At 48.0% G+C, this 183,389-nt stretch carries 147 protein-coding genes, 1 rRNA gene, 5 pseudogenes, 1 riboswitch and 1 other annotated feature (2 of these 155 running past the window's edge); of the genes and pseudogenes, 30 read left to right on the top strand and 123 right to left on the bottom strand.

From position 1 onward, the window contains the following. The 4 genes and pseudogenes from E6W40_RS27150 to E6W40_RS27165 all read right to left on the bottom strand — a co-directional run. Positions 1-487 carry the 5' portion of a hypothetical protein gene (locus E6W40_RS27150; protein WP_136608704.1) on the bottom strand. It extends 359 nt beyond the left edge of the window, so only the first 487 of its 846 coding nucleotides appear in the window; the start codon lies at positions 485-487; its stop codon lies beyond the left edge, outside the window. A 496-nt stretch (positions 488-983) separates the two neighbouring features. Further along, a pseudogene (locus E6W40_RS27155) lies at positions 984-1,638 on the bottom strand (M48 family metallopeptidase). A 50-nt stretch (positions 1,639-1,688) separates the two neighbouring features. After that, positions 1,689-2,204 (bottom strand): DUF4241 domain-containing protein, encoded by a 516-nt coding sequence (locus E6W40_RS27160; protein WP_136608705.1) that lies wholly within the window; start codon positions 2,202-2,204, stop codon positions 1,689-1,691. Between the two features lie 41 nt (positions 2,205-2,245). After that, a complete protein-coding gene (locus tag E6W40_RS27165) occupies positions 2,246-2,704 on the bottom strand; it encodes a hypothetical protein (protein ID WP_136608706.1) in 459 nt (152 codons plus the stop codon). A gap of 189 nt (positions 2,705-2,893) precedes the next feature. On the opposite strand from E6W40_RS27165, the gene E6W40_RS27170 reads away from it, so the two are divergent. Then, positions 2,894-3,235, top strand: coding sequence for a helix-turn-helix domain-containing protein (locus E6W40_RS27170; protein ID WP_136608707.1), 342 nt, complete (start codon positions 2,894-2,896; stop codon positions 3,233-3,235). 176 nt (positions 3,236-3,411) lie between these two features. Here the strand turns inward: E6W40_RS27170 and E6W40_RS27175 are convergent, their stop codons facing one another. The 8 genes from E6W40_RS27175 to E6W40_RS27210 all read right to left on the bottom strand — a co-directional run bounded on the left by E6W40_RS27175 (position 3,412) and on the right by E6W40_RS27210 (position 12,125). After that, positions 3,412-3,588 (bottom strand): YjfB family protein, encoded by a 177-nt coding sequence (locus E6W40_RS27175; RefSeq protein ID WP_136608708.1) that lies wholly within the window; start codon positions 3,586-3,588, stop codon positions 3,412-3,414. A gap of 80 nt (positions 3,589-3,668) precedes the next feature. Continuing rightward, entirely contained in the window at positions 3,669-5,132 is a 1,464-nt protein-coding gene (locus E6W40_RS27180; protein ID WP_136608709.1) for an ABC transporter substrate-binding protein, read from the bottom strand. 70 nt (positions 5,133-5,202) lie between these two features. Then, the gene (locus E6W40_RS27185; protein WP_136608710.1) at positions 5,203-6,099 is read right to left on the bottom strand and encodes a carbohydrate ABC transporter permease; all 897 of its coding nucleotides are present in this window, start codon (positions 6,097-6,099) and stop codon (positions 5,203-5,205) included. Next, entirely contained in the window at positions 6,099-6,902 is an 804-nt protein-coding gene (locus tag E6W40_RS27190) for an ABC transporter permease (protein WP_246073214.1), read from the bottom strand. The genes E6W40_RS27185 and E6W40_RS27190 overlap by 1 nt, the downstream gene beginning before the upstream one ends. A 155-nt stretch (positions 6,903-7,057) precedes the next feature. Further along, positions 7,058-8,323: a Gfo/Idh/MocA family protein gene (locus E6W40_RS27195; RefSeq protein ID WP_425464963.1), complete on the bottom strand. Its 1,266-nt coding sequence runs from the start codon at positions 8,321-8,323 to the stop codon at positions 7,058-7,060. Positions 8,324-8,393: 70 nt separating this feature from the next. Then, positions 8,394-9,479: a DUF4832 domain-containing protein gene (locus E6W40_RS27200; protein ID WP_136608713.1), complete on the bottom strand. Its 1,086-nt coding sequence runs from the start codon at positions 9,477-9,479 to the stop codon at positions 8,394-8,396. Next, complete coding sequence (locus tag E6W40_RS27205; RefSeq protein ID WP_136608714.1) at positions 9,476-10,783, bottom strand: acyltransferase domain-containing protein; 1,308 nt, start codon at positions 10,781-10,783, stop codon at positions 9,476-9,478. Before E6W40_RS27205 ends, E6W40_RS27200 begins: the two co-directional genes overlap by 4 nt. Beyond that, a complete protein-coding gene (locus E6W40_RS27210; RefSeq protein WP_136608715.1) occupies positions 10,776-12,125 on the bottom strand; it encodes a DUF4832 domain-containing protein in 1,350 nt (449 codons plus the stop codon). Before E6W40_RS27210 ends, E6W40_RS27205 begins: the two co-directional genes overlap by 8 nt. 474 nt (positions 12,126-12,599) lie before the next feature. Here E6W40_RS27210 and E6W40_RS27215 point away from each other — a divergent pair, with 474 nt between their 5' ends. After that, positions 12,600-13,622, top strand: a complete 1,023-nt coding sequence (locus E6W40_RS27215; protein WP_136608716.1) for a LacI family DNA-binding transcriptional regulator — start codon at positions 12,600-12,602, stop codon at positions 13,620-13,622. A 117-nt stretch (positions 13,623-13,739) separates the two neighbouring features. On the opposite strand, the gene E6W40_RS27220 is transcribed toward E6W40_RS27215, so the two are convergent. The 5 genes from E6W40_RS27220 to E6W40_RS27240 form a co-directional block, all read right to left on the bottom strand. Further along, on the bottom strand, positions 13,740-14,363 hold the full coding sequence (locus E6W40_RS27220) for a hypothetical protein (RefSeq protein ID WP_136608717.1): 624 nt from the start codon (positions 14,361-14,363) through the stop codon (positions 13,740-13,742). Positions 14,364-14,656: 293 nt separating this feature from the next. After that, a complete protein-coding gene (locus E6W40_RS27225) occupies positions 14,657-15,490 on the bottom strand; it encodes a carbohydrate ABC transporter permease (RefSeq protein WP_136608718.1) in 834 nt (277 codons plus the stop codon). 3 nt (positions 15,491-15,493) lie between these two features. Next, positions 15,494-16,444 carry a carbohydrate ABC transporter permease gene (locus tag E6W40_RS27230; RefSeq protein ID WP_136608719.1) on the bottom strand — a complete coding sequence of 317 codons (951 nt, stop codon included), beginning with the start codon at positions 16,442-16,444 and terminating at the stop codon, positions 15,494-15,496. 79 nt (positions 16,445-16,523) lie between these two features. After that, positions 16,524-17,840, bottom strand: a complete 1,317-nt coding sequence (locus E6W40_RS27235) for an ABC transporter substrate-binding protein (RefSeq protein ID WP_136608720.1) — start codon at positions 17,838-17,840, stop codon at positions 16,524-16,526. A gap of 259 nt (positions 17,841-18,099) precedes the next feature. After that, positions 18,100-19,026, bottom strand: a complete 927-nt coding sequence (locus tag E6W40_RS27240; RefSeq protein WP_136608721.1) for an AraC family transcriptional regulator — start codon at positions 19,024-19,026, stop codon at positions 18,100-18,102. Positions 19,027-19,180: 154 nt separating this feature from the next. Between E6W40_RS27240 and E6W40_RS27245 the strand changes: the two genes are divergently transcribed. Next, entirely contained in the window at positions 19,181-20,377 is a 1,197-nt protein-coding gene (locus E6W40_RS27245; protein ID WP_136608722.1) for an acyltransferase family protein, read from the top strand. Between the two features lie 602 nt (positions 20,378-20,979). Here the strand turns inward: E6W40_RS27245 and E6W40_RS27250 are convergent. Together E6W40_RS27250 and E6W40_RS27255 are read right to left on the bottom strand one after the other, a co-directional pair. Continuing rightward, positions 20,980-21,825 (bottom strand): Gfo/Idh/MocA family oxidoreductase, encoded by an 846-nt coding sequence (locus tag E6W40_RS27250; RefSeq protein WP_136608723.1) that lies wholly within the window; start codon positions 21,823-21,825, stop codon positions 20,980-20,982. Then, on the bottom strand, positions 21,822-22,901 hold the full coding sequence (locus tag E6W40_RS27255) for a Gfo/Idh/MocA family protein (protein WP_136608933.1): 1,080 nt from the start codon (positions 22,899-22,901) through the stop codon (positions 21,822-21,824). Before E6W40_RS27255 ends, E6W40_RS27250 begins: the two co-directional genes overlap by 4 nt. 602 nt (positions 22,902-23,503) lie before the next feature. Between E6W40_RS27255 and guaD the strand changes: the two genes are divergently transcribed. Together guaD and E6W40_RS27265 are read left to right on the top strand one after the other, a co-directional pair. Continuing rightward, positions 23,504-24,868: a guanine deaminase gene (gene guaD, locus E6W40_RS27260; protein ID WP_136608724.1), complete on the top strand. Its 1,365-nt coding sequence runs from the start codon at positions 23,504-23,506 to the stop codon at positions 24,866-24,868. A 57-nt stretch (positions 24,869-24,925) separates the two neighbouring features. Further along, positions 24,926-26,266 (top strand): uracil-xanthine permease family protein, encoded by a 1,341-nt coding sequence (locus E6W40_RS27265; protein WP_211147093.1) that lies wholly within the window; start codon positions 24,926-24,928, stop codon positions 26,264-26,266. A gap of 810 nt (positions 26,267-27,076) precedes the next feature. Here the strand turns inward: E6W40_RS27265 and E6W40_RS27270 are convergent. The 4 genes from E6W40_RS27270 to E6W40_RS27285 form a co-directional block, all read right to left on the bottom strand. Then, positions 27,077-27,910, bottom strand: a complete 834-nt coding sequence (locus tag E6W40_RS27270; protein ID WP_136608726.1) for a GNAT family N-acetyltransferase — start codon at positions 27,908-27,910, stop codon at positions 27,077-27,079. Positions 27,911-27,973: 63 nt separating this feature from the next. Next, entirely contained in the window at positions 27,974-28,150 is a 177-nt protein-coding gene (locus E6W40_RS29850) for a nucleoside triphosphate pyrophosphohydrolase family protein (protein ID WP_211147094.1), read from the bottom strand. A gap of 74 nt (positions 28,151-28,224) precedes the next feature. After that, a complete protein-coding gene (mutT, locus tag E6W40_RS27280) occupies positions 28,225-29,271 on the bottom strand; it encodes an 8-oxo-dGTP diphosphatase MutT (RefSeq protein ID WP_246073215.1) in 1,047 nt (348 codons plus the stop codon). 280 nt (positions 29,272-29,551) lie between these two features. Then, positions 29,552-30,736, bottom strand: a complete 1,185-nt coding sequence (locus tag E6W40_RS27285) for an alanyl-tRNA editing protein (RefSeq protein WP_136608727.1) — start codon at positions 30,734-30,736, stop codon at positions 29,552-29,554. A 352-nt stretch (positions 30,737-31,088) separates the two neighbouring features. On the opposite strand from E6W40_RS27285, the gene E6W40_RS27290 reads away from it, so the two are divergent. Next, positions 31,089-31,280, top strand: a complete 192-nt coding sequence (locus E6W40_RS27290) for a hypothetical protein (RefSeq protein WP_136608728.1) — start codon at positions 31,089-31,091, stop codon at positions 31,278-31,280. Between the two features lie 252 nt (positions 31,281-31,532). Here E6W40_RS27290 and E6W40_RS27295 read toward each other — a convergent pair whose 3' ends face one another. Further along, positions 31,533-31,886 (bottom strand): DUF3139 domain-containing protein, encoded by a 354-nt coding sequence (locus E6W40_RS27295; RefSeq protein WP_136608729.1) that lies wholly within the window; start codon positions 31,884-31,886, stop codon positions 31,533-31,535. Positions 31,887-32,698: 812 nt separating this feature from the next. Further along, positions 32,699-33,819 (bottom strand): IS3 family transposase gene (locus tag E6W40_RS27305; RefSeq protein WP_136603897.1). Its coding sequence is split into 2 segments (ribosomal slippage): positions 32,699-33,570 and positions 33,570-33,819, totalling 1,122 coding nucleotides; the frame shifts between segments, so codons are not numbered across the junction. 363 nt (positions 33,820-34,182) lie between these two features. Here E6W40_RS27305 and E6W40_RS27310 point away from each other — a divergent pair. After that, positions 34,183-35,160, top strand: coding sequence for a hypothetical protein (locus tag E6W40_RS27310; RefSeq protein ID WP_136608730.1), 978 nt, complete (start codon positions 34,183-34,185; stop codon positions 35,158-35,160). Between the two features lie 76 nt (positions 35,161-35,236). Here E6W40_RS27310 and E6W40_RS27315 read toward each other — a convergent pair whose 3' ends face one another. The 22 genes from E6W40_RS27315 to E6W40_RS27415 form a co-directional block, all read right to left on the bottom strand. After that, the gene (locus E6W40_RS27315) at positions 35,237-35,425 is read right to left on the bottom strand and encodes a hypothetical protein (RefSeq protein ID WP_136608731.1); all 189 of its coding nucleotides are present in this window, start codon (positions 35,423-35,425) and stop codon (positions 35,237-35,239) included. A 329-nt stretch (positions 35,426-35,754) separates the two neighbouring features. Then, positions 35,755-36,078 (bottom strand): nucleoside triphosphate pyrophosphohydrolase, encoded by a 324-nt coding sequence (locus E6W40_RS27320; RefSeq protein WP_136608732.1) that lies wholly within the window; start codon positions 36,076-36,078, stop codon positions 35,755-35,757. A 237-nt stretch (positions 36,079-36,315) separates the two neighbouring features. Next, the gene (mazF, locus tag E6W40_RS27325) at positions 36,316-36,657 is read right to left on the bottom strand and encodes an endoribonuclease MazF (RefSeq protein ID WP_136608733.1); all 342 of its coding nucleotides are present in this window, start codon (positions 36,655-36,657) and stop codon (positions 36,316-36,318) included. Further along, complete coding sequence (locus E6W40_RS27330) at positions 36,651-36,881, bottom strand: AbrB/MazE/SpoVT family DNA-binding domain-containing protein (RefSeq protein WP_136608734.1); 231 nt, start codon at positions 36,879-36,881, stop codon at positions 36,651-36,653. The genes mazF and E6W40_RS27330 overlap by 7 nt, the downstream gene beginning before the upstream one ends. Before the next feature lie 110 nt (positions 36,882-36,991). After that, complete coding sequence (locus E6W40_RS27335) at positions 36,992-40,210, bottom strand: AAA family ATPase (protein WP_168929074.1); 3,219 nt, start codon at positions 40,208-40,210, stop codon at positions 36,992-36,994. Between the two features lies 1 nt (position 40,211). Further along, complete coding sequence (locus tag E6W40_RS27340; protein WP_246073216.1) at positions 40,212-40,922, bottom strand: hypothetical protein; 711 nt, start codon at positions 40,920-40,922, stop codon at positions 40,212-40,214. After that, entirely contained in the window at positions 40,912-42,333 is a 1,422-nt protein-coding gene (locus E6W40_RS27345) for a hypothetical protein (RefSeq protein WP_136608736.1), read from the bottom strand. Before E6W40_RS27345 ends, E6W40_RS27340 begins: the two co-directional genes overlap by 11 nt. Then, a complete protein-coding gene (locus tag E6W40_RS27350; protein ID WP_168929075.1) occupies positions 42,309-43,691 on the bottom strand; it encodes a DUF2399 domain-containing protein in 1,383 nt (460 codons plus the stop codon). Before E6W40_RS27350 ends, E6W40_RS27345 begins: the two co-directional genes overlap by 25 nt. Positions 43,692-43,843: 152 nt before the next feature. After that, positions 43,844-49,714 (bottom strand): DUF3320 domain-containing protein, encoded by a 5,871-nt coding sequence (locus E6W40_RS27355; protein WP_136608738.1) that lies wholly within the window; start codon positions 49,712-49,714, stop codon positions 43,844-43,846. Positions 49,715-50,282: 568 nt separating this feature from the next. Beyond that, entirely contained in the window at positions 50,283-50,441 is a 159-nt protein-coding gene (locus E6W40_RS29660; protein ID WP_168929076.1) for a hypothetical protein, read from the bottom strand. A 56-nt stretch (positions 50,442-50,497) separates the two neighbouring features. Continuing rightward, positions 50,498-51,706, bottom strand: a complete 1,209-nt coding sequence (locus E6W40_RS27360; RefSeq protein ID WP_136608739.1) for an MFS transporter — start codon at positions 51,704-51,706, stop codon at positions 50,498-50,500. A gap of 14 nt (positions 51,707-51,720) precedes the next feature. Then, the gene (locus tag E6W40_RS27365; protein ID WP_136608740.1) at positions 51,721-52,848 is read right to left on the bottom strand and encodes a Gfo/Idh/MocA family protein; all 1,128 of its coding nucleotides are present in this window, start codon (positions 52,846-52,848) and stop codon (positions 51,721-51,723) included. Positions 52,849-52,896: 48 nt separating this feature from the next. Continuing rightward, entirely contained in the window at positions 52,897-53,712 is an 816-nt protein-coding gene (locus tag E6W40_RS27370; RefSeq protein WP_136608741.1) for a sugar phosphate isomerase/epimerase family protein, read from the bottom strand. 6 nt (positions 53,713-53,718) lie between these two features. Then, a complete protein-coding gene (locus tag E6W40_RS27375) occupies positions 53,719-54,954 on the bottom strand; it encodes an ABC transporter substrate-binding protein (RefSeq protein WP_136608742.1) in 1,236 nt (411 codons plus the stop codon). A gap of 18 nt (positions 54,955-54,972) precedes the next feature. Continuing rightward, positions 54,973-55,248: a hypothetical protein gene (locus tag E6W40_RS27380; protein WP_136608743.1), complete on the bottom strand. Its 276-nt coding sequence runs from the start codon at positions 55,246-55,248 to the stop codon at positions 54,973-54,975. A 238-nt stretch (positions 55,249-55,486) separates the two neighbouring features. Continuing rightward, a complete protein-coding gene (locus E6W40_RS27385) occupies positions 55,487-56,371 on the bottom strand; it encodes a carbohydrate ABC transporter permease (RefSeq protein WP_136608744.1) in 885 nt (294 codons plus the stop codon). 17 nt (positions 56,372-56,388) lie between these two features. Beyond that, positions 56,389-57,321: an ABC transporter permease gene (locus E6W40_RS27390; RefSeq protein WP_246073217.1), complete on the bottom strand. Its 933-nt coding sequence runs from the start codon at positions 57,319-57,321 to the stop codon at positions 56,389-56,391. Positions 57,322-57,422: 101 nt separating this feature from the next. Continuing rightward, complete coding sequence (locus tag E6W40_RS27395; protein WP_136608745.1) at positions 57,423-58,046, bottom strand: helix-turn-helix transcriptional regulator; 624 nt, start codon at positions 58,044-58,046, stop codon at positions 57,423-57,425. Positions 58,047-58,226: 180 nt separating this feature from the next. After that, entirely contained in the window at positions 58,227-59,036 is an 810-nt protein-coding gene (locus E6W40_RS27400) for a response regulator (RefSeq protein WP_136608746.1), read from the bottom strand. Between the two features lie 11 nt (positions 59,037-59,047). Continuing rightward, a complete protein-coding gene (locus tag E6W40_RS27405; RefSeq protein ID WP_136608747.1) occupies positions 59,048-60,742 on the bottom strand; it encodes a sensor histidine kinase in 1,695 nt (564 codons plus the stop codon). 683 nt (positions 60,743-61,425) lie between these two features. Next, entirely contained in the window at positions 61,426-61,605 is a 180-nt protein-coding gene (locus tag E6W40_RS27410; RefSeq protein WP_136608748.1) for a hypothetical protein, read from the bottom strand. A 144-nt stretch (positions 61,606-61,749) separates the two neighbouring features. Next, on the bottom strand, positions 61,750-63,816 hold the full coding sequence (locus tag E6W40_RS27415) for a serine hydrolase domain-containing protein (RefSeq protein WP_136608749.1): 2,067 nt from the start codon (positions 63,814-63,816) through the stop codon (positions 61,750-61,752). Positions 63,817-64,014: 198 nt separating this feature from the next. On the opposite strand from E6W40_RS27415, the gene E6W40_RS27420 reads away from it, so the two are divergent. Continuing rightward, a complete protein-coding gene (locus E6W40_RS27420) occupies positions 64,015-64,338 on the top strand; it encodes a hypothetical protein (protein ID WP_168929077.1) in 324 nt (107 codons plus the stop codon). A gap of 271 nt (positions 64,339-64,609) precedes the next feature. Beyond that, on the top strand, positions 64,610-65,278 hold the full coding sequence (locus E6W40_RS27425) for a hypothetical protein (protein WP_168929078.1): 669 nt from the start codon (positions 64,610-64,612) through the stop codon (positions 65,276-65,278). Between the two features lie 397 nt (positions 65,279-65,675). Here the strand turns inward: E6W40_RS27425 and E6W40_RS27430 are convergent, their stop codons facing one another. The 16 genes and pseudogenes from E6W40_RS27430 to E6W40_RS27505 all read right to left on the bottom strand — a co-directional run bounded on the left by E6W40_RS27430 (position 65,676) and on the right by E6W40_RS27505 (position 91,951). Beyond that, positions 65,676-66,185 (bottom strand): hypothetical protein, encoded by a 510-nt coding sequence (locus E6W40_RS27430; RefSeq protein WP_136608752.1) that lies wholly within the window; start codon positions 66,183-66,185, stop codon positions 65,676-65,678. Between the two features lie 287 nt (positions 66,186-66,472). Continuing rightward, a complete protein-coding gene (locus tag E6W40_RS27435) occupies positions 66,473-68,896 on the bottom strand; it encodes a restriction endonuclease-like protein (protein ID WP_136608753.1) in 2,424 nt (807 codons plus the stop codon). Next, positions 68,868-71,093, bottom strand: a complete 2,226-nt coding sequence (locus E6W40_RS27440) for an MrcB family domain-containing protein (protein ID WP_136608754.1) — start codon at positions 71,091-71,093, stop codon at positions 68,868-68,870. Before E6W40_RS27440 ends, E6W40_RS27435 begins: the two co-directional genes overlap by 29 nt. Positions 71,094-71,388: 295 nt before the next feature. Further along, complete coding sequence (locus E6W40_RS27445) at positions 71,389-71,928, bottom strand: hypothetical protein (RefSeq protein WP_136608755.1); 540 nt, start codon at positions 71,926-71,928, stop codon at positions 71,389-71,391. A gap of 321 nt (positions 71,929-72,249) precedes the next feature. Further along, positions 72,250-74,079, bottom strand: coding sequence for a DUF2357 domain-containing protein (locus E6W40_RS27450; RefSeq protein ID WP_136608756.1), 1,830 nt, complete (start codon positions 74,077-74,079; stop codon positions 72,250-72,252). Beyond that, on the bottom strand, positions 74,063-76,039 hold the full coding sequence (locus tag E6W40_RS27455) for an McrB family protein (RefSeq protein ID WP_136608757.1): 1,977 nt from the start codon (positions 76,037-76,039) through the stop codon (positions 74,063-74,065). The genes E6W40_RS27450 and E6W40_RS27455 overlap by 17 nt, the downstream gene beginning before the upstream one ends. Before the next feature lie 14 nt (positions 76,040-76,053). Then, positions 76,054-77,223 (bottom strand): hypothetical protein, encoded by a 1,170-nt coding sequence (locus E6W40_RS27460; protein WP_136608758.1) that lies wholly within the window; start codon positions 77,221-77,223, stop codon positions 76,054-76,056. Positions 77,224-78,100: 877 nt separating this feature from the next. Beyond that, positions 78,101-79,135, bottom strand: a complete 1,035-nt coding sequence (locus tag E6W40_RS27465) for an N-acetylglucosamine kinase (RefSeq protein ID WP_136608759.1) — start codon at positions 79,133-79,135, stop codon at positions 78,101-78,103. Then, the gene (gene argH / locus E6W40_RS27470) at positions 79,132-80,643 is read right to left on the bottom strand and encodes an argininosuccinate lyase (RefSeq protein ID WP_136608760.1); all 1,512 of its coding nucleotides are present in this window, start codon (positions 80,641-80,643) and stop codon (positions 79,132-79,134) included. The genes E6W40_RS27465 and argH overlap by 4 nt, the downstream gene beginning before the upstream one ends. A gap of 406 nt (positions 80,644-81,049) precedes the next feature. Next, positions 81,050-83,605 carry an NEW3 domain-containing protein gene (locus tag E6W40_RS27475; protein WP_211147101.1) on the bottom strand — a complete coding sequence of 852 codons (2,556 nt, stop codon included), beginning with the start codon at positions 83,603-83,605 and terminating at the stop codon, positions 81,050-81,052. Positions 83,606-83,780: 175 nt separating this feature from the next. Then, a complete protein-coding gene (locus tag E6W40_RS27480; protein ID WP_136608762.1) occupies positions 83,781-85,526 on the bottom strand; it encodes an ABC transporter permease in 1,746 nt (581 codons plus the stop codon). A gap of 17 nt (positions 85,527-85,543) precedes the next feature. Continuing rightward, positions 85,544-86,626 (bottom strand): ABC transporter ATP-binding protein, encoded by a 1,083-nt coding sequence (locus E6W40_RS27485; RefSeq protein WP_136608763.1) that lies wholly within the window; start codon positions 86,624-86,626, stop codon positions 85,544-85,546. Positions 86,627-86,788: 162 nt separating this feature from the next. Then, on the bottom strand, positions 86,789-87,871 hold the full coding sequence (locus E6W40_RS27490; RefSeq protein WP_136608764.1) for an extracellular solute-binding protein: 1,083 nt from the start codon (positions 87,869-87,871) through the stop codon (positions 86,789-86,791). A gap of 161 nt (positions 87,872-88,032) precedes the next feature. Further along, positions 88,033-89,214, bottom strand: coding sequence for an ROK family transcriptional regulator (locus E6W40_RS27495; protein ID WP_136608937.1), 1,182 nt, complete (start codon positions 89,212-89,214; stop codon positions 88,033-88,035). Between the two features lie 464 nt (positions 89,215-89,678). After that, positions 89,679-89,840 (bottom strand): annotated as a pseudogene (locus E6W40_RS27500) (DUF4317 family protein); the annotation flags it as partial. A 47-nt stretch (positions 89,841-89,887) separates the two neighbouring features. After that, positions 89,888-91,951, bottom strand: a complete 2,064-nt coding sequence (locus tag E6W40_RS27505) for a serine hydrolase domain-containing protein (RefSeq protein WP_136608765.1) — start codon at positions 91,949-91,951, stop codon at positions 89,888-89,890. Between the two features lie 353 nt (positions 91,952-92,304). Between E6W40_RS27505 and E6W40_RS27510 the strand changes: the two genes are divergently transcribed. Further along, a complete protein-coding gene (locus E6W40_RS27510) occupies positions 92,305-93,108 on the top strand; it encodes a helix-turn-helix domain-containing protein (RefSeq protein WP_136608766.1) in 804 nt (267 codons plus the stop codon). A gap of 16 nt (positions 93,109-93,124) precedes the next feature. On the opposite strand, the gene E6W40_RS27515 is transcribed toward E6W40_RS27510, so the two are convergent. The 7 genes and pseudogenes from E6W40_RS27515 to E6W40_RS27540 form a co-directional block, all read right to left on the bottom strand. Further along, a complete protein-coding gene (locus E6W40_RS27515) occupies positions 93,125-93,433 on the bottom strand; it encodes a VOC family protein (RefSeq protein WP_246073218.1) in 309 nt (102 codons plus the stop codon). Further along, on the bottom strand, positions 93,417-93,509 hold the full coding sequence (locus E6W40_RS30580; RefSeq protein ID WP_425464964.1) for a VOC family protein: 93 nt from the start codon (positions 93,507-93,509) through the stop codon (positions 93,417-93,419). Before E6W40_RS30580 ends, E6W40_RS27515 begins: the two co-directional genes overlap by 17 nt. A gap of 686 nt (positions 93,510-94,195) precedes the next feature. Further along, positions 94,196-94,786 (bottom strand): hypothetical protein, encoded by a 591-nt coding sequence (locus E6W40_RS27520; protein ID WP_136608767.1) that lies wholly within the window; start codon positions 94,784-94,786, stop codon positions 94,196-94,198. A 93-nt stretch (positions 94,787-94,879) separates the two neighbouring features. Beyond that, positions 94,880-95,014, bottom strand: a pseudogene (locus E6W40_RS27525) (IS3 family transposase); the annotation flags it as partial. Next, positions 94,968-97,115: a restriction endonuclease-like protein gene (locus E6W40_RS27530; RefSeq protein ID WP_246073219.1), complete on the bottom strand. Its 2,148-nt coding sequence runs from the start codon at positions 97,113-97,115 to the stop codon at positions 94,968-94,970. The gene E6W40_RS27530 and the pseudogene E6W40_RS27525, both read right to left, overlap by 47 nt. Beyond that, positions 97,087-97,728, bottom strand: coding sequence for a hypothetical protein (locus E6W40_RS27535; RefSeq protein ID WP_246073220.1), 642 nt, complete (start codon positions 97,726-97,728; stop codon positions 97,087-97,089). The genes E6W40_RS27530 and E6W40_RS27535 overlap by 29 nt, the downstream gene beginning before the upstream one ends. After that, a complete protein-coding gene (locus E6W40_RS27540) occupies positions 97,718-98,062 on the bottom strand; it encodes a hypothetical protein (RefSeq protein ID WP_136608768.1) in 345 nt (114 codons plus the stop codon). Before E6W40_RS27540 ends, E6W40_RS27535 begins: the two co-directional genes overlap by 11 nt. A 12-nt stretch (positions 98,063-98,074) precedes the next feature. Here E6W40_RS27540 and E6W40_RS27545 point away from each other — a divergent pair, with 12 nt between their 5' ends. After that, positions 98,075-98,971 carry an S-layer homology domain-containing protein gene (locus tag E6W40_RS27545; protein ID WP_168929079.1) on the top strand — a complete coding sequence of 299 codons (897 nt, stop codon included), beginning with the start codon at positions 98,075-98,077 and terminating at the stop codon, positions 98,969-98,971. Positions 98,972-99,229: 258 nt separating this feature from the next. Here the strand turns inward: E6W40_RS27545 and E6W40_RS27550 are convergent, their stop codons facing one another. The 10 genes from E6W40_RS27550 to E6W40_RS29665 form a co-directional block, all read right to left on the bottom strand. Then, positions 99,230-103,432 (bottom strand): S-layer homology domain-containing protein, encoded by a 4,203-nt coding sequence (locus E6W40_RS27550; protein WP_136608770.1) that lies wholly within the window; start codon positions 103,430-103,432, stop codon positions 99,230-99,232. A gap of 684 nt (positions 103,433-104,116) precedes the next feature. Beyond that, positions 104,117-104,356 (bottom strand): S-layer homology domain-containing protein, encoded by a 240-nt coding sequence (locus E6W40_RS27555; protein ID WP_246073221.1) that lies wholly within the window; start codon positions 104,354-104,356, stop codon positions 104,117-104,119. Then, positions 104,325-104,693 carry a hypothetical protein gene (locus E6W40_RS27560; protein ID WP_136608772.1) on the bottom strand — a complete coding sequence of 123 codons (369 nt, stop codon included), beginning with the start codon at positions 104,691-104,693 and terminating at the stop codon, positions 104,325-104,327. The genes E6W40_RS27555 and E6W40_RS27560 overlap by 32 nt, the downstream gene beginning before the upstream one ends. A 143-nt stretch (positions 104,694-104,836) precedes the next feature. Next, positions 104,837-105,346 (bottom strand): response regulator, encoded by a 510-nt coding sequence (locus E6W40_RS27565; RefSeq protein ID WP_246073222.1) that lies wholly within the window; start codon positions 105,344-105,346, stop codon positions 104,837-104,839. Between the two features lie 2 nt (positions 105,347-105,348). After that, positions 105,349-107,094, bottom strand: coding sequence for a sensor histidine kinase (locus tag E6W40_RS27570; RefSeq protein ID WP_136608773.1), 1,746 nt, complete (start codon positions 107,092-107,094; stop codon positions 105,349-105,351). A 380-nt stretch (positions 107,095-107,474) separates the two neighbouring features. Further along, entirely contained in the window at positions 107,475-109,565 is a 2,091-nt protein-coding gene (locus tag E6W40_RS27575; protein WP_246073223.1) for a right-handed parallel beta-helix repeat-containing protein, read from the bottom strand. Between the two features lie 120 nt (positions 109,566-109,685). Then, positions 109,686-110,135, bottom strand: a complete 450-nt coding sequence (locus tag E6W40_RS27580; protein WP_168929080.1) for a peptidylprolyl isomerase — start codon at positions 110,133-110,135, stop codon at positions 109,686-109,688. A gap of 60 nt (positions 110,136-110,195) precedes the next feature. Then, positions 110,196-110,789: a hypothetical protein gene (locus E6W40_RS27585; protein ID WP_136608775.1), complete on the bottom strand. Its 594-nt coding sequence runs from the start codon at positions 110,787-110,789 to the stop codon at positions 110,196-110,198. 189 nt (positions 110,790-110,978) lie between these two features. Beyond that, a complete protein-coding gene (locus tag E6W40_RS27590; RefSeq protein ID WP_168929081.1) occupies positions 110,979-111,707 on the bottom strand; it encodes an AraC family transcriptional regulator in 729 nt (242 codons plus the stop codon). Next, a complete protein-coding gene (locus E6W40_RS29665; RefSeq protein ID WP_168929082.1) occupies positions 111,679-112,224 on the bottom strand; it encodes a hypothetical protein in 546 nt (181 codons plus the stop codon). Before E6W40_RS29665 ends, E6W40_RS27590 begins: the two co-directional genes overlap by 29 nt. A gap of 156 nt (positions 112,225-112,380) precedes the next feature. Here E6W40_RS29665 and E6W40_RS27600 point away from each other — a divergent pair, with 156 nt between their 5' ends. Both E6W40_RS27600 and E6W40_RS27605 read left to right on the top strand, forming a co-directional pair. Beyond that, the gene (locus tag E6W40_RS27600; RefSeq protein WP_136608778.1) at positions 112,381-114,681 is read left to right on the top strand and encodes a glycoside hydrolase family 2 protein; all 2,301 of its coding nucleotides are present in this window, start codon (positions 112,381-112,383) and stop codon (positions 114,679-114,681) included. 22 nt (positions 114,682-114,703) lie between these two features. Beyond that, positions 114,704-116,107, top strand: a complete 1,404-nt coding sequence (locus E6W40_RS27605; RefSeq protein WP_136608779.1) for an MFS transporter — start codon at positions 114,704-114,706, stop codon at positions 116,105-116,107. Between the two features lie 289 nt (positions 116,108-116,396). Here the strand turns inward: E6W40_RS27605 and E6W40_RS27610 are convergent, their stop codons facing one another. From E6W40_RS27610 to E6W40_RS27640, 7 genes are all read right to left on the bottom strand, one after another. Continuing rightward, positions 116,397-117,587, bottom strand: coding sequence for a DUF4317 domain-containing protein (locus tag E6W40_RS27610; RefSeq protein ID WP_136608780.1), 1,191 nt, complete (start codon positions 117,585-117,587; stop codon positions 116,397-116,399). Between the two features lie 179 nt (positions 117,588-117,766). Continuing rightward, complete coding sequence (locus E6W40_RS27615) at positions 117,767-118,336, bottom strand: SF0329 family protein (protein WP_136608781.1); 570 nt, start codon at positions 118,334-118,336, stop codon at positions 117,767-117,769. A gap of 170 nt (positions 118,337-118,506) precedes the next feature. Beyond that, positions 118,507-119,265 (bottom strand): ABC transporter ATP-binding protein, encoded by a 759-nt coding sequence (locus tag E6W40_RS27620; protein ID WP_136608782.1) that lies wholly within the window; start codon positions 119,263-119,265, stop codon positions 118,507-118,509. Positions 119,266-119,269: 4 nt separating this feature from the next. Continuing rightward, positions 119,270-121,588, bottom strand: coding sequence for an ABC transporter permease (locus E6W40_RS27625; protein WP_136608783.1), 2,319 nt, complete (start codon positions 121,586-121,588; stop codon positions 119,270-119,272). Between the two features lie 117 nt (positions 121,589-121,705). Beyond that, positions 121,706-122,350: a TetR/AcrR family transcriptional regulator gene (locus E6W40_RS27630; protein WP_136608784.1), complete on the bottom strand. Its 645-nt coding sequence runs from the start codon at positions 122,348-122,350 to the stop codon at positions 121,706-121,708. Positions 122,351-122,932: 582 nt separating this feature from the next. Beyond that, positions 122,933-123,838: a GNAT family N-acetyltransferase gene (locus E6W40_RS27635; RefSeq protein WP_136608785.1), complete on the bottom strand. Its 906-nt coding sequence runs from the start codon at positions 123,836-123,838 to the stop codon at positions 122,933-122,935. Next, entirely contained in the window at positions 123,822-126,434 is a 2,613-nt protein-coding gene (locus E6W40_RS27640; protein WP_136608786.1) for an S-layer homology domain-containing protein, read from the bottom strand. The genes E6W40_RS27635 and E6W40_RS27640 overlap by 17 nt, the downstream gene beginning before the upstream one ends. A gap of 356 nt (positions 126,435-126,790) precedes the next feature. Here E6W40_RS27640 and E6W40_RS30585 point away from each other — a divergent pair, with 356 nt between their 5' ends. Both E6W40_RS30585 and E6W40_RS27650 read left to right on the top strand, forming a co-directional pair. Further along, complete coding sequence (locus E6W40_RS30585) at positions 126,791-126,916, top strand: transposase (RefSeq protein WP_425464965.1); 126 nt, start codon at positions 126,791-126,793, stop codon at positions 126,914-126,916. A gap of 10 nt (positions 126,917-126,926) precedes the next feature. Then, a pseudogene (locus E6W40_RS27650) lies at positions 126,927-127,106 on the top strand (IS3 family transposase); the annotation flags it as partial. Between the two features lie 344 nt (positions 127,107-127,450). Here E6W40_RS27650 and E6W40_RS27655 read toward each other — a convergent pair. The 5 genes from E6W40_RS27655 to E6W40_RS30205 form a co-directional block, all read right to left on the bottom strand. Continuing rightward, positions 127,451-128,680, bottom strand: a complete 1,230-nt coding sequence (locus E6W40_RS27655; protein ID WP_136608789.1) for a multidrug effflux MFS transporter — start codon at positions 128,678-128,680, stop codon at positions 127,451-127,453. A gap of 232 nt (positions 128,681-128,912) precedes the next feature. Further along, positions 128,913-129,620 carry a class I SAM-dependent methyltransferase gene (locus E6W40_RS27660; protein WP_136608790.1) on the bottom strand — a complete coding sequence of 236 codons (708 nt, stop codon included), beginning with the start codon at positions 129,618-129,620 and terminating at the stop codon, positions 128,913-128,915. A gap of 253 nt (positions 129,621-129,873) precedes the next feature. Then, positions 129,874-130,149 (bottom strand): hypothetical protein, encoded by a 276-nt coding sequence (locus tag E6W40_RS27665; RefSeq protein ID WP_136608791.1) that lies wholly within the window; start codon positions 130,147-130,149, stop codon positions 129,874-129,876. Positions 130,150-130,339: 190 nt separating this feature from the next. Next, on the bottom strand, positions 130,340-131,269 hold the full coding sequence (locus E6W40_RS27670; protein WP_136608939.1) for a tRNA dihydrouridine synthase: 930 nt from the start codon (positions 131,267-131,269) through the stop codon (positions 130,340-130,342). A gap of 319 nt (positions 131,270-131,588) precedes the next feature. Next, positions 131,589-131,846 (bottom strand): MarR family transcriptional regulator, encoded by a 258-nt coding sequence (locus E6W40_RS30205; protein WP_411832790.1) that lies wholly within the window; start codon positions 131,844-131,846, stop codon positions 131,589-131,591. A 414-nt stretch (positions 131,847-132,260) separates the two neighbouring features. On the opposite strand from E6W40_RS30205, the pseudogene E6W40_RS27680 reads away from it, so the two are divergent. Together E6W40_RS27680 and E6W40_RS27685 are read left to right on the top strand one after the other, a co-directional pair. Next, positions 132,261-133,220: pseudogene (locus tag E6W40_RS27680) on the top strand (sigma-70 family RNA polymerase sigma factor); the annotation flags it as partial. Positions 133,221-133,295: 75 nt separating this feature from the next. Then, complete coding sequence (locus tag E6W40_RS27685; RefSeq protein WP_136608793.1) at positions 133,296-133,883, top strand: dihydrofolate reductase family protein; 588 nt, start codon at positions 133,296-133,298, stop codon at positions 133,881-133,883. 265 nt (positions 133,884-134,148) lie between these two features. Here E6W40_RS27685 and rlmD read toward each other — a convergent pair whose 3' ends face one another. The 4 genes from rlmD to E6W40_RS27705 form a co-directional block, all read right to left on the bottom strand. Then, positions 134,149-135,681 carry a 23S rRNA (uracil(1939)-C(5))-methyltransferase RlmD gene (rlmD, locus tag E6W40_RS27690; protein WP_136608794.1) on the bottom strand — a complete coding sequence of 511 codons (1,533 nt, stop codon included), beginning with the start codon at positions 135,679-135,681 and terminating at the stop codon, positions 134,149-134,151. Between the two features lie 601 nt (positions 135,682-136,282). Continuing rightward, positions 136,283-137,164 (bottom strand): diacylglycerol kinase, encoded by an 882-nt coding sequence (locus tag E6W40_RS27695; protein ID WP_136608795.1) that lies wholly within the window; start codon positions 137,162-137,164, stop codon positions 136,283-136,285. Between the two features lie 196 nt (positions 137,165-137,360). Then, on the bottom strand, positions 137,361-138,125 hold the full coding sequence (locus E6W40_RS27700) for a sirohydrochlorin chelatase (protein WP_136608941.1): 765 nt from the start codon (positions 138,123-138,125) through the stop codon (positions 137,361-137,363). Between the two features lies 1 nt (position 138,126). Next, positions 138,127-138,417, bottom strand: coding sequence for a YerC/YecD family TrpR-related protein (locus E6W40_RS27705; RefSeq protein ID WP_136608796.1), 291 nt, complete (start codon positions 138,415-138,417; stop codon positions 138,127-138,129). A gap of 667 nt (positions 138,418-139,084) precedes the next feature. On the opposite strand from E6W40_RS27705, the gene E6W40_RS27710 reads away from it, so the two are divergent. After that, positions 139,085-139,648 carry a hypothetical protein gene (locus E6W40_RS27710; RefSeq protein ID WP_136608797.1) on the top strand — a complete coding sequence of 188 codons (564 nt, stop codon included), beginning with the start codon at positions 139,085-139,087 and terminating at the stop codon, positions 139,646-139,648. Between the two features lie 295 nt (positions 139,649-139,943). On the opposite strand, the gene corA is transcribed toward E6W40_RS27710, so the two are convergent. The 4 genes from corA to E6W40_RS27730 all read right to left on the bottom strand — a co-directional run bounded on the left by corA (position 139,944) and on the right by E6W40_RS27730 (position 144,051). After that, on the bottom strand, positions 139,944-140,903 hold the full coding sequence (corA, locus tag E6W40_RS27715; protein ID WP_136608798.1) for a magnesium/cobalt transporter CorA: 960 nt from the start codon (positions 140,901-140,903) through the stop codon (positions 139,944-139,946). A gap of 183 nt (positions 140,904-141,086) precedes the next feature. Further along, positions 141,087-142,079 carry an inorganic phosphate transporter gene (locus tag E6W40_RS27720; protein WP_136608799.1) on the bottom strand — a complete coding sequence of 331 codons (993 nt, stop codon included), beginning with the start codon at positions 142,077-142,079 and terminating at the stop codon, positions 141,087-141,089. A gap of 15 nt (positions 142,080-142,094) precedes the next feature. Continuing rightward, positions 142,095-142,709: a DUF47 domain-containing protein gene (locus E6W40_RS27725; protein WP_136608800.1), complete on the bottom strand. Its 615-nt coding sequence runs from the start codon at positions 142,707-142,709 to the stop codon at positions 142,095-142,097. Positions 142,710-142,944: 235 nt separating this feature from the next. After that, complete coding sequence (locus tag E6W40_RS27730) at positions 142,945-144,051, bottom strand: DUF3048 domain-containing protein (protein WP_136608801.1); 1,107 nt, start codon at positions 144,049-144,051, stop codon at positions 142,945-142,947. Between the two features lie 370 nt (positions 144,052-144,421). On the opposite strand from E6W40_RS27730, the gene E6W40_RS27735 reads away from it, so the two are divergent. Further along, positions 144,422-144,964, top strand: coding sequence for a DoxX family protein (locus E6W40_RS27735; RefSeq protein ID WP_136608802.1), 543 nt, complete (start codon positions 144,422-144,424; stop codon positions 144,962-144,964). Positions 144,965-145,062: 98 nt separating this feature from the next. Here E6W40_RS27735 and E6W40_RS27740 read toward each other — a convergent pair whose 3' ends face one another. Both E6W40_RS27740 and E6W40_RS27745 read right to left on the bottom strand, forming a co-directional pair. Continuing rightward, positions 145,063-145,842 carry a DODA-type extradiol aromatic ring-opening family dioxygenase gene (locus E6W40_RS27740; RefSeq protein ID WP_136608803.1) on the bottom strand — a complete coding sequence of 260 codons (780 nt, stop codon included), beginning with the start codon at positions 145,840-145,842 and terminating at the stop codon, positions 145,063-145,065. A 134-nt stretch (positions 145,843-145,976) separates the two neighbouring features. Next, positions 145,977-146,807, bottom strand: coding sequence for an alpha/beta hydrolase family protein (locus E6W40_RS27745; RefSeq protein ID WP_136608804.1), 831 nt, complete (start codon positions 146,805-146,807; stop codon positions 145,977-145,979). A 422-nt stretch (positions 146,808-147,229) separates the two neighbouring features. On the opposite strand from E6W40_RS27745, the gene E6W40_RS27750 reads away from it, so the two are divergent. The 8 genes from E6W40_RS27750 (at position 147,230) to E6W40_RS27785 (ending at position 156,773) form a co-directional block, all read left to right on the top strand. Beyond that, positions 147,230-147,895, top strand: coding sequence for a DUF1129 family protein (locus E6W40_RS27750; RefSeq protein WP_168929085.1), 666 nt, complete (start codon positions 147,230-147,232; stop codon positions 147,893-147,895). 205 nt (positions 147,896-148,100) lie between these two features. Next, the gene (locus E6W40_RS27755; protein ID WP_136608806.1) at positions 148,101-149,045 is read left to right on the top strand and encodes a hypothetical protein; all 945 of its coding nucleotides are present in this window, start codon (positions 148,101-148,103) and stop codon (positions 149,043-149,045) included. Positions 149,046-149,242: 197 nt separating this feature from the next. Beyond that, positions 149,243-149,920, top strand: coding sequence for a PepSY domain-containing protein (locus E6W40_RS27760; protein WP_136608807.1), 678 nt, complete (start codon positions 149,243-149,245; stop codon positions 149,918-149,920). A gap of 257 nt (positions 149,921-150,177) precedes the next feature. Beyond that, positions 150,178-151,527 carry an FAD-dependent oxidoreductase gene (locus E6W40_RS27765; protein ID WP_136608808.1) on the top strand — a complete coding sequence of 450 codons (1,350 nt, stop codon included), beginning with the start codon at positions 150,178-150,180 and terminating at the stop codon, positions 151,525-151,527. Positions 151,528-151,556: 29 nt separating this feature from the next. Then, positions 151,557-152,849, top strand: coding sequence for a citrate transporter (locus E6W40_RS27770; protein ID WP_211147095.1), 1,293 nt, complete (start codon positions 151,557-151,559; stop codon positions 152,847-152,849). A gap of 115 nt (positions 152,850-152,964) precedes the next feature. Next, the gene (locus E6W40_RS27775) at positions 152,965-155,109 is read left to right on the top strand and encodes a hydantoinase/oxoprolinase family protein (RefSeq protein ID WP_136608809.1); all 2,145 of its coding nucleotides are present in this window, start codon (positions 152,965-152,967) and stop codon (positions 155,107-155,109) included. A gap of 44 nt (positions 155,110-155,153) precedes the next feature. Further along, positions 155,154-155,816, top strand: a complete 663-nt coding sequence (locus E6W40_RS27780; protein WP_246073224.1) for a hypothetical protein — start codon at positions 155,154-155,156, stop codon at positions 155,814-155,816. A 96-nt stretch (positions 155,817-155,912) separates the two neighbouring features. After that, the gene (locus E6W40_RS27785) at positions 155,913-156,773 is read left to right on the top strand and encodes a MurR/RpiR family transcriptional regulator (RefSeq protein ID WP_136608811.1); all 861 of its coding nucleotides are present in this window, start codon (positions 155,913-155,915) and stop codon (positions 156,771-156,773) included. 110 nt (positions 156,774-156,883) lie between these two features. Here E6W40_RS27785 and ilvA read toward each other — a convergent pair whose 3' ends face one another. After that, positions 156,884-158,125 carry a threonine ammonia-lyase IlvA gene (gene ilvA / locus E6W40_RS27790; protein WP_136608943.1) on the bottom strand — a complete coding sequence of 414 codons (1,242 nt, stop codon included), beginning with the start codon at positions 158,123-158,125 and terminating at the stop codon, positions 156,884-156,886. 311 nt (positions 158,126-158,436) lie between these two features. Here ilvA and E6W40_RS27795 point away from each other — a divergent pair, with 311 nt between their 5' ends. Both E6W40_RS27795 and E6W40_RS27800 read left to right on the top strand, forming a co-directional pair. Continuing rightward, a complete protein-coding gene (locus E6W40_RS27795; protein WP_246072784.1) occupies positions 158,437-158,781 on the top strand; it encodes a helix-turn-helix domain-containing protein in 345 nt (114 codons plus the stop codon). Next, positions 158,703-159,587: an IS3 family transposase gene (locus E6W40_RS27800; protein ID WP_168928788.1), complete on the top strand. Its 885-nt coding sequence runs from the start codon at positions 158,703-158,705 to the stop codon at positions 159,585-159,587. Before E6W40_RS27795 ends, E6W40_RS27800 begins: the two co-directional genes overlap by 79 nt. A gap of 65 nt (positions 159,588-159,652) precedes the next feature. On the opposite strand, the gene E6W40_RS27805 is transcribed toward E6W40_RS27800, so the two are convergent. The 18 genes from E6W40_RS27805 to E6W40_RS30310 form a co-directional block, all read right to left on the bottom strand. Further along, positions 159,653-160,258: an alpha/beta hydrolase gene (locus tag E6W40_RS27805; RefSeq protein WP_136608944.1), complete on the bottom strand. Its 606-nt coding sequence runs from the start codon at positions 160,256-160,258 to the stop codon at positions 159,653-159,655. Between the two features lie 15 nt (positions 160,259-160,273). Further along, positions 160,274-161,215 carry a ring-cleaving dioxygenase gene (locus E6W40_RS27810; RefSeq protein WP_136608812.1) on the bottom strand — a complete coding sequence of 314 codons (942 nt, stop codon included), beginning with the start codon at positions 161,213-161,215 and terminating at the stop codon, positions 160,274-160,276. A gap of 175 nt (positions 161,216-161,390) precedes the next feature. Next, the gene (gene purD, locus E6W40_RS27815) at positions 161,391-162,665 is read right to left on the bottom strand and encodes a phosphoribosylamine--glycine ligase (protein WP_136608813.1); all 1,275 of its coding nucleotides are present in this window, start codon (positions 162,663-162,665) and stop codon (positions 161,391-161,393) included. A 138-nt stretch (positions 162,666-162,803) separates the two neighbouring features. Further along, the gene (purH, locus tag E6W40_RS27820; protein ID WP_136608814.1) at positions 162,804-164,351 is read right to left on the bottom strand and encodes a bifunctional phosphoribosylaminoimidazolecarboxamide formyltransferase/IMP cyclohydrolase; all 1,548 of its coding nucleotides are present in this window, start codon (positions 164,349-164,351) and stop codon (positions 162,804-162,806) included. A 294-nt stretch (positions 164,352-164,645) separates the two neighbouring features. Beyond that, complete coding sequence (gene purN, locus E6W40_RS27825; protein ID WP_136608815.1) at positions 164,646-165,266, bottom strand: phosphoribosylglycinamide formyltransferase; 621 nt, start codon at positions 165,264-165,266, stop codon at positions 164,646-164,648. Beyond that, positions 165,266-166,306, bottom strand: coding sequence for a phosphoribosylformylglycinamidine cyclo-ligase (gene purM / locus E6W40_RS27830; protein WP_136608945.1), 1,041 nt, complete (start codon positions 166,304-166,306; stop codon positions 165,266-165,268). Before purM ends, purN begins: the two co-directional genes overlap by 1 nt. Positions 166,307-166,393: 87 nt before the next feature. Then, positions 166,394-167,875: an amidophosphoribosyltransferase gene (purF, locus tag E6W40_RS27835; protein WP_136608816.1), complete on the bottom strand. Its 1,482-nt coding sequence runs from the start codon at positions 167,873-167,875 to the stop codon at positions 166,394-166,396. Next, positions 167,860-170,103: a phosphoribosylformylglycinamidine synthase subunit PurL gene (purL, locus tag E6W40_RS27840; protein ID WP_136608817.1), complete on the bottom strand. Its 2,244-nt coding sequence runs from the start codon at positions 170,101-170,103 to the stop codon at positions 167,860-167,862. The genes purF and purL overlap by 16 nt, the downstream gene beginning before the upstream one ends. Next, a complete protein-coding gene (gene purQ / locus E6W40_RS27845; protein WP_136608818.1) occupies positions 170,081-170,770 on the bottom strand; it encodes a phosphoribosylformylglycinamidine synthase subunit PurQ in 690 nt (229 codons plus the stop codon). The genes purL and purQ overlap by 23 nt, the downstream gene beginning before the upstream one ends. A 5-nt stretch (positions 170,771-170,775) precedes the next feature. Next, entirely contained in the window at positions 170,776-171,021 is a 246-nt protein-coding gene (gene purS, locus E6W40_RS27850) for a phosphoribosylformylglycinamidine synthase subunit PurS (RefSeq protein ID WP_136608819.1), read from the bottom strand. Positions 171,022-171,386: 365 nt separating this feature from the next. Continuing rightward, on the bottom strand, positions 171,387-172,274 hold the full coding sequence (locus tag E6W40_RS27855; RefSeq protein ID WP_136608820.1) for a phosphoribosylaminoimidazolesuccinocarboxamide synthase: 888 nt from the start codon (positions 172,272-172,274) through the stop codon (positions 171,387-171,389). A gap of 63 nt (positions 172,275-172,337) precedes the next feature. Continuing rightward, positions 172,338-173,633 carry an adenylosuccinate lyase gene (gene purB, locus E6W40_RS27860; RefSeq protein WP_136608821.1) on the bottom strand — a complete coding sequence of 432 codons (1,296 nt, stop codon included), beginning with the start codon at positions 173,631-173,633 and terminating at the stop codon, positions 172,338-172,340. Between the two features lie 3 nt (positions 173,634-173,636). Then, positions 173,637-174,824 (bottom strand): 5-(carboxyamino)imidazole ribonucleotide synthase, encoded by a 1,188-nt coding sequence (gene purK / locus E6W40_RS27865; protein WP_136608822.1) that lies wholly within the window; start codon positions 174,822-174,824, stop codon positions 173,637-173,639. Continuing rightward, complete coding sequence (purE, locus tag E6W40_RS27870) at positions 174,821-175,306, bottom strand: 5-(carboxyamino)imidazole ribonucleotide mutase (RefSeq protein WP_136608946.1); 486 nt, start codon at positions 175,304-175,306, stop codon at positions 174,821-174,823. Before purE ends, purK begins: the two co-directional genes overlap by 4 nt. Before the next feature lie 195 nt (positions 175,307-175,501). Next, a riboswitch (purine riboswitch) is annotated at positions 175,502-175,603 on the bottom strand. A 200-nt stretch (positions 175,604-175,803) separates the two neighbouring features. Continuing rightward, positions 175,804-176,238: a universal stress protein gene (locus E6W40_RS27875; RefSeq protein ID WP_136608823.1), complete on the bottom strand. Its 435-nt coding sequence runs from the start codon at positions 176,236-176,238 to the stop codon at positions 175,804-175,806. A gap of 148 nt (positions 176,239-176,386) precedes the next feature. Then, complete coding sequence (locus tag E6W40_RS27880) at positions 176,387-176,650, bottom strand: DUF1294 domain-containing protein (protein WP_136608824.1); 264 nt, start codon at positions 176,648-176,650, stop codon at positions 176,387-176,389. A gap of 126 nt (positions 176,651-176,776) precedes the next feature. Continuing rightward, positions 176,777-178,912 (bottom strand): DNA topoisomerase III, encoded by a 2,136-nt coding sequence (locus E6W40_RS27885; protein ID WP_136608825.1) that lies wholly within the window; start codon positions 178,910-178,912, stop codon positions 176,777-176,779. A gap of 318 nt (positions 178,913-179,230) precedes the next feature. Beyond that, positions 179,231-179,365: a hypothetical protein gene (locus tag E6W40_RS30310; protein ID WP_281281520.1), complete on the bottom strand. Its 135-nt coding sequence runs from the start codon at positions 179,363-179,365 to the stop codon at positions 179,231-179,233. Positions 179,366-179,680: 315 nt separating this feature from the next. Between E6W40_RS30310 and E6W40_RS27890 the strand changes: the two genes are divergently transcribed. After that, positions 179,681-181,402, top strand: coding sequence for a methyl-accepting chemotaxis protein (locus tag E6W40_RS27890; RefSeq protein WP_246073239.1), 1,722 nt, complete (start codon positions 179,681-179,683; stop codon positions 181,400-181,402). Positions 181,403-181,497: 95 nt separating this feature from the next. On the opposite strand, the gene E6W40_RS27895 is transcribed toward E6W40_RS27890, so the two are convergent. After that, positions 181,498-182,232, bottom strand: a complete 735-nt coding sequence (locus tag E6W40_RS27895; protein ID WP_136608827.1) for an acyl-[acyl-carrier-protein] thioesterase — start codon at positions 182,230-182,232, stop codon at positions 181,498-181,500. 850 nt (positions 182,233-183,082) lie between these two features. Continuing rightward, positions 183,083-183,199 (bottom strand): 5S ribosomal RNA (gene rrf, locus E6W40_RS27900). A gap of 124 nt (positions 183,200-183,323) precedes the next feature. Then, positions 183,324-183,389: a sequence feature (16S ribosomal RNA rRNA prediction is too short), on the bottom strand; it runs 184 nt beyond the window's last position.

The following is a 183,389-nucleotide window of genomic DNA, read 5'->3' on the forward strand; positions in this document are numbered from 1 at the left end:
TCCCACCAAGTTCGTTATTTGAAACATTCACCGAATCCACGGCTACACCGTTTTTTTTCAGTTCATCATACACAGTGGACTGAACTGTTTTTAAGTCAAGGCTACCTTCGATTTTATGAGAAAAATCTGGTATCTTGGTGATGTCGTTGGAAACACCATTGTAGATAGTTGCTCCATTAGCTCCTATGATCGTAAGATCAATGTTTTTGATTTGACTTGCATCGCTGGCTCTACTTCTTACCTCATTACGGATTTTTCGAATGGCTTTTATATCCTCAATTGTTGCTTCTCCGGAATTAGAAGCTGAGAGTGTTGCTAATTTCAAATTTTCTTCTTTGGCACTGATATCAGAAATAGTTACGCCTTGCTTTAAAAGTTGGACTTGGATTTTATCAGTAGGGCTTTCCGCGGAAATCGAGTTCATGTAAAATGCTCCACCTAGAACCATTACTGCTGCCATGGCAAGTAACCATTTTCTATTTCTCATTGGCCTTCACCCTCCTTTAAAATAAAAATCAAGGTCCGTAAACTCGGAAATTCGCATTATCAGTCTTGCTAACTGAATAGGGACTATCTGCGGTTGGGGACGTATCATTCACTGTCCAAACACCACTTGAATTTTTGTATGATACACTTGTAAATCTAAACGGTCCCATTTGCGTATTTGTTGCAAAACCCCAACTTTTGTGAACATGTCTGCACCCGCCGACACCCCGATCGGGCCGCAATTTCAAGTAAGCGTAAGAAAAACAAAAAACGGCCTCTTCGCAACTGGTGCGAACAGAGGCTATTTTTTGCTTTTCACGAAATTTAGAAAATCGCTGCTCACAGCAGAATTTCGCCAAAAATGGGGGTTGAAAATAACGGATTGGATGCGATCTGCAGCAGATCGTTGTACATCAGACCAGGTCAATCACTTTTGCAGTTGTGCTTGGCCAATCCTAGGTCGTACACTATGAATACTGGTGGTGATGTTTGCCGTATTACAATGTCATTGCTTGTCCATACCTTGCCAAGAACTCTTCCTTTTCTTTATAATCCGGCATCACGCTTCCTACTCGTCTCCAGAAAGAACGATCATGATTCATATGCGTGAGATGACATAGTTCATGGATGATCACATAATCAATCACTTCCATGGGGGCCATGGCTAGACGATAATTGAAGGTTAGACGCTTGTCCGAACTGCAGCTTCCCCACTTGGTGCTGGACTCCACAATATCCATAGTTTTAGGTTTTACTTTGAGCTGCTTCTGATATATTTTCATTCGTTCCTGAACAATCTTTTTACAGCTGGAGAAATAAAACTTCTTCAGCTCGCGCTTAAGCTCCTCTTCATTCAGATCCTTCGTTTCAATTAACTCATGAAGAAAAATGATATTTCCCCAGATGAAGGAACTTACCTTTATCTTGATATTCCTTTGTTTTCGGAGCTTCACGAGTTTTCGCAATGGCATCTAATTGTTCCAAAATCCTTTTCCCCTGCTGCTTCACAGCACTCATCACTCGATCATCACAAGTGCCATTAGGAGCTTTCACAGTAACAAGACCTGTAGGATCAATTTGAATCGACATCTTCTTTCGAGGTCCATACGCCACATGGAATTCGATGATTTGCTGTTCAAATTCAATTTTCATGATCAACATCGTTTCTATAAGATTATTTCTGAATACACTATTGGTTTCCGTTATCCCTTGATAAATACGATCTTCACGCCAACAACCTGATTCTGATCATTTGTGGTCATATACACCCCATAGGTACCGTCACCCATACCTGTACGCGACACGACGCCGCCGTCCATCACGCCCGCTTCTTCACCGCTCTCGGTAATATCGCAGCAGGAATCATACCATTCATTATCGGTACCCGTACTTCCTTTTGGAGCATTCGCGTCAGGAATCCGATACTTACTCATGTCAAAAATCCCTGCTTGTCCGCTATCCACTCCAACAATAAATGGACACTTCACCCATTCCAAATAGGACTCTTGTTCAGCAACTGAATAGTGGTAAGCCGTTAGTTTGGAGCAAGCTTCGCCCCATTCCCTCACTTCAACCTTCTCCGCTTGCCCTATCCATGTGCCATTCAACACGTTATCTAATACTCCCATAATGATGGAAGTGGTATTTAGTTCGTAACAAGGGTCGGATACAACCAGTTGGCCGGAATTCACTTCAAAATTGCCCAGTTGAATATTCAATGAGAATGCCTCCAATGTCTGCGTAAGATAATATTATTTTATCATGCTATGAACCTGGCTGACAGGGCTATCAATACATCATCCACCCGGTTCAGCAGTCTCTTAAGTTGCGAGGTGGGCATTTGCTGGATAAGGGAAATATCTCTGCTGCTCGACAGAAAATGAATCGTATGAACAAGCATCACAGTATCCAAATCAGGGACTGACTCTTGCACGGTTAGTTGAATGACATCATTCAGCGATAATGAATGAGGAGGGGACATGCAGTTGTTCACCTTCATATACAATGCCTTCAGCATGTATTCCATAGCACGGTCACTTAATAGAATGCACACATGAGCCGAGGAAGGGTGGATATAACGGGCTGCCGAGTTCATATAAATTTGTGATAGATTCTGCAGCTTCAATATCATCTTCGCTTGAATGGAGCTGCTTTCCTGTATCCTTAACATCTCATTTTCAAAATCTCTGCATTCATCTATGGAGGTCGAATGATTCACATGCTTCAGCTCCCATTAGGTTATTGCACGATTTATTTTATGTAGTTATGATTTTGCGAATCGTGGAAATACTTATATGTACCATTATACAACAAAATAATATCCATATATATTATTTATGATATTTCAAAGACAGTGTATAGCTAATGGTATTTTATCTACACTTTTTAGTAGAGAGGTGTGGAAGGGATGACGGATAAGGAAATACTTCTTCGGGTAGGAACTCGGATTCGTGAACTGAGGAAAGAAAACGGCCTAACGCAGGAAGCCCTCGGAGAAAAAGGCGGCTTTCACTTTTCATATATCGGACAAATCGAACGCGGCGAGAAGAACGTCGCTCTATTGAACCTCGCCAAAATTGCGGAAGCTTTAGAGGTGGATATATCGCAGCTTTTCATTCTGACAAATCGGGACAATAGCGAAGAATCCAAAGCAGATATTCAAGAGATTAACTACATACTTAACCAGCAGAATGCACAAAAGGTCGCGATGGCGAAAAATGTGGTGAAAGAGATTTTTAATTATAAATGAGGGCATGTTTACCCTCGCAGCAGAAGGCCGATTGAATGAAATCGGCTTTTTCATTTTGCTATTTCGTGTCCATGCTGCTCATTCAGGATACCTTGATATATAAGCATGCACAAAATCAAACAGGGCACGCGTTAGCTGCGCACCCTGTTGAATTGAATCCGTTCTCCATCGTAAGGTCACACCGAAATGTCAATGCGCTTTCCCAGATTGGGATCGACGCTTTTCTCGATCATCTGCACAAGATTCTGACCCTGCACTTCTGCCTGGCCCTTGGCCATGCTGAGCACAGACAAGCTTACCTTTTGAGCCAACGATGCCTGACTCATGGATGTAGATAAAGCTGCAATATCCATCACGCCACCTCCTCTTGTTTACTATCGGCATTCATCGGAATTCTCATCAATCCCAGCAAGGGTTTCATCCAGCTGCAACCTTATTTTTTAGCTAAAAATTCATCTAATTGACGCTGTACCTCTGCTACATATTCATCAATGCCTGCTGCCTTTAACTTCTTAACGGCCTTAGGATACTCTGTATCGAAATCCAAAAAACCAGAGCGTATCGCAGCTAAATCCTTGCCCGCAACTTCTTTCAGGGACGTCTCGATTTTCTTAACCTTCTCATTATTAAACCGGAAGCCGAGTGAAGCGGATCGGATCGCCTGGTCATCCCAGCTTTTATATTTATCGATGGACTCTTGTGCTACATCCGGTCCGAACATTTGGTAATTTTGGTTTCTAAACATCCATTCATAGAAGAATTCGCTAGAGGTCAGCTTATTGATTCTTCCATCCACAATTTCGTAATCCTTGCCTTCGACGCCATAGAGAGCAAACAGATAATTTTCCTTGGATTTATAAATCCAGTTAATCAGCTTCATGGCTCCTTCAGGATTCGGGGCTTTTACAGGTATGCCTAGAACTTCTCCGCCTGCGGCCGTAATATAACGTGGTTTATCCTCCGCTAACAGGTATGTTTTAACTCTAGCATCCGGTGCATTGGCTTTGATCGCATTAATGATTTCCATTTCCTTGCCCAATGATCCTTCAACCCATAAATATAAGCCCGTCTGCATGCGCGAGTCTCTTTCATTGTATTTAATGGTCAGATCCTCTGAATATAACCCTGCTTCATACATTCCGCGGTTAAACTTCGCTACTTTCTGGAAAGCCTCCGATTCATAATAGCTGTATGCTTTTTTGCTCTCCTCGCCGAATACGACCAGATCTTCTACGCCGAGCCAATTATATTGCTCATCAGCAAAATATCGGGTTAACGGTTTAAAGACGATGTCGGCAGGTCCCTTCATTTCAGGAAATTTGGCCTTCGCTCTTGTTGCAAATTCTTTTAGATCGTCGGCAGTCTTGACGTCAGTCATCCCTACGGCTTCGAGGATATCCTGACGAACGGCGACCAATTGGTACATGGCCGAGGAAGGCGCGTATGCCGATGGAATGCCATAAACCTTACCGTCAATTGTTGCACCTTGAAGCTGTTCCGTTGGCAAGACTTTCAGCATATCCTGACCGTATTTCTCGATTAAATCATCCAACACCATCGCTTGTTTCTTGTTGACGATCGTAGAAAGATCCGGAAGACCATCCCAATACAGATCGATGGGTTCATTTGCGGCCAGCATAATATCTTTTTGTTCCCAATACTGAGCCCACGGCACAAATACAACCTCTACCTTCAAGCCCAGATCGGCCGCCATTTTCTCGGCAAATTCATGACCAAGAAATTCGTCCATCCGATCGCTGCGCTCTCCCGGGTACAAAATCCTGACGGTTTCGAGCTTAGCTGTCCCCTCTTTTTCCTTGTCGCTGCTGCATCCAGCCATCACAGAAACGGACGCGATCAATAATACCAAAAAGATAAGCAATTTCCTCGCTTTCATGAAAGACCCTCCCTAATTAAATAGATAATCTATGTTAAAAGCCTGTATCGGCCCGTAACCTAAGCAGGTGCTATTCCTTGACTGCACCGGTCATAATCCCGTGCACGAAGTATTTTTGAATGTAAGGGAACAGAAAAATGATCGGTCCAATCGTGATCACCGTAATGGCCATCTTCACCGTTTCTGCAGGTAACGTGATGTTGCCTGAAGCCCCCGATGGAATACGTCCGGAGCTAATGGCATTTACATTGGATAGGATGTTGTAGAGGTAATATTGCAGCGGAAATAAATTACGTTCATTAATAAAGATCAGAGCATTCCACCAATCATTCCAATATTGCAATGCATACATTAAACCCACCGTAAGCAATGCGGTCTTGCTTAATGGAAGCGCTACCTTAATATAGATCGTAAAATAGTTGGCTCCATCCATTTCGGCAGCTTCATATAGAGAGGGGGATATGCTTGCAAAATACGTACGCAGCAGAAACATATTCCACACGCTAAATATAGAAGGAAGGATTAAGGCCAGGATACTGTTCTTCAGTCCATAATAATTGACGCTGACCATATACCATGGAATCAAACCGGCCGAGAAGATAATCGTAAAATTGCTAATAAAGGCGAGTACGTTCCGGTATCTCAGCTTTTTTATGGATAGAGAAAAGGCAATCATGCTTGTAATCAGCAAAGCACCTGCCGTACCGACAACGGTTACAAAAATGGTCACACCGTAGGATTTCAGTATTTTCATTCCGCTATTCACAAAGATATATTTATAGGTATCCAAGCTGGGACTCCTGGGAAAAATCGCATACCCGCTTTTGGCAATGGCCTGTTCTGAAGAAAAGGATACGCTTAAGGTTAAAATCAGAGGATACAGACAAATGAGTGCGAATAAGCCGATGAAACCGTAAGCTATGCCTATCACCAATTTATCGCCTAGCAATCTATTCTTTTCCATCATTAAAATAGACCCTCTCCGTCATTTATTTTCTTAGCAGATTGGTTTGCAGCCGTAATCAGTATTAATCCCATCAAAGACTGGAATAGTCCGATTGCCGTAGCATAAGAAAATCCGAGCGTACGCATAGACTGATAGACATAAGTATCAATGACGGTTACCTCATCCACCAAAACCGGGTTGTTGCCGACAATGCCGTAGATCATGCCAAAGTCGCCATAGAAAATCCGTCCGATGCTCAGCAAGCTTAAGACGATGATCGTCGGTTTCAGCATGGGTACGGTTAAGAAAAGAATGCGCTGCAATTTGTTGGCGCCATCGACTTTGGCGGCTTCATACAAGCTGTCATCAAAGTTAGCCATCGCTGCCATATAAATAATGGAGCTGTACCCGCTCCACTTCCAGACACTCGCCAGGATAATGATCCACTTCCAATACTTCGGCTCCGAGTACCAACTGATCGGATCTGCGCCAAAGAACTTCAGCATTTGATTGGCAATACCCACATCCGTGGAGAAGATGCCGTACAGGATCGCTCCAACGACGACCCACGAGATGAAATAGGGAAAAAACATCATGCTTTGAGCGATCTTTCTGTAGGTTTTATGCCGGATCTCATTGATCAGAATAGCAATACTGACTGGAACAACAATACCTAATATAAGGCTGAAAAAGTTAATGTATAGCGTATTATAGGTAACCTTCCATCCCATGCTGTTAGCTGAGAAAAAGTATTTGAAATTGTCCAGACCCACAAATTCACTGCCAAAGATTCCATCAACCACGTTAAAATCGGTAAATGCCATCCATATGCCTGCAAAAGGGATATAGGAGAACATGATCAGAACAATCAAAGCAGGCACGCACATGAGATACAAGATTCTGTTTTTCTTTATTTCATATAGAAACCCCTTACCAACTGAATGCATTCCATCACGACCTTTGCATAGTGATTAAACGATTATGCTGTAACGCTATGCTGCAGCTGCTCCTTGAGATGATCCAGATCAATGACCGTACCGGTAACTCTAGCTTCTTCTGCTGCATAGGCCATAAGATGACTTTCGACAGACATGTCAATGGAGGATCTGCTGGTAAAATCGGCATTCTCCAAATTCCCCAGAAAGTCGATCATCAGTCCTGTATCGCCGCCATTATGCCCGCCGCCCATGGCTGCCGGCCGAATGATCGTTTGCTGACTGGCTTCAGCCATATTGGAGTTAAACCTTGTGACTTCAATGATATTCAAGTTGTCATCCCCGCGAATTTCTCCATGCTCGCACATGATTTTGAGCGTGCGGTGCATTTTATTCGTAAACCCGCTTAAGTTAAACGTTGCCGTGACCCCGTTTTTAAACTCAATCAGAGTCACCTGATGATCGCAAACATCATTGTCCATCCGATAAACGCAGCGTCCATAAGGACTCGTTTCGAGCGCCTGTAGCAGTCCCTCTTCCGTCTGATCCGCCGAAATGACCGTAGCCGGCCATTGCTCTCTTACAGGGAGATAGGCTTTTCTTGCATCGAATCGGCAGTCCGCAGCCACCTTGCAGTCCAGGCATCGCTCAGCGCTGCCAACCGGCGCATTTTCCTCTTTAAAATAAGTCAGGTTGCCATAGGAGGAGATTCGTTTGGCCCCGCTGTCCACCAGCCAGGCTAGAATATCCATGTCATGGCAGGACTTCTGCATCATGATCGGACTCGCCAGATCGCTTCTTCGCCAATTGCCTCTCACAAAGGAATGGGCCATGTGGAAATTGCCGATGTTCTCGTTATGCTGAATGGTGATGATTTTGCCAAGCTCACGGCTTTCAATGATCTTTTTGATTTCCGCGAAGAAATTCGTATACCGCAGTACATGACATACAATCACTTTGCGGCCTTTTTCATTGGCTTTCTGCTGTATTCTCAGACATTCTTCGGGACTTGGCGAAATGGGTTTTTCGAGCAGAATGTCATAACCAAGATCAAGCGCTTTCATGGTTTGAGCATAATGGTCTCTATCCATAGAGGAAATAATAACGGCATCGCAAATCTTCCCTAATCGATAAAATTCATCTACGGATGCGAATTGTCTCTCCAAGGGAATCTGAAACTCATCTGCTGTCGCCCTTCTTCTGCCGTCATCCGGTTCAACGACTGCAACCATTTCCGCACTTTGGTAGGCATGCCTTGCGTAGATCATGCCTCTTTGTCCTGCACCGATTAATGCTAACTTCAAATCCATAACCTCCAGTGAGCTTGTATTTGTTCTATATAAGTTGAAATCCATGATTCTACGGATGGAGGCAGTCTATTTAATCCGGAAGCTTAGGGTCTTCCAATGGATAATATCCTTCCGGATCATACGTATCCCATATATTCATAAACGGATCTTCATCGGTAATTTCGACTTGTATCGTACCCGCCTCATAATATCCATCTTGTTGTTGATTCCGTATCTGAAGCGAGATATAGGACCGGTCTTCGAAAAAGAGTCCCAGACTGAGCGTGTATGTTCCCGGTGGCATATCCTGCAATGGTATAATTTCGTTATGGACCAGGTCCCCGGTTAACCATGAATGCGTTGCCGAGATCAGCGGAAGTTCATAGGAAAAATCACCTTGCTTTAACTGCACCCACAATTGAAATTTCTGATATATTCTCGAACTGCCCGTGTTTACGAACCAGAATCGCAGCGGCAGGCTCCCCCGGCTGGATACGGTTTCCGGATAAGTCAATCTACGTAAAACAAGATCATATCCAAGCCCTGCATTTATATTGGAGAGACTTGCATGCCAGCGGTATGCCTCGCGTCTGCAATGAGGACCGCACACGCTATCGGTCACATGGAGGACAACAGGGTAACTCTTCCATACCTTCTGAAGATTGTTTCTGGCAAAAGCCTCACAGCATTCGATCCAATTCTCCTCGCTGCACTTCACCAGCAGTCCAAATCCGCGGCTGCAGTCCCTTAAATGTTGAATCAGTCTATCATGCTGCAGATCAGCAAGCAGCGTCTGCCTTTCAAACGAATCGATGTAGGCGTTCCATTCTTCCTTACTGTCAGCTAACGTCGATATCACGACAGCTGCAAGGCGTCTGTCCGAGTCAATATAACTGCCGACTTTGCGGATCAAAGCCGCAAAACAATCCTCTGCGTCATCCTTAACCCATAGAGGCAGGTCCGGCGTCAGAACCAGGATAGGATTTCGGGCTGTATTCAATGCTTCCTTGATCACTTCCAGCCTATATTCTCCGCGGGGCGACTCAAGTTCTTTCCACGAAAAGGCAGCATATTCGAACAGGCCGTGGTTTGTAACATGCTCCTTTGGGGATAAAGGTTGCGGCCGGATTTTCTTCGTTTTATACTTCTCGTAGTTTTCAAGCGAATATTGGCTCATCCGTTTTCCTCCCTTAAATGGCTGTCAACGGTCCTGCGGAATTGCTCAATATCTGTGTCTGTTATATATGGCATGCTGCCAATCTGTTCGATTTCTTCCTTCAATACAATCATGCTTAATGTGTTAAACCGGGCTCCCGTCTGCATATACGCCGCGGCTGCTTTTTGGAGCGAGGTTGTATACGCGCCCGGACCAGCAAGCGGATCTGCCTTCCGATCTCCAAAGAGTTCATACCGCAGCATTCCGTCTCCTTCCAGGGTCGGATAATTATAAAATTGCCGTTGAACGCGCACGATATTGCTTTTTTCGTTGTCGAGCAAGAGCGATAACCGGGTATCGTAAAGCCAGCTTGCGCTCCAGAAGCCTTTGATGGGCAGCTCCGGAAAATATTTGCCATAGAATTCAATGGCCATGGACATTGAATTCTTCAGCCTGTCCGGCGTATATCCGGGCCCCGCTGGAATGTGAAGCGCTAACAGCATATCCCCATCCTGAAGTACCGGTTCCCATTCCTTCTTCAAGATCGTCGCCTTGTCTCTTTCAACGAACCCCATGGGATTCATCCGGTTGGCTATGATAGAATCACCATTCTCCAGCCATTCGGAAGTGAAACATCCTTGCGGGTCATAAACATCATTGATTCCGCTGCGTTGTCCATCGCTGCGGAATTCTTCTCCCGCGTGCCGAAGGGCAATAACCTCATGCGTGTTCACATGACGGAACATCGTGAATGGATCCCCAAACCGGTATGGAATAAAATAAAACCGGTCTAACAGAAAGATGGAGCAAGTATAAAAATTCATCACCCACGGGAAATCATCAACCTTGGAATCGCCGTTCAGCACCAATTTTTCCAGCTGATGCTTCAAGGGCTGGTGAGGGATCTGCTCATAGTACGCTTCGGGTACGGAACGTTTCTGCAGCATTTCCATGGAAGGGACAACACAGGCTAGCAGTAGAAGAAATGAATATAAATCTCCATCCTGGTTCATGCATCCCGGGGTCATATGGGTATAGTGGGTCTCATCACAGCGGTTGCGCGCAGAGCACAACACTTCCACCAAAAATTTGGTGAAGTGAAATAATACGTCATCCGTTTCTATAGCCTCTATCCCGCGAATGAGCCGTTGACGGGTATGTTCGGGAATTTCATATTGCACAAAGAGTTCGGACAGGAAATCGCGTGGAATGAGATGGGGCTTGTTATTCGGGTCATACTGGTTGTATTTGTCTTCTAATCCTTCAGGCAGGTAATCAAAATTGCAGATGGTTATACACTCGTTAAAACTTAATCGCCTATCCATTCCCTTCTTCCTCCCGTTCAACGAAAAGCTTACCCATCGGGTAGTAGCCTTGCGTATATCCCTCGATCGCCAGCCGGATATTTCCGATTTCTTCCACGCCGGTTTCGATGCCAATCTCCAAACGATATTCTCCTTCGGACATTCCGCCCGGCAGAGAGAAGCTTTCTTCCCATGCGATATCTTCGTCCGGCAGCCATCCCCTAATGTCTTCTCTGCTATGCAGCGTATAGGTTTGATCCTGGCCAATAAGCCTCACCACAAGCGGATAACGGTTATACATCGGAGCAACGCCTACATTAGCCCACAACGCACGAATTTCCAGCTCTCCCCCCGCCTTCACTACGGAGTCATACATGAATTTTCTGATTTCAAAGCGGTATCCCATCTTGTTAAGCCATGCCTTGATATTCTCTTTCCACGGCTCCGGAACTACCGTTGCCTTGTTGTTAAATGAAGAAATATGCCACTTCAGCGTTTCTTGAATGATATAATTGATATCCCAGCCCTGCAGATACCAGTCATTCATGTGCCAGCATGCTTCAAATAGAATCGGAGCCTTCTCCCAAGCATCGCCCATGTTAAAATTCTGAATATTCTGGGGATAGAAATCCGTCATATGCGACCACTCTTGACCATGGAAGCCTCCCATATCGCCCAAGCAATCGACACGAAAGCCTACTTTGGCTTTGCGGTCTTTCATGATCTTGATCGACTGCGAGTCATGCAGCAGTGCCTGAAGAGGCGTTATTTTAAATCCATCGAAGTAGGCATCCGTAATCTGCCGAATGGCCTCCGGCTCTAAAAACTCGGTTCCTCCGCCTTCTCCCCAGGCCCCCACAATCGTCAAATCTACCGAACTGATGACCGGATGCCCGTCAAACCGCGCCGCAAATGCCTTGATCAAGTTAGACCAATACAACACGTAGGGCGTTTCTTTCGGGTCTACTCTCCAAAATGGAAAGTCGGGCTCTTCCGGATGTTCCGCCCGGAACCATGCCGGTATATCGTCCTCTTCGCTTAACGCGTATGGCGAACAACGAACCACGGCCGTACAGCCAATTGATTGTGCGTAGTCCAGCTTTTCCTCCAGCGCTTCCCAGTTGTATACGCCTTTGACCGTTTCCAAGTCCCGCCAGCGCACGCTGCAGAAATATACTTTACTGTCAGGATGATTGTAGGTTCTGCTGTCTTCCGTGAACTTATATTTCTTCTGTTCTTCCCCTCGATTGTCGTAAATACGGTCCGGGTTACCCATTAACCCTGGTGCCGCTGTAAAACCAATGCCCGGGTTGCTTAGGATGTCATCTATAACAATCGGGTAAACCGTTACTGCTTTGTTCACGCCTTATCAGCTCCCTGCTATGTACGATTCAGAGCTTTCATTTTGTTACGTTAATGTTACGTTATTTATTGCGCTATTACTTATTTTGTTTAGTGATTTCATGTTATATCATCCGTACGTAATCTTGCAATATAAAATTTGAAAATTATAAAATTTCTAGTTACAAAGCACGTAATTAACATGTTATGATTGATTTTAATTACAAATAAAAATAAACTGTAAGTACGTAACGAACTAACGCAACAAATTAACGCAACATATGTACCTAGAGGTCCATCGTTGTTTACCGTGTAACATTCCTATACACTCTAAATGGTGATCATTGAATCCTTTTCATCATGCCATCATTTGCTTCAATCAAGACGATATATAGATCAGGACGATTGTATTTGTCTGTATATCGGTTCATTTTCGCATGATTAAACCATTAAGAAATGGATTAATTAGTAACTTAAAAGGAGAATGTGTTTATCCATGAGTACGATTCGGGATGTTGCTAAACTAGCCCAAGTATCCACTGCCACCGTATCCAGAGTATTAAACAATGATACGAAATATAAAATCACGGACGAAACCCGGGAAAGAGTATGGCAAGCTGTTACGCAGCTTAACTATAAAATCAGTGCAAGCCCCAAGCGAAAAGTTTCGGCGAGTGATCATTCCGAGAACAAAACGCATTCAAAAATCGGGTGCGTATTAAGCGTTACAAAAGATAAATACAACGATCCTTATTTCATGTCGATCTTAACCGGCGTGGAAGAGCGATTGCTCAGTGCCGGGTATGATATCGCCTTTATTCGGACCGGCATCGAACTGAATGACAGCAAAATCTTATTTCATACCTTCAGCGAACCGATTACCGGTCTGATCCTTATGGAATCTTTGAACAACGAAACCTATGAGTACATACGCAAGCAGGTACCGTATATCGTGGGGATTGATACAGAACGTGAGGATATCGATAATGTGGGCTATGATCATTACAATGTTGCTTCGATGGCCGTAAACCACCTCATTGAAAAGGGACATACTCATATCGGATATATCGGGGGAAGCGGATTAAAGGGCAACTTGAAAGACAGCCGCCGCTATCGAGGCTATTTTGCCACCATGCATGCTGCCGGATTGTCCGTAAATCCAGATTGGGTTATCGATTGCATGTGGGATGAAACGGTCTGTATTGAACAAATCAATCACTTATGCAAGACCAAAAATTGCCCGACCGCCTTCTTCGTCGGCAGCGATCTAATGGCCATGGCCGCCCTCAACAGCTTGTATAACAACGGCGTATCCGTTCCTCATGAGGTGGCTGTTATTGGACTGTCCAATATTGAGGTATCCAAGTATTCCAACCCTCCCCTGTCTACGATCGATGTGCCAACCAAAGAAATCGGCATGGTCGCCGTCGATAACTTAATCGATCGGATCAACGGTAACCAGCTGCTGCCTAAAAAGGTTATTTTGCCTACACGCATGGTCGTACGAAGTTCAACATAATGGGGACATCGGAAACTTACATGAATAAGTTTAATATCTCGATGCAAATGAAGCACCTGACTCGGACATGGTGCTCTTTGGCATGGCGAATGCCAGACTAACCGCCATAATACTAAATTAGCTCAACTTCTTTATGAGCTTCTCCACACGCTTTCGTTTTGTGTCTTTTTCAATATCGTCGAGCCGTGAGAGCAATGTCTCTATGAAAACCGCTCTGTTCGCATCGTTAACGATGGATACTGCATTTTCGGCATACATCGGAAGTTGATTTGTCGGACAGATCTTAAGCTGTTGGACGAGTAAGTCGAATGCATGATCAGCATATGGTTGGACAGAACAAAGCTTAATCAGGATACGGACTCCGTGATCTCTGGTGATTACTGATCCGTTGTCAGCTACATCAACAATTTTTGCAAGCGTGGAATAGATGGCTTCCGGATTTTCAAGAGTGATCGCATCCAGTGCTGTCATAGCTCCCCAAACAAGCCGATTGTTCCGATGATCCAGCAGTGCCACGAATTCATTGACGTATTCAGCAATTAAAGACGGCTTGAAATCCCCGATTTCATAGAGAACCTTAATGCAGTCGCTTTGAATGTTTTTGTCACGGTTATACAAGTTGTCAACCAGTTCCTTCACGGCTCCCCGATCATCTTCGCTGGCAATATATTGTGCCAGTTCCTGATTAGGAGCTTCGTCTTTGCGGCCCAGTGAGGTTGCTAATTTATCGATTATGGTCATTTGATTCATCTCCCGTATAGCAGCTTGAGCCTAATATAAAACCACCGTACTCAAGGAAGGTTTATATAGGCAGCTGCATCTTCATTTTATGATACAAGGTTCTCGTATTATCTTGGCCCACACAGGACACCTTAACAGGTGTTGTCCTTTACATAGTGTACAGTTTACGGTTTATTATTGGCAAAGCCATATCCGAAATTGAATTCCTAGGCTGCCGAAATTAAAGAAATAAACCATGGCATAAAAAGAGATGTCCGCAAATGCGGGCATCTCTTTTTTCAAGCGTGATCCTGTTATTTGAACCCTGTAAACGCCGACCCGGATTGCATATAGTATTTCTGCCCGAAAAAATAGAGCAAAATCATCGGAATCGCCATGATCGTCGATGCAGCCATCAGCTTTTCCCATTGTGCCCCGTGATCCTGCTGGAATCCCTGCAGACCGAGCGTAAGCGTCCATTTGGCAGCATCGTTCAAGTAAATAAGCGGACCCATAAAGTCTGTATAGGCACCCACGAAGGTAAACAGGGCAACCGTCGCTAACGCCGGTTTCAACGTTGGCAGAATAATTTGCGAATATATGCGGAATTCCGAAGCCCCGTCCATTTTTGCAGCCTCAGACAGCTCCCTCGGAATGCCTAAGAGAAACTGCCGCAATAAGAAAATATAGAACGGTGCTCCGAAAAAGGCCCCGATCGTAAGCGGCAGAATGGTGTTGATCCATCCAAGCTTGGCAAAGATGATGTACTGCGGAATCAATTGCACCTGCGACGGCAGGATCATTGTTGCGAGGATGATCGCAAAAATAATTTTGCTCCCCGCCCACGGAATCCGGGAGATCGAGTAGGCCACAAGCGGTGACGCGAACAATTGCCCGACGATGCAGACCGCGCAGATGATCACGGTATTCAGCATGTAACGGCCAAACGGCACGGTTTCTAACGCGGCCTTGTAATTCGACCATTGAAAGGCTTCCGGTATAATTCGCGGCGGCAGCTCGAAAATTTCAGTCGGCGACTTGAGCGAGGTGAACACAAGCCAAACGAAAGGAAACAAAAAAAGTACCGAGAACAGGATCAGCATCGTATGCGGAAAAATCTTCGTTCGAAGCAGCTTTGCAGCGCTCATTCGCTATTCACCTCCGTAGTAAACCCAGCGTTTGGATGTTTTGAGAACCAGCAGGGTGATCAGCATGACAATAATGAACAGGATCCAGGCCAGCGCCGAAGCATAACCCATCTTCAGATTGATGAAGGCTTCCTGATACAAATTGACGGCATAGAACAACAACGACTGCCCGGGTCCGCCGAGAGCACCCCCGCTTGACTTGCCCCCTGCCAGGATATAGGATTCCGTGAAAATCTGAAAGGCCCCGATGAGCCCCATGATCAGCTGGAACAAAATGATCGGTGACAGCGCCGGCACTGTGATTTTCCAAAACCGGTACCACCAGTTGGCCCCATCCACTTGCGCCGCTTCGTAGTAGGTTTGCGGAACGCCTTGCAGGGCCGCCAGAAAGATGAGCGCACCCGCGCCGGAGCCCCACAAACCCATCAGAATCAGAGATGGCTTGGTAAATTGGGGATCCAGCAGCCAGGCCGGATCGGGAAGATGCGCCCATCGCAAGAAAATGTTGACCAGACCGAAATCCGGATTCAGCATCCACGTCCAGAGCAGGGCGCTTGCCACGCCGGGAATGACGGCCGGAAGATAGAATATCGTACGATAATAGTTGATGCCTTTCACTTTGAAATTCAGCAGCAAGGCGATCAGCAATGAGCTAAACAGCGTAATCGGGACGGATATGAACGCCATGAATAGCGTATTGCTGATCGATTTATAAAAGCTGTGGTCTTTCATGATCGCCTTGTAATTGTCCATCCCCACCCATCTCGGGGGATTGAACAGATCGTATTCCGTCAGGCTGAAATAAAGGGAACTGAAGAAAGGATACACGGTAAAGATCAGGAAGCCGATGATCCACGGGGAAGCGAAGAGCAGCCCCAACCCGAAATAATGCCATTCCTTTCTCGTCCAGCCCTTTCTCCGCTTGGGCGCCGCTGCGGATACCGTTTCAATCATCTGCACGTCCTCCTCGTGATCGTTGGAATGCCGGGCTAGGTCCGGGGAGCGGAGCATAGCCCGGATGTGATGAACCCGCTTATTTGACGAGCGGCTGAATTTTGTCTTTCACCCTTTTCAATCCTTCTTCCATACCGATGTCACCGCGCAGGATGGCGTTATATTGGTTCGAGAATTCCGTCATGTACTCCGTCGAGAAGGATGTAGCCGGGAAGGAATGCAGGTTCGGGCTCGAGGAATATTGCAAAAACTCCTGGAAGCCGGGCACCTCCTTGTAGATTTCATGCGTCTGCAGCGAGCTTCGGGTCGGCAGGTTGCCGATGGCCGCGGTGAACTCCGCCATCTGCTCCGGCTCGGTCATCCACTTCAGGAATTTCCACGATTCCTCCGGATGCTTCACGCCTTTAGGAATATAAAATACGCTTGTGGTCACGTTGCCCGGATCTTTGAGGCTTGCATTGTTTTCATCGTAAGGAATGGGCGCAATGCCGTATTTCAGGTTCGGAGCGTACTGTTTGATGAATGTCGGCAGCCATTCGCCGTCAATGGTCATTGCATACTTGCCCGTGAAGAACGGATTCTGAGGCGACATGTACTGCCCCAAGCCGGATGCGAAGCGATCGAGCTCCTTCGATCCGAATTGGTCCCAGATGCCTTTGCCGAATTCCAAGGCTTTCTTGACCCCGGCATCGTCCGGCGTGACCTGCTTCTTGTCCGCATCGTAATAGGAACCGCCGTAGGCGTAGCTAAAGGTATAGGCATCGACGCCCGGCCAGAGGCCCAGCTGCTGCAGCTTGCCGCCATCCTCCTTAACGCTCAGCTTCGCGATGTATTCTTTCAGCTGGCTCATCGTCTCCGGCGGACCGCTAAAGCCCGCCTTCTCCAGCAGATCTTTGTTATAGAACAGCATCGAGACATGCATCGCAACCGGCAAGGCGTACGTTTTGCCATTCGATTGGGAAGAGCTCAGCGCGGCAGGCACGAAATCGTTCAAGTCAACGTTATCCTTCTTGATGTAATCGTCCAGCGGCATCATCGCTCCGCGTTCGCCCCACGGCACGACGTCCTGGCCGAAGTTGGATGCGATGTCCGGCGGGTTGCCCCCTGTAATCGCCGTCAGCTGTTTCTGATAATCACTTTGGGACAGCCCTTTCACCTGAATATCCGGGTTCGCGTCATTCCATTTCTTGATCAGTTTCTCAAGGGCTTCCGCCTCCATGCCGGTCCAGCCGTACCAGAAGCTCAGCTGCATCTTTTCTTTCGGGGCGTCACTGCCCTTCGCTTCGCCGGCTTCCTTCTTCCCGGAGCTTGTCGCGTCTTTGCCACCGCAGCCCGCAAGAACCGCCACCAGCAAGAAAACCATCACGATCCCCCATGTACTCCCTTTTCGCATCATATCTCTTCCCTCCTTAATCTTGGGGCGGCAGCGCCGCGGAAAAGCGCGCTTGCCGCCGTCAACTAACCACATGTTATCATGTAAGCGTTTTAGTTAATTTCACTATTGTATCTAGTAATTGGATTATCGTTAAAAATATCGGAATTTTGCAAAATTCGATTCTACCCGCTCACGGGTACAATATATAGACGAACCAAACCGTTTCGATCTATATATTGTTGATTAGAAGTCGCTTCTTAGATTTTTGCAAAATCCTTAATTAAAATGATCTGCCCGTCACCTGTTTTCGGAATTGGTTCGGAGAAATGCCCGTGTACTTTTTAAAAATCCGGCAGAAATAAGCCAGCTCGTTGAACCCCGTGGCATAACATACGTCCGTGATGGACAATGAAGGGCGCTGCAGCAGGACAAGGGCATTGGAGATGCGCAAATCGACGAGATAGCGGTTGAAGGTCTTGCCCGTCCACTCTTTGAACAGCCTGCAAATCGTCGGCTTGGACATATTGGATATGGCGCAAATATGCTCCAGCTTGATGTCCTCATGCGCGTTCCGGTCGATGTATTCGACGACTTTGTTCATCGTGTCGCGATACCTTTCTATTTTTTGGAAACTGGCCTTCACCAGCTCCCCGTTCACTTGGCGGATCAGGATCGACAGCAGCTGCAGGAGGCTCGCCTTCAGCACGATTTCAAAAAAGGGCGTCCGCTCCTCGTATTCCCCGAGCATATCCTGGAGCAGGCCTCGAATCCTGCCGTCCGTAACGCCGTCGAAGACGATCTGCGAATGCGGGGTACAGTCCGACTGCGAGAAATGCTTCAAATAATTCGCGTCAAAGAACCTCCGCTCTCCCGAAGGATCGCCGAAGCGCTCGTTAATGAAGGACGGCATGAATTCGCAGCCGAGGATCTCCACTTCTTCCTCAAAAGCCTGCACGCGGTGCAGCGTAAAGGGAGGAACGAGAAACAAATCGCCTTTGCGGATCCGGTACTGCCGATTCCCGAGCGTGTGCACGAATTCGCCTTTGGTTACGTACCATATCTGATAATAGTCATGGAAATGGGTGGACAAGCTGACGAGGGCATCCATCCGGTACATTTTACAGCGCAAATCTTCCAGCATCTCCAGCTTGGAGTTGAAATAGATGACTCCGGCGCGGGTCAATCGATCGATATCGATCTTCTTCATTCGGTATGACTCCTCTCTGCTTCCCCCTTGAAATAACGATCTCATTCACTTATGCGTCCCGATTCGGGCTTTGGCAATTCGATACGTAAGTACAATCTTTCCCCTTCCGGATCACCTAGAATGAATTCAAAAATCGAGGGAGGACTGCACTTGCATGAAGACTAAAATCGCTTATTTGGATGGTTTCAGAGGACTGGCGGCCTGCGTGGTCGTGGTCTCCCACTTTTTTCAGGTATTCGCGCCGTCCGTCTTCGAGGGAAAACCGGAGATCGTCCACTTTCCCTTCGAAGGCTTCGCCGCGCGGACGCCGCTGAACCTGTTGTTCAACGGCAACTTCTCGGTGTGCGTATTCTTCGTATTAAGCGGATATGTGCTCAGCTGGCGCTACTTTCGCACGAAGGACAAGATGCATATCTACGCCTCCGCGCTGCGCAGGTTCTTCCGGCTTGCCATTCCGGCCACGCTGTCGGTCTGCCTCGCTTTCGCGGTCATGCGGCTGGGATGGGGATTCTTTGACGATATCCGCCAGGCGACCCAATCCTCGATGCCCGATCCGTTCACGGCCAGCTCCCACGTTCTCGTCATGATTCAGGAGGCCTTGTACCACACCTTCTTCACTTATGGTTCCGCTTACAATCCCGTGTTATGGACCATGACCTATGAGCTGCTGGGCTCCTTCCTCATCTTCGGGTTTCTGTTGACCTTGGGACGATTCAAGCTGCGGATCCTCGGTTACGCCGTGCTCGCGGCGCTGCTCGCGGATTCCTACTATCTCGGATTTGTGCTCGGTATGGTCCTCAGCGACCTGATGTACAGCGGCCGTGACCGGCTGACGGCATTTCTTCCGCCTTGGACTACTCCCCTGCTTCTGGGCGCCGGGCTGTATCTCGGCTCTTTCCCTTACGTGGGCACCGAAAATACGATCTACTCCATCCTGGTATGGAGGGGCTCGTCCACCTTTTCGTTCTTCGTGTTCTACCACACGGTGGGCGCATGTCTAACTTTGACGGCGCTCTTAATCTCGCCCCGGCTTAAATCGCTGTTCGGCAGGCGGCCCTTCCTCTACCTCGGTCGCATATCCTTCTCCCTATACCTGGTTCACTTCACGATCATCTGCTCGCTGGGCTCCTATCTGTTCTATCAATTCCACCTCCTGTTCCCTTACGGCCTAAGCACAGCCCTCACCGTTATCCTAACAACTCCTTTGATCTTTGCAGTAGCTCATTTTTTCAATCGGTTCGTCGACGCGCCCACGCTGGCGGTACTCGGACCTTGGAGCAGGCGGGTCTTGGATCGGATCGGCCGGAAAAAATCCGGGAGTGTGCCTGTTGAAAAGTCGAAGGGGGTATAAGGCATGACTACTACCAAAAAAAAACTGACGGAAGGGGGCCCTGACGGAAACAAGAATCTTAAATCCCTGACTATGTGCAAGGCGGCCGCTGCGGGTACGGATCGTTCTTCCGATCGCTGTTGTCTCCGAATTTCTTTGATTATATTTTCTAAGGTAGAAATTCCGAGACAAAGCACTTGCTTCCGAAGCTAGCTTTCCTGCGGAAAGCTTTTAGGCCACCGCTGCGCTTCTTCAGATCGATTCCGTCCCCTCCGCTTCTTTTGGCATTACGCAAACCCTCTCCCAGTTTAGATCCATAATCGCTTTGCCAGGCGCTGCCCCTTAGCTCGTGATCATGATCAATCACCAACAACCCCGTCCCAATGCAAAAAATCTCCAAAGACTCGTTTCAGCGCCGCCATGCGCTGTCAACGAGTCTCCTTGGAGATTGCAATTAGCTGCGGAACAGCTTACGCACCTACAGAGGGGCCCGACAAGAGCCTCTAAAGCACCGCATCTGCAAGTCAGTCAGCTTGGTTATCGACTGCCAGCCTATGATAGAAAGCAACGCAAAGCAGCCATTCCCGTTCTCCGAAAATGGCTGCTTTTTCAGTTCTTGCCGCTTACCGGCTCTCCGGCAGATCGATCCAGTGATACGGCTGCTTGGCGGCGATAAGTCCGTTTTCGATGATCGACATAATAGCGATCGTCTCGGCAGGCGGCACGCTTGCGCGGCCCGTTTCGAAGAACGTCACCAGATCCCGGATGAAGCTCCGGAAATAATCCGATGCTGGCTGCACGACGCGGCAGGCGCCCGCTTCGTAGTTGACGGCCATCATGAACGGACAGCCGGGGCCCGGCTGCTGGATCGTGGCCTGGCGGCCGCCCGCGAACTCGATCAGCAGCGCCGGCGCAGTCTCCGTGCCTACGAACATGACGCGCTTCGCGTCCGTGCCCATGAGCGCGACGACCGGCTCAATCTGGTGGATCGAGTAGTTCTCGAATCGGCCCGGTCCGAAGCTCGAGATCACTTGAATCCCAGCGCGCTCGACATCCCCGTATTCCTCGGCATAACGCAGAGCGGATGAGGAATACAGCGGCGTGTCATACTGCGCGGCCCGCTCGAACAAACGTAATGCCGCTGCCCGGTCCGGGGCAAACGTCTTATCAATGTAAGTCGGCTTTCCTGAAGCGAGCGGCAGCTCCGCAAGGGCCTCATGCTGCTCCGGATTGTCTGGTGACAGCACGATCAAATAATCGCTTTGGGCGATCACTTCTTCCATCGTTTCGCACCATGTCACGCCATGCTTTACGCACCATTCCCGGTTGGTCAGCCCATGCTCCTTGTCCTTGATCGCATGCGCAAATGCGACCTCCATCGTCCCGCCCGAGGCTTCTCTGATCCATCCCGGGTATTGATTGGCATGCCATTCGTCGAGAAAGTAGTCGATAAAGCCGATTTTCTTCATACCTGCGCTCCCGCTTCCACCAGGGATACCTCGCGGCCTTCGTCGGAGGATTGATAGATCGCCTCGATCATTTGCGCAGTCAGGATCACGGTATCGATGTGCGACGGCAGCTTTTCACCCGAATGAATGCCCGCGATAAAGCCATCGATCTCCTCCTGGAACGCGTTGGTCTTCGGATAGCTAGGCGTGCTTTCGATCAATGCGCCGTGCTTTGCCGAATAGAGCGTGAATTCCTTGCCGTATTGGAGACGGATACCCGCCTTGTCCCCGAGGAAATCGATGTACGTTTCTTCCACGCCAATGTTTTGTGCCCAGGCGCCGTTGACCGAAATCGACGGTCCTTCGGTCCGGATCATCGCCGTCACGAAGTCGTCGACGTCATAGCTTCCTTCGTAATTCGGCGGCCCCGCCCACATACTCAGGTACGCGTAGTTCCGCAGATCCTGGCCCAGCTTGGAGTACGCCTGTCCCGTTACCGTTCTAGGCCGCGGATCGCCTGTACAGTACATTACGATATCGAGGTAATGCACGCCCCAGTCAATGAGCGCCCCGCCGCCGGCAACCGCTTTGGTCGTAAAGTCTCCGCCGAGCCCGGGGATCGAGCGATGCGCACGGAAGCTGACCACGACATGGTACAGCTCGCCAAGTTCACCATTTTCGATCATCTGCTTGATGATGTTGACGCCTTTATTGAAGCGGTTGACGACGCCGATATTCAGCGTTTGGCCGGTTTCATGCTGCACCTTCTGCATCTCCAGCGCTTCCTTGTACGTTCTGGCCGCCGGCTTCTCGCACAGCACATGCTTGCCCGCGCGCATACAATCGATGGCGATCTGAGCATGAACATTGTTCGGCGTGCATACCGATACCGCCACCACGTCCGGATCCTCCATAATAACCCGGTAATCCTCCACCGCCGTACCGCAGCCATACTCCAAGACCGCCTTCTCGGCCCGCTCCTTGCGAATGTCGCAGAAATACTTGATCTCAGCGTCCTCATTAGCCATGTAAGCCGGGATATGCGCATTGTTGGCAATGGTTCCGCAGCCAATCACAGCTACAATCGTTTTAGCCATAGTTTCTTCCCTCCGATGATCGGCACCCGGACATGCAGCTCCGGATGGCATTAAGTATTTTGACCGAAACGTTATTCCCGAAAAATTTGCCATCGCTCTCCCGGCCGACAGCATTTCATTCGTCAATCGTTACGGCCAACTAGTGATATGATATCATGCAAGCGTTTTAGTTGACTTCAATATCGTATGTGAAAATAGGATTATCGTATCCGTTTCCAAAAGCTGCTTGCTGCCTGTTTGCGGAACGGATCGGCGATATCCCCTTGTAATGTATTAAAATTATGCAACAAGCATGTGGCTTATTCCCACGCAGCTGAGGTCACTTCCCTATTGGCCATCAGAAGGGAGCGCAACGGCTTAAGTCATGTGATCGGCTCCATCTACCGGAGCAAATCCGATCTTCGGTCCAGTTTCAACTCCGGATCGATGAATGCTGCTGAAAACGCCCCATCCCTCTCCGTACTCGTCTGCATCTGCTCTGTACGAATCTGCAATGTTACCGTGATACAACATGATCATTCGTATTTAGCTGTAGACTTATCATTTTGCAGCGAATATAATAACAAAAGTATATTTAAAAAACGAACATTAGGATGGTACTTATGAATAAATATATGCAATTATTCCGAGGCACTGCATTTTCCAGCAAATCCTCCCAAGAAATTCAAATATTAAAAGACCATCTGTTCTGCATCAATCATGAAGGACGAATAGAAAAAGTCGTAACCCCAGTGGATTCCGACTATCAACCTTTACTGGATGCTTATCAAGGTCAAGACAACTATCACGCTCTAGATGAAGGTCAGTATCTATTACCCGGGTTTGTCGATTTGCATGTTCATGCGCCGCAATGGGCCCAATCCGGAACAGCGTTAGACATTCCGCTCTATGATTGGCTGAACACGTATACCTTTCCGCTTGAATCCAAATTCTCGGATCTCGATTTTGCACAAGAGGTCTACGATGATTTGGTCAGCACCCTGCTCGCCAACGGAACAACGACAGCACTTTATTTTGCAACCGTACATAAAGAAGCCAGTTTATTGTTAGCCGAAATATGTGCCAAAAAAGGCCAGCGTGGACTCGTCGGGAAAGTGGTCATGGATGATCCGGAGCAAAACCCGGAGAACTACCGAGACGCTGACACCCGGACGGCACTGGCGGATACGGAAGAATTCATTCTTGCTGTACAACAATTGGCCCAATCAACTAAACAAGGTGTTTATCCCGTCGTGACACCCAGATTCATTCCGAGCTGTACAGATGATGCATTGAAAGGCTTGGGAGAGCTGGCAAATAAATATGACACTTATGTTCAATCGCACTGCAGCGAAAGCGATTGGGCGCATGGTTATGTACAAGACCGATTCCATAAGAACGATGCTTTTGCCCTGCATGATTTTGGGCTATTGCGTGAAAAGTCTGTCATGGCGCATTGCAATTTCCTGAATGATGATGACGCAGATTTATTTGCCGAGAAAGGAACGGCTATTGCCCACTGTCCAATATCCAACGCCTATTTTGCCAATAGCGTCATCCCTGTAGCTCATTTTCATGCCAAAGGTGTGGAGATTGGCCTCGGATCGGATATTTCAGGAGGCTTTTCGCCTAGTCTTTTTGATAACATCAGACAAGCCGTCATATCTTCAAGAATGCTGGAGGATGGCGTTAATCCTGCCCTTCCTGCTCAAGATCGCGGCGTACCGGGCTCACGCATTACGGTTGACGAAGCTTTCTATCTTGCGACGGCCGGCGGCGGCGAAAGTTTGAGCTTACCCATCGGCCGCATTCAAGAAAACTATGCATGGGATGTACAAATCATCGATACCAAGCTGCCATCCGCCAAATTGCCAATCTTTAATGAGAATGAGGATTCACATGACATTTTCCAGAAAATCATGTATCTGACTCGGCCTGAGCATATCCGCGAGGTCTGGGTACAAGGCGAAAAGGTTCATTCCCGTTAAGAAATATCAGAGAAATGTCTATCTTACAAAAATAGAAAGTTCGAGGTGTACAACGGAGTGGAAACCCAAACAGGCCAGCAAGCTCACGCTCAGCATTTAACCGTTTTGCCAGATGAAAAAATCTCGTTTGGTAAATCCGTCATCCTAGGCTTACAGCATGTTATTGCCATGGACGTTTATGTCGTACCTTTCCTTATTGCGATGTTAATCGGTTTATCAACCGGCCAGTCAACCGCGTTGATTCAAGCAACTTTTATTGCGGCTGGGCTTGCAACGATTGTACAAACTTATTTCTGCATGAAGCTGCCTGTCGCCCAAGGTCCTTCCTATGTTCCGCTTGGTGCGATCGTCAGTATTTATGCGGCTAGCGGCGGTGGGCAATTAGGTTGGAATTCCGTATTAGGTGCCAGCTTAGTTGGCGCGATCTTAGTTATTATTTTGGGCTATACCGGTATTTTCAATAAAATCGTTAACATATTTATCCCACCGATTGTTGGCGGTACGATCATATTCATTGTGGGTCTTTCATTACTGCCTGTGGCCATCAGAGACAATATTTATGGAGCCGCGGATGCTACGATCAATCAAAACGTGTTACTGGCCCTGATCTCAGGTGCTGTACTCATACTTTTCGTGCTCCTGGGTTCTTTGCTTCGCAATAAGGGATCCATATTCCGAATTATATCGGTTATGGTCGCGCTCGTTGTCGGATGTATTTCTGCCAATTTTATGGGCGTGCTGGATTTCTCTGCTGTTAAAAATGCCAAGTGGTTTAGCATGCCGCATCTCCCTTTTGCCGATTTTGGCTTTTCGTTCAACTTTTCAGCGATCATTACCATGATCATTATTTATTTCGTACTGCTCGCTGAAACCACAGGTACGTGGTTTGCCGTCAGCAACGTGATCGATAAACCGTTAACGGATAAAAACCTGAACCGGGGCGTGATCGGGGAAGGCATTAGCTGTCTGATTGCTTCTTTGCTCGGTTCAACGCCTGTTACGGGTTACTCCACTAATGCCGGCATCATTTCCATCACAGGAATTGCGAGCCGCCGCGTTTTCCTTGCCGTAGGAGGATGGTTTGTTCTCTTTGGCTGCTCGGGTAAATTAGCCGCATTAATCTCATCGATTCCAACAGCCGTTATCGGCGGCGTCTTCACCATCGTCTGCGGCATCATCGCGATCAACGGCATACAGGTGATGAAAAACGTAAAAATCGGCGAAAAAGAAATGTATATTATTGCGATCCCGATGATCATAACCTTAGCTTTAGTGATGATCCCTCAAGACTTCCTGCATTCTTTGCCTACTTTCGTGCAGTATCTATTGGGCTCGCCGATCCTGGCCGCTTCGATTGCAGCTATCCTATTGAATAAATTGCTGCCAAGTGTGAAGTAGTTGTAAAAGCGAGGCAATTAAGTGACAGACACGAACATCAAACTTCAACGTACAGCTTTTTCTTACTGAACGGGCAGGATCGTTGGAATACTGTGATACAAGATAAAGGCTCTCTTTTGTATTTTCATATGTTATTATATGGAAATAAGACGGAATTGGGGGGAGATTTTATTGCAGGGGATTAAATTTATGTATAAACAATTCTTAAGAGAACCTCTGTGGTTTAAAATTCTTATTTTTTCAACTTTGCTCGTTGCGATCGTATTTAGTAATTCGTTTTTTTCGGATAATGGATATTACCAAAGCGCGGCAAAATTTGCTGCGGCAATTTTTTTCTCTTCAAATGGCATCAAATTCCGTAGAAATCCTCGACTTTCAGTTATCTTTTTCGTATTAACCATTTTATGTATATATCTGTCCTGGGACAATTTTTACCAAGCACGCACGTCTTTAAGCTAAGGGTACAATAACCTGATCAACCGTCCTTTTGCTGGACGGTTTTCTTTTTTTATCCGAAAATCAGCATTATGTTAAGCATAAGCCTTTTAATACACAAAGTGGTCTCCCTAGAGGGAGTTTGGAAGGCATCAATTAGGATTCAACCTGGCATTCGATCTCTTTGAGCACCACTACCGGTTTTAATCCAGGTTCCCCTCAAGCTTCATATCTACCATCGGGGATAAAAAAGCTCCGAGAGTAGGTGGATGTAGCTTAGGATACCCTCCAAAAACTCCAGGTTTTAAGCCAGCTCCCCGGTTTGAAGGCTCGGGGGGCGGCGGTGTTGACTTTGGCTGGATACTGGGAGAACGGTTAAACCAAGTCTGCCGAGTTCATCCATCTATAGTAATCTTGTGAATGCACGGTTTTAAATCCAACCGATTCATACAAACCTAGAGCGTGGTCGTTTTTCGTTTCGACTTCTAAGTGTACCGAATATCCCGCCATGCTTTGCTCTTTAATGACTCGGCGTAACACTTTTCTGCCTATTCCTCTGCCTTGATATTCTGGCAAAATGGAAAATCCATAAATCCACGCTTGCCCCTCTTCTCGGCTCACTCGAATTTTCCCTACCGTACCTTCGCTCACATCAATCATGAACATATCCGTGTGGTCCGCGGAGACCATGCTTTCTATAGCTCTAGCGTCTTCTTCGTTCATTCCGAACGCCGCAACGGATAATCGTACGCGCATTTCGTAATCATCTAATGTTGCGTGCCTCAAATGAATATCATCCGTATCTTCAAGGGATTTTTCTTGCCACTCCATTTGATGCTCTGTGAATGCATACTCAGCACCTTGCTTACTTAAAAAAGCTTTTGCCGCATCGGATCCCGCAGGCGCGTTCAACAAAACCTTCCGGTATCCGTCTTGCTCTACTCTTTCCATTCCTTGTTGGAATAATCTGCGAAAATGCCCTTGTCTTCGTGCACTTGGTTTTACCATTCCGCACACTTCGACTTCAGAACCAAATGCATACAAACCTAAAAACGCTACAAGCTCGCCATGTTCATAATGGAGAAAATCCAGGTGGTCAGATTCCCGCGCTCTAAGCATTTCCCAGTTAAGCTTTAGTTGTAGATGATCATGAATTTCACACTCTTTTTGCAATTTTTCAATATCTTTTAATTGTTGTGTCGTTAACATTTATTCTCCTTTGGCTGTCCGCATCCATATTCTCAGTTATTTTAACAGGACATTAGGTTACTATCACCATACCACATATTGGATTAGCCTTGTCGTCAGAAAACCAAAACATTGCCATAGCTTTTTTCTCAGTTCCACAGCATAGGCTACCGCGTCCAACGTCGTGGTTGAATACTGTTTGCCCTGCGCTGCAATGATGTCCGGAATCAAGTCTCGCACAAGCTTGTTGTATACCGGCATGGTGTTTTTTCTCCTCTCGCATTCGTAGGTCCTGTTGTAAAGGTATTTTTCACGTTATGGTTTGAGTGGATGCTTCAAGCCAACTCGTCCTCTTTTCTCAACAGCATCGATTGAAAATGAGGGGCTCCTTCGCCCATGTCGCGTGTATGGAAATCCTCGATCCGAAAATAACCTTGGATCTTCATGCGTATCTCCTCATCAGGATACATAGCAAAATAACGCTTCGGCTCATAAGCATCCTGCTCCCAAATCCCGTCCGATTCCATTCCGCCATACAGCCCTAAGTAGAACAACCCGCCCGGCTTCAATACACTCTTGATTTCCGTGAGGACATCCGGCAGCTGCACTTTCGGCACATGCAGCAAGCAGTTCATGGCATATACCGCGTCAAATGAGCGATCCGCAAAATCCAAATCATAAAAATCCATCATCCGTGCGCGCAGCCCCTTTTGCCTGCATAAACGAACCATCTCTTCGGACAAATCGACGGTCGTCATATCGAAGCCATGCTCCTGAAAAAACAAACTATCCCGCCCTGGTCCGGCTCCGACTTCCAAAACGGTTCGAACCTCATTCGTCTGGAATGCATTCAGCACTTGGTCGCGTTCTTCTACCTTCCAGCCTTCCAGACTGGATGAATTTCTGAGTTCTGCCTGATTGTCGTAGGACTGACGGAGAATGGTTTTGATAACCGCGGTCTCGGTAAGATCGGAATCAGGCCTTGGACTTGGAAGTTCATCCTCTTCAATTAAAATGCTAACGAATGCAACGTCCGCCGGCGCGAAAATATATTCGCCAAGCTCATCCCGCTTCACCCAACGGACTTCGTCATGATCTGTCAGCTTCATCGTGCCGCTGATGAACCGCGCCCTGTATGCGATTAACCGGATATGCTTCACCCCATAGCGATGATCATTGGTTCCGAAGTACGCGTAAGGCTCAATGGCGATTTGCATCTCCTCAAGCAGCTCGCGCTTCAGGCATTCCGCTGGAGTTTCGCCTTGCTCAAGCTTGCCTCCGGGAAATTCCCATCGTCCGGCCTGAGGCTTTCCCGCCTTTTTTCTGGCGATTAACAACTGTCCATGTTCGTTTTCGATAATGGCTGCGGCTACTTGGATCAAAAGGGGAACCCTCCTGTGATTAGCTCTATAGGTAAATCGATAACAATAGATTAGCACATTTAAATGAGGGAAGAGTAAAACTGCAGAGCAAAATCATAAGTGCGTTGATCATCCCACATAAAAAGGAAGTGCCGCATTTTCAACTACAACACGATAAGGACCATGCAAAATTAATATTCCGTGCCTCTTCAGCATCTTATGGGCTCTATCTCTAATTCCCATAAAACCAAAAAAAAAGCACCCACCATGGGCGCTTTTTACATTCTCCGCAGCGTACCGTTTATGCCTCTTCAAGCGACGATAATGTCTGCGCCGTAAAATGGTAAAACGCCATGGCATCCTCACCGTTAGCAAAACCGGCCTGCGCCATCTTGTCACTGCCTCCGCCTTTACCGCGATAATCATTCAGATGCTGCTTGAAGAACGCACCGCAAGAGAGTTCGATTTCTCCTCCTCTGACGAGAAGTACCTTATGATCCGCGCCGGTTACGAAAAGCACGATAACGTCAGCTTGGTCGGTGAGTTTGGCCGCCAAGTTTTGCATATCCTTCAGCGGCTTGTCCGCAAATATGTGCTTGATCAGGCTGCCCTGACGGTCTGCCAACAGCTTTTCAGCCAGATATGCGTCATTCTCCACCTTCACGGCATTCAATTCAGCCTGGAGCTGCTTTTGCTCCTGATCCCATTTCGCAATCCGATCCGGAATTTCTTCCTTTGCGGTATTGAACCTCGCAGACAAGCTGCCGAGAATCTCCATGCCGGCATTAAATTCTCTGAGTGCACGATAGCCGCATTTAAAATAGATACGCGTATGCCCTTTCTGCTTCTCCGCTCTCAGCAGCTTGATCATACCGATCTCACCCGTTGCGGAGACATGCGTCCCGCCGCATGCATTATATTCGATCCCTTCGATCTCGACGATCCGGATATCTTCGGTTACCTTCGGCTGCTTCACCAGCGGTAGCAAGGCCGCCTGCTCCCGGCTCACAAAATAATTCGTTACCTTGCGGTTAAGGTAAATCTGATCATTGACTTCGAGCTCCAGCATCATCAGTTCATGCAGTGGCAGATCAGACCGGGCGATATCAATGGTGGCGTAATCCTCACCCAGGTGAAAACTGAGCGTCTCCGCCTGGCATGCCTTCAGACACACGGCCGATAGCAGATGCTGTCCGCTGTGATGCTGCATATGGTCGAACCTTCTCCCCCAATCCAAGCGGCAGCCGACCTCTTCCTTCTCGGGAAAATGCTCGACTTTATGCAGGATCTCCCCTTCCTCCTGTACGACATCCAGAACCGGGATTTTATCAATCCACCCCAAGTCACAGGGCTGCCCTCCGCCATGCGGATAAAAGGCCGTCTCCTCCATGACCAAATAATTTCCGTCCTCTCGCTCCAGTTTGCGTGTGATTCGTGTCTCCCACTCCCGGATATAAGCCGATTCGTAATATATCTTCTTCGTCATCTTCATGTCCTCACTGTTCCCAGGATAAATTTACTTTAATCTCAGCTTACTATAAAACGGTCGCGAAGCGCCAAATCCCTGAATAAAAAAACCGCCTGTCACTGATGCGAACAGCACGGTTTGAACAACGGGTTAATATCTAATAGGTTTTACTTCCCAATATGAATAATTAACTCCAGATGTCGATGATATGACCAGCTAGATAGACCCCATTTTAGGCTGATTCTGTCAATTTGGTTGCAACCCCACAAGAATCGAACAGCACGGATCACTTGATTCACGTAATTATGTAATATATTTATATTATCCTATATTTTAAACATTAGTTAAAAAAGATTAGGGGGCTATGAACATGAAAAAACTATTACTGATAATATTGATTTTTAGTGTTTATATTGCTGGGTGTAATAAAAAATATAATGTTTTTACAGTTGATGGAAATATAAATAAAATTAGTACAGATAATAAAGAAATCTGTATAAATGATACTTGTGTGAATGTAGATAATATCAAGGAATATAGGTTGATGATCACGTTAGAATAACACTGGAAAGTAGAGATACCATCCATGATGTTTATGATCCTAAATTGATTAAGGTGTTAAAGATTGAAAAAATAAGTGATTTCTAGAATGTTTAAGCTAATACCGTGTCGATCAATCTTACAGTCAGAGAACGAAAAAAAAACGTCTTTCTAAATTGGAGGGACGCTTAAGATGCTTGAACGCTCCCCAAGTCCTCTGCTAGAAGTCATTCGTATTCGTACTTGTCAGCATAACCGTCAACTCACTCGATACTTAAGATAAAAGTTTATTACTATTCCCAGAAGGTTCATCCATATACTTCCCCTTAGAATTTGTAGTTCCCCAAAGTTTTATTTTATTATTTTCCTTTGTATAAGAATATCTAACATTAGGTTCATCGCTATAAATAATATTTATATAATATTCTTTTCCTTTTGTAGAATATCCACTTTCGACCTCTTTAATAGAAGCTTTCGGATACTCCTCTTTTAGATGAGCAATAACTTCTTTCTCAAGATCAGAAATAGGTAATTGATATTCATGAGCCTTCGAATATCCCCAATACTCTAAATATCCTCCGATGCATACCACACTGATCACAGTAACGATAAGTTTCTTTTTCAACATGGAATTCTCCTTTCTACGTTCGGCAGCAGCAGCCCGTTATCCCATTTACCATAAACGACTTCTATTGCTAGACCATACCTATGCTGTTGTGGATAATTTATGTTGGTGTAAGGTGGCCCAGAATCCAAACACCAGAAAATGAAAGCTGCGCAAAAACGTATTGCGCATCAATAGCCCGAAATATGGGCCGTTAAAATAGTCGATGAAATGCTGGAAACCTACCCAATCCGTTCCGTGAAGGAAAAAAAACGGTTTGCCCGGGAAGTAATTCTGAAAAGTGATCAGAATTCCGTACATCGAAATATAGCTAAAATCAAAATGTGAAGCAGAACGGGAAGCATAATTAAGTACAACTGGAGATTGTCACGCACTCGAAAAGATTTTCGCTGATTCGGCTGACGGATGGCTCTCATGATCTTCCCTTCCCTGATGGTCTGACGGAACTTGCAGGCCTGCTTCCGCATGACTCATGATATGCCGAGCCTTGAATTCCGGGCAAGCAACAATTTTTGATGGGGTGCGCAATTTTTGATGGGGTGCGCAATATTTGCGGTGGATGTGGGAAAATCGTGGTGGGAGGCGGAATCGGGAGTGTATTTGGTGGAAGTAGATTAAAAAAGGGCCCTAAAAAACTGGGCCCTTCTAACCGTCGATTTTATTAAGCAAATCAAATGCCTTCGATCCTTGGTTATAGATAAATCTCGCTTAAGCTCTGTTCATTCCGGGCAAGCCACTTTGGAAGACAACGAACTCTAGGGCTTTTTAATTGGCCCTCCCGAGTTGAATGGTGTGTATGGATTGTCAACAGTAAATCAGACAACTTTTTTAAGGGCTTCTTGGCGATACTGAACAGGAGTCATATAACCTAATGTCCCATGAATACGATGCTTGTTGAACCAATTAACGTAATCGTATAATTCCAGTTCCAGATGACGAAGACTTTGGAAGTTCATCTGGTTCACGAACTCTGTTTTCATGATTTTGTAGGTAGCTTCGGCTACAGCGTTATCGTATGGACAGCCTTTCGCACTTAGAGATCTGCCGATCTCAAACGTCCCCAGAAGCTCGTCTATCTTTTGATTTTTAAACTCGCTGCCGCGGTCCGTATGAAACCACTGAATCTGACGTAAATCTCCCTGGACGTTCGCAAAAGCGCGGGAAATCAGAGCAGCGTCTTTATTCGTACCTGCACTATGGCCAATGATCTCTCGATTGAACAAGTCGAGCAGCACACATATGTAATGCCATCGGTTCTGAACCTTCACATAAGTCAGATCGCTGACAACGAAGCGCTTTGCTTCCTCCTGCTCGAACTCACGGTCCAGAACATTCCCTGTCGTTGCTTCATTAGAAGCGGTTTTATGGGGCTTATATTGAGCCACAGTGTAGGTGGAAACTAGCCCTTGCTCTTTCATAATCCGCCCAATTCTACGTCTGGAAACGACGAATCCGCGTTCTTGGAGCTTGACCTTGATCTTTCGTGTACCGTAAGCTTTTCGATTGTTGTGGAATATCTCAAGAATCGCTTCGGTTATATCGTCTTCGTTCGGTTGTTCTTTCGCGTCATAGTAAAACGTACTTCTTGCGATTTGCAGGACGTCGCACATTGCTGATACCGAGTATTTATCGAGGTTGTTCTGGATGATAGCTACTTTCGTCCCATGATCAGCGCGGCTTGCTTTAAAATATCCACCTCCATTTTCAGACGTTGGTTCTCTTTTCGTAATGCAATTAACTCGTTTTCTTCTGACGAGCGATTGTCCTTCTCCTTGAAGGAGCCCGTTGTCTGAGCTTGTTTGATCCAGCGGTCTAAAGCAGAGGCTGTGAGATCATATTCCTCCACAATGGCTGCTCTGGATTTCCCATTTTCATAGAGTTCCACCAGTTGCTTTTTGAATGCTGAGGTAAAGGTACGTCGTTCTTGTTTTGGCATTGTAGAGTTCCGCTCCTTAATGATGATAGGTTTATTCTACAAGCCCTTATTTTTTCTGTCCAACTAAGTGTAGACGATCCAGTATCCACGGCAACAAGTAAGTATATTTCAGACGAATAGACACCCTACCTTTGAGATTGAGGATCTATTTGCAATCCTCTTTTTACCTATTCTCTCATAAAATTTCTTTATTTTTCAAAATAAACCATAACCTTTTAATTTATGAATTGTTATATATACATAGGCATATACCAAAAATGCCTATTTCAGGAAGTTTATTGACAGAAACACTATACTTAATCAGAAAGGAGGAGTATTGCAGAGTCTCATAGCTTGAATAAAATAAAAAGGAGATGTTTTATCTTGAGAAAATTCACTAAAGCGTGCTTTGCTCTTAGCACTGTCTTTTTGTTACTCGTTCCTGTGGTAAATGCCCAAGAAAAAAGCGTAGTTGACGAAAAAGAATTGAGTAGTGAATTAATTAGGATTGATTCAGATCTGACTATAGAAAAAGAATCAGACGGCCGGGTATTTCCACTAAAGTCCAATTCTCATAATCTTACACCTGCTCAACAAGGGTTGATCTTAAGAGAAATGAAATTCACAGACGAGGAAATCCAAAGCATGAGTCCCGGTGAAAAGGAATCTATTGCTTTGGCAGGTGGCATCAAAGTCGAGTCACAAACTTCTAATTTAGTACAATACTTTCATGCGTCTGATGGTAAGAGATACATGGTAACTGAAGAGAATAGGGATGAAATAGAGGCTTTAAGACAGCAAGAGGCTAAGAAGCTTAGTAAAGAATTAAACAGAGAAGTAATAATACAACCTTTAAGCACCACTATTAATGATGGCATTTTTAGTGCACGTGGTCACGTAACATATCAAGGCAAATCACCGAATGCACAAGAATTCGAATATTTATACACGGACTCTTTCGATTGGTCGACAAATCCGCAAAACAGAATAACTGATACAATAGCACATGCTTGGCAAGGACATACAACTAGCATTAGTAGAAAGGCTAGTACAACGACTACTGTACTAGGTAGTAACACCTATGCTTCCCCATCAGTAACTTTCGATAATGTAAGTGGTGATCATTTTAAATTTTCATATGGCACTCTCTTTGATTCTATGTATGGGTATCTTCAAGATACCGTAAGGATACCTATCACAAACAAAGGGACTACTGGGAGATTCGTCGGAGGTTATGTACACCCATGGACTACAGTACAGCCGGGACTCACTGTTGGTCCCGTCTCAGTATCTTTTGGCGCTTTTATTGGTGATGAGTGGCACTGGGATACCACTTACACCATTGATTCTAATCCTAAATAATCAATATCAGTATTCCAGTAGGGGCGACATTAATGTCGCCCTATTTGCATAATTTTTCCCATTATTTACATGCTTTTTATTGTTCTTTTTTCTGTAGTTGTTCCCGTATATCTTTGAGCTCACTCTGTAGATCATTTAGTTCCCTTTGCATGCCTTTTTTCACGCTATGACTAACGATAAGATATATTATAAAGTAATTGGCAATAAGGAACACTATAAGCTGAATAAGTCCATCAATTCCAACAACGCTGTGACTTCCACTCATATCTCGGTCCTCCCTTTTTTTGTGAAATATTCAATATAATAATAGTGAGGGTCGCTTAGCCCGGAGGGCTGCTGGTGAATCAATTGAAGGTTCGCTTTTTGAAAAGAAGAAATTAATCAAAGCGTGTTGCAGCGGTTTCATAAAGCCTGCTTACTTGCTCAACTCCTCATTTCAAGTTTACCATATTATCCATAAATTCACCCTAAAGACTTGATCCAAGGTAGTACCGGTGGGTACCCGGGCGACAGTAGCTCTGTTAAACCCAATGCTTCAAATGCCTTGAAACAATACATCGGCAAACTCACGATAATGCGTCGTATGTCCGGCATTTACTCTTCAGTCTCGATCAGCAGAATGCGCTCCTGAAACTTGCCCCTTTTTTGCGCCTTCTCGTCGCGTACCCGATTCAGATCCTGCTCCGTGGCCCCATGGACGAACGCTAACGCGTAGATAACCTCCAGCATATCCGCCAGTTCCTCGACGGCTTCTTGGTCCTGCCCGGCTGTTATGTATTCCTGATGCTCTTCTTGCAGCTTTTTCCTCAGTTCTGCAATATAGTCTTCCTGATCCAGCGTCTTGGTCGTATACTGCTTGCCCTGCGCTCCAATGATGTCCGGGATCAGGTCCCTCACAAGCTTGTTGTATATCGGCATAATGGTTTTCTCCTCTCTTATTTGTGGTTCATCGTTGATGTGATGCTCTCTCACGAACTTGTTTTACGCAACTCATTTAGGCCGGCTCGTCCTCTTTTCTCCGGCCTGCGGCTTCCCCTCATTTTTTCTAGCGAATCCAACTGTCCGTGTTTGTTTTCGATGATGGCTGCGGCTACTAGGAATCAAATGGGGGCATAAACAAAAACCTTCCGAAAAGTGTTCCGGAAGGCTATATCATCAGTGGATGAGCAAGTTCAGTTTTGAAACCACCTCTGCCAGCGTCTTTTGCGGCACCTTGCAGATAAACGCAGCTTGCCGCGACTCCCAATCCAGGCTCTTGACCTGGTCGGCGAGAATAACCCCCTCGATCGGCAAATCTTGCGGAATGATAACCTCAAAAGGATAGCCCTTTCGTTTAGAAGTTATCGGACATAATAAGGAAAGTCCCGCCTTTCCATTATAGGCTGCTGGGGATAGGACCAACGCGGGTCGTTTTCCTGCCAGCTCATGACCTGCTTGTGGATTGAACTGCAGCCACACCAGGTCTCCGCGATCCGGCACATAGCCGTTTCCTACCATGCTTCACGACCTTCTGGATTGCCTGACGAGACTTCTTCATGGAGGTTCTCCGGCGTCATTTGGTCAAGCAATTCCTCTAGCGAAGCCGACTTCGGCTTGATGATCAAATGTCCATCCTCAACGTCAAGCTCGATCTCCGATCCCTCCTCTAGACCAACCTTAACAGCAAGGGATTTCGGAATACGAACGCCTAGACTATTACCCCATTTTTGAACCTGGAACATGTAACCACCTCCGCGAATGTATATACAAAGTATATACATTGTGATGAGAAGAATCAAATCAGAAGATTGTACCTGAGACACTATGCTTCATCTAACATTTTATTGATCATTTATTCCTTCTGCTTCAATCCGATCACCTGACTTTTGGGAATTAGCGGCTTGTGATACACCACATATGCCTTGCTAAATCGCTCGAAATAGCTTGGTTCATGTGATTTAGGACTCAAAATGATCATTTTCCGCTTCAGCTCTCGTACGTAAAGGTCAAAGACCATATTTTTGCGCTGTTCATCAAGCGCGCTGTCGAATTCGTCTAGCACGATAAATCCAGGATGGGACTGCAAATTTTGCAAAAGGGAGAGCGCGAATAATAAGGAGCTAAGCGACTCCTCTCCACCAGATACGCCCTTGCCTACCCTTCCACCGCGCGCTTTCATGCTCACGTCCTCCAGCTTGCCCCGGTGTCCTTCCTTACGAGCTCTAATATACAAATGGAAGTGAGTTCTGCCCTGCCTGTCCTCATGAGAATCCCAGTCTACTTGGCCTTCAAATTGAAACAAAGACATATAGGATCTGAATTTTTGCTGTATTTCGCTTACACGCATGCTAATCGTTGTCTCCAGAAGATCTTGTAATTCGATCGTCCGCTGCTCGTCCGCCTCCAGCAGGATCGAGGTTCTCTTATATTCATCCTCCAGCTGCTCATAATTTGCCTTTGCAATTCGATAATTGTCCGGAGCTGCGGGGTCAACTTCTTCTTTTCTCGCTCCTTCAAAGGTAACTTCACCCTTTTCGGACTCTGTACGAAGCGCCTTGAGTGCTGACTTCTCTTCCTGAGCGTACATTTCAGCATAAGTCACTTTAGCCTCATTAAAGATTTCAGGCACTATCCCCTTCATATCTTCGATCTGCCTAGCGAGTACCAATAGTTCTGCTTCCGCATCCTGCTTTCCTTCTTCCGCTTTACGGTGTTGATTTTGCAATTGATCCACCTGCCGATTCGTCAGCAGCAGTTGATGCTCAACTTCGCTACTCTCCCGCTCCAGCCTTCTTCCCTTCTTCTCCATTTGCTCCAAATGAACTTCTAATGTCTGTAATACATTTTCCTTTTCCTGAGTTTCGCCTTCCAACGACCGAAGCTGGGCTTCCTTGGTATGCAGCCGCTCAAATTGTTCCCTCTGCATGCCTAGCTTCTCATAAAATGCCGCTTCTCGTTCTAAACTATCTTGCTCATTTTCAAGCTTGGCCCGGAACCGCACCAATTCTCGAAATACCTGCGATAATCGGGCTTGTTCCTTTTCCAATTCGGACAGCGTGATAGTCATCGTCAGCAGCTGTTCTCTCCGCTGCATTCGCTCATGTTGTCTCGTCATGAAAGCTTCGGCCATACGCACCTGCTGGATTATTCCTCCCAGGATCTGGACCCTTTGCGTATCTCGTAGGACCCATTGGTTGATCTGTTTCAGCTCTGAGGCAAGTCTGTTTATGTTGGACTCCACTTGTTGTTTGCGAACCTCTAATGCGCGTGCACTTAGAATATATCGCGGCTGCTCCTGATTTCCCCGAAGCCCGACGGGATCCCATAGCACATCCTGCTCAATTCGGACCGGATTCTGTTGAAAGAACTGTTCTACCCACCACAACGCCTTGCTGGCATCATTCGTCATTTCCTCAGATAATTCACGTTTTACCTTTAGATAAAGCGCTGGCACAACGGTGACGGAGCGATCCGGAATAAGACTGTGCAGAGAGACATGGTACAGATCATTCGGGGGTTTGACTCTATCCCGGTCTCCACTGAAAAAGATCGTATATTTGATTGTATTAAACGCTTCCTCATGCTTGGGATGTGCTGCCTCATCCAGTTCAATCAAGTCACGAAGCGTATATGCCCTCCTGCCCAGCTTCTGAAAATATTGAAGCGAGGCTTGCTGCCGGACCGAGATATTCCGATCCATGCGCAAATTTTCTGATTCTCGCTCAAGCTCCTTCAATTCTCGCTCAAGGTCATAGCCGTTGTTCCTACCTGTTCTGATCTTCTCCTCGAGCCCATTCATCTCCGTCTGTACTTCATGACTGGAAGAATGCTGAAGTAAAATATCACGATGCAAGTCTTCTTCCTTCTCATCTTGTTCAAGAGCCGCCTTAAGCTCGCTTGATTTGCTTCGAATCTCGCCGAGGCTTATTCCGACTTGTGAGATCTGTTCTGCGTTTCTTAATTCCTGCGCTGTCAATTCAGCCAATCTTTTATGAACGTCTTCAAGTCCTCTCGTCACCTGATCTTCTGACCGATGAATATACCTTCCTTCTTCCTCAATCATGGCCAGCTCCTGCTTCAACCCAGCAATCTCTGTCTTCAGCAAAACTTTCCCCTCATGCAAGGTCTGGAGCTTCTGTTCGAGATCATGGATCTCTCCGGCAACACGCTCCTTATCTTCATCAGATCGTATCCGCTGTGCATGAAGATTCTGCTTTTCTTCGATCAAAACGTTTACTTTTTCCTTTTGTTCCTCTTGATCCACTGAGAGCTGCTCTACCTGTCCGAGATATATCGCCCTTTCCTGTTTGAAGTATTTTTCAAGACGAAGCAGTGATACGGAGCGCAGTATCCCGCCGTCTCTAAGTCTTTTGCGGTTTTGCTCATATCGATCAAGTTCCGACTTCATAATCTTTAAGTTTTGCTTCGTTCCGGTCAACCTCGTCTGTGCCATAGACAGCGATTCTCGTGTTTCCTTCAATTTCACCATGCTTTCTTCCCAATTTCTCTGCGCATCCGTAATGCCATGCATGTCGCTAAAAATACGAAAGCGTTCTTCCGGTGTCATCGTCGCAAATTGGTTTACTTCCTGCTGGTACCAGATTAAGTAAAATAGATCAGGGTCAATCTTGTAAACATACTGCAGGTCTCTTCTGTACTTTGTAAAGCTGTTTTCCCGATCGCCTGAAGTGTAATGCTTACGATCCGTATAATGATCCGCTTCATCGCCTGATTCGATGATAAATTCCTTTTTGATCGGTTCACCCGGCTCCTGCTTGATAAGCAGCGTGAATTCGATATAGCGCGGAGCATCGATTTTCATCGATCCTTCATTCAAAAACAGAAGCGAAATGCGCGCTCTCCAGGTTTCGTCGGAAGGTAAATTTCGTGATTTCAGCCCTTCCACTTCCACTTTAGAGGAGTAGAGAACAGCACCCATACAGTACGTAATGGTCGATTTCCCTGCTCCGTTGGGTCCGGTGATCATAATATGATCCGTATGGCCAGACAAATCCAGATAAGCAGGGTCATAATCTCGAATGCCTGAAAAGGTAAGCTTCCATGGAATCAACTCATTCCCCTCCCGTATGCAAATTGTAGCGTCTGAAGAACTTGAGCACTTCCTCTTTGCTCAGTTGATTGGACTGGCTAAATTCAGCGGTTCGGCGCAGAAAGGAATCCGAGAAAAGATTTGCTCCGATAGCCGTCAACTGATAAGCGCGTTCATGCGAAAATTCCTGGTCACTGTATTCCTCGATGGCTCCGATCTTTTTAAGTGCATCCAGATTGTTCAGAAGCTTCTGATTCGCTTTCGTCGTTTCATGCCCAAAAGCATGCAGCAGCTGATCAAACAAGGTATACTCATGCTGAAGCACCTCCTGCTGATAAAAGATATACAGAAGCAACGCCAAACCTTCTTCAGACAAAGTGCTTCTTGCAGCTTTAGCAGGAACTCTCATCATTACAATCAACTGATCCCGCCGATCGTCATAGATCAACTTGAAATATCTCCCTACTGCCTGGTTGACTCTAAGAATGTAAGAATCAAGAGCATCGTTATCACTTGCAATGCCCAGCTGCTTCTCGGCTTCCTTTCTGGACAGACCGAAATTGCCCCCTCGCAAAGTTGCCGATGAGGAGAACAAAATATTCATAAATACCAGCTCTTCCTGCGGCGTCAATACCCCCTTTAATCCTTGCAAAGCCTGTAGCGTGTATTGACTCTGTGCCGACTGATCTTCGGCCCGATTATTCTTCTGTTCCCTTTCTTCTTCATGGTTCATCGCTCAAATCTCCCGGCTTTCTTTTTTTAATCGTCCATTCTTGGTCCTTCGGCTCGATCCATTCCCAGACCTTGTCCGGCCACTTCTGAAGTTCTGATAAAGCCTTATTCATCCAAACCTTGTCATTGCCGATCAGTGCAGATATAGCCGTCAAGGAGTTGATTGCATCCGACCAGCGCGGGCCCGCGGCTTCGATCATGATTTGCGCTATCCCCGCTTCATCATATTGATCAAGATACTGCTCAACTTCTTCAGTTCGGATCATCGATTTCGTCATCATCCAGATTGTGTCCCCTATATACTGCTGCAGCTCATCTGCGGAAATCTGCTCAAGTCTGTATTCAATCATTTCTTCCTCTTCTTCCAGAGGTTTCACCTTGGGCTCATAGTTTTCCAAGTAATGAACGGAATCCGAAATATCGGCAGCGGAAATAGGAGCGGCAAACTTGACTGGAATCCATAGCCCATCCAATGCCTCGTCCTCGTACTGATCCTGTTCCATGAAGCTTAGCATTTGGTAAGGGTTTGGAATATCAGAATCAACAGGCGGATCATACATTTTGGTTATGAATTCACGTACCTTCTCAGGCTGAATATAAGATGAAAGTACGGTTTCCCGCATCGTGGCAAATTTTAAATATTTATTCGTCATCCCAAGACTAAGACTTGTTCCCTCCGCTAATACAGAGGTTCCTTTTTGCATCAATGTAGTCAACACCAGACTGTCTTCTAACGTCTGAAATTGCCGGTAACGCTCCTCCAGCTTGCCCTGCAGCTCCTCCATCAAACCGTGAATCAGCTCCAATTGCGGCAATGCATTACGGTCTGCCAGCATTTCAAGCTCCCGTTCTTTGAGCAGCTGGATGGCATTATCGACATTACGAATCATACTCGCAATCTTGTTCCCGCCGGAAATGCCATGATCATCGTAGGCTTCGCTGATTTCTGCATCTCGTCTTGCTTGAAACAAAGAGCGCCCTATCTCGTCATGCATGTAGTAGGCCACGGAATCATTGGCAAGCCTCACCAAAGCATCCATCATCCGTTTCCCTGCGTCACGCAGCTTGATCTGCCTGGACTGCTTGGACAACCAGTTGTATTTCACCAAGATATTGATCATTTGCTCCATCTGCTTTTGAGAAGGCGGATTCGGATCAGTATACTTATTTCTGTAACGATAGAATAATGTATCTGTATTTTCAATCGGTTCAGCCAGACCTAAAGATTCCTCATTTAGAAGCTGAATAATGCGCAGAAATCGGAGAATTCCTGCCGGCGTTAACCATTGATGCGTGCCAAGATCATTGAACACACCCGCCAGATAGGTGATATCCCGCATCGATTGATATAGCTCGGGAACCGCTTCATCCTTGTCGAATACCGAGATCAGCACTCGATCCATTTCTTCCAATCCGTCTCACTCCCTAAGATCAGCTCTTGTTCCATCCGTTCATCTTTTATCAAACGTTCTTGCATATACTTCTCGTATTCTTCAAAGCAGGTTGCAACAGAATGATCATGGCATATCCATTTGATCACGACTCGTCCTTGACCCGCCTCTTTAACAACCGACGTCAAATGCTTGGCAATGACAAGCCCGGATTCATCGTAATCGCTCCATATGATCACTTGCTGTATGGAATCTCCTTGCAGTAGCTGCCGAATCAGCCGAGTATGCGCGCCTCTGAGTTGACCGTCTACACCAATAATCAATGAACCACTGCTTTGCACGAAATCCCCTTCCGCTGCAAATCTGGTCAGAATCGCTCTGTTCTCCACAAGCCAAAGCGTACGAGCAGATGTTGAATATTCATCCTTAAATACACACAAATCCGTTAAGGCATGAACAGGACCCGCCAAATAATTCGAGTACCTCCCCGATACAGGACCCGTAAAATAAACTGACGTAATTTGCCCGAGACTATACAACCCTAATAAAGGTAATGGACAGGAAGACCATGCTTCAATCAGAGTTAAAAAATCCTGTTTGTACGGATCAAATATTTTCGACCCGCCAATGCGTCGCTCATATGTTGCCCCAATCTCTTTCCAGTCAAAAGATCGCTTATGGATAGAAAGGTGCACAAGAGCCTGCGTAAAATGCATGAACAAAAGGCGTTTGTTTCCTGTCCAATTGGTGGGAAATTCAGGAGAAGAACTGAAGTCATCCAAATGATGATGCTGTAGCAGGACATCCAACACCGAAATTAAAGACGTTATATTTTCCTTTCGCTCAGGAAGCCAACGAGAGGTATTCGTAACTTCCAAAAATTTAGCAGGTTCAAGAGCTTTAAAAGAATCAAGTTCGTTCCTAAGCGCTTGCCGCAATTCAGACCACTGACGATCTTCAGCCTCTCTTTTATTGTCGATAAGCTGTTGTTGATATTGAAACAAACGAGGTCCCATACGGTAACTAATCCGTTCCGCCGTCTTACCGTCATGCTTGAAACGATACTCCTTCATAATCCAGCCCTGCGCTAACCAAGTGAAGGCATTTGAGTCTTCAGGGAGTTGAGCTTTCTTCCCAACGCTCCAAGCAAGAAGACTCCCTTCTGGTAGCGGCGTTTGATCATCATAAGTGACCGCGACTATCAACATGCCCGTCTTTCTATAGGTTCTAGCTGTTCTTTTCACAATTGTTAATTCATGAAGAACACCTACCCTATTGATCTCTGCCGGATCCAGAGTACTGAATTCGATCTGCTCGCCTGTTTTTAAGATGTAATTATTAATGTGATTTTTTATCTCTTCCAATTGATTTAAGATCATAGTTAACGTACCTTTGGGATGTAATTTATTTTTAATTGTAGCATAGGGAACAATATATAGAAGATTATTGAGGATCTCAGACATATTTTATCAAAAGAAAGCCCGCCTTTTTTTAGGGCGAGCAGATGAAAGAATTTCATGACGATGGAAACTTATAGTGCTTTTTCCTCTCCTAAAACAACACGCTGATGTTCATCTTTATAGATATAACCAAGCTCAATAGCCTTCTCAATACCTGATTTAATCGCCTTCTCGAGAGCACTCCCTGACCTTGCGTATCCAAGCGTTTTCACCGCTTGCTTCATTAACTCTTCATAAGGAAGACTGATCTGAGAGGCCAGAATGGATTTCACGGCAACTGCTACTTCTTCCGGAGGCAAATCTTCCGCCACTCGCCGTTGTGATTCATCTGTGGATACTCTGTAGATGCCATACTCTGATGGTTTCAAACTTTCAGGCCAGTAAAATGTTACTCCTTCTGATTCCGTGAAATTCGGTTTTATTCTTGAGAGCAATTCCGTAAATCGCTGATCTAATTTTGCTCCAAGACGTGCAATCCCCCATGCCTGCAATAAACGTTTGGATAGTAAACTTCGGCTAACCGGTCCTTCTTCCTGAATGACTTTTTTGATCTGTCCCATAATTAGCTCCGAATATTCCTGCGAATGAAACAAATCCGCACCTAGAGGAACAGCTTCCAGAGCACAAATCTGGTATGTCTGCATCTCTTCCGGGGTCTTCGATTGCAGCTTAACATCGACACTTGGGTCCGAAGTCTGCAAGCGTTCAAATATTGGGTATTCTCCAGTCGCAGCGACTTGAGCTTTAGATTCTATCTGCAGCTGTTTAACCTCTTTTCCACGCTCTATCGCTTCTATAATACGACGGATTACCCCTTCCCTATTCTCCCACCAGTCCGGGCTCCACACCCTGAGCAGGTTCCAGCCAAGCTGCCCAAGCACTTCTTCTCGCAATATATTTCGATCCCGTGCCGACTCCGCGTTTTGATACATCAGTCCGTCAAGAAGGATTCCTAAAATATATTGATCTGACTTAGGCTCCAACACACCGAGATCAACACGATATCCCGAGGCGCCCACATAAAGATCCGTTTGGTATCCGCGGCTTTTAAGCTCGGAAGCCAGGCTGCGATGAACATGGGAAGCCGTATACGCGTTCGATGACGTTTCGCCTGCTGGCAAGATCCGCTTTCCTTTTTCAGCGTATTCAAGAAATGCCTTTAACCCAAGCACACCTTGGCTGCTAATTCTGCTTGCATTCAAATGATGCGCATGAAGCGTTGAATAAATAAGCATTTCATATCGGGCTCTGGATACTGCCACGTTCAGCCGTCTCCAACCACCTTGGCGATTTAACGGACCAAAATTAAGGCTGACTTTGCCGGATACATCAGGACCATAGCCTACCGAGAACAAAATAACGTCCCGTTCGTCCCCTTGTACATTTTCCAGGTTTTTAATAAATAAAGGTTCAGGTAATTGCGCCAATAGAATTTCCAGCTCCGGTTCTTGCAACATTGCTTCCTCCAATAGATCCTCAATCAAGGTCTGCTGAATGGAACTGAACGTAACAACACCAAGACTCCTCAGGCGCAACACCGGGTCTTTGATACGGCGGATTATCTCCCGAATGACGGCTGCTCCTTCGGCTCTATTCTGCTTGGTACGTCCCCGATCGTAAAAACCATCGACAGGACACCACTTGACGCTCGAAACCGGCTCGTCCGGCGAAGGAAATGTCATTAGCTTATTGTCATAATAATAGCCATTGCTGAAGGCAATCAGGCTTTCATGCCGACTTCGATAATGCCAGGTCAAATGCCGCTCCGGCATCCCGAGCGCCAGACAATCATCCAAAATACTCTCCATGTCTTGTAGTGCCGCATCCTCGTCTTCAGTTTCTTGGCTGCTTTTAGAAAAAAAGCTCGTTGGAGGCAGCTGTTTCGGGTCGCCCACGATGATGGACTGCTTTCCCCTGGCCAGAGCCCCGACCGCTTGCGCAGTAGGAACTTGCGATGCTTCGTCAAAAATAATGATATCAAATTGAAAATGATCAGGATCCAGATACTGAGCTACAGAAATCGGACTCATAAGCATGCAGGGCACAAGCCGCGGAAGTAAATTAGGAATCTGTTCAAACAGTTTGCGAATCGACACGTTTCTGCCGCCGCTCCGGATCGCGCGTTGAAGAATTCCCGCTTCTGAACTTTGCGACGCCTCTTGTGTCATTTGAGGGACCCTTGCAGAAAGCCGTGCTGCAATTTCTTGGCGGGTACATTTCATATACTGCGTATCAGCTTCTTTGAAACGAGAGATCGTCTCCTCGAACACATTGCCCGTAAAGGATTTAAGCTGTTCATCACGAGTAATAATGTAATTGGCCGTTTTTTTATAAAGTCCTCGTTCAAAAGCATCCTTCAACTGATTGCTTGAAAGATTCCCTCGCTCATATGGGATAATGAGCGGAAGCAGTCCGATCTCCTCCGCGTGTAATCGAACTCGCCGCCATATACTCCAATCTCTCAATTGATCTAGATCGGATATCCATGCATTCACCTTATCTAACAATACATCATGCCAATCCGCATCTTGGAATTGATTCGCCATCTGTCCAAATTCAAGCTGTAATAGTTGCTCTAGTTCCATCTCCAACTTTCCAACCTGTTCATGGCAGCGAAGCAGCTCTACGAGTGAACGGTTTGAGCCGGCATCCTGTCGAAGGCCAACCAGCATATCCGCCATTTGTTGTCTGGCTTGGTTAGCTTCGGAAGCATTGGCAAACCATGAAATCAATAGCTTCTGCCACATGTTGAGCCATTCGCATGCTTCCTCAAGTCCGTCCCATTTGCCCTCATCATCCCACATTAGTGAGGAGCCGAGATAAGGCGAGGCTATATCTTTGGCTGCATTTAGCTTCTGTTCTTCCTCCTGGAGCTGAATGATCTCCAGCAGGTATGTTCTTACGTCGGTTTTCGATATAGCTTGCACGGATACCGCCATTCTTTTCATCATATTGTAAATGCGGTTTTGCCCCGTCCATTTCAGAAGGAACCACTTTAGCTCCAGGCTATCCCAAGTTGACAGAGCCGCTTGGGCATCAAACCGGAGAACCTCGACGGTAAAGCTGTTGTATACCTTAAGTCTAATCTGATCTCGACATCTGCCCTGTTCAGCCGCCGCCTTGAGCCATCCGACCGATTCAGTCATATCCTTCTCCTGAATTAGAGCCGGCTTAATGTCGGGAACACGGCAAGCCAGCTCGGACAACTGTGCCAATATGGACACTTTGTCACGAGTCAGCGTAACAGTTCCAAGATTAAATTGCCGGACCGTTTCATTCATCGTCCTCTGGCGATTCTCAAGCTCATCAGTAAAACGTTTCAGGAGGATCCCAGCTTCCGCTTTCAAGTCCTGTGAATAAGATGACAGAATGGAATCCGCCCAAGGATGAGCATGCGGATTCCCGCAGTTCGCTCCAGCTGCGATCATTTCGGCTACTGTGTCATTCCATTGGATCAGGATATCGGAATTTAGAATTCCAATTGAATCGTCGTTAAAATGAACGACATCCGGAGCGTTACACGTTTGTTCATACATCGATATCACTTCAAATAATGTTAAACCAAACGAATGTTTACGATGCAAGGCCTCAACATAACCGTTTAACGACGATCGAAGCTGATGCAACCGCTCTGCTTGCCTTTGCCACGATTCGTCTGTCTGCAATCGCTGTACCTCAATCGATGCGTTTAATTGGTCCAAAACAGCTCGCTTGGTGCTTTTGTTTGAGTGAAGCTCCAAACAGAAGGGATTTAAGCCTATTTGTTCCAGTCTTCGCTGTACGACGGAAAGCGCCGCCATCTTTTCCGCTACAAACAGCACTCTTTTCCCGTTCGCGAGAGCAGCAGCAATCATGTTCGTAATCGTCTGGGACTTTCCGGTACCTGGAGGTCCATGCAGCACGAAGCTTTGCCCCTTAACTGCAGCCCGAATCGCAGCCATTTGCGAAGAATCCGCGCTGATCGGAATCGCAAAATTGGCCGGATGCTCTTGATCAAGAGGCTTTTCCTTTTCCTCTACAGGTTCCCTCCATTGCAACTGTCCTTGAATAAGGCTGGCCACCACCTGATTCTCAGCCAATTGATCCGCACGATTGCGGATGTCATTCCACATCACAAATTGCCCGAAAGAAAACAACCCCAGATAGGCAGTCTCCTCGACATCCCACCGGGAAACCTGGATTAACGCGTGCCTTAAAGTATTGAATATTTGTTTCAAAGCGATGCCTTTTTCATCTCTAGGAAGCGGATCCAGACCGTCGATTCCGATCCCGAAATCCTGTCTCAGCATCTCCAGCAACGTAATATTGATTTGAGGCTCCTCGTCTCTCGCCCGAATGACATATCCCTGACGGGAAGATTTCCGCAATATATCTACGGGAATCAACGCGATCGGCGCATATCGCGGTAGCTCGCTAACTGGTGACTCATACCATTTTAAAAGCCCCAATGCAAGAAATAGAGTGTTGGCCCCATTCTCTTCCAATGCAGTTCGCGCAGAACGGTAAATGTGAACCGTCCTTCTCTCTAGATCCTGCGCGCTCAAATCCGCCCTCAGCCGCTTGCGGTTAAATTCTTCCTCTAGCAACTTCGCAAGTGGATGATTTGCATTCACGCGTTGATATAAAATGGCATCGCGACCGTTATCCTCCCAATCGCTCGGTCTTGCCAGCAGTTGAAACTCATTTCCGTCAGCCAGGGCATCTTCTAAGTCGCCTAGTTGGGCAGAGATCAGCGGAATGCATGATTTGGACAGACGAAAGTTAAGGAGCGAGTTACGCAGGGTAAGATCAAGGAGTTTGCGTTCCCATTGTTTTTGCCGTGTTGCAGGCTTCAATGTTTCGACTTCCTGCGGTTTTTCCAACACCTCGAGAAGTTCCGGTGCTGCGCTGCTATTTGACTGTGACAGCTTCGGCTCTTCAACAACCCACCCATTTGTCCCCTTCGCGCGAAGTGGCAGCGGACGAATCGCTGCTGCCCTTGCCCGTCTAATGTCTATCATGCAATCAAATAAATTGGGATCTGTTAAATGCGTCTCCGCCAATACAGCTGCCTGGTCAAAGTTAATAAGCTCACCTTTCACAAAAGAGGTGGACTCCACGACACATAACTCGTTAATGCCTGGTGCGAGTCTCTTGGTCAATACCGAAATATCGTCCTGTACCGTTTCCGAGAACGTCTCCTCTACAAGCCAAACCCCGGCAAACGCATGCTCTTCCGTAAAAACGATTAATGGATGGAGTCCCACCGCCTCCATGCAAGCAGCATAAAGCATGGACAGATCAAGACAGTTTCCCATGCCATGTGCAAAGATCGTCTCCGGAAGGCGAACGCGTTGACCTATTTGCTCGAAGCTGGGCGGTGCGACGCAATAGGAAATTTCCCGATTTTGCAAAGCTGAATAAATCGCCGCTGCCTGTATACGAACCCTGTTCGGATCCTTACTCTGATAGGCTGTAAACGAAGGGCTGCCGGACCACTTCTCCAATATAGCTCCCGCTTCTCGTACGAGCTCGGTCACTTGATGATGATTCGGTGTCACAAATGCTGCTGTCATTTCAGGCAAAACAGCAAGCCCGCTCCATTCATCAAAAGCTAGTACCGAAATGGAACCGCGCTCCTGATAGATTTCCGCCTCATTTTGCCATATCGTCAACGTTAATGAGCCCGTCAATCGTTCAGACAAATCCCCAAAAAATGAAGTCGACATATGTAGATCAACGGTTCCTATATCCATGGATTGACCTGCAGGAAGAATGTCAAAACTCTTCTTCCATTCAAAAGCGAACTGCGGTTCCGATGTAAGCTTAACCGTAATTTCGATAAGATCTTCGTCTGCTGTGTTGGTTAATATAATATTCCTTACAATTGGAACATGATTCTGCTGCATGGCATAATTCACCGTTTCGCAATACAGCCACTTGCAAGATATTTTGCTCTCCAACACTCTAACCTCCCATCTAGCTCTGTCTCAGTTCTTTGGACCTATAACGATTACCAATTAGTTCTATAATAACACTAGATTATGGATATATCTGCTATTTTCGACACTGGGTTGGAGAAAAATAAAGGATGATTCGCAACATGCGAATCATCCTAAACAGAAATGCTGTACATGCAAACGAGAGCCGCTTGCTGTTTCACCCAAGTGCCAACACGCTTTTCCGCTCAAAATAAACGGCCAAACGATTCAGCAATTTCTCGAGTCCATTTAAACACCTAGAAGCGAGGTTAAACGTTAGTTCATTTGCGTTGTACTAGGCTTGGATGATTATGACTCAAGAAACGCCCCATTCTCTACTTTTCGACTGATCAACAGGCTAGACGATTGGATCTCCCTGGGTCACGTCGCCGACTTTCTTCCGAATCCAGTCCTCCTAACCTGCAAGATCTAAGGTGGTATTGGACATTCCTTATCCAATCTCGCCGGCCAACCTGGTTTCAGCCACCTGTTCCAGGGTTTTCCACCAAGCCCTCCTCACGCATCCTTACGGGCTGCGCACGGCCTGTTTTCAGCTATGCACTTCCGCCACCTCGCGGTATTCTGGAGACTTCCACTTCATTCTCTGCGCGCTGCCAAGCGCACAAAAGTCCGCGAACCTCGCGGACTTTTGTGCATTTATGTTATTCGTCTTCAGTTTGCTGATTTGTTTTTCTAGCCCGTACTTCAAGTACGCTGCCTCTCAAAATAACGGTAGTTTCCCAGTGATACTATGAAATATGGCTATTAATTAAATTGTTTGCTTTGTGTGCTAACTTGATTCTCAGTCGTCCGGAACGAATGCCGTAACAAGAAGAAACCGATAAATCCGCAGATCGTGACTCCGAAACAAATCCGGTACAATGCGGAGGCTCCAAGATTCTCGAACATCCATCCGCCGAGTATGCCTGCAACAATTCCGGATACACCTCCCCACGTCAGACCATAAACGGCTTGCCCGCTGGAGCGATATTCACCGGGCACAAGATGCGAAGTGAGCTGTGTCCCAATATAGTAATAGCCTCCGAATGTAATAGAATGCAGCAATTGGATGAATATAACCTGTATTGCCGAAACCGCTACGGACATCAATAACCAGCGCGCCGAAAAGAGTAGGCAGATCACGGTCAGCCAGGTCAGCATTGTACGTGAATTTTTCTTCAAAAAACGATCCAACAATAAAAATACGGGTACTTCCAGAATCGCCGTGGCAAAGGCAGACCAACCGACAACCGTATCCGTTCCGCCCAAGCCTTTAATGTAAATACCGAGAAAGGTCGCGTTAATCGAGTTGGGGATCGAAATGAGTACGCCCAAACAAACGAAGATCAAAAAGTATTTATTTCGAAACACCATGAAATATCCTTTATTTGTAAATTTATCTATCTGTGCTCTTTCGTTGCCGCTTGGCATCAGGAAGGTAAAGAAAATGGCGAATAGCAGCATCACATCGAATACGATCCAGAGCTTGCTTATTCCCAGCCAACCAATGATCGGTCCGGCCGCGACCGCAATAAGCGCCCACCCCAGCGACCCCCACGCACGAAACTCTCCAAACTTACGGTTGGTTCCTTCGATAACGTTAAGGATCAAGCTGTTGCTTTGTGTAAACAGCGGGCTCTGAAACATGAAATAAAACAGCATTAAACTATAAATCAATGTGTAGGATTCCATCATAAATACAAATTGCATGCATGTGAAATTACCGATCAGGCAAATAATCAGAATGCGCTTGTTGTTGCGAAACCGGTCTGCACAATACGCCCAGAATGGATTAGCTACCAGCCCGATGAGCGGACCGCCGGCTACCAGAAGCCCGATCTGCACATTGGAAAACCCGGTATCCTTGAGATATAACGCGAAGAACGTGCTATAAATAGCCAAGGCCCCATAAAGCACAAAGTTGAACACCTTCAGCATTCCAAGCATATTCCGGTTTATCATTTGATCCGACATGATTCCTTCATCCCTTACAATTTGACGTTGGTCGACGCAGAATGCGTGATGATCTCCTCCGCAGTTACTTCGCGTCCCAGCCGGTCGGACAGGTACACGCCTTCACTGATCAGCATGGTTTGCAGCGCAATCTCCGCTGTTGGCAGAAGGGGTACTCTTCCCTGCAGGGCTGCGATCCAATGATGTTGTGAAGAACTGTAAGCGTCATAATCCGCCTTGAGCCTGCTCCAACGAAGCTCCATGTCGTCCAGGTTCACGTTGCTGTCCAGGTCCATGTCCGCTATGGTCGTATGAAAGCTTAGTCCGCTCGTCTGAGATATGGAAGAATACGAAGGGAGCCGAATCCCGCCTTTGCTGCCTACCAGGCTGGACCCTTCAAAACCTCCCATATGTATGGACCACGCCTCGATGAGATCAAGCGTTAACCCGCCTTCGAATCGGATAAATCCAAGACCCAGCTCCTCGACGTCGAACCCGGATTCGGTTCTTCTTGCCGCGTCCATATCCATTTCTTGATACACTTTGCCGGATACGCTTTTTACCTTCGGTGAATCCAAAAGATATAACATCTGGGCAATGTGATAAACCCCCATGTCGAGTAAGGCGCCTCCTGCCGCGGTTTCCTTTCGGTTGAAAAACTTGGTGCCATAGCCATCCACGAACGGACGTCCTCTGCGCCGAAACCCCGTTGATCGGGCATGATAAAGCTTGCCCAAACTTCCTTCCTCGATCAGTGCTTTGGCGGCTTTCGTCTCTTTTCTATACAACGTGTTCAGTTGAATATGAAGCATCTTATTGCAGGCTTTGGCCTTTTCCAGCATCGAATTGCCGTCATAATAGGTCCCGGCAATCGGTTTTTCACAATACACATGTTTCCCTGCCTCAAGCGCTTCATTGGTTACAGGTGCATGGAAGTTGTTATGGAGGCAGACATCGACGGCATCGATGTCCGTACGTCTCAGCATCTCCCTAAAATCGGTGTAAACATCCTTGATATGAAATTGGCCGGCTACTTTTCGAGCTGCCTGTTCATTAATATCGCAGACAGCCACAACCTCAGCATCTGCGATATCCGCATAGTTCTTCAGATGCGTTATTCCAATTAATCCTACACCGATAATACCGATTCGAATTTTGCTCATTTGTATTCGCTCCTTCATCCCAATTTTTCTGAAAGCTATTCATACCTGTTAATTTACTTTCGACAATACTTTTTTCATGGCGGCAACGGCCCACTCAACCTCAACATATTGATTATCTGGTGCATTATGTTCGATTGCCCAATATTCTTTAAATCCGCTGTCATGCAATGTTTGTGCAATTCGAATCGCCCGATCCTCCGCAGCCAGCGTATTTCCTCCAAAATGGACATGTGAGGCCCATGGCGCGATAATCGAGTCTCCCAGCTCAGCATCAACCTTCCAGCGGTCAACATGCAGCAGAATACCGAAATTCGGATGGTTGACGGCCTCTGCGATCTGCTTCAGAAAATGAGGATTAAGAGACGGCCCCATATGGTTCTCCGGGCCAACTTTACTGCCAAAATCAGCAGCAATCCGGCTATACTCCTGATATCTTTGTACGATATGCTCAAATTGTTCTTGACTCATATCGAAGAAATCACCATTAGGATCATTCGAATACGAGCCGCCTGTGTCAATTCGCACCGTCTGAGCACCAAGTATTTCTGCTGCACGCAAATGCTTTAACGCATTTTGATATTGCTGCTCGCGTCTTTCTTTGTCCTGGTCCCATAATGAAGCCGTATCAATGGCAAAGTTAACGACTGTCATTTCTTTCTCATCCAAGGCTTCGCGAATTTTGTGAAGATAATCATCATCCGCCAATTCCCATACGGGCCCTCTTTTATCCACAAAGAACCCGTTATACAGATCAACTACGTTCAGACCGTAACGGTATTTTACCGTTTCCAGATAGCCAAAAACGTCCATTTTACCTTGTACAAATGTGTTTTGAAACGAATATCCTCCAATAGATACCTTCATTTAAGCTCAACTCCCTGTCTTATTGTTTTTTTCTGCCCATTCATTTAATTGCTTCTGCTTCTCTGCAATAACTTTGTCAATGCCAGCAGCATGAAGTGCAGCATTGAATTTGGGAAGATTGACTTCCGGATCCAGAGCACCGTTCTCCAGGCCGCTTTGGAATTGACGAACAACGTTTGTAATCGCTGCTAATTCCGTTTTCACCGGCGATGGGTTGTAGGTGAAGCCGAGGGCTGCAGATTTTTTGGATTCCCGATTGTATTGATCCATCTCCTCCCATAGATCAGGATTATCTGTGACCCAAGTATAGGATAGAAGCTGATTGCCAAACATCCATCCTTGGCGCATGTTGTAACCGCTGTTTGTCGCATTGACGCCAGGTGGGAAATCAATTGATTTTTCGCCGACCTTCACGTAGTGCTTGCCTTCAATCCCCCAGTCGATCAGGTTGATCAAATCTCTATCCGAGTTCAACAGGTTCAGGAACATCATGGCGCGTTCCGGATCTTTGGAATTAGAGGGTATACCGAGCATAATTGCAGTAATATTGGTTGTACTCGTTATTTGTTTGCCCAGATTGATCAGCTCAAGCTTCGTATTAACACGCTGTTCCGTTTGCGCAAGCGCACCCGGCTTGCCTTTTTGAATGACTCCGAAACCGACGTTCGCCTTGATTAGATCGACCGCTGATTCTTTGCTTGTCGCCGCATCCTTGCTGATATAACCCGCTTCATACCAACGTCTGGCTGTTTTTATCAGCTTCTCGTACTCCGGGGTTTCGAATAAATTCACGACCTTGAGGTCATCCAAACTATCCAATACGCCAATGTAATCCCCCAGAATGTCCCAGCTATTTTCCAGAATACGATCCACGATCGAAGCCGAGGCGCCTGGCTTGCCAAGTGGGGTAATATTGGGCTCATTCTTGTGAATGGTCTCAAGAATCGGATCCAAATCGTCCAGCGTCTTCACCTTACTTGCATCGAGATTATATTTATCGAGCAGATCCTTGCGCATCAGAACGTTGGTATTGGAGGCAAAGTCCCTGATACTTGGAATGGCGTAGATTTTGCCTTCAACTTTGGTAGCCTCCAGTATTTCCGGCTGGAAGGCTTTCGTAATGTCTTGACCATGGGTTTGAAGCAGATCATCCAGCGGCAGCAGTTGTCCTTGCGCTACTTGTCTTGAAAAGTCCGTGCCTCCCGTCACGATTAAATCGACTTGTTCATTTCCAGTGAGCATGAGAATGGTTTGCTGATCTCAGGCTGCGGGTTCAATTATTTCCAGTTTGACTGTCGCATTTATTTTTTCGAGCGTGATTTTGCTCATCTCTTTTTCAACGAGTTCCAAATCTTTCTGAGCCGGTCCATAAAAGACAAGCTTCACCTCATATGGCGGCAGCTTCCTGTCACCTGTTTCGGTGGTTCCCTCCTCTCCCGCAACCACGGCATTCGTGTTCGATTCTTTGCCGCAGCCTGCCAGCAGCAGAGTCAACATTGTCATGATCAATAGCATGATACCAATCCTGTTACGCATATATGCCCCTCCCATATTAATCATTTACGATCCATTTTAGTGCGTGTTCAAAAAGGTCGGTTTTCAGCACCGAGAAGGTTGAATGAAGTTAGGGCCTGAGGAGCGGAGCGTACGTTTTGGGTACGTGAGTACCGGAAGGCCCGGCTGAATTCAAGATTCGAAGCTGAGTTGCCCCCTGATTCACTTCGTGATCAAAAGCGGACTTTTTGAACTACCTCTTTTAGAACGAATGACAGCTTTATCCTTTGACTGCACCAACAGTAAGTCCCCTTGCAAAATATTTTTGAAAGAACGGGTAGGTCACCAGAATGGGGATCACACCGATTGCTGCAATCGCCATTTTCAAACCATGGTTAGGAATGTCATCTGCCGACGTCATATCTTCCACAAAATGAGTGTTGCTGGCCAAGTATTGCGCATTCAAAAGAATCGTATTGAGCAGCACTTGAATACTGTACAGCTTGCTGTCCGTTATATAGATGAGCCCGTTGAACCAGTCATTCCAGTAATTGATCAATTGGAACAGGCCAACCGCTCCCAATACAGGAGTAGACAATGGAAGAACGATTCTAGCAAAAATTTTGAATTCGCTTGCACCATCCATATAGGCTGACTCGATCACTTCGTTCGGAATATTCATTGTGAAAAATGTCCGGATTAGAATCACAAAGAATGCGCTTACAAGTAATCCGGGAATCAGGAGTGCAAATAGCGTATTTTTAATCTGAAACACGTTCGTATACATTAAGTAGGTCGGAACAAGTCCACCATTAAAGAGCATCGTGAAGAAGATGAAGAAAGAAATTGCGTTTCGCAGCGGCATATCTCTTCTTGAGATCGGATAGGCCAGTAACGTCATCACGATCAAACTTGTCACGGTCCCGATTACGGTTATGAATATCGATATTCCATATGCCCGGATCAACATAGCCGGTTCCTTGAATAAATAACTGTAGCTCTCCAGGCTGAATTCTGTCGGAAACAATGTGTAGCCGTTCTGGATAATCGAATCCTCACTCGAAACGGAGGATGCAACAAGCAGGATAAAGGGAATCAGGCAAAGGAATGAGATTGCGATAAAGACGATGTTAATAACCCACTGCTCCGTTTTCCTGGCTATCATGTGATCTCACTCCTTTTTTAGAACAGTGAATTATCAGGATTGATTTTTTTAACGACATAGTTAGAAATGAGAATGATAATAAACCCAACGATGGACTGATATACCCCTGCAGCTGACGACATGCCAATGTCTCCGTTTTTGAGCAGGGCCCGGTATACGTAAGTATCAATAACATTGGTTGTAGGCATCAGGACGCCCGAGTCGAGTGGGACCTGGTAGAATAGACCAAAATCGGAATAAAAAATACGGCCAATCTGGAGCAGAGTCATGATAATAATAACGGGTGTGATCAGAGGAATTGTGATTTTGAAAATTCGCTGCAGTTTACTGGCACCATCAAGCGTCGCTGCCTCATAGTACTCGTGATCAATACCGACGACAGCCGCAAAGTAAACGATACTCAAGTACCCTGCCGTACTCCATATTTTGACTAGGGTTAAGATGTAGGGCCAATACTTGGGATCGTTATACCACATCACTCCGCCCCGTCCCAACAGCGGGAGAATCGTATTGTTAATAAGTCCCGTTTCCATACTGAGCAGCGAATAAACAAGGTAACCAATAATAACTGAAGACATTAAATACGGAAGCAAGATGATACTTTGATAAAGCCGGGGTAAGAAACGATTTTTCAATTCGTACAATAATACTGCGAGTGCCACGGCTACAACCAGATTAAGGGCAATAAACACCAGGTTGTACAGAATTGTATTCCTCGTAATAATGTAGGCATCTTCCGTTTTGAACAAATACTCAAAGTTTTTGAGCCCGACCCAATCGCTGTTCATAATACCCTTTGCGAAGTTAACATCCTTAAAAGCAATAATGATTCCGAACATGGGGGCGTAATTATTGATGAGCAGATAGACGACGCCTGGTATCAGCATAAGATACAGCATCTTGTATTTCTTTAACTTCTTTAAGCTAATGCCTGTTACCCGTGAAGACATGGTTATGGTCCTCCTTTCCGTCAGCGTTATGTTGATTTCATTGACTGGCTCCATTGTAGCTAAGAGCACTCCGACCGGACCACCTCTAAACTGACCTAATATTAGTACAATTCTGACCTGTGGAATTTGCGGTACTGGTTCGGATTCATCCGTACCCCCTGCTTAAATATCTTAGAGAAATACGAAAAATTCGAGTACCCCACACACAGTGCAATTTCACTGACGGACATATTGGTTGTTACCAGCAGCTCCTTGGCCATTGAAATTCTCTCTTCCACAATAAATTCCACAATAGACTTGCCTGTCTCTTTTTTGAACCGTCTCGACAAATAGTCCGGATGCAAATTGACATGTCTGGCAATGTCCTCTCTTGAAATCGCCTGATCAACATGCTGCTTAATAAAGGCTATGATTCTATCCATTAACGGTTTCGTATCCTCGGCTCCATAACAAAACTGAATGGTTTGATCCAGCGTATACTTCACCCAGGCCTGCAGATCCGTCACAGAACGTACAGCATAAGGTAGCTGCTCAATGGCTATTGCTTCCCCCAGGACTTCATAAGCTTGCCATTCTTTGAACTGGATAAAGGAATAAAGCATCTGCAGGAAACTTTGAATAAATTGCTGCAGAACCTCCACCTTTAATCCAGCGACATCCTTAAGCGAGTTCAAATAACGTTCCGATTCGGAATAAATGGCGTCATATGCATCTTGCTCGAGCATCTATAACCAGACGTTCATTTGGATGACTGCGACTGATTGCGTGGTGTTTATGCCCTCACTCACGAAAAAAACGTGATTATTCCGGTTCAGATTACTTTCTTTCATGCAGATCAAGCTGTTATAGCGGACTGCCATCTCATGGATCAACCCCTGCTCACCCACATAACACGAAATATCACACTAGAAATATCCGTTGCATGACTCGATGTAAATTTTGCACATCTGTTCAATATTCTTCGTGTGGTCTTCGGTCTCAGTCCCTGCAGGTAGGATCGCCACAAACATATCGCTGGTTATCCGTACCAACTGGCCCTGTTCATCTCCGCGAAGAATCATATGGTCCGCAGCATTCATAAGCGCATATTCCATAAGCTTTCTATCTTCGGTATTCAGCTTCTCCGCCCAGCGCTGAACGAAAATCAAAATCGGCAGGTAGGAATCGGTCTCCTGAATGGGAAGGTTTCTGCTTTGCAGAACATCCCGAATCCGCTTCGGGCTTAAATCCCGCTGGTTCAGCACATCCTGCCAGAACCGCTCCATTAAGATGGACCGGTTCGTATGCCAAAGCTTGGCGTAATATTGGCTCTCCGCCTTGCTGATGTGCTGTTCCCTTTTTTCATTAATCTTCTCTACCCCTTTTAGAACGACAGCACGCAGCTCATTGAGCTTAACGGGCTTAAGCATATAATCAAGGCTTCCCAGTTGAATAGCTTCCTTCGCATAGATAAAGTTCGAATGGCATGTCAAAAATATGGATTCCGTTAACAGATGCCGCTCCCTAACCCATGACAACAATTCAATCCCGCTGCCCTGGGGCATCTCAATATCACAGATCATAATGTCAATCGGATGCTCACCAAATATCCCCATTGCCTGCTTGATATTATGGGCCACATGGATTTGGGAGATCGACAGCTCTGCCCAATCCACCGCAGCTTGAACGGCTCTCACCGCATGGATCTCGTCGTCAACGATCAGTAATTGATACATGCCATCCCTCCTCAGCTGTTATCTTCAAGCACGAACGGGAGCCACAGCACTACCCTTGCTCCCCCGTCCGGATGATTGGATAGGATCAACTTTGCCTTGTCTTCGTAAATCAACCGTAATCGCCGTCTGGAATTCCATATGCCAATATGTCCGTTGTAACCATGGGCTAATTCGTCTTCTGATTGCCATTCACTTAACGCCTTTTCAGAGAATCCTTTGCCCGTGTCTTGAATCACAATGCATAGATATGACTCCTGATCCCCGCTAAGCTCTATGTCTACGTTTAACCGGATCGGTTCATCCATCGTAACCGCATGCTTAATCGTGTTCTCTGCGAAGGTCTGTATAATCAATGGAGGTATTAATGCTTGGGAGAGCGATTCGTCACCGTTAATTTGATAAGTAAACCCATCCTCGAACCTCAGCGCCTGGATCTGCAAATAGTTACGGGTGTGGGCGATTTCTTCTTCCAGCTTGACGAACTTCAGGTTGTTCTGAAACATAAATCTCATGTAGTTGATTAAATGCTCCGACATGTCCTGGATCAATTGATAGTTTTGGAATTGGGCAAGGTTGTAGATTGTATTCAACGCATTCAAAAAAAAGTGCGGATTGATTTGCAGCTGCAGATGTTTAAGCTCTGCCTTCTGGATCAGCAACTGCTCTTCATAGACCGTGATTTTTAATGCTTTGATCTCCGAAACCATACTGTTAAACACATCATTCATCAGTTCAAACTCATAGGAAACGGGATATTGCTCTACCCGTTGCTCCAGATTTCCGTCGCGTACTCGTCTCATGACTTTTACGATCCGGTTGATCGGGAGGAGGATAATATGCCTCAAGAAGATATAAAAAATCGGCAAAATGATGAGGGCTCCCAGGATCAGCAGGTACCACAGGCGCTGTAGAAGCGGGAGATGTTCCAAGATGACGCTGTATGGGATCAAGAACAACAGGGAGAAATCACCTTGCTTGGAATGTGTGCTGACCTGCAAATAATCATTGCTGTTATCGATCGGTGCATTTCCGCTCATCGGTTTGAGGGTTTCCGTAACTAGCACCGATTTCCCTTCCGGCCTTTCGTCCAGCAAGCTGAGCGGGATCATCAGCTTCGATGCCTTCACCCATCCCCCGACATACACATTTCCGATTTTTTGTATTTTCACGATATAGTACTCTTCATTCATCTTGTAAGGAAACCATTTCTCGAATGCCTGCTTCTGCAGGCCCTTCCTCTCCTGAAGCATCTGAATCATCCCTTGCCGGATCGTTTTCAGCTGCGTCATCGTCTCTTCGGCCGGTTGATTCGTGAGGAGCTCTTCATTGACGGATGAATAAACGAATAAATAATCCATCTCTTTGTATGTATGAATATCCCTTTCCAATTTATTGAATAGATTGATCTTCGCCAAAAAATATTCGTCCATATTCACTTCAGCAGGCATGTCCAGCACAATTAAATCGTTCTCAAAAGCGACCATGGTCCTTAAATACTTATCGATCTCCTCCAGATTCCTGTCGATTTGATCCATATATAAGGCTGCCAAATGCCGATTGGAGTTCGCCACTTGCTCGCGAACGACTTTCATCGCGTAGTAGTTATCGAAAATAAGCAGAAGCTGCAAGGGAATGACGAATAACAGAAAGCCCGCAATCAACTTAAATCGAATCGACTTGCTTGATAGCCGATGTATGAATTTCATCCTTCATTGACCTCCTTAGGCAAACGCCCAATATTCCAGAATCCGGATGTGCCCCTCTATTCCTTTCTCCCCAGACGCTCCTGTTCACCTTCTTTCCCCAAGATTAAATATTTCAAATTAATGGATTATCGTATATATCTAATAGGAATTGGTGAAGATCACCTTGTGTTTTTATTAAAGAAGAGGATATCTTATGTTATCTGATCAAGTATAGGAAGGAGCGCTGAGGCGGCGGGAAATTAAAAGAGCTTAAAATGCATTGTGGTAACTGTTCGGAGATAGGGTTTGATTTTGTTGGTACAACCTACAGTTGAATCGTTATTGAGGACTAAAAATGGGTATGTTAAGATAAGAATAGAAATAAGGAGCAGCCGCCCTGCTGCTCCCCAGTACAAACATCTTGAGTGGGAATTTCTCCTCCAAGATCAGAATGACCAGGAAGTAACCCACTTAGGCGCGAACCTTAAGAGTGGGTTACTTTCGTTTATCGATGTAAGTCAGCAATGCCAACAAGAAGATCCCGAAGGTTATCGCCTCACCGAACGAAATGTTCATCGCATCACCTCCTTCACAAGGAGGAGTGCGCCCACTCAAGGTGTGTATGTACCATCCAAATTATAACATTCTACGAAAACAGATTCATTAACAATCATATATTTCGTCCAATGCCAACTGTCCCACTTTTACTGTCTACTACGAATCCCCAGCACCCGCTTCGCCAAATCCACTTGCTCATGATGTAGCTCCACTTTAACGGCACCCACGCGTCTTGTTTCCCGCCATTTTTGCAGATCCTCTTCCGTTTCTAATTTGAGCTCTGCGATTTCGGTGGCCCTATCAAAAATATACTTGGATGTATACAATGCCGTATAAATGCCACGTCCATCCCATTCATTAAAATGTGCTGTCTATAGTCTAGACTATGCTCTAGGGCAATCGGTATAAAAAACAGTAGGACGCCTCTCAGCGCCCTACCTGTTCTTGTTACTATCCACCACAAATTACATTTACTTCAACGTGATTCCAAATTCCGCGTTCGGCGCGCCGGCGAATACAATCGTTCCGTTGTTCGGCAGCTGTACTTTGTTGTTACCGCTCACAAAGCTAAAGTTGATGCACGCTCCTTCTTCATCATATACAGCGAATGAACTTTTCGCGGGCAGCGTCACGGTCATTGTTTTCCCTGCTGCCTTTTGCGGGATCGTAAACCATTTTGCATGCCCACTTGCTTGCAGCGTAACTTTGGACGATTGGCCTGCAAAGAGCGGTTTTACATTGGACTCGTTCATGAATAGCATTTCGGCCTCTTCAAAGTATTCATGGCCGCCTTCTGTATAGAAGCGGGCTTCAGTTGTGTCGCGGCCTGCCAACACGGGGATCTGGATCTGATGCGCCGCTGTGTTCGGACCTGTTATTTTTTTACCCTCCCAATAGCCAGGAAAATCTTTCTCACGAGCAATCTGGTTTATAGGGAAAGAGAAATACATCATAGAGTTGAATTTCTCGTTCACAAGATAGTACTTGACGCCTTCCCGCTTCTTCCAGGCAGAGGCGGTTTCCTTGGATAGCTTGTTATCTGCTAACTTCTCAGCTATATACTCAGACATCGCATCTTGCCCTAATCCTGGCTCCGTGCGATATGAATTCTTCTTCAAGTAGGTGCGTCCATTCTTCTCGGTTACAAAGCTGAGCTTGGAGGTACCCTCTTTGTTGACAAAACTTCCATCCGCAGTGTACACATATTTCTCCTCTGGATCGGTAGCTAAGAACAATTCCCCATTCTTTGAAATGTTTAGTTTGAATTGGCTGCCGCTGTCGCCGTAATATCCTGCTTGCTTCGTCACCTCTTGCGGCATCTTGGCCTTAACAGGTTTGCCAAATGATTTGCCAGGCTTGACGGCCTTGATGACTCCCTTTTCTTTAAGCGCTGTTAGCAGCAATTCATTTGCCAGCAATCGATTTGTAGAGCTATGGCCGCCAGAGGACAACACAGCCGCTGCCATGTTCTGTTCAGGAAGCACGACGATTACAGCATGCTGCAATAACGTGTCCCCGGTTTTAGCCAAGCCCTTGATCCCATATTCGTTGAACGGATATAACTTCACACTATCCCAGCCGAGACCATAATTGAACATGCTATCTGTATCCCCCGGCCACATTCCTTTTTTATATTCCTCTTGCTCCATCGCTTTGACTGCCTTGGCTGAGAGAATCCCTTCGGTCTCTCCCATAAATAATCGAGAGAATCGCACCATATCTTCTGCCGTAGAAGAGATACCACCTGTACCAATCATATTCTGCGACTCATTCGGAAGCTGTCCTTGATATGTAGGAAAATAAAGCCCTGCCCGCTTGATGTTTTCGTCTGGGTCTTGCGAGGTCTTCGTATGATTTAACTGCAACGGCTGTGTAAAATGGTGATGTACAAAAGCGGTAAAGCTCATGCCACTAACTCTTTCCACCACAGCCTCAGCCAGCGCAAACCCGTCGTTGCAATATACAGAGAACGCACCCGGGTCCGCCTTTAAGCTCTGGCCGGATAATCGCTGCAGCAATGTATCATGTTCATAGGTATTCTTATCCTCGAATAAAAGATCATTGCTGTAAGTAGAACCTTGCAGGCCGGAGGAATGGTTCAATAGCATCCTCGTTGTAATCCGTTTGTAGCGTTCATCCTTCATCTTAAAACCAGGGATGTATTGCGTGATCGGCGTATCTAAATCGATTTCACCTTCATCCACTAGCTTCATCACAGCAGCCGTCGTATACATTTTACTGACCGATCCAATGCCGTATACCGTATCTTTGGAAAGCGGATCTTTTCCTTGCATGTCGTTTTTACCAGTCTGACCGGACAAAATCATGTTCCCATGATCAATCAGTGCATACTGCACACTGTATGCCCCATAGGACTTCGTCAGGAGTCCCGCTTTCTCCGCCGCAATCTTCGTAAGTCCTCGCTGACTTGTTACTACTGAAGTCTTATTGCTTGGAGCCGCCGCTGTCGACCCTGTTGGTAGAATCATAGGGAGTGCCAATGTAGCGGCCAGCACCCATGCGAGTTTATTTTTCACGTAATGTCTTCCTCTCTCTAACTAGGTGTATGTTCAACAGATCCTAGTTTAGTTTTTTTATGATCTGGGCGAAATTGTCTATAGTCTAGTTTTTGGACTGGGCTAAAGTCCAGGGCAATCGGTGTAAAAAAACCAGTAGAAGAAATAAAAATATGGAAATGATCGTTCGCGAACCTTGTACAGGTGGTAGCCCAATCATTGAATAATTTAATGAATGGCTTCAGACGCCTATCTCCCAATCAAGCAATTTCCAGATTGATAAATGAATATGAAATAACATTTTTCAGTCCGGAGCACGAAATTACCCGCGCGGAATTCGTCTCCCTGCTTGGGCGCTCCCTCAGTTTGGCGGCTTCCACCGACGGTCAGCCGTTTGCCGACGCCCCGGGGAAAGCCTGGTATGCGTCAGACGTCGCTGCCGCTCAAGCGGTGGGCATCGCACTAGGCTCGGACGTTCCTTCGTCCTGGCAATCCGACCACGAGAGCCGAAGCTGTGAAGCTCTTCGCAGATTTCCATTTTAAGCTATAATCCTAGTCCGGATTATAGAAGAGAAGGGCGCGAAAGACCTGTTAGCTCAGGTATTTCGCGCCCTTTTTTTAGATGGTTATAATGAAGGTCTTGCTTCGGTATTCACTACTCATCTCTTGCCGTTAATGGCTGATCTTACATCGATCCTGTAGAGCGTTCGTAGACCTTTTCCAGACTGTCCATCATTTCCATCCAGGAAGTTTTCCATGGCCATAATAAAAAGGAGCATCCGGCAACCAAGCAACTTTGGACCAATTTTTTTTTATGATTAAAGAAACTAAATATACTTTATCGAGTTTAAAATTAATAAAGGAGGCTGTTATGAAAATTACTTGCGTTGAGTCGAATTATGCTCATATTGGTTATGTGTATCTCCAACCTCCATCCGGGAAAATCCCCCATCAAACCAACTGCACATTAAATCAATCCATGGATATTTCCCAGATCCAAATACCTTTTGATCAAAAACCGGAACTGGGAACCTTCCTCGACAACATGACAATGCTCCCGTATTCGTTTAGAAGCGGATATAAGCAAGCGAAATTTGAAACTGAATATGGAGTCGATTTTGACAGTTCTGAATATATTACCAGATTTGAAGTCGGGCTGTCTCCAGCGCAATTTATTCAACTCATTGAGAGCCAGTCATACAGACTTTTCGAATCGGTTTGGCACAATCAAACCTGCCATATCTTCTTACTCGATGAGTTTGATTCGGTATTTTCTGAATTTAATGTGATTTGTCGCATGAACCGAAAGGAGGACGCCTATCTCATTATTCAATTCATTGAACCCGCGGCGCTCGGCGTAACCTTCCATCCTTCGGAAGAAAAGAATATTGCTTTAATCAAGGGACTCATCTCAGCGAACCCAGAGCTATATCCTCTGAGCTATTTGTTACAGCCTGACTTTGAGCTTATCGAAGATAAGTAACTTCTATAGACGGCTAATCGATATATTCCTATGTGTCGCTGTTCATACGAGGAGCGTTTGATTGTGGCTTTAGCAAAACCTCATGATATTCCACAGGGATATGGCTCTATACACAGAAATGGAACATTGATTACTAATTTTTCCACTTTACATTTTAAAATTAATAAGTACTTTCTAGCGGCAGAGGCCTACCTTTTGTTTTGCCTATGTTTTTGCCTTCCAACTAGCCGTAATTTATATTGATCTATATTCTTATCAATGTCACCTAGGTAAATATCCTCTATGTGATTAATTAATTGCAAAATCCGTTGTCTTTTTAAGGTTGTCAGATCATCTGTAATATGCTTAATTCCTGCCAATAAATACACAAGAAGAGCAAGTAAGACTAAATGAATAACTAATAAAAATATTGCGGTTTTAACATCTGCGCTTTTAAATAGGATGATTTCAAACTGTGTCCACACAGGAAGAAACAGAACAATAAACAGGCCCGGTAAAAAGAAATTGTTGGCTTAGAATTCTCTGCTCGTTTAATAAGTTGATTGATCAAATTATTCAATTTCTTTTCGGTTACCAATTGTCTATCTGATAAGTATATTTCGATTTGATTCTTAATATAGTTATGATATTGACCATCAGCGCTCCAGAGACTAGTTTTAACCTCAATTTTGTATTGATTATAAATTATATGTTTAGCCTTACGATTTAGTTGATTGGTAGCATATATTAATAGCAGAATTCCGGCAGAAGCAAACAACATATTCTTATATATAAGAGTTAAGCTAATTCCACCAATAAAAAGAAATAATGACATCCAAAAAAGTAAATCCCATCCCTTCATATACTGAAAAACTAATTTTCTTGCGCTTAATTCTTTTGAAAAATAATCAATCAATTCATCAACCATACATTATCCCCCTTACTACCATTTATAAAATCTGAATACTTTCTATAACTCTTGTGGTAGTTCTTAATCGAAACCAAATTCAAAAGACGTTCAATCGTAAGATGATTCCTCAATTCACATTCAGAGTTTTCATTCACAAACACGCCATTCAGCCAACTGCCCCATGCTTAGGAACGGAACGGACTTGAGATGCAATTATATCTCTTCAGCGTTTCGCCCCTTTCGGGGATATCGAAGAAACCTACACTAGAGATTTTCAGGTGATTTATATCGCCCCTATCACGATTCTAAAAATTCGTTTCTCCCGTTCCCCGTATCCCCACCACCCGCTTCGCCAAATCCACCTGCTCATGATCCAGCTCCACTTTAACAGCGCCCGCACGTCTTGTTTCCCGCCATTTGTGCAGATCCTCTTCCGTCTCCAATTTAAGCTCCGCTATCTCCGAAGCTCTATCAAAAATATACTTGGATGTATACAATGCCGTATAAATACCACGTCCTCCGGAGACGATCGGCTTATCCCGTTTCATCCATTTTTCTACGGTAAACTTCACGTATAGCTTCTCTTCCGTCCCCTTTCGTGCAGGGCGTTCCGTAATTTCTTTCCGCCGTAACACCTTCCAGTCCATGACGCGTCCATACCAATGGATTCCCGTTTCGCCAGCCTTGGCAAACTTCCCCTTGGATTGATACAGCGCGATGTATTCGATCTGCGTCAATATTTTATGATCCGATATATTCTCTAGCGGAATATGATAAAAGCCTTGCTGAAGGGTAACTTCAAGCTGGGATACTTCCCTTAGCGAACCTACCAACACATTTTTGCCGGACATTTGATTCTGGAAGTAAGCTTTCGTGCCTCGTGGTCTGGTCGAGCGCTCATACGCTTTTTCCGGACTATCCATAATAATCTCATCCAAGAAAGCCTCTATAAGCTCGGTCGATCCTGGCAGAAACGGAAATGCCCCCACATTCACAAGCTCAATGCTTTTATAAAAACGATGCTCTCTGAACTTCTCCTCATCATGATAAGGGAACAGCACATAAGCGCCGAACATGCTTCGTTCTAGCTCTTGGCCCTGTCCATCCTCGTAAACAATCGCATCCCGGTACCGGTGCATCGTATTGATATCATCTTCCTCCGGACCTGGCTGCTTGTATTTAGCATAATAAGGAGTTCCCTCGTATGCGGGATTGATTCGATATTTGGCATCAAAAATATACTTATATTCCACCGCAGCTTCATTCTTTTTCAATGTGAGCACATTATCTGGCTTCTGCCCAAGCGTCGCACTGCGATCGCCTCTAGGTAACGAGTTATAATACAGCGTAAAAACTTCCCCATTACCTGGGTTGCGGTATACCATTCGCGCCTTCTGAGATTTATCCAGCGTTACGAATACACCCGTCCGATTCACCTTGATGATGTCTTGCTTAATCAGTTCATATTTGCGGCTGAGCAGGTCATGGATCTTTAAGAAACACCAATACTCATACAGCTGCGCCAAATCCTTCATGGAGAGACGGAACAAATCGCTCTGGATCGACAATCCCTTCATCAGCATCAAATAGTTACGATACACTTCCCGGTATCCCGGCGCCATTTGCAATACTAATGATACGGACAGCTGCTTCATCTCGCCTACGTTCAGAAAATCCAATCGCAGCAGCCGCTGCAGCTGTGTTTGCATATAGTTCAACCGCTTCAGGAGAAGCGGGTCTTGCATGCGATTTTTGTCCAATAGCTTGGCTTTCAGCTGATTGAGCTTCGTAGACACACGCTGCAACACCCACCGTACAAAACGATTTTCCAGCGTATCATGCTGAATGCGCCGTTTCGTTTCTAAAACATGGCTTGGCGATAACGTTTGCCCATTCGCATGAATGAATCCAGCCTTCTCGTCCGGAGCAAGCAAATGAGGTCTTTTCGTTAAGTAGGCAATATTCTCTTTCCCTGTCTTCTTAACACGCGCTGCCTCGACGACTCTCATTTCCTTTTCTAGCTTGTAATTGGGAGAGGACTTGATCCTCTCTACGGCCTGCACAAGCTGATCGAACACATGCTGCAAAATCGTAAAAAACTCCGTAAGACTCTGATTCCTTGTTTCCTTCAGGCCCGTTAGATGATAGGTTTTACGCAAAAAATCAAAAGACAAATTATAAATCTGCTGATTCACATCATTTAAAATCATCTGGTAATCTTGTTTGTAATCCATTTTGGATGGAAAAATCTCGAGCTGTAGCTGAAAAATAACATGTCCGTTCAATCTCAGCTCAAGATCCGTAAGTCCAACCTCATTCTGAAAATTCAATATACCGGATAAAATGGCCTGACCCAGCGGTTTAATAGATCCACGAAGATGGATATTTTCATGATGAAATGTGATCGGTAACGATTGCTTTTTCTCGATGACTAGTTCATAAGATTGCGTCTCAAAAAACAAAGGATAGCTTTTCTCACCCGTCTGCCATGAAACGAGTTTGCCTGATTCAGGTGAAAACAAAGAGATCTTTTCAACAACGCATTCATTGGAAAGCGATGGGATATGTAGACTTGTATCGATCCAATCCCCCTCATTCGTCCGATGAAGCTGCATCGATTCCACCGTTGGGTGGTATGGCTTTCCCTGAATGTACAGGTTGAACAGGTTCGTTTCTATGCGCAATAGCTCCACGCTTTGATTAAGAGAGCCAGTATGAGGTAAATCCATCTTCCTCTAACCTCCGTAGCATAAAGGCTATTTTACGAGCGCTTTGTGGATGCTTCGCCTTAGCTTCTTCCTGGTTATCGTTCCATTTGGCATATAGCTCCGATGCGTCCTCCAGCAGCTCCACAACAGGTAAAGTTCTGCCCAATGCGCCTTGCATCAATTGCAAAAGAACCCGTTTCACGGACATACTACTGCCTTGCACACGAGGAAGGATTTTCTGAAGCAACTGCAAATCAAACGCCTCGTCGTCCGTAAGCAACTCGAAACGCTTGTTATATACCATATAAAAACAGATCGAATCCCTAATACGGAAACCGACGTGGGAATGAATCTCCTCAAGGATATGATTGATTCTCACCAATTTCTCGGTTGCCGAATGAACCAAATCGGTATATTCCTGATACACGTCCACCAACTGCAAATAGTCACTTCGTAAAAAGTGGTTATGCACCGGCAGTATGGTTACCTTTTCGGAACTCGTAGAACTAGGATATTGCTGTAGATCAATATAGTTAAACTCAATCGTGTTGGCGCGATCCAGCACCTTTTTGCTAAAAGGATGTGTCGTCTCGTCCATATTCACCGTTCCAATGAGGTACACGTTATCTGGCAAGTACAAATCTCCATACAGAGATTGATCCTCGTCTCTTAAGGAATTCCGGTTAATCAGTTTGGAAGTGACGATGCGTTCCCCCTGCCATTCTTGCGTCTCGATGACACTCAGCAGATCACTGAAATAATACTCCACCCTGGCAAGGTTCATCTCATCCAGACATATAAAATATGGCTTATGGTGGTTCTCTGGCTTAGAAGCTTCCGCCAACACCTCCGCCAAGCGTCCCGGACGAAAAGCACCGGACAGATCCTTGTACCCTAGCAAATCCGAAGGATCGCTCCAATCTGGACGCACCGGGATTAGCGTAAACTGCCCGTTGTTCCCCGTCGCCCCAATCGCCTCAGCAAACAGCTTCACGAGCTTGGTTTTACCTGTACCGGATACGCCTGCTAGGATAACGAAGGGTTTGGTTTTGAGTGAAAGATATAGGTTTTCGATTAAGCCTTTCGGGTAGTGAAATCCTTGGTGTTCAATAAAGGTTTGGATCTGCTGCACTTGCTCAGGGACGTTTAATGAACTCAAGAGCTCAGTCTCCTCTTTTTTCATATTAGAATTATGCTCGTCATGATTGTAGTTAAGAACATGCTCTACGTATAACTTGTAGTTCGACACGAAATTCTCTAAATCAGTCCATAGCTGTTCGTCATCTGGTAGAGAGTCTCTGTCGTAACGTACATAAGCCACTGTGGAGACCTGGTAGTCGCGCCCTAAGCCACTCGTGGTGAGGTGAATCTGGTCGTCTTTTTGCATGTTTTCGAGGGGAAGGAGGTTGCGGAGCTCATTTACCTTATCTACGAGATATTGGTATCCATCCTTCTTCCCTCGTTCTTTAGTTGGTAATGTGACCCCTTGAGCTAGGGTGAGATATACAGACTTCATATCCTCGGAAAACAAATACACGATGTATTCGCCTTGCTGCGTTGTTTCGGTTATACGCTTATCCATGATTGCAATCCACGGGATGTTCGCCCAATTGCCTTGACCGATTGAACCTTGAATTTTGTAGTGTTCATCCATAAAAGGAAGGGTTCTTAATTGTTCTGGAATTGTCTGTCTGAAAAGCATTCCTAGTGAATGTCCGGCAAAAGATTCTGTTCTAGCAGTCAGGTAGTTGTTTAAAATCTCGGATAGAGAATCGTGTAATGAAAAAGCAGGTTGAATGCCAGCAGACTCTAGCTTTTGATTGTATTTCTGTAATTCAGTCTGGGCGTACTGCTCCAACTCTTCTAGCACATCCTCACTAAGTTTTTCGATTATCTCAGGTGTGAACGATATGGTTTGATTCTCTTGGTTTACCTCAAGGATGGATGACAGTGCATCTATAGGTGTTTTAAGCAGGGACTTGGTCTGGACTAGCGTAAACTCATCCCAACTCACAGCCTCGTTTTGCGGTGGGTTGTCGACTTTATGACCTTCGTTGGAGTTCTGCTGGTAATATGCTAAAAACCGCTCAGCAATGGTGCTAAGCGGGGCGTTAAAAGATTGGGTTTGATTGTGATATTCTAGTAGAGAAAGAATAAGGACCATTTTATAGGATTTTTGTTTGTTTCTAAATATGGTTGAAAGTTCATTGGGTAGCATTTTGAATTCCTCCGGGCTGAGTTTAGGTCTATCATGCTGGGTCAGTCAAAGGTTATAATTCCACCTTTTTTGCGTTTGTTTATTTTAATGATAATTAATATACAAATGACTTGTATTGCAATCGCAACAAGCGAAAGACTTTTCATAAAAGTGATCACTGGAATAACTATAATAAGACCACTTGTAATCCATTTATGTATTCCTTGCTTCAATAATTTTCTTTCTAATTTCAAGGAGATAATTGCAGATAACGTAGCGACACTTACGAACCAAGAGAATGAAGATGCAATGACATTTACTTTATTGTACCAAACTTGCTGTTCTGTGAAATGAACATACGTGTAGCTAAAAAACCATATCGATAACCAAATAAATAATATTGGCTTGAGTGGATCATATAACCTTGAAACGACAACCTCAAATTCAGTGCTATTTTCATACTTTGACACATTGCTTTTTCTTTCTCGAATTTTTTAAAATCTGTCTCCATCATGGCTAACATAGTACTTAAATACGCAGGGTCTGCCTTAATATAATAATCTCTTGCTACATTCCGCACATTTTGACTAAGTATTGGGTTATATTCTCCTAAATTTCTCATTAAATTTATTTTTGAGGTGTTATTTTCTCTATCATGAAGCACTGCCGCAATCTGCGCTTGTAATTGACTGTAGGCCTTAATCTTCTCATTCACTTGTGTAATTCTTGTCGCATTGTTCCGATTTATCATTTCTTTGAATTCTTTATACATCCAGATAGTTGTTGTTCCAAAGATAGTAATAATTAAGGACATCATAGGATTGGCTCCTATTAGTTTGGATATTTCAGACCACATTTAGCTCGCTCCTTGGAAATTTCAAGTTATCATTTTCCAAAAAAACTACAATAAGCATAAACTACCGCACCTCTTGTCGTTTTCTTTCAGTGAAGCTGCTCCAATTTCAGTGAATGGCTTACTATATCCAGGAGGGGATAAATGGAAGGACAATCATCCTAGTCCTTCCATTAAATCACCTGTAAAGAAAGTATATTACTATCCTATTCTTTATCTAGCTTACTGTAGCCGATCCATCCATCCCATTGAAGGTGTAAGCTTAATTTGACTGTCATCTTTTAATTATTTCAGAAATCGAATTCATACTAATACTTTCACTAATTATAGATGATCTAAAATATTATCCATAAAATTGATGATTATACCCAGATGCTCATTTACTTCAGTATGATTTTGACCTGGGTTCATGGAAATAATTCGAAGCTTATCATCACTAAGAAAGAGATGATTTTTCCAGTCCTCACGTGCCTCCGCATACATAGCCCAAACTTCGCGAACCGGCCTAGGACTATGCATTTCACGAAAGTTTCTGCCTTTCTCTTCACCATATAAGAACTTCGAGTTACTATCTCGCTTATAGGCAATTAATTGTTCCATCTCTCTCGGTCTAGCCATAGAATTTTGAAGAGAACTTCTCCAGAAATTGTTCATTGGCCGATATTTAAAATCTATTATTAAACTACCAACGTAAACATCCTTCTTGTAAAAATCCACTCGGGTGTCAGGTCGGTTATGTTTGCCCATATAAAGGGGGAGATTATCTATATTTGTCTGATTACTGGCAAGTGGTAATACTCCATCGTAAACGTAGTGGATACGCATGTCATCTCTGATCATAATGACCTGTTCTCCACTTGGTAGATGAGGAATTAACAATGAATTATCCTGGGCAGACCGATTATAAAACCAGCCTGACTTCGGTTGAAAACCCATATGGATAAAAAGTTTCAATATATGAATAAATCCCCACATTTCGTAAAGCTTATCCGTACGTTTCCATTGATAGGTTAACGAAGAGTCAATAAATATATCTATTTCTTCTTCTTTTAAATGACGATGCAACTGATACAAAGCCCTGTAGCGGGAATCAGATAGAAGATTGTGTGGTACATGTGTAAATGCCTTGTTCGTTATCTCCTGATACCATGGTGCATGCACAATCATCTGGAATCCAATTCTCATTCGATGTACAAGTTGGCTGTATTCTTCTAAATAGGTTAATACCAGTTCTTTTTCGATTATTTCTCTACGAGTGCTTTCCTGAATTGATTTGTATTGCCCCAGTTTCTCTATATCTTGAACCAAGTTATTTTTATAAATTTCCAAAGAATCAACGAATTGATCCAATAATGTTAGAACATTACGGATAATAAACTTCACCCAGCGATTTTCTGGTAAATCATAATCTATTGCACTGAAAGGAGTAAGTAGCTGCCCCTCATGAAATGACCTTGTCTGGAGTGTCCTCACAGTAACTTGGTCAATTTGGCTTGCATGATTTTCCTTAGTCCATCGATAATCTTTTCGTATCCGATAATTAGCTTTCTTATATATATCGCTTAACGCTGCCATAACTGATGGATAGTGCTTCTTTATTGTCATAAACTGGCGTAAAAGCTGGGGAGGAAGTGCTCTCATAGAGTTGTCAGCTGCCGAGTATACCTTCTTTACAAAATCAATTGCGAGCCCAGTTACTACCTCTTCCAAGTCTTTCTTCATTATTTCCAACTGGTCCTCTGTAACCTGTTTAGAATGAACACAGAAAGGCAGAAAGTAGGTGAAACCTGTAGAAATAACTTTAGCTAAGTATTTACCCGGAATTAAAGGGTAGTAATCCTTTGCGTACAAATCTACTGGATTAACAGAGGGACTTAGATATACTTCGCCGTCTTCGTCTACTTCTAATTTTTCATCAGATAGAGATTCTAATCCATACATATATAAACGGGCACTTTTGTCAGTGGCTTGAAATTGAATGCTAACAAATTTATTTTCGGTCAATTCAAACGATAACTTTTCTTCCAACACATCTTCATCCGTATAAAATAATTCGACTTTGTTATGCAAAGTACCATTATATAAAATAGAAATTTCTAATGAATCTAATCTTACAGCTACTTTTGATATTGTAGGATTATAATGTAAAACCATTGACCTTCAACTCTTTCGCTTTCTGGAATATAGTACTCTTCGTTTTTGTAAATTTAGATACATTTTCGTATCGCTCAAACAATTCATACAATAACCCTTCGACACGGTCGTCAGTAATTTTACCGATTAGCCCCTTAAGTAACCCTTCTGGTCCTCGTAACTTAGTTAAAATACGTTGCACCACTTGAATATCAAAAGCATCTTCGCGGCTTAGAAATTTATTTGAAATGGGAAGATTCTTAAGATAGTTATCAATCTGTTTGACTACACGTGGACCAATACCTAGATTCTTGTTCTCTTTCTGCATAATTAAATGTAAATTCCATAAAATATCTAATTCACTGTCAGTAAGCGAGACAGGACTTTCTAATACTTTAAACTTTGTATATTGCTCAAATGTGTATGGGTGCTTTCGTACCTTATCTTTTGCATCACGTATATTGCGAATTTTAAGCATCTCATACGATTGAACATCTAAGGTTAAAACGTTGGCTCGGTCAAGAACCTTATCGGAAAAATGATAGGTGGACTCATCCAAATTAACAGTTCCAACAAAAACTACATTGGGTCCTATATTAATCTCCGGTCCGTATTGTGCTGAATTATAAATTTGTTGTGCAATACGATCGCTATAAAGCCTTAATACCCGACGGTTTGGTTCCATTTCCAAAACTGAAAGAAACTGCGAAAAATAGTGTTCTACCCGCGAAAGATTCATCTCATCAAAACATATAATGAACATTTTATTTCGCTCTTGTTGTGCTTGGAATAAGGCGTCTACAAGCGAAGTATCACTCGGACGATAGAGCATATTTTTTGTGTCGACGTATCCTAGCAAATCAGAATCATCTGCCCAAGATGGACGCACTGGTACGAATACCAATTGACTGGCATCCATTCCAAGAGTCTTGCCATAAGCTTGTACTAACCTTGACTTCCCTGTTCCACTCATACCTGCAAGAATTGTAAGAGAATTAGTTTTCATTGCAGTATGAAAGTTATATAGATCTTTTTCGTAATATTGAAGGCCCATCTCTCGAGTAGTATGTATGAAGTGTTCCATGAGTTCTTCTTCCTTAACATGGATATCTTCCTCGATTGTTAAACTACCCTCTTCCTTGTCGTCTTTATCTATGTATACTTCTTCATCAGTACGGGAGAAATTTATTACTTCTGGTTGCAATGTTTCCCTTAAAATACTTGCAATAGGAGTAATATGTTCAAGCTTTCGTTCTATCTCAGTGTATGAATCTAAATCAATAAAGAGTAACATATCGTCATCATTACCTTCAAGATACACTTTATTCATCCACTCAGCGAATGGAATTTCTCTCACACCGAGATTCGAAACAAATGAAAACCCACCGTGAGCATACTCATGTCGATCAAACAATCCATAAGCAGTGTAGGTTTTATCTTCCCTCCAGAGAACAATTGAAGGCGTATCGTCAGGTTCAATTGAGATACCTTCAGCTGTACCAACATACTTCCCAAGCATAAGAGAATCTACAAATTCTTCCTGTGTCATTTTATGTACTAATTTGCTGAAAATAGGTATTGACTTGAATCGTTGATCAACTTTATAACTTTCCAGTTTAGGTATAAGACGAATTTCAGTCGCTTTATATACTTCTTCGTGATTCGTAAGAACTTTTTTGCTAGGCTTAAACAGAATAAGGCTATCAATAAGAAATTCCACTAATTCATTTATACGTGTAAACTCAGATTCATGATAGCTTTCTTCAAATCCGTATTTCTCTAGTTCTGTGGAATAACAAGTGAAAAGAGTTTGATTTCTTGGAAAACTTATAGGTGTTTCATTTATCACTTTAATAAAATATTGAAGTGAGTTCTGAGAATTCACAAAAACCGTTTTATGTCTTCCCAGTATTTCCAAAATTTCATCATTTGACGGCAGAGCTCCTAGGAAATCAATATCCCATTTTTTTCTCTGTAGCAATCTAATTCCCCCAATTAATAAATTATATTACAGTAATCTTTTAGTTCAATAATTGTCTTGAATCCTGTGACCTTGTTACCATATTTATCGTTTAATAAACTCTGTTTCGTTCCCGGTAATCGAAACTTTATATACCATATTTCATCTGACTTATTCAATTTATCTGTTCGGATAACCTCTTCCAACTGATTTGGATTAATTAAATGAAATTCAAAATTTTCTAGTCCATCTAATCCATCGGGCATGTTTCTATCAATTATCGTTACAATTCGTCTAGGTATTGATAAGTTATCTTTTTCTTTCAGTCGTTTTATTTCGATCGCATTAATTTCTTCTTCTAGATGTAATACCCTTTGAGTTAAATTAGAATTTTCGTTGCGAAGTTCTATCTTAGCTTCTTCTAATTTCGCAAGCATATCTTGGAGCTCTTGATTTTTCCTATCTCTAGTACCAATCTCCCACTTTCGTGTATGAAGTTCTCTTTCGAGTTTTTGAAGATTTTTATTTGCCTCATTTTTTTCACTTTCCGTCTTAATAATAATTTTTTTCAACTCTTTGCTTTCTTTTATAGCTTCCTTTTTATCTTCTATCAACTTATTTATTTCACTTTTGAATTTCTGATTTTCAGCCATTAAACGTTCAATTTCAATTTGTGACTCATACCTTTTTTCTTGGATAGGATTTGAATCTTCCAAGACATCCTCCTTTTTTTCTATCTTTGTTTCACCATTAGTATAGGCCTCTTTGACTGCAGAGTTAGAGTCCTGTACAAATCCAAAAACTTCGACCCCTTTTTTAATTAGTAATGAATCAGTTTGTATCATAAGATGAATAATCAGGTCATGCACATTGAGTGAGTCTGACGCTTGGATCTCTTCTAGCATTACATCTGTTTCTTTTTGACTTATCTCTTCTAATTCTTTATATTTTTTCTTATTATGTTCTGCATATTTTCGTAAAAAGAACTTTACTTTGCTAATATTTTTTGGTTTATTCAATTCAACTTCTATTCTGTTTCTGAACAAATTAATTTGTTCCGCTTTAATTTTACTTAAATCACTAACCCCTTTTATAGCGATCTTCATTCTGGAATTGTTTACTGTTTCATTAACACCACATATTAGTAAAATTAATGATTTATCAGGGAAATCACTAAACAACCATTTCCATACTTCCTTTTCCATTTAGAGTCCCTCCTAGTATTTTTACAGGTATTGTAATTATAGGCCAAAACTCATAAGTATGAAATTAGAAATATATATTTTAGACGTTAATTTGGGAAGCACACTTATTATAAGTGAAACGAAAGACCCAGATGTCCAGACCATGTCGCTTACATTAGCGGTTGTATTATAAGTATTGTCCGGACCAACTCCGACCGTCTTTGGAAACGAGTCGTAGCGATCACTTAAACTGGTTACAAAATACATTTTTCATCCACAATTTTCAGCGAATCTACTCGGCGTGCCGGTACTTACCCACAACGACAACAATAAAAATAAACATCCCAACCATCAAAAGGCTCCTTTTTTACATTTTTTCCCAATTTTAATTGGCTCGATCCTCATTTATTTTAGGCTCAATTTTCCGATTTGTGGCGGGTCTATAGCATTGCATTTTGTCAAAAAACATGACAAAAGACTCATGTACGAAATTCCTAAGAGAGGAGAATTACTTGTCTTTGTTTTTCGCATCGGAATAGACTTATAGACACATCCCCTAATAACTATGATGCATCAAAAGAACGGCCGACGATCTCCTTTTTTAACTAGCTGGCTGTCCTCCTTAACCAATCCTGATCTGTTGGAAGCCCCTCCATAAATTTTGAGTAGCATATTACTAGAATAGAAATGCATCCGAAACGCAATTTTATAAATGGAAGCCGTCAGCCTCAGCGAATTGATCATCTTGTCCAGCGAAATGCGGCTTTTGGTAGGCACGCTTTGCGAAGCGTCGGTCTTTTTCCTATCGACATGGATAAAAAAAATACTCCTGCAGCGCTCATCTCCAGGAGTATTAGTATTCATATAATATCGAACAAAACAATTATGACAACCTAAATCAACAGAGGTCCAACAACCTCCTCCCCTGCCCAATCACCCCATAAATCGGCTCCCGATTCGCCTCATCCACCCTCGCAAGCGGCGAAAATGCCGCGATCTGCTCCGCCAACCTGCTTCGCACGATCGGATTATGCTGCAGCACACCCCCTTGCAAAATCATGGCAAAAGGGGCTTCAGCCTCGGACAGACCAAGCTTCTGCATGACCGCCTTAGCTCCCAGAAACAGCTCATCAGCTGCCGATTCGAGAATTCGGCGGGCAGGCGCTTCACCTTCTTGGGCCGCTTCGCCCACGATCTTACTCAGCTCCGCCGTCTTATCTACGCTGTAGGCACCGGAGTAAGCCCAGTTAAACAGCTCCTCTTCATTTTGCAGCTTCAGGTGCTGCAGCAGTTTCGCGGTTAGCGATGTGGCACCGCTTCTTCCGTCGTATCCGCGCAGCGCGGCTCGGATCGCCTGCCGGCCGATCCAGTAGCCGCTGCCTTCGTCGCCGACGCGGTGGCCCCAGCCGCCGGCGCGGGCGCTGTCGCCCTTGGCGTTGATCCCGTACACGATCGAGCCGGTACCGGCGATGATCAGGATGCCGGGATCGCCGCCGGTGGCGCCGAGCAGGGCCGCTACGCCGTCGTTCTCCACGACGATGCGATCCACCTGCACCTGCGTGCTGGCGAGCGCTTCGTGGACAAGCTCCTCGATGATGCGGCGGTCGTAAGCGGTATCCAGGCCCGCAAGCCCGAAAATGGCGCAGGCAACCTGCAGCGATCCGTCTTCCTTTGCCGCTGGAGTTTGTTCTGTCGGGGATACGCCAAATGAAGATGCCGTCATCCCCCCATTTCCCTCTGCCGTTAATTGCCGCTTGGCCTCCCGAATCGCCCGCGTCAGCTCCAGCGCTGCGGCCTCAAGGCCCACGCCCTGGTAGTTGCAGGACCCCGCACGCCCGCTTGCGAGCATGCGGCCTTCGGCGTCCGCGAACACGGCCAGGCATTTCGTTCCCCCGCCGTCCACGGCCAGCAGGGGAACCCTTACCGTGTTCATCGGCTGACGCTCCAGCCGGCGAGCGAGTGGTCCAGGTTCTCCAGCGCGCCTTCAGTGCGGGCGCGGGCCGCATCCAGCCACTGCTCCTGCGTCTGCTGGCTCTGCTTCCGCTTCGCGATGACGCTGCGAATTTCCGAAGGAGCCGGTCCGCCGGGCAGGGTGCGGATATCCACGAAGTGTACCGGATCCAGTGCCAGCCGCAGCTGCTCCGCGGTGAGCGACAGTTTCCGCCCGATGACCTGCAGTGAAATCTCGTTGACAAGCTCCAGCGTGATTTCGTTGGCGGCGAGCCCTTCGGCGACGGCATGCTTCACAAGACGGCTCACGATATGATGGGAGCTGCGGAACGACAAGCCGTCCGTGCGTACCAACGTATCCGCGAGCTCGGTCACGATTGCGAAGCTGCCTTCGGTGCGTTTGCGCAGCACCTCCTTGTTCACGTCCACGGTCCCGATGACGCAGGACAGCAAGCGGTACATCCGTTCCAGCACCATTAGCGCCTTCCAAGCATACGGCTGCATGTCGTCCTCGGTATCCACAATGTCGCCGAACGGGGTGTTGTGCATCATGGTCAGGACGGTTTGGGCGTTGCCAACGCAGCTGGAGAGCAGCGCGCGCATATGCTCGAACGAGACCGGGTTCCGCTTCTGCGGCATGATCGAGCTGATCTGCACGTACGGGTCGGCCACGCGCAGCATGCCGAATTCCTGGGTACACCACAGCAAGAAATCCTGCGATGATCTGCCCAAGTTGATGGCCGCAAGCTGCACCGCGGTCATCATCTCGCCGACGTAATCGGCACCGCCGATCGCGTCGTACGAGTTATAGATCAGCTCGTCGAAGCCGAGCAGCTCCTGCACGCGCTCCCGGCTGATGGCTAAGCCGGAGGTGGTCAGCGCGGCCGCGCCCATGCTGCTCCGGTTGCAGTTGGCATAGGCCGCCTGAAGTCGGCGGATATCGCGGTCCAGCGAATCGGTCACCGCCATGATGTAGTGGGCCAGCGTGGTCGGCTGCGCCTGCTGCGTATGGGTGTAGCCGATCATGATCGTGTCCGCATGCTCTTCCGCGAACGACAGCAGCTGGCTCTTGAGCGCAAGGGCTCCGCGAAGCGTCACGAGTAATTTCTCCCGCAGCACGATCCGGTAGATCGCGATGCCCATATCGTTGCGGCTGCGGGCCAGATGCAGGTTGTCGGCAATGTCTCCGGCCGCTGCATGCAGCTCATGCTCGACCTGAAAGAACAGGTCCTCGAATTGTCCGGTATATTCAGCTTGGCGAAGCCCCTCCAGGTCAAGGCCGCGAATGGCCGACGCGATCTGGCCAGCCTCTTCTTCGCTGACGAGCCCTTGCTCCTTCAGCATGATCAGATGCGCTTTGTTGATCGCCATCATGGCGCCAAGCAAGCTCGTCTTCGCTTCGTCAAAAGCGGGTTCAAGCACGACTTCCGTATACGTGCGTCCCGGAAAGTGCCCACCTTCCTGCTGCAAAATCTGTTCCCGAGTCCTCATGTTGTCCCATTCCCTTCCATCGTTTTATGTATTGATAGATATAAAATGAATCTTAGCAAGTAAACATTTTACTTCGTGCAAGGTGGCCGCTTCGGATTCGGATCGTTCCTTCGATCGCTGTTGCTCCCGGATTTCTGTGATTGAACTATTCATGGTCGAAATCCGCTCGCAAAGGCGAACGCTAACGCTTCTCTTGTACGATTCCGTCTCCTCCGCTACTTTAGCCGACAAATCATTCGACCTCATCGCTGAGCAGCTGTAGATTCCTAACGTTCATGTTATAAAAACTCTAAAAATCTTCATCCATCTCTAAATACAAGGTGCAGCGCGAAGCATACCGCTTCGCGCCCACCCTTTTTCATACAACCTAACCTTGATTCCACAACATTCTATAAGTCCAGATTAATCACTTGCTGCTCGAAGGCGCCGTTGTCCCTGCGGACGCCGCGCCCTGCTTCAGGCTGATCATGTTCACGAACATACGGATCGAGCCCGGCACCAGGCTTGGCATTTCGCGGTACCAGACGAGCGAGCTATACGTGTAGGTTCCTTTGCCGTAATCGGCCGAGAGGAACGTGCCGGTAAATTCCTTTTCGCCCGGATCGCCGTTCGAGATCAGCTCCGTATACTCTTTGCCCCATTCGGACGGGTTATAGGCGGAGCGGTCCTGGATCCAGTTCTCCCAATCGGCGGCCGTGATTTTGTTCGGCGTATTGAAGATCGGATGATCCGGCGCCAGCATGGTCACCTTGGAATTCTCGTCCGTGACGCGCCACTGGATCAGCGGCTCCCCGATCTTGATCGGATACGGAGCCAGCTCCGGCGACCATTTGTCTTCCGGCTTATGATACTGCACGACCAAGTTGCCGCCGTTCTTGGCAAAATCGAGCAGACGCTGGTTGCTTGGAATCAGCTCCGGACGGAAAGCGTACGCCCGAATGCCGAGCACGATCGTGTCGTATTGCGACAAATCGCCGAACTGAATTGTTTTGGCATCCAGGTTCGTGACGTTGACGCCCACCTGACGCAGCACCTGATCGATATTATCGAACCCGCTGGAGACGTAGCCGACCTTCAGGCCTTGCGGCACTTTCAGATCAAACGCCTGGATGGCGAGGTTCGCCGGCTTGACGTAATATGTTTTGCCGATATGCGGATATTGGATGACCTGCACCGTTCGACTGCTGTCCGTTGTACCAATGCTTGATACCGCCGACAGGCTGTAGCTTCCCGCCTTCACACCCGCAGGCGCTTTGACGGTGAATTCGGCCGTCTTGGTTTCGTATTTGGCAGCGAACTTCAGCTCCTGCACTACAGGTTCAACCGTCCAGCCCTCCGGCGTTTTCAGCGATACTTTCGTCGTCTCGGCCCCTGGCGCATAATTCGTCGCCGTGACTTTCACGGATACGGCATCTTCCGGCTTCAGCGTATTCAGCACCGCCGCTTCCGGGCTGAGGGTCAACGCAACCGGCGGCAGCACCGCGACCGCATTGTCCGGAACCGCATGCAGCGTCGCCTGCGTTCCGAACGCCTCATACCGGACATCCGCGGAAATGAGCGGCAGCGCATAAGGATTGAAATCCTCGACCTGCTTCGGCACGGTCACCTCGAACTCCGTTTTGACCGTTTCGTTTTTGCCCAGCTTGGCGAAAGTCGCGGTTCCAACCGCCTTCGCATTCCAGCCCTCGGGCACGTTCAGCTTCAAATCGATCTTGCCGACGTTCACGTCCCCGCCGTTGAAGGCTGTAACGGTTACCTTCGCGGTTTGCCCCGGAACGAGCTCTCCGGTCTCCGGCTTCACCTTCACGACGACGGAAGTCGCTTCCTGGCTGGCCTTATTCAGTTGTCTGTCCTTCACGTCCAGCCGGTGCAGCAGATCGTTTTTCGCAGATGCATCCAAAGAAGAGGACTTCACCAGCTCCACCGCGGTTTGCACATCCGCTTTCATCTCATGAACTTCACGGGTGACCTTCTCAAAGGCCGGATAAGCCGCAATCACTTCGTTTGCGTCCTGTTGCAGCGTGTTCAGCTGCTTGGCGACCTTGTTGTCTTTTCCTTTGGCATTGATTTCTTTGGCCAGATCATCGAACGTGAAGGCGATGCCGCCGAAGAGCGATGTTTCCGGCTTTCCGCTTGCCTTCTTGCCGTCCGCTGCTGCCTCCAGCGTGTAATACGCCGTTCCTTGGCCTTCGTCCACCTGTCTGCCCATGCCCTGGCTCTTGTGCATATAACGGGATTCTTCGCCGAGCTGAGCATAGGAAGCGCCGTACAGCTCATTGTATGCGTTCACCGGCAAAGAGGCATCGTAGGCCTTATCCGTTGCAGGGACATACAGCTTTTTCGGCTGCCAAGGCTGCAGCCCATCCTTCAGCTGCTCCGGAAATACCTGCGGATTGCCCGCATCCTTGAAAGCCCGCACGGTCAGCACGTTCACCGCGCGGTGATGTCCATGCGTCGAATCCTCGTTCAGGAACGCCGGAATGAGTACGTCCGGACGTTTTTCGCGAATTTGACGGATGAGCCGCTCGTAGGCGACGTCCTCGCCCCATTTGGCCAAGGTTTCGTCCGGGCTTTTGGAGAATCCGAAATCAAAGATCGGATCGTTCAGCTTCTGGCTCAGGTTCGCCAGCGTCACGTTGGTAATTTTCGATGCCTCCTGCAGTTCCCGCGTACGGATGATGCCGAGGGCATTGCCCAGCTCGCTGCCGATTTCGTTCTGCCCGCCTTCCCCGCGGTTCGCGATCACGCTGTATGTATCCACGCCGAGACCCAGCGATAGATACGCGAGCGTCGCGCTGTGCTCATCGTCCGGGTGAGCTCCCGTGTTCATTGCGCTTGCAACGGTGGTGAGCGGTTTGATCGCTTTCCATAAATCGACCACCCCCCTGTCGGCGGATGCCTTTCCCGGACCGGCCTGCAAAGCCAGCGTTCCAGCCATCACCAGGCTCAGGGATGCTGCCATCCATTTGTTACCCCTGCGTTTCTTGCTCGATTGATTTGGATTCAACGTTACTTCTCCTCCTTCAAGCGTGAAAGTTTGTATCATTATCGCGGGTAGGCCCGTACAGGATCGGACAAGCCGTGCGCGCAATGAATGGGATTGCTTCTTGCCGCTTCAGGTTCAGGACAATCTATGGTTAAATTGCGGAGCCGGCATTGCCGCCGGTCAGTCTGCGGGAAACGTAGAGTACGAGAATGATCATGACGATTTGCAGCACGCCATACGCGCAGGCGGTTCCGAATTCGAATGCGTACATCCGCTGGAAAATCTCGACCGACATCGGCGTCGTCTTGTTCGTGTACAGCAGAATCGAGGCGACGAACTCGCCGATGCCTTCCACCAAGGCCAGGAGCGTGCCCGCCAGGATGCCGCTCAGCGCCATCGGGAACACGATGCGGCGGAAGGTGTACCACCATGATGCGCCCAGGTTTCGCGCCGCTTCCTCTACCGAGCGGTCAGTCTGCATCAGCGTGGACGACGTCGAGCGGAAGATCAGCGGCAGATGCCGGACGAAATACGCGAGCGGCATAATCCAGAACGTGCCGATCAGCACCTGCCCGAACGAGAACGCATTCGGCTCGCTGAACGCCGTGATCAGGTTCACGGCCACGACCGTGCCCGGCAGCGCCCAAGGCAGCATGATCAGGATATCGAGCAGCGTTTTGCCTTTGAAGCGCATACGCACGATGGCGTAAGCGGCTGCGACGCCGAACAACAGGTTGCCGATTGTGGCAACGATGCTGATTTTGAAGCTGTTCGCGATCGGGCGCCAGGTTTTACTGTCGGTGAACAAATCCTTGAAATGATCGAGCGTGTACGACGGCGGCAGAACCTGGGTCGTCCATTTCCCGTCTTCCGAAAAAGCGAGCAGCACGATCACGAGGATCGGCAGCATGAGCACGAGCACCCCGAGAAAAGACAGCACCATCGAGACATTGCGCACGGCCCGGCTCTTTACCTCGGTCCGGTGCACACTGACGCCCTTGCTCATGTTTTGGTAGTTCCTTGCGCCTTGATACCATCTCATCAGGATGAGGAACAGGATGGACACGACGGACAGCAGCGTCGACTGCGTCGCGGCCATGTCCAGGTCGCCATTCGTGCGCGACAGGTAAATCTGCATCGTCATCGTCCGCTCGATCCCGAAAATCAGCGGCGCCGTATAGGACGCCATCGAGATCATGAACACGAGCAGCGATGCCGCGACAATCGCCGGCGTCAACATGGGCAGAATTACCCGCCGCCAAATGGTGAAGCGGTTCGCGCCCAGGTTCGCGGCTGCCTCCTCCAGCGAAGGGTCAAGCCCTTTGATCGCCGAAGATGCGGTCATATAGAAATAGGTGTACATCGTAAACGTATGGACGACGAGCACGCCCCAGATGCCTTTTAAGGTAAAAGGCGGCTTTTCCAGATGGAGCAAATGCTGCAGACCCCGCGGGATGATCCCGCTCGAGCCGTACAGAAATTCAAAGGACAACACCCCGATCAGCGGCGGCAGCGCCATGGGCACGAGGACGAGTACCGACAGCAGCTTGCGGCCGGGGAAATCATACCTTTCTAGCAGGAACGCCATGCTGATGCCCACGATACCGCAGGTGACAACGCTGAGCACCGAAATGTACACGCTCGTCCACAGCGCTTCGAGGTTCGACGTATGCTCCAAGCTGAAGAAGCGGGAATAATTTTGGAGCGAAAAGCTCCCCTCCTGCTTGATGCTCTGCAGGAACGTCTGGAAAAACGGATATACGACATAGGCCAGCAGGATGAGAAACAGCGGCGCGATCAGCACATAGACGAAATGCCGCGACGTCGTCAGCGCACTCCAGCGGCTGTTCGGACGAAGCGTCGGCTGCCGCCGCGGTTGAGGTTGTGGTTGGTTCATCGCTTCGGCTCCCCCCCTTATTCCAAAAAGTAAATGCTATTCGGAGCCATGGCTAACAGCATTTCCTCGCCCGGCTCCCTCATCCGCTGCCCCTGCCCGACGAACAAAGCTTTTACGGACAGCGGTCCGGCTTCCGCGATCACGTTCACGCTGACGCCGGTGAACTCCGACAGCCTCACCTTCACGGATAACGTGTTGGCTTCGCCTTGCTCAGACGGGCCGGCCTCCCGGATGGCCTCCGGACGTACCGACAGCGTCACCTTCCGTCCCGCCGCCAGCTTGCATGCGGGCGAAGCGTTCGCGGTGAGGCCGGTCAGCAGCACATCCGGCGCGATCCGAACGTCCGCCAGGCCGCCTACCACGCGTTCCACCGTGCCTTCCCACAGATTGGTTTCGCCGATGAACGAGGCGACGAAACGGTTGGCCGGGCGGTTGTATATCTCAAGCGGTGCGCCGATCTGCTGCACGACGCCGTCCTTCATGACCATGATCCGGTCGGACATCGACATCGCTTCCGATTGGTCATGCGTTACGTAGATCGTCGTGATGCCTAGCTCCAGCTGCAGCCTTTTGATTTCCTGCCTCGTCTCGTCCCGCAGCTTCGCGTCGAGGTTGGACAGCGGCTCATCGAGCAGGAGAATATTCGGTTCGATCACCAAAGCGCGCGCGAGCGCGACCCGCTGCTGCTGGCCGCCCGACAGCTGGTCGATGCGGCGCTCGCCGTAGCCGTCCAGATGCACGAGTTTCTGGGCGCGCGTCACCTTCTCGCGTATCTCCGTCTTCCCTTGTTTACGGACTTGGAGACCGAAAGCAATATTCTCGAAGACGGTCATGTGCGGGAATAAGGCGTAGTTTTGAAAGACCATGCCCGTGTTGCGCTTGTTAGGCGGCATATTGGTCACGTTCTGCTCCCCGAACAGTATGCGCCCGTCGCTGGGGTAGTAAAAGCCAGCGATCATGCGCAAAGTGGTCGTCTTACCGCAGCCGCTCGGCCCCAGAAAGGTAAAAAACTCGCCTGGCTTAATATGTACATCCACGTCCTCCACACCTTTGGCACCGCCAAACGTTTTGCTGACGCGATCCAGCGTGACTCCGATCATCGTTAGTCCTCCTTCAAATTCGTTTCGCGTATCGATGCAAGCCTGATCGGTCTTCCATATAAATTCACTCTACTTAGCTGTCCGCTGGAATATCCGGCAGACCCGGCGGGGAGCTCCCCGCCGCTGCCTCTTGTATCGCCTAAAGCGAAGCACCCTATTCCGTTATTTTCCGCCCTTGCCCTTGATGTTCTCGTCCCAATGCTGCATCCATTCCTTCTCTTTGTCCGCCAGCACCGTCCAGTCCAAATCGAGCAGCTTGGTATCAAGGTTTTTGTACCAATCCGGGAACTGACTCTTGTCGATATCGGTCCGGGTCGGGATCTGGAACAGCTTGTCCGCCTTTTCCTTCAGCTGACCTTCATCGAAAATGAAGTCGAAGAACTTCTTCGCGTTCTCCATGTTCTTGGCGTCCTTGACGATGCCGACGCCATCCACCAGGATCGGCGCACCGCTGGCCGGATAGATGTAATCGAACGGCTGCTTCTGCATTTCCTTTTGGATCAGGATGTCCTGGAGGTTCCACAGCGACAGCGTGCCTTCCTGGCGGGCTAGCTTCAGATACAGCTGTGTCGGGTCCTGCGTGTATTCTTTCGTGTTGGCATCAAGCTTTTTTAGCCATTCGTAGCCTTTGTCCGGGCTCGCCGAGTCTTGGCGGTAAATCATCGCGTCATAGATTGTCCGCATCGTGCCGGACGCCATGACGCCGCGGATCAGGATTTGGCCCTTCCATTTCGGATCGAGCAGGTCGTCCCAATCCTTCGGCGCATCCTCCTTCTTCAGCGCTTCGGAGTTATACATGATCACCTCGGGCAGCAGCATCTCGCCGTACCAGCGGTCCTGCGCGTCTTTGTATTCGGCCGGGATGCTGTCCGCATAGCTCGGCTTATACGATTCCAGCAGGCCTTCGTTTGCCGCCGTGATAAAAGAGGACTGCGTGCCGCCCCACCAGAAATCCGCCTGCGGATTGGCCTTTTCGCCGCGCACCCGCTCCATGATCTGCTGCGCACCCATCGTCATTACTTCGACGTCGAGGCCCGGATTCAGCTCCTTGAACTTCGGCACGATCTGCTCGACAACGTTTTTGTCGCGGGCAGTGTAGATGACGAGCTTCTTCGATCCTTTGGAGCCGCTATCGCCGCCGCTGGATGCGGACGGCTCCTTGTCTCCTCCGCCGCATGCCGTTAAACCGACCGTCATTGTCAGTGCCATGGACAGCATACCGAGCTTGAACCATTTCCTTGTCATTGTTCAAATCCCCCTTGTATTAAAATCAATATAGGTACGGGTTGGCCGCTATGAATCCGGACCGTTTGTCCGACCGCTCATGCTTCTTCAAAACGGTTTCGGGCCCTCCGCTGCTCCGCCCGCTTAAGCACATGATGAACCCAATTTTAAATTCCAAATTTTTAACTAACGCCCGGCGTTCCTGCGAACGAGTGCGCTTCCAGCACGCTATGCACCGCGCCCATCAGGCCTGCGCGCTCCCGCAGCTCGGCCAGGCGGATGTCCGGCACCACCGGCACCCACTCCAGCAGCAGCTCGCGAATCCGGTCCAATCCCGCTTCATCCAAGTGAAGCATCTCGCCGCTCAAAACCAGCATTTCGGGATCGAGCACGCTGACCATGTTGGCGATTCCGGAGGCCCAGCCATGATATACCTCGTTCAGGAGAACTTTCGCGGGCGCGCTGCCTTCCCCGCTCAACCGGATAAGCTGCTGCAAAATGCTCACTTCGGGATCTACAGCTAGGCCAAGCGCTTTGGCTTTGCCGTGAATGCCGGTAACCGAGAAGTTTTTCTCGAACACGCCGAATTCGCCTTTGCGGCGGGCCGGCGAGTCGCCGATCCGCATGTAGCCGATTTCCCCGGAGGCTTCCCGGCTTCCCCGGTACAGCTGCTTGTCCAGGATGATCCCTGCGCCGATGCCGGTGCCGACATACATATAGACCAAGCTGGAAACGCCCGCTCCCGCGCCGCCGGAAAATTCGCCCTGCGTCATCATATTGACGTCGTTGTCTAGCACGACCGGCAGCCGCAGGCGTTCCTCGATCTCCCGGCCTACCGGCAGGTCCATCCAGCCCGTGCTCGGGGCATGGCTGACGGTGCCGCTGCGGCGCTGGGTAATGCCGGGGAGGCCGACGCCAATGCCGATGACCCGGTCGCGGTCGATCCCGCTTGCTGCGAGTAAATGCGCGAGTGTCTCCTCCAGCGCCTTCAGCGCGGAGTCCCCGTCCACCGGCTGCTTCAAGCGGGCATGCCGCTGCGCGATCATTTCACCTTTCATATCGGCCACCGCCATTTCGAGCTCGCTGCCCTCGAATACTGCACCGACGACCGCGTACGCCTGCACGTTGTATTCCAGCAGAATCGGCTTGCGTCCCCCTCTGGATTCCCCGGTTCCGACCTCGCGAATCAGCCCCTCCTGAATCATCTCCTCCACGAGCGCCGACACGCAGGGCCGGCTGAGGTTGGTTTTTACTGCCAGTTCAGCTCGTGACAAGCGGGGCTCCTGCCGGAGCTGATGCAGTATACCTTCCCGGTTCATCTGTTTGACGAATTTGGTGTTTCCGGTTCTTCCCCTGCCGATCACGATGTCATCCACCACCTTACTTTGTTAAAATAACTAACAAATTCAAATTTAGGCTCAAGTATATGAATGCGCTTACAAATCGTCAATGCATTTACCCAAAAATGAGAATTTCTTCCTAAGCGTCGGAAAAACTCGAATGCCCATGCTTTCCTCCTTTCTCAGACAGATGAAATCCCCATCGGCCCCCGAGTGATGCGGGATTTCCAACTTTCCCCATCTATGGAACCTCCTTTTGGATAAGCTGAATATTTTTCAAAACGCTTTTGGCAGACTAGGACTTTATTCCCAGAACCTTTTTCCTTGTTTCCAAATTCCCATCCCCCCTATGAACGAAAAAAAACCTGTCGATAATCAGGCGTAAATACCTGGAAATCGGCTCACAAAAAAGAACAGCCCATCGAATGGGCCGTTCTTATATCAAGCGTTACTGGTGTGACGTATCGCTTCAATCCGCTTTTTCCAAGTAACGTCTCTGTGGTGAGCGTAAAGCCCTCGATAACGGCATCTTCGTCAACCTCGATCATAATGCAGCGTCTGCCTTGAAAGCTCACCTGTTTAATATACCTTAGATCCTGTGGACTGATTGTAATCGTGGCTGCCTTGGTATCGATCTTGATCGATCTTGATCGATTTCGCCCTACCTGCTCTTGTTAATCTCCACCCCAAATTACATTTACTTCAACGTGATTCCAAATCCTGCGTTCGGCGCGCCGGCAAATACAACCGCTCCGTTGTTCGGCAGCTGTACTTTGTTGTTTCCGCTCAAATAGCTAAAGTTGATGCACGTTCCTTCTTCATCATATACAGCGAATGAACTTTTCGCGGGCAGCGTCACGGTCATCGTTTTCCCTGCTGCCTTTTGCGGGATCGTAAACCATTTCGCATGCCCACTTGCTTGCAGCGTAACTTTGGACGATTGGCCTGCAAAGAGCGGTTTTACATTGGACTCGTTCATGAATAGCATTTCGGCCTCTTCAAAGTATTCATGGCCGCCTTCTGTATAGAAGCGGGCTTCACTTGTATCGCGGCCTGCCAACACGGGGATCTGGATCTGATGCGCCGCTGTGTTCGGACCTGTTATTTTTTTACCCTCCCAATAGCCAGGAAAATCTTTCTCACGAGCAATCTGGTTTATAGGGAGAGAGAAATACATCATAGAGTTGAATTTTTCGTTCACAAGATAGTACTTGACGCCTTCCCGCTTCTTCCAAGCAGAGGCGGTTTCCTTGAAGAGCTTGTTATCTGCTAACTTCTCAGCTATATACTCAGACATCGCATCTTGACCCAATCCTGGCTCCGTGCGATATGAATTCCTCTTCAAGTAGGTGCGTCCATTCTTCTCGGTGACAAAGCTGAGCTTGGATGTACCCTCTTTGTTGACAAAACTTCCATCCGCAGTGTACACATATTTCTCCTCTGGATCGGTGGCTAAGAACAATTCCCCATTTTTCGAAATGTTTAGTTTGAATTGGCTGCTGCTGTCGCCGTAATATCCTACTTGCTTCATTACCTCTTGCGGCATCTTGGCTTTAACAGGTTTGCCAAATGATTTGCCAGGCTTGACGGCCTTGATGACGCCCTTTTCATTAAGCGCCGTTAGCAGCAATTCATTTGCCAGCAATCGATTTGTAGAGCTATGGCCACCGGAGGACAACACAGCCGCTGCCATGTTCTGTTCAGGAAGCACGACGATTGCAGCATGCTGCAATAACGTGTCGCCGGTTTTAGCCAAGCCTTTGATCCCATATTCGTTGAACGGATATAACTTCACACTATCCCAGCCGAGACCATAATTGAACATGCTATCTGCATCCCCCGGCCACATTCCTTTTTTATATTCCTCTTGCTCCATCGCTTTGACTGCCTTGGCTGAAAGAATCCCTTCGGTCTCTCCCATAAATAATTGAGAGAATCGCACCATATCTTCTGCCGTAGAAGAGATACCCCCTGTACCAATCATATTCTGCGACTCATTCGGAAGCTGTCCTTGATATGTAGGAAAATAAAGCCCTGCCCGCTTGATGTTTTCATCTGGGTCATGCGAGGTCTTCGTATGATTTAACTGCAACGGCTGTGTAAAATAGTGATGTACAAAAGCGGTAAAGCTCATGCCACTAACTCTTTCCACCACAGCCTCAGCCAGCGCAAAGCCGTCGTTGCAATACACAGAGAACGCGCCTGGGTCAGCTTTTAAGGTCTGGCCGGATAATCGCTGCAACAGTGTATCATGTTCATAGGTATTCTTATCCTCGAATAAAAGATCATTGCTGTAAGTAGAACCTTGCAGGCCGGAGGAATGGTTCAATAGCATCCTCGATGTAATCTGTTTGTAGCGTTCATCCTTCATCTTAAAACCAGGGATGTATTGCGTGATCGGCGTATCTAAATCGATTTCACCTTCATCCACTAGCTTCATCACAGCAGCCGTCGTATACATTTTACTGACCGATCCAATGCCGTATACCGTATCTTTGGAAAGCGGATCTTTTCCTTGCATGTCGTTTTTACCGGTCTGACCGGACAATATCATGTTCCCATGATCAATCAGCGCATACTGCACGCTGTATACCCCATAGGACTTCGTCAGGAGTCCCGCTTTCTCCGCCGCAATCTTCGTAAGTCCTGGCTGACTTGCTACTACTGAAGTCTTATTGCTTGGAGCCGCTGTCGCCCCTGTTGGTAGAATCATAGGGAGTGCCAATGTAGCGGCTAGCACCCATGCAAGTTTATTTTTCACGTAATGTCTTCCTCTCTCAAACTAGGTGTATGTTCAACAGATCCTAGTTTAGTTTTTTTATGATCTGGGCGAAATTGTCTATAGTCTAGTTTTTGGACTGGGCTAAAGTCCAGGGCAGTCGGTGTAAAAAACCAGGAATAAAAATATGGAAATGATCGTTCGCGAGCCTTGTACAGGTGGTAGCCCAATCATTGAATAATTCAATGATTGGCTTCAGACGCCTATCTCCCAATCAAGCAATTTCCAAATTGATAAATGAATATGAAATAACATTTTGGAAACAAGACCACCTGCAGCTATGCTATAATATTCGCAAAAATTCCCCAAACCTTTCTATCCAGGAGATATTCCTTATGCGATCGAAAGTTATCAAACCTATTGGACTGCTAAATGTAAATAAAGAAGCTCCAAAATTTTCAGTATCCCTTCACTCCCCCTCCGCCGATCTAGCTCATTTTATCGAACATTACTGGGTCGTCCGCTGGGATCTTCGCGAGCAAGAACCGCATCTTCAGGAAAACCTGCCTCATCCCTCTGTTCATCTTGTGTTTGAAAAAGACAACTCCCGAGTTGTAGGAGTCATAAAAGGGAGATTTTCCATTCTCCTTCAGGAGCAAGGTGCTGTCTTCGGCGTTAAATTCAAGCCCGGAGCCTATTATCCTTTTCTGAAAAGTCCCGTTTCAGCAATAACGAACCGTACGGTACCCTTTGCGGAAGTCTTCGGAATGAGCAGTCAAGCGCTGGAGTACAAGCTTTTTGCTCAGGAAACGCCGGAACAGATGATTCCTCATGCTGAACTTTTTATTCGGGAATGGCTGCCTGAGCTGAATATCCATGTCGATTTTATCAATTCGATCATCCAATGTGTCATCTCCGACAGAAGCATCGTCAAAGTTGAGGATATTGTAAACCGCTTTTCCATTCCAATGAGACAGCTTCAACTGTTATTCCGCCAGTATGTGGGGATCAGTCCCAAATGGATCATTCAACGCTATCGGCTTCATGAAGCGGTAGAAAAAATGACCAACCGGGATGTTCCCGATTGGTCAAAACTTGCTTTGGATCTTGGCTATTACGATCAAGCCCATTTCATTAAAGATTTCAAATCCATTATTGGAAAATCTCCGGAAGAATACATCAAGCTGCTGGGTGAATAAATCCTGGTTAGTTCCATTAAAGCGGATGTTTGTATAACTCTATCACATTGCCGTCGGGATCCCGTAAATGGACAACTCTCGCATTCCATGCCTTTCGATCATGCGGCTCGTTAAGGAATAATGCCTCTTTACTCTTCAAACTGGCGTAAAACTCATCGACTTGATCGACCTCAAAGCTGAGTAAAAACTTCGATTGCGACTCCACGTCGGCCGGAAGATTTTTCTCACCAATCACTTCCGATATTTGATGACGGGAAAAGATTTCGATTTGGGTTTCGCCGGTATGAAATGAAGCGAACTGCATCTCCTCAGCGTAAAATCTCAAACTCCATCACGTCTCTGTAGAACGCCACGCTCTTATGAATATCGCCCGTTATCAATCTAATTTGCGACAGCTTCATTATTTCACAGCCTCTCACTTCAGATTGAGGAATAAACCGATATTACAAGGTTATCCTCTGCCCAATGTAACAAAATCACGAAAGACCGTATTGTAAAAACACGAAAACTTCCCGCGAACCCATCCCATTATAACATTCTCTCAATAGAGGCCCCTGGCTAACCTTCGACAAAGGCTTCATTTTCATACATCAGAAGAAGATCCCACAACGGTCAACAGCAACGTTTACATTCGGGTACGGCATATAAGTAAAAATTCCAGTCTAGGCATCCGTAACCGTAACATTTCCATGTCTTGGTTGATCAACAATACTGTATGTCAACGGCGCCTTTTTCGGTCACTTGAACCGTATAAAACAATCAATCAACCAACCTAAAAGTCAATGGAGGTTCAACAACCTCTTTCCCTGCCCAATCACCCCACAAATCGGATCCCGCTAATGCGATCATCATAGCTGGTTCGCTTATAGAATACCTATCTGAAATAACAATACCCTCCGAAACGTATTCCGGAAGGCAGCACCTTTTAATAGATAGGCAGGTTCAACTCGGTTTTAAATAAAGACTTACTGGATGTCGAATCGTATCGTTAATACGAAGGAAAGCCAGCCTTTCCCTATGGCGGTTAGGGCAGCGCAACGGAAATGATCATATCTGACCTTCCGAATTTTAGGCTATTACCTTGGCTTTATGCTTCTGGCAAATCTAGCAGCCCTTCGAATATGTTCTTCTTAATCGTCTCAACATCACTGACGGAGGTGAGCGGAATGCTCTTACCAATGGCTTGCTGAAGTCCCCAGTATTTTTTGAAGGACTTATCCCTCGTCTTGCTCCTCCAAATCCCATCATCATATGTAATCTCAAAATGATTCTCCAACCGATAGGGATCTTGAAAAAGCCAATGATCCGAGACGGCGGGTACCCGCTCCCACAGGGACAGATCATATTGAAACCGTGACAGCGCAATCTCCGGGTATCCGTCTTGTCCTTCTAAATCGATCTCAACCACAAATACAGACCCTTCCTTTAGATCGGACACGTGATCATTCCCGACTGAAGCTCCGTCCATTTGATAGATTTTAATAAAATCACTAAGCAGCCATGCTTCCTCATAGCTGTCGGACTTCCATCTCAGAAATTTGGGTCCAAGCGGAACAAACCCCAGCTCTTTGCCGACCATATCCATTTCACCCATGAGCAATGTCAAATTTTTATACGTTGTGCGGAGCACTTCGACAGCGCGGCTGATATTTTCCCCGCGTTCATTTATTGTAGACATAGTTATCCTCCTGAATCGCCATGTTTGTCGGCCAATGGATTTGTAGTTTCGCTCCTGATTTTTCATTAAATATGTTGGATTGTCAACAGTAAATCAGACAACTTTTTTAAGGGCTTCTTGGCGATACTGAACAGGAGTCATATAACCTAATGTCCCATGAATACGATGCTTGTTGAACCAATTAACGTAATCGTATAATTCCAGTTCCAGATGACGAAGACTTTGGAAGTTCATCCTTCCAGTCTAGGACGCGTCCATACCAATGGATTCCGGTTTCCCCTGCCTTAGCAAACCTCCCCTTGGATTGGTATAGCGCAATATACTCGATCTGGGTCAATATTTTATGATCCGATATATTCTCGAGCGGGATATGGTAGAAACCTTGCCGAAGCGTTACTTCAAGCTGAGCTACTTCCCTAAGCGAACCTACCAACACATTTTTGCCGGACATTTGGTTCTGGAAGTAAGCTTTCGTCCCTCGTGGTCTGGTCGAGCGCTCGTACGCTTTTTCCGGACTATCCATAATAATCTCATCCAAAAAAGCTTCCATAAGCTCGGTCGAGCCCGGCAGAAATGGAAAAGCCCCCACATTCACAAGCTCAATGCTTTTATAAAAACGATGCTCTCTGAACTTCTCCTCGTCGTGATAAGGGAACAGAACATAAGCCCCGAACATGCTTCGCTCTAGCTCTTGGTCCTGTCCATCCTCGTAAACAATTGCATCCCGGTACCGGTGCATCGTATTGATATCATCTTCCTCCGGACCTGGCTGCTTGTACTTGGCATTATAAGGAGTTCCTTCGTATGTGGGATTGATTCGGTATTTGGCATCAAAAATATATTTATACTCCACCGCCGATTCATTCTTTTTCAAAGTGAGCACATTATCCGGCTTCTGCCCGAGCGTCGCACTGCGATCGCCTCTAGGTAACGAGTTATAGTACAGCGTAAAAACTTCCCCATTACTTGGGTTGCGGTATACCATTCGCGCCTTCTGCGATTTATCCAGCGTCACGAATACACCCGTCCGATTCACCCTGATGATATCTTGTTTAATTAGTTCATATTTGCGGCTAAGCAAGTCATGGATCTTCAAGAAACACCAATACTCATATAGCTGCGCCAAATCCTTCATGGATAGACGGAACAAATCGCTTTGGATCGATAATCCCTTCATCAGCATCAAATAGTTACGATACACTTCCCGGTATCCCGGCGCCATTTGCAAGACTATGGATACGGACAGTTGCTTCATCTCGCCTACATTCAGAAAATCCAATCGCAGCAGCCGCTGCAGCTGTGTTTGCATAAAGTTCAACCGCTTCAGGAGAAGCGGGTCTTGCAAGCGATTTTTATCCAATAGCTTGGCTTTCAGCTGATTGAGCTTCGTAGACACACGCTGCAACACCCACCGTACAAAACGATTTTCCAGCGTATCATACTGAATGCGCTGCTTCGTTTCTAAAGCGTGGCTAGGCGATAACGTTTGCCCATTCGCATGAATGAATCCAACCTTCTCGTCTGGAGCAAGCAAATGAGGTCTTTTCGTTAAGTAGGCCATATTTTCTTTCCCTGTCTTCTTAACACGCGCTGCCTCGACGACTCTCATTTCCTTTTCTAGCTTGTAATGGGGAGAGGACTTGATCCTCTCTACGGCCTGAACGAGCTGGTCGAACACATGCTGTAAAATTGTAAAAAACTCCGTAAGACTCTGATTCCGTGTTTCCTTCAGGCCTGTTAAATGATAGGTTTTACGCAAAAAATCAAAAGACAAATTATAGATTTGCTGATTCACATCATTCAAAATCATCTGGTAATCTTGTTTGTAATCCATTTTGGATGGAAAAATCTCGAGCTGAAGCTGAAAAATAACATAGCCGTTCAATCTCAGCTCCAGATCGGTAAGTCCCACCTCATTCTGAAAATTCAATATACCGGATAAAATGGCCTGACCCAGTGGTTTAATAGATCCACGAAGATTAATATTTTCATGATGAAACGTGATTGGTAATGGCTGCTTTTTCTCGATGACAAGCTCATAAGACTGCGTCTCAAAAAACAAAGGATAGCTCTTCTCGCCTGTCTGCCATGGAATCAGCTCACCTAATTCAGGTGAAAACAAGGAGACCTTTTCAATAACGCATTCATCGGAAAGCGATGGGATGTGTAGACTTGTATCGATCCAATCCCCCTCATTCGTCCGATGAAGCTGCATCGATTCAACCGTTGGGTGGTATGGCTTTCCCTGGATATAGAGGTTGAACAGGTTCGTTTCTACGCGCAATAGCTCCACGCTCTGATTAGGAGAGCCAGTATGAGGTAAATCCATCTTCCTCTAACCTCCGCAGCATAAAGGCTATTTTACGAGCGCTTTGTGGATGTTTCGCCTTAGCTTCTTCCTGGTTATCGTTCCATTTGGCATACAGCTCCGACGCGTCCTCCAGCAGCTCCGCAACCGGTAACGTTCTGCCTAATGCGCCTTGCATCAATTGCAAAAGAACCCGCTTCACGGACATACTACTGCCTTGCACACGAGGAAGGATTTTCTGAAGCAACTGCAAATCAAACGCCTCGTCGTCCGTAAGCAACTCGAAGCGCTTGTTATATACCATATAAAAACAGATCGAATCTCTAATCCGAAAACCGACGTGGGAATGAACCTCCTCAAGAATATGATTGATTCTCACCAATTTCTCCGTTGCCGAATGAACCAAATCGGTGTATTCCTGATACACGTCCACCAACTGCAAATAGTCACTTCGTAAAAAGTGGTTATGTACTGGCAGTGTGGTTACCTTTTCGGAGCTCGTAAGACTAGGATATTGCTGCAAATCAATATAGTTAAACTCAATCGTGTTGGCTCGATCCAGCACCTTTTTGCTAAAAGGATGGGTCGTCTCGTCCATATTCACTGTTCCAATGAGGTACACGTTATCTGGCAAGTACAAATCTCCAAGCGTCCCGGACGAAAAGCACCGGACAGATCCTGGGACCCGGTGAACGGAGCGGGAGCGATCCTTCGGATTTGCTAGGGTACAAGGACGGCGAAAGTATCGCTGAAAACGCGATCAATCTGGCAGGAAGCGGAGCGGCTTTTCCAAGCTTACCTGCGCATTCCCGGGAACTGCAGGCTTCAACCGTCGTCGGTTTAGCGATTTCAAGCTGAACCGTAAGATCTTGCAGCGTCGCTGAGTCTCCAATCGATCCGATCAGTGACGGAATGTCGAGCTGCTGGAGAGGTAATCGATAGGTGGCGTCCTTGGTCCGGACTTCCACGATGGCTTGCTGTTGTGCCAGGTAAGCACGGTGCGGCTCGTCGAGAATGCTGCTGCCCGAGGTGAATTCACCCTTATCGTCCCTCCGGTAAACTTTACGGTGAGGGGGATCTATGGCACCACGGAGAAGGAAGTAACCAAGTTCGACAACTACGTGGAGAGAATGATCGCACTTCCGGATGGCACGGATTCCAGTCAAGCTACGACGGCCGTCGTTATAGAGCCGGATGGTACTGTCCGTCATGTACCTACTCGGATTGTGACGCTTCATGGCAAGGCCTACGCCAAAGTATTCAGTCTATCGAACAGCACCTATGCCGTCATTCGGCATCCGATCACCTTCAATGACGTAATAGCGCAATGGGCCAAGGATGCTGTGGACGACTTGGGCTCGCGCATGGTGGTGAGCGGTGACGTCAATTCCCTGTTCCATCCTGATCACGACATCACCCGCGCAGAGTTTGCAGCGATACTCGTTCAGGGCTTGGGGCTGAAGGCGGACAACGCCGCGGAATCTCTTTTCCCGGATGTGAAGCCGGATGCATGGTATAGCGGAGCTGTGCCTACAGCTCATACTTATCATCTGATCAACGGCTTCGGGGACGGAACCTTCCGCCCTGCCGACAACATTACGCGGGAGCAGGCGATGGCGATCATCGCGAACGCGATGAATCTGACCGGGTTGAAGGATCAGCTTCTTTCTTCTCAAGCGGAGGATGAACTGCTCAAGTCTTTCGTGGATGAGAATAACATAAGTGTCTGGGCAAGAGACGGCATTGCCGCTGCCATACAAGCAGGAATCGTCTCCGGCCGCGGTGGCAAGGAGCTTGCTCCGAAAGCGTTCATTACACGAGCAGAAGCCGCCGTGATGGTACAGAAACTGCTTCGAGAATCCCAGCTAATTGAATAAAGCGAGTTGAACTTAGGCTCGTCTGAAAGGCATTGCAATCCCTTCCAGAGCTGCGACTTCATACTTGAAAATCCTTGTGTATTAAGGGCTCGGGTTAATGCAAAATGCTCATATAAAAAAGTACCCATAGCTCGGACACCTATCTTTATAAGTGTCAGTCTATGGGTACCTGTTTAATTAGGGTCATCCTCTTTCAATTCTATTCATCGCATGACTTCCTGCCTCACGCTTCAGACAGACCACTCAAGCACCACGTAATCAGATTAAACCGGACTTTTGCAATAACCTCTCGATCATCGTCGCAACCTCGGCTCGGGTAACGGGTGCCTTTGGAGCTAGCATCGTGTCGGTTCTTCCCGATATCAGCCCTGCCTGAATACTGATAGCAATGCTGATTTGGGCCCATGGGGAAGCATCGACCGCATCCGTGTAGGAACGCAATACTTCTTCCGTTGAGTTTGTGGTCATTTGGGGCTTGAGACCTGATGTCTCCATCGCTTTAGCAAGCATGACCATCGCCTGCTCTCGTGTGATGTTGTCGGTCGGATGGAAAGTCCGATCTTCATAACCGTTAATCAGGTGATAAGCATAGGCGGTTTGAACCGCTCTGTTATACCAATCCCCCTCTTTCACGTCCGTAAATGCGCTTGATGCATGTTCCGGATGGAGTCCCAGTCCCCGGGTGAGAATCGCCGCAAATTCCGCTCGCGTAATATTCCGGTCAGGATCGAAGTTTCCTTCTCCCGTACCATCGATGACCATCCGCGCACCCATATGATCGATAGCGTTTTGCGCCCAATGATTCACGGTGTCTCGAAATACGACCGGATGCCATACCACCGCATAAGTACCACTGGTCAGGCTGTTCATGACAGCGTAGGAGTTGCCCTCATTGGCTATGACTTTGGTCGGCACATGCCGAACCGAACCGTCGGGGTCGATGATTACGCCGGTCAGTATCTTACCTTGGACCGCTGCGCTGTCAGGAATGGCGATAGAATGTTTCACATAAGTAGCGAAGCGCGATATTTCATGAACGGTACCGGCATACACTGCTTGAATCTTAAAGCTCATTGGCGAAGAGACAAGTATTAAAGATTCCTTGGCTGCCGCGTCCTGCACTTTTCGCATCAGATCCGCAGTCGGAGTGGCCAACTTGATTTGGATCTTCATGTCTTGCAGAACAGAAGACTTGCCAATCTGGGTAGCAATGGAATCCAGGTCAAGCTGTTCTGCCAATAACCCGTAGGCTGCTTTATTGGTTTGTATGTCAAGAATGGTCCGCTTACCTTTCATAATTTGAAGCATTGAACCATTCAACTCGGTGATCACCACATCAGAGTTTGAATTTACGTGGACCTGAACTCGTGCGTTATTCCCTTCTGCTGCAAGTCTCGCCTCCAATTTTTTTGGATCTAAGACCACCGTGGTCACCGTTTGACCGTTTACGGTGGATGTCGTCGCCGTTCCAATTTTTTCGGCCTTGCCATTTATCAAAACTTCAAAACCCTTGTTGGTAGAACCAGGATCGTTCGGGGTAGGAATGCTTGGCGCAGGACTGCTAGTGCCAGGGACTGTGCTGCCGCCCGGATCGCTCGTCGATGCTTCCCTTGGTGTGACCGCGTTGGAAACAACGGAAGGTTCACCAACTCCAATATCGTTCACGGCCTTCACGGTAAAGGTATAGCTTGTTCCATTGCTTAGTCCCTTGATCGTTATCGGATTCGTCGTTCCTGTCTGGACCAAGCCGCCCGGAGATGCCTTAACTTCATAGCTTGTAATAACGCTGCCGCCATTGTCGGCGGGGGCTCGGAAAACAATCGTCGCTTCTCCATCCCCTGCGACGGCGGACACTTGTGTTGGCGCTCCCGGAACCGTTTGTACCGTCAGCGTCGCGCCGTTTGATACCGCGTTAGGCACTGCCGCCCCGCCGACGATAACCCGATACATATATCCGTTCATTCCCGCCGTTGCCTCGGTAATCGTCAATGTTGAGGTTGTCGCTCCGCTGTACGGCGCGCCATTAGAGATATTCGTAAATCCTGCGCCTTGATCCACCTGCCATTGATAGCCAGTTGCATTGCTTGCCGTGACGGAGAATGTTGTGTCTCCTCCGGCTGCAATGGTGCTGTTGCTCGGCTGGCCGGTAATCGAAGGCGGAGTATTCACCGTCAGCGTCGCGCCGTTTGATACCGCGTTAGGCACTGCCGCCCCGCCGACGATAACCCGATACATATATCCGTTCATTCCCGCCGTTGCCTCGGTAATCGTCAATGTTGAGGTTGTCGCTCCGCTGTACGGCGCGCCATTAGAGATATTCGTAAATCCTGCGCCTTGATCCACCTGCCATTGATAGCCAGTTGCATTGCTTGCCGTGACGGAGAATGTTGTGTCTCCTCCGGCTGCAATGGTGCTGTTGCTCGGCTGGCCGGTAATCGAAGGCGGAGTATTCACCGTCAGCGCCGCGCCGTTTGATACCGCGTTAGGCACTGCCGCCCCACTGGCAATGACCCGATATATGTAGCCGTTCATGTCTGCCGTGGCTCCGGTAATCGTCAATGTTGAGGTTGTCGCTCCGCTGTACGGCGCGCCATTAGAGATATTCGTAAATCCTGCGCCTTGATCCACCTGCCATTGATAGCCAGTTGCATTGCTTGCCGTGACGGAGAATGTTGTGTCTCCTCCGGCTGCAATGGTGCTGTTGCTCGGCTGGCCGGTAATCGAAGGCGGAGTATTCACCGTCAGCGCCGCGCCGTTTGATACCGCGTTAGGCACTGCCGCCCCACTGGCAATGACCCGATATATGTAGCCGTTCATGTCTGCCGTGGCTCCGGTAATCGTCAATGTTGAGGTTGTCGCTCCGCTGTACGGCGCGCCATTAGAGATATTCGTAAACCCTGCTCCTTGATCCACCTGCCATTGATAGCCGGTCGCATTGCTTGCCGTGACGGAGAATGTTGTGCTTCCTCCGGCTGCAATGGTGCTGTTGCTCGGTTGGCCGGTAATTGAAGGCGGAGTATTCACCGTAAGCGTCGCGCCGTTCGATACTGCGTTAGGCACTGCCGCCCCACTGGCAATGACCCGATATATGTAGCCGTTCATGTCCGCCGTGGCTCCGGTAATCGTCAATGTTGAGGTCGTCGCTCCGCTGTATGGCGCGCCATTAGAGATATTCGTAAACCCTGCTCCTTGATCCACCTGCCATTGATAGCCGGTCGCATTGCTTGCCGTGACGGAGAATGTTGTGCTTCCTCCGGCTGCAATGGTGCTGTTGCTCGGTTGGCCGGTAATTGAAGGCGGAGTATTCACCGTAAGCGTCGCGCCGTTCGATACTGCGTTAGGCGCTGCCGCTCCGTTGACGACGACCCGGTACATGTAACCGTTCATGCCTGCAGTGGCTCCGGTAATCGTCAAAGTTGGGGTTGTCGCTCCGCTGTACGGCGCGCCATTAGAGATATTCGTAAATCCTGCTCCTGTGTTCACCTGCCATTGATATCCGGTCGCATTCGACGCCGTCACAGAGAAGTTCGCGTTGCCGCCAGCTGCAATTGTTGCGTTGCTCGGTTGGCCGGTGATCGACGGCGGAGTATTCACCGTAAGCGTCGCGCCGTTCGATACTGCGTTAGGCGCTGCCGCTCCGTTGACGACGACCCGGTACATGTAACCGTTCATGCCTGCAGTGGCTCCGGTAATCGTCAAAGTTGGGGTTGTCGCTCCGCTGTACGGCGCACCATTAGAGATATTCGTAAATCCTGCTCCTGTGTTCACCTGCCATTGATATCCGGTCGCATTCGACGCCGTCACAGAGAAGTTCGCGTTGCCGCCGGCTGCAATTGTTGCGTTGCTCGGTTGGCCGGTGATCGACGGCGCGATAGCGATCATTGGGCTTCCGATTTGGATATCGTTGAGGGCAATCCACATATTTCCTGGAATCTGAGGTGTAATGCGCACCTCGTCTACATTTTGAAATATGGATGCTGTCAACCCGTTGCTTTGCGTAAACGTATTCTCCCAGCCGTTCACAGTGGTATCCAAATTCACTGATCCAATAGGAACGCTATTATCGTATCCAGTTACCGTAATCGGTCCACCCCCATAATCGGCAACAAAAAAGGATTGAAAATCAAAGTTGATCTCAGAATCACTGCTCTTAATAGTAATCAAACTAGATGAAGCTTTATCACCATAACTTGCAGCAATACCAGATTTTATATAAGGCTGCTCGTAACTCCAACCAAATCCATCGTTGCTTATGATTTGCAGCGTCATGCCCGGAATTGGAGATGAGCCCCCTTGACCTGCAGTAACCGTGTCTCCGCTAATGTCACCTCCTGTCGTGAACGTGACTGTTCCGAGAGTCGCCGCCTTCACAGGGGATGTCGGAAAATACGAAAAAACAATGATGAGCACCAGGATGGCGAATGTCATCTCACGCTTGAACAATCTCCTAAATGAATGCATCTAATTTCCTCCGATTCTGTAAATTTTCATTTGTGTATCGTTGTGATGTCTCTCTATGATTTTTTTATTCAAATAACTATATCGAAATACAGATTTCCTGTTAGCCCAAATACAGGCACACCGCCTCACCTCTTCTAGAAATAGGAATTTTTTTAATCTTATCACACAAAAACGAAATTTTTGTCATTATTTTTGTACCAAGTTCACCTCTATGGATCTTCTACAAGGTTTCATAGTCCAGCGTTGTTAACGGGACTTACGTACTTATTAAAATTCAGTATATTAGTGTGTTCCCAGAAGGCATCCGTTCCTATAGTTTGGATAAGCGTCAGTTTTTCTCTAACCTGTGTATAATGCACGCTGCAATAGAGTTGTAGTGGCATTAGTTTGAGCTATTCAGTACCCTGACGAAGCCACTACAGTGTTATTGAACTGCAAGAACAATAATATTGTGTATCATAATGGCCAAGAGAACATAGCTATCCAACTTAGAAATCATCCTCAGTATAGAAGTAGATAAAATGCAGATTGAATATACTTATAATTTACTCCAAACATCAATTAGAAAAGGCCTCCAGCATTTTGTGCCGGAAGCCCTTCTTCATGTCTAGTTGAACTGGTTAGATCTCTCCACTTGCTATATTCAGCAGGACCGTGACCCCCCTCAGCCCTGGTAGCAGCTTCTTAGGGGACGAACCGGTTACTGTTTTTTCCCTGCATTATACCGGCCCACATCACGAATGCAGCGCTGCCTTTGGCCCAAGCTGGAATTTCGTTGTCATCAGCGAAGCCTGCTTCAATATTGTCCTCGCTGATACGGCCTACTGCATTTGTAAGGGTTACGGCCATCTCAGCTCGTGTGATGGTTGCATTCGGACGGAAAGTACCGTCTTCATAACCCTTCATCATACCCAGCTGAACCACCTGCGCGACCGCATGTTGTGCCCAAGTGCCGATGCTGGCTGAATCTATAAAAGTCAGTGCGGTTTTCTTTGATCCTGCCGCCCTCTACCCTAATCCAGATCTTCTTCGCTTCATCATAATAAAATACAGCCGCCGTTTGATCGCTTTTCAAACTTACCGGATCGAAAGTAAAAGTTAACGTGACCGGTTTATTGAAGTTTTCCGGGAAGTTTTTCATAAGCTCAAATATCGGGCTGACAATAACCTCTCTATTCGTTAGAAGCAGTTGCGTATTCAGTACCTTTTCGATCGTTAATTTCAGTTCTTGGTTTGTCGCGCCAGCTGGAATCGAGATCATGACCGCATCTCCTAAACGAACCTCACTCGTTTTACCTGGTAGAATCGTAAATTACCATCCGTCGAGATGAGCTGCAGACGCTGGCACCGTAACGACGCGGAATTGGTGATTCCTTCTCCCGCATCGGTGTCAGTGTTGCCGCCTCACGCCGTTTCCACGAACTCCACCTGTGGCGAATCGCAGCCGTACAGCTCGAACACGACGATCTCGTTGCTGCCTTCGCGCAGCAGCGGAGCCGGCACGTACAGCGTCTCCTCGCGGATTCTGCACCGGTTCTCCTCGTCCAGCTTGGCCGACGCCTTCTTCACCGCTTCGAAAATCGGATCGATGCCCTCCGTTTTCAAAATATAGTTATCCGCGCTCTTGCGCAGCGCTTCATGCACGTATTCGAATTCGCTGTATCCGGTCAGAAAAATGACCCGGCAATGCGGCCAATAGTAGGTAATTTCGTCCACCAGCTGCAGTCCGCTTTTATGAGGCATGCGGATGTCGCTGACCAGAATGTCGAGCTTCATCTTCTTTGCCGTCTCCAGCGCTTCCTTGGCGGAATACGCCTTGCATACGTCAAGCTCAAACTCCGTATTTTCCTGAAAAAGCTGAACCAGGCCGTTCACGATTACCGGCTCGTCGTCTACGATTAACAGTCGATACATGGTTACGCCTCCTCTTTATCTTCAAGCATAATGATCAGGTCCACTCTCAGGCCGCCGTAGGCGCTTTTGGATACAAGCACTCCGCTGTCCGGACCGTATTTCAGCTGCAGGCGGTTATTCACGTTCACGAGCCCCGTATTCTCGATCAGCTTCGAGTCCATCGCCAGCTTATCGCGCAGCCGCTCGATCACGTCATCCTGCGCCAAATTCCCGTTATCCTCCACGGTCACCCGCAGCCGGCCATCCCGGTATTCGGTGCCGATATAGATCATGCCTGCCATCATGCCATCCTCGAAAGCATGCTCGAACACATTCTCGACGATCGGCTGGATGATAAGCCGCGGCACGGTCAGGGACGGCGGAACGTCGGCCATGGCCTCGTATTCGTACGCGATGCGGTTCGAGAACCGGATGCACTGAATGTCGCAGTAATCGAGCGCATGGCGGTATTCCTTATAAAGCGGCACCTCGTCCGCACCGCTCCGCGTAATGTACTGGTAATAGCTTCCCAACTTCTGCGAGAGCTCGGCCGCGCTGTCGGCGTCGCCGACCTTGCACATCATGTAGATGTTGAAAAAGCTGTTGTACAAAAAATGCGGGTTGATCTGCGATTGCAGCTGCTTCAGCTGGGAATGCTGCAGGGCGATCTTTTGCTCATAGTTCTCCTCGATGGAGCCTTTCAGCTTTTGCGCCATATTGTTGAAGCTGTTGAACACGTAATGGAATTCATCCTTCGTCTTGGAATCGATGACGATGTTCAAATTGTCGGTCTCGATCATGTGGAACGCCTTGACCAGCTTCGACAGTGGCCGGTGAATCATCAGGTTGACCGAAAACGAATACAGCACCATCACAATAACGGCTATGATAAACAGCGTATAGAACCAGGTAATAAAATGGCTCAAGGGACGCGTGATTTCATTCTGGTTTACGTACATCAGCAGAGACAGATGCAGCGAGCTGACCTGGTTCGGTATGATAAAATAGCTCACTCCGTTCAGCTTGCGGATTTCGGACGCGTCCGCATCCTGCACGTCGGGCTCCGACGTCAGGCTGAGCATCCGGTTCGACTCCTTCATATCCTTCGCTGTCGTCAGCACTGTGCCGAGCTCCTTGCTGCCGAGCAGCACCTCGGATTGCGGGTATAGTGCGGCGATTTCCTGCAGCGCTTCGAGCAGCTTGGGCCTGGAAATTTCGATATAGGACCAAATGCCGCCGTTGTTCTCCGTTTCGATCAGGAAGATACGGCTGCCGCTCCGGTAAAACGAAGGCTTGGGCTTCTCCGCCATCAAAGACGAAATCAGCTTCATTTCCGCGTTGGGCGTATTGGTGACGCCGGTATCGGTAGAAATGGTTTTGCCGACCGCCTCGACATACACGCCGGCATTCACCACGTAATCGCTGGATACGGTGAGGGTCGACAGCCTGTCCCTAACTTGGTCGATCAGCTGAACCTCCTCGTAATTTCCAAGCAAACCTCCCCGGAAGCCGAGCTTCTGAAGGTCTTTGTCGTTCAGCAGCTGAAGCTGCAAGTTCCGGATGAAAAACATTTCCTTGTCGAGCTGTTTGGAATAAAAAGACGCGCCTGCCAATGAGGAATTCAGGATGGCATGCTTGGTGATGGACATCCCCTTGTAATTCAGCCAGATGTTCATCGATAGGAGAGGAAGCATAAACAAGATGAACACGATCACGATTTTTTGGTATACGTACCATTTGGATGACTTGCCTACCGCCTGCAGCTTCATGTCTTACCCCCGTTAGTCGTTTCATGTTCCGCTACCTCTAGTATAGTTTGAATGGAAGAAAGGGAAAGCCCCTTCCTGAACAAAAAAAGAACCGTCCCGATGGAAGATTCCTTGTGCCTATGAAAAACGCCTGCCATGCGGGATCTTGCTCCCATGCCCATTCAGATCCTTGGACGAAACCGAGAGAACTCATGAACTCTTACGGGTAAAAATGCGGGAAAGAGGGATGTCCCTCTTTCTCCCGCATGTCTTCCGATTCCCGCCGGGACAAGCTTCGCTATTCCAGAACCAGCCTTGCTTCGGGTGCCGACGTTCTGTATCTGCTCTGCCGCATCTGCCTTACGATCATCTGGTGCGGGTAGCGTCTCGTATTCGATTGGCTAGTGCTTGTCGTACATTTCCAGCTCGTTGATCGCGAAGTTACCCCATTGCAGGTTAGCCGCTTGGATCTTGAGACGGAATTTCGACGCGGTCGTCCGGGCGAAATCCACCGTCTGCGCTTCGTTCGTCTGATCGCCGTACTTCCAGGTCCACAGGATGCCCTGCTTGAGCGGTACCCAAGCCGTGCCATTATAGTATTCCAGGTCAAGCTTGGTAACGCCCTGACCCGTCCCGAATCTCGTCACCACCTTCAGTTGGTTGGCCGTGACGGATTTCGCGCCGAAATCCAGCGTGATCTCGTTCGGGAACGTCACACCTTTCGCTACGCTGGACCATGCCTTGTCATATGATCCATCGGTCAGGCCCTTGGTGGAGCTGCCGGACAGCGTTGCCACGGACGCGGTAACGGTCGCAAGCGGCGCCAGGTTCCCCGGGTCTGGTCCGGGCGGCTTCGGCATCGGCGTGATCGGAGCCGGCGTATAAGTGATCGGCGTCTTGCCGGTGGCCGGCGGCACCGTTCCCTGGTACTCGAATGCGCCGATATCCGGATCGCCGTTATACAGCGGGTTGCCAAAGTAGTCGCGGCCGCCGTTGTCCGCAATCGGAACGCCTGCGCCGATGAGCGGAGAATCGCTCTGCAGCTGGTATCCGTTCACCGTGTTCATACCAGTGCCGCCGCTTCCCGGATTGACGAGCTTCGGATTGGCGGTGACCTTGTGGGCGTCGGCGCTGACAAGCGTTTTGCCGCCGTAATAGGCATTGGAGTCGAAGGTCTGCCCCGTTAGGGTCCAGCCCTTATCACCGGTGCTGTAGTAAACGTTATTGTAGTTTTTGATGTTCTTCGGGCTGCCCGAGGATTTCGTGAAGTAATCGCTCATGACCGGGTTTCCGGAAGCCGCGCCGACGTACACCGTATTGTTGTAGTTGAGCACCGTGTCGATCGATCCGCTGTAGCGGAAAATGCGGGCTTTGTCGTTCTGGCTGATGTTGTACCGCACGATCGTGTTGATCGTGTTGTAGGTGTCGTTGACGTACAGCATGAACCCGCCGGCGTTGTCGTGGCTATAGTTGTACTGTACGAGCGAGCCGAGGTTGCCTGCATCGACGTCGAAGCCGGTGCCGTCCTCAGAGCCGTTTTTGGCCGCGAATGATTCGTTGTACTGCACCACGTTGTTGTCGGCGTAAGCCCACCAGATCGACGCGTTGGTCGCCAGGTACGTCGCTTCCTGCACCGTGTTATGTTCAACGACGGCGCCGTCCGTGACGTTCCAGGCAATGCCCCCGGTCGCGGCCCGTACGACGGTGTTGTTCGAAATTTTCACTTGGGTGGAAGGCGTCCACGCCCCGTAAGGCTTCGGTACCCATTCCCACAGGTCGCCCATGCCGTAGCGCAGGATGCAGTTCGAGCTGATATAAATGCCGTACGCGTCCACGTCGGTCAGCGTATTGCCGTCGATCAGCACATCGTGGAAGGCGCTTGGCACCCAGGAACCCACGGAATCGAAAATGATTCCGCCCGAACGCGTCGTATAGACGCCGTCCACGTCATGGATGTTCAGGTTTTTGATGTAAATATGGTTCAGAATGCCGCTTTCTTCATTGAGGATGTAGACCCCGCGGCGTTCCCCGCGCGCACCCTTCCAATCGCGGGAAAATGGCTCCGGCGATGGGTTGGTCACCTCAAGGTTGTTGATCTCCCAGTACTGCTGATTTTTCAAAAAAACCGTCTGCAGTTCGCTCGTGACCCCGGCGATCAGCGGCTTGCCGCCGGACCCGTACTTGTCGATGACGATCGGACTGCCGTCCGCGCCCGAGCCCTTCGGCCACAGCTGTCCCTGCCAGGAGCCCCCGGCTTTGAACAAAATATGGTCGCCCGGCGCGAACGTCGTCGTATTGATCTTGTCCAGGCTCTTCCACGCCTTGTCCGGGTTCGTGCCCGCGTTGCCGTCATTGCCCGCGGCGTTGTCCACGTAGTAGGTCGTTCCTGATGCCCCGTCGGCCTTGACCGCAGCATCGGTGCCAACCCAACCCGTGACGAGCAGCAAGGCTGTCAGCACGCTGAATGCTTTTCTGGCTGTCCTTCTTAACATGAGCTTGTATCCTCCCTCGATTCATGTTTGGCGAATGCGGCATGTGGTGCTCCGCTCCGCCGTATGTAATGCCTCACCGGTAAGTGAAGCGTTTACAAAAATGTCGGGTAATGCTTTCGTCTAGTCCTGGACGTTCCATTGCTCATAAAGCGATTCGTTGACCTTCACCTCGGCTGCGGCCAGCTTCTGCCGAATCCGTTCCTCGTACTGCCGGTCGATGTAATCCTGCTCCACCTGATCCTTGATATCCTCATACTTGCTAAACGCCGATCCCGGTTCGACTTTCTCCGTGCACTTCAGCAGATACAGGCTTCCATTCTCCTCGACGATGCCGCTCGTCTCCCCGGCTTTCATTCTGGCAGCCGTCTGCGCCACCGGGCTTCGCGCGTTTTGACGGTCGTTCGCGAGGTTAAAGCTCAGCTCCTGCACAGCTCCACTGTCCGAGTATGCGCGGGCGATCCCCTCGAATGCCGCGCCCTGCTTCAGCTTCGCCTCCGCTTCCCGCAGCTTCGCAGCCGCCTGCTTCTTCCTGGCGGGATCTGCTTCATGGTCTGCATTCAAAAAAGACACCGACAGGCTGAGCACCCGGGCCGAGCCGGGCGTCTGGTACAGCTCCTGCTTATGCTGCTCTTAAAAAGCTCTCAGCGTCTGCTCCTCCGCATGGCTGCGCAGATCCGCGAGCATGCCCCGCTTCACCGCCGTGGTCGCGTTCGTCATCATATATTCGAAATAGGTATCCTCGTTATATTGGACAGGTCCGTAAATGACCTCATGATTGGCGACGGCCTTCGCGCGCCGGGCATTTTCCTGCTCCAGCTGTCGCAAAAAGCCGGTATAGCCGATGTCCCCGAGCGCATCTTCGTCTGCTGCGATCCGCTGCCGGATTTTCATGCGAATGGCATCGTCCATCGCTGTCTGCTTCAGCATCCGAAGCGGCACCTCGCCCCCGAAGGAGCTCGTCCAGAATCCGGCTGTCTGCGCCGCGCCGTATTTGTCGTGATAATAACTCAGCACCCCGGACATCTGCCGCCGCGCCGCTTTCTCAAACTCCGGCAAGGCGATCGGCATGCCGTCCACCGTCGCGATGGCTTCGCTGCTGCCAGCGACTTCCTCCTTTGGCATCAGCTTCTCCTTGGCCAGCGCCGCCGAAGCGCATACCGACAGCACCAAGCAGCCGGCAACGGCCCATATGTACTTCATCCGTGAACGTCCCGATTTTGCCATGAAACGCACCGCCTCCTGGAAAAAGCCTCATCGTACCTCGTGTTGTTCAAATTGTAGTTCTGTTGCCGGAGGCGGCGCAATTTTAAATTGTTGACATAGGGTTTAGATATTTTTACTAGTTGGGGGGGGAAGGGAGAGGGCGTTGTAGATGGATAACATCTACGGTCTTATCTGGAGAAAGGATAGGGCTTAAGAGCGATGCAAAGAGCGTTTTTCGCAGCTTTTAACGTATTGGGACGGGGTAAGAGAAGTGATCTTTTTAAATACTCTTGCGAAATAATTGGCATCATTAAACCCTAACATAAAGGCGAGCTCAGTAATGCTATACTTCCCTCTGACTAAATATAGTTTGGCATTTTCGACTCTCATCCGGTGGATGTACTCAATCACATTCATGTTGGTTTCCTCTTTAAACTTTCTGGACAGATGGGTGGAATTCACATGAATGGCATCGGCAATCTCCTGTAAGGTCAAGGGATGATCCAGATAAAAATGAATATAATCCACCGCCTTCTTCACGATGGAACTGTAACTTCGGGTCGAATAAGTATGCGCCAGTTCGCAATACTCATTCACGATTTGGATCAGCATCGAGTTGCTCTGATGAAGAGAAGAAACCCTTTCGATCAAAACCGAGAATTTCGCGGATAAATGATGAATGAATACGGGATGAACGCCGCCCTTCTCGGCAGCGATTCTGCAAAGCGTGTTTAACACCAGCAGGCTGTTTTTGACAGCGCGAATCGGCTGACCCGGAAAACGATTCAAAAATAAATCGAGAGGGTTCGGTTCCTTGGTGATCAAACGGATTACCTTCTTGTCTCCCTTCGAGATGAGATCCAGCATGATCTTCTCCCCTTCGTACCTCTCCTCGATGATGCTGTTGCTTTCAGCAAGGATTTCGGTTCTGTCTTCCATAGGGAGGGGCCTCGGCTGCAGCGCGATCTCGTGTGCCTGAATAGGCTCCACATGAGACAGGCGGATAAGCAAATCGCCCAGTGCGTCCTTTTCCTTTCCGGAAATCACCGGAAGCGACTCGTAAAATGCCCATAAAGATGTCCGCTGACCGATCGGCAGTTGATGAAGGGCCATGATCGAGCTCATGGAGTCCATTGAAGGAATGCCCGACAATATGTCCTACCGCAATGGATCCGCAGAATTCCCCCTTATCCCAAATGCCTGCCGCGATATACCCGAGATCATAAGCATTCACGTAATGAATAAAACGATTCGAGGGATGATTTTCAAGACTGCCGTTTATGACGGAGAAATCCTCATGGAGATACTGCAGCACGGCCGGAATTTCATGATGGACCTGCTGAACGAGCATCGTCCCGTCCAGATTCGTGATTCGCACATCCATTTTCGTGAGCGTATGGATCATGAAGCCGATTTTTTGGAAATGGTTATGAAAAGCCTCAAGGATCTGATTCATGTCTGTCTCCCCCTTCACGATTCAAAATGAATCAAAAATGTGCTATTAAAGAAAAAATCATGCGATACCCAAGACCTTAGAACTAATATAATTCAATAAAAGCGCTTTCACAAGCTTGCGATAGTAAGCGCTTTATCAACCAAGGGAGGTCTTGCTGTGCGAAAGACATGGAATCTTAACCAAGGCTGGAAATTTTCAAAGGAGGATGACGAAGGTGCAATTCTTGCTGCCTATCCGAACGAAAACTGTGAATCCGTCGATCTTCCTCATACTTGGAACGCGATTGACGGAGCGAACGGTTTCGAATATTTCAAAGGAGCTTGCTGGTACCGCAAAGAGTTCACCGTCCCATCCCGTGAACAGGGCAATACAATTTTCATCGAATTTCATGGGTCCAACAGCATAACGGATGTTTATGTTAACGCCATCCATATCGGCCATCACAGAGGCGGGTACTCCATCTTCCGCTTCGATATTACGGACGTGGTCAAGTTCGGCCAAACCAACGTACTGGCTGTAAAGGTCGATAATACGGTCTATGACGATGTTTATCCCCAAATGGCCGACTTTACGTTTTTTGGCGGAATCTATCGGGATGTTAATCTCGTGATCGCGAACCCGGTACATTTCGATTTGCTCGATTATGGTTCCCAAGGCATTTATATCGTCCAGGAAGACGTCACGAATGAACAGGCGGCCTTAAGCATCAAAGCCAAGATTAAGAATGACCGGGACGAAGAAAAGAAAGTAAGGCTATGGGTGGATCTTCTCGATCATCGCGGAGAATCCGTTGCCTATACGGCGCAAGAAGTCGTTTTGGCGGCCGGAGAAACAAAGGAAGTCGCGATCCCTGCCGTGATCAATAATCCTATGCTATGGAACGGTCGCAAAAATGCCTATCTCTATCAAGCCAAGGTGTCCTTAACCAGCTTCAACGATACGATCGACGAGGTTTCCATTCCTTTCGGCGTACGATATTTCAGGGTAGATCCGGAGCAAGGCTTCTTCTTGAACGGCGAGCATCTTCCTTTGCACGGCGTCTCCCGGCACCAAGACCGCAAAGACATGGGCTGGGCCATCACGAAACGGGAACATCAAGAAGATATGGAACTCATCAAAGAAATCGGTGCCACTTCGATTCGCTTGGCTCATTATCAGCATGATCAATATTTCTACGATCTTTGCGACCAAGAAGGCATGGTCATCTGGGCGGAGATTCCGTTTATTTCGGTCATGTCGAAAACCGAGCTCGAAGGCATCAACGCCAAGCAACAGATGATAGAGCTCATCCGCCAGAACTTCAACCATCCGTCGATCATGCTATGGGGAGTACAGAACGAAATCCAAATCGGCGGCGACAGGCCGGAAGTCCGAAGATTGGTCAAGGAATTGCATGAGCTGACCAAAAGGGAAGATCCGACTCGTCTGACGACCATGGCGAATGTCAGCTTCGTCGAAATGGACGATGAGTACAACTATATTACCGATACGATCGGATATAACCACTATTTTGGCTGGTACGGCGGAAAAGCGGAAGACTTCGAAGGCTGGCTGGATCGTTACCATAAGAAGAATCCGAACGTCAATCTTGGCATCTCGGAATACGGCGTCGAAGGAATCCTGCAATATCACAGCAACGAACCGAAGGTGAAGGATTATACGGAAGAATATCATGCGCTCTTGCATGAAAAGGTTTGGAATATTTTTGCGAAGCGCCCTTACCTCTGGGGGACCTATGTGTGGAATATGTTCGACTTCGGCGCCAACATCCGTAATGAAGGCGGCGTGAAGGGAAGAAACAACAAAGGCTTGGTCACGTATGATCGTAAAATCAAGAAAGACGCCTTTTATCTATACAAAGCAAATTGGTCGGATCGCAAGTTCGTCCATATTGCCGGCAAACGTTTCGTTGACCGGCCGGATTCCGATATCAACGTAAAATTGTATTCGAACTGCGATGAAGTGATCTTGCATGTTAACGGCGTGGAAATCGCTGCGAAATCGGGCGACAATCATATCTTCATGTTCGAGAATATCCGTTTGCAGGACGGCTTGAACGAGATCAAGGCGGTTGCGAAAGCGGACGGAGAAATCTATCAGGATGTCGCCAGATGGAGCAAAATTGCCGAGCCCAACCTCAGCTATGTAGCTCCGGAAAGTAAAGGCGGCGTTGTATCCAACTGGTTCAAGGTGCCGGAGGATGCCCACGACGACATTGAAGTGGAGGAGCTCGAGATTACGGCGGACGTTTATTCGACCCGCGATACGATCGGCGCGCTGATGGCAAACGAACAATCGAATGCGGTGCTGAAGAAGTTCATGGGCGACTTAAGCGAGAATCCGATGTTCGACATGTTGAAATCGCTCAAGATCGATATGCTTGCGTCCCTGTCGGACGAACTCTCCGATAAATTCCTATACCGGTTAAATAAAGAATTAATCCAAATTAAGAAGTGAAATAAAGAAGGAGAGTGCAAGTATGCCCAATACGGCTCTAAGAAGCGATGCGCCCCCCTCGGTCGGTCAAGACCGTCCGTTCGGGTGGCGAGATAAATTCGGTTATTTGTTCGGCGATTTGGGAAACGACTTCTTCTTTATTCTCACCAGCTCTTTCTTAATGGTATTCTACACGGATGTGTTTCATATCAGCGCGGCGACGGTCGGCATCCTGTTTCTGATCGCCCGTTTGTGGGATGCATTCGCCGATATGGCCTGGGGGCGATTCATCGATACGCGAAAGGCAGCCTCCAATGGGAAGTTCAGGCCGTGGATTATAAGAATGTCCCTGCCGCTCGTCGTATCAGGTGCGTTGATGTTCGTCTCCATTCCGGGCATGTCTAACGGGTTCTATCTCGCATGGGCCTTCGTGACGTATATCGCATGGGGAACCTTATACAGCACGGTGAATATCCCTTACGGTTCCATGGCATCCGTAATCACCAATGACCCGGTCGAGCGTACGACGTTATCCACTTGGAGAACGATGGGCGCCATGTTAGCCGGCCTGGTCATTGGTGTGTTGGGGCCGATGATCGTGTTTGTGGATAATAAAATTTCAGCCGATCGCATGTTTATGGCCGCGATGGTGTTCGGAGTGCTGGCATTATGCTGCTATCTGGCATGCTATAAGCTGTCGAAGGAACGGGTCGTCGCGCCCGAAATCACGAAAGAAAAAGTGAATTTGAGCAGCACGATGAAAGGTTTGATCAAAAATAAACCTTTAATTTCGATATTGGCCGCCTCGCTCATTATGCTCGTTTGTACGATGCTTTCTGGTACGGTAAACACCTATTTGTTCAAAGATTACTTCGGAAATACCTCTGCACTAAGCGTGGTAGGCTTAGTCCAGATCGCCGCTACATTCCTTGCGATTCCGTTAGCGAAGCCGCTGGTTGCCCGGTTCGGAAAGAAGGAAGTCGCGTCGATCGGTATGCTGCTCGCCTCCATCTCATACTTCATCATCTTTCTCTTACCGGAGCCTACGCTGATGCAGTACATCATCATGTCCGGGATCGGCATGTTCGGGATGGGTTTCATGAGCATCGTATCGTGGGCATTCGTTACCGACGTGATCGATTATCATGAATTCTTGACCGAATTACGCGAGGACGCGACCGTATACGCGCTCTATTCTATGGCAAGAAAAATCGGCCAAGCTATTGCAGGAGGCATCGGCGGATTCGCCATCGCAGCCGTCGGTTATAACTCAGCTATCGAGAAACAGACGCAAGAGACATTACATGGCATCTTCTCTCTGGGGACTTTAGTACCTGCGATTATATATTTGGTGGTATTCCTCGTCCTTATGTTCTTGTATCCGCTGAACAAGCAGCGCACGAACCAGATGGCTTATGATTTGTCGGCAAGGAGAAATAGGCGGTAGAGCCATGTTTGCATCCCCTCCATCCCAAATTCGGCTCCCGCTTCTAGGAGCACTGAGCAGTGTACGGCGACCACTGGTGCTCACTCAACTTTAGTTAAAAGGCGTCTAGTCGTAAAAAAGAGAATGTCCCCCTACGGGACATTCTCTTTCATATCTATTATTTCGACTTGCTCTTCGTGTGGGCGAACGGTCTTCTATGGCCCGGTACGCAATTATACCAGGCGGACTGTTGCAGAAGCCGCTCGATCAACACGGCAACCCCGGCTCGAGTAACCGCTGCTTTATCGCTTCACTCCGCTTTTTCCAATAAGGTCTCTGTGTTCAGCGTAAAGCCCTCGATAACAGCATCTTCGTCAACCTCAATCATAATGCAGCGTTTGCCTTGAAAACTCACCTGTTTAATATACCTTAAATCCTGCGGGCTGATCGTAATCGTGGCTACCTTGGTATCGATCTTGATCGATTTGGATGTGAATTTCGGGATCACGCTGTTCGCCTTTAGTTCATAGTTCTTATCGTCAACGATGGTCTCGAACGCCCGTTCCACGGCTTCCTTGGTCACATTGTCTACGCCGCTTGCGGTCAGCACGCGCTCCACATCGGTATAATCCAGCTTCGCGGGTTCTTCCTCATCCTGGTGGGATTCAATCACATGATGAATCTCTTCGTACACATGCGCGATCGTGGCGGAGTCCAGCTGTTCACCCGCCACTTCCTTCACGATGTCTTCAAAGATCGCCCGTTCTTCCATGGCCGTCACGGACCGTTCTGCGTTCAACACCTCGGAGATGAACCGCTCATTCGGATCATTCGATTTCCCAGTAGCATATAGAACCCGGTTCACGTCGGAATAATTGTCCGTCACACTGGGAAAAAAGAACCCTTGCTCCGGTGTGCTGAGCTTGATAATCGGATCTACTATGATATTGTACTTATACTCTCTCTCCACATAGTCGAACAAGAGCGCCTTCCGCTGCTTCTCCGTAGAGTTCACGCTGCATAGAATGAACGGATGTCCGAACACTTCGTCATTCCCTGTCTCCTCGGCTTCATCATTCCTCGCCTTGGTCGGCCGGTAGTATTGTCCGCGTACGAACGTAATAACCGTATCCCGTTCATACCTCGCATCCGCCATCATTTTGTCCACGAGCAGCAGCATCAGATCCTGCCACTCCTCCGGATCCCCCGTCTGCAGAGCTTGGTGAAGCAGCACCCGCGAAGGGTCTTTCTGATCTTCCGCTTCCTCCTTGAACCTCAGCTCGAACAGCTTATGATCCAATTCGCCGGTCAGCAGCTTTTTGAAATTCCCCATGTACAGCTCCTGCTTCTCCCGGTCCACGAGCTCAAAGGGATTCCGCTCCCAGTGATAAATTTCGTTCGTTTCCTTCATAATGTACACGTTAAGAATATCGTAAATATTCATCAAATGATTATCCAGCTTAAACTGCTTGCGTATGTGCGCGACTTCTTTCTTGTTCATGGTTCGTTAGACAACTCCTAGAAAGTAAATTGGCTTTATAAGTATAAACGATATAAAAACCCATCGCTATATAAATTGAACTAGAAACAGGGAAGGAAATTCGCCTGTATCCCATAGGGAATACAGGCGAAGCGAGGTGAAACTCTAGTTCATTTTATAATAGTAGGGTTCCTTTAATCTCAACATGTACTGCGCCGTAGTTCATAAAAATACTGCACAATCGGATGCTTTAACTTCATCTTCCCGGACATGTTTAAAATTCGTTTTTTTCCAACCCGTCTGTCCACCAAAGCCAGAATATTCAATAAGATATCCTTGCTCTCCATGCTTTCTTCTATAGAAGCAGCTAAAAACTTAGTAGCTGTAGCCACAAAATTAGATTTGCTTAATGAAGCCTGTGCCGTCAATAGCTCCTTTGCATATCCTGATATTTTTCTGTTTCTTGCAATGACTTTTAGACGATCCTCTGGAACGTTCCCCTTGGTATCCTTTCTGACCGCTTCCATTTCCTCATCGCTGATCGGAATTTGAATATCAGGGTCATTCTTAATCTCCTGCTCCGCCCCATACCATCTGATTGAACTGGTTCGATCACTCATCCGGAGTACATCCTTTTTATCTACCGAAATATAACAAAGCCCTGCTTTATCAGGTAAATAACGATACCCCGTTGCACGGTATTCAACCCTTCCATCTAACGCAGGACAGAGAAAACTCTCCAGCTGCTGCTTTAATTTACTCCAGGACATGGTTCCTCCTATATATCTCGTTTCATTGCGCCTACAGTTCAGTATGAATAACCCCCTGCCAAAAAACAACCCATAAAAATTGCTTAAAGGGTAAGCCCGTATTTGCCAGTCGCGTGGTATTCCACATAGGCTCTCCGTTACAACATCTGCTATATATTTAATCTAGACGATCAAATCCCGATCTCTCGCATCTTCTCCGTTACTACCTCGATCCTTCCGTCCATGTCCATTCCTTCATACTTCGGAAGCTTCAGCTCGCTTACGATGGTTCCATCCCGCATAAACATAATACGCTCTGTCCGCGCCGCAACCTTGGCGTCATGAGTTACAAGCATCACGGCCGTACCGTCCGCATTGATTTCAGATAAGATGTCCATAATCTCTTGAGCGGATTGTGAGTTGAGCGCACCCGTAGGCTCGTCTCCGAAAATAATTCTGGGGCTGTTCATAAGCGCTCTGCATATACCCGCACGTTGAAGCTGACCTCCCGAAACCTGCGTAATATCACGTTTTTCAAGCTCTGCTATGCCTACCCTTTGCATAAGCGATCTGGCCTTCTCCGAAATTTTCGCTACATTTCTCCTGTTGTCCCGCATGGCTGGAAGAATGATGTTGTCAAGGATATTCAGATTGCTCAGCATCGTTGGCTGCTGAAATACAAACCCCATTGTCGTCCGGCGGAGATCTGAAAGCTCATTCTCCCCAATAGCCGATAAATCCTTCCCGTCAACAACGACCTTTCCGCTATCAATGCTGTCCGTCCCGCTGAGCGCGAACATGAGCGTCGATTTCCCCGAACCCGAAGGACCCATAACCGCAACGAACTCTCCCTCGTTTATTTCAATGGATACGCCACCCAGAACATTACGCTTTTCATGGCCCTCACCGAAAGATTTTACGATCCGATCACCGATCATCATCTTCTTCATATGCCTACCCCTTCATACTTTCGGAAATTTTTATTTGGCCTGCACCCGTTAAACCGATGATGGTTGCGATCAGTACAGAGCCGATCATCATGAATGGAATGAGCAGGTATGCAGATAGCGGATGAATCGCAAAAGTAAATGTCGACGCTCCAAAGGAGGAAATCACGGCCCCCGCTAACAGCTCTCCGAGCGTGTTCGCCAGAAGCGTGCCCAGAACAATACCGATGATTAGAACGAAAACAGAACGGGAAATATACTGCGTCCTTATGTCCGAATTCGTAAAACCGAGTGCTTTCATCACGGCAATGGAATATCTGTCTTTCGCGATGAGCAGCTTCATAAACAACAGAGTGATGAGCAGCGTGATCACTAACGCAACTACGATGGAGGCGAAGGATGCCTTTTTGACAGAGCTTATCGTTGTTCCGAACGTCTGTGCAACAAATTCATCAATGTCGGAAACTTTTGCAAAAGCAAACCTGTTCTTATATTCTGATGCTTTTTGGTCAACAAGCGATTGATCCGAAAGCTCCGCGCAAATCACAGACCACATCATGTCTGCTGTGTTATCAGCGAATATAGCCTTTGCGGTTTTACCGCCGTTTGTAATGTCGGAATAAATTCCGCTTACCGTTAATGTTTTTTCTGTACCCTCAGTTGCTAGCGAAATACGTTCGCCGACCTTTTTGCCGAGCTCCTCGGCGTTCAAAGCGGAAAGGGCAATTTCGGTTTCTGCAGCGGGTGCTCTACCCTTGGAATAATAGATAGGGAATACCGAATGATCACCGAGTTCAATTTTTATATTTTCCTCCGATCCGTTTTCCGTTTTTACTTTAAATGTTTTTGTGGTTAAGACGACGTATTTGGAAATAGCACTGTCGTTCTTCATGCTGTTTACGATTTCAGATGTTTTCGCGGAAATATGATCGGTCTGCTGAACATCCATCCGCATATCGTAAGTTCCAATCCCCATATATTGAATGAAGCCTTTTGAAGAAATCGTGTTGTACAGGTTCTGTGGAACAATCATGATGAAGGACGAAATCACGAGAACCACAAGCATTGTAGCGTAAAGTTTTTTCCTTGAAAGAACATCTTTGATACCTAGGAAAACATTGGTGTTAAACCATCTGTTTCCGCTCAAGCGAAACCGCTTTGTACCTGCGCTTGTTTCAGATGAAGTGCCGGAGCGTATGGCTTCTGCAGCAGATAGGGTCCGAAAGCGTCTCAGCACTCCGTTTACATAGGTCATCATAGCAAGGAATATAAGCAGTATACCGATGAGTCCGAACAGCGACGCAAGAGATGAATGTTCACTATCCCCCATATACAGGCGAATATTCTCAAGGAGCATACCTTTAAACATAAGCGAAAGTGCATAACCGATCACACTGCCTACAGCCGCTATTGCCGCGTACTTCGCAAGATAAATATGCTTCATGTCGGAAACCCTGAGCCCTATGGCCTTCATGACACCAATTTCTCTATAATCTTCTTCGATTTTCGCAAGGAGCGTGAAGCGTATGCACATCCATGCGATGGCAACGATCAGAACACTTACAAGAAGGATCACGGCAATCATTATACCGTCAGAAAGTGCGTTGATCATTTTTAACAGCGGATATGTAATGGTTGGTCCGTTTGCTTCAAGTCCTGCGGAAGCATAAGCGGTTTCGAATGTGCCGAGTGCCGACATGTCCTTTAATCTGAACTCTATTAGATACTCCGTGCTGCCAAGGTTTTTTATCTCTGCGTAATCATGTGTGCTCAGAAGAAATCTCTTGGAAGAGGCAAGCGCAGAATTCATCTGCGAATCGCGAAGGAATCCCGCCACAGTAAATTCCTTGCCGCTTACGAATGCCTTGTCACCAATCTTTGCCGTGTGATCTTGCATATAGCTTATTGGAACATAAAGCTCCCCGTCGGAGACATGAATGATGTTGCCGTCCAGATCAAGCAAAAAATCGAATTTTTCATTCTGTATACTGAATCCGTTATCCTGAACGCTATTCGTAAGCGAACGATCACCAAGAATAATTTTAGCGCCATCGATGTTCAAAAATTCGACGACTTGGAATTCATCGACATTACGATTCTGCTCAGCAAATGATGCAAGACGGGCCGTATTCACTTCACCCGAATGCATCTGCATAAAATGCGGAGTTTTAGCTTGTGTCATGAGCATGTCCAGCGCACCTGAAAGATTGACGACGAGGATCGCGGCGAGAGATACAAGCATAGCTGCGGCAGAGACAAATATTATCGTTGCCAGCGTAATCACTTTACTCTTTAACATGTCATTGCGTATGATTCGATAATACATGGGCCACCTCTGTCTTCAGGCTTATGAACTGACTTTAAGTTATACATAAATGTTTCTGAAGCAAGACCACTGCGCACAATAAGTGTTGATGCAGCAGCCGTAAACAATGTGCATATATCAACTGTTATCAGTAGTTTTATTGTCAAACATCTTCATGATGTGCATGAGGCTTCCTTTCTTTACTCCCAACATTCTTTCAATATTGAAGATAAATGCATGCATACGTGCAGCGAGCTCTTCATTCGTCATTTCAATGTAATCATCATCAAAAACCGTATTTGCATAGATCACCACCATCTCCATACACTCATACGGAAACGGTGTGTTAAACAATCCCTGCTCAATGCCCTCTCGGATCACTCCAGCCAGAATAGGTGTAATCCCGCTAATGATGACTCTTTGAATTTTCTGATGCATAAGTGCGTTCTGCGGCTTATGAATATGCTCCATCATTTCTGCGCTGCTTCCGCCACTTATGTTCAATGACATAACGACTTGGATAATACGTTCGACGACAGGTATGCTCTTGTTAGCGGCAATTTCCTGAGCTGCATCTAATAAACGGACCTTATACCGATCAATCAGCGCATCCATAATATCTTCCTTCGATTTGAAGTGATGATATAATGTTCCCCGCGCAATCCCGACCTTTTCAAGAATATCGTTGGTACTTGTCCCATCAAAGCCCTTCTGAAAAAAAAGCTCGTCTGCCGCATCCAGTATTTCGTTTATACGTTCCTCGGCTTCTTTTACAATCCTCATTTTTCATCACCCCTCCCAATAGACCGACTGTCTGTCTGTTATGTTGAGGATAACATGTTATTTTGCTTTGTCAAGAACGTTATATTGTTGTTAGGCGCCGTTCTCTCCATACATTCACATCGTATAATGCTTCTCTCTACCATTTTCGTCCGGCAGTAGAAGAATACGCGCCTGAGCTTTCCTATGTGCTGCCGGATACGAGGAGATCGGGGAAGAAGAGCATCATGCACTTGAAACGATTGAACAATCGCTAACCGAACGCGAGCTGAGGTGCTTGCCCTATTTGTATGCTTTCATCAGCTTGATTCAACGTAACCTTTACTGATAAAAAAAGAACAACCCAAGTTTCGCAGTTGTTCTTCCTATTTATCTTGTTCCTTTACAATGAATACGCCAAAGCACCTGAACGGTTACTGCACCGATCGTTCGAAATATGCAGCAATTCGTCCGGTTTCGATGATTGCAAGCCAAGCTCTCGGTCGATTTCACTGCATATTCTTTTAGGCCATACCGCCTCCCGACCGGACTGTCATCGGCTAGAAGATTCGTGCATCGCTCAGCATGCATCGGCAAAAAGAACGGTCAATATTTCTTGACCGTTCTCCACAACACTTCGCGTATCATATCCGGATGATCAAGATGCCTGTTCATGAAACGCGCCATGTCCTGATTGTCCGCTTCGACGAAGAAATAGCCGTGGGTGTACCTCTGCTCGTTCAACACGCGCCTGCATGCCTGCGCGATTAACGCGATGCCGCGCCCCGTGCGTTGGAAGCGGCGATGGACGAACATCGTCTTGAACAATACGGTCTGCTCATCGAATGATTCGACCAGCATCCAACCGACCACCTCGCCCCGGTGCCGCAAGACCAAACTTCGTTCCGGGTCGATCGAGTCTTCGTCTTCGAAGGGGGAGAAGTTGGGCGGCACCCAGTCGCCCACCCCCTTATGTATAAACATCCGCTCCGCTTGCGTGAGCGTCGTCCACGCAGCCATTTCAAACGAGTCCGGCAACGGAACTCGATCGATAAACGAATAGCTCCGGATGATCTCGACCGGTCCGCTCCAAACCAAGATGCCCGGCTTCGGCGTCTCATAACCGCAATCGACCAGATATGCGGCCGCGCCCGAACTCGGCTCCGCCTGTTCGAGGTACTCGACCAGTACGGTCCGTATGCCTCTTTCTCTCAGGAAGCTTTCCAATGTGCCGAGCAGACGACGGCCGATGCCCTGACGGCGTTCAGATTCCTTCACGGAAACCGACAGCAGATGCGCAACGGCCGAACCTTCCTCCTGTCGCGCCACAGCCAGTCCCACAGGTACCCTAACCGCCCCCTCCACCCGAAACGCCCCCGCCGCAACGAAGGACGACGGATGCTGCTGTAGAAGAAGCCGAGCCTCCGGATTAGCAAACCGCAAGAACGCGATGGGCACAGCCCCGTGAAAAGCTTGAACGACGACCGGCTGCGAATTAGAAAACTGGGACATCGACAAGGACGACCCGATTCGCGGCTTCGTTGTTCGCGTAGTCGTAGATGCCGTTCATGGTGATCCGGAACTTGCTCACAGCTGTCGGCGGTTTGGTTTGATTCATCATGTCAATCCAAGGCTGCGCCATGTAAATGAACAAATCGTTTTCGACCGCTTCGAATTTGGTATACCCGTTCGTTGGATTAAGAGGTACCTGAACCGTGTCCGTAAAATCACCTGATTGCGAGTAATCGACCTGAACGGAAGCTATTGAGCCAATCACACCAGCAATAAAGATCGGCTCATTACTGTTTACCGTGATCTTCGCTAAGTCGGAACCGCTTGCAGACGTCCAGGATCCTCCCGTCCAAGCAGGCGAGATGCGGTCCAGCAAAATCGGCAAGCTGACTTTCCCTTTCGAATTGTTGCCCTCGAACAATTCGAAATCGATAGCGGCCGACGTGGCGGCATAGGCTGAGTCGCTAGCCCTGACGAAGACCCCATACATCCCATTTCCGGATAGGTTAATATCGGTTGTGGTTGCCGTCAACTTAACCTGCCCTCTCTGATTGTTGAGATCAGGTGTGCCATGATCTGTGAGATCATAGACGTAGAAGGATTGGGTACCGGAGTCGTATTTGAACGCTTCTTCCTTGGTACCTCGTTTAACCTTAATTAGGTCTTTGATGTTGCGCTTGGAGTATTGGTACTTCGTCCCCGGTACCGTCTCCCAATAAGAATCGGAGATCGTAACGTCGGTGCTGTTAGCGTTATTGAAAGGGAATTGCGCACCTGGCGCCAACGAGATGGTCAGCTCTTGCGAGTATGCCGTTTGAAAATCGGCGATCGCTTGCGTCAGTGCGTTCAGCGCACTGTTCACCTGCTGCTGGGTCGCTTGTCCGCTGGAACTTACATTCGACGCGGCTTGAATGGCCGCAGTGAACGCATCCCATGCCGCTTGCGTCACTTGGCCCGCGTTATTGCCGACCGTGTGTTGGACGCTGAGCGCGTCGGCTTCGGCAATCTTCGAATTTAGTGCTGTTTTGTCCACGCTCGCTTGGGGGTTGTATGCCGTTTGAAAATCGGCGATCGCTTGCGTCAGTGCGCTCAGCGCACTGTTCACCTGTTGCTGGGTCGCTTGTCCGCTGGAACTTACATTTGACGCGGCTTGAATGGCCGCAGCGAACGCATCCCATGCCGCTTGCGTCACTTGGCCTGCGTTATTGCCGACGGTGTGTTGGACTTTGAGCGCGTCGGCTTCGGCAATCTTCGAAATTAGTGCTGTTTTGTCCACACCCGGTTGAGGGTTACTGCTATGTTGGGGGTTGCTGCTATAGGACTGTACCGGCGCGTTCAGATCGGGATTGGGACCGTTGTTCACGACGGGGAGGCTGGATTTGATTTTATCGTAATCGACGAAGAAGTTTTTCAGCTTCGCGGTGGCTGACACCAAGACGTTGTCCACCTTCGCCCCTTGACCAAGAATAATCTTGACCTGTGTCGGTTCGTTGATTTCGAGCTGTTGAACATGACCTTTTATCTCTAGATAGGATGTGCTTTCACCCACTTGTAGTCTCTTCACGATCGCGTCGGCATCGGTTCCGATCGAGGCTTTCGCTCCCGTAACCAAGACAACTGCGCTAGATTTACCCTTCGCCCTGAACGCAACATCCGAACCTGTCAGTTCCACCAACGTAAACGTTACGTTATCCATATCGAGAGCTGACCCATTGACCGTCAGTTTCCCCGTGGCTTTCATGTTCTTCAGTGCAACCTTGGCATTGGCGACTACGTCTGCGGTCAGTTCCGTATTGTTCGCGTCGAGCACGCTGTCTGCAACGTTCAGTTCCAAGCGCTTCAATCCGGTAATCTTGAACCCGTCACGAGTGAATTCCAGTTTGGAGCCTTTCAATGCCCCGGCGTTATCCGCGTTCAGCACCCCTTGCAACCTATCAGGAACATCATAAGCGATTCCGCCAATCTTGATCGTTCCGCTTCCAATCTGGATTTCCCCTGCCGGCTGATCAACCACGTTGATGATGACGGCGGCGATATCTTGGCGCTTCATCTCTTGCTGCGGGCTGCCGTTCAGTTCCATGTACCCCAATTCGCGGATCGTTTGAACGGCATTCTGCGCCCATGCGCTGGTCAATGCTTTAAGATCGGGAGGCAGATTCTCGCCTTTGCCTTGAGCGTCAATTCCAAGCGCGCGCACCAGAACGACTGCCAGTTGCTCGCGGGTGATTTTGTCATTGGGACCGAAGTTTTTACCGTATCCGTCCATGATTCCGGCTTGACGAATCGCATGGATCGCTCCCGCGCTCCAGCCGGACGGAGATACATCCAAGAAGTCGGAAGACTGCACCGGAGTTATGTCTAGATGAAACAGATTGCAGAGAATCATGGCGAGCTGCGCGCGCGTCAAAGCTGCGTTCGGACGCATGTCCCCGTTCAGGTCGCCCTGCATGAGTCCCAAGAGTCGGACCTGTTGCAGCACATCGGCAGGCGACTCGGCGATAACTGATACATTGTTGGTATCCGCGAAGACCGATATCGGGCTAAACATCGTAGAAAGGGCAATGGTACTGGCGATAATCTTTCTTTTCTTTTTCAAAAATACTGACCTTCTTTCGTTATGATGAACTGTCTATTTAAACTTAGTCAGAGAACGATCCATTCTTCGACAATATAAACGGCTATTCTCTCAAAATCATCACAATCCGAAGGCTTAGAGTGACTTACTTTACAGATTACCAGTCCGTTTGCTTTATTGAATAGTGACGGTTGTCATCATTTTGTCATATGACAAAATGTAATTATTTACCTTTAACTATTCAGCATACGTCAGTCGCTACTTCGAAATGGTTGTCACCTCATAAAAAAGACTGGGGTGAATTGATATGATCCCCATATAGTAGACAGAAAAAAGCAAGCCGATTAATCTGTCAACTATGGGGGGCTATGGGCGAAATGAGAAAAACATATGATGAAAAATTCAAGAAAAAGACACTCGACCTCTACCTTAAAAAAGGGTTGGGATATAAAAACGCAGCACAAGAAATGGGGATTAACGAGTCCTTAGTTCGTCGATGGTGAGACACTTTAAGGAATCCACGTGAATCATAAGCGTGTACGGCGACTTATGAGTGAGTTGGGAATTCAGTCTGTCATACGGAGGAAGGGGCCTTACTATGGCAAGAAAGAGGCTTATGTCATCTCTGAGAATCACTTGAACAGAGCGTTTCATGCAGAGCAGCCGAACCAAAAATGGGTAACGGATATTACCTCACGGCTCTATTGCATGAACCTACCCGTAGTTAAAAAGGCATCCGACCAAAAAGCCGGCTGCCTTTAAATATCTTCATTCAGTTATCGTTTCCCGTTAGTTTTAACCATGAGTTACTATTTCAGGATCATATTAAACTCAGTAGCTCATCACGAAGTTCATAATAAGAATCATTCCACTCCATCTTCGAATAGAAGCGTAATCCTATCAATCCATTATAATACTTAGCCCCAATGAATCTCTCTTTAAAATTCGGTATTTCAATACCCATTTCTTGCTGATAATTCAGGTATATTTGGACCACATCGAGATTCAATAGCTTAACTACACAAACTCAGTCTGACCTAAAAATTAGGCTCGGATCGGGCTTGTTGTGATGCTCCACGCGGAACTTTTCTTACCAGAACGAAATAAGCGAGCATTGCTGCAGTGCTCGTCGCTAAAATAATTACGCCTAGCGGAACGGCGGTGTTTTCACCTGCGATACCAACCAGAGGAGCAACCACCGCACCTAGAAGAAAAGGTATGACACCCAACAGCGCGGCAGCACTTCCCGCCATATTGGCCTGTCTCTCCATTGCAAGCGGAAATGCTGCAGTTGATGTAATACCTATTGAACAAACAAAGAAAAACAGCGGTATGACCAAGGTGAAAAGTGGACCATGGACTACAGCTACCACCAAAACGACGATGCTTGCAAATAAGGCCACACATAGGCCAAATAGCAGAAATGCCTGTTCAGATATACGATGCGCCATCCGCCCCACTAATTGCGATCCTATAATCAAGCTAATGCCATTCGATCCGAAAAGCAATGCGAAAACGGCCGGTGTGACGCCGTATATATTTTGATAGATAAAAGGCGTTCCTGAAACATAAGCAAAGACACCGGCGATCATAATTCCCTGTGCCAGCATGTAGCCGACAAACTGGCGATCGCGCAAGAGAAGCCCGTAGCTCCGCAATTGGTTTGCGAAGTTGGGTGTTTCGCGTCTTTCAGCTGGAAGAGTCTCCTTCAAACGCCATTTTGTCATCGCCAATAAGTAAATTCCCAGCAGGGCCAGTGCGATGAACACGCCAATCCATGTCGTGAACGAAAGAATGCCGCTGCCTGCAATCGGTGCAGCAAGTGGACCTAAATTACCCACGAGCAAAAGCAAAGAGAAAAATTTAGTGAGTTCGTGACCGCTGTAAAGGTCGCGGGCTATTGCCCGCGAGATAACGATTCCTGCGGAAGCGGCAAACCCTTGGGCAAATCGGAATAGTATGAGCAATCCAATATTTGGTGCGAATGCGCAAGCCAACGAGGAGATGATATATACGGCCATGGAAATCAGCAGAGGATTTCGCCTGCCATAGACATCGCTTAGCGAGCCCATAACGAGCTGACCTATGCCTAGTCCAAGCAAACAAGCCGTGAGGCTAAACTGGACGAGTGACGCGCTTGTATTCAAATTTTCTGCGATTTCAGGAAATGCCGGTAAATACATATCAATCGTAAATGGGCCTAACGTCGAAAATAAGCCCAACAACAAAGCCAAGCTAAAAACATTCCATTGATTATTTTTTCTCATTATGAATTGAATCCCCGATTCTAGTATGGTTTCTATTATCTAAGTTTCATCCGCCGTCGGCAATGTACATAGTGTGAGCAGTTCTGCCCGTTAGTGTAACACGGCTGCTAATCGATGCCGGCAGCCGTGTTTTAGTTTATTTATTGAGCTATCGTTTCACGTTAGCTCAACCAGTTGTGCAAAGTAAACCTGAATCTCAAACATGGTGTTTTGTTTATTACTGATTGATTACTCATACATGTGGCGTCGACCCAGGGACTCTCGAGTCTTTTCTACTGAAAAAGACGGCAAAATCCAAATACTTATACATGCAGTCTACATCAAGAAATCCGGCTTCCTCCAACCATATGATTTGATCGTTTAGTTGGGCATTGAAATCCAGCTTTCTTCTTTCCACAGATGCTTCAATGGCCTCACGGGAAAGACCACTGTCGTTAATATGCTCAAGCCAGCGTCGTCTGTAATACTCATCGGATGCAGGATGATTACCGGCCACTTGATCCGCATTAACAAATATACCGCCTGGCAGCAGAGCTTGATGTATCGTAGCAAATAAATGCTGTTTTGCCATATGGGTGAGATGATGGATGGATAACGAAGAAATGACGATGTCAAACGACTCGGTAAACGTATAGTTCGAATAATCTCCGACGATATACCGAATGCTTTCATTATGCTGGAATCGCTGACGTGCCCCCTCTAACATTTTGTCGCTAACATCCATGAGCGTAAGCTCTGCATTGGGGTATTTTTGCAGCACCATGCCTGAAAAAAGCCCGGTACCCGCCCCCAAGTCAAGAATTTTCGGTGAGGCAGCAGCACTTTCAACTAAGGATAGAGCCATTCCGTAGAAATCGTCGAAACAAGGGATCAGTTTTTTTCTTTGCTCGTCATATCCACTCGCGATGGCATCGAACAGCTTTTTGACGGATGAGTCCATAACAACACCTCTTTTTCAACTATTGTAATGGGAAAGCATTTGTTGGTGAAATATATAAATCATATTGAATTAATAGTTATTACCTATAATCACAAAACATAACTTACACAGAAAACGGGTACAGTACGTGGTTCTTTATATCCTGTACGCCGGACAGCAAAACTTCACTAATCTGCCTTTAGCTTAATGGCTGCAGTAAACCGATTAGCATTCATAGATCATCGAATCGGCCATTTCTTGTCCATTCCTGTGGCTAAATATCCCGAAGCAGCGAAGTATTCAACTCCGCTCTTCCCAGGTAACCGCTGCAGATGACAGGGCGGTTAATGATTTCATATATTTTTTTCAGATCCGTAATGTGCTCCTGGCTCCAAGTTTCAAACGATTCGAATTCCTCTTTAGAAATCTGGTGGAATTCCGGTGTGTCGGCGATCCCCGTTAAGACCTCATACGCGTAAATATCATCGCCAAACTTTCCTACAGATTGGTATCTACCTGTTTTTAGACGGATATAATCGGTGTATCTCAAGGTCATCCCCCCATATGTATCATGAATATCTTACAATTATACTAATCTGCCCTTAAATTAAGTACAACACAACCGCAGCCAATAAGGCTAAACACCTCCATAGTGGAACGCAAAAAAACTCCATCCCCTAAGGCATGGAGTTACTTCGCATTATCACACTAATTGAAGCGCAATTGAAGTAAGACATCATTTAACGGTCTCTGCCCTCATCCATATGCCCCGCAAATTCGTCCAGAAGCGTGCGTACTTCATCGGTAGACGCCGTGCTCATCAACTGATTTCTTAGTTCGCTTGCCCCTCTAAACCCTTTGACATAAATCTTGAAAAAGCGATGCAGAGCTTTGAATGGACGGGTCTCTGATTCCTGGGAATACTGATCATGCAGATCCAGCTGTAATCTTAAAAGATCAAGGTATTCGGTACTGCTATGTTCCCTCGGCTCTTTTTCAAAGGCAAAAGGATTTTTAAAAATACCACGCCCGATCATGATCCCATCCACGCCATATTGTTCAGCTAGCTTCAAGCCGGCTTGACGGTCAAGAATATCCCCATTAATCGTGAGCAGCGTATGTGGCGCCACACGATCCCGAAGTTTCTTAATTTCAGGAATCAGTTCCCAATGCGCATCGACTAGGCTCATTTCATCTCTTGTACGCAAATGGATCGAAAGATTAGCTATGTCCTGCTTCAATATATGTGTCAACCAATCCTGCCATTCATCAACCTTGGTGAAACCAAGTCTGGTCTTCACACTGACAGGCAATCCTCCTGCCTTTGCCGCTTGGATGATTTCAGCTGCAACCTCTGGGCGGAGAATTAAGCCGCTTCCCTTCCCGTTGGATGCCACATTATGAACAGGACAACCCATATTGATATCGATCCCTTTATATCCGAGCTTCGCCATATCGATACTCATTTTTCGAAAATACTCAGGCTTATCGCCCCATATATGCGCAACCATGGGTTGTTCATCCTCGGTAAATAATAAACGGCCGCGCACACTATGATTTCCTTCCGGATGGCAATAGCTCTCCGTATTCGCAAACTCTGTAAAAAACACATCCGGTCTTCCTGCTTTACTCACGACATGACGAAAAACAACATGCGTCACATCCTCCATGGGTGCAAGTACAAAAAAAGGCCGGGGTAAATCAAGCCAAAAATTATGGTTCACGTCAAACTCAAATCCTTTCGTATAGATACAGCTTCGAAAGTTGACCCAAATAAGTGAAAGAACGAAATCCCCAATTAGAAATTCGTTCTTTTATATTATACTAATTCCAACCAAGCTACGCCACATGCACCGTAGCAGGAACATATGGGCGTTGTTTGGACACCCCCCCTGATTATCCTCCCAATGTAAAAAAGCAGCCAATCTGCCAGATTATCTGCCTGTGTTAAAGTCTAGAATTGTTGGTGGCAAACGGATATAATGGTCATTATTTATTTCCTAAAATGGGGTGCATGCGTGGGTACAGCTGACTTCCATCTTTCTCATCATGATACCGGGACACAAATTTTGACTGAACCAGACGATCAAGCATTACCGTAATAGCACTGGGGGTAACATCCATTTTTTTCGCCAAAGATGAAATACTGCATGGTTCTTTTTCTTGGATTGCACCAAGCAAATAGTATTGGGACGGTGTGACACCTACATCCAGCTGACCTATAAGTTGATCGAGTTCGCTAAGCACTTTTCGTCTAAACAGATCACTGGCACTGTGATAGCGCTGAATAAGGGAACCAAAGTCAATCTTTCTCAATACGTTACTGTGCGCAAATTACATCACTTGTCTATTACTGCATGGCAGACGAAGCTGGCCAGATGTATCATACTCATGTTTACATCGTGTGTTCTAGCGCCGTTCGTTTCAGCACTTTGAAAAACAAGTTCCCCGAAGCAAATCTCGAAATAACCAAAGGAACAATGAACAGAATCGTGATTACATTGCTAAGAGCGGTAAATGGGAAAACGATAAAAAGCATGGCACTATAATCCCAGGCACAGCAATATCCAAATATTAAAGACGAATAAGTGGCTTACTAAATGGAGACGATCGGTTCTGTGGAGTGAGTGAAAAAGGTATTTCGCCCGTCAAAAGGAGGCCAAGATGAACGAAACAGCAATAGAGCTTCAGTTATTTGAGAACTTAAAGCCTGAGTTAACATCGTTCTGTTACAGAATGCTAGGATCCATCGATGACGCAGACGATGCTGTTCAGGAAACCTTTATTCGTGTTTGGCAAAGTTGGCATTCATTCAGGCTGGAGTCCTCATTCAAAACTTGGGTTTATCGTATTGCATCAAACTTATGCCTGGACAAACTAAGACAAGCCAAGCGCCGTTCGCGTCCCGTTGACCTATCCGACCCAGCGGTACCTACCGTCGAACTCTGCGAAAAGTTTCCCGAGTCAGCTTGGATTTGGCCTGCCCCTGATTTCTCGGCGAGTCCGGAAGATATTTTCATTCGCAAAGATACCCTTGAACTCTGTTTTATTACACTCTTACAGATCTTCCCCCCCCGTCAACGTGCGGTTCTTATTTTGAAGGATGTATTCGAATGGTCCTCCAAACAGATCGCTGAAACTTTAGGAATATCGCCGGCAGCGGTTAACAGCGCTCTACAAAGAGCCAGAGAAACGATGGACCGAGCGAAACTTCATTCTAACGAGTTTAGTATGATGGATGTCGAACCTGATCGTGAGTTGCTTGCACGGTATGTGGAAGCCTTCGAACAATTTGATATCAATGCGTTGGTAGCGTTGTTTCATGAGGAAGGCCGTCTGTCAATGCCGCCTTTCCCAATGTGGGTACGCGGCAAAGACGATTTGTTCAAGTTTTTTGCGCTTACACGCTGGCATTGTGAGGGATCCCGTTTTTTGCCAATTATGGCGAATGGGGGTTATCCTGCTTTCGCACAGTATGTGCCAAGCGGTGAGGACTCCTACTTGGCACCCTGGGGTATTCACATGATTGAAATAAAGGACAAGCAAATATACCACGTCCAAAATTTCATTAACTCAAAATTATTTTCCCGATTTGGGCTTCCTGCACAAATACACCGATGAATATCGTAAACTAATTTCGTCTAAATAAATGAGAAACAAAATTACGATTATCAAAGATAGAAAGGAAGATAGTTCATGCGTAAAATCATTCTATTCATTCACAGTTCGATTAATGGAGTTGTCACTGGCGACCCAAGCGAGGACAAAACCAACTGGGCAGTCTGGAGAAATAGCGCTGGCATTGAGGAAGGTTCTCAGTATCTATTAAATATTTTCGAGACAGCTGATACCATTTTACTTGGCCGCGGAACCTACGAAGACCTCTCTAGAAAGTGGCCGAATACTCGAGGTTCAAGCCTGGGTGATAAGATAAACAACGCCCACAAACTAGTTGTAACGGGCGCCCTCCCGCTCGACAAGCTAAAATGGGGAGAATTTGAAGCTCCAAAAAAATTGACCGGCAGTAATATAGAAGAGCAAATTAAGAACCTAAAAAATGGTGACGGTGGCGACATTGTTATTTTCGGTAGTCCAACGCTCGTGCGATCACTGGCAAACGCAAATCTTATTGACGAATATCAGATAATCATGCACCCTGTTGTGGTCAAAGTAGGTGAGCATTTGTTTGACAATCTTAATGAGCAGAAGGAATTCCGTCTCGTGGACGTCAAAACACTAAAGGTTGGTTCCCTCTTGGTAACCTACAGACCCTCTATAGCCTAGCTCAACCCGGCAGATCATTACTGTCAACACAAACAGTTACCCAGTTGATAATGTGCAATGGACCGTCAACCGATACTATAATTGATTCAACACAGTAGTTCCATACGTCCCAAGAATGAAAAGACAGTTAAGCTTGAACGCCTAACTGTCTTTTCATTAGTTGAACCAATTCTTACTGCAAATCCACCAGGTAAGCATATCGTGTTCGTTTTTAGTAAGGTTGGTGTAGGTGAGGGGAGTCGACCCCTTCCAGACCAATCACGATTTATGAAATTGCCATCACCAGTAGAGCCACTGACTCCACATGAACCGTATGCGGGAACATATCCACCGGCGTTACTTCCACCGTCCGGTACCCGCCATCCTCAAGCACGCGCAAATCCCGCGCCAACGTAGATGGATTACAGCTCACATATACCACCCGCTCCGGCTTCATCTCTAGAATCGTCTCCAGCAGCTTCGGATCGCAGCCTTTGCGCGGCGGGTCGACGACGATCACGTCAGCTTCTATGCCCTGCTCTTTCCAGGCGGGGATGACATCCTCGGACGCCCCGACCTCGAACGTAACGTTATTCATTCCGTTCAGTTCCGCGTTACGGCGTGCATCTTCAATGGCTTCCGGAACAATTTCAACACCGTACACTTTACCAGCATGCTGGGCCAGGAAAAGCGAAATCGTACCAATACCACAGTACGCATCGATAACCTTCTCTTTCCCGGTCAACTGTGCATACTCAACCGTCTTCCCGTAAAGTACCTCGGTCTGCGCCGAGTTCACTTGATAGAACGAACGCGCTGATATAGCGAATTTCACGTCGCCGATATAGTCATAAATGACTTCTTGTCCCCACAGGACACGAGTAGTATCGCCGAAGATGACGTTGGTCTGTTTCGTGTTCACGTTCTGGCAGATGCTGACGACGGACGGCAGTTGGGCCCGGATCTCTTGAACCCATTCATCCGCGTGCGGGATCTTGTTGCCGTTAGTGACCAGGACGATCATCATCTCGCCAGTACGGAAGGCGACCTTCACGACGACGTGGCGCAGCAGGCCTTGGCCACTCTCCTCGTCGTAAGCAGTGATGCCGAGCTTGCGGCCGATGGCCTTCACGCGGGCAACGACCTCGTCGTTGCTCTCATGCTGGATGAGGCAGGCTTCCATGTCGATGATGCGGTGGCTGCCGCGGGCGTAGAAGCCGCCGACCAGGCCGCCTTCGGTGACGCCCATCGGCACCTGCGCCTTGTTGCGGTAGCGCCATGGCTCGTTCATGCCCATTGTGGCATGAACCTGAATGCCTTCGCTTCCAGGCACCGTACCCTCTGTACCCATAGCCTCCGTATCCACATGCTCTCCATCGATAGAAGCAGCACCATCACGACGCACTACCGGCTCCCCGCTCACCTGCAGCTTCCCGATGCGCACCAGGTTGTCCACGACAAGCTGACGCTTCCAGGACAGCTGGGCCGTATAGTCCATATGCTGCAGCTGGCAGCCGCCGCATTGGTCGTAGATCGGGCAGGGCGCGGCTATGCGATCTGGGCTGGCTTCGACCAGCTCCAGCAGCTTGGCATAACCATACTGCTTCTTGGTCTTCAGTACCTTCACGCGCACCTTCTCGCCGGGAAGGGCTCCGGCCACGAACAGTGTATATCCATCTGCACGTCCTACGCCTTCCCCGTCATGATTCATCCCGATAATATCGATTACGGCTTCGTCGTTCTTCGCCACTGGCAGTCCGGTGATTGGCGCAGGGGTGCTGCGGCGGCCGGAGTTCCGGCGGCTTTGTCGCTTATTCATGCTGCTCATGTCACTTCTTTCCTCATATATTTCAAGTAATTCGTGGTCTCTGCTCTTCTCGCTGAATTCTATGCTTCAACATCGTTTCAATCTATATACGAACCCTATGAGCCCATAATTCCAAAGCTCTCCAAGGTCAATTTATAATCGTTGATTTATAACAGATAATCTCCTACGATCCCACTTATCTGCCCTTTAGAACATTCTACTTTTGACATCTTTCATGCAGCACTAACATCGCCATCCTGCGAAAGAGGTCATTTCACGCAAATTCACGTAGTTTCAATCCGAAACACGTCGTTTCCTACCTGCTTCATTTCTCAAGGGAATTAGGTCCCCTCTACACAAAATCATCTCTTATAACTCTTCCAGATACCTTCTCACGCTGGAGCCATCTCTGCATCCATCCTATTATACCAGACATCGCCCCAACGCAAAAAAAGATCAAGATGCCCGCTCCCACCCTTGATTCCGATGAACAGCTTCTGGACATCTTAACCTACGTGAACTTCTGGTATGTACCGGTTAACGGCCGCGTGGGCCGTCTTCCAAATCGCATCACACTTATACTCACATCTACCTCATCGAAACTTCCATCCACCTACGCAAAAATCCGTAAATGCTGATGCAGCACCGAAAACTGGCCCGGAAGCGATCCGCCCAGCTCGCCGTCGAGGTTGAGCAGCACCTTGCCTGGTGAGGTGACTTCCATAGAGCTCGTGCGGAAGGATATGACCTTCTTATCATTCATATGCTCGCCGCGCAGCGCAAGCGTAACAACGCGTACGAACTCCGCCAGGTTGCATTTCTTGAGGGCAATCACGTCGAGCAGGCCGTCGTCGATCCGCGCTCCCGGGGCCAGCTTCTCGAAGCCGCCGACCGAGTTCGTGTTCGTGATTAGGAAGAGCATGAACTCATCATGGATCGTCTCCTGTCCCTCGGCGTTGATGATCAGCTCCTGCGGTGACAGGCTGACCATTTTCTCGACACCCTTAATATAGTAAGCCAATTGGCCGATCATCGTCTTCAGGCGGCTTGGCACATCATAGGTAAGCTCCGTTAATGTTCCTCCACCCGCAATATTGATGAAATAACGGTCATTCGCCTTCCCCACATCGATCGGACGGGTCTGCTGCCGGATCACCAGATCGCAGTAGTCCTCCCAATTCCTTGGGATGCCGAGTCCGCGGGCAAAATCATTCGTGGTTCCCAGCGGGAACACGCCGAGCGGAGGCACATTTTCCTTGCCTGCCATCCCGTTCACGACCTCATACAAGGTGCCGTCGCCGCCAGCGGCGATAATCATATCGTATCCGCGCTCCACCGCATCCGCGGCGGACGCGGTTGCATCGCCTTCACCTGTTGTCGCATGACAGGAGGCTTCGATGCCGCCTTGGTCGAGCCTCTGGAGAATGTCCGGCAGACGCCGTCTCATTTCCTCTCGGCCTGAGCTGGGATTATAAATCAATCTTGCTCTTTTCATTTACCATACGCCACCTATTTTAGGATTTGCACATGACCATAGAATCACCAAAGGTATCTTATCTGTAGTCCATTCTATAATCTTTACCGCTATTTTTCTGCATAAAATAATTCACGGCATAAAGCCGTCAAACGAATTTACACAAAATCCGCTTCCGGTGAATCAAGAAAACTCCCGTTCAGAAAAATATAACTTATTATTCCACTTTTAACCAGTCTTGAATCTGCTCATCGAGCCATGCGGTCAACAGCGGATGCGGCAGCAGCGCTTTACCGGAATATAGGTAGCTCAGGCCTTCGAGGCGCTTCGGAATCACTTCCCGGATAAAATATCCCTCACTCAAAAAGAGCGGAGCTGCAATAACCTGCATCCCGCGTTCCTTCTGCCAATATTCCACTTTGGTTCGCACGCTGTCCGGCCGCAGCAGCGCGTAGTCTGTCGCGGCCAGTCCGCTGATCTCACGCACCTGCTCCGCGAGACGCGCCAGTCCCTGCTCCCAGCGCTGCCGGAAGCCTTCATGGCTGCTGCCGTGTCCGATCAGGACAAGCGCCTCCTGCCCTGGATTCTGCGATACAGCCTTCGCCTTATCCCAGATCATTTCCGCCACATAGGATCCATGCTCAATCGGCGAGCCGTAATGAATTCTCGCATGGACACGAAATGGCGCCAGATCGCTCTCAAAGGACGGAGCATCAATGACGCCAAGCGCATATGCGATTTCATTCACATGCGTGCTTCCCGAAGATACGAACAGCGGAATAACCAGGATGTCTGTGACGCCCTGGCTCTCAAGCAGGTCAAGGCCATCTTGAATCAGCCGCCCTTCTACAATTTCCAAGAACGAAGCCGCCACAGGGAAGTTTCCCCGCAGCGGCAGCTGATTGATGGCGTGATCGACCAGATCGACCCAAGCTTGTTCCCTTGAGCCGTGACTGATGACGAGTACGCCTCGTTTGCGCATCTTATCGTCCAAGACGCTCTAATGTCATTTTATACCCATCGTTGCCATAATTCAAACAGCGCTTCACACGGGAAATGGTAGCCGTGCTTGCTCCTGTTTCAGCTTCGATCTGGTTGTACGTATTGCCTTTGCCAAGCATGCGCGCAACCTCCAGGCGCTGGGACAGCGACTGGATTTCATTCACGGTGCACAGGTCATCGAAAAATACGTAGCATTCTTCGATGTCTTTCAACGTCAAAATTGCCTCGAATAATTGGTCTATACTTTTATCATTAAGTTTCTTCAGTTGCACTGAATCATCATCCCCTACTATTACTATGTATTTTCATTGTACCCGAGCGAGTATAGACTTTTCAAGCATTAACGAATTCACGCACTACAGAGTCACAAGATCAGACTGCCATAGAGCCCCCTGTCGTCGCCCCTCAGACATATCCTTAATCTCGCATTTTAGCTAATATTAGTCATTTAAAAGGCATACCAATAGCGGCTCTCTGCATGTTGATCTATAGAGCCGAAGTGGTTTGTTCTCTCTTGGTCTCTGTCCGGTAAGCATCAGAATATTGAATGCTGCAAAATCCTGCTGAATATCATCGCCGCCATGAAAACGCTTTAATTATACCTCAGCAACGAAGTAATGTATAGATTTGGAACGGTAATTTTACAATGCAGCTTACTCGGGACCGTCTACAGAGTTACTTTCATAAGGCCTCTTTCGCCTTTCCTGTCCCCTCAAACTGCAACGATGAAGCACATCCGAAGGTCAGCGAACTCCACTTCAGCAAAAAAAAGAACCCCGGCGCTCCTGGGTCCATATCCTGTATGAAGTTCTTCTTGCCGCATGCTCTGGGTATTCGCCCGATTCCGCTCCTATCCCTGTCTACCGGGCATTCGTCCATACCTTATGTTTGCCCATGACATACAGTATAGTAAAACAACCCAAAAAGGAAAGTGATACCATGCCTGAGCATTACTATCACCGCAAGCCTCAAAACGATCAGCGCTCGCTGAACGGCGGTCCCTTTTCCCCTTACCCATCCTATTCACCCTATCCGGGTATCCCTTATAACGACTTCGCCGGCCCCGGTACGGGGATGGTTCCGTTCCAGGGTGCCGAGGCTTTGGCAGGTGCAGAAGCATTAACAGGGGCCGAGGCTTTGACCGGAACGGCAGAGCTCGTAACCGCAGCAGCCGCGCCGGCAGCCGCAGCTGCCAAAACCGGCTTCTCCCTCGCCAACATCGGCGAGCTGAAGGGCATTATCGACCGGCTGGGCGGCATTGACGGCATCGTCAACAATATCGGGAAGGTGCAGAAGGTCATGACCGGCGTTCAGCAGGTCGCACCGATGTTCAAGCTCTTCTTCGGCAAAGGCAAAACCAACAGTGCTTCCAGCGGAGATTCCCGTAAACGCAGACGCCGGAAGAGAAAAAACACAAACAAGAAATCCTCTTCCAGCAAACGCAAAAACACCGCTTCCCGTTCCGGAAAGTCGAAACCATCCTCCGGCAAAAAGCGGCGCTAACCAGACACATAAGAAGAACAGTTTTTGAGCTTCCTCCCATCCTCACAGACAACTGAACGCAGTCATCGGAAGCTTCTCATGCGGGATCAAGAAGTTGGTATCCGCGAAGAATCAACCTGCTGATCCCCTCACACAAGCATATTATCTAGCCGCTGCATCCCGAAAACATGGTCTTTCTATTCACTAATAAGTATGAGACAAATTCGCATGATGAATGTAGTACAGATTTCTAGGGGCGTGAGCCCCTTTTTTTCATTGGCATACAAAAGAAATCTGTCCTCTCTACAGGCAATTCTTACTTGAACCAGCCCCGCTTGAGAAACCACAGCACCATGCCGCCACCCAGCACGAACATCAGCAGCAGGACAGCCGGATAACCGAATTTCCAGGCCAGTTCCGGCATATTGGTGAAGTTCATCCCGTAAATCCCCGCGATCAGCGTCAGCGGCATGAATACGGTCGTAATGACCGTGAGCGTCTTCATGATCGAATTCATCCGGTTGGAATTCAGCGAGATATAGCTGTCCCGCAGATCCGCCGTCATTTCGCGGTCCGCCTCAATCATGTCGGTCAGCTTCAACAGATGGTCATAAATATCTCCAAAATACACTTTATGCTCGTTATTGCTTTGGACATGCTGGGAGTTCACGATCCGGTACATCAAGTCCCGCATCGGCACCACGGTGCGGCGCAGCTTCAGCAGGCGTCCCCGCAGATCGAATACCTGGTTCATCAGGTCCTCGACGGATTCCGTGCTCCCCCGGTTCTCCAGCTCTGCCAGCTCATCCTCGATACTGAATACGCTGGGAAAATATTTGTCTACCAGCTTATCCATCACGTTATAGGCGCAGGAGACCGGTCCACGCGACCAGATTTTACGGTCATGGGCATGCTGGATAATCTCCGTCCACGCCTCATCCACTTCCTGCAGCTCTTTATTGTGAAAGGAGACGATGAGGTTTTGCCCCAGAAACAGATCTACCTCCTCCACATGCAGGGTATCCGGTTCGAGCGCATGCAGCACGAAAAACTGCAGTTCATCATAATAATCAAGCTTCGGGCGCTGCAGCACATGTAGGCAGTCCTCCACCGCCAGTGGATGAAAATGAAAATATGTAGTCAGAAGCGCCGATTCCTTCGGCGTTGGTGCATTGAAGTCCACCCACATCCAGGCGTAATCCTCCGGCTGAATCTCCTCCAGCGGAATTCCGGTCACCACCTCATGCGAGCGGGTTATAGCCAGCGTACGTATCATCGGTATTTGCGGACCCCTTTCACCTGAAGACTTTGCATACATCATCTGAATTGCAAAATCCCGACCTTCTTAGGTACCTTCTATTGTACATTATCAGCAGTCTTATCACGAAATCATCCGTTTTCGGGCATACAAAAAAGCCAACCTATTCGATTGGCCTCCACTCTATTCCTATTGTTTTGTCTAAAATAATATTTTAAAAATAATACCTGCCAGTATGGCGGAAATCGGAATCGTAATAAACCAAGTGATGACGATTCGTCCAGCCAGCGACCATTTCACTTCGGAAAAACGCTTCGCGCTGCCTACACCGAGAATGGCGGAGGTTACCGCATGGGTTGTGCTGACGGGCAGATGCAGCAAAGTTGCGCCGAAGATGACGGAAGCGGATGTGAAATCAGCCGCGAAACCGTGAATCGGTTCGATTTTGAAAATTTTCGTGCCCATCGTCTTGATAATCTTCCAGCCGCCAATGGAAGTGCCGAGCGCCATCGAGGTCGCTGCCGCAATTTTAACCCAAAGCGGTACTTCGAGACTATCCAGATGTCCGGAAGTGACGAGAGCAAAGGTGATAATCCCCATGGCCTTTTGCGCGTCGTTCGTACCATGTGTAAAAGACTGCGCTGCAGCCGTAAGGATCTGCATGGTGCGGAAGCCTTTGTTGACGGTATGCGGACTCTTCTTCGCAAAAATCCATTTGAGGATCGTCATGATAATATAACCGATGACAAATGCAATAAGCGGAGACAGCAAAAGTCCTTCCACGATTTCAATGAACCCGCTCCATTTGAGGTGATCCGAACCGGCTCCAACAAACACCGCACCGGCCAAAGCACCGATCAGCGCATGCGAGGAGGAGGACGGAATGCCCAGCCACCAGGTCGCCAGATTCCAGATAATCGCAGCAAGCAATGTGGCGGTAACCACTTCCAGGCCATTATCGAGCGTTGTCGGATCCGTAACGCTGCCGCCGATTTTCTTCGCAACACCCGTGAAGAGAATGGCGCCGAGGAAATTCATGAATGCTGCCAGAATGATCGCCGTACGCGGCTTGAGCGCACGAGTCGACACCGAGGTAGCAATCGCATTGGCTGTATCATGGAAACCGTTAATGAAGTCAAACGCCAGCGCAAGGAAGATAACAATGCCTATAACGAAAAATGATGATGTATCCATGTTTTAGTAGACCCCTTACGAGTTGCTCATAATGATCGATTCCAGCATATTGGCCACATCTTCACATGCGTCTGTGGTTGTTTCCAGCCGTTCGTAAATCTCTTTGCGTTTGATCAGCTCGATCGGATCCTTCACTTTCGCGAACAGCTCTTTAATGCAGATACGGAGCAGTTCGTCGCCCTGATTCTCCAGATCGTTCAACCGGATCGTATATTCACGGATCGCCAGAAGCTTTTTCTGGGATAACAGGTGAATAGCTTTTTGAATCTCGTAAGCCGATTGCCGCAAAATTTCCGCAAACTGTACGATATAATCGTCAGGATCCGGCAAATGATACATATCGAAGCGAGAAGCACAAGCCTCCAGCCCGTCCATTACATCATCCAACGTGGTCGTCAAATCCATGATATCGTCGCGTTCGATCGGCGTGATAAACGTTTTGTTGAGTTCCGTAATAATGGTGTGTGTAAATTCGTCACACTGCGACTCAAACTTTTTCATTTCATTGGCAAAAAGAAGTACATCCTGGAGATTGTTTACATGCTGAGCGAAATAATCGGCAGCTTGTACAATCGTATCGGCCATATTCTCCAAAGTTTGGAAAAATATGTCCTTTTTCTTCAATTTCATACGATAACCCCTTTACTTAAAATTGCCGTGAACGCGCGAAAAACAGAAAAATGACAACCCTAGTTATTTTATCAATCCGTGACACACTTTGTAAAGATAAGCACCTTTCTATTTTAACGGAATGTAAAGGCCATTTCAGGATTTCTTACTTATAATTACCCATTCATACGCAGAATTATCCAAGGGCTGGATGTTCCGTTACCAGCATTTTCATAATTCATATAAGCTCCCAGCCTTATGACTGATGAATTTCGACATGGCTGTCGAAGGTTGGCGCATTCGGTACAATATTGAAATACGTCGTACCCGGGAACAGCGGCACTTCCTGTCCGTTCTTCACGAAGCGGATGACATCACCCTTACCACGCACCCATTGTCCCTTAATGACCTTCCCCCGCTGCAGCAAAATAGCCTCTCCGCCCGAAACGACGTTTACGGCAAGGCGGCCCACATCATCCAGTGTCTTATGATCCGCTCCCAAGATAACCACATTCGCAGCAGTGAGCTGCTGATTCGTATTCAGATCAATATGCGGTTTGCCGTTAATGGAGCGCAGATATACTTTGCTGGCCTCATGGTACTGGTAGGACACCTTATAGCTTTTGAGCAGGAAGGTGATTTCCACACCCGAAGCATTGTCGCCCTCTGGCATGTCATCCTCGGCACGGAACTTATAAGAGGGTATGTTTACATCCTTTTTATAGCCATGCTTGTCAGCACCCTCACGGAGCTTGTCTGCATTCGAATACAGGTTATGCGGAGCCTTGCGCGACTTGTCTCTCCAAAAGTATGCCCCTGCGTTGCCGATTTCATCGAGATCTTCCTTATGCTGCTTCTGCAAAATCGCATAGGCATCATTGCTGCCGCCCGCATGCACTAGGACACCGCCATAGCTTTCGCCGATATCGATCAGATAAGGACGGATGCTGCGGATCGGCCCGATGGTCTCGTCGGTCCCCTTGCTCTGGAAAATACCGATCAAACGCGTAATCCCACCTTCGGCCAGCACTTCATATACGATATCCGCCTGAGTGAGTCCGGACTGCGGCCGCGCAGCCGGCGCATTGTTGATCATGATGGACAGTGGACGCGTCGTTACAGGCTGATCCAGAGGCAGTCCGGTCAACGGCGCTGTGTAAGCTGTCTGCGGTTCTCCTGATGAAATCGGATCTTCCTGCGCCGGCTCATCCGGAGGCGTCTGCTCCTCCACGACTGGCGCTTTCGGCGGATCCGCCTTGGGCTGTCCACAGGATACGAGTATTGACCCCAATAATGTAAGGCAGATCAAGCTGCTCCCAAGCTTGAACCCCCATCCTTTTCTTAACCTGTTACTCTTCTTCATATATTACATTTCCCCCTTAACGGTTCTCCCTGCTTCTTGTGAATGCTGCTCCTTGTGTCCGCTGCTCCTTGTGTCCGCTGCTCCTTGTGTCCGCTGCTCCTCTGGTCTGTCATCCTTTTTCGTTTCCTTTTGTTCCCATTTAAGCATAAAAGGCCAGGTTTGTCTTTGCTAACCATATAGAATGTATAAGATAATTTTAAATTTAATCTAAAATTGTGATTTAAATCACATATCATGTGAATTAATTCACATATAATAAAGACATGAAAGAGATGATCATCTTCCAACAAAAACAAGAAGCTTACAACAAGAAAAGGCATCTTCTGCAAAGCTTCCTAAAAACAATAAAAAACTTGAGGAGTGGATTGTAATGTTCAACAACTGGCTGAGAAATAACAAAGTGGCAATGTGGTTACTGACGGTGGTTCGGATCTACCTTGGATATACCTGGATCAAAGGCGGCATTGAAAAATTAACTGGCGGATTCGATGCAGGAGGCTTCCTGCAAGGGGCTATCGCCAAGGCTAGCGGAGATCATCCCGCAGTTCAAGGCTGGTGGGCTGCATTCCTGGAGCATGGCGCACTGCCTGGAGTGAAATTGTTCAACGTCGTAATCCCGCTCGGTGAAACGCTGGTCGGATTGGGGCTCATCCTGGGTACCTTCACTACCTTCGCAGCCCTGATGGGTATGGTGATGAACTTCGCCTTCCTCTTCTCGGGTACGGTAAGCACCAACGCACAAATGGTAGTGCTTGAAATCTTCATCGTCGTCGCTGCCGCGAATGCCGGACGCATCGGATTGGATCACTGGGTAATGCCTTATGTACGCAGCCTCTTCCACAAGAAAGACCAAGATCATGCTCCAGCACCTGCTCCAAAAGGCGGCATGACGAAGACCAAAGGCGCTGCATAAATAACACAACCCAAACAATCGATCATAGCGCATCAAAAAGAGCCGGGCTGGTATTTCCAGTCCGGCTCAACTCATGTTATCATTCATATTCTTCTTGATCAGGAGCCGAACATCCAGCAGTTCAGGCTGAGGTTACCATATTGGTAAGCCTGAAAGAGGCGCTTGGCTTTGCGGTCATCATCCGCCGCACCCATCGCATAAAAGAGCGGGGTGAAATGCTCCACTCCATAAGAAGGCACCGCCTGGCGGGCATATGGAGCTTTTTTGTCATAATCAAACAACTCATGAACCTTCCAGCTTTCCAGCTGCTTGGCGATCCATTCATCGAACTCTACGGCCCATGCATCCGGTTCACCCGACTGGCTGATCATGCGCAAGTTATGCACAAGTCCGCCGCTGCCGATCACCAGCACATTTTGCTGACGAAGCTCCTTCAGCATCGCGCCGATCGCATACTGTTCCGCGGGGGAACGTCTGGAATCCACAGATAGCTCTACTACCGGAATGTTGGCGTCAGGGTACATTTTCTGCAAAATCACCCAAGCCCCATGGTCAAGCCCCCGGCCGAGAACCGGTTGGTACGACAGATTGCCAGCATCGAACATCTGCCCAATCTGCTGGGTAAGCGATGCAGAGCCCGGAGCCGGATACCGCAGTTCGTACATGGCTTCGGGAAAACCGTAGAAGTCATGCATCGTACCGTGGGATTCATCCACGCTGACAGACTGGTCAGGACTATCCCAATGCGCCGAAAAAACGGCAATGGCCTCCGGTGTAGGAAGCTCCCGTCCCAGGTTTTCCAGAAAACGCGTGTATCCGTTATCTTCCAGGGCGAGCATAGGTGAACCGTGCGCTACAAATAAAGATGGTAATGTCATCGATGTCAACCTCCACACGCCAGTATAAGTTGCTACTTATATTTTACCGTGTATGAAGAGATAATTCCAATCTCTGTATCACTGCTGGCTGTATTTATTTCGAGTAATGTATAGTTGTGTGCATTTTTCTGCCGTTAGATCATCCAGTGCTGCCAATCCTGCTGCAGTGTCTTCTGCTCGTTTAACCATTCTTTGGTCCGGTGAATCAGCTGCCCGCAGTGCGAACCTGAAGAATAGGTGTGATTCCCCTGGAAAATAATCTCTTTGTCGCAGCGGCCCTCGGACCGCATCCAGAACACCTTTTGATACAGAAAAGCATAATCGACCGAAATCGTATCATCCGAGGTGCCATGAACGACAAGTACGTTGCCTGTGAACTTGCTGGCCTCCTGAAACGGCTGATATGTTCCGAGCGAATCAAAAAATGCAGGTGCAAATTCGAATCCAAGATAATCGGAGCTGCCCGTCTTGACCGCATGATTATACACCTCACGTCCGGTAATTTTCACGATATCACTCAGCGGATATCCTACCGCCGACCACAATACCAGATTCTTCACCCTGCGGTCACGCACGGCTGTCAGAATGGCCACGGCACCGCCGAGGCTATGCCCGATCAGCGTCACCTGGGATGGATCGACATTTCCGCAATCCAGGGCATAATCAAGCACGGTCCGGGTCTGGGCAATCATGGACTCCAGCCCTTCCTTGCCATAATCTCCGCTGCTTTCGCCGCAACCGGCATAATCAAAGCGCAGTACCATGTTTCCTTCCCCGGCTAATTCCCTGGCAGTCTTTACGAACAAACGGTCCACGCCAACCCGGCTCCCGACGAAGCCATGGCAGATGACAACCAGCGGAGCCCGCTCCCCGCAGCGTCCGTTCTTCCCTTCCTCCTGCGCTGGATAATGCAGGCTCGCGGTCAGTTCCTCCTGGCCATGCCTTATCATGATCTGTCTTTCCATGACTCCACTCCCCTTTTAAATGTTAGATTCATTCATATTTTCTATATATTATATAATTCCGATAAGTTTAGTGAGATATAAGGTTTGAAGTCCATATTATCACTGCGGGTTTATGTGTGTCAATCCTAATCGGCATGGCTTTTTTGTGAAATGAGGAGGGTGGGTATGGAATGGTCAATCGTGGCAGAAACTAGGGGTCAGACCTGCTATAGAAAGGGATTTGGATATGTGGCAGCAATGGATCTCTCATATACGCGAACATCCCCTTTCCTGGGTGCTCGCTGCCTGCGTTTTATTGGCCATTATCTATGTGGCCGTCAATTATGAAAAACTCTTTTACCGGGAATGAACCATTCAGGACTTACCAGGCCTTGAATTCGGCTGTTCCTGTTCCTATACTTGTTGTATACGGAGGAACGGATATGACAACAAGACAACTGATACAAGAGAACAACCGTCTGCGGGAGCAGATGACGCCGGCAAACCGGGATTTTTATGAGGATATCATCGTTTACGTGCGCGACAGCCGGGTAGACCGGCAGCAGGGTGAACAGAGACTACTTGAACTGGCGAAGGACGTGCTGGACGCGCAAAAGAAAGGCCAATCTGCCTCAAAGCTGCTCGGTGGAGATGCAGAAAGCTATGCCCGCTCGGTGGTTGAATCACTGCCGTCCGTTAAGCCTATCGAAGGAACCGCCTACTACATCATGATCGCCTGGACCGCTCTGACCATTCTGTTCCTGGTGGAGGCCGTGATCGGTTATGGGGCACAGCTTGCAGGTTACAGCGGCAGTCCGCTGAACCGAATCAGCTTGCTGGCCATCATTCTGATCGCTGCCGGCTCCATTGTGATCATGGAAGTTCTCATGAAGTCGCTGAACAAACCGCAGGATAACGATAACAAGAAGCCGGGAATCAACCTGAAAGCCATCGGCATCTACCTGATCGTGATGGTCGTTGTGATGGTGATCGGCTTTTCACTACGCAGCATGCTGCCCGTATTTACGGTACCGCCAGGGCTTAGTCTGGTTCTGTGCATTATCGGTATTCTCGGGCTCCGGTTTATCTTTTTACGCAAATCCAGATAGGATTACGCTCGGGTAAAAACATCTTTGTACTGCACAACGCATTCGTTTGTTGCTGGCAAGGATGTTTTTTTGTGCGCCATGGGCCGAATTCTTGAAATATTTCCAAGTTCCTTTCAAATGTTTACAAGTCCGAAACAAACGGACACCCTGACGAAACAACATGTGGGTAATATGTGATTAACGAAACCTTGGAGGTGCTTTTTCAATGAAATTATCAAAATCCGCAGTCACAGCCGCTGCCCTCATAGCCGCAATCAGTTTACAAGCAGGTGCCGGAGCGATTCATGCCGCCGGAACAACCGCTGCTCCCAAAGTCGTCTCGGCTTCATCAGCAGCTTCCGCCAAAACGGCGCATCAGAACGCAGTCTACAATCATATGATGAGCTTGCTCAAATCCCCAACCAAGCAGGCCGAAGCCGTAAGTTATATGGAAAAGAATATCTATCAAGTGACACCTTGGCAGGGCTCCATGATGTTGCTGAAGCTCGAAAACGCTGAAAATGCCAATCTCGAAGCCTGGAACAATAAATTTTTCAAGGACAGCATTCAGAGCAAACTGATGAAGCTTATGAAATCCGGCGACGATTTGACATCGCTCATCAATAAGACCAGCGACAAGAACCTGAAAGCCTTGTTCAAGGGCGCGCGTGACAGCGGCTACCGGCTGGATACCTCGGAAGGGATGTTCTATCTGGTACTGGATTATCCACGATTCCAAAAGGTACGCTCCTATGTATCTGCCGACATCAAGAGCTACATTGATATCATGACAACGGAAACCAAAGCTCCGTTTGCCAATGACGGTGCCTTGTCCATCGGATGGACGGAAGTGACCAAGCGTGCATTGTCGCAGGAAGCCTTCGTGAAGACGTTCCCGCATTCCAACCGCACGGCCCAAGTGAAGTCGCTGTATACCATGTACCTAAACATTTCGATGTCCGGCCTCAATAACACACCGTTGTTTGACTATGACACCAAAAAAGCCGATCCTAAGGCTAAAGCGGCCCTGCAGGCTGCTGTCAGCAAAGGTGATCCTTCCAAGAGCGCTTATCTGAAAAAGATGAAAGGTTTCCTCGACGTGCTGGAGAAAAACAATGACGTCCTGACACCTGAAGTCGATAAATACAGAAAAGCTGCTTCCGGCATGTAAATAACGCATATTAGACCGGCCGTAGTAACCACAATAAGGTCTCTGCCCCTCACTGCTTCTAAACGGAGCGGCGCAGGGGCTTTTTTCATGCGGGTGAGGGTGATCGCATTCATAAATGAGCTGCAAAATTTGGCATGAAAGCCTGAGTTTGAAAGCATCGTTTACGGTTAAAGTATGGGGGAAGGGAGTTTTGCAGCATGAGAAAAATAAGCATTATTTTATTAGGACTGTTCCTGCTCATTGGAGCTGCGGGCTGCTCGTCCAAGGAAGCGGAGAGCGGCAGCAACGCCGGTCAAGCCAGTAATCAGGGCAGTACCAATAATGGTACGGATGCTCATACGGATAGTGAAAATAATACCCATACCTCTACTACGGCTCCAACACCTGCGAAGGAAACGAATCCGGCTGCACAAGCAGCTGCCGATTTGCAAAAGGCCACATTTAAGGTAACTCCGCGGGAAGCTCTCGACCTCGCTGCCACCAAAGGCCAAGGCGATGTCACCAAACTGGAGCTGGAGCTGGAAAATCAGGTATATGCCTACAAAGTCGAAATGATGACCGATACGCAGAAAACCAAAGTAGGCATCCATGCAGACGATAAGAGCATCCTCGAAAATAAATCCGAACCGCTGGATAAAAGCAAGGTTAAAATCGACCGGCAGCAGTCCAAAATCGACCTGACGGGGATCATCGATGAGAAGAAAGCCATGGAGATCGCCACCCAAAAAGTGAACGGAACCGTGTCCGAATGGAAAATCGAAAGAAAAAACGGTCCCACGTACTATGAAGTTGACGTACACAATGCCAATAAAGAACATGAAATCAAGATTGATGCCAAAACCGGTAAGATTCTCAGTCTTGGCGAGGATGATTAAACCGGATTTAGGGCTACTGGCATGACCTGCAAGTTTACCACAGGAAGGCTTCCGACAAGCTGTCGGAGGTCTTCTTTTTTTGTTGTTTGGATGCATGGTGGGACTCTCAAAAACTACCACTATTATCCTGTAAATAATTTTCTATATTTTCGGATGTTTAGAAAATTATTTTCTAAAAGCGTTTACAAATGATTTTTATTTTGTTAGCCTATAGGCATTAAAAGGAAATTAATCTTGCGATAAGAGGAGTGGAGAACATGCAGCAATATGACGTAGTTGTCATGGGCGGAGGCATCTCCGGTTCCATGGCTGCCATTGCCGCTTCCAAAACCGGAGCCAAGACGCTGATCGTCGAATCTCACGGTTTTCTGGGCGGTACACTGACGGCTAATGGCGTAGGTCCCATGATGACCTTCCATGCCGGTGACAAGCAGGCGATTCAGGGATACACCGATCAGCTCATCGAACGGCTCAAAAGACTCGGCAAATCTCCAGGGCATATTTTCGATACGGTAGGTTTTACATACTCCGTCACCCCGTTTGACGCCGAAGCCATGAAGCATGAGCTCGAACTGATGGTCACGGAAGCTGGCGGTGATATCCTGTACCACACGATGCTGGCCGGAGTTCAGACGGAAAACGGGCGCATCACGGGTATTACGATATGCAATAAATCCGGCATCAGCGAGATTAAGGCTGCCGTCTTCATCGATGCCACAGGCGATGGAGACCTGTCAGCAGGAGCCGGTGTTGAATACACCAAGGGTCGTGAGTCGGATGGTGCAACGCAGCCGATGACCTTGAAAATGAAAATGTACAACGTGAACATCGCCAAGGTCAAGGAGTATATTCATAGCCATCCCGAGGACTTTCCTCTATACAATGGGGATACCTCCATTATTGAGAAAGCCCCCCGCCTCTCTGTCGGCGGCTTTGACAGCCTCTTCAAAAAAGCCAAGGAACGCGGCGAAATCTCCATCCCGCGCGAAAATATCCTGTTCTTTGAAACCAATAACCCAGGCGAAGTCATCCTGAATACAACCCGTATTCTCGGCCATGACGCGACCGATGCGCTCAGCCTTAGCCGCGCCGAAATGGTAGGCCGCAAGCAGTGCCGCGAGCTGGAGCTGTTCGTACGCAAATACATCCCCGGCTTTGAGGATGCCGTCGTCGAATCCACGGGACCGAACATCGGTGTCCGCGGTTCGCGCCAGATTAAGGGCGTTTACACGCTGACCGCAAGCGATATTCTGGAGCAGCGCCTGTTCGAGGATACCATCGCCCACTCCGGCTATCCGATTGATATCCACAGCCCGGACGGCGAAGGCACGAAGCATCAAAAACTGGAATGGGGCGGCATGTACAGCATTCCCTTCTCCTGCATGATCTCGGACTCCGTGAAGAACTTGATCGTCATCGGCCGCTGTATCTCGGCAACCTTTGAGGCGCAGGCCGCGATGAGAACCACGCCAACCACGGGCGCCATCGGACATGGCGGCGGCGTTGCGGCAGCACTCGCTGCACTTGAAGGACAGAACGTGCAGGATGTGGACATCAAGAAGGTGCAGACGATTTTGAAAGAGCAAGGAGCATATCTGGAAGTTTAATAGCAGCCCATTTGAGAGGGGAAATTCTTGTGACAACGGCAATGTGGTTCCAAGCAATCGGTATTCTGCTCATCTTTCTGGTGTTTGTGGGGCTTATGATGGCGCGTAAGCTGCCAACCATTCTGGCCCTGCCCTGCATGGCGATCCTTTTCGCCATCATCGCTGGCGTGCCTTGGTTGTCGAATAATCCGGACGTGACCTCCATCGCCAAAACCATCCTCGCCGGCGGCTCCATGAAACTGTCCGGCGCCATTGCAGGCTTGATATTCGGTGCCTGGTTCGGCCAGGTTCTGAACAAGGTCGGCATCACCAAATCCATTATCCGCAAGGCGGCTGAACTCGCCGGAGATAAACCTGTACTTATAGCTATTCTATTCTTTATTACCGCATCCATTATTTTTTCCGCAGCAGGCGGACTCGGCATGGTCATCCTGGTCGGTACGATCGTCATTCCGATTATGCTGACGGCAGGCATTTCCCAATTTGTCGCTTCCATCGTTGTCCTGCTGGCTGTTGGGGTCGGCTCCCTCTTCAATGTTTCCAACTGGGCCGTATATGTCGATGTGCTGGGCCTTTCCGTCGATAAAATTGCCAATTACACCTTGGTTGTAGCCCTCCCGCTTATCTTGATTTCACTGATTATGATCGTCTTCTATGTCAAAAAAGACGGCAAAGGCCGCAAAGCCTGGGCCATGCCAGCCGCAACGCCCGGCGACAACAAAAAGGTGCCAGCGATTGCGCTGATCAGCCCGCTCGTGCCGGTACTACTCGTCTTCATCTTCAAGATCGATATCGTACCGGCGGTTATCATCGGCGCGATAGTCACCATTCTGCTTACCTGGCCTAAGCGCCCGATCCATATCCTGTCCAGCGCGATGATTGAGGGGATTCAAGATGTTGCCGGCGCAATGGCGCTCATGATCGGTATCGGTATCCTGCTGAGCTCCGTTATGTCGCCACAGGTATCGGCGGTTATTTCACCTCTGATTGAGTCCGTGCTTCCAGGCAACCCGCTAATGTATATTCTGTTCTTTACGATTCTGTCGCCGCTTGCGATCTACCGCGGACCGTTGAATGTATGGGGTCTTGGCAGCGGCATCGCCGCCCTCTTCGTCACAGCCGGTATGACGCCGGTTGCCGCCATGCTCGCTTTGCGCGCAGTCAGCAACGTGCAATCCGTCTCCGATCCAACGAATTCACATAACGTATGGGTGGCTGATTTTACGAAGAGCGATATTAATGAGATTTTGAAAAAGACACTGCCATGGACGATGGCATCCGTGCTGATCTCATTGATTTTCGGGGCATTTATGGTGTTCTAGAGATATTGTAAAGGGTTCGGTTTTTGCACTAGCTAGCTGCAGAGATACAATTTATACAAATCGGGCAAAGTACATCTCTTACAGGGTTCTTTGCCCGCCATCTTAGGAGGACATTATGGGGAGACAAAAGGTAAGAGTTGGCATTGACGTCGGCGGTACGTTTACTGACGCGGCTCTCATTGATAATGAGACATTTGAAGTCATCGAAAAAATGAAAATTCCGACCACTCACCATGATCCGGACGGCGTGGCGAAGGGGATCGTTCAAATTCTGAATCAAATTCTGGACAGCAAAGGCATTCTGCCGGAGGATGTCACCTTCATCGCCCATGGGACAACGCAGGCGACGAATGCCCTTCTGGAGGGTGATGTGGCAAGAGTCGGCATTATCGGGATGGGCTCAGGCCTTGATGGCCTCGGCGCACGCTCCGAATCCAATCCGGGGGATATCGAGCTGGCGCCGGGCAAATATCTCCATACTTATCATGTCTATCTCGATTCCAAGAATCTGACGGATGAACAGATTGAAGCGGCTATTGATGAGCTTGCGGGCCAAGGGGCCGAAGTCATCGTTGCTTCCGAGGCTTACAGCGTCGATGATCCTGCCAATGAATTGCGGGTGGTGGAGCTTGCGAATCGCAAGGGAATCTATGCCACGGGCGGCCATGAAATCAGCCAGCTCTATGGCTTGAAGACCCGGACAAGGACGGCGGTCGTCAACGCCTCCCTCATTCCGAAAATGATGGAAACCGCCAATATGACCGAGAAATCCGTCAAGAATGCCAACATCCAGTCACAGCTCATGATCATGCGCTGCGATGGCGGCGTGATGAGCATCGACGAGGTACGCAAGCGGCCGATCCTGACCATGCTGTCAGGCCTTGCTGCCGGGGTTGCCGGAGCATTGATGTATGAGAAAATTTCAGACGGCATTTTCTTTGAAGTCGGCGGCACCAGCGTCGACATTTCCGTCATTAAGAACGGTAAAGTCATGATCAAGAATGCCGAGGTTGGCGGTCACCGCACGTACCTGCAGTCCCTGGATGTGCGCACGCTTGGCATCGCCGGCGGGAGTATGATCAAGGTGGCTGGAGGACGCATCACGGACGTCGGCCCGCGGAGTGCACATATTGCCGGCAAGGAGTACGAGGCCTTCGCCCCCGCAGAGAATATCGCAGATCCGAAGGTGAAGTTCATCAGCCCCCGCGAAGGTGACCCGGCCGAGTATGCGATCTGTGAATGCGTGAATGGCAGGGAATATTCCTATACTCTTGCCGGAGCAGCGAATATTCTGAACTATATTCCAGATGGAGATTACGCCAAGGGTAACAAGGAGGCCGCACTCAAAGCCTGGAAGGCGCTGGCGGACCATGTCGGTGTCAGCGTGGAGGAAGCAGCAAGACAAGTCATGAATATCGCCATCGACAAGACGATGAAGACCGTCAATGAAATGATTGACGATTATGAGCTGGACCGGGCCTTCGTAACGCTCGTGGGCGGCGGAGGCAGCGGTGCGGTACTCGTACCGGCCATGGCGGAGCGCGAAAAGCTCAAATGCCAGATCGCCAATAACGCGCCCTATGTTTCAACTATTGGTGTGGCGCTGGCGATGGTGAAGGAACAGCTTGAACGGACGGTCGTTAACCCAACCGATGAGGATATCAAGCGCATCCGTGCCGAAATCGTGGAGCGCATCGTCAAATCCGGTGCCTCTGAAGATACCGTGGAAGTGACGATTGAGATCGACAATCAGAAGAATATTCTCCGCGCCATCGCCACCGGCTCCACCGAGCTGCGTTCCAAGGATTTGGCCCAGGAAGCCATATCGGTAGATGATATGAAGGTGATTGCCGCAAGCTCGATAGATCAGCCGGTTGAATCGACCGTACTCGCGGTACAAACGGGCAGGTGGAGCCTGTTTACCGGCGAGAGCGTGAAGAAATCATTCTTCGGCCTGCTGAAGAAGAAATCCAGCAGTGTCAGCGTGCTGGACCGCGAAGGTGTGGTCCGCTTCAAGAAGAGCAATGTGCATTATGCGAAGCTTAGCAAAGCGGCGCAGGAACCGCTGAACGATTTTCTCGATGATAACACCATCTACTCTGACGCCAACGCTACGCTTCCGAAGGTTTTCGTTTTTTATAAAGAAAAGATGCTGGATTTGACCGGCATGCAGACGAAGGAGCAGCTCATATCCATTCTTGAGATCGAGACCGAGATGCTTGCAGCGCAGGATGAATTGCTCGTTGTCGCTTATCAGTAAACAGGCGCATTTTTATAATCCGTGTTGAAAAGGAGATGTTCCGGATGCCCGTTCTCCCCCTTCATACCCTATCCGATGAAATACTCGGTTGCATGGAGCTGAAGCAGGACCCGCTTTTTCATAAAATTCCGGAAGCGAAGATTCCGTATTATGTTCACGAGTCGCTCCGGGCCGGACGTCATGCAGCGGCATCATACAAGGGCAGCAGCATCCGCCGGATGTGCGAGGAAGCCGGACTTCATTATGAAGTGACGGACGCTTCCGGTGAGTATCATAACGTCTCCTTTCGCGCACAGATCGATTTCACCAAAAAGCAGCCTGAAATTATTCTTTACGCTTCCTCTCTGCAAGGAATGCAGCGGGTATGCCGGGATATCCTGGGAGAGCCGGCCAGCGCAGCAGAACCGGACATGGAGCGCTTGATCGATATTCATTTGGCTCATGAATTCTATCACTGGCTGGAGTACCGGGATGCGGCGTTTACGAATGAGAGATTGGAGCCTATCGAGGTCTTTAAGCTGGGGCCATATACGAAGAGATCAACGGTGGTACAATGCAGTGAGATCGCCGCACATGCTTTTTGCAAGGAAGTGCTGGACCTTCCCTGCCTGCCTAATCTGCTGGATTATGCTTACTTGATTGAGGAGAAACATATGCAGGCCGAGGCGTTCGAACAGCAGCTCGAAACTTGCAAATTATGGATATAGCGTACTCTCAATACCTCACTCGGTGTGATATAATGGGGAAATCTAGCGGAGATCACCGGACTCGTCATTTCCAGCGTTAGATCAGGAGGAGGTATCATGTCTTCACAGGTTCCGGCCGTTATCGCGAAAATTGTATCCCAAACCCAAAAATTGACTTATGGTGAGAACCAGATTGCCAATTTTGTCATACACAATCCGGATTTTATTACGCGTAACACGATTACGTCCATTGCCAATGAAATCGGCGTATCGGAAACAAGTATTAACCGGTTCTGTAAAAAGGTTGGCTTTAAGGGCTTTAACGATTTCAAAATCGCTTTTGCCCAGGACGCTTTTTACCGGGATATGCAGGCCAAGAAAAAGGAAAGACGGGAAATCAACCCGATCGATGCGCTCGCGCTCGATTATAACGAGCTTATCGTTAATACGTCTGCGCTCGTCACAGAGGATCAGCTCCACCGTGTGGTGGACATTCTGAAGGGGGCAAGACGAATTTATATTATCGGCTTGTTCGATTCTTATCTGGCCGCGATTGCCCTGAAGAATCGCCTGTCGATCATCGGCATTATGGCCGAGGCGGTGAATGACAGCCGTGCCATGAAGATCGCCGCCGCGCAGTGCGGCAAGGAGGACGTCGTCGTCGCCTTCTCCCGATCCGGATCAACGAAGGAAATCGTGGACACGGTAGCCATTGCTCAGGTCAACCAGGTCAAGACGATCTCGATCACATGTTACGATTCGTCGCCAATCACGGAGAATGCGGACGTGAACATCATCGTGCCGGATAAGATTTCGGTCAACAACAGTGCGCTGATGTCCAATCATATCACCTTCCTGTTCGTCGTGGATTTGATCATGAGCATCTTCATTTCTTCGGACAAAACGTATTTGAAAAAGAAACTCGACAGTGAAGCCGTGCTTGCGAGCGATCTGACGATTACGAATTATTTTTTGTAGCGTGAAAATAGAAAAGCGCCCTTCCACTGCTGGAGGGGCGCTTTTGCGTGCTTAAGTGCTACTTATAGTATGCATTCCTTATAATGCTTGGTATCACCATTATTTTATGATCAGATCAAAATATTATACAGATTCGAATCCTTGTTCAGCTCCGTAAACTGCAGTCCCTTGCGGTTCATGCGCTCGATCAGCGGAATGTAGTCCTCTTTACTGTTGAGCTCGATGCCGACAAGTGCCGGGCCGTTCTCTTTGTTATGCTTTTTGGTATATTCAAAGTTGGTAATATCGTCTCCAGGGCCGAGAACGTCCTGGAGAAATTCACGCAATGCTCCCGAACGCTGCGGGAAGTTGATCATGAAGTAGTGCTTGATGCCTTCGTACATGAGTGAGCGTTCCTTGATCTCCTGCATCCGGTCGATGTCGTTATTACCGCCGCTGATAATGCAGACGACATTTTTGCCTTGAATTTGTTCGCTGTACAGATCGAGAGCCGCCACTGGCAGCGCGCCTGCTGGCTCTACCACGATCGCATTTTCGTTGTACAGGTCGAGTATCGCTGAGCAAGCCTTGCCCTCCGGAACCTTCACGATATCATCGAGCTTGCTGGAGCAGATGGCGTACGGCATGTCCCCTACTCTTTTAACCGCAGCACCGTCTATAAATTTATCGATTTCCTTCAGGGTTACAACCTCTTTGCGCAGCAACGCTTCGCTCATCGATGCAGCTCCTAGAGGCTCTACGCCGATGACCTGTGTGGAAGGACTTACGGTCTTGATATACGTGCTTACGCCTGCTGCCAGACCGCCGCCGCCGATCGTGACGAACACATAGTCTGCCGGTGCGTTCAGGCTCTCCATGACTTCCATCGCGATCGTTCCGTTGCCCGCAATGATTTTCGGGGCATCGAACGGATGGATGAAGGTCAAGCCCTGCTCCTTGCATGCCTTCATCGCTTCCTCGGAAGCATCATCGAACGTGTCTCCGGTCAGGACGACCTCCACATTGCTGCCTCCAAAACGCTTCACCTGCTTCACCTTCTGGTTCGGCGTTGTGCTTGGCATATAAATTTTACCCTGGATACCCAGTGCATTACAGGAAAAAGCTACGCCTTGGGCATGGTTGCCGGCGCTCGCGCATACGATGCCATTGGCCAGCTCTTCGGCTGACAAACTGCGGATCATATTATATGCGCCGCGGATCTTGAAGGAGCGCACCACCTGCAGGTCTTCTCTTTTCAAATAAACATTACATTTGTATTTCGCCGACAATACCGCGTCATGCTGCAGCGGCGTACGTACAATAACCTCACGCAGCATATGATGCGCACGTACAATGTCCTCCATGGAAACCATGTTCTCGATATTCTCACCTGACGATACGGTATTGGGTATCTGGGCAGTCGTTTCATGCAGATTATCCTTCATTTTTTCTCCTCACTCCATGAGCCCTCTATTTGTTGGTTCAGGGCTTTATTCATAGCATCACTGAAATGTTTGTTACACAGTACCGTACCTTTTTTACGGCCTTTTTTCAAGAGCGATTGTCCGTTTATCCTTCAGTGAGCAGTAAAAAACCTCCTGTCCATTACTGAAGTGCACCCCTTAGAATAGACATTGGAAAAACCCCTTGGTTTAACCGATGAATTCTAGGGGGTGTATTTTTTATGGCTATAAAAGGTCAAAAGTTTAAGACGTACTCTGAGGAACTCAAGATGGAGGCAATCCGTTTGCACGTAGAGGAAAAATGGACGTATCGGCAAATCAACGATCATTTGGGAATCCAAGACCAGAGTCGGATGAAGCGTTGGATGCGAAAATACCGTGAAAAGGGTGAGTTTGGTTTACTGGATCAACGAGGAAGGCGGAAGGAATATTTAGATCAAGAGCGATATGTTCAGCAGTTGAAACGGGAGAATACGATGCTAAAAAAGTGTTTGGAAATCTGGATGCAGGAGGGAAAGAACAGCGCTTCAAGCTTATCGAACAAGCAGCGAATGTCGGCCAAGTAGCCGAACACTGCAAGCTCCTTGGCGTCTCTAGAAGTGGCTATTACGCGTATTTGAAGAGGAAGAAGAATGACCGAGATGCCGAGGCTAAACGACTCCTTCGCACCGTGTATCAACGCTACGAAGGAAAGTATGGCTACCGTCAGATCCAACTTTTCTTGTGGCAGGATGAAGGTGTATGGATGAATCACAAGAAAGTACTGCGCCTAATGCAAAAGCTTGGTCTTCAAGCCAGCATTCGCCGGAAACGTCGATTTAATATGACATACCAGGCTGCCGAGCGCGTGGCTGATAATCTGCTTAAGCGAAATTTCACAGCCGAAAAACCAAACCAGAAATGGGTGACGGATGTGACTCAATACCGGATAGGCGAGCGCTGGCTGTATCTTTCGGCAGTGAAAGACCTATTCAATAACGAGATTGTGGCCTACCAACTTAGCGAACGTAACGATAATGAACTGGTACTTCAGACGTTCGCTAAAGCATTTGCTAAGCGAAAAGACGTGTCCGGATTGGTCGTTCACAGCGACCAAGGGTTCCAGTACACGTCTCATGCTTACCACGACATGCTGCCAAAGGTTAGCGCCCAAATCAGCATGTCTCGCCGGGGCAATTGCCTAGACAACGCCTCCATGGAGAGCTTCTTCTCGCATCTCAAAACGGAAGGGCTCTATCCCTATGATATCCGAAATCTGGCAGAGGCACAAAGGAGAATTGAGAAGTACATACAATTTTACAACCAAAGGCGACCGCAGCGTAAATTAAACAAACTGACGCCGGTACAGTACCGGCGCCAGTTTGCAGCCTAGGTGTTTTTTCAATGTCCACTAAATGGGGTCTTGACCATTACCGGACAAGAGGTTTATATATAATTTTAGAAACGGTTATCGAGCCAGTCGGAGGCTGCATACAGCTCTCTTTTGCTCAGCTGATGGCCCTGGTTATCCCAGTATAGCTGAACTTCCGCGCCTGCCCCAGCTAGGAGAGATTCCAGCTCTTCCGTTTCGGAAACGGAGCAGAGCGGGTCGTTCTTGCCTGCGCCGATGAAAACCGGAACTCCGGTCAAATCCGGCAGCTGCTTTCCGCGCAAAGGCACCATCGGATGCAGCAGTGCAGCGCCCCAGAGCGCATTTTCGTAATGGAACAGCAGGCTCGCCGCAATATTGGCACCATTCGAGAAGCCAACCGCGATCATGCGGTCGCGTTGAAGTCCGTACTCTCGTGCTGCTTCATCCAAAAAATCATTGAGCTCTTTCGTCCGTAGAACGAGATCCTCTTCATCAAATACACCCTCCGCTAATCTGCGGAAAAAGCGCGGCATTCCATTTTCCGATACATTGCCGCGAACCCCCAGCACGGAGGACTCCGGCGACAGCATCTCGGCCAGCGGCAGCAGATCATGCTCATTCCCGCCTGTTCCGTGTAATAAGACCAATACCGGTGCGGCCGGATCCGATCCCTCTTTGAAAATATGCTGCATGCTTAAATTGCTCATTTATATTCCCTCCACTTCACGTACTTCAATCTTCGGTAAATTCTGTTCAATTAAATCCCGCTGCGATTCGTACCATTCCGGCAGCATCAGATGCGTACCAAGCTCCTCATCGGACTCATCACGCGCAAAGCCTGGAGGATCCGTCGCGATTTCGAACAGAATACCACCCGGTTCACGGAAGTATATCGCATTGAAATACTGCCGGTCAATCACCTGCGTCGGCTGAAACCCGATTTGTGCCAGCAGCTCACGCCACTTCCCATGCTCTTCATAATCTTTGGCGCGCCAAGCGATATGGTGAACCGTACCCGCACCGGGATTGCCCCAGTTTGCATTTGCAGCATTTACATCGATGATATTACCGATATCCCCAAAGCCTTTAAAGCGAACCAGTCCATTTTCTTCTCCCACACGATGAAGCCCCAGGACCTTTTCCAGCACCATCATCGTATGCTCCGACGCAACGCTGCTCAGCATCGCTCCACCGAAGCCCTTTATGGCATGCTCTGCCGGAATTCCATTAAAGGACCAGCGGCTAGGCGTTCCTTCCTCGCGTTCCACGAGCTCAATCTGCAGACCCGACGGATCGAAAAAGCGTATGAAATTTTCCCCAAAACGTGAGATCGCTTCATGATTGATTCCGAAGGAATCCAGCCGTTCACTCCAGAAGTTCATGCTTCCCTTAGGCACCGCGTATACGGTAATGCTCACCTGTCCGCCGCCGATCACGCCCGTTCTTGCGTTTTCTTGCGGGAAGAAGGTAATGATGGTGCCCGGGCTTCCGTTTTCATTGCCAAAATACAAGTGGTATACTTCCGGTGCGTCAAAGTTAATGGTTTTCTTCACTAGACGCAGTCCCAATACACCGGCATGAAAATCGACATTCTGCTGGGCATCATTTACGAATGCCGTGATATGATGAATACCTGCTGTTTTTAACATATCCTTCTTTCCTCCTTATGATTATTAACTCTTTAATTTAAGATTATTAATTATATAATATAACAATTAGAGATATATATCAAGTGTTTAATGTTTTTCTAATACATTAAAAAAGCCCCGCAGCTTCCATTAACCTGGAAGTACGAGGCGAGGCCTTTATTTTAGTTAAATGATCTTAGACGAGTGCTTTCGCGGCGATATCCGTTCGGTTTTGCTTGCCGCTGAACGTAATCTGCTCTGCCTGCTCATACGCTTTTGCACGGGCTTCGGCAATACCGGAACCCAATCCTACGACACCAAGCACACGGCCGCCATTTGTTACATACTGACCTTGTTCATTCCGGGCTGTGCCGGCATGGAACACAAGCGCATCCGTTGCGTTTCCGGACGGCTCCAGTCCCTCGATCGGAAGCCCTTTGGGATAAGTTGCCGGATAACCTTCGGAAGCAAGTACGACGCAGACCGCAGCCTCATCGCTCCACTCGATTTCCACATCGGAGAGTGTTCCATTCACCGCAGCGAGAAATATGTCCAGCAGATCGCTCTCCAGACGCGGCAGCACGACCTGGGTTTCGGGATCACCGAAACGGGCATTGAATTCAACCGTTGTCGGCGTTCCATCCGGCTGTATCATCAAACCGGCGAACAGTATACCGCGGAATGGACGGCCTTCAGCCACCATGGCCTTAGCTGTTGGCTTGATGATGTTCTCGATCGCGTTCTCGATAATTGCCGGATCAATATGCGGCAGAGGCGAATAGGTACCCATGCCTCCTGTATTGGGACCGCGGTCGCCGTCGAATATCGGCTTGTGATCCTGGGCAGCTGGCATTGGACGTACCGTTTCTCCATCTACAAAGGAGAGGATCGACATTTCCTGTCCCTCCAGAAACTGCTCAATGACAACCTGCGCTCCCGATTCGCCAAATACTTTGGCGACCATGATGTCATGCAGCGCCTGCTGCGCTTCTTCCATCGTGCGTGCCACGGTCACGCCTTTTCCTGCCGCAAGTCCATCCGCTTTAATGACAATCGGGGCTTTTTGCGTATCTAAGTAGGCAAGAGCCTCGTCATAGCTGTCGAATTTCTCATAAGCCGCAGTCGGGATATTGTATTTATGAAGCAGATCCTTCATGAAGGTTTTGCTGCCTTCGATTTCTGCCGCATTCCTGCGTGGTCCGAATACCGGAATTTCCTTCGCTTCGAACGCATCGACAATCCCATCCGCCAATGGATCATCCGGACCGACAACCACTAGTCCGACTTGTTTCTCGGCTGCAAAGGCCGTGAGCTTGTCGAATTCATTCACACCAATCGGTACGCACTCCGCAATCTGCCCGATCCCGGCATTTCCCGGTGCGCAGTAGATACGGTCTGCCTTTGTGCTTTTATTCAGCGCCCATACGATTGCATGCTCGCGGCCTCCGCCGCCAATGACCAAAATATCCATGTCCGCCTCCTGTTCCTATCCCCGTTATATTTCAGGCCCCACCCAAGCTGCTTTCAACCTGCAGCAGGCGGAGCCCGTTTTCAATTTCATATGTCTTCTCTGTTTACTGCCATAATTGGCCTTTATCTCTATGGGTAATTAGTGTTTAAAATGTCTTACGCCGGTAAATACCATGGCGATGCCGTATTCGTTAGCCACTTTAATGGACTCTTCATCCTTGATGGAGCCGCCTGGCTGAATGACCGCGGTAATGCCTGCTTTCGCTGCAAACTCAAGCGTGTCGCCCATTGGGAAGAATGCATCGGATGCCAGAACGGAGCCTTTGGCTTTCTCTCCTGCCTGTTCGATGGCTATTTTGGCTGAGCCCACACGGTTCATTTGTCCGGCTCCGACCCCAACGGTCATGTTGTCAGCAGCAAGAATGATCGCATTCGATTTCACATGCTTAACAACCTTCCATGCGAAGAGCAGCTGCTTCAGTTCCTCTGGTGTAGGCTGACGGTCGGTCACGACCTTCAGATCAGCCGCATCCAGTGCATGGACGTCGCTTTCCTGCACGACCATGCCGCCGTCGATGGATGTCACGACAAAACTGCCCTTACGCTCACGGGAAGAGCCGAATTCACCCATTTTCAGCAAGCGGATGTTTTTCTTTTTCGTCAATATTTCGAGCGCTTCCTCGGTGAAGTCCGGTGCAAGCACGATTTCAAGGAAAATTTCGCTGAGCAGCTTCGCCGTATCGCTGTCGATCATACGGTTCGCAGCCACGATGCCGCCAAAGATAGAAGTTGGATCAGCGCTGTATGCCTTTTGATAAGCCTCCAGGATGCTTTCGCCTACCCCCACACCGCAAGGATTCATATGCTTAACGGCCACCACCGTTGGCTCGTCAAACTCTTTCACGATTTGCAGCGCTGCATTGGCATCATTAATGTTGTTGTAGGAAAGTTCTTTGCCATGAAGCTGCTCTGCTGTCGTCAACGTGCCTGCAGGAGCCAGCGGCTTGCGGTAAAATGCAGCTTTTTGATGCGGATTTTCCCCATAGCGGAGATCCTGAATTTTTTCGTAGGTCACTGTATAGCGCTCTGGGAGCGGTTCGCCAGTTACATTCGACATGTAATCGGAAATAAGTGCGTCGTATGCGCCAGTATGGCGGAAGACTTTGGCTGCAAGCTGTTTGCGTGTATCAAGGGTGGTATCCCCCTGTTCGCGGATTTGCTGAACGACAGTACCATAATCATCGGAATCTACAACCACGGTCACGAATGCGTGATTTTTAGCTGCCGAGCGGAGCATGGTTGGACCGCCGATATCGATATTTTCAATCGCGTCCTCATACGTTACATCCGGCTTGGCGATGGTTTCCTGGAAAGGATACAGATTAACGACAACCAGATCGATATAATCCAGTCCCAGATCCTTCATCTGCTGCTGATGCTCTTCGCTGTCGCGAACGGCCAGCAGTCCACTGTGTACCGCAGGGTGGAGAGTTTTGACACGACCGTCCAAAATTTCAGGAAATCCCGTCACGTCGGAAATACCGATGACTGGCACGCCTTCTTTCGCCAGCAGACTCTTCGTTCCGCCTGTCGAAATAATTTCCACGCCGAGTGTAGACAGCTCACGGCAAAAATCTACGATGCCCTTCTTATCCGAAACGCTAACCAGAGCTCTTTTTATACCCACAATATGCTCCTCCTTTATAGTTGAGGCTGATGCAATCCTGCTTATCGCGATTCATGGACCCAATATATAGATCATGTTTACCGTTAACGTTGATATATTGAGTTTAATAAGCTGCTATCTGGCTTGCCCTAATCCCCTCGTGTAAAAACGCTAACTTTCGATGGACCGTTATTTATTTCCCGAGAAATATCGAATGCACGTACCCGGAGAGCCTTCGTTTGAAACATACTTACTGACAAAAAATTAAAATAATTACGAGATACGCCGAACTTGTCGTCTCAGCAATATTCCTGCTTAGCTTTTCCTCGCTACCGTTACCTGTCTGCCTTCAAGCTGCACAAGACCTTGGGCAAGCCAGGAGACAACCTCTGGATACAGCTCTTTTTCGACGCCATGCACAGCCTGGGCGAACGACTCAGCCGTTTCTCCAGAGACGATATGAATCGCCTTCTGTGCGATGATCGGACCCGTATCCATGCCTTCATCTACAAAATGAACGGTGACACCGCTCAGCTTCACACCATATTCCAGCGCTTGTCCGATGGCATCTTTGCCCGGGAAAGCAGGCAGAAGAGAAGGATGAATGTTGATAAGACGTCCTCTATACTGATGGACGATAACCGGCGTCAGCAGCCGCATATATCCCGCTAGCACTACCAGATTCACCTGCAGCTCTTCGAGCCGCAAGACAATTTCATGCTCATAAGCTTCACGTGACTCGTAATCCTTGGGATTAAATATATGTGCCTTGATGCCCAGCTGTTCGGCACGCTGTACTACGGGTGCGGAAGGCTTGTCACAGACAAGCAGCGCAATCTCCGCTCCGCCGAGACTGCCTGCGCTTGCCGCTTCCGCCAAAGCTTGAAAATTGCTGCCCTCGCCAGAAGCAAACACAGCAATACGATAAGTGCTCATTAAACGTCAGCTCCCGTAAAGGTCACGACCGATTCTCCTGAAGTAACCTTTCCGATGATATACGCCTCTTCGCCTTGCTCCTTCAACAATCCGACTGCCTTCTCCGCATCCTCAGCTGCCACGACAAGCACCAATCCAATGCCCATATTGAAGGTGGTAAACATGTCCCGGTTTGTAATGCCGCCTTTGCTTTGCATCAGCTCGAATATCGGAAGAATCGGCCAGGAGCCGTATTCGATGTCGACATTCACATCATCAGGCAGCATCCGCGGAATATTTTCAACAAACCCGCCGCCGGTGATATGTGCCATGCCTTTAACCTGCAGCTTTTCAAGCAGAGCAAGCAGCGGTTTGACATAGATTTTCGTAGGTTCGAGAAGTGTATCTCCCAATATGCCGCCGAGCTCAGGGATCGAATCATGCAGGCTGTATCCCTGCTGCTCCAGCAGCAGCTTCCGAACGAGGGAGAAGCCATTGCTGTGTACGCCGCTGGATGCCAGGCCAATCACGGTGTCGCCAGAAGCGATCGTGGAGCCGTTGATGATTTTGCTCTTGTCGACCACACCCACTGTGAAGCCTGCGATATCGTATTCGCCTTCCGAATACATACCAGGCATTTCTGCCGTTTCGCCGCCGATCAAAGCACAGCCGGATTGATGACAGCCTTCAGCGATACCTGCAACGATCGCTTCGATCTTTTCAGGCACGACCTTGTCACAGGCGAGATAATCCAGGAAGAAAAGCGGCTCTGCGCCCTGAACGATAATATCGTTCACACACATAGCAACCGCATCGATGCCGATGGTATCATGACGGTCCATGGCAAAAGCGATTTTCAGCTTTGTGCCAACCCCATCTGTTCCCGATACGAGCACTGGCTCTTCATACTTATCCTTGTTCAATCCGAACAACCCGCCAAAACCGCCAAGATCGGTCATGACTTCAGGACGGAACGTCCGCTTCACATGCTTCTTCATGCGTTCTACCGCTTCATTGCCTGCCGCAATATCGACACCAGCATTTTTATAGGCCTCTGACACTTCCCACGACACTTCCCTTCAGCAAAGTTATTTATCACTTTCGTTCAGTCCATTAGCAACCTGATAAATGATTCATATATTTAATGATTAACAGCTGCAGCCAAACTTCTCTTCCCCGTTGAAGTCTATGCGCGTCGGGTAATCATTATCGAAGCAGGCCAGACATAGACCGCCCTTGTGATCTTCCGCGTTATTGCCCGCAATCGCTGTGATCAAGCCTTCAGGACTCAGGAATGCAAGCGAGTCCGCATTGATCTCACGACAAATTTCTTCGATAGATCGTGACGATGCGATCAGTTCACGCCGGTCCGGTGTATCGATGCCATAGAAACATGGATTCTTAAACGGAGGCGACGTGATCCGTACATGGACTTCAACAGCGCCCGCTTCACGAAGCAGGTTGACGATCCGGCGAGACGTCGTGCCGCGCACGATGGAATCATCAATCATGACTACACGCTGTCCTTCCACCACGCGGCGTACCGCGCTCAGTTTCATCTTCACGCCCTGCTCACGCAGTTCTTGGCTTGGCTGGATGAAGGTCCGGCCCGTGTATTTGTTCTTGATCAGCCCAAGCTCGTAAGGAATGCCTGTCTGTTCCGCGTAGCCAATGGCCGCCGAAATGCTCGAATCCGGAACGCCGGTCACAATATCCGCGTCCACGAACGATTCCAGAGCCATGCGGCTGCCCATACGCTTACGCGCGGAGTGCTGGTTGGAGCCGTTCATATCACTGTCGGGCCGTGCAAAATAGATATATTCCATCGCACACAGCGCTTTGCGGTGCTTTTTCTCTTCAAAACGATCCTCGTGCAATCCATCGCGGTCCAGCACAAGCAGCTCGCCTGGCTCGATATCCCGTATGGATTCCGCACCGATGGTTTCGAACGCACAAGTCTCGGAAGCAAAGATATAAGCATCACCGAGCTTGCCCATCGTCAGAGGTCTCAGACCATGCGGATCGGAAGCCACCAGCAGCTTGTCATTGGTCATAATCATGAACGCATATCCACCGACAATCCGGTTAAAGGCATCCTTGGCCGCCTCCACAAGATCTTTTGAGGAGCGCGCAATCAGATGGGCAATAACCTCTGTATCACTTGTCGTCTGAAAAATCGATCCGCTCTCTTCCAGCTCGCGCCGGATTTGCGGTGCATTCACGATATTGCCGTTGGTCGCCACGGCAAGATCACCCGCGCGGTACTTGAAGACCAGCGGCTGAGCATTCGTCAGCTTGCTGTCCCCGCTGGTTGAATAGCGCACATGACCAATGGAGATGGATCCGGTCAGCGATGCCAAGGTATCCTTGTCGAATACCTCCTTCACCAGACCCATGCCGCGGTGGTAATGGAATTCTTCACCATTGCTGACGCAGATCCCCGCACTTTCCTCACCGCGATGCTGAAGGGCGTGAAGCCCATAATAGGACAAGGATGCGGCATCCGAGTGTCCATAGACCCCGAATACACCGCATTCTTCCTTCAATTTGTCGAACAGGCCTTCCTTGCCTGCGCCTTCATTATAATAGTCTCCGGTCCACAGCGTTTGCGGTGCTATTTCATGAGACATGGAATCGCATCCTCCCAGACTTGACGCAGCCCTTTGACCGATTCATTCAATGCCGGCGCGTCGTTGATATCTACCACCAGACTCTCGCCGCCGACAGAGCCGATCAACGTCACCGGGACGCCCTGCTCCGTCAGATACGCTTGCAGCTTGTCCGCTTGATTCTTGGCAGCAGACAGCAAAATACGCGACTGCGATTCGCTGAAGAGTGCCAGATCATGGCGGAGAGCCGTGCTGATGGACACGCTCGCACCCAGCGAGCCGCTAATGCAGGACTCTGCCAGTGCAACGGCGAGTCCACCCTCGGACAGATCATGCGCTGACTGTACCAAGCCGCTTTGGATCGCACCAAGGACGCCTGATAGCAGCTTTTTCTCCGTATCCAGATCGAGCACTGGTGGTCGGCCTTCCGTTACGCCATGGACCGCATATTGAAGTTCGCTTCCGCCCAGCTCAGCCTTGGTCTCACCCAGGAGGAAAATCACATCGCCTTCCTGTTTGAAGCCCTGGGTAGTAATGTGGTCTGTATCATGCAGCAATCCAACCATGCCGACAACCGGAGTCGGGTAAATGGCCCCACCTGCATTTTCATTGTACAGGCTGACATTTCCGCCGATGACCGGCGTATCCAGCACCCGGCATGCTTCCGCCATACCATCGACTGCACGTTCCATTTGCCAGAAAATATCCGGTTTTTCCGGACTGCCGAAGTTCAGGTTATCCGTAATCGCGAGCGGCTCTGCTCCTGTGCAGACAATATTGCGCGCCGCTTCGCTGACTGCGATTTTGCCGCCAACCTCAGGGTCCAGATATACATAACGTCCATTGCAATCCGTCGTCATCGCGAGGCCTTTGCGCGTGCCGTTAATTGTAATTACCGCCGCGTCGGAGCCCGGACGTACCGCCGTACTGGTGCGGACCATATAGTCATATTGATTGTACACCCATGCTTTGCTTGCAACCGTCGGAGAAGCCAGTACCGTCTTCAGGGCACCGCCCAGGTCCTTCACTTCGTCATAACGTAGGGTATCTACTTTCTCATTGTCCACGTAATAACCTGGAACACTTGATGGCTTCTCATAGACAGGGCACTCATCTACGAGCGCTTGTACCGGCATATCACCGACCAGATCACCGTGATGGAACAGCTTCAGACGACCATCGTCCGTTACTTTACCAACCTTGGCGCAGATAACACCCCAACGTTCAAAAATTTCCATTGCTTGCGCTTCATCCTTCGGCTCCACAACGAACAACATCCGTTCCTGCGACTCGGACAGCATCATTTCATAAGGACTCATGCCTTCTTCACGCTGCGGAACCTGATCCAGGTAAAGCTCGAGACCGTTGCCTGCTTTACTCGCCATTTCCGAGCTGGAGCAGGTCAGACCTGCCGCGCCCATATCCTGAATACCCAGCACGATGCCGGTATCAATCAATTCCAGGCAGGATTCCATCACGAGCTTTTCCATGAACGGATCGCCGACCTGTACCGCAGTTTTCTTCGCTTCCGACTCTTCACTCAGTTCAACGGAGGCAAATGTCGCACCATGAATACCGTCACGGCCGGTAGGTGGGCCCACGTAGAATACAGGGTTGCCCACGCCTTTGGCTACGCCGCGCTGGATTTTATCATGATCGATGAGGCCTACACACATCGCGTTCACAAGCGGATTTCCGTCATAACTGTTGTCGAACATCACTTCGCCCGCTACCGTCGGAATACCGATGCAGTTGCCATATCCCGCAATCCCGGATACGACATGCTCGAATAAATATTTTACGCGGTCGCTCTCCAGTTTGCCGAAGCGCAGGGAGTTCAGCAGCGCAACAGGTCTTGCACCCATCGAGAAAATATCACGGATAATGCCGCCAACCCCAGTCGCCGCACCTTGGTAAGGCTCTACTGCTGAAGGGTGGTTATGACTCTCGATTTTGAAAACAACAGCCTGATTGTCGCCAATATCGACAATGCCTGCACCTTCTCCGGGACCCATTAATACACGAGGTCCGCTGGTCGGAAAGCGGCGCAGAAGCGGCTTCGAGTTTTTGTATGCGCAGTGCTCGGACCACATAACGCTGAAAACGCCGATCTCTGTATAGTTAGGCTGACGTCCCATAAACGAACAGATCAGCTCATATTCACTATCGGACACGCCAAACTGCTGATATATTTTCTGCTCCGCAATTTGCTCTGCGGTCGGTTCCTTAGCGGACACTTGCTGTGCCATGGGTATCCCTCCAAGCCTTCAGGATTGATGTAAACATGCGTTTTCCGTCTGCCGAGCCGAGCAGGTCATTCACGGCCCGCTCCGGATGCGGCATCATGCCAACGACATTTCCCCGCTCGTTGCAGATCCCTGCAATATCGGCCAGAGAACCGTTCGGATTATCCTTATACTTAAACACGATCTGGTTGTTCTGCTGAAGCTGTTTCAGCGTCTCTTCATCACAGTAGTAATTGCCCTCGCCATGTGCGATCGGGATGACAATTTCCTCATTCAGATCAAAATCATTCGTGAATGGCGTTTGATTGTTAACCACCTGAAGTGCAGTATCATGGCAGCGGAATTTCATGGATGTATTGCGCAACAGCGCCCCAGGAAGAAGACCCGCTTCCGTCAAAATCTGAAAACCATTACAGATGCCAAGAATATATTTGCCTTCTGCTGCGACCTTGGACACTTCATTCATAACCGGAGCAAAACGGGAAATCGCCCCGCAGCGTAAATAGTCGCCATAAGAAAACCCGCCTGGAACCAAAATACAGTCATATGCGGAAAGATCGGTAGCCGTATGCCACACGTAATCGACAGGCTCTCCAATTGCTTCTTCCACTGCTTTGTAGCAGTCAATATCACAGTTGGAGCCCGGAAAGACGAGAACTGCAAATTTCATGGATGTTAGCCCTCCAATTCGTAACGGTAATCCTCAACCACCGTGTTCGCCAAAAGCTTTTCGCACATCTGTTTAACCTGGCGCTCCGCCTCAGCACGATCATCCGTGTTCAGGCTAAGCTCCATATATTTTCCGATACGCAAACTTTCGACTTCCTGAAACCCCATCGAATGCAGCGCTCCTTGTACCGCAACACCTTGCGGATCGAGTACGCCCTGCTTAATTGTGACATAAACCGTAGCTTTCAACATATTCCTCTGGTTCCTCCTCAGGTTAGATAGAATGAGCTTAAAATATAGTTGGATAAGTTCGCTAAAATAGATTGTGTAAGACTATCCTCACTTCGCATGCGGATTATTCTTCCGATCGCTGTTGTCCTCCGATTTCTCTGATTGAAGTAAGTCATTGTCGAAATCGGAGGACAAAGGCGAACGCTACGCTTCTTCAGAATAATTCCGCCTGCTCCGTTGAAGTAGAATTACTTCTGCAGTTCATTTTCTGCTTTTTCAGCTTCCGGTTCCGTACCTGCTTTTTGACGCTTACTAGGCACATTTGAAATATTCCAATCTAAAATGTAGCAACTGATTTACAAATCTCAGAAACCTTACGGTACCCCTTACGCCTTCTCGGTCAATCTGCGGTAGATATCCACGTACCGGCGCGTCGTTTCTTCCACCACTTCCGCGGGAAGCGGAGCCGGCTGGCTGTTCTTGTCCCATGACGTAGAAGCCAGATAAGTGCGGACAGGCTCTTTATCCATGCTGTCGATTTCGATATCCAAAGCGTAATTCTCCTTCGCCCAGAAGCGTGAAGAATCAGGTGTGAAGATTTCATCAATCAGGATCACCCGGCCATCCAGAATACCGAATTCGAACTTGCAGTCAGCTAGAATAATTCCGCGTTCCGCGCAGTAATCCCGGGCAAAGCCGTACAGCTTAAGGCTTTTCTCCTGAAGCTCTACCGCAAGCTCGTCACCGATCATCGACTTCATTTGTTCCATGGAAATGTCTTCGTCGTGACCGACATCGTTTTTCGCGGCAGGTGTGAAGATCGGCTCCGGGAAAGGCTCATTTTTACGGATGCCCTGCGGCAGACGGATTCCATTCACTTCTCCCGAGGTTTGATACTGTCTCCAGCCGCCCCCGGTGATGTAGCCTCTGACAACGCATTCCATATCGATACGCTGCGCCTTGCGGACCACCATGATCCGGTCCTTCAAAAGCGCTTTGTCCTTCGCGATATTTCCCAATTGATCCACATCAGTATGAACCACGTGGTTTTCCATCAGCTCGCGGGTCTGTTCGAACCAGAAGGCGCTAAGCCGGTTCAGAACATTCCCTTTCTCCGGAACAGCCGGGTCCAGCACATAATCAAATGCGGAAATCCGGTCTGTGACGACGATCAGCACATGTTCCCCCAAATCATACAGCTCACGTACCTTGCCCTTATAAAGCAGCGGCGCATCAACAAGTTCCACAGCAGTGGATACGGCCGGTGATGTCATGTGAATCCTCCCCACTTTTTCCTTCATCATTGATCTCATTCACCTGATTAGGCGGATTGAAGATTAAATCAGGCCAAGCTTTTTGAAAATCGTATCTACATGCTTCAGATGCCATGAAGGGTTGAATGCATCTTCGATATCTTCCGCGCTCAGCGCTTCCGTAATTTCAGGTGTTGATTCTACGATGTCGCGGAACTGGCGCTGCTCTTCCCAAGCCTGCATTGCGCGCGGCTGCACCGTATCATACGCCTGCTCGCGGCTGAAGCCCTTGTCGATCAGCTTGGTCATGACGCGTCCGGAGAATGGAACGCCGAAGGTACGGCCCATGTTGCGCTTCATATTTTCCGGGAACACCGTCAGATTCTTCACGATGTTGCCGAAGCGGTTCAGCATGTAGTTCAGCAGCATGGTTGCATCCGGCAGAATAATCCGTTCCACGGAGGAATGCGAAATGTCGCGTTCATGCCAGAGTGCCACGTCTTCGAATGCCGTTACCATATGTCCGCGGATCACGCGGGAGAGACCGGAGATGTTCTCGCAGCCGATCGGGTTGCGTTTATGCGGCATCGCCGAGGAGCCCTTTTGACCTTTGGCAAAAGCCTCTTCCACCTCGCGAACCTCACTCTTTTGCAGGGCACGGATTTCAGTCGCGAATTTATCCATCGAAGTTGCAATCAGCGCGAGTGTTGCCATGTATTCGGCATGACGATCACGCTGCAGCGTTTGTGTAGATATTGGAGCCGGGCTGGTTCCAAGCTTCTTGCATACGAATTCCTCCACAAACGGATCGATATTCGCATAGGTGCCGACAGCGCCGGAGACTTTTCCGAACTCCACACCTTTGGCTGCATGGCGGAAACGCTCCAGATTACGCTTCATTTCCTCATGCCACAACGCCATTTTCAATCCGAATGTTGTCGGTTCGGCATGCACACCATGCGTGCGGCCCATCATCGGAGTGTCCTTGTAGGCAATAGCTTTGTCCTTTAAGATTTCGATGAAACGGATCAAATCCTGTTCAATAATTTCATTCGCCTGGCGCAAAAGATAGCCAAGAGCTGTGTCTACCACGTCGGTGGAAGTCAGGCCATAATGCACCCATTTGCGTTCCTGTCCAAGGCTTTCGGACACGGTACGGGTAAAGGCAATTACGTCATGACGTGTTTCCTGTTCAATTTCATTAATGCGCTGAATATCAAACGTGGCATTCTCACGAAGCAGCTTCGTATCTTCCTTCGGAATGACTCCGAGCTCCGCCCATGCTTCACAAGCGCATAATTCTACTTCAAGCCAAGCCTTAAATTTATTCTCCTCGGTCCAGATGGCCCGCATTTCCGGTCTGCTATAACGTTCGATCATTGATTATCCTTGCCTCCAAATGTGAGTTTGTTCGATCCAGTCCAGCGCATGCTGAACATCTTTGCATAACAGGTTCATATGGCCCATTTTGCGGCCAGTCTTGCTCTCATTCTTTCCATATAAATGAAGCTTAGGCACGGCGCCGTATTCGTTCAATGCTTGATCCGGCACGCCTGCCTGCTTCACGACTTCTTCCAAATGCTGTCCGAGCACGTTCACCATAACAACGGGACTGAGAAGCGTGGTATCTCCGAGCGGCAGATTGCAGATCGCCCGCACATGCTGCTCAAACTGTGAGGTTGCACATGCCTCCATCGTGTAATGTCCGGAATTGTGAGGGCGGGGGGCCACTTCATTCACATACAGTCCGCCGTCCTCCGTCACGAACATTTCCACGGCGAGAAGGCCAGCCACGTTCAGGCTTTCCGCCAGCTTTTCTGCCAGCTTCCGCGCTTCACGTTGGACGCTTTCCTCTACTCTTGCCGGCACGATGGACAAATGCAGGATGCCGTCCACATGGATATTTTCCGAGACAGGAAAGCTTTTCACTTCACCCTTCGGGCTTCGTGCAGCAATAACGGAAATTTCCGCTTGGAAAGCGATAAATTTCTCCAGCACCAGCTCTCTCCCAGAAGCCGCAAGTTCCTCGTAAGCTGCTTCCAGTTCTTCGCTTGTGCGAATGACCGCTTGTCCCTTTCCATCATAACCGCCGGTTGCCGTTTTCAGCACACAGGGTAGACCCAGCTCTTCTGCAGCCTGGATCAGGCTCGACAAATCCGTAATCTCGCGGTATGGTGCGACGGGTATTCCTGCCGACTCCATTGCCCGTTTCTCCCGCAGTCTGTGCTGAGTTGTGTAGAGCAGCGTGCTTCCCTGCGGTACGTACGATTCCTTTTCGAGCAGGGCAGCAACATCCGCATCCACATTTTCAAATTCATACGTAATGACATCCGATGCCAAAGCCAAATTCCGCGCTGCCGCTTCGTCGCTATAAGATGCTTCAATCTGCGGTGTAACCTGCCCGCATGGCGCTCCCGGCGTCGGGTCCAGTGTAATGAACCGGTATCCCATTGCCGTTCCAGCCAGCGCCATCATGCGTCCAAGCTGTCCCCCGCCCAAAATACCAATCGTTGCGCCGGGAAGCAGCGTTTTCGTATCCATCAGAGGTCTATTCTGCAGTTCTTTACTCATAGCGAGTCACTGCTTTCCAGCACTTCATTACGGATATGATCCCGCCGTGCCTGAACCCGGTTTTGAATGACAGGATCAGAAGTCCCAATGATCTGGGCTGCCAGCAGTCCTGCATTTGTCGCTCCAGCCTGACCGATGGCCACTGTAGCGACTGGAATTCCTCCAGGCATTTGTACGATCGAAAGCAGGGAATCCAGTCCGTTCAGTGCTTTGGTCTGCACCGGTACGCCGATTACAGGCAGCACCGTTTTGGCGGCAACCATCCCCGGCAAATGCGCGGCACCGCCCGCACCTGCGATGATGACCTTAATGCCCCGCTGCGCAGCTTCTTCCGCGAAGCTAAACATCAAATCCGGCGTACGATGCGCGGATACGACCTTTTTCTCATAAGGAATATTCAGTTCATCAAGCACTATGCAAGCGTGCTGCATCGTTTCCCAATCCGATTTGCTGCCCATGATGACAGCGACCGATGCTGACATGTTTCTACCTACTTTCATGTGGTTTTTTAGCGATCTGTATTTTTTATCAAAAGCCGAAAATTAGACCAAAAAGCCCGGTCCCAAGAAAATGGTGATTTTCAGGATACCGGACCATGTCAGGAATACATATACGCTTGGGTGCATCATTGATTGATCACAAAAGACACACACCAAGATCGGAATGGCCGTACAGCCTCCCTTGCGGTATTCCCTCGTAGTCCGGAAATTTACGGTCTCCGGGTAGAAACTTCCGGGCCTTATTCCCGGCGTTATACGAGCATTTTTTCAATTGTATATGATAGCTGATATTTGAACGCCTCCGTTTAGGAGGACTTACATTTATCAGTTTAACAATCCCCTACATCACATGTCAACTCAAACACGAACAATTAATAGAATCATAAATTTAATGTTCGTTTTTTGACCTATTCATACCTAAAAAGCAAGCCAGTACACCTTCAAACTCCGGCACACTGGCTTACAATTTTAATATTTGATTACTTAATCACAAGAACAGGTATACGGGCATGCTGCACCACGTTGTGGCTGACACTACCAAGCACGAATTCACGAATTCCGCCTAAACCGCGGCTGCCAATAATAATGACATCCGAGCCTTTTTCCTTGGCATATCTCAAGATGGTTTCTGCGGGAGCTCCCTGGATCATTTCCACGTTGAAGCTTACGCCCTCGTCCGTCAAGCGCTTTTTCGCTTCGTCAACGGTCTGTTCAGCCAAATCATAAAAATCCTTGTTGACAGACGCCGGAATCGGAGCAAGCCCTTCACCGATAAAGACACGCGGAAAATCGAATGCATGCAGGACCTGAATGACCGAACCTGGTGCTGCATGAGCCAATTCAATCGCACGGTCAAGAGCCTTATTGGAAGCTTTGGAACCATCATAAGCCAGAAGAATTTTGGAGAATAACATGTGAACCCACCTCTTCTTTCTCTGTTTTGTTGAATTGCCATGTATTAAACGATTTAACCTTGAATCCATTCCGTTAATCATAAATACAAATGGAACAGATCCAGCTCAAGATAGAAGAAAATCGATAAAGCCTGTTGTAGTGCAGCTGCTAGCTTAAAAAATAGGCGTACAGAACGGCATTCACAAACAATAGCAGAGGGATGCCAATGCGAAAACTCAGATGGCGCGTCTTATGGCGCTTGCGGTACATCGCGATCCATACACCAAGCGATCCGCCGATTGCCGCCAGTAAAAAAAGCGTTCTCTCAGGTACGCGGTCGCGCCTGTTCCTTGCTCTTCTTTTATCCTCTGACATCACCAGGTAGCCCACTGCATTGATGAAAATAAACCATACCCATAGGGCTGTTCTCACCGGGGAACCACCTCCGTTCAACCTGCCTAGCTTCATTATAAATCTGTATCGGGCCGGAAACAATGTCAAAACTCAAAATTATTTCAGTTTCTAAGGTATATCTGAGTGAACCTGGTTTACCTGGCGTTATTTATCGTTTTTCTGCTCCATAGCGGCTTTTAGCAGTTCACCCAAATTAGAGACGGCAGACGATTCCTGGCTGGAATATTGCTGGACAAGCTTACTCGCTTCCTTCTTATTCACATGCTTATTGTCCTTATTCATCGTCTCGGTAATTCCGCAGGACAGGCACTGCACATACATGCCAGCCTTGCCTTCCTTCATCTCCATCTTCTTATGGCACTGCGGACAGCGGCGGTTCGACAGGCGCTTTTCATCGGAGCGACGGTAGCCGCAATCATCACTTGGACAAATCAGCATTTTACCACGCTTGCCCTTCTTCTCCAAAAGTTTTGTTCCGCATTGCGGGCAGTGGCTGTTGGATACGTTGTGAGGCTTGTAGCCGGCAGAGCTATTTTTTACCCCGGTCACCAGATCCTTGGACATGCTCCGAATCCCCTGAAGAAAAGGCTCCGGCTGTCCTTGACCGCGGGCGATTTTCTCAAGCTCGGCTTCCCAGCGGGCGGTAAGCTCCGGCGTACGCAGTTCGGGCGCAACCAGCTCAATCAGCTGCTTTCCTTTGCCGGTCGGATGCAAAAGATTGCCCTGACGCTCAATCGTATCGGAGTTAATCAGCTTTTCTATGATATCCGCCCGGGTGGCAGGCGTGCCCAGTCCATGCTTTTCCATTTGCGAGAGCAGGCTTGCTTCGGTGTAACGCTTCGGCGGAAGCGTTCTTCCTCCTTGAACATGAACACGCTGCACTTTGACGGAGTCTCCCTCATGAAGCTCAGGGAGCAATGAAGAACTGTCATCCGTATCCCCATCATTATCCTCATCGGAGAGATCATCCGCTTCAGCCCCATAGACCTCGCGCCAGCCTGCGTCCTTGATCGTCGTACCTTTGACATGCAGCTGTTCTCCCTCGACCTGTACAATGACGCTCACATTGTCGTAACGTGCAGGAGAATAGAACAGACTGATAAAGCGGCGCACTATCAGATCATACAGCTTGCGCTCCTCCGTATTCAGCTGATTCAGCAGCACAGTCTCTTCCGTCGGAATGATCGCATGATGGTCACTGACCTTCGAATCATCGACAATCCGTTTGGTTATCGGCAGATTCTTGCGCAGCAGTGGACGGGCAAGTGTCGCATAAGGGCCGATGGCCACGCTCTCAAGTCGCTCCTTCAAGGTATGAACCATGTCGGATGTCAAATAACGGCTGTCCGTGCGCGGATATGTAACCAGCTTATATTGTTCATACAGACGCTGCAGTACATTGGATGTCTGCTTTGCGGAGAATCCATATTTACGGTTCGCATCTCTCTGAAGCTCTGTCAGATCATACGCAAGCGGATGCGGCTCGACCTTCTCCGACTTTTTCACCTGCGTAATCTTACCGTACTGGCCCTCCAGCTTCTTCTTCAACGAATCCGTATTTTGGCGCTCGAAGATGCGTGCGTCTCCATTTTTACCGCGCCAGTTTGCCGAAAAGCTGCCGAAATCCGCTTTCAGTGTGTCATATTCCTGGGAACGAAAATTCACGATTTCATTTTCCCTGTCCATAATCATACCAAGCGAAGGCGTCTGTACACGGCCTGCGGACAGCTGGGCACTATACTTGACTGTCAGTGCACGCGTTACGTTAAGCCCAATCATCCAGTCTGCTTCGGCCCGGCAGCGTGCCGATTCATATAATCGGTCAAACTGGTTGCCCGGACGCAAAGACGCAAAACCTTCCTTGATCGCTTTATCTGTCTGAGATGAAATCCATAGGCGCTGAAACGGCTTGTTCCAGTGGGCCATTTTCAAAATCCAGCGTGCCAGGAGTTCCCCTTCGCGTGCCGCATCCGTCGCTATAATCAGCTTGTTTACATCCTGACGCTTGATCATCTGCTGAACGACTCTGAACTGCTGGCCGGTTTCCCGCAGCGCCTTCAGCTTCATCGTTGCCGGCAGGATCGGCAGATCCTCAAGATTCCATGTCGCATATTTGTGGTCATAGTCTTCCGGCTCGGCCAGTCCTACCAAATGACCCAGTGCCCAGGTGACAATATATTGAGGGCCTTCAAAATATCCCTTGTGCTTTTCCCTGCTTCCCATGACCCGCGCAATTTCACGCGCCACGGATGGTTTTTCAGCTAATACGAGTGATTTCATAACGCTCCCCTTTCTGAAGATATCAAAATTCAATGAACCCCGAGGAATCCCCATCCTGATATCGCAAGAAAAACCTCCACTAGATGCGGTCCAGCTTCTGTGAGAGTATGTCGATTGACGTTTTTTTCTCTTGCTTCTATTATACCATCCAATGCCCCGCGTCATGAAATGGGCTTTATAGCTCTTTAAACAGAAAAAACCTTCCAGGCCATAAGTGGATACGAATATCCGCAAACGGCACCAGAAGGAACTTTCTATACATCATTGCACTTTAGTACTTATATCAAGGGTACAAAGGTACTGCTATTGCTACTATTGCTACTCTTGTTTCGAAATCTGATTCAAGCTGGGCGGTACCTTGGCTGCCTTTTCCGGGTGCAGCGTGATGGCTTCCTCTTTGATGCTGGCTTTATTTTGCTGGTTGTTGATTTTAAACGGTTTATGATGCGGCACGACTATCCCCCCTTTCCGTTATCAATCCCCTAATCCGGTTTCTTTATCCCTGTAAAATAGTTCTTAAAGACTATTCATCGGTTAATCATGAAAGCATTACAGGAATTATAGAGAAAAATATAGATTATTTTGTCTATTTTTGTTAAGTTAAAATTGGCTAAATAAACCATTGCAGCTTTCAAAATGTTATAAGCTGTATCATTTGAACCATGCGGGGTGAATAAACAAGTCATTGTAAATATATAAACCTATAAATTAGGTACTTAGTCGTATGTGAATTATTAACGAGTATATAGGGGGTCCCATGCAGTGAAGATGCGTAATTTATCATTAAAATACAAAATTTCCTTACTTTTAATTCCCGTCATCATCGTCGTATTTATGCTCATTCTACAGTTGAACATCAATACATTGAAGTCTGGCTTATCCCGGGATTTGGAGCATGAGCTTGAAGGTGTCGGTAATTTAACCGCGATGCAGCTCGATCCTGTTCAAATTACTTCGTTGGTCAATCAAACAGGGAAAGACAATCCCGATTTCGAAAAGGTACAAAACCAGCTGGATTTTATTCAAAAGGTTCAAGGCACGATGGCCTCCAGCTATGTATGGAGGATTCAGGACGGACAAATTTATCCGGTCGTCTTCACGTCTGACCTTAATGAAGTAATGACGGAATTCAACAAGCCTTTGGATGGGTTAGCTGCAGATAATGTTAATGCCGCGCAAAAAGCCTATGAGACCGGCACACGACAGATTACGGGGATGTATGAGGATGCTCTAGGTTCCTGGAGAACCATCATGCAGCCGATCCGGAGCGAAGGGAAAGTCGTCGCGGTTCTCGGCATCGACTATTCCGCGGGTTATATCAATAATGTCGTCAGCGAATCACGGACCAAGCAAATCATCATTACCCTTGTCGGCATTGCCGTTACAGGATTGATTATTTACTTCGTTATTTACCGACTTTTGCTGCCTCTCCGGAATATCGTAGGTATGGCTAACAAAATAGCAGATGGCGATCTCACCACACAAGATTTCAGTTCCGATTCGAATGACGAAATCGGACAGCTGTACAATTCGATTAGTAAGATGAACAGCCATCTTCGTTCACTTATCCACAACATTCAAGAGCAATCCAGACTTATGATAAGCTCATCCGAACAGCTTCAAACAGGCGCTTTGGAGACAGAAAACTACTCCTTGTCCGTCACGAAGGATATTTCCGAGGTTGCTGGGCAGACAAGCACCACCTCCAAAATTGCCGATGAGACCGTTATTGTTCTGGAAGAGACTGCTCTTGGCATACAACGGATTGCCGAATCTACTTCATCTGCGTCGGAGGAGTCCAACCAGATGGCTGATAACGCTGAATCCGGTCATCATGCGCTTCAGGAAATGATGAATCAGATGGAAGCAATCAACATTTCCGTAGGTAAAATCTCGGATGTTCTTCATAACCTAAACCTGCGTATTACGGAAATCGGTACCTTTACTGACCTGATTACCGAGGTCTCCCATCAGACCAACCTGCTCTCACTCAATGCTTCGATTGAGGCAGCACGGGCAGGGGAGCATGGGGCAGGCTTTGCCGTTGTGGCAAGTGAAATACGAAAGCTCGCCGAAAGCACGAACAAATCTGCTGCCGGTATTTCAGATCTGGTATCGCGTATTCAGGAGAGCACCAACGATTCCATGGAAGCAGCAGATCATGGACAGCAAGAAGCAACCCGCGGGCTATCCCTTGCATCCGAGGCTGGGCAATCCTTTAGCCGCATTCTGCAGTCCACAAGCAATGTAGCGATGCAGATGCAGGAAATATCTGCTTCCCTTGAGCAGATTTCAGCTTCCTCTGAAGAAGCGACCGCATCGGTTACCGAACTGAAATATGCGGCAGGCAACATTGCCCGTACCTCTGGCCAAGTATCGGATGCCGCGGGTATGCAGCTTGATTTAATCCAGGAGATCAGCAAATCTACCCAATCCTTAAGCTCGGTCAGCCGTCAGCTGCAGGAAATGATTATGGTGTTTAAAGTATAACAAGCACGAGACAAGTTTATTCCCCCATAAAAAAGCGCTGGAGCCATAGCTCCAGCGCTTTTGATATTTCAAATGAATCACCTGCTGGATTGTTGTCAGCCTGTCACTATGCAAGCTTCAAAGTAAGAGACGCCATCAGGAGCCTGTCCCCTGAAATAAAGCTTGCCGTCAACGGAATCCGAACGGTAAATTCCCATCTCATCTCCTGCCAATGCTTCGTGCTGGTACGTGATTTTAAATGATTTTATAAGAAGCTTATCGAGTTCTTCTTTACGAAGTGCGTCCATGCATAGATCGGCGTAACGGGAATTGTTAAGATGTCCGTTCGCATCGATACCACTATAACGGACGACGGAGAGATAAGCTTCCTGCATGACCGTATCTTCGGGAATTTTCACCTTGTCTGGCGCCTCTCCTACCGAATCATCAGCCTTAATCGGCACCTCAAATGGAAATGCGGAAGGGCGCAGCACTTTCCGTTTGCTTATATCCACTAGAGCCCAGATGCTGCATGCTTCAGCAATCGTCTTCCCCTCAGGATCCATAATTCGAAAGTCACGCTGCCAGAGGGCACCCTTCGGTCCTTTATTCCATGTTTGAATCGAAATATCTTCCAGTGCTTTTGGCATCCGCTGAAAGCGCAGCTCCATTGTAATCAGCATCCATCCCATTCCCTCAGCGATCATCTGATCCCGCGTAGCGCCGAGACGCTCCAGATCGGCATCAGCCGTGCGCTGCATCAGAGCAAGCAGTACCGATAGGCGCGCTTCCGATTTATAATCAATGTCATTGGAATGGATGAGATAATTTTCATTCCATTTGATATCCATATGCGTTCACTCTCCTGTACTTTATAAATCATACTCCTCCTCATCACCAAAAACCAGGCAAGCAATCCTTAGAAACAATTCATTTGGTCGTATCACGTGTCGACCTTAAAATAATAAAAACGCTATTATACTTGGCTAATCTGTACAGCTCTTTTGATCTGCTAGTCCACCCTGGAAGGTGACAGATCATGATCCTATGATCTCGGATGACGTGAAAATTGGCTTTGGCGGAGGTCCACTATGGACTTCGGAAAAATGGCGACCTCACGCTCAGCAAATCTGAACCGATTGGAGTCTTCATTTCATAAGCTGGCTGATCTCTCAGTAGTAGGAGGGGATTGGAACAACAGATGAGGCATATCCAAACTCACAGCTCGCTTCATCCATCATGTGCAGGATCTCAATACGATGGTTGATATTCCGGTGCAAGTTAAAAGAACTCCGCGAGCAGGATAATCCCCTAATCGCAGAGTGTGCCATGCAGGAAGGCAAGCTGGTCTAGTCGGTAACGAACATTATGAACATAAATTATGAACATAAACGAATGTGAAAAGATTTTGAAGATGCTTCTTCCCTAAGTTATCCTCATGTTCATAACTAGCCGATAACTTTGCCCATGTCAGCTATTTTTACGTAAAGCTGTGTATTATGGGGATGAAATTGTGAATTTGTGGAGAACTTTTTGTGAGATTCTCTAAAATTACAATTTTCGATTGATTTTTCTGTGCATAAGTATTTTTCAAACTAGAAAAGGAGGAAAACCTGTGGATGAATAAAGTCCACTTCAATAAAGTATCCACAAAAGGGGACAAAAAAACCACCATCGATTATTCATCAACAGTGGTTCTTCGCTTGGCGGCATCCTACTCTCCCAGGACCCTTCGGTCCAAGTACCATCGGCGCTGGAGGGCTTAACGGTCGTGTTCGGGATGGGTACGCGTGGAACCCCTCCGCTATCGCCACCAAACAGGATTTTTGCGCTGTCTTCGCTTCGATGATTACTCACCAGCAAAAGATCCATCCTTAGAAAGGACATGCAGCTTAAAAATCAGTTCAGATGTTTGATCACCTGAAAACTAGATACGAAACGAATTTGCGATTTAGTACATATGCTTACGAAGTAACTTTACTTCGTAAAGTTTTTAGGATAAGCCCTC

It is taken from the genome of Paenibacillus dokdonensis (assembly GCF_004916975.1).
GTDB classification, from domain to species: Bacteria; Bacillota; Bacilli; order Paenibacillales; family Paenibacillaceae; genus Paenibacillus_AQ; species Paenibacillus_AQ dokdonensis.

What these genes read in the sequence shown, in the direction of transcription:
- mazF (WP_136608733.1), bottom strand. Translation starts at nt 36,657, where the DNA reads ATGGTAGGAAACGGCTATGTGCCGGATCGCGGAGACCTGGTGTGGCTG.
- E6W40_RS27200 (WP_136608713.1), bottom strand. Translation starts at nt 9,479, where the DNA reads ATGAGCCAATATTCGCTTGAAAACTACGAGAAGTATAAAACGAAGAAA.
- E6W40_RS27440 (WP_136608754.1), bottom strand. Translation starts at nt 71,093, where the DNA reads ATGCTACCCAATGAACTTTCAACCATATTTAGAAACAAACAAAAATCC.
- E6W40_RS27660 (WP_136608790.1), bottom strand. Translation starts at nt 129,620, where the DNA reads ATGGACTCATCCGTCAAAAAGCTGTTCGATGCCATCGCGAGTGGATAT.
- E6W40_RS27620 (WP_136608782.1), bottom strand. Translation starts at nt 119,265, where the DNA reads ATGAAGAAGATGATGATCGGTGATCGGATCGTAAAATCTTTCGGTGAG.
- guaD (WP_136608724.1), top strand. Translation starts at nt 23,504, where the DNA reads ATGAATAAATATATGCAATTATTCCGAGGCACTGCATTTTCCAGCAAA.
- E6W40_RS27380 (WP_136608743.1), bottom strand. Translation starts at nt 55,248, where the DNA reads ATGCGTAACAGGATTGGTATCATGCTATTGATCATGACAATGTTGACT.
- E6W40_RS27220 (WP_136608717.1), bottom strand. Translation starts at nt 14,363, where the DNA reads ATGACCATAATCGATAAATTAGCAACCTCACTGGGCCGCAAAGACGAA.
- E6W40_RS27745 (WP_136608804.1), bottom strand. Translation starts at nt 146,807, where the DNA reads ATGGAAAGACAGATCATGATAAGGCATGGCCAGGAGGAACTGACCGCG.
- E6W40_RS27750 (WP_168929085.1), top strand. Translation starts at nt 147,230, where the DNA reads ATGACAACAAGACAACTGATACAAGAGAACAACCGTCTGCGGGAGCAG.
- E6W40_RS27315 (WP_136608731.1), bottom strand. Translation starts at nt 35,425, where the DNA reads ATGAGTGGAAGTCACAGCGTTGTTGGAATTGATGGACTTATTCAGCTT.
- E6W40_RS27240 (WP_136608721.1), bottom strand. Translation starts at nt 19,026, where the DNA reads ATGAAGAAGATCGATATCGATCGATTGACCCGCGCCGGAGTCATCTAT.
- E6W40_RS27575 (WP_246073223.1), bottom strand. Translation starts at nt 109,565, where the DNA reads ATGTTAAGAAGGACAGCCAGAAAAGCATTCAGCGTGCTGACAGCCTTG.
- argH (WP_136608760.1), bottom strand. Translation starts at nt 80,643, where the DNA reads ATGAGGACTCGGGAACAGATTTTGCAGCAGGAAGGTGGGCACTTTCCG.
- E6W40_RS27330 (WP_136608734.1), bottom strand. Translation starts at nt 36,881, where the DNA reads ATGTTCCAGGTTCAAAAATGGGGTAATAGTCTAGGCGTTCGTATTCCG.
- E6W40_RS27485 (WP_136608763.1), bottom strand. Translation starts at nt 86,626, where the DNA reads ATGATCGGAGTCACGCTGGATCGCGTCAGCAAAACGTTTGGCGGTGCC.
- E6W40_RS27390 (WP_246073217.1), bottom strand. Translation starts at nt 57,321, where the DNA reads ATGTCTTCACGGGTAACAGGCATTAGCTTAAAGAAGTTAAAGAAATAC.
- E6W40_RS27445 (WP_136608755.1), bottom strand. Translation starts at nt 71,928, where the DNA reads ATGTGGTCTGAAATATCCAAACTAATAGGAGCCAATCCTATGATGTCC.
- E6W40_RS27670 (WP_136608939.1), bottom strand. Translation starts at nt 131,269, where the DNA reads ATGGAGGATGTGACGCATGTTGTTTTTCGTCATGTCGTGAGTAAAGCA.
- E6W40_RS27775 (WP_136608809.1), top strand. Translation starts at nt 152,965, where the DNA reads ATGGGGAGACAAAAGGTAAGAGTTGGCATTGACGTCGGCGGTACGTTT.
- E6W40_RS27625 (WP_136608783.1), bottom strand. Translation starts at nt 121,588, where the DNA reads ATGTATTATCGAATCATACGCAATGACATGTTAAAGAGTAAAGTGATT.
- corA (WP_136608798.1), bottom strand. Translation starts at nt 140,903, where the DNA reads ATGATACGTACGCTGGCTATAACCCGCTCGCATGAGGTGGTGACCGGA.
- E6W40_RS27185 (WP_136608710.1), bottom strand. Translation starts at nt 6,099, where the DNA reads ATGATGGAAAAGAATAGATTGCTAGGCGATAAATTGGTGATAGGCATA.
- E6W40_RS27480 (WP_136608762.1), bottom strand. Translation starts at nt 85,526, where the DNA reads ATGAACCAACCACAACCTCAACCGCGGCGGCAGCCGACGCTTCGTCCG.
- E6W40_RS30585 (WP_425464965.1), top strand. Translation starts at nt 126,791, where the DNA reads ATGAGAAAAACATATGATGAAAAATTCAAGAAAAAGACACTCGACCTC.
- E6W40_RS27885 (WP_136608825.1), bottom strand. Translation starts at nt 178,912, where the DNA reads ATGAAATCACTCGTATTAGCTGAAAAACCATCCGTGGCGCGTGAAATT.
- purB (WP_136608821.1), bottom strand. Translation starts at nt 173,633, where the DNA reads ATGATCGAACGTTATAGCAGACCGGAAATGCGGGCCATCTGGACCGAG.
- E6W40_RS27360 (WP_136608739.1), bottom strand. Translation starts at nt 51,706, where the DNA reads ATGTCGGATCAAATGATAAACCGGAATATGCTTGGAATGCTGAAGGTG.
- purD (WP_136608813.1), bottom strand. Translation starts at nt 162,665, where the DNA reads ATGGATATTTTGGTCATTGGCGGCGGAGGCCGCGAGCATGCAATCGTA.
- E6W40_RS27180 (WP_136608709.1), bottom strand. Translation starts at nt 5,132, where the DNA reads ATGAAAGCGAGGAAATTGCTTATCTTTTTGGTATTATTGATCGCGTCC.
- E6W40_RS27895 (WP_136608827.1), bottom strand. Translation starts at nt 182,232, where the DNA reads ATGGATATCAAATGGAATGAAAATTATCTCATCCATTCCAATGACATT.
- E6W40_RS27720 (WP_136608799.1), bottom strand. Translation starts at nt 142,079, where the DNA reads ATGGATACATCATCATTTTTCGTTATAGGCATTGTTATCTTCCTTGCG.
- E6W40_RS27695 (WP_136608795.1), bottom strand. Translation starts at nt 137,164, where the DNA reads ATGAAAAGAGCAAGATTGATTTATAATCCCAGCTCAGGCCGAGAGGAA.
- purS (WP_136608819.1), bottom strand. Translation starts at nt 171,021, where the DNA reads ATGTTGAAAGCTACGGTTTATGTCACAATTAAGCAGGGCGTACTCGAT.
- E6W40_RS27170 (WP_136608707.1), top strand. Translation starts at nt 2,894, where the DNA reads ATGACGGATAAGGAAATACTTCTTCGGGTAGGAACTCGGATTCGTGAA.
- E6W40_RS27365 (WP_136608740.1), bottom strand. Translation starts at nt 52,848, where the DNA reads ATGAGCAAAATTCGAATCGGTATTATCGGTGTAGGATTAATTGGAATA.
- E6W40_RS27710 (WP_136608797.1), top strand. Translation starts at nt 139,085, where the DNA reads ATGCCTGAGCATTACTATCACCGCAAGCCTCAAAACGATCAGCGCTCG.
- E6W40_RS27175 (WP_136608708.1), bottom strand. Translation starts at nt 3,588, where the DNA reads ATGGATATTGCAGCTTTATCTACATCCATGAGTCAGGCATCGTTGGCT.
- E6W40_RS27805 (WP_136608944.1), bottom strand. Translation starts at nt 160,258, where the DNA reads ATGCAGCATATTTTCAAAGAGGGATCGGATCCGGCCGCACCGGTATTG.
- purE (WP_136608946.1), bottom strand. Translation starts at nt 175,306, where the DNA reads ATGTCAGCATCGGTCGCTGTCATCATGGGCAGCAAATCGGATTGGGAA.
- purL (WP_136608817.1), bottom strand. Translation starts at nt 170,103, where the DNA reads ATGGCACAGCAAGTGTCCGCTAAGGAACCGACCGCAGAGCAAATTGCG.
- E6W40_RS27225 (WP_136608718.1), bottom strand. Translation starts at nt 15,490, where the DNA reads ATGAGCGCTGCAAAGCTGCTTCGAACGAAGATTTTTCCGCATACGATG.
- E6W40_RS27510 (WP_136608766.1), top strand. Translation starts at nt 92,305, where the DNA reads ATGCGATCGAAAGTTATCAAACCTATTGGACTGCTAAATGTAAATAAA.
- E6W40_RS27560 (WP_136608772.1), bottom strand. Translation starts at nt 104,693, where the DNA reads ATGATCTCGATTCCAGCTGGCGCGACAAACCAAGAACTGAAATTAACG.
- E6W40_RS27570 (WP_136608773.1), bottom strand. Translation starts at nt 107,094, where the DNA reads ATGAAGCTGCAGGCGGTAGGCAAGTCATCCAAATGGTACGTATACCAA.
- E6W40_RS27215 (WP_136608716.1), top strand. Translation starts at nt 12,600, where the DNA reads ATGAGTACGATTCGGGATGTTGCTAAACTAGCCCAAGTATCCACTGCC.
- E6W40_RS27460 (WP_136608758.1), bottom strand. Translation starts at nt 77,223, where the DNA reads ATGGAAAAGGAAGTATGGAAATGGTTGTTTAGTGATTTCCCTGATAAA.
- E6W40_RS27490 (WP_136608764.1), bottom strand. Translation starts at nt 87,871, where the DNA reads ATGACAAGGAAATGGTTCAAGCTCGGTATGCTGTCCATGGCACTGACA.
- E6W40_RS27285 (WP_136608727.1), bottom strand. Translation starts at nt 30,736, where the DNA reads ATGACGAAGAAGATATATTACGAATCGGCTTATATCCGGGAGTGGGAG.
- E6W40_RS27565 (WP_246073222.1), bottom strand. Translation starts at nt 105,346, where the DNA reads ATGTATCGACTGTTAATCGTAGACGACGAGCCGGTAATCGTGAACGGC.
- E6W40_RS27270 (WP_136608726.1), bottom strand. Translation starts at nt 27,910, where the DNA reads ATGTTAACGACACAACAATTAAAAGATATTGAAAAATTGCAAAAAGAG.
- rlmD (WP_136608794.1), bottom strand. Translation starts at nt 135,681, where the DNA reads ATGAATAAGCGACAAAGCCGCCGGAACTCCGGCCGCCGCAGCACCCCT.
- E6W40_RS27350 (WP_168929075.1), bottom strand. Translation starts at nt 43,691, where the DNA reads ATGATCTTAAATCAATTGGAAGAGATAAAAAATCACATTAATAATTAC.
- E6W40_RS29850 (WP_211147094.1), bottom strand. Translation starts at nt 28,150, where the DNA reads ATGCCGGTATACAACAAGCTTGTGCGAGACTTGATTCCGGACATCATT.
- E6W40_RS27810 (WP_136608812.1), bottom strand. Translation starts at nt 161,215, where the DNA reads ATGTTAAAAACAGCAGGTATTCATCATATCACGGCATTCGTAAATGAT.
- E6W40_RS27340 (WP_246073216.1), bottom strand. Translation starts at nt 40,922, where the DNA reads ATGAACCATGAAGAAGAAAGGGAACAGAAGAATAATCGGGCCGAAGAT.
- E6W40_RS27655 (WP_136608789.1), bottom strand. Translation starts at nt 128,680, where the DNA reads ATGAGAAAAAATAATCAATGGAATGTTTTTAGCTTGGCTTTGTTGTTG.
- E6W40_RS27615 (WP_136608781.1), bottom strand. Translation starts at nt 118,336, where the DNA reads ATGTCCTGGAGTAAATTAAAGCAGCAGCTGGAGAGTTTTCTCTGTCCT.
- E6W40_RS27245 (WP_136608722.1), top strand. Translation starts at nt 19,181, where the DNA reads ATGAAGACTAAAATCGCTTATTTGGATGGTTTCAGAGGACTGGCGGCC.
- E6W40_RS27785 (WP_136608811.1), top strand. Translation starts at nt 155,913, where the DNA reads ATGTCTTCACAGGTTCCGGCCGTTATCGCGAAAATTGTATCCCAAACC.
- E6W40_RS27855 (WP_136608820.1), bottom strand. Translation starts at nt 172,274, where the DNA reads ATGACATCACCGGCCGTATCCACTGCTGTGGAACTTGTTGATGCGCCG.
- E6W40_RS27550 (WP_136608770.1), bottom strand. Translation starts at nt 103,432, where the DNA reads ATGCATTCATTTAGGAGATTGTTCAAGCGTGAGATGACATTCGCCATC.
- purK (WP_136608822.1), bottom strand. Translation starts at nt 174,824, where the DNA reads ATGAGTAAAGAACTGCAGAATAGACCTCTGATGGATACGAAAACGCTG.
- E6W40_RS27530 (WP_246073219.1), bottom strand. Translation starts at nt 97,115, where the DNA reads ATGGATTTACCTCATACTGGCTCTCCTAATCAGAGCGTGGAGCTATTG.
- E6W40_RS27395 (WP_136608745.1), bottom strand. Translation starts at nt 58,046, where the DNA reads ATGCTCGAGCAAGATGCATATGACGCCATTTATTCCGAATCGGAACGT.
- E6W40_RS27765 (WP_136608808.1), top strand. Translation starts at nt 150,178, where the DNA reads ATGCAGCAATATGACGTAGTTGTCATGGGCGGAGGCATCTCCGGTTCC.
- E6W40_RS27735 (WP_136608802.1), top strand. Translation starts at nt 144,422, where the DNA reads ATGTTCAACAACTGGCTGAGAAATAACAAAGTGGCAATGTGGTTACTG.
- E6W40_RS27725 (WP_136608800.1), bottom strand. Translation starts at nt 142,709, where the DNA reads ATGAAATTGAAGAAAAAGGACATATTTTTCCAAACTTTGGAGAATATG.
- E6W40_RS27235 (WP_136608720.1), bottom strand. Translation starts at nt 17,840, where the DNA reads ATGATGCGAAAAGGGAGTACATGGGGGATCGTGATGGTTTTCTTGCTG.
- E6W40_RS27780 (WP_246073224.1), top strand. Translation starts at nt 155,154, where the DNA reads ATGCCCGTTCTCCCCCTTCATACCCTATCCGATGAAATACTCGGTTGC.
- E6W40_RS27255 (WP_136608933.1), bottom strand. Translation starts at nt 22,901, where the DNA reads ATGGCTAAAACGATTGTAGCTGTGATTGGCTGCGGAACCATTGCCAAC.
- E6W40_RS27320 (WP_136608732.1), bottom strand. Translation starts at nt 36,078, where the DNA reads ATGCCGATATACAACAAGCTTGTGAGGGACCTGATCCCGGACATCATT.
- E6W40_RS27755 (WP_136608806.1), top strand. Translation starts at nt 148,101, where the DNA reads ATGAAATTATCAAAATCCGCAGTCACAGCCGCTGCCCTCATAGCCGCA.
- purQ (WP_136608818.1), bottom strand. Translation starts at nt 170,770, where the DNA reads ATGAAATTTGCAGTTCTCGTCTTTCCGGGCTCCAACTGTGATATTGAC.
- E6W40_RS27290 (WP_136608728.1), top strand. Translation starts at nt 31,089, where the DNA reads ATGAAAAAACTATTACTGATAATATTGATTTTTAGTGTTTATATTGCT.
- E6W40_RS27295 (WP_136608729.1), bottom strand. Translation starts at nt 31,886, where the DNA reads ATGTTGAAAAAGAAACTTATCGTTACTGTGATCAGTGTGGTATGCATC.
- E6W40_RS27205 (WP_136608714.1), bottom strand. Translation starts at nt 10,783, where the DNA reads ATGGATAGGCGATTAAGTTTTAACGAGTGTATAACCATCTGCAATTTT.
- E6W40_RS27605 (WP_136608779.1), top strand. Translation starts at nt 114,704, where the DNA reads ATGCCCAATACGGCTCTAAGAAGCGATGCGCCCCCCTCGGTCGGTCAA.
- E6W40_RS27795 (WP_246072784.1), top strand. Translation starts at nt 158,437, where the DNA reads ATGGCTATAAAAGGTCAAAAGTTTAAGACGTACTCTGAGGAACTCAAG.
- E6W40_RS27685 (WP_136608793.1), top strand. Translation starts at nt 133,296, where the DNA reads ATGCGTAAAATCATTCTATTCATTCACAGTTCGATTAATGGAGTTGTC.
- purN (WP_136608815.1), bottom strand. Translation starts at nt 165,266, where the DNA reads ATGAGCACTTATCGTATTGCTGTGTTTGCTTCTGGCGAGGGCAGCAAT.
- purF (WP_136608816.1), bottom strand. Translation starts at nt 167,875, where the DNA reads ATGTCTCATGAAATAGCACCGCAAACGCTGTGGACCGGAGACTATTAT.
- E6W40_RS27425 (WP_168929078.1), top strand. Translation starts at nt 64,610, where the DNA reads ATGATTAAAGAAACTAAATATACTTTATCGAGTTTAAAATTAATAAAG.
- E6W40_RS27435 (WP_136608753.1), bottom strand. Translation starts at nt 68,896, where the DNA reads ATGGATTTACCTCATACTGGCTCTCTTAATCAAAGCGTGGAGCTATTG.
- E6W40_RS30580 (WP_425464964.1), bottom strand. Translation starts at nt 93,509, where the DNA reads ATGAAGCTGTCGCAAATTAGATTGATAACGGGCGATATTCATAAGAGC.
- E6W40_RS27190 (WP_246073214.1), bottom strand. Translation starts at nt 6,902, where the DNA reads ATGGCATTTACCGATTTTAACGTGGTTGATGGAATCTTTGGCAGTGAA.
- E6W40_RS27760 (WP_136608807.1), top strand. Translation starts at nt 149,243, where the DNA reads ATGAGAAAAATAAGCATTATTTTATTAGGACTGTTCCTGCTCATTGGA.
- E6W40_RS27250 (WP_136608723.1), bottom strand. Translation starts at nt 21,825, where the DNA reads ATGAAGAAAATCGGCTTTATCGACTACTTTCTCGACGAATGGCATGCC.
- E6W40_RS27195 (WP_425464963.1), bottom strand. Translation starts at nt 8,323, where the DNA reads ATGGATTTGAAGTTAGCATTAATCGGTGCAGGACAAAGAGGCATGATC.
- E6W40_RS27430 (WP_136608752.1), bottom strand. Translation starts at nt 66,185, where the DNA reads ATGGTTGATGAATTGATTGATTATTTTTCAAAAGAATTAAGCGCAAGA.
- E6W40_RS27230 (WP_136608719.1), bottom strand. Translation starts at nt 16,444, where the DNA reads ATGATTGAAACGGTATCCGCAGCGGCGCCCAAGCGGAGAAAGGGCTGG.
- E6W40_RS27375 (WP_136608742.1), bottom strand. Translation starts at nt 54,954, where the DNA reads ATGCTCACTGGAAATGAACAAGTCGATTTAATCGTGACGGGAGGCACG.
- E6W40_RS27610 (WP_136608780.1), bottom strand. Translation starts at nt 117,587, where the DNA reads ATGAACAAGAAAGAAGTCGCGCACATACGCAAGCAGTTTAAGCTGGAT.
- E6W40_RS27585 (WP_136608775.1), bottom strand. Translation starts at nt 110,789, where the DNA reads ATGGCAAAATCGGGACGTTCACGGATGAAGTACATATGGGCCGTTGCC.
- E6W40_RS27590 (WP_168929081.1), bottom strand. Translation starts at nt 111,707, where the DNA reads ATGGAAGACAGAACCGAAATCCTTGCTGAAAGCAACAGCATCATCGAG.
- E6W40_RS27475 (WP_211147101.1), bottom strand. Translation starts at nt 83,605, where the DNA reads ATGGCAGCATCCCTGAGCCTGGTGATGGCTGGAACGCTGGCTTTGCAG.
- E6W40_RS27700 (WP_136608941.1), bottom strand. Translation starts at nt 138,125, where the DNA reads ATGCGCAAACGAGGCGTACTCGTCATCAGTCACGGCTCAAGGGAACAA.
- E6W40_RS27465 (WP_136608759.1), bottom strand. Translation starts at nt 79,135, where the DNA reads ATGAACACGGTAAGGGTTCCCCTGCTGGCCGTGGACGGCGGGGGAACG.
- E6W40_RS27875 (WP_136608823.1), bottom strand. Translation starts at nt 176,238, where the DNA reads ATGTTATTCTCCAAAATTCTTCTGGCTTATGATGGTTCCAAAGCTTCC.
- E6W40_RS27740 (WP_136608803.1), bottom strand. Translation starts at nt 145,842, where the DNA reads ATGACATTACCATCTTTATTTGTAGCGCACGGTTCACCTATGCTCGCC.
- E6W40_RS27730 (WP_136608801.1), bottom strand. Translation starts at nt 144,051, where the DNA reads ATGAAGAAGAGTAACAGGTTAAGAAAAGGATGGGGGTTCAAGCTTGGG.
- E6W40_RS27450 (WP_136608756.1), bottom strand. Translation starts at nt 74,079, where the DNA reads ATGGTTTTACATTATAATCCTACAATATCAAAAGTAGCTGTAAGATTA.
- E6W40_RS27520 (WP_136608767.1), bottom strand. Translation starts at nt 94,786, where the DNA reads ATGTCTACAATAAATGAACGCGGGGAAAATATCAGCCGCGCTGTCGAA.
- ilvA (WP_136608943.1), bottom strand. Translation starts at nt 158,125, where the DNA reads ATGGTTTCCATGGAGGACATTGTACGTGCGCATCATATGCTGCGTGAG.
- E6W40_RS27400 (WP_136608746.1), bottom strand. Translation starts at nt 59,036, where the DNA reads ATGTATCAATTACTGATCGTTGACGACGAGATCCATGCGGTGAGAGCC.
- E6W40_RS27890 (WP_246073239.1), top strand. Translation starts at nt 179,681, where the DNA reads ATGCGTAATTTATCATTAAAATACAAAATTTCCTTACTTTTAATTCCC.
- E6W40_RS27635 (WP_136608785.1), bottom strand. Translation starts at nt 123,838, where the DNA reads ATGTCCCAGTTTTCTAATTCGCAGCCGGTCGTCGTTCAAGCTTTTCAC.
- E6W40_RS27630 (WP_136608784.1), bottom strand. Translation starts at nt 122,350, where the DNA reads ATGAGGATTGTAAAAGAAGCCGAGGAACGTATAAACGAAATACTGGAT.
- E6W40_RS27370 (WP_136608741.1), bottom strand. Translation starts at nt 53,712, where the DNA reads ATGAAGGTATCTATTGGAGGATATTCGTTTCAAAACACATTTGTACAA.
- E6W40_RS27385 (WP_136608744.1), bottom strand. Translation starts at nt 56,371, where the DNA reads ATGATAGCCAGGAAAACGGAGCAGTGGGTTATTAACATCGTCTTTATC.
- E6W40_RS29665 (WP_168929082.1), bottom strand. Translation starts at nt 112,224, where the DNA reads ATGAATCAGATCCTTGAGGCTTTTCATAACCATTTCCAAAAAATCGGC.
- E6W40_RS27405 (WP_136608747.1), bottom strand. Translation starts at nt 60,742, where the DNA reads ATGAAATTCATACATCGGCTATCAAGCAAGTCGATTCGATTTAAGTTG.